We start from the raw sequence: 215,969 nt of genomic DNA, 5'->3' as shown, positions 1-215,969 counted from the left end.
CTAACCTGGGGCTCGGAAAGCTCAATGAGGTCTCGGTCCTCAACAGGATAGCGGACGACATGGGTATGGACACCATCAGCCTCGGCGGCTCAATAGCCCATGTAATGGAGGCCGTTGAGAAGGGCATCCTCAAGGACGGTCCGACCTTCGGCGACTTCAAGGGTGCCAAGCAGCTCGCCCTCGACATCGCTTACCGCAGGGGAGAGCTTGGAAACCTCGCGGCAGAGGGCGTTAAGGCCATGGCCGAGAAGCTCGGCACCCACGACTTCGCCATGCACGTGAAGGGCCTTGAGGTAAGCGGTTACAACTGCTTCATCTACCCGGCGATGGCACTCGCTTATGGAACCAGCTCAATAGGTGCCCACCACAAGGAGGCCTGGGTCATAGCCTGGGAGATCGGAACCGCTCCAATAGAGGGCGAGAAGGCCAAGAAGGTCGAGTATAAGATAACTTACACTCCGGAGAAGGCTGCTAAGGTGATAGAGCTCCAGCGCCTCAGGGGTGGCCTCTTTGAGATGCTCACCGCGTGCAGACTTCCGTGGGTCGAGGTCGGTCTCGACATCAACTATTATCCGAAGCTCCTCGAGGCCATCACCGGCGTCAAGTACACCTGGGACGATCTCTACGCCGCTGCCGACAGGCTCTACGCACTCATAAGGGCCTACTGGGTCAGGGAGTTCAACGGCAACTGGGACAGGAAGATGGACTACCCGCCGAGAAGATGGTTCATCGAGGGCCTCAAGAGCGGCCCGTACAAGGGCCAGCACCTCGACGAGAAGAAGTACGATGAACTTCTCAGCGAGTACTACAGGCTCAGGGGCTGGGACGAGCGCGGAATCCCGAAGAAGGAGACCCTCCAAAAGCTCGGCCTCGAAGAGGTCATTCCGGAGCTGGAGAAGGTTACCAAGCTCGAGTGATCTCCTTTTCTTTCCTTTACCTTCGACAAATTTTTATCGTTCTGGGCCTAACTCTTGGTGGTGATGGAAATGGTGCGTATAAAGCTGATGGGAGCCTTTGCTCACCTTGCCGGCGCGAGGGAGCTTGAGGTAAAGCTTGATGGAAAGAAAAAGGTGGATGAGCTTCTCAGGGAGCTTATTCCGAGGTACGACGAGTTCAAAGACAAAATCATAATGATAAACGGAAAGCCGGCGAGGGGGGACGCTGAGGTTGAAGATACCGACGAGGTAAAGCTCATGCCGGTTCTCAGCGGGGGATGAGAATGGAGCGCCTTGAGTACTCGGCACACCTGAAGTGGGACGGCAACGTCGGAAGTGAAGCGAAGGTGAGGGAGTTTACCTTTTACATAGACACGAACACGGACGGCTACAACAAAGGCCCTAACCCGACGGAGTACCTCTTAGCTGCGATCGGCGGCTGTTTAACCGTCAACTGGGGCAGGCTGATCAAGAAGATGCGCCTCGACGTGAAAGGCTTTGAGGTCGAGGTCAAGGGCTGGCGCGGACTTGACGAACCTCAGCTGAAGGAGATAACCTACAAGATCACAGTCTTCACTAACGAGGACGAGAAGAAGATCATGCGCGTGAAGGAACTGGCCGAGAAGTACGGGACGGTCTTCAACACCGTTGGGGCGGAGAAGATAAGGGGAGAGGTGGAGATAGTCAGGCTTGAGTGAAGTTGGTTAGAAGATTTGAGAATCCAGCAGAGGAAATAAGTAAGTTACATCACAACATTCTACACTTTTTGGTATCAGTTATTGCCGTCTAAGAGTTGTTAATTGGAAAAAGTTAATTATGAGCAGTGAATAATTAGTGTCAGTGACCAAAATGCTCAGGATGGGCTGCGGTAAAAAAGCGAGGGAGGAGGTCACCCCGGAAGTGCGGGAGAAAGTTAAAGAGCTTCTAAGCAGGGCAGAGCTCGTCGAGAGGGGAGGAAAAGTCGTTGTCTTCGTGGACGGAAAGAAGGTCGGAAAGCTCAAGTTCATGGCACCGGTTGATGAGCTTGAGGTCGAGAGCGTCTGGAGGGGCCCCTTTGGGACTAAAGTAGAGCTTAGCTGGAGGGGAAGGTTCGCCGGCAGTTTACTGCTGAGGGAAGGTCTATGAACGACGAGGCAAGGAAGCTCCTTAAGTTCGAGTTCCTCAGCCAGGGATCTCTCGGAGGTGCCGAAGGACTTGCCGAAGCCTTCTTCGAGGTGATAATCACAAGAATGGGTGCCTCTCCGTTCATGGTGGGCCTCCTCGGGAGCAGCGCCTACGTCTCGAATCTCTTCTCCCCCCTATGGGCCAGAGCCTCGCGAAAAACCGGTGCAAAAAGGCTCATAGTAACTTCCCTGCTCTTGGCTTCCATCTTCCTTCTGCTGTCCGCGTTCTCCCAGAGCGCTTTAACATTCTTTCTCTTTGTCTTCCAGTTCTCTACCCTCTAATAGTCGAGCGAGTCTATATGGACATCAGGGTTCTGGGTCACGCCGAGGCAACCTATACAATAGTCTATACCATAGCCGTTGGAGTCGCGGGCTACATAATGGACGTGGAGAGCCACAGGCTCGCCTTCATCTTAGCTGCAGGCCTGCTTCTTATTGCGGCACTCTCAAGGCTCCCCTTTCCGGACCTTAGGGGAGAGGTAGAGGAGGAGAGCGAGCTACCCTACAGGGATAAGCTGATTCTGGGCATGGTAGCGATGTTTATGATAGCAGGAACCGGAATGCTGATGATGATTCCTGCGATTCCAATCCTCGAGGTTAGAGTCCTTAACCTCTCCAACACTGTAATCGGAATCGCCATGGCGATAAACAGCCTTACGTACGTACTCTTCTCCGAGCTGTGGGGAAGGGTTATCACTCGGCCTTCCCACGTCATAAGGGTCTTTCAGCTTGGCTTCATTGCCATTGGTGCCATGGCAATGGTCTACTTCGCGAGCACTTCAGCCTGGTACGTTTACCTCGCGAGTGCCCTCTGTGCCATTGGAGGTTCAGCCATCTCAATAGGCTGGCAGGCCTTCTCGATGGGAATCCCTGACTACAGGACAGAGGATCTCTCGGCGCTCCACCTGACGACCTGCGGGATAAGAGGGCTCTATGCCCCCCTCCTTGGGAGCCTTTCCATAGAACTCGTTGGCGTTAGGAGGACTTTTATAATTGCCGCAGTTCTCGTTGTGAGCGCTCTCTTCATGGCTGAGGCGCTAATAAGGCCCCTCAGAGAGCGGTTCGAGTTTTAGACTTCCCACTTTTGTCCACAACCTCAGGTTTATGTTTGAAAAGTCTTTTATATGAAATTTTTTTAAAATAATATCGGTGATGAGAGTTGCCATACCTGATAGTTCATGAGGACAAGTGCATAGGGTGCCGCACCTGCGAGATGGTCTGTTCTCTCAGCCACGAGGGAGTTGTAAACCCCGATCTCTCGAGGATTCACGTGCTCGGCTACAAGGGAGAGAAGTTTCCGATAATGTGCCTCCAGTGCGAGGACGCTCCCTGCGAACTAGTCTGCCCGATGGAAGCAATCCACATGCAGGGGGGCATCAGGATAGTTGACGACGAGAAGTGCATCCGCTGCAAGATGTGCACCCTCGTATGTCCCATAGGAGGAGTTCTCTACGACTACATCAACCACCAGATGATACGCTGCGACCTCTGCGGCGGAGACCCCCAGTGCGTCAAATACTGTCCAATGAACGTCATAGAGCTCGTTCCGGACGACGCCGTCCCCGAGGCGAGGAAGAGGGGGGTTAGAATCCTCTACGGGGAGGCGGATTGAAATGTTCGGCTACGCTGGAAAAATCCTCTTTGTGGACTTGAGTACCCGCCTCATCAAGACGATCCCCACTGACAAGTATGCAGCTGACTTCTTGGGGGGCAGGGGGATAGCCACCAAGATTGCCTACGACCTAATTCCACCGGATGCAGACGCCCTTGACCCCGAGAACGTACTGGTGATGATGACCGGCCCGCTCACTGGTGTTGCCCCGTCAAGTTCTAGGATAGACATCGTATCGCTCTCGCCCGTGACTAACCTGCTCGGTGGGAGCAGTGCAGGAGGAGATTTCGGCGCGGCCCTCAAGTTTGCCGGCTACGATGGGATCGTTATAACCGGGAGGAGCAAGGAGCCAACGTGCATACGCATCATAGACGACGAAGTTACCTTCCACGATGCAGAGGCCTGCTGGGAGTACGACGTATACGATACCGTTGACTGCGTAAAGAAGCTCGGAAGGGAGGACGTCCAGGTCGCGTGCATCGGAAAGGCGGGCGCCAATCTCGTTAAAACAGCGGGGATAAGCTTCTCGAAGCGCAATTTAGCGGCTAGAGGCGGACTTGGGGCAGTAATGGGGAGCAAGAACCTCAAGGCGATAGCAGTCGCGGGGACGAAGGGGGTTAAAGTGAGGGACACGAAGAGGCTCATGGAAGTTAACTTCGAAATCCAGAAGAGGATAAGGGAGAGCCCGGCCTTCAAGAAGTACGAGAACTGGCACGCAAACATCGCGCTCTCCCTGCTGAAAGCGAGGAGGCCCTATTTCGGCGACTACGAGGAGGACTACTGGGAAGAAGCAGAAGAAGCCGTCAGGAACGCTAAGAGGTTCTTCGAAGAGATGGCCACGCTAAGGCCAAACAGCTGCTTCTCCTGCCCGCTGAGGTGCTGGGCCTGGGTCGAGTACAAGGACGAAGAGGCTCCAATGGTGGCCTGCCAGGGCACTTTTCCGGCTATACTCTTCATCCTCAAGATAAAGGATCCAGAACTCGCCTGGAAGGTCTACCTGAGGCTCCAGAGGGAAGGGATGGATATAATGGGTACAGCGGCTGTGATAGCCTACGCTTCCCGCCTTGGTCTCGTGAAGCTCGGAACTGAAGATATACTTTGGCTTATAGATGAGATAGTGAACCGCGAGGGTCCAGGGAACGTGCTCGCGGAAGGTGTGAAGAGGGCAAGCGAGCACTTTGGCGTTCCAGCCGTTTACGTCAAAGGTGGGATGGAGTCCTGGAGCAGCGACGTAAGGCCGTTCCGCGGAGTAGCCTTAGCTGGAGCGGTCTCGGAGAGCGGGAGTATAAGCAGGGCAATACACGGCTTCCCAGCTTCATCCTACTACACAAAACCCGAGAAGGCCAAGAAAGTGGCGAGGGAGATAGTTGGTGATGAAAGCGCCGCAGAGCCAACCAACTATAAGGGGAAGGCAAAACTGGTCGCCTACTTCGAGAACGAGCACATCATAGCTGACTCCCTCGGTGTCTGCGACACGCCGATGCTCTCAATCCCCCTTGAACTGTGGGCCGAAGCCTTCACAGCGGCAACGGGGATAGAAATGAGCCCCGAGAAGCTCCACTTCTACGCCGAGAAGATAAGGACTCTTGAGAGGATGTTCAACGTCAGGAGGGGCGTTAACAGGGAGGAGGACACCCTCTCACCCAGGCTCTTTGAGAGTGTAATCCGCTCTGGCCCATGGAAGGGGGTCAAACTCGACCGGGAGAAGTTCGAGAGGATGAAGGACGAATACTATAAGCTGAGGGGCTGGGACGAGAGAGGTATTCCAACTGAGGAGACACTGAGAAAGTATGAACTTGAGTGGTGATGGTTATGTTCGGATACACTGGAAAAATCCTCTTCGTTGATTTAGGCTCGAAGACTCTCAGAACGGAGCCGACCGAGAAGTACGCCAAGGACTTCCTCGGCGGCAGGGGGATTGCCACAAGGATACTTTACGAAAACCCCGATGCGCTGGTCTTCATGACCGGGCCGCTGACCTCGTTCGTGCCCTCGGGCTCAAGGATGGACGTGGTGGCAGTTTCTCCCGTAACGGGACTGATAGGGGGAAGCAGTACAGGTGGAGAGTTCCCCTCTGCCCTGAAGTTTGCGGGCTACGACGGAATCGTGATAACCGGAAAGAGCGAGAAGCCTGTTTACCTAAGGATAGAGAACGGGGAGGTCTCGATAGAGAGCGCCGAAGAGCTCTGGGGGCTCAACGTTTTTGACACGATAGAGGCCCTCACTCACGGCCACCCTGACCTTAGGGTTGCATGCATAGGCAGGGCCGGTGAAAACGGGGTGAAGTTCGCAGGGATTTCTTTCTCCCACAGGAACCTCGCCTCGAGGGGAGGTCTCGGCACCGTCATGGGTGCCAAAAAGCTCAAGGCCATCCTCGTCCACGGAACGGAGGGGACTAAACCCTACAACCCCGTTGAGCTGATGTCCGTCTTTGAGGAGATTCAGGAGAGCATAATAAGCAGTGGCGAGTTCCTCCGCTTCAAGGACTGGCACGTGAACTTCATCCCGACGATACTGAAGCTGAGGATGCCCTACTTCGGGGACTACGAGAGGGAATGGGAGAAGGCGGAAGAGGCCGCTATGAAGGCCAGGGAGTGGTTTGAGGAGCACACGGTTGGCAGGGCAAGTTGCTTCTCCTGCCCGCTACGGTGCTGGGGACTGGTGAAGTACGACGGGGAAACCCTGCCGATAAACCTCTGCCAGGGGACTTTTCCAGCGGCAACGTTCACGCTTAAAACGGAGGATCCTGAGCTCGCCTGGCGGATTTACAGGAAGTGCCAGAGCGAGGGGCTTGACATGATGAGCACCGTCGCGGTCGTTGCCTACGCCTCGCGCCTTGGTCTCGTGGAGCTAGGAACTGAGGAAGTCCTTGAGATGATAGAGAAAATAGTAACTAGACAGGGAGAGGGTGATATCTTAGCTGAAGGCATCAAGAGGGCCAGCGAGCACTTCGGCGTTCCTGCCGTTTACGTTAAAGGAGGAATGGAGTCCTGGAGCAGCGACGTAAGGCCCTTCGTTGGTTCCGCGCTCATCTCGGCTGTGGCCGATTCAGGAAGCGTCAACCGCGCTCTCTACGGCTTCCCAGAGTTCTACTATTATATAAAGAAGGAGCAGGCCGAGATGATGGCGACCAGGTTCGTTGGAGACGTTGAGGCAGCCTACCCATGGAGCTACTCGGAGAGCAAAGTCCGCTTTGCAGTCCTCTGGGAGAACCTCCACATCATAGCCGATTCTCTCGGCGTCTGCGTGATAGCGCTCCTCACCACACCGCTGAAGCTGTGGGCAAAGGCCTACGAGGCGGTAACCGGGGAGAAGATAACCGAGCAGGAGCTCATGACTGTGGCGGAGAGGACGAGAACCCTTGAAAGGCTCTTTACCCTCAAACACGGAGACAGAAAGGACGACCTCTCTCCAAGGCTCTTCAGGGACGAGCCGAAGCTGGACAGGGAGAAGCTGGAGGGGATGAAGCGGGTTTATTACTCCCTGAGGGGCTGGGACGAGAATGGCGTTCCCAAGCCTGAAACGATTGAAAAACTTGGATTGGGTGATCTGGTATGAGGCACGTCATTATAGGTGCCGGCGGTGCTGGAACCGCCGCGGCTGAGACGATAAGCGCTAACTCTGAGGATGAAGTGATAGTGATAAACCGCGAGAAGGTTCTCCCCTATTCGCCAGCGGCTTTGCCGTACTACATCGAGGGGACCGTGAATAGGAACGAGCTGTTTATCTGGAACTGGCACTTCATCCGCTCCAGCGGGATAGAGTACCTCATGGGGAGGGAGGTCGTGAAGGTTGACACAGAGAGGAAGAAGGTCGTCCTCGACAACGGTGAGGAGATAGAGTACGACAGGCTTTTGATCTCAACAGGAGCTGAGCCGAAAATAATCCCACAGTTTAGGAGGGGAAACGTTATCGGAGTGAGGAGCATAGAAGACGCAGACAGGCTGAGGAAGGTCAGGGGGAGGGTCATCATAATCGGGGCCGGCCCAGTAGCCGTTGAAACCGCAATAGCACTGAAGAGAATCGGGGCTGATCCGATAATCATCTGCCGCTCAAGGATTCTAAGGAGGCTCTTCGACGAGGACATCTCCGACATCATAAGGGACGTCATGATACTCAACGGAGTCAAGGTTCTCTTCGAGAAGAGCATAGAGCTCATAGGGGACCCCGCGGAGGGCATAAAGGCGCCATGTGGGGTTGTCTACGCCGACCTTATAGTTGCCGCCCTCGGCGTCAGGCCCAACATGAGCTTCCTCGACGGTAGGATCAAGCTCGGAGAGCACGGCGGGATTCTGACCAACGAGAGGATGGAGACCAACGTCAAAGATGTTTACGCCGCCGGGGACTGCGCGGAGACGAGGGATCTAATAACAGGGAACTACGGTATCTTCGCCATCTGGCCCCTCGCGAGGGAACAGGGCAGGGTTGCCGGCTACAACATGATGGGAATCGAGAAGCACTACCGTGGATCGATAAACATGAACGTCATAACGATCTTCGACAAGGTCTTCGCCTCAATTGGGACTTTCACCGGGGCGAGAAAGGAGATATGGCACGGCTCACACATAGCGAAGCTCTTCATAGAAAACGGCAGGCTTAACGGGGCACAGCTCGTCGGGAAGTACGCCCTCCAGTACGCTGGAGCCGTAGAGTACCTCGTCAGGAGCAGGAGGCCGGTTAAGATAGAGTCAATGAGTGACACGAAGTCCTTCATAAGGGAGGTGTGGGAAAAGGTGAAGGCAACAGCATAAAAAATGAAGCGCTTCACGTGAACCTCCTCTCAAGCACCCTGTTGTGCACCCACGAGCCGCTCAGGAAGAAGGCCACCGCAAAGATGGCCAGCATCATCAGATCAATCCAGACCGGAAGGTAGCCCTCACCGAGGGAGTGCTTCACAGCATCAACGTAGTAGGTGAGCGGTGACACCAAGGAGATTGCTCTTCCGTAGGCTGGCAGCTTATCTAGGGGGACGAAGATCCCGCTTATGAAGAGGAGCGAGAACTTGACGAGAGAGGAGAGCATCATGACATCCGCCGGAACATCCGTCGGCGGGTAAGAGGACATCAGGATGGCCATCGCGGAGAAACAGGCTAAAGCGAGGAGGGTGCTCCCAAGGAAGAGGGCAAACCCCGGGTGTATCCCGAGGTAGAGCATCGTCGGTACTGAGACGGCCAGAGAAACGCCGAGCCCGAAGTAGAACGAAGCCTGAAAGTCACCTAGGAGGACGGTGGTTAGAGAGACCGGGGCGGTTATTAGCCTCTCAAAGGTTCTCCCCCTGCACTCCCAGGGGACTATTGTTGGTCCGACTGCAGTTGAGGTGAAGAAGACGGTCATTCCGACCAGGCCAGCGAAGAGCGTCTCCCCGCCCAGGTTCCTTCCGATGAGAAATGCAAGGAACAGGAAGAACGGGAAGAGAAGCCCCATTATCACGACCGGCCCCTTGAGGTAGAATATGAGCATGTCCTTCTTTGCTATAGCGAAGGAGCGCCTGAACTGGTCAATCGCGTTCATCCTTACCACCTACCAGCTCCACGAAAACGTCCTCAAGGGAAGGGGTGAACGTTTTCAGGCTCACTATCCTCAGTCCCTTTTCCTCAGCGTAGCGGACGAGTTCCTTTATCGTCGCGTCCGGATCATCTGTATGTATTCTCAGCTTGTCGCCCTTTCTCTCGACCCTTGATGCACTGGAAACTGAGATCTCTTTGGGCATCGGGTCAAAGCTGATCTCGACTGAGACGTGCTTTTTGCTCAGGGTTTTGAGCCTCTCCGGCGTGTCTATCGCTATCAGCTTTCCCCTTCTTATTATCGCCACCCTATCACAGAGCTCGTTGACATCTGCCATGTTGTGGCTCGTGATGAAGACAGTCTTCCCGTTCTTCTTTTCCGCCCTAATTATCTCCTTTATCATCCTAGCACTGATAACGTCGAGCCCGCTCGTCGGCTCATCGAGGAAGTATAGTTCGGGATCGGCTATCATTGCCATTGCTAATATGAGCCGCTGTCTCATCCCCTTTGAAAAGCCCCGCACCTTGATGTTTCTTTTCTCGTAGAGGTCAAAGAGCTTAAGGAGTTTAACCGAGCGCTTCTCTATCTCTCTTTTGGACATCCCGTAGAGCTCGCCCATGAGCCTTAGGTTTTGCATGGCCGTCAAATCCACGTACGGGTTGGCAGTCTCGGGCACTATCCCTATTCTCTCCCTCGCCTTTATCTTCTCGCCCTCGTTCAGTATGTTGTAGTCGAGAACTCTAACGCTACCCCCGCTGGGCTTTAAAACCCCGTGAGCATCCTTATCGTTGTGGTTTTTCCCGCCCCGTTGGGCCCGAGGAAGCCGAAGATCTCGTTAGTCTTGACAGAAAAGCTAACACCGTCAACGGCGAGAAAGGAACCGTAGTATTTGGTGAGGCCAACAACCTCGATAGCATTTTCCATTTTTATCCATCCCCTGTCAAACATTTCACTGAGGGAGTAAAAAGATTTGGAAAGAAACTCATGGGACGGGCTCGGCTTCCTCATGAAGGACTTTGCAGTTCCAGAGGCTGGCTATCTTTCTCCACATCTTGACGTAGCCAACCAAGAAGGGTATCTGGACGATTGGAGTGACCGCTGGGGCTATTGCCATAAGCCCAGTGCCAGCGGCGAGTGCTATTGCCATTGCAGTCCCCTCGTTCTTTCCGACTGATGTGAAGGTTATCGCCATGTGGTCCCTGTAGGGTATCCCAGCGGCCCTGTCAACGAGAGTCATGAAGAGGAGCGCCGTGGTGTAGTAGATTACCAGAGGGATGAGGGCCAATCCAACTATGCTAGGTTTGCTGGCTATGAGCTTGGCCTTCTCCATGAAGATGAGGAAGACTATTGTGTACATGCCGAGAAGTGAGATCGCTGGAAAGGCAGGCTTTATCCTAAGGAAGCCCTCCGTTCCGAGCTTTTTGATGAGGTACCACCTCGTCAGGACGCCGAGTATCATAGGGGTTATGACGACTATTATGATTGTCTTGATTAGGAGCCAGACTGAGATGCTGACGTGGTAGCTTGAGGCGAATATCTTGAGCCATCCTGGGACAGTGACTATAGCCAGCGTGAAGCTGAGGGCGACGACGATCGTTGCGAGCTCTATGTTGCCCTTTGTGAAGCCGGTGTAGGCTATGCTCATCGAGGAGCAGGGGACTACCACAGCCAGGAGAAGACCGAGGGCCAGCTGGTGGTTAAGGGGGTGGAACAGCTCCGTGAGCCATATTGCACCATACATGATGAGCGGAGAGATAATGAGACCCATCGTGAGAGCTATGGTCAGTTGCTTTCCGAGCTTCGCGCTGTTCTTCAGTTCTCCAAGGCGCAGGTTTATCATCATCGGGTAGATCATGCTAATAACGACGAGCATGTTGAGCGTCTTGAGCGTGCTTTTGTACTTCTCAACGTCCGCGTGCGTTCCGACGTAAAAGCCCGCTATCATGGCAAGCGTAACGTAAACGGGGAGGTACTTGTCGAGGTGGTTCTTAAGTTTTAACCAGTTCATTCTTCCTCACCTCCTAATTTGCACTTTGGCTTTAGGAGCAGAACCGGTCTGAGGGTCTTTTTGACAACGCGCATTGCGGTGGAGCCGAGGAGCTCCTTTGAGAAGCCGAGCTTTCCATGGGTTGGAAGAAGTATGAGCGAGACGTCCTCCTCCTCGGCAACTCTAACTATCTCCTCCCACGGGATTCCGAACCTAACAACGGGCTTGACCTTCTCCGTCTTGAAGATCCTTTTAACGTCCTCCACCTTGGACTGGAGCCTTTCCATGGCCTTCATCTTCAGCTTCTCCTCGACCTCCTTCAGCTCAAGCTCCTCGTTCTCGTAGAGAAGGGAGTAGCCGTTCATTAGGTCTTCAATGGCTCCTTCGTCTATGACGTGGAGCAGGATGACTTCCCCTACTGGCATTTCATTAACCCTTTCGAACCTCTTGGCGGCTTCTTCTGCACCTTCACTGAAGTCCGTTGGGAACAACACCTTCCGGAACATGAGTATCACCTCATTTGGCAAGTTTTTCATTTTAATTCAATTTCATATTTTAGGGTGGCCTAATCATTTAAAAGCATTGCTGGACAGAATTGGGTAAAAGATGAGATTAGAGCTTCTCAAGAACCTCTTTAACCCTCTCTACCAGGTGGGCCGCGGCCAGCCCAACATCGTCCACGACTTCAATGGCAGGGTTTCTATAGCAGGGCATTTTAATGCCAAGCTCCTCTTCGAGGTTGAGGTGTTCATCATAGTGTATTCTGAGGGCTTCAGCACGTTTTTTGCCGCACTCATCCGAGCAGGAGTCCACCACCATCACGTACTTAGCCTTGGTAATGGCATCTTTGACGTTCTCAACTCCGGTGGCATCCATGCTCAGGGGACAGAGCGCAACATCATTACCAAGCTCCTTAAGGGCCTCCCTGACGACCAATTCCGAAAGGGAGTTGGCACAGACAATTATACACAATTTGGAAGTCCCCATCGTCATTCACCTGCAATGTTCTCATCTACTTTAACCTGTATATGTCTTTGCCTTTATCCAGGCGAAGAGCCTGACGAGGAGTATCATCAAAAGCCTGAGTGAATGCGTTAATGGAACGAACGAAATCTATCAAGCACTCTCGGAGAGGGGTTTGAACATGCCCCCTCTCAACGCTTTACTACCACCTTTCGGCCCTTGAGAACGCGGAAATGATCGAGATGGAACGTTATGGAGAAGAAGGTGGAAGAGCACCTGAGAAGCTCTGGAAGCTGAAAGTCAGGAGAATTGGGATAGACCTCGTAACAGGGGAGATATTCAAGGGAGTGACTGCGTGCATATGCACAAGATTTATATCTGAAGAAACTTTCATAAATATGGTGGTACCATGAGGATCGCACTTCCGGTTGATGAAGACCTTGGATTGGAAAGCCCGATGAGCGGACACTTTGGAAGGGCTAGGTACTTCGCATTTGTGGACGTGGAAGACAACGAGATAAAGGGCGTTGAGGTAGTTCCGGTTCCCTTCGAGGAGCACGGTCCCGGCGATTTACCAAACTTCATAAAGGGGCACGGTGCAGAAGTTGTCATTGTCTACGGAATGGGGAGAAAGGCGATGGAGTATTTCAACCAGTTTGGAATAACGGTAGTGACAGGCGCCTACGGAAAGGTCGGAGATGTGGTTAGGGCCTTCATCGAGCAGGTTCTCGAAGTTGATCCCTACTGGAAGGAGAAGATAAAGAGCGAAAAAGAGGAGAAAGGGCACTGCAAGCATTGACTTTTCCATCTTTAGGAACTCAAAGAACCTTGAAAATCATCTTCAGCGCTATCAGGTAGAGGATCACGCCGATTATTTTCTTCACTTGCTCCGAGCTCATCTTGAAGTGCATTAGGTGTGTTCCGAGCCAGCCGCCCGCTATCGCCGAGATGGAAACAACTCCGAGGAGCTTCCAGTCGAGAGCACCCATACCCCAGTACGTGAGGAAGCCGCTCAGCGATGAGAAAAAGACAACCAAAGCTGTTGTAGCTGCAACCTTCTTGGGCTCGTATCCTAGCATTATGAGGGTAGGGCTTATTATACCCCCACCGCCGACGCCGAGAAGTCCGCCAAGGAACCCCGCCAGACCTCCGATGAGCGAGCCCTCAACGATGTGGTTTCCACTCCCGTCCCTCGGTCTCGGTCTGAAGAAGATCATCATCGTGCCGGAGTACAGGAGGAATGCTATGAAGACCCAGAGAACGTACTCTTTGGGCATGAACTTCCCGGAGTAGGCTCCGAGTGGGGCAAAAACCGTTGCCATGACCAGTATAGGCAGGCCAAAGCGGTGGTCGAGCTTGCCGTGCTTGATGTTCTTAATCGTTGCCGAGAGCATCGAGAGGGTGTTTATGAAAAGGCCAGTGGGCTTCGCCACCATGAGCGATATTCCGAGCCACGTCATAGTCGGGACTATAGCTATCGCGCTTCCGACTCCGCCGATCGAGAACACAACGCTCAGGATGAACGCTATGATGCCGATTGTTATGTAGTCCATTAGGCCCACCTCATTTTTGTTGTCATGCCGAATGAACTGATGCTCATTTAAAAAGTTTTTGAAATATGAAATTGTCTTTGTGGGGTAACTTTTTTAAGCTCCCTAAAATCTGCTGGATGAAAGAAAAAACAAATGGAGGGAAGTTCATGGAAAAGCTGAGGGAATTCAACCCGGCAGCCTTTGCCAGCGTCATGGGGACAGGAGCAGTGGCCATAGCATCCTACCATTATGCCGGATACTTAAGCTGGTTGCGGGAAGTTGGAATTGGGCTGACTTACTTAAACTTCATCCTGTACTTCGTCCTGCTAATTCCTTGGCTTTTGAGGTGGGTGCTCTACCAGAAGGAAGCCCTGGAAGACCTCAGGCACCCTTCCAAGGGTCACTTTTACGGTACAAGCGGGGCTGCCACCATAGTTCTCTCCGCGCAGGCGTTGGCGATACTGAAAAACCAGACACTTGCATGGTATCTGTGGATCTGGGGGCTGGTTTTGACGTTCATATTCGCGTTCTGGATGTCCTACGAGGTGTTCATAGCTGGGGAAGTTGACCTCAGGCATCTCTCCCCCGCCTGGTACATACCGCCCGTCGCCCTGGTGATAATCCCCTTTGGAGCGGCTTTCATGAGAACGACGACGGGATACACTCAGGAATTAACCGTCATCGTTAACTACCTCGGCTGGGGAGCGGGCTTCTTCCTCTACCTGGTGCTCTACGCAGTTGTCACACTGCGCTTTATCAGGCACGAACTCATGCCTCCCCAGATGGCCCCCCTTATCTGGATGAACCTCGGCCCCATTGGGGCGAGCATAACAGCTCTCTTCGCTCTGATAGAGAACTCTACGATACCAATACCAAAAGAACCTTTCATGGCGTTCGCATTCTTCCTCTGGGGGCTCGGCTTCTGGTGGCTGGTAATGGCAACCGCCATGACCCTCCACTACATCAAGAACTTGAGCCTCCCATACAGCGGTGCGTGGTGGGCCTTTGTCTTTCCCCTGGGAGCCTTCGTGAACGCCACAAAAGACTTAGGAGACACGTTTGGACTGAAGCTCATGTCCCTCTTCGGCTTTCTCCTTCTCTGGTCACTTCTGGCAATCTGGCTGGCAACTATAATAAAAATGGCCGGTCCTAAGAAGAGCGGGAAGAGCTAATGCACTCACTCTCTTTCTCTTCCAGCTCTATTATCTTTTTGAGCATGCACTCGAGAACGTCGAGTTCCTTCTTGACGTCCTCAAGCTGGCGCTTCCGTCCTTCATCAGCTTCATCCATGAGCTTTTCCACAATGGACTTTAGCGGCTTTATTTCCCTCTCGAGCGTGTCCTTGGGTATCTTCAGGAACTTCTCAAGGAATATCGGCACTGCTGTAAAGTATTTTATCCTGCCCCTCCTCTTGCAGGTGACAAAATACTCCCTCGTAAGCTTGCTGAGGGCTATTGAGATTGAGGACCTGCTGAGTCCAGTCTCCTTTGCCAGTTCGGAAATCGTCATAGGCTCTCCGTGGAAGAGAAGAACAGCATAGACCCTGGCCTCTGTTGACCCATAGCCCCATCTGGTGAGCATCCTCTCAACTATTTCTATGAACTTTGTTTTATCCCTCGCATTCACTGGCATCTTCGTCCCCCCACAGATTAAAATTCTAGAACATCCCCTATAAAACCCTTACCAAAAAGAAAAATGAAAGGAGTTCGAAAATCGAAGAAATCACTCCTTGGCGGTGGCTATGATGGCACCGCCGATCAGAGCAATCCACGCGCCGATGGTCCAGAAGCCGCCATCGAATGGCATCGTAATAAGAGCTAGGATGACGATGCCCCAGCCGACTGCCGACTTATTCTTCTTGTAGTATGCTGCCAGACCCATAATGAGGAGGCTGAGAATTATCTCCACCCAGCCCACTGTCGTGTAGCTTCCGTAGTGCCAGCCGTAGAAGGTCTTGTTGGCCAGGACGACTATACCGTCTATTAGTATTAGTAAAGCACCCAGCAGGGCGGTCCAGAGGCCAGTTTTCGCGGATGCCATTTTGATCACCTCCGGGGGTTTTCATTGTGGGGTTCACCTTTCAATATTTAAATTTTTCGGTTATTTTTAACATATCAAAAATGTTAGAAAAAACTAACATTACGAAAAATTTATACGTGAATGTTATTGATTTTCTATTGGGTGGTGAAAATGAGGAAGGATGAAACCTCTCCAGAGAAAATGGTCGCCGATGTCATTAGAGAACCGTTTCCGAAGGCAATGAACGCCCCAGGGGTAGTGGAGGAGCCAGAAAAAAGCGAAGGAAACCAGCTGAGCACAGCGCTTACAGCGTTCAAATTGATACTCGGAAACCCACTCTCTAGGGCATTGCTGAGACCTATGCTCAAACGCTATGAAATAAACGGCAGGGAACTGCCTGCCCTCTACTGGGCACTAAGTGTCTACGCTGGTGAGAGCCTCAACGAGCCGATGATGATACGCTTCCAGGCTGATGTCCTCAAGGTTCTCCTCAAGCTGGGCATAAAGCTCGCGAGGGGCGACGAAGAGGCAGTAAAGGAGGCCCTTTTGAGGGACCCGCACATAAGGCGCGGCATCTGGGTCGTCCTCGAGGGCATAGCGAAGTACGGAGTAACGGTTCCTCAGAAGCTGGCAGGGCCCTTCCTCATAGTCTGGAACTTCACAAACATGTGCAACTTCCGCTGCAAGCACTGCTATCAGAGGGCCGACAGACCCCTTCCGAGCGAGCTCTCGCTGGAGGAGAAGCTGAACCTTGTCGACCAGCTAGACAAGGCAGGAGTAGCTGCAGTTGCCCTCAGCGGCGGAGAACCCACAATCCACCCTGACTTCTACCGCATCGTCAAGGAGCTGGCAGATAGAGGCATCCACACTTCAGTGGCTACGAATGGCTGGACTTTCGCGGACAAGGAGAAGCTCAAGAAAGCTATCGACCTCGGTCTGAAGTACGTTGAGGTGAGCGTTGATTCTGCAAAGCCGGAGAAGCACGACGAGTTCCGCGGGATTCCAGGGGCTTGGGAGCACGCGGTGAAGGCCCTTGAGAACGCTGTTGAGCTGGGGATCAGCCACGGAATGGCAGTGGTTATGGACAAGGAGACGTACCAGGAGATAGACGACATTCTTGACTTAGCTGAGAACATCGGCGTAAAGCGCGTCATATTCTTCAACCTTGTACCAACTGGAAGGGCCGAGGAAATGGTGAAGGTTGACCTGTCACCCGAAGAGCGCGAGGAGTTCATGAAGGAGGTCTACCACCAGATGAAGAAGAGAAAGCTGGAGATACTAACTACCGCGCCACAGTACGCAAGGGTTACGCTCCTCGAGAGCGGAGGAAAGAATGTCACCCCCGCCCACTTCTACATCGGCGAGAACAACGCCGTCAGAACCCTTGCGGAGTTCATCGGTGGTTGCGGCGCCGGCAGAATATACGCGGGAATAGAGCCCGACGGGACAGTAGTCCCATGCGTCTTCCTGCCACTGCCGGTTGGGAACGTAAGAACCAGGAGCTTCAAGGACATCTGGGAGAACAGCAGAATATTCAACCTGCTGAGGGATAGGGACAACTTCACGGGCCAGTGCAGGAATTGTCCGTACAGAAACATCTGCGGCGGTTGCCGTGCGAGGGCATACCACTACACCCTCGACCTTCTTGGCGATGACCCAGGATGCATTATCAACAAGCGCCTGTGGGAGCAACTTGTGAAAGAAGGAAAGCCCAAGGGTATCAGCGAGGTCAGCTGGGTAGATGAGAGCGTCGTCCTGAGGAGGCCTGCACTTTACATACCGAGCTACTACCGGGCCGTTGAGGTAACCGGGGAGAAGCTCCTCTCCTCCGTCTCAACAGGTCAGGGAGTTAAGGCCTACCGCCTCTGAATCTCTTTGTCTTTTCAGTTATCCTTCATCCACCTAGCAGTCCCTTTATTATCAGCTCCGCTGCTTCTTCCTCCGTTAATCCCTTCGCCATCAGTTGCATTAGTTGGGCCTCGTTTATCCTGCCTATCGAGGCCTCGTGGGTGAGCTCGGCCTTGTCGTTCTTCACCCTCAGAAGCGGGACGGTCTGAACATCGGCGTTCCCCTTGACTATCTCGTGGCACTCTATATGTCCCTTCGCGTAGTCCCCGAGGCCGTAGGCCTCGTTCACGACGTTCGCCCTCGCTTCATCGAAGGCTATAACAGTGCTCTTGAGGTTTGCCCTCGAATGTGCTCCCTCAAGGTAGGCGACCTCCTTTACTTCAACAGAGTCATCCTTGACAGCCTTGACCTTTGACTCAAGCTCAAGGACAGCCCTCTCGCCGAGCCTGGCCACCATCTCAAGCTTCAGCTCCCTTGCCCTGTGCTTCGTGAGGGAGAACTTTCCGGTGTAGCGGGCGTTCTTACCGAGCTCGACCTCGGTCTTGCTTATCATCCTCACGCCCTCTCCATGAATGTGTTCATCTTCATAAGAGACCTGGGAGTTCTCGTCTGCTTTTATGATCGTCAGTGCCTCGTGGGTGAAGTCCCTCGCATAGGGAAAGATGCAGTGCGAGGTGAACTTCACCTTCGAGTTCCTGCCAACCTTGATGTTGAAGATAACCCTCTGATAACCCTCGCTCCTCAGGTAGCCTGTGCAGAGGTGTATTGGAAACGGGAGTTCAACATTGTCTGATATCTCGACATCCGCTTTAACGCCGTTCTCTATCTCCTCTCCCTTTATCTGAACCCCAGGGACGTTGTTGAGACCGATGATCCTGTCTCCGCTTATGATTATCGCCGCTATCCTGTCACCGAAGAGAGATGTATCGAGGCCTTCCTTTTCATAAACCTCAAGTAGGGCCTCGTACTCCTTAACGCGGTCAACCTTTATCGCCATCCTCCATCATCCCCGTCAGAAAGCATCTTCCGCAGGTCTTTTTATAGTACTCAACAACCTCACGAGAGAACCCCTTCTTGAGGAGCCCGCCAGCGCAGACGAAGTACGCGAAGTCGGTCTTGGCGGCTATTTCCTCGTGGTGGGTGATGAGAATTACCGTAGTCCCCACCTTTCTGAAGTACTCCAGAACGTCCTCAATAAGTTCTCCTGCGGTTATGTCGAGTCCAGAGTCAGGCTCGTCGAGTATTGCATACCTCGGCTTTAGAAGGAGCAGGGATGCAAGTTCTATTCTCTTTCTCTCGCCGCCGCTCAGGCTCTTATCAACGAAGCGGTGAGCGTAAAGCTCGTACGGAAGTCCAACGAGGTCGAGAACTTCCCTGATCTCGTTTTTATCTGCTTTAATCTTCCCTCCGAGGGTAAGATATTCCTTAACGGTTATCCCGTCGTAGCGCGCCGGCTCCTGCCAGAGCAATGTGATCCCCAGCTTTGCCCTCTCAGTCACGCCCAGTTGGGTTATGTCCCTCTCATCGAGCAGGACTTTGCCCTCGGTGGGTTTGACTACTCCCATTAAGATGTGAGCGAGAGTGGACTTTCCTGCCCCGTTGGGACCGAGGATTGAATAGGTCATATCCTCCTTGAAGCGCATGTTAACTCGCTCTATTATCCTCCTGCCGTTCACTTCATAGGTTACATCCCTCAAACACAGCATAGGCATCAAGAGAATCTCATATGAAAGAAATTTAAAATTTTCTGGACAGTTCTGCCCAGAACTCTTGGTTGGAAACCAATACATATGAAAAAGATTTTAAATGAATATGATTTGCATAAATTGAGGTGATTGAAATGGCCGAGAACGTTGATATGGAGAAGCTCCCGAAGTTCCTTCCGAGCTGCCATAAGGAAGCGGAGAACCTGGACATCATATTCACCTGCTCAGGAGCGGCGAGCGTTGGAAAGATAGGCCACGAGGTTGGTGTTCTGCTGACCAAAGCGGGCCAAAACGCGAGGCTCTGCTGTACCACCGCGGTTGCTGCCGGCTCAGAGATGCACCTCGACATAGGAAAAAGGGCGAGGAGAGTGATCGTCATAGACGGATGCCCGATGAAGTGCGCCACCAAGGTTATGGAGAAGGCCGGAATAAAAGTGGACTACAGCTTCACCGTCACGGACTTCGGAATGGCAAAGCAGCCGACCCTCGACATAAGTGATGAAGATGTCCTTAAGGTCGCCCTCGCAATAGCCGAAAAGGTCGGAATGAAGCTTAACGTCAACAGCAAACCTTAAGTTTGAAGGCTCCCGAGGACTTCCTCTACTCTTTTTCCTGCCCCAACTTTGATTATCCTGACTCCACCAGCGTCGAGTATCGCCTTTCCCTTCGGGCAGTCCATAGGAGTCAGCAGTACGTTCACACCCAGGTTGACCAGAAACAGGGCCACCTTGGAACCAGCTCCGTAGGGCTCTTTTCGGTAAGGGTTCTCAACGATCTCCACGTTTTTTACTTCCCCGCTCTCCAAATCCACAAGCGTGAAAGTCTCCGCCCTCACGAGGCTCTCATGCACTTTGTCTTCAAGTCCACCCTCTGAAGTTGGGACTGCTACCCTAATCACTTTTCTCACCACAGATCGTGTTTTTATCTTCACACCGACCAGCTTCAAGCTGAACCGTTACGTGAGTTATTCCAAAGCGTTTAAGCTTTTCCTCAATCTCGTCTATGAACTTCTGCGCCTCGCTTATCGGCATGTCGTCAACCTCAACGTGGCATTCGAAGTGGATTTCCTTCTCCCCAATTCTCCAGACGTGGAAGTGGTGTGCGTTCCTGATGCCAGGAATACTCTCGATTTCACGCTTTATCTCCTCAAGATCCAAATCCGGCGCCGCTTCCATGAGCACCTCAATGCTCTCTTTCAGTATCGCGTAGCCCTCTTTGAAGATATACAGCGAGATTAGAACCGTGATGAGGGGATCTATCCAGAGGATGCTCCACCATATTATTGCAACGCCGCCGACCACGACTGCAACGGAAGAGAGCGTGTCGCTCAGGAGGTGGAGATAAGCGGAGCGGACGTTCATACTCTCGTGGGCGTGCTCGTGGAGGAGGAGAACGGAGACTAAGTTGGCAAGGAGGCCGATTAGGGCAACGCCGAGCATCAGAGGGCCGTCTATCGGCTCCGGGTTCTTAAAGCGCCTGTATGCTTCAACGAGAAGGAAGAGCGCAACACCAACCAGAACGGCGGAATTAACGAACGCTACCAGAATTTCAGCCCGCTTGTAGCCGAAGGTGTACTTCTCGTTCTTTTCCCGCTCGCCTATCTTTATGGCCAGATAGCTCGCTAGAATGCTCATCGAGTCGCTGAAGTTGTGGAGGGAGTCGCTGAGGAGGGCAAGGCTTCCGGAGAGGATACCGCCGATAACCTCGGCTAAGGTTATCACAATGTTGAGAGCGAAGGAAAACAACATCCTACCCTTCAGCTCCTCGTGGTAATGACGGTGGGCCATTTTTATCCCATTTTCAATTTCTAAATCTCAGTTCAAAAGCCTTTTGCGATTTAAACCCATAGTTCTCAACTAAATCCTTTTTAAGGTAGCACTCCGATATGAACTCGGTGATACCATGCACGAGTGGGCGCTTGCCGATGCGATAGTAAGGACAGTTCTCGATTATGCCCAGAAAGAAGGGGCGAGCAGAGTAAAGGCCGTCAGGGTCGTTCTCGGCGAACTGCAGGATGTGGATGCCGAAATCGTGAAGTTCGCGATGGAGCAGCTCTTCGCGGGAACGATCGCAGAAGGAACTGAAATAGAGTTCGTTGAGGAAGAGGCTGTCTTCAGGTGCAGGAACTGTGGCCACGAGTGGAAGCTCAAGGAGGTAAAGGACAAGTTCGACGAGAGGATCAAGGAGGACATACACTTCATTCCCGAGGTCGTTCACGCCTTCCTTGCCTGTCCGAAGTGCGGAAGCCACGACTTCGAGGTCGTTAAGGGAAGGGGAGTGTATGTAGCAGGCATAAAAATTGAGAAGGAGGGAGGAGCATGAACGCGATAGACCCGAGAGAGATAGCGATAAACGCAAGGCTTGAGAATGTTAAGCGCATCATCCCTGTTGTCAGCGGTAAGGGAGGCGTTGGAAAGTCACTTGTATCAACGACCCTTGCGCTTGTTCTGGCGGAAAGGGGTTACAAGGTCGGCCTCCTCGACCTCGACTTCCACGGGGCCAGCGACCACGTCATCCTCGGCTTTGAGCCGAAGGAGTTCCCGGAGGAGGACAAAGGTGTTGTCCCGCCGACTGTTCACGGGATAAAGTTCATGACGATAGCTTATTACACCGAAGACCGACCCACTCCCCTCCGCGGGAAAGAGATAAGCGACGCTCTCATCGAGCTCCTCACGATAACCCGCTGGGACGAGCTGGACTACCTCGTCATCGATATGCCACCTGGGCTCGGCGACCAGCTCTTGGATGTCCTCCGCTTCCTCAAGAGGGGCGAGTTCCTCGTCGTTGCAACACCATCAAAGCTTTCCCTGAACGTCGTGAGGAAGTTGATAGAACTCCTCAAAGAAGAAGGACACAAGGTCATCGGCGTCGTTGAGAACATGAAGCTCGACGAGGAGATGGACGTTGAAAGGCTTGCTGAAGAGTTCAAGGTTCCATACCTGGTCGGCATACCGTTCTATCCCAACCTCGACGCGAAGGTCGGAAACGTTGATGAGCTCCTGAAGACGGAGTTCGCGGAGAAGATACGGGAGCTGGCGGGGAAGCTTTGATTTTCCCTTTTATTTTGGTGATTAAAATGAACGCCCTTGAGGAAATCTTCTCCGGGAAAAAGAGAATAGTGATATGCGGTATCGGCAACGACATAAGGGGCGACGACGCCTTCGGCGTCCTCGTTGCTGAGAGGCTGAAGGGGCTGGTGAAAAACCAGGATGTTCTCATTATCAACTGCGGCGAAGTGCCCGAGAACTACACGAGCAAGATAGCGGGTTTTGAGCCGGATCTTGTCGTCTTCGTCGATGCCGTGGACTTCAAGGGAGAAGTAGGGGAGTTCATCATAGCCGATCCAGAGGGGACTCTCGGAGAGGCGGTCTCGACCCACGGTCTTCCGCTCAAGTTCGTGACCCAGTACATGAAGAATTTCATAAAAGCGGACTTCGCCCTTATCGGCTGTCAGCCCGGTTCGACGGGTCTTTTTGAGGAGCCAAGCGAGCTGATAAGGGAGCGGGCGGAGAGGTTGGCCCAGTTACTCGCTAAAATATTAGAGGGCTGAGCCTTCCTAAATCCTCTCTCGTGTTCACGTTGAAGAAGCTCTCCCTCCAGTTTTCTGGCAGTTTTTCAATCTCGATATAGCAGGCGTCGCTCTCTCTTATAGCCCGGTTTATCGCGTAGTTTCCGGATTTTATCCGCTCCTCCAAAAAACCCCTGAAAGAGCTTGAGTAAGCGGCGTGGAGTGGCTCTAAGTAGCCATTGCCCCACCTCGGCACGCAGGCTAGTTTTTTGGTCTCTTCAAAGCGCTCGACGATGAAGTCTATGAACTCCGGGACGAGGAGAGGCATGTCTCCAGCAACGACAAAGGCGTCGCCGAGGCTCAGAGCGGTGTAAATACCACCCATCGGCCCCACCATCAGCCCATCAATTAAAACCTCATACCCAAAACCCTCAAGCTTCTCCGCGTTTTCCTTCGAAGCCACTAAGACTATCTCATCTATTTTCTCTGCCCGCTCTAGTTTCTCAAGGGTGTAAAGAAGGAGGGGCTTTCCGTTGATCCTGAAGAGAAGTTTATCCCCGCCGAAGCGCCTGCCCCTTCCGCCGGCTAAGACGGCCCCTATCATTCCTTCTCCTCCCTGTCCACGGGAATATACTCGATCGTGCTGATGTACTTCACGTAGTCCATGGCCTTCTTCGGATCTAGCATCTCCTTCATAAGGTTCTGGAAGTAGTCCTCCCTGTCGTAGGCCACCTCGTAGTTGACGACAACGTCGAGGTAGCCGGAGTGGAAGTTTTCAGCTTCCTCTCTCGTGTATAGCTCGAAGGAGACGTGGTAGCCGTACTTCTCCTCTATTGGATCCCTGATGTTCTCGACGAAGTCAGCGATTCTGTTCAGTTTGACTGGGTCGTAGGGCCTGTCGATTATCACTACCACGTCTATCTCGGGAAAGTCCGGGTCTTTAAGGTGTCTCCCGTAGAAGATTATCGAGAGCAAGTTGTCCCCGTAAAAGTCCCTTATGAGCTTCACAAGCTCCTCTTTTGCCTCCTTTATTCCCACGATTCCACCCCCAAAAGAGATTTTGGAAGGTAGGGAAATATAAAGCTAATCGAAGCTCGGCTGGTAGCGGTACTCAACGTGGAGCTTGCTCTCCGAGTCGAGCTTGCTCGCCGCTTCGAGGAGGGTCTTCCTGTCCTTGTCTGGCAAATCCTCCACCGGAATCTTCATGATGTCCCTGACCTCGATGTCGAACTTCCTGGCGTTTTCGTTGATACCAAGAGCTTCTTTTATGAGTCTCACTGCCTCCTCGCTGAGTTCTCCCTCTTCCTCTATGATGAGCAGATCTCCTGCGTAGTGCCCTGTTATCCTGGCGGAGTACTCCGGGTAGTCCTCGTACTTGAAGCGGTAGAGCTTCCACGGCACTTTAGACACCCGCGGTTACCGAGTACTTCCTCTTCAGGCTCTCTCCCCACTCGCGGTACTCGTCAACCAAGCGCCAGAACTCGTTTTCAAGGAAGCGCATTGCCACGTTTACCCTTGAGTCCTTCTCCCTCAGGGCGTAGCCGGTTATGAGGTCGTGGAGCTTCTCCTTCGGGTTGTCTGGGGCTTCCTTGTATGCCCTGTCAACCAGCTTCATGAAGTCCTCGAGGACTGCGTCGCGGTCGTAGTAGCCGACGACCCTCCTGAGCTCTTCCCTCAGCGTCAGCCAGTAGCGGAGCGGTATCGGTCTCTCAGGTATTTTGAACTTTATCTCGTTCTCTTTTGATGGTTCTGCCTCAGGTGGTAGGGCTATCCAGTATTCGCCTTTCATCTTCTTCTCCTTGATACCGAGGAGCTGGGCTACCCCGTAGAGGATCTCCTCAGGTGAAGGCGGACAGCCTGGAATGTACATGTCTATCGGCACTATCATCTCAGGTCCGCCGCTCCTGAGCCTGTCGCGTCCCCTCTGTGGTGAAGTGTTGTAGAGAGCATAGCTGTTGTAGAAGATACCACCGCTTGAAGCACAGGTTCCGATGGCAACGACGATCCTCGGCTTGGGCGGCATCGCTTCGTAGGCCTTCTTGAGAGCTATCCTCGTCTGCCTTGTCAGCGGGCCAGTTATGAACAGAGCATCCGCGTGCCTTGGATTCGGAACAACCTTGACACCCAGCCTCTCAAGGTCGTAGTATGGGCTCAGGACATCGAGAACTTCAATATCACAGCCGTTACAGGAGCCGGCATCAACGTGATAGACCCAAACGGACTTGAGCTTCTGCTTCCCCATCACTCCTCACCCCCTTCCGACTTGGGGGTCTTTTCGGATGTTCTCTCCACGAGCATGAAAGCGGGATAGACGTTGCCCTCTGTTTCCCTGAGCTTGACGACTGTTCTCCTCATCTTCTCCTCCTGCGTCAGCTTTATCCTGTCCTCAAGGGCGTACATATCGAAGACGTCCTTCGGCAGGATGTTCCTGACGTACTCTATCTGCCTCTCGGTGAAGTCAAGGTATTCGCCGCACTCTTCGCAGTACGCTAACTTATGCTCAACCACCTCGACGAGGTCTTCCTTGTTGTCAGTCGCGACCTCAAACCGAGTCGTCGGCTCCATGGCACCCGTCGGACAGACCTCGATACAGCGGGCACAGCGGATACAGCGGGCGGCGTTGTAGGTGAGCCTCTTCACTCCATGCTCCTTGTCCCACTCCATTATGAGGGCATCGGGCGGACAGGCGTTAACGCAGGCTCCACAGCCAATGCACTTTTCGGGGTTGATGTGCGGAATTCCGCGGAATTCCGGCGGCTTCTCGATGTCAATAAAAGGATAGGGGGTGGTGACGGGGGCCTTCTTTTCGAACTTCTCGGCCTCGAAGCGGTCCCACTTCTTCAGTCTCTCGCTGTACGGGGCGCTCTCGGCCATCAGAACACCCCCTTGTACTTGATAGAGAGCTCGTTGAACTCGGCCTCGGTCAGAACCTTCACCCTACCTGTGTTGACGTCCACGAACTGGACCCTTTCCGTACAGGAATAGCACGGGTCAATGCTCGCTATGATGAGCGGTGCATCGGCAACATGGTAGCCTTTGAGCATCTCCGGAACTGCCGGCAGGTTGTTGTAAGTCGGTGCCCTGACCTTCCAGCGGTAGACCTTGTTCTTCTCGCCGGTCATGACGTAGTGGACGACCTCACCGCGGTGGGCCTCGGTGAATCCGAGGGCTTCCTCATACTCGGGCAGGCTTCCTATCGGTGTGAAGATATCTCCACCGGGCATCTGGTCGATGAGCTGTTCGACTATCCAGATGCTCTCGAAGAGCTCGTCCATCCTCACAAGAACTCTGGCGAGAACGTCGCCCTCCTTGTACACCGGAACCTTGAAGTCAACCTCGTTGTAGGCTGTGGCGGTCTTTACAGCCTGGTCCTTCCTAACGTCGATCTTCCTTCCGCTGGCCCTTGCAGTCGGTCCGAGGACGGAGTAGGCCTTGGCAACCTTGTAGGGCAGTATTCCGACGCCCTCTGCACGCTTGATGAAGGTGTTGGTGTTGAGTGCTACATCGAGGAACTTCTTGGTCTCCTCGCGTATCTGCTTCACAACCTTGAGGACTTCCTCTTTGCGGTAGTCGAGGAGATCCCTCCTGACGCCGCCGACGATGTTCATACCGTACTGCTTTCTGTTGCCCGTTAGTCTCTCCACCAGCCACATGACCGGCTCACGGATGCGCCAGGCGTGCATGAAGCCGGTGTCGAAACCAACGAGGTGCGCCGCTATACCTACCCAGAGAAGGTGGTTGTGAATCCTCTCCAGCTCGAGGAGCAGGGTTCTGATGTAGCGGGCCCTGTCCGGTATTTCAACGTCAGCAAGCCTCTCGACGGCCATAGCGTAGCTGACCGAGTGCTGGTAGCCACAGATACCGCAGATCCTCTCCGCCAGGAAGAGCACCTGGTTGTAGGTCAGCCTGCCCTCGCCGGTCTTCTCTATTCCCCTGTGGGAGTAGAATCCGCGGTAGTCAACGTCGACGATCTCCTCACCCTTGACGAAGAGCCTGAAGTGGGCCGGCTCTTCAATTCCGGCATGAACCGGACCCATCGGGACGAGGGTCGTTCCTTCAGGCTTCTCCTTGAACTCAACCTTTGGTTCGGTCATCGGGGAGTGCCTGTAGTCCATGTCCTTCCTGAGCGGGTAAACGCCTTCAGGCCAGTCCTCCGGAAGGATGAGCCTCCTCGGGTCGGGATGGCCGACTGGGTTGAATCCAAGGAGGTCTTTTACTTCCCTCTCTATCCACAGCGCGGCTGGGAGCTTGGCTGCGACGCTCGGGAAGCTCGGGTCGTCGGCGGGCATGTATGCCCTGAGGAAGACCCAGTAGTTCTTGTCCATGTTGAATGGCTCAACCTGGACGTTGAGGAAGGGCATGTAGACGAAGTGGCCGTTGAGCGGCCTCTCGTCGGTTCCAACGGCCGTTGAGAGGTGGGTCTCCTTGAACTTCGGGTGGTTGTGCCACCAGAGCACCGCTTCAGGCAGGACTTCGCGGTCGATTGTGAACATGTACTGGCCGTAGCTCATCCTCTTGCACTCTTTTATGTGGTCCTTGAAGGCCTCATAGAAGTCTTTGAGGCCCTCCCTCTCGGATAGTATCTTCTCAACGTCGGCCTTCGCGCAACGGCCGTTTTCACATGCCTTGCATTCGAATTCAAAGTTAGCTTCCAAATCCTTGGTCGTCACCATATTCACCACCCCATGAAAGCCATAGCAAGGATTATAATTCCGGCAAAGAACATCCTCGTGTTCATCTTAACTACGTGGTCTATCCTAAGCCTTGCGTTGGTGGCCTCTATCGCCGCTATTATCGGGTAGAACGACACCGTCAGCAGGAACTGGAGCGCGAGCACTTCTGCGGCCTTGACTGCTGTGTTTATCGGTCCAACCCATGGCATGACGAGGACGCTGACGAAGAACCACAGCAGGGCGAAGCGCTTGATGTGGATTGCGTAGTAGAACACTCCGAGGAGCCTGCCGCTGTATTCCCCAAGTGGTCCGCCGATGACTTCCTGCTCGGCCTCTGCCACGTCGAAGGGAACGAAGCCGCTCTCGACGTAGAGGGCGTAAGCGAGAAGGATGTAGGTCAGTATGAGCGACGGTGTGAGGTGAAGGTTCGCTATGATGTCAGCGATGTTGAGTGAGCCGGCGTTGTAGGCCATTACTCCGTAGAGGATGGCTATCAGCGGCTCAACTGTGAGGACTATCTTCATCTCCCTCGCCGAACCTATGTGGCTGAAGGCGTTCTGGACGGTGAGACCACCGAGGATGAGGAAGACGCTGACCATCAGTATCACATAAAAGAACACCACCAGGTTGAAGCCGAAGTCCACTGGGACGACGTTGCCGTAGGGCAGGAGCAGGGCGGCGGTTATCGCTGATGCGAGTGCCAGGTAGGGAGCCCATGTGAAGAGCTTACTGCTTGTTGGCTTGACCGATGGGAGGTTGAAGAGCTTCAGGAGGTCGTACCAGGTCTGGGCCAGCGGCGGTCCGCGCCTGTACTGGAGCCTTGCTTTGACCCTCCTCGCTATACCGTCGAGGTAAGGTGGCAGGATGAATATTATGAGGATTCCGATGGCGGCAAACACGAGTCTCGTTACGTCGAACTCCATTTTCATCACCTCACAGTGCGACAAGTATTCCTATTATCGCCCCTACGACTATCAGTGCTATGACGACGAAGGTTCCAAGCCTTATTCCCGGAACTACGTCCCTAGCTATCCTGAGGAACCTGACGAGAGGTCTAAATATTTCTTCATCAATGTACATTATCTCGCGCTCCCTGAGGTCGTCGAGGGTTTCGACCTTGGTGTACGGCGTGTCAACGATCTTGGTGAAGTAGCTCGCCATCCAGAGGTAGCCCCTGACGATGTAGTGGATCGCCTCCTCACCCACGCGGTAGAACCAGTCGCCGAAGCGGTAGAACGAGCCTATTTTCTCCTCGTACCAGAGATAGAGCCCTTCGGCGTTCACTCTGTACTCGTCTTCGTCTATCTGCGTTGAACCGCAGTCCCATGGCTTGGCCTCCTTGCCGTACTCGGGCTTGAACGTCAGGTAGAGTCCAAAGGCCAGAACACCGAGGACAATGACGAAGAGCACCGGGCTGAAGAGCACCGACTGGAAGCCGATCCTATAGAGGCCATCCTCTATGGGTGCTCCCATCGTGAAACCCGCTTTTATTCCCTCGTTGAGCATGTCCGAGACTGTACCTGGAACGATGCCTATTATCAGGGTCAGAGCCGCGAGTATCCACTGGCCGACGACCATTACCCCCGGAACTTCCCTAACGTTCTTGTAGCGCCCCATCTCGCCGCCGAACTGGGAGCCGTAGAACTTGACGAAAGAGGCGAGCGTTGCGGCACTTATGAAGGCCGCCAGGACAGCTCCAAGGGCGAGGATGTAGCTCTGGGAGTAGTAGCCCGCAACGTAGATGAGCCACTTGCTTATGAAACCGTTGAATGGTGGAACGCCGCTTATTGCCAGCGAGGCGAAGAGAGCAGCTAAAGCAGTCCACTTCATGTACTTTCCGAGGCCCCCGAGGACGTCGAGGTCAACCGTTCCGGTTCTATACTCAACCGCTCCAGCTGAGAGGAAGAGCGAGCTCTTGAATATGGCGTGGTTGAGGGCGTGGAATACGCCAGCGAAGGCTCCAAGCGCACCGACAGCTGCAAGTGCCCCTCCCTTCGGGATGAGGGCCATGCCGATGCCAACCCCAAGCCAGATGTAGCCCATCTGACCGATGCTGTGGTAGGCTAAAAGCCTCTTCGCGTTGGTCTCCCTGAGGGCGTAGAGAGTACCAACTGTGAGGGTTATAGCGCCTATTACAGCGACGAAGAGGCCCAGAGCGGTGTTGGCACCTATCATGCGCCAGACGAGGGCTATCAGGCCGTAGAGTGCAACCTTCTCCATTATGCCGGCCATAACTGCCGAGACGCTGCTCGGTGCCGCCCTGTAAGCCTCTGGAACCCAGAAGTGGAAGGGAACTATCCCGGCCTTCGTCATGAAGGCAATTGTGAGGAGAGCGTACATAACAATTCTGGTGTGCTCCGGGGCCGTTGCAAGGGCTTGTGAGATGGTCTCGAACGTCAGCTCTTCAAAGTTTCCAACAAGGGAGTAAGCAGTACCGAGGGCCAGGAAGAGCGGTATTGTGTCGAGGAAGTGCATGGTTATGTAGTACTTCACGCTCGCTATCGTGTCCCTCGCTTCCTCACTGAAGAATACCAGTATAAATGAGCTAATGGTCATGAGCTCCCAGCTCATGACAAAGTACTCCATGCTGTCAACTGTGACAACAAGGGCCATGCTCGCTAGGAGGGTGTTGTAGGCTATCGCATAGACCCATCCCTTGCCCTTGTTTTCAAAGACGTCCATGTAGCTTATGGCATAGAGCGAAGCCGCGGTTCCGACGATGCCGATTATGAGCAAAAAGACCGCAGACAGCGGGTCTATCTTTATGGATATTCTGAAGAGCTCTCCGGTGACCGTTCCGTTCTTGTAAACATCGTAGCTCTGCCAGAGCAGGACGAGTGAGCCGAGGAACGCCATGAAGCTCGACGCCTTTACGGAGGCTTTATAGTCGCGGATAAGCCCTATAAGGCCGCCGAGGATGAAAGCTCCGAGCGCGTATTCGAGCATCATCTCACATCACCCCATGAAGGCTATCTTCTGAACTATGTCAAGCGTAACCCACGGCGCCACGATGCCTATGAGTATCAGCACTATCATTACTGCGACCATGAGACCCGGTTCCTTCTCAGCTTCGTCGCTTGGTTCTCCGAAAAAGCTCTCCCTGAACCACAGCAGGACAACCACAAGGAATATCGCTGCATCGAAGAGAATGGTTGCCGGAAAGAGCCATGAAGCGATTCCCTTGGCGTGCCTGGTGCTCATGATCGTGAATGCCTTACTGAAGAAGAGGCCGAGAGGCATAACGCCAGCCAGCCCTAAGAATCCCGCAAACCAGGAGATGCTCGTCCAAGGAACGGCTTTTCTCATTCCCCTTATGAGTTTCATGTTAGTCGTACCGAGGGAGTAGGCGAGGCCGCCGACTGAGGCGAATGCGAGGGCCTTAACCACCGCGTGGTTGACCACCTGGTAGAGCGCTATCTGCAGTCCAACGGTGTGCCCGAGGAGTGCATAGGCGAGGGTTATGTACGAAACTCCGGTCTGGGCTATGGTCGAGTAGGCAACGAGCTTTTTGGCGTCGCGCTGGAGCGGGTAGTATATCATCATCAGGAATATCAGTGCAACGGTTAGCCCTCCAAGAACCCAGAAGGTCGAGTCGTCGGGCTTCATGTACTGTATGACCCTGAAGAGCATGAAGCTTCCGAGCGGGACTATCGAGGCGGAGTGAACGTAGGCACTTGCTGGAACTGGTGAGGCAGTTGAATCTGGAAGCCAGGAGTAGAAGAGCAGCTGCGAACTCATGGCAAAGGAGGCGAACATGACGAGAAGTAATGCCGTGTTGTTCGCGGTCATTTTATCGAGCTCCTGTCCGCCGCCGAGCACTGCAACGGCCCCGAGGATGAGGAGGACGCCAAGGTTCAGGACGAGGAAGGCCTTGAGGGCGTCCGTCTTGGCGTTTCCGTAGAAGTTCACTAGGTAAAGGATCGCTATCGCCATTATCTCGAGGGCAACTGCGAACTGGACGAGGTTCGTTGCGTAGATGAACACCATAGTTGCGCCGGTAAGAAGGCCGAGGAGCCCGTAGAACCTGCCCTTTCCTGAACCCATCGGGAAGGCCCTGTTTTTCTGGCTGAAGTACTGGGCCGAGTAAACCGCCAGAAGGAACGCTATTAGTATTGAGAAGAATCCCATGAGAACTGAAGCGACGTCGGCCGTTGCGCCAAAGACCTCGCCGAGGTTTCCGGCGGAGACGTAGGCGGCATGATAAACCTTGCTGGTATCACCAGCAAAGAACTCGTAAGTTCCAGCCGCGTTTATGAGGAATGAGAGTCCCAGGATAACTGAAGCAAAGGTGTCCGCTGATTTACCCTCCGTCTTCCAAGCCAGCACGAGGATGAAGGGCAGGAGCGCCGATGCCAGGAACAGTTCTATCACCTTCCATCACCCCTTGGTTTTCAACCTTTGGTTTTCCTGCAAAAAAATAATGGTCAGAGGAGGAGGGCCGGCTCACCCTCCCCCTTCTCGGCTGCGCTCTTGAGGTTGGCCACGACCTTTCCTTCCCTCTCCCAGAGTATCTCATCTATCTCGCCGTACTTAAGGGCCTCAGTTGGACAGGCTGACACACAAGCTGGAAGGAGGCCCTCCGCCCTCCTGTCGGCACAGAGGTCGCACTTGTCCATGATCTTGTTCTCCTCGTCGAGCTTTGGAACTCCAAACGGACAGGCAACGGCACACATGAGACAGCCGATACACTTGAGCGGGTCGAAGGCAACTGCACCGTCCTCGTCCCTGAAGAGGGCTCCGGTCGGACAGACGTTCAGACAGGGGGCCTTCTCACAGTGGCGGCAGTTGAAGGGAACTGTGAAGAGGTCAGGGAACTCGAAGACCTTTATCCTGGCCTCGCCGTGGGTCATTTCACAGGCAACTTCACAGGCCTTACAGCCAATGCAGCGCTTATAGTCGAGGAAAATCTTCTTGTGGGCCATTTCAACCACCTCACTCCTCCACCTTCTTCACCCTGGCCGCGACGGCCTTCAGCTCGGCCATCTTCGTCATCGGGTGTATCTCGTCCAGCGTGAGGAAGTTGGCCTGCCAGTGCCAGGGCATTGCTATCACGCCTTCCCTGACGTGCTCAGTAACCTCTGCTCTGACAAGAATGCTTCCGCGCCTGGTCTCGACCTTTACGAGGTCGCCTGTTTTGATTCCAAGCTCCCTGGCGTCCTTCGGGTGTATCATGACGTATTCCTCTGGCCAGCGCTTCTTGAGGCTCGGGCTCTCCTCGCTCATGGTGTTGGTGTGCCAGTGGCCAACGAGCCTGAAGTTGGTGAGCCAGAGCGGGTACTCCTCGTCCGGCATCTCGGGAGGCTCCATCCACTCTACCGGCTGGAGCTGGGCTTTTCCGTCTGGTGTCTTGAAGCCCTTCTTGAAGAGTATCTTAGTCCCCTCCCCTGGCTCACTGCACGGGAGGAAGCAACCCTCAGGGTGCTCGGCGAGGTACTCTGGAGTTGCGCCCTTGAAGAGCGGGATGACGCTGTTTATCTCCCTCAGTATCTCGTCCGGGTGGGAGTACTTGAAGTACTCGCCGAGGCCGAGTTCCTTGGCAAGCTCAACTATGATGAGCCAGTCGGGCTTGGCCTCTCCTGGGGCTTCGGCGGCCTTGTAAGTCCTCTGCACGCGCCTCTCGGCGCTGATAGCGGTTCCAGTCTTCTCGAACCAGGCCGCGGCCGGAAGGACTATATCGGCGTACTTAGCAGTCTCAGTTAGGAAGATGTCCTGAACAACAAGGAAGTCGAGCTTCTTCAGCTGCTCCCTGACCCAGCCGCTGTTGGGCATTGACTTGGCGATGTTTCCACCGATGATGTACATCATGCGTATCTTCTTCCCTATTTCGCGAACCATGTTGGTGAGGTCAAGACCGACCCAGTCGGGTATCTTGAAGCCCCAGAGCCTCTCGAGTTCGGCCCTTGCGGCCTCGTCGGTTACAAGACCTCCAGTTGGGAGCTTGTTGGGTGCAATACCGCTCATGGCGGCACAGAAGCCGCACTGGGCTCCCGGAAATACGCCGCTCCAGACGCCTTCCTTCCCGATGTTACCCGTTATCGCGATGAGGTCGGCTATCGCAAGGGCGAGATTGAATCCGTTAACGTGCTGGTTAACACCCTCGTTGACGAGGAAGGCAGTTCTTTTGTTAGCTATCATCCTGGCGGCCTTTCTTATGTCCTCAGCGGGGACGCCGCTTATCTTCTCGGCCCACTCCGGAGTGTAGTCCTTGACGCTCTCCTTAAGCTTCTCGAAGCCTGCGGTCCTCTCCTGGACGAACTCCTTGTCGTAGAGCTCCTCGGTTATGACAACGTTGAGCAGCGCCAGTGCAACCGCGAGATCAGTTCCAGGATAGGGCTTGAGATGGAGTGAGGCGTACTTGTGTCCCCTCGTTGAGCGCGGGTCAATGACTATCATTTCAGCACCGTTGTCAAGAATGGCCTTTTCAATGTACTGCCCAAAGAGAACTGGGGCTGTCTCGGCTGGGTTGTGACCCCAGATCACTATCAGCTCTGCCTTGGCTACGTCCTCGAACGGGTTTGTGGCAGCGGCGCTTCCAAAGACCTTCGTTCTTGCAGGGCTGTTCGAGTACTGGCAGTATCTTCCAGGGAAGTCGAGGTGGTTGGTTCCAATCGCTTTGGAGAGCTTGTGGACGAGGTAGTTCTCCTCGAGGGTTATCTTCTCGCTTCCAAGGAAGGCTATTGCCTCCGGTCCGTAGGTCTCCTTTATTTCCTTGATTTTCTCGGCTATTATCCTGTAGGCTTCTTCCCAGCTTATCTCCTCGAATTTGCCTTCGCCCTTCTCTCCAACGCGCTTGAGCGGTTTCTTGAGCCTCTTCGGGCTGTTAATGAACTGGTAGGAAGCAACTCCCTTTGGACAGAGCTTTCCTCTGTTTGCTATTGTTGGATGGTCGTAGTCGAACTCAATCCTCCTGATGTAGCCGTTCACGCTGACCGCGTAGAACCTGCACCCCACTGAACACCACGGGCACACAACAGGCACTAACTTCTCTGCCATAGGTATCACCACCGATATATGACTGACTAGTCATTTGCACTAATCGCCAAAACCTTAAATAGTTTTCTGAAATCGGCGAGAAATCTGGCAAACAAAAGGGTTAAATTATTCCTAAGTGTTAAAAAGCTAAATTAAACGCTGACAGAGAGTCTCAGGTGGTTGAGAACGGCCCCAACGACCTTCTTTAGGTAATGGCTTTCAGAAAACCCCAGGCAGTCCCTCGCGTGGAGATAGTGCATTAGGGAGCCGATAAACATCTGAAATGCTATTAAGGCATCTTCGTAACCAACTTTAGCGTAGGCAGTAACCCGCCTTGCCCCCTCCCTCAAAAGCTCGGAGCAGGACTGTTTGTAAATATCATTGATGGACTTATACCTTGCTCTTACAGAGAGCATATGGAAAAGGATCTCGGCCCGGTATTCTTTGGAATAAAAATCGAGGAACTCCTTTCCAAGCCGGAGAAGGTAATCCCCGAGCGTTGGATAGGAAACGGTTATATACGGGTCGTTAAGGGAAGGCATGGCCATTATGGGCATTACCTCAAAGGCAAGCTCCTTTATCAGGTCGTCCTTGCTCTTAAAGTAGAGATAGAACGTCCCCTTGGCAACGCCCGCTTTGGCCACTATCTCGTCTACAGTCGTCCTGTCGAAGCCCTTCTTCGCGAACAGCTCCATCGCCGCGGAGACTATCTTTTCTCTGGTCTTCCCCGGAGACTTGGTTGCCACCGCCCGCACCTCTGACTATCCAGTCATACTAACCATTTATGTGTAGTCTTAATAATTTAAACTTTTTCGCTGAAGGTTGAGAAAATGTCATAACGGAAGAAGGCATATAGAGAACACGGAGGATCATTACAGAACCGCTGACATTATTTCCTCGTCTATCTTGGCGACTTCTTTGAGAAGCTCCCCAAGCTCCCCAGAAACCATCTGGGAAAAGAGCCCCATGTTCATCCCGAAGACGTATATCCCGTCGGGCATCTCGATGACAGAGAACCTGCAGGGCATCATCGCAGAAATCCAGCGGTTTTCGGGTTTGCCCACTGCCTTCGCTGCGAAATCCTTATTGCATACCTCAAGAACAGCAAATCCTATTCCAAGTTTATCCTTGAAGTCGTATTCCCCAATTACTTTCCAGCCGAGCCCTTCAACTTTCTCCTTCATCTTTTTGATAGTTTCCTCAAAGGAGTACTTGCTCTTCACTCCCTTTACCATCTGCTTCATCATGTCCTCCATGGGAACCACCTGACTGACCAGTCAGGAAAAGGAATATAAATAATTTTCTTCAACCTTTGGTTGATAACCATGGCCCTGATGCTGGCGGGGAAAGTGGTTGAGGTAAGGGACGGAAAGGCCATAGTTGACGTTGAGGGCAAGCTGAAAGAGGCCAAGCTGGACTTCATCAGGGACGTGAAGCCAGGTGACTACGTGAAGATATACTACGGCATAGTCCTTGAGAAGACCAGTAGAGAAGAGGCCGAGGAGACGCTGGCGAGGTGCTCCTACCACCGCTCGTCCCGGCTTGAGCTCACCTTCACGGTTTCAAACCTGAGGTTTTAGAAAGGCTAAATAACCTTCTTTCAAAGTTGAGGACGGTGGGAAAGATGTGTCTCGCGACCATAGCAAAGGTAATTGAAGTTGACCCCTCAAAGGGAACCGCCTGGGTGGACTTCGGCGGTGTTAAGAGAGAGGCGAGGATAGACCTGATGCCGGACGTTAAGCCCGGTGAGTACGTGCTCATTCATACGGGCTTCATAATCGAGAGAGTTGACGAAGAAACCGCCAAAGAGATACTGAACGCCTGGGAAGAGGTCTTTAAGGTAGAGCCCGACGCTATGGGCGGCTACTACTATCCGGGTGATTGAATATGAGCGATGTTGAAAAGGTCGTTGCCCCTTACAGGGATAGGGCGATAGCCCAGAAGCTCGTCGAGAAGATAAAGGAGGAAGCAAAGACCCTCGACGGCGAAATCAGGATAATGCACGTCTGCGGAACCCACGAGGACACGATAACGAGGCACGGGATTAGATCGCTCCTCCCGGAGAACGTCAAAGTAGTCAGCGGGCCGGGCTGTCCAGTCTGCATAACGCCCGTTGAGGACATCGTGGCGATGCAGCTTATAATGAGGAAAGCCCGGGAAGAAGGCGAGGAGATAATCCTGACAACCTTCGGGGACATGTACAAGATTCCGACACCGATGGGAAGCTTCGCTGATTTAAAGAGCGAGGGCTTTGACGTCAGAATAGTCTATGGTATCTTTGACACCTACAGAATAGCAAAGGAGAACCCGGACAAGACGGTAGTCCACTTCTCACCGGGTTTTGAGACGACTACGGCCCCGGCGGCCGGGATGCTCAACGCCGTCGCTCAAGAGGGGCTTGAGAACTTCAAGATTTACTCGGTTCACAGGCTCACCCCACAGGGAATCGAAGTCCTGATAAAGCAGAAGAGCAGGATAGATGCCCTCATCGATGCCGGCCACGTCTCGACGATAATCGGCGTGAAGGGCTGGGAGTTTCTCAGTGAGAAGTACGGAATCCCGCAGGTCGTTGCTGGCTTCGAGCCGAACGACGTCCTCATGGCGATACTTCTCCTCATTAGGATGTACAAGGAAGGGGACGCGAGGGTCGTGAACGAGTACAAGAGGGCCGTCAAGTATGAGGGCAACGTCGTTGCCCAGCAGTTGATCAACAAGTACTTCAAGGTCGTCGATGCCAAGTGGCGCGCCCTCGGAGTATTTCCTGGAACAGGCCTCGAAGTTAGAGATGAGTGGAGGGAGTTCGAGATAAGGAACTTCTACAAGGTCGAGGTTCCTAAGAACCTGCCAGACCTAGAGAAGGGATGTCTCTGCGGTGCCGTGCTGAGGGGCCTGGCGATGCCAACGGACTGCCCGCACTTTGGAAAGACCTGCACACCGAGGCACCCAGTCGGACCGTGCATGGTGTCCTACGAGGGAACATGCCAGATATTCTATAAGTACGGCGTGCTTTTCTGACTTCTTTTATATAAACAAAGAAGAGACCAGAAAAGTCAGTGCATCTCGAAGCCTTCCAGGGTATTCTTTACCTCTTCCACACTTGCCTCGTCTTCGAGGGTTGAGAGGTCGCCGAGGCCCTTTCCGGTTGCAAGTGCCTTTAAAACCCTGCGCATTATCTTTCCGCTCCTCGTCTTTGGCAGTTTGTTGACGAAGAAGACCTCAGCTGGGGCCGCTATCGGGCCGAGCACCTCCCTGACGTAGTCTATGAGCTCCTTCTTCAGCCTGTCGGTTGGGGCGTAGCTTGCCTTCAGTATGACGAAGGCCACCGGAACCTCGCCCTTTATCTCGTCGGGCCTGCCTATCACAGCCGCCTCCGCAACCGCCGGGTGGAGGACTAGCGCGTGCTCGATCTCTGCCGTTCCAATCCTGTGGCCGGAGACGTTGAGGACCTCGTCGGCCCTGCCGAATATCCAGAAGTAGCCGTCCTCGTCTTTCATTGCGTAGTCGGCCGGGTAGTATATCCAGACTCCCTCTTCAGGCTTGCTGAAGCGCTTCCAGTAGGTTCTTATGTAGCGCTCATCGTTGCCCCAGATACCGAGGAGCATCCCTGGCCAGGGCTTCTTGATGACGAGGTAGCCCCTCTCTCCTGGCTTCGCTGGCTTGCCTTCCGATGTGAAAACATCCGCATCAACTCCAAGGCCAGGAAAGGCGGCTGAACCGGGCTTGAGCGGTGGGAGCTGTATTCCGGCGGAGGGGTAGATCATGTAGCCGCCGGTTTCGGTCTGCCACCAGGTGTCTATTATCGGGCAGCGCCTCCCACCGACGACCTCGTAGTACCACTTCCAGGCCCCAGGGTTGATCGGCTCGCCAACGGAACCGAGCAGGCGGAGGGATGATAGGTCGTGCTTCTTCACCCACTCGTCTCCGTAGCGCATGAGCATCCTTATCGCCGTTGGAGCCGTGTAGAATATCGTAACCCCGTGCTTCTCTATCAGCTCCCAGGGCTTGTCGGGCTTGGGGTAGTTCAAAGCTCCCTCGTACATCATAACGGTCAGGCCAAGAGTTAACGGGCCGTAGACGAGGTAGCTATGCCCGGTGATCCAGCCGACGTCGGCCGTGTTCCAGAAGAGGTCGCTCTCCGTTATTCCCCAAGCCCACTGCATCGTCTTGGCGACATAAACGAGGTATCCTCCCGTTGAGTGAATGATACCCTTCGGTTTTCCGGTCGTTCCGCTCGTGTAGAGGATAAAGAGCGGGTGGTTGCTCTCGACCGGGACTGGCTCAACGTACTCTCGGCACCTTCAAGGAGGTTCTGCCAGTAGTAGTCCCTCCCCTCGACCATGTTGACATCGTTCTCAGAGCGCTTAAGAACCACAACGCTCTCGACGCTCGGAGTTTCCAGTAAAGCCCTGTCGACTATCTCCTTGAGGTTCAGGGCCTTTCCACGCCTGTAGAGGTAGTCGGCGGTTATGACAACTTTCGCCTTGGCGTCGTTTATCCTCGTGGCTAATGCCTCAGCGGAGAATCCGGAGAATACAACGCTGTGGATTGCCCCGATCCTCGCACTCGCTAACATCGCTATTACAACCTCTGGGACGAGAGGCATGTAGATGACTACCCTGTCGCCCTTCCCAACGCCGAGGTTCTTGAGAACCGATGCGAAGCGGTTCACCTCGCGGTAGAGCTCGTAGTATGTGAGCGTCCTCGTTTCTCCCTTCTCGCTCTCCCAGATTATTGCCGCCCTGTTCCTCTTTCCGGCTTTGATGTGCCTGTCGAGGGCGTTGTAGCTGGCGTTGAGCTGGCCCCCGACGAACCAGCGGAAGAAGGGGGCGTTTGAGTCGTCTAGGACCCTATCCCATGTCTTGAACCAGTCAATTACCTTGGCCTGCTCCGCCCAGAACTCTTCAAGGTTCTCGATTGATTTCCGGTGTTCCTCTCTAAAAGACTGCAGTGGGATGTACTTTTCCTCAAGGAATCCCTCCCCGACCTGCACTGGTGTGTCACCTCTCCCGCTTGAGGGTTGTATTCCTTAAAGTTCTTTCGGCGTTCGTCAAAGTGATAATCGGCAAAAAACGAAAAAGAGTTAGGAGTGGCTAATTAGCCAAAAAGCGAAAGCTAAATAGCCACTTGTCGAAACAAGGAGTGGATGGAACCATTATTGCACCTGAAAGGCCAAAAATCCGAAGAAGTTTGCATCAAAATAGGCAACTACATGTAAAAATTTTGGAAGAAAATGTCAGAGCGTCAAGGCGAAAACAAATGAATTCGTCCGGCTATTGACTTCCAGAGTGTCTCAATCTGGTCTATAGGCTCAACCTCTTTACCGTTGAGGCTGTCAACGATGAAGCTCTGGTCGAAGGGTATGATGACGTCGGGCTTAACCGGCAGTTTTTCCTCGACTCCTGGAAGGGCCTTGTTGAGGACGAGGATGTGTTTAAGGCCGAGGCTCTCGCTTAGGCCGGCTATTTTCTTCGACAGTTCAATGGACTCAAGTGATGGCTCGGCCACATCAACGACGACATCAACGTGCTTGTCAACTCCCCTACCGAAGTGCTCTATTCCTGCCTCTGTATCAACAATAATTACCTCGTTCTCCTGTAGCTTTATCCCCTCGAGGAGCTTTCTAGCAAGAAAGCCGTATGGGCAGGCACAGCCCTCCTCGGCCTCCTCGATTTTACCGATGGTTAAAACTGCCAGGTTGCCCTTTTTGGCCAGGATTTCATCCGGGATATCATCGAGCGTCCAGTTGAACAGCTCCTCGTCGAGTTCTCCTTTACCTTCAGCCGCCATGAGTATCTTGGCCCGCTTCTTCCCACCGAGGTGTTCTGCTAAAGTCTTGACCTTTGGAAGGCCAAGCATTCTGTAGAGACCTGGGTTAGACTCGTCAGCGTCTATGATGAGGACGCGGTAGCCCTTCTCAGCGAGGTATTTACCGAGCATGGCGCTGATTGTGCTCTTCCCACAGCCACCTTTTCCGGACACAAGGATCTTCATGTGTATCACCAGTTTGAGGAACAGTAGCACGATTTATAAGTTCTTTGCTCTAATGATAGTACCAACTTGTTCTCAGATTTGCCCAGCAAAGGTTTTTAGGTTCGTTTCTATAACCCACATAGTTAAAACACAAAAGGGGGCATTGTGATGAAGATCTTCAAGGTTCCAAGAGAACCCGGGGCGGGGGGACTATAATCCTTTCAATGATAGGCGGGCTAATCCTCTCACACGCGGACTGGCGTGGCTGGATTATCGGGCTTGCCGTCGCACTGGTAACGTTCTTTACCTTTGATTTCGCCTTTGACTCCTACCGCGCCTGGAAAATGAGTGGAATTGCTCTGAGCCTCGGTCTAAACGTCTTGGCCTACATTCTTCCCGCGGTATACTGGTTCGGCACCGATGTTTTCAGGCCAGCCCTCGATAACCCTCTCATCACTCCCCTGACGGTAGTTATTGTTCTCTTCACCCTCCACCTCGCTTTCTCCCGAGCTAAAGGCTGGAAGCATCCGGTCACCTACGCCCTCGGGAACCTTCTGCCGGCGGTTCCAGCTCTTTTTGCCCCGGCCGTTTCGGGGAGACCCTTCACCGATAAGGTCTTCGTCTTCTGGCTGGTTCTGGCATATTACGAAGCTATTGGGGCCGCCTATGTCGAGACGAGGCTGGCCTTCAGGAAGTTCCCGAAGGAGTATCCCTTAATAGCCTGGCTACCAATTTTTGGTGTTCTTACATATAATCCTTAGTTTGATTATAGCCCTCATCGAGCCGACGGTCAGGCTGGTGAAGAACCTTAAGGAGAATAACTACGTTTCGAAAATAGAAGATATCAAAAGACTCGGCTGGAGCGTCTTCAGGAGCGTAATGCTTCTCTATGTTCTAACGTTGGCCGTTCTGTACTTCACCTGATGCTCTTTCCAGTTTTCAGTAGTTCAAGACCACTGATAAATCTGGAAAAGATGAGAGAAAAGCTTACGCATTTAGAAGAACAGTCTCCGCCAGCTTCCTCACGGCCTCGATGTAGCTCTTGTAATCCATCGCCTGAACCGCTGCCCCGTGGAAGTAGCTGTCTATCAACACAGGTGCGAGGATGCCGAAGAGCACCACAAGCAGGCCGAGTATGAGGTTTACAGAAGTAAGAGTCCAGACCTCGCCGCCTTCGATTCCCAAATTGTGTTTTTCTTCCTCATGCTCATTCTCTCCGTGATGACCGTGCCCCTCGACGGGCTTTCCACGCCACAGAGTTATGAAGAGCTTAAAGTAGGCCCAGGCCGCTATGGCGCTCGTGATAATGACTACTGAAGCAAGCCAGACACTCTTCTGCATCAGCGCGTCGAAGATCAGCATCTTGCTGAAGAAGACGTTCAGCGGAGGAACCCCAACGAGGCTGAGCGTGGCTATTCCGAAGAGAAAGGTCGTTACGGGCATCTTCTTCCCAACGCCGGATAGCTCGTCTATCTTCGTCTTTCCAGTCCTGTAAATGAAGGCCCCAACGGTAAAGAAGAGGAGCATCTTTGCTATGGCGTGGTTCACTATGTGGAAGTTTATGGCTAAAACAGCAAGCTCTGTCCCAACACCGAGCGTCATGAAAAGGTAGCCCATGTGGAGTATCGTCGAGTAGGCTATGACCCTCTTGACGTCCCTCTGAACCAGCATCATCAGCGAGCCGAGGAAGGCCGTCGCGGTTCCGAGCGTGAAGAAGACCAGCGAGAGCCAGCCCGAGAAGGAAACACCCTGGAAGACTGTGTAAAGGAACCTCATGAGGGCGTATATTCCAACGACCTCAACGAAGCCGCTGAGTACTGCACCTACGGGTATTGGTGCGCCCTGGTAGGCATCCGGAAGCCAGTAGTGGCCCGGAAAGATGGCGCTCTTTACGAGAACCATCGATATCGTCAGTGCAAAGAAAATTCCAAGGGCTAGAGTTGGGTCGCCGAAGACCTTCACCGTTATCGGAAAGTCTATCCCATGGAATTTGGCGCTCAGATCGGCCATGTTAACGGTTCCAAGGGATGCGTAGAGGAAGCCGAGAGCCAAGAAGTAGAGGCTCGTAGCCACGGCACCGCTTATCCCGTACTTGAAGGCTCCCTCGATGCTCTCGCTCCTGTTCCGGTAGAAGCCAACTATGGCGTAGGCGGAAGCGCCGAGGACCTCGAGCATGACGAAGAGGTTGAAGGCATCCCCCGTCATGAAGGCTCCCAGAGTTCCAGCCTCAAGGCCTAAAAGGAAGGTGTAGAAGAACTCTAAACCATGCTCCCTGATGAACCTGGCCGAGTATATTCCCGCCATCAAGAAGCCAAACGTAGCGGTCAGAACCAGCGTCGCAGAGAGCCTGTCAACCTCAAAAACTATGCCTATCGGTGCTATCCAGTTCCCGAAAGCGTAAACTAAGGGCTCATTCGATGAGTAGGCCATCTTGAAGAGCTTGATTCCAGCGAGGAAAGCCACAGTTTGGGCGGTTAGGGCGTAGGCTATCACGACTTTTCTGTTCTTTCCAGTTGCAAAGGCTATGAACGGGAGGAAGAATGCAAAGCCAAGCGGTATGACTGGGACTATCCCAACCTCCATGCTCTCACCTCAGTCGAATATTTTCTTCGCATAGTCCTCGAAGTAAGCAACTACGCTCTCCTTGATCTCCTTCTCATCGAGCGTGCTCACGTCGATCCAGTGGACGTAGAGCCACTTCCCGTCGTCGCTTATATCAACAACAACCGTCCCGGGAGTGTTGGTTATCGAGTTGGCCACGAGAACCTTCCCGTAGTCGTTTTCAACCTCAAGGGGGATTCTAACTATCCCGGGGTTGGCCTTGAGTGTGAAGACCCTCTTGGCAACGTCTATGTGTGTCTTTGTCTCCTCTATGAAAAAGTACCTTAGGGCGTAGATTACCGCATAAAACCACCTTCTTGGTGAGAAGAACTTGGCATCGTTCTCTATGAGCCAGTGGCCAACGGTGAGGGAGATTATGAGGGCGACGATGCTCCCTGTTATTAAATCGTACTCGCTGACCGAACCCGTGTAGAACAGATAAACTGCGATCGCTATCAGGAACGTCGCCGGGGAGAACCTTACCTTCATTCTCGCTCCCCCCTCATGATTTCGGCCATGTCACGGGCATCTATGGTTCCATGGAGGCGGTAGAACTGGATTGCATAGGTCGCCAGGAGTATGTTCATGGCCATTCCAATGACGACGGCAGTTAGCACCAACGCCTGCGGAACGGGATCAACCGCCCTGCTCAGGAACTCTTCAACCGTCAGGTGCTTCTCGTATATCGGCGGAAAGACTGGGTAGACGAGGCGATAGCCGATGAGGATAAAGAGCATGTTTATCGCATCGCCCATCACGTTGAGCATAATGATCTTCTTGATGAGGTTAGATCTGGTAGCAACGCCGTAGACCCCAAGGAGGGTCATTGCGAAGAGCGTTATCGTGATGTAGAAAATGAGGAAGCTCGCTATCACTGGACCTCCCTCCTGAGGACGTTCTTGAATATCCACTCAGAGACCCCAAGGACTAAGAACACCGTCAGGAACCCGAAGGTAACTGCCGTGTATTCTCCAACGTCGAGGTTGAAGAGGCCGATCTCTTCCGGAAGGAGATTTATTTCGAGAACCTTTCCGCCGTAGAGGAAAACCGGGACAATGACCGTCGTTAGAATGAGCGCCAGGCCAAGGGCGTAGGCTGAGACAGTATGCCTCAACGTTAAGCCCTTTCTCTCCAGCGTGAACTTGCTGAAGGCCGCGAAGAGGAGCAGTGAAGCAACCGCCATGGCCGAACCACCCTGGAAGCCACCTCCGGGAGTTAAGTGACCGTGAAGGGCTATTGAGGCCGAGATTGAGACTATCATTATAACGACGAGCTTCACCGTTGCCCTAACGATCAAGTCCATCTGCCTGTGGGGTTCCCTTGCCTCAAGCTCGCGAACCTCCTTCTCCTGCTCCTTGGTGAGCCTAAGGACGCTCAGGGCGCCCATAATGGCCAGGAAAAAGACGAAGGTCTCAAATAGCGTATCGAACCCACGGTAGTTCCAGACTATGGCAGTTACTACCTCAGGGCTGTGGCTTGTGGGCCCTTCATGGGCGAAGGCGTGGCTCAGGTAGAATTCCCCGAGAGGGCGGAGCGGGTTCTGGGCTATCCCGAGGACGTCCTTTACCGTTACCGCGTAGGAGATTACAAGGAACGCCAGCAGGAAGGAAACCGCAACGTAAACATCTCGCTTCATTCTCCCACCTCGTACCTCTCGGTCTTGCTTATCGCGAGGATGATGAGGGCAGTATAAGCTCCAACCGCTATAGCAAGGTAAGCAAGGACTATGTCCGGAGCGGCCAGGATGTAGAAGCCGAGGGCGAAGAACGTTGACTGGACGGAGCTGAGAGCGAGGGCCTTAAGCAGGTCGTGCTCCTTCATGGCCAGATAGCTGAACACGAAGCCGAATGAAACCACTATTGCCAGGATTACGAGGTGGAACTCCTGCATGTCAGACCCTCCTGAAGGTGAACTTCGGCTCTTCCTCCTCACCGGGGACTTCTTCGTGTTCCCTCACCAGCTCGGCAACGTCGCTCCTCTCCGGCAGGTCCTCCTCAAGGTGGTCCACCACGAGCTTCGGCTTCTTGCCTATCTTACCAAAATAGACCGCTGAGACGAGTGAGTGTGAACCAGTGGGGGCTATGATCAGGATAAGGATTCCGACGGTGAAGGCTATCCCTGCCATGAAGAATCTCTGCTCGCCGAGGGGATGGTAGACGAGGGCAACCAATCCCGCTCCAAAGACTGGCAGGGCGGCGCCGCCTATGGTGCCGACTGTCGCTGCGTGTGTTCTCATATAAAAGTCTCCAAAGCGGAGAAGTCCTATAGCCGCTATCAGGTCGTAGATAGCTCCAAGGAGTATCGCGATTGAGCCGATGATGAAGATGATCTGGTCTATCATACCTCCACCTCCCCGTAGAGGACGTACTTGGTATAGTAGATGTCCAGCATGAAAGCCCATAGTGCTAGAATTATCGCGCCGCTCGCGAGCATGATGGACTTGAAGTATATTCCCAATATCACCATGAACGCCGCCATGTCGAAGGAGAGACAGTCAACCGCGAGGATTATGTCGGCGGTGGTCGGCCCCTTTATCGCCCTTATTCCGTAGAGGACGAAGGCGAGGGTATAGATGACCGCTGAAAAGTACAGCACTTCTCGAAAAACGTCAACGATGTTCAAGATACCACCCCCAGAAGGATTATCAACAGGGCTAAAGCCACGGCAAACCCGCTTATAAGCGCGTTCATATCGGGGCTTCTTTCTTCACCCCACCGGGCGAGTTTCTCAAAGAGCCTTATCAAAGGCATGAACATTGCCTCATCGAGGTGTCTAACAGGATAGTCAAGCGCATCGTCGTAGTCCCTAATCAGCGGAAGTTCGTGCTTTGGAACGACCTTGATAACGGGAAGAACGTACCTCAGGTAAGCTTTCTTGCCCTCGCTCAGGAAGAAGTCGGCTGTGAAGCGGAGTATGTCCCCCATGTTATAGAATATCAGGAGAAGCTCGCTGACCCTGTCGGTGGGTATCTTGCCAACTCTCCAGCCGACATACGTTGAAAATATGAGCAGGCCAACTGCTATGGCCATACCCGGGCTTGCAAAGAATGTTTTTGACAGGCTTTCAATCTCAAAGCCGGTAAGCTCCCTGACCATATGCTGTATCCATGGAAATACTATGAGCGGGAACACCGCCACCAGAAAACCCAGCAGGGCAACGATACCAGTGACAGACCTTATATAAAGGGGTATCTCACCCCTCTCTACTTCCCTTTTGCAGAGAAGCCTGTTGATGCGTCTGACCTGGAGTATTGAGGCGAGAGGGAAGAGGCCAAGGAAAGATATTGTAAGGCCCATTGCCCAGAGATAGACGTTGGCAGTTCCAAAGGAGGCCTCGTAGATCAGCCACTTGCTCACGAATGCCGCCAGTGGCGGAACCCCAGCCATTGAAAAGGCAGAAAGCGAGATCAGGAGGGTTATGACGTGGCCCTTGAGGAGCTTCCTGAGGGAGCAGATGTTTGGCTCCTCTCCGTAGTGATCTATCGCACCAAGCCCGAAGAAGATGGCGCTCTTGTATAATGCCTGATAGAGGGTGTGCAGGATGGCACCGACTAATGCGATAGTTCCCAGCTCTCCACTCAGAACGAGGGCAGAACCGAGGGCAAAGTAAGAGACACCAACGTCCATCACACTGTGGTAGGCGAACTTTGTCTTCAGGCGGATCTCCTTGAAGGAGTAGAGGGTGGCAAATACTGAAACTGTTCCCAGAAAAGCTATAACATACCCAACCACCTGTGAGCGAGGAAGCGTCTCGAAAAATATCCTCAGCGAGAGGTAAACGCCGGTTCCTTCGAGTGCTATGAAGACCGGAACGAGAGGTGAGGGGAGCCTCTGATAAACTCTCGGAACCCATGTGTGGAATGGGAAGACGCCTGAACGAACGAGGGCAGGGAAGAGGTAGAGGACATAGAGCAACCAGACTCCGACGGGAAGCCCCCCAAGGTTCTTCCGAAGGGCTTCGAAGGTAAGCCCGTGGACGCTGCCAACAGCAGAATAGGCAAGGCTGGTCGCTATCAGGAGGGGAATTATGCCGAAGACCTGAGTCAGGACAATGTAGTTTCTCGCCGTTATTCTTCCTTTTTTAGGAACAGTGGATAGGAATAGTGCAAGGGTGAACACAGCTATAAGCTCGTAGGAGAGCGTGAGCTTTTCAAGGTTGTCTGCGGCGAGGAAGAGAAACGCGGAAGCCAGAGTGCCGTTGTAGGCTACGGCAAAGGTCAAATGCCTCGGCTTCATGTCGTAGTGAAGGAAGTAGAGGGACACGAAAAGGCCCACTAAACCCAGAAACGCCATGAAAAAGCCGTTCAGGGACTCTATTTTGACCTCAGTCTTAAGGAGACCAAACAGTATCTCCCCCTCAATCTCGCGGGAGATCCCGTAGGCACCGGCGAGAAGAGTCAAGAGAGAGCCAATCATGGCCGGGGGCAGGCTCACCCTGAAGTTTCGCTTAAATAAGGGTGCAACCGCACCGAGAGCGAAGAATGCCAGCGCCAGCGAGATTATTGAGGCATCGGTGAGCGCTATCATGCTCCCACCCCATAGAAGGTTATCTCCTCAACGAGCGGGTAGGCGAGTATCGCTGAAATCAGGGTCAGGATTATGAGTGCTATCAGAGAGGCGTTGATTATCCAGTGAGTTGGAGCCTTTTTCACGCTCGGCTTTCCGAAGACGTTCCTTCCTATCCACTTCATCCCGACCCAGAGAAATACCACCGAGTCTGTGAGGACCATGATTATGGGGAGCCAGGCCAGACCGGTAATTTTGAGCGCAACAAGATCTGTTAGAAGCTCGGCCTTGCTAAAGGCTATCCCCATTGGCGGAAGGCCGGCGAGGCCAAGGAGGGCGAGGGCCCAGGAAAAGCCGTTAACAGGAAGTATATCCTTAAGCCCGCTTATTCTCCTGAGGTCGAGAGTTCCGAGTGAGTATGTGAACGTTCCAGCGGTGAGGAAGGCGAGGCCCTTTATGAACGCGTGGGTTGTGAGCTGGAACATCGCCGCCTTTAATCCTACGTCAAGACCTAAAGCGGCGAAGGTCAGCCCAACGAACATTACGCCAGCTTCAGCCACTGTTGAATATGCCAAAAGCCTCTTTGCGTCCTTCTGTACGGGATAGTTGAGTATCGGGATGAGGAGGGTTAGGGAGACCATAATTGCCATGAAGTAGAAAATCCAGATTGGAAGATCGCCGATGAACTGGAGAACCCTAGCGACGAGGTAAACCCCCATCTCAACCATCGCCGCGCCGTGAAGAAAGGCCGAAGCAGGAGTTGGAGCCTCCATAGCGTCCGGGATCCACGAGTAGGTCGGGAACTGGGCGCTCTTTGTGTATCCCGCGAAGAGTAGAGCAATGAACAGCCAGGGCTTTATTGAGGGGGCAACGTGAGCAAGCGAGAACAGACTGAGGTCGTGAAGCTGGGTTATGCCTATTCCGATGGCCGTGTAGAACCCGATCATCGCCCCAACGTTTGGAATTATGAAGGCCTTGAAGCCAGCCCGCCTTGCCTCAGGAGTGTTGTAGTAGCTCACAACTCCCCAACAGGCGAGCCCCATAAGCTCGAAGAAAATGAGCAGGCCGAGGAAGGTGGAGGAGTAGATGAATCCAAGCGTTGCACCCTCGAAGAGCGTCATCCAGGCGTAGAAGAGACCCCTCCCCTTCCCACCGGGATGACCGACGTTTCTCTCGCTCATGTATTCAACGCCGTAGAACATGAATATGAATCCAGCTAAAGAAACCACTGTGCCGATTAAAACGCTCATGGGGTCTATTATTATGCCGTAGGCCTCGCCGAGCCTTTCTGTGGTGATGTAGGGGATGTGGATCACCTCATGATGCTCCGTCAGGAAGAGGTAGGCAACACCGAGCTGGGCAACTAAAGCCGAAATAAACGATGCGAGCATGACGGCATCTGCTTTCCTTTCATCTAACTTAAAAAGGATCAATCCACCAGTGAGCGGAATGAGGTAAGCCAGTGATGCCAGAAGACCTATCATTGCCTTCCCCCCGCGTGAGCCAAAAATCCATTAGGTTTGTCTAACGAACCTTTTTAAGCTTTTTCGTCTATATGCGGAACCATCTTGGGCGATTGTGCACAATGGGTGAAAGATGATAGGCTAAGACGAGGGGTTTTCAAACTTTAAGAAAACCTCATCGAAGTACTCCGAAACGAGCTCGACAACGGGTTTTGAGTCGAAGGGGAGGGATAAAATGGTCTTAATGGCCTTCTCGATGAAGCCCTTGGCGATAGTAACTGCTTCCCTGAAGACTCCCGCATTTTTCATTCTCCCAAACAGTTCGAGAAGGTTATCCTCAGTAGGATCTTTGAGAGTTTTTTCAACAAATGAAGAGCCGTACCTCTCCGTGTAAAGGATGAGCGGAAGTGTTGTTTTTCCATTCAGGAGGTCCTTGAAGCGGTCCTTTCCAGTTCCTGGGAAATAATCCAAAACATCATCAACTATCTGGAAGGCCCTTCCAACTAGCGTTCCGGCACTGTCAAGCTTCACCCAGAAGGGTTTTCCAAGGTAGTAAGCTGGAAGGGCAAAAGAAGCTCCAAAGAGCCTGCCAGTCTTTCCGTCGATGATCTTGTAGTAGGTCTCAATATCAAGGTGAACAGTCCCCCTGACCGCCCCCTGGAGTATCTCGGCCTCTACCCGAAGGAGGTGAGCGGTGGCAACAGGAGGAAGGTGGCAATCCTGGGGGCGATTCTAATGGATGCAGACGTTACTGTTCTTAACGAGCCTTTCACCGGTCTTGATTCTGACTCAATCGAAGCCCTTTTAGCACTCATCTCGGAGCTGAAGGATAAAGGAAAGGCATTCATGATAGTGTCTCATCAGCTCGATGAACTTTTCAGGATCGCCGACAGGGTTTATGTCCTATCAGGAAGGCCGGCCATTGTTAAGAAAGTCATCGGGAGGGAAGAGATTGGTAAGGGAGCTGTTTAACAGCATAGCAGAGCGCTATGACCTAGCCAACAGACTGATAAGTCTCAACCTCGACTGCTGCTGGAGGAGAAGAACCTGTGAGGAGGCCTTGGAAGCTCTTTCTCCCGCAGGGGGCAGAATCAGCGTTCTGGACGTCGCCTGCGGAACCGGGGACATGCTCCGCTGTCTCAAGAAGAAGCTCGATGAGAAAGGCATCTGTGCAGAGTTCTACGGTCTTGACTGCAGTGAGAACATGCTCGAAGTTGCAAAGAAAAAAGTCCCTTTCGCAAGGCTCGTTCCCGGCTTCGCAGAGGAGATGCCCTTCGATGATGAGAGCTTTGATTTTATCACAGTTGCCTTCGGCGTCAGGAACTTTTTCGATAGAAGGAAAGCAATAGGAGAGCTTTACAGGGTGCTAAAACCCGACGGGGTGCTGGCCGTTCTGGAGTTTTCGCGGAATCCCTCAATTCTCGGAAAGCTCGCGTGGTTCTACACAGAGAGGGTAGTCCCGTTAGTTGGGGGTTTGATAACGGGCAATAAAAAGGCCTACTCGTACCTCGCGGAGTCCATCGGGAAGTTCCCTTACCCGGAGGAGCTGGCGAAAGAATTCGAAAGCGCTGGGTTCTCAACGTTAAAGCTCCGCTGGTTATTCCCCAGGATAGCCTTTCTCCTCCTTCTCAGAAAGGGCCGTTAAAACTATTACAGCCCCGTTCACGAGCTTCCGCTCCTCAACGACCGAAAAGCTGTTCTCCTCTAACAGTCTACTAACGTTCGTCCGGAAGTCCGTTCCTGTCAATCTGCTCGTTATTGCGCTGAGACCTTTTAGGAACCCCCTGAAGAGAAGGTTATCCGGGGGTGAACACTCCATCACAAGGAAAAACCCCACTGGGTTTGAGAACCCTGTAAATTTCTTTGATAACCTTCTCCTTCTCAGGGACAACGCAGAGGAAGAACGTAGAAACTGCAGTATCGAAGGAGCCATCAGAAAAAGGCAACTCTCGCGCATCGGCCTTCCTCAGCGAAACCTTCGCCTTCGAGCTCTTCTTCCTGGCCTTCTCAAGCATTTTTTCGCTGATGTCAATTCCGACAATCTCAACGCCCTCTGGATAGAGCGGAAGGTTTAAGCCCGTCCCAACACCAAGCTCAATGACTTTTCCCCGAGCTTTTTTAATTATCTCTTTTCTTGCATCTCGTATTCCAGTAGGGACTTCAAGGAGCGTGTTTATCGGTTCGTAGATGTAGCTCGCTAGGTCGTACCTCACCGCAACCCCTCCGCCGTCCAGTGTATTGACTCCTCAAGCGGGATAGGCTTAAGGAAAGAAAGGGCGTCGTTACTCTCGCAGGTGTTCGGCTTAAGGCCCATCGAAACAGTAGGTCTGAACTTTCCGGCGAGGCGGAGAAGGCCCTCTGGAACCGGAACGAGGAGCACTCGCTTTCCAGCTGACGATAAGACCCTACCCACGAGTTCACCCAGCGCTATCACCTTTTCACCGCAGAGGTTCACTTCGAGGTTCTCATCTCCCTCAAGGATTTCCCGATGATCTTCGCTAGATCCCTCACGTCTATCGGCTGGACGGGGTTTTTAGATTTGGGAAGATCCTCCACTTAAGGGCATCGTGGAAGAGCCTCTGGTTCGGCCCAAGAACGAGGGAAGGTCTAGCTATCGCGTAGCTCTTAACCTTTCTCACTTCCTTCTCTCCGAGGGCTTTGGTTCGAAAATAGGGGATTTCTGAGTCCTCATCGGCACCGAGGGCGCTCATCTGGATTAACCTGCATGAGTTGCAAGCCCTGGCTATCTCCCTCGGGATGGCCACGTGAGCCTTATGGTAATCCCCTCTGAGGACGCCGATGAGGTTTGTCACTGCATCAGGATGGAGTTCTTCAACGAGCCTCCCGTATTCCTCGGGTTCTCCCCTGACTCGAACGGTTTTTACACCAGGGATGGCTATGTCCTTCCTTGTTGGGATCACTACCTCATGTCCCCTTTGGATGAGTTCAGCCCTCAGAAAGCCGCCGATGAAGCCAGTTCCGCCGGTTAGGATTACCCTCATGACGATCCCTTGAGGGATTTTTGAAAAAAGGAATTAAAAAAGCTCACGTGAGCCTCTCGAGGCCGTCCTTCCTCACGAGGTAGGTGTCCTCGTGCTTTATTGCTCCCTCCGGGATCATCAGCGGTGTGTGAATTATGCTGAGCACCATGTTCTCGGCAACCTTGGTTGCCCTCGTCGGAACCACTATTGTAGGCATCGGGAGTTCCTCGATGAGAAGGCCGACGCCGTGGGTGTAGCCGGCAAGGTAGGCGTCCCCAAAGCCGTTCTCCTTGAAAAAGTCCGAGAGTTTCTTTTCAACTGAATTTAACGTTGCCCCAACGCGGGTCTCCTCGAGGGCTATCTGAAGGGCCTTTTCCTTAACTTCTATTGCCCTCCTGACCCTCTCTCCGGGTTCTCCAACTACGAAGGTTCTCGCGGTGTTGGCGTAGTAGTGGTTCCAGTCGGTTCCGATGACCACCGTGACAACCCCGTTCTCCTTCACCTTTAAGTCCCTAAAAGGCTCGGCGTGCGCCCTAGGGGTTGTGGAAACGTAGACCTTGGGTTCTTCGCTCCCGTTGATCATCAGCTCGCGGTAAACCTCGGCGGCAATCTCTGTCTCGCTCACTCCCGGTCTTATGACCTCTTCGGCAACCTTCATGCCCTTCTGCGCTATCTTTCCCGCTTTCCTGATGTTCTCTATCTCCCAGGGGTCCTTTATCATCCTGAGGCTCATTGTGAGTTCGAGAATGTCAACCACCTCAACCATCGGGTTGAGCCTCTGGAAGAGCTTGAGAAAGAGAAGGTAAGCGTCCCTCTCGACGCTGAACTCGTGTCCAACCCTTGAAAAGCCGTTGCCGTTCACCCAAGTCACAACACCTGCCATTAAGTCTTCAACGCGCTGGAACTCGCGCACGTCCTCTATCCAGCTCCTCCTTCTGAACTCTTCAGCTTCCCCTTTGATGACGAACACAGTTGGCTCTCCTTCAGCGGGGATGAGAAGGCTCGGACGTAGCCACTTGGTTCCGGTGAAGTATATGAAGGTGGAGAGCGTCCTTATGACGGCCCCATCGATGTCGTTCTCCCTCATAAGTTCCTGAAAGCGCTCGACCCTTCTTCTGAAGATCTTCTCGTCGCCCCTCACTTTCAATCCCTCCAGTCAAGTAGGCGCTTTTCTCCTTTTATCTCTTTGTAAGGTGCTATGTCCATGGTCATCTCAAGCGTCCCTATGTATTCGCCCTTCTCGTTGAAGAGGGGAACGTACCTGATGTAAACGTATTTTGGCCCGAGCCTTATCCAGAAGGTTGCTTCCTTTTTCCTGCCCTCCTTGAAGGCCCTGAGGATTTTGTTGACGATGTGGACGCTCTTCGGCGGATGGCAGAGCTGAACCGGCCTTCCGAGGACGCTGAGAGAGCGGCCGAATATCCTCTCACCTGGGGAGAAGAAGCGAACGCGATCATCTTTATCTATGAAAGTAACGTCAACTGGTAGGGCCTCGAAGATGGCCCTAAGCTCTTCGATGTTGAGGTAGCCTGTCCCGAGGTCTATGTCCCCCTCCCTCTTAAGCTCGCTCTTGTCAAACTCAAGGGGCTGGCCTTTTAGGGCTTCCTGGACTTCCTTCGGCAAACCGAGAAGCTGCTCAACGCTCAGCTCGGGGTTTATCTCCCATGGATGGAGAGGCTTAACGTCCTCTCCAGGATCCCATTCAGGTGGGTTCACCTTGTAGTAGCCGTACTCATCTTCCTGCATTCTTATGGCTTTCCACTCGCCCTCGCTGAGGAGTGCCTTTAGAGTTGGGTAGTAGATGTTGTTCTCCCTGAAGACCATGTCGCTGAGGGCGAAGGCCGCTTCACCTGCCTTGTTCTTAAAGCGCTCAACGAACTCGTCCCAGGGCATTTCTTCCCTCTTTCTGAGAAGTTCAGCCAGATACTTGATCATGAACCTGATCTCGTCGTGCTTCGTCCAGAGGACGGTGGCTATCGCGGTTAAACCTCTCCGCTCGATGTAGGGGAAGGTCAGCATCTCCTCGCGGTTGTAGTGGGTGAATCCGACCTTCCGAAGGTTGCTCACTATCTCCTCAAGCACTCCCAGAATCTCTTTCCTCATGCGCTCGTCCTTCGTTGTGGCGAGCGTTCTCGCGTAGAGGTTGAGCATCTCGGCGTCCTTCATTATCTCCTTGTTCTCAAGGTAGAGGGTCTTGAGCGGGTGGCCGTCGGGTAAATCTCTCTCCTCAAGCTCGTCGGTTCCCTTAACCGCTTCCCTGAAGAGTTCAACGTGGAGGTCGCACATCTTGGCTATGTCCTTCGCAGATATTCCCTCCTTCACGAGTTCCTGCTCGATAAGGGGTATCTCAAGCGGGGATATGCCACTTAAAACCTGTCTGAACTCATCCTTAAGCTTCTCAACGCTCTCCCCCTCGTGTATCCTGAGGAGGAGCCTCTTGAGCTGTTCCTTCTTGTACTCGCGGTTGTTTAAAAGCTCAGTCATTCTCATCCCCCCTAACCTTTTTTATCAGCAGGTTCGTTAGCCTGAGGAGTTCGTTATAATCACCCCTCCTGGGCCTCGCGTGGACGTCAAGAGTGCCCAGAAGTTCGAGGTTCACTCCCCCCAGCACTTCTAGGAGAGCATCATTGCTCCTCCCGTGCCACCCGTGGGAGCCTATTAAAACGGCATACTCTGCCGGTGGTCTGAGGGCTTTTACGAGGTATGCAGCATAGACTGCCAGCGGATGGGCCCCTCCAAGTACGGTGGGCGCGGCGAGCACTATTGCTCTCGAATCCACAAGGTCTTTGGCTATCTCCCCTATGTCCAAGTTCACAAGGTTGTAAACAACGACCTCTATCCCCTCGGCGGTTAAGCGGGTCGCGAGTTCCTTAATCATTCCCTCGTTGGTGCCGTACATGCTCACGTATGCTATGAGCACTTTCTCCCGCGTTTTGCCGTTGCTCCACCCCTTATACGCCTCGATTATCCTTCTCGGGTTCCTGTATACGGGCCCGTGGCTCGGGGCGATCATCTCTATCTCAAGTTCCCCAATCTTCTGAAGTGCTTTTCTCGCCATGGCGGAGAAAGGCATCATTATCTCGCCGAAGTACCTCTGGGCATGCGTCAGGATGTCTGGCACACCATCGTCGTAGAAGCCCCTTGCGAGGTGGGTTCCGAAAAAGTCGCACGTGAACAGTATTCTATCCTCCACGAGGTAGGTGAACATGGTCTCCGGCCAGTGGAGCCAGGGAGCTTCTATGAACCTCAACGTCCTCCCGCCGAGGGAGACCTCATCACCGTCCTTCACAACCATGACCCTGTCTTCCGGCACATCATAATATGCTCTCGCTATGTCCGCGCCCTTCTTCGTCGCAACCAGAACGGCCTTTTCATTCCTCTCCAGCAGGTACGGAATCGCGCCCGAATGGTCGGGTTCGGCGTGGTTCATGACTATATAATCAATATCCGCCACGTCCATAATCTCGTTTATCTTGTCCTCAAGCTCACCCTCAAAACCAGGGTTCACCGTGTCTATGAGGGCAGTTTTCTCACTCCCCATGACCAGGTATGCGTTATAGGAAGTCCCATGGGGCAGGGGAATGAGGGCATCGAAAATTTTCCTGTCCCAATCTTTGACCCCCACCCAGTGGACACCACTTGTTATCTCAACGGTTTTCATAATATCACCTTCATGACGGGTGTCATATCAAATGTTTATAAGCATTGCTGGTCAAGTCTGCCCAGAAACGTTTATATGTCAAGTGTCATATCTGGAATTGGTGGTAAAGATGATGCTTGACGTTAGAGGATTGAAGGCGCCACAGCCGGCGGTTATGATCATGGAAGCCCTCGGAAAGCTCAAAACTGGGGAGACCTTGGAAGTGATAGGGGACAAGCCCTTCGTTGACCTGCTCCCAAAGCTCGAGGAAGCGGGCTATGAAATCGAGGTTAAAGAGGTTTCGGGCTTCTTCGTGCTTAAGGTGACCAAAACGGAAGACTCGAAGGAACTTAAGATGGAGGTCAAGGAAGAGTGCGACGACAAGCTCGTGGAGATAACGGAAGACACCAACGTTGCAAAGCTCCTGAAGGCCTATCCGGAATCGCTGAAGATACTCGTCAAGTACGGCTTCTCCCCCCTTGAGAACCCAGTTATGAGAAAGACCCTCGCGAGGACGATAACCCTGAAGGGGGCGAAGAGGCTCATCGGAATGAGCGACGAACGCTTTAGGATGATGATGGAGGAGCTTAAGGCCCTGGAGAAGAGCTGAAAACCTTAAATAATTCAGTCCCAGATGATCACCCATGAAGATAAGCCCTCTCGAAGTGGCCTCGCGCTACGTCTATCCCTCCCTGAGGAGAAGGCTCGTGGGGATACTCAGGGAGAAAGGCCTGAAGCAGACCGAAATAGCTAGCTTACTCCACATCACACAGTCGGCGGTTTCCCGCTACCTGAGGATGAACAGGGGAGCTCTAATTGATGTTTCATCTTTTCCGGACGTTGATTCTCTCATTAAGGGGACCGCCGATTGGATTCTTAATGAAAGGCCAAGCGAGTACGCCATCCAGAAAAGGCTGATGGAAATAGCTGTTTACATGCTAGGGAAGGGCTACGTATGTTCATTCCATTCAAAGATTGACCCCGAGCTCGATCCAAAAAGGTGCAGGGTGTGTCTTGAACTGTTCGGCTCGTCCGAGTAATGTCGGGATTTAGGAAAGCTCTTAAAGCCTATCGAGTACGGTGGAACATGAAAATCCAAGGGGAAATCGAAAGCCTAAGCGAAGATGGTCTGGGAGTTCTCAAATGGAAAGGGAAGCCTCTCTACGTCCCATTTGCATATCCTTACGATTTTGTAAAGGTCAGAGGAGTAAAACGCCGCTTTGGAAGGAATATTGTTACGGATTTTGAACTTCTCGATCCTTCCCCCCTCCGCCAGCGCCCGAGATGCAGACACTTCGGATTCTGCGGGGGATGCCCCTGGCAGGGATTGAAGTACAAAGAGCAGTTGCGGCTCAAAGCCGAGCTTTTTGAGAGAATCACCGGGATAAGCGCCGACATAAAGGGTTCTCCAAAAGTCTTGGGCTTCAGAAACGTTAGCAACTTCATCGTTTCAACTGCTGGCCTTGGGCTCAAAAAGTACGGGAGTCCCTTCGACGTGGAGGATCTCTTTGAGTGCCCTGTTTTCTCTGAAAAAACGCGAGATTATCTACATGCCCTGAAAAGCTTTCTTGCCGAGACCAAGTTGAAGCCCTGGGATTCAAAGAGAAAAACTGGAGACGTTCACTATCTCCAGGTGAGGGAAGGGAAGTTCAGTAGAGAAACAATGGTAAACCTGATATCCCACTCCCTCCCTTCCCCCGACACGACGGAGGCATTCCTGGGTTACTTCTCATTTGCAGATTCTTTATACTGGAGCGTTAAGACTGATAAGAGAGACGACCCAAGGGGGGAGCCTCAGCTAATCAGCGGATCGCCTTACATCCGCGAGAGAATTGGAGAAGCAACGTACCTTATTCACCCCAACAGCTTCTTCCAGACCAACAGCTACGCCCTTCCGCTCCTCCTTAAGGCAGTTGAGAATTTTATCTCTGGGGAGAGGATTTTAGACCTGTACGCTGGGGTTGGGACGTTTGGAGTGTGGCTGGCAAAGAGAGGATTCCGGGTTGAAGGTATTGAAATCAATCCGTTCGCCGTCGAAATGGCCAATAAGAACGTGGAGATTAACAAGGTTAATGCCAAGTTCAAAGTTGGAAGGGCAGAGGAGACCCCGATAGAGAAGTACGACACGGTAATAGTTGATCCTCCGAGAAAGGGACTAAAGGAGGTAGCGGAAACCCTAACGAAGAGTGAAGTAGAGAAAATCGTCTATGTCTCCTGCAGCCCAAAGGCCTTCAAGCTTGACTATGAGAACCACCTGAAGAAGGCATACACCATAGAGGACGCAGTACTGATAGACATGTTCCCCCACACACCGCACGTTGAAGCTGTGATAAGCCTAAAAAGAAAGCACTAATATTCCGCTCTAACCAGCTTTTTCTTAATATTTTGTGCTCGTCGTTGCCCAATGGAGTTATTTTCCAAGGGAAAGCTCCTTAGCGTTTACGACTATTGCAGTCTCGGGAAGCTCAACTTCGCCCCGGGTTATTATCAGCGTCCCATCGTAGGTCGTCATGGTCAGTTCGACCTTCCTGAAGCCGCCTGTCTCTCCAACTATTACAAGGGGCCTCTCCTTCAGTTCGAGGAACTTCCTGAAGGTCTCTGGCTCGACGAAGACCAGAACACCACCAGCTATGACGCGGTTTGCATCAACGGCCATCCCACAGCCCATAGGGCTCACCCAAAATGTTTTAGACGCCAGCACTAATTTGACTTTCGGTGGCTATAATGAAATCCCGCGTCGTCGAGCGCTTCAAGTTCGAGGCAGCTCATGCCGTCATTATTAATGGTCAGGCAGAGGAGATACACGGCCACACCTTCAGGCTCGAGGTTGTCGTGGAAGGTCCAATAAAGAGCGGCTACATCATGGACTTTCTGGAGCTCCGTGCGATTGTGGAGAGCATAATCAAGGAGCTCGACCACCGAAACCTCAACGTCCTCTTTGAAAACCCGACAACAGAAAACATAACCCTGTGGATAGCAGAGAAAGTCCAAAAGAAGTTACCCGAAGATGTGAAGCTCAAGCGCATAGTCCTCTGGGAGGGCGACGAGAACGGAGTCGAGTTTGAGTTCTAAATCTCTTTGGCTTTTGCTTCTTTAACACTTTCAACCATTGCTATGCTGTTTTTGGAGCCGTTTAAGTTTATTTTTCCGGGAATTAGCGATTTGACTGGAACTGCTTTCTCCCTTTCTTCGGTAGGCATCCAGTTTATTAGGTCCCCCTCTTCAACACTTAGGGCCTTTATCAATCCGACTGGGCCTTCGATTACATACTTAGCGGCTTTCTTTGGGGCGTAAATCCGCCATTTTCTTGCCGTTTTGAAGTCCACAATACGCCTTGATGAGTCAAGCCAGATGACATCGATATCGCTCATCATAAAGAACATGTGGATTGAGGCGTTTATCCTAGTTTCCGCTGGGAGGACGAAAACAAGGGCGTAGTTCACATTCCTAACCAGCATGAGCCCCCTAAACCGCCTGAAGAAGGTATCCGCAAGATACACACTGCCATGCCAGACTCTTCCCTTGGTCTCATTGATTATCATAAACTCTCCCCATGTTACAAAAGAGCACGAATAATAAAAGGGTTTGGGAGATCAAAGCTCCCCTCTCTTAGCCCTCTCCCCAAGTTCAAACCCTTTGTGAAGGGCTTTAAGGTTGATCTGCTCTGTTCCCTTTGGAACTGCATCGAGGACGGCCTTTTCTATCGCTCCCCTACCCACGATCTCCGTCCACGCCGTCAGGACGCCAAGGGTGAGGATGTTCATCGTCAGGCTTAGGCCGGTAGTCTCCTCAGCTATCTCGGTGAGCGGGAGCGCCAAAACATCGAGCGTTTTCTCGAACTCAAAGTCCCTATGCGGAACGAGGTCTTTCTCGACGATGATCTTTGCACCTTTTTTGACGGTGTGGAGGTACTTGGTGTAGGCTTCCTGGGAGAAGAAGACCGCGTAGTCCGGGCTGAGAGTTTTTGGGTAGTCTATCGGCTCGTCGCTGATAACAACCTCGGCCTTGCTCGCACCGCCCCTCGACTCCGGCCCGTAGGCCTGGGTCTGGACGGCGTAGAGACCCTCGTAGACGGCCGCGGCCCTTCCGAGGATGACGCTCGCGAGGATGACACCCTGACCGCCGAAACCGCTGAAGAGAACTTCCTTCCTCATTCTTCCCACCCCATCATCTTCTTGGCCCTCTTTATGTACTCGCGGTACTCCCTAACGAGGCCGGGCCTGTCCCTGTCGACGAACTCGCCTATGACTATCTTGCCCTCTAACTCCTCCGGGGACATCTTCTTCGCCTTCGCGAGGGGAACGGTTATCTTCTGGTACCAGCGGATGAGCTCTGGAGCGGTCTTCATACGGTTCCTCCTTCCGAAGCTTATCGGACAGGGCGAGAGGAACTCCACGAGCGTGAAGCCCTCCTTCTGGAGCGCCTTCTTTATGCTGTTTATGCCCTGGAGGTAGTTGAAGACAGTCCACCTGGCCACGTAGTTGGCCCCGGCGGACACCGCGAGCTGGGCTATGTCAAACGGGTTCTCGAACTGACCGTATGGAGCGGTCGTCCCCTTGAGGCCCTTGAGTGCTGTTGGAGCAACCTGGCCGCCGGTCATTCCATATGTAAAGTTGTTGATGAGGATAACGGTAACGTCGAGGTTCCTCCTTATGGCGTGAATGAGGTGGTTTCCTCCAATGGCTGCCGCATCTCCGTCTCCCATGAAGGCTATTATCTTTAGGTTCGGGTTTGTCAGTTTTATTCCCGTCGCGAACGCCAGAGCCCTTCCGTGTGTCGTGTGAAGGCCGTCGAAGTTAACAAACCCAGGTACACGGGATGAACAGCCGATACCGCTCACCCACACTATCTCGTCCTGGTTCAGGCCGAGGTCGTCTATTGCCCTGAGCGTGAACTGGAGGACTGAGCCTATACCACAGCCCGGACAGAATATCGTCGGGAGCATGTCCTTTCTCAGATATTTCTCGCGTATTTCGTAAGCGGATTTCAGGTACATCATCCCACCACCCTCTCGACTATCTCCATCGGAGTGTGAACCTCGCCGCCTATCTTGCTTATCAGCTCAACCTCGGCCTTTCCGTTAGTTCCTTCCTTGACGAGATGGTAGAGCTGTCCCATGTTCATCTCCGGGACGAAGATTTTCTTAACCTGCTCGGCCAGCTCCTCTATCATGTCGAAGTCGAAAGGCCATATCGTGTTGAGCTTGAGCAATCCGGCCTTAACGCCCTTCTCGCGGAGGAGTTTGACGGCTCTTATGGCGGAGCGGGAGACTATGCCGGTCGAGACTATCGCAACCTCCGCATCGTCGAGCTCAAACTTTTCATAACTGATTATGTCGTCCTTGTTGTCCAGTATCTTCTTGTAAATCCTGCCGATCAGCCTCTGCTGGACTTCAGGTTCAACCGTTCTCGGGCGGCCATGTTCGTCGTGGGTCAGGCCGGTCACGTACGTTCTATAGCCCTTTCCAAAGATTGGCATCGGTGGGACTCCATCGCCGTGAGGGTCTCCGAAGGGAAACTTGGCCTCCTCCTCGTTCTGCGGGAGTTTTCTGTTCACGATCTCTATCTCGTCCGGGTTCGGGATGTAGACGCGCTCTCTCATGTGGGCTAACTCAGCATCGCCGAGCAGAACCACGGGAGTCCTGTACTTTTCAGCTAAGTTGAAGGCCCTTATCGTGAAGTCGAAGGCCTCCTGAACGGTTGACGGGGAAAGCACGATGAGCATGTGGTCGCCGTGAGTTCCCCAGATGGCCTGCATTATGTCTCCCTGAGCAGGGAAAGTCGGCTGGCCGGTTGATGGGCCTCCGCGCATCATGTTGACGACTACAATGGGAGTTTCGGTCATCACAGCGTAGCCAAGGTTCTCCTGCATAAGGGAGAAGCCTGGACCGGAAGTAGCGGTCATGGCCTTCGCTCCTGCCCAGGAAGCTCCGATGATGGCCGCTATGCTCGCTATCTCGTCTTCCATCTGTATGCTCACGCCGTCAACGAGCGGCATGTAAAGAGCCATCGCCTCGAATATTTCGCTGGCTGGTGTTATCGGGTAGCCAGCGTAGAAGCGGCATCCAGCTAAGATAGCCGCCCTCGCTATGGCCTCATCACCCTGAATAAAATCCGCTTTTCCAACGGGAAACGGATACCTCATTTCAATCCCTCCTCATAGCCGGCCCTGAAGGCGCGAAGGTTTATCTCTTCAGTTCCCTTCGGGACGCGCCTCCTTATGGCCTCCTCAACGTTCTCCTTTTTCACAACGCCCGTCTTCGCCACGAGATAACCTAAGGCCACCATGTTGACGGTCAAAGCCAACCCGGTCGTTTCCTCCGCGAGCCTCGTGAAGGGAGCGCCCACGTGGTCCCTATCGGGCTTAACGAGGTCGGTGTCGATGATGAGAAGGCCGTTCTCCTTGAGGGAGTCCTTGACGGTGTCGTAGCCGAGCTGTGCCAGAGCAACAAGAACGTCTGCCTCGGTTACCATAACATCATAGATTGGCTCCCTTGAGATTATCACGTCCGCTATCGAGTGGCCTCCCCTGCTGGCCGAACTGTAGTCCTGGGTCTGGAGGACGTTCAGGCCCTCGATTGCGGCGGCCTCTCCGAGGATGACACCGGCCAGGACGACACCCTGACCGCCTATACCAGCGAGTCTAATCTGCATACCTCACTCCCCCTTAAGCCCAAAGTGCTCCTGGACTTCCTCTATCAGCTTGTTAATCTCGCTAACGAACTCCGGCCTCTCTCTGTTCACGAACTCCCCGATGACGAACTTGCCCTCAAGTTCTTCCGGCGACATCTTCTTCGCCTTGCTTATGGGAACTGAATTCTTGAGGAACCAGCGGAGCATCTCAGCGGGTTCCTTCATCCGGTTTCTCCTTCCAAACTGGACGGGACACTGGGAAACCACTTCCACGAGCGAGAATCCCCTGACCTGAAGAGCCTTCTTTATGCTCTCTATGAGCTGATAAACGTGAGCCGTTGTCCACCTCGCCACATAGGACGCTCCAGCTGCAGCAACCGTCTCTGAAATCTGAAGGGGGTGCTCTATGTTGCGGTAGGGGGTTGTGGTTGTCTTCGCACCGAAGGGCGTCGTCGGGGCAACCTGGCCGCCGGTCATTCCATATATCATATTGTTAACTAAGATAACCGTTATGTCGATGTTCCTCCTCGCGGCGTGGATAAGGTGGTTCCCTCCTATGCTGGCCAGGTCACCGTCTCCGCTTATTACGACGACCTTCTTGTCCGGAAGTCCAACCTTAACGCCGGTTGCGAAGGCTATTGCCCTACCGTGAGTCGTGTGAAGAGTATCAGCGAGGAAGTAAGGAGATGCTATCCATGCGGAACAGCCGATACCGCTGACAACGACAAGGTCTTTCGGGTCTATCCTGAGCTGGTCAATAGCATTTGCGAAGGCGTTGAGGACTGTTCCACCCCCACAGCCGGGGCAGAGAGCGGTGGGGAGGGCTTCCTTTCTAAGGTATTTGACCATCGGATAGCGTGAGTAGATTTCCTTTGCCATCAGGCAACACCCCTAATCTCGCGGAGAATTTCCTTAACTGTGAGCGGAACGCCGCCGATCTTGTTCACGCCCTTGAGGAGAACGTCGTCGTTCACAAAGCGCTGAACCTCCAGTATCATCTGGCCGAGGTTCATCTCCGGGACGAGTACGGCCCGGACTTTCTTTCCGAGAGCCCTCATCCGCTCCCCCGGGAACGGGTGGACTGTCTTAGGTACGAATAGCCCGGCTTTGATGCCCTCTTCCCTCGCCTTTAGAACTGCCCCAAGAGCTGGTCTTGCCGTTACACCCCAGCTGACTACGAGAATCTCAGCGTCGTCCGTGAAGTGTTCCTCGTACTTTTCATAGACGTGCCTGTTCTGCTCGATTTTCCTGTGAAGTCTTCTCACGAGCCTGTCGTGAACTTCAGGGGTGTATACATCGCGAAGGCCATTCTCCTTGTGCGTTGAACCCGTGACGTGGGTGAAGTAGCCGTGACCGAAGAGTGGCATGGGCGGAATACCGTCGCCGTGTGGGTCGCCGAAGGGGAGCTTAGCCTCCCCCTCGTTCTGCGGAAGCTTGCGGTAGGCTATCTCGACTTCTTCCACATCAGGTATCTTGACTAACTCCCTTGTGTGAGCGAGAACACCGTCGAAGAGCATGACAACCGGAGTCCTGAGCCTCTCGGCTATGTTGAACGCCCTGATTGTCTCCCAGAAAGCGTCCTGCCCGCTCGTTGGTGAAACCGCCACAATCGGGTGGTCGCCGTGGGTTCCCCAGCGGGCCTGGAAGAAGTCCCCCTGGGCACCTTTAGTGGCCTGTCCAGTACTCGGTCCGCTCCTCTGGACGTCAACAAGAACGAGTGGCGTCTCGGTCATAACCGCATAACCGAGGTTCTCCTGCATGAGCGAGAAGCCCGGGCCTGCGGTTGCCGTCATGACCTTGAGGCCGGTCCAGGAGGCGCCGACCATAGCCGCTATGCTCCCTATCTCGTCCTCCATCTGGAGGTAGTAGCCACCAAGCTTCGGGAGCTCCCTCGCCATCGTCTCGGCTATTTCGCTTGAGGGTGTTATCGGATAGCCGGCGTAGAAACGGCAGCCGGCGAAGATAGCTCCATAGGCAACGGCCTCGTTGCCCTGCATGAAGTAGTTGCCGGGTTTATAGAGCTTCTTGATGAGCCTGATCTGCTCAGGCTCGTCGCCGCGAATTATCATGCGTCACCACCTTACCGCTATGGCAAAGTCCGGGCAGAGGAGCTCACAGAGCTTGCACTTAACGCACTTCTCCGCGTGAACCGGGACGGGATAGTGGACGCCCTTTTCGCTCAACTCCTTACTCCACTCAAAGACCTTTCTCGGACACATTTCAACGCAGATTCCACATCCCTTGCACAGAAAAGTATCGATGTCGATCTCGACTATTCCCTCGGCCTTGCCTATAACAAGGTATCCTTCCTTCTCAACGGTTGTCTTGCTTTCGACGTCTGCCATAATCATCACCCGCGATTTGCTAAATCCGTTTACGTTTGTCAACATTTAAAGCTTTCGTGAGTGGACATTAGTGTCCACAAAAGAAGTGGCGGCTGGGTTTATACACCCACTAAAAAAGCGGGAAGAAAAGAACCTGAGAAGCGAAGATTCACCACGTGACCAGCTGCCAGTCAAGGAGGCCGTTCTCGACTATGTACTCCCACCTGTCCCGGCATTCATGCTTCAGGTTCTCTATATAGCTCAAATCCTGCGTCGCTGAAAACTTCTTTATGGCCTTGCCAATAACCCTGTCATAGTCGGTGAGGCAGTTGTGCGGGCCCCTCTTTGAGCCAGCACCAACGGGATCGCTCAGGATTCTCTTGTTGGGAAACTTCCTCTTCGCCCAGATGAGAACCTCGACCGCGCTCCAGAGCCAGGGCGGGCGGTATTCCTTCTTCTCCCAGAGCCTCTCGTAGAGCGTCCCCTTCTGGATGTCTGTTATGTTGATGGAGAAAGTGTCCGTGTAGGGTTCGGCCTTGATTATGCTCTCTTTGGCGTCTTCGATTCCGTCATGCTCGGAGAGGAAAATCGGCTTAAGGAGAAGGTATGTCTTGACCTTAGCACCGGCCTTGTGTGTTATCTCAGCCGCCTTCACAAAGTCGGCAAAGGTGTTCCCCTTGTTTATGGAGACATCAGCTACATCATCGTTGGCCGTCTCAAGACCGATGGCAACTTCAAAATGCTTGTCCGGGACTATCTCGGCAAGCTCTTTAACGGCTTCGTACCTGACAAGCTCGCTCCTGCTCTCGATGACGATCTCCTCGACGTTATCCATCTCCGCAAGAATTTCAAAGATTTTTTTCCTCGTTTCAGGCTTAAGCTCGCCATTGTCGAGGAATGAGCCCGAGGTGAACATTCTAACCGCGAACGGCCCCTTCTTTCCTTCTATCTTCTTGAGGGCCTCCTTCACGTAGTCTACTATCGCTTCCTGGCTCCACTTTACCTTAGGGGCCGACGCTGGATAAGAGCACATGTAGCACGCCTGACCTATGCGGTAGCGGTAGCACCCGATCGTAGGCAGAATTATGAAGAGTGCCGTTCCCGGCTTTCCGGCCACGTTGTCCTCGCTTGTCCAATAGGTCATTCTCTCACCTGAGGCGGGCTTGGAACTAGGGTTTTTAAATGTGAGGGCTAATAAATGTCCTTCTCGATGACCACGTATGCGCTCACAAACCTTGCGGGAGCTCCCGCGGCGCGGGCTTCAGACTCAGCGCCTTTTATGACCTCCTTAACGGCCTCAACTATCTGGACGTCCGAGAGTGACTTCGACGTTCTGTTGATTCCCACAGCAAGAATGTAGTCGCCACCACTGCCGGTTATCGTAACCTAGTTCAGGGTTATCCCCCTAATGCCGGAGAGCTTGGATACCAAGCTCCTTTCCAGGAGACCCGTTGATTCGCTCTTTTCTTCTTTCTTTGTCAGCTCTAAAAGCTCCTCTGAAATCCCTGCTTCCTGAAGGATCTTCTCTACTTCTCTCTGCAGTTTATCCATGTCAACCTTTACTGACCTTCCAGTGGCAGAGAGTGGAACTTCTAAGACCCTTCCACCCCTGAAGTTCACCCTCCTGCGCTGGAACCTTACGAGCGGAAGCTTCCCCACTCTCTGAATACTCAGCTCGGAGATTGAAACTGTAGTCTTGAATCCAAGTTCCTTCTCAATGTGCTCCTTGAGGGAGTCTGCAATTAGCTCAAGCTCGATTTCGCCGAGGGAGTACCCCTCAACTGCGACTCTAAGAACCAACAGGTTCGTCCCGGTAAAACCCTGCCTTACACGCCCCTTTCCATGAACACTGCTTGGGGCAACGGCTTTTTTCTGGAAAAGATGCTTAACTGCTTCTATTACACCATTCTCAATTGAGAGTGCAAACTCCGGAGGAACTTCAAGGTTGATATTTAACTGAATGATTCGGGACAGCTGGAGAACTGTTTCCAGGCTGTGCTTCGCTCTGATACCCGGCAGGCAATTTGAGGTCGCCGTGTAGAAAGTCAAGGGCCTCTAGTTTGTCCAGGGAGTATATTGGGACGTTTTTAATTATCTCTGGCAGCTGGGCATCGGCCGATACTGGATGTCCGTTTGAAAACAGCATGAGTTTTATGGCCTCAGAGACGACGAGAATGAAGCCACTTGTCCAATTTAAATAACTTAATAGGTTTTGATTTCAACAGCTCCACGTGTATCACCTTCAGTGTATATTACTGTGGAGAGAGCATAAAAGTGTTGCCGAGTTCATCCTCGACCTCTGGGCAAGACTAAAAAGGACAAGAGATAGACATTCAACCATGCGAATCCTTGTAACAAACGACGACGGAATTTATTCAAACGGCATTCGTGCGGCCGTAAAAGCACTCTCAAGTCTTGGGGAAGTCTACGTGGTCGCCCCCCTCTTCCAGAGGAGCGCCAGCGGCAGAGCGATGACCCTCCACAGACCTATAAGGGCAAGGCTCGTGGACGTTCCGGGGGCAAAGGTTGCCTACGGGATAGACGGCACTCCAACGGACAGTGTCATCTTCGCCCTGGCCAGGTTTGGGGACTTTGACCTGGCAGTCAGTGGGATAAACCTTGGCGAGAACCTCAGCACAGAAATAACGGTTTCTGGGACGGCCTCAGCTGCAATCGAAGCGGCAACCCATGAGATTCCAAGTATAGCCATAAGCCTTGAGGTGGAATGGGGCAAGACGCTTGGAGAAGGGGAGGGAATTGACTTCTCGGTTGCGTCTCATTTCCTTAAAAGAATAGCCACAAGCGTCCCTAAGAAGGGGCTCCCCTCAGGCGTTGATATGCTCAACGTCAACGTTCCAAGCGACGCAACTCCGGAGACAGGGATCACAATAACCCGCCTCGCGAGAAGAAGGTACTGTCCGACAGTGGAAGAGAGGGTAGACCCCCGGGGATACTCCTATTACTGGATAGTGGGAAGGAAAACCGAGACCTTTGAGCCCGGAACTGACGCCTATGCCCTTAAAATTGAACGGAAAGTCAGTGTTACGCCGATAAACATAGACATGACTGCCAGAGTTGATTTTGAGGAAGTTAGGAAAGCACTGTTAGACTAAGACTGATCAACCTTCTACAAACAAGCTTATGCTAATATTTGGGAATACATTGAGGTCACAATTTGTAGTTGTCGTAACTTCGGAATGGTGTCAACTTACGGAATGGCCCAATGAAGGCAATATGGAGCATAATCAGGGCAGCCAAAAAACTTAAAAACCCTCCCCAGCTCATATAAGCTGGGCATCAAATGCCGCGGTAGCCTAGCCTGGTAGGGCGCCGGCCTGCTAAGCCGGTGGGCGGTGCCCACCGGGGTTCAAATCCCCGCCGCGGCGCCAGCTTAATTTCTTCGGGCCAAATGCCGGGATAGCCTAGAGGCGAGGCGAGGGACTGCAGATCCCTTCCACCCGGGTTCAAATCCCGGTCCCGGCTCCAAACTTTTTTACCTGCACAGTTTTATACAAGGAAGTGAAAGAAAACGATTTAAGGGTGAACCACCAGATAATTAGGGTGGTCTAATGTCAATAATGCCGAAGCCCCAAAAAGAGCTCACACCCCTTGAAAGCACGGCGCTTAAATGGATGAACTTTGCCTTCGATCTAGTTGTAATACTCCTCGCTCTTCTGACGATGGTGTACGTCCTCTACACAATCTACGAACTCACTAATATCATGCTCCACGGCTTCGACGTTGAAGAGGCCCTGCACCAGTTCCTGCTCGTGATTATACTCCTCGAGCTGTTTGAACTCCTCACCCTGTACATTAAGGAGCACCATGTAAGTATGCGCCGCGTTGCCGAACTTGGCGTCGTCGCGATAGTGAGGAAACTTGTTATTACCGTAGATTATAAAACCCTGGGCTGGGACATACTGATTGGAATGGCCGCCCTCATCTTTGTCCTGGGCTGGATATACGTTCAGGAAAGACGCAGAATCTCTGAGGAGGAGAAGTTCATTGTTGAGCACGAGCTTGACCGATGATGATCCTTCCCCTCCCGGAGCGGTGACGAACAATCCGGTAGGCTGAGGGTTTGGCCGTTTGAGTTTCCACCCAAAAACCTTTTTTATAGGTAGGTCTTTCTCTGTTGAGGTGGAGAACATGCTTGACATAAAGCTCATCCGCGAAAACCCGGAGATAGTCAGAAAGGATTTGATAAAGCGCGGTGAAACCGAAAAGCTGAAGTGGATCGATGAAATCCTCGAACTCGACAAGAAGTGGCGCGAGAACCTGAAGAAGATCAACCAGCTGAGGAGGGAGCGCAATCAGCTGGCCGTTCAGATAGGTAAGAGGAAGAAGGCCGGGGAGCCGATAGAGGACCTTCTCGCTAGGAGCAACGAGATAGTCAAGCAGATAGAGGAGCTTGAGAGGGAGAACGAGGAGCTGAAGAAGAAGATAGACTACTACCTCTGGCGCTTACCAAACATCACCCACGAGAGCGTTCCCGTTGGTGAGAGCGACGAGGACAACGTCCCGATAAGGTTTTGGGGTAAGGCTAAGGTCTGGGAAGGCTTCTTCGAGAGCTTCAAGGAGCAGAGCCTCGGGAAGATGGATTACGAGCTCATCCGCTGGAGGCCGAGGCTCCACGTGGACATGCTCGAACTCTTGAGGGGAGCCGACCTCGAGAGGGCCGCGAAGGTTAGCGGTTCGAGGTTCTACTACCTCCTCAACGAGCTGGTCATCCTCGATCTGGCTCTGATACGCTTCGCCCTTGACAGGCTCATCGAGAAGGGCTTCACCCCAGTAATCCCGCCCTACATGGTTAGGCGTTTCGTTGAGGAAGGGGCAACAACCTTCGACGACTTCGAGGACGTTATCTACAAGGTCGAGGGTGAAGATCTCTACCTCATCCCGACGGCTGAACACCCGCTCGCAGGTATGCACGCCAACGAAATCCTCGACGGGAAAGATCTCCCTCTCCTCTACGTCGGCGTTTCCCCGTGCTTCAGGAAGGAGGCCGGAACAGCGGGCAAGGACACGAAGGGCATCTTCCGCGTCCACCAGTTCCACAAGGTGGAGCAGTTCGTCTATTCTCGCCCGGAGGAGAGCTGGGACTGGCATGAAAAGCTCATAGCAAACGCAGAGGAGCTCTTCCAGGCCCTTGAAATACCTTACCGCGTCGTGAACATCTGCACCGGCGATCTCGGCTATGTAGCAGCTAAGAAGTACGACATAGAGGCCTGGATGGCTGGCCAGGGCAAGTTCAGGGAGGTCGTCTCAGCCAGCAACTGTACCGACTGGCAGGCGAGAAGGCTTAACATCCGCTTCCGCGACAAGACCCACGAGAAGCCCAAGTTCGTCCACACGCTCAACTCGACTGCCATAGCAACCTCAAGGGCTATCGTTGCCATCCTCGAGAACCACCAGACGGAAGAAGGCGTTGTGAAGCTCCCGAAGGTCCTTTGGAAGTACACAGGCTTCAAGGAGATACTACCCGCCCATATGAAGGAGAAGTGCTGTGAGGACTGAGAACCATCATTTCCAATCTTTTTTTCCAATCTTTTTTCTGTGAAATTAAAAAGACACCAAAAAGAAAAAAACTCGGCATCATTTCCTGCTACGCTTTTTAACATTCCCCTTAATATCCCCGTCCGTTACAAGCCCCTTCGCGTAGGGACAGAGCTCCCTGAGAGGGCACTCATCACACTTCGGGTTTATCGGCCTGCAAATACTTCTCCCGTGGTCTACCATAGCGTGATTGACGTAAATCCACTTGTCCTTTGGGATTAAGACCGTCAAGTACTCTTCAACCTTTTCAGGGGTAACCCTCGGCGGGGCCAGGCCAAGGCGCTTACTTATTCTGTTCACGTGAGTATCCACTGGGATAGCCTGCCTTCCGAAGCCGTAGGCTAGAACGATGTTGGCGCACTTCCTCCCTATTCCAGGGAGCTTCATAAGTTCGTGGATATCATCTGGTACTTTTCCGCCGTACTTCTCAAGGATTATCCGAGAGGCCTTTACTATCCACTCACCCTTCGTCTTCCAGAGACCGACACCCTGCTTCCTCAGGAACTCCTGCATTTCTTCGATGGGAGTGTTTGCAATCGTCTCAATATCCTTGTACTTCCTAAAAAGCTCCTCCCACACGCGGTAAGTAACTTCATCTCTCATCCTCTGGGAGATAATGCAGTGAACAAGGGTTCTGTAAGGGTCACCGATTAGTAGCTTCTCCCTCGGGTGGGTCTTCATGAGAATTTCAACTATCCTCTCGGCCCGTTTTCTCTTCTCTTCCCAGCCCTCCTTGAATGTGAAGCCCTCAAGGCTCAATGATTGTGAGTTTGCTCCCATGGACTACCACCACCCTTCCTTCTGCCACCCTAACTTCTTTCAGTTCCTCAAACTTCCCGCTATAAAGTTTTTGCCCACTCCAGTTATAGATTCGAACTTCATTTTCGAGGACAACGACAGGGCCCTTTGAGAAAGGAAGTACTTCTTTGACTTTTTCATCGAATTCTAGGGTTATCTCCTTAACCTCGTTTCTCGTTATCTCTATTCTGGTGTTCTTCGAGACTTTCATCGGGCTCGGATCCGCGAGAATTACTTCAAAGCGCAGAGGCTTCCCGAGGAGGTCTATCTCGACAGTCTCACCCGTCGTTACTTCTTTACCCATTAATTTTGAACGAATAATTTCTTCAAAGCCAGCTGGGAGCTCAGCGTCAAAGGGGGGTCTTAGCATAATCCTCATGTGTATCACCCCCCTGAAGTAAGAACCTAAGGTAATAAGGGTTCCGAGAAAAGTCTTATAAGCCAACATATCAATCGATATATCGGTGGGGGAAATGGAGAAGCCGAAGTTCAGAGGACATCTCAAACTCCTCGTTCTAAAGCTCCTAGAGGAAGGCCCGATGCACGGCTATGGCATAATGGCAGAGCTTGAAAAGAGGTACGGCATACCCCATCCCAGCCCGGGCACGATTTACCCAATTCTCTCTTCCCTCAGGAGGACTGGTCTCATTGAGGTTGCCGGTGAAGGAAGGAGAGACAAGAAGCTTTACCGCATAACCGAGAAGGGAAAAGAATACCTAAGAGAGCATGAGTACGAAGTGAAAGAAGTCCTTGAACTCGCTGAGAAGTTTAGAGAGTTCGCGAGGCTCGGCGGCAGGGAGCTGGCGGAAGTTCTTAGGGAGGCATTCAACTCGATCAACAAGCTGAGTGAGGAGCAGAAAAAGGCCCTCGCTAGAGAGTTTGCTGAGTTCACCAAGAGGGTGAGACTGATTCTCCTCGGGGAGATGCCGGAGGGGAGAGAATGAGCCAGGCCCTTCACTGGACTGCCTACTACGAGAGGATGGAGAAAAACGCTCCACTGAAAATTTACTACCCCCTCTGCGGTGGAGGTGAGGAATGCATCTTCGTCTGTCCTTACTCGGATTCAATATGGGAAGTCGTCCCAATAAAGGTGGACCTTTTTGGCTTTAGAGAGAAAGTTCGCCTGAGGCCCTTCATAGCAAATCCCGAAGCGTGTAAGAAATGCTACCTCTGCGTCCAAGCGTGCCCAACGGGGGCGCTGAGGCCCGCTGAGGAAGAGATCAAACATCCGTCCTTTGTTCTGTTGTACAATGCCCTCAGGTTGCCCTTCAAGAAGAGGTACGGTACTAAGTTCGTCTTCAGAAAGGAGCATAGAGAGAAGTTCAAGCGAAACAACTGGCCCGAGAGATACGGAGTAATTTGAGGTTCAAATGTGGCAACGGTAGTGGAAAATCCTCTACGTATCTTTGAACTTTTCATAGCTTATCTTCAGCGCCTTCAGGACGGGAAGTTCCTCTCCGGCGAAGAAGCTCAGCATAGCACCGCCGCCCGTTGAGATGTGGCTTATTCCGGTGATGTTGTACTTGTAGATGCTGGCAATAGAGTGCCCACCACCGACAACGGAGAAGGCCGGGCTTTTTCCAATGGCCCTGAAAACTCCAATGGTGCCGACTGCGAACTCTTCCCTCTCAAAGACTCCCATCGGCCCGTTCGCGACTATTATTTTTGCATCCATTAATATCTCGCGGTACTTCTCCACAGTCCTCGAGCCTATGTCAAGGATAGGGTATTGGTCGAACAGCTTCTTGGCCCCACTCAGGAGGTCAACTTCAAGGCGTTCGCCTTTGTAGTCAATGGCAAAGTCCACAGGCGTTCTGACATAGGGATAAAACTCGTCGAGTATCTTCTCTGCCCAGTCCACAAGCTCAAGGAGACCTTTCCTGTGAAGGAACTCTATGTTGGCATCTCCGAGGTCAAAGCCCTTAGCGAGCGTGAATATCTGCCCGACAAGGCCGCCTGTGAGGATTAAGTCCGCCTTTTTCATCCTCAGAACGTTCTCGGCAACGCGGAGTGAATCATCGACCTTTGCACCGCCCAAGACATATACCCTCGGCCTCTCGTCGCTCTCGTAGGCTTTGCTCAGTGCCTCAACCTCAGTCTCCATCAGCTTCCCCATTATCATCGGCTTAAGGCGGGCAAAGCCGACAAGGGAAGGCTGGCTCCTGTGAGCGGCTGCAAAGGCATCGTTCACAACGTAGTCTATCAGCGGGGCAAGCTTCCTCACGAAGAACGTTCTCTCGCACTCCTCTAGTGGCTTGTAGAAAACTTCTTCGGCCGAGAAGCGGAGGTTTTCGAGAATTACTGCTTCTCCGGGCTTCAAGGAGCTTATCCTCTCTCTGGCGTATCTCCCAAAGATGTCCTCGACGTATTCAACTTCTTGGCCGAGAAGTCTGCTCAGGATTTGAGCGTGCTCCTCGGTGGTTATGTAGTCTCCTTTATATGGTCTGCTCTGGTGGGTCGCTATGACAAGCTTTGCACCGTCATCGAGGAGGTGTCGAATCGTCGGCAGAACCGCTCGGAAGCGGGCGTCGCTCGTTATCTTTCCGCTCTCAACGGGAGAGTTGAGATCAGCCCTCAGAAAAACGGTTTTTCCATCGTACGTAAAATCGGTGAGCCTGAACATCACATCACCGAGAAAGTGTTAAATAGAGGTTTTAATAAAAGTTTATTTGAACACTCAGAGTGGTTACAATCTCGATTACGTGAGACCAGGACGGTGAGAGAATGCCTTGGAACCAGGACATCGTGAGGATGCTGCCCCGCGAGGACATTATCGAGTATCTTACAGAAGTTCTGGACAAGATGGGGTTCCGGAACCATGAGAGGGTCGCAGACAGGGACAGGTGGGGCGTTGACATAGTAGCGGTAAGGGACGACCCGCTGGCGGGTACCGAAAAGCTCCTGATAAAGGTTCATACCGGGTCACTGGCATCTGCTAAAGAGGTTAGCGTTTTTGGTGACCTTATTGACAGGTATAAAGCCGACAGGGGAATTCTTATATCCCCTTTAGGCTTTACAAAGGACGCAAGAACAGTTGTGGCCAAGGAGTATAGGGCAAGGATTATACTCTGGGACGCTGAAAAGCTTGCAAAGACGTTTTCTAACTACGGTATCGAAGTACCCGAAATCAAACCTCAAAAACCCCAAGAAAAAGCGGAAGAAACCTCCCTCACAAAGTTTGAGCTGGATGCGCCACTCCTGTTTGAGTTTTCGCCAGAAAGGGTACTCAGAGCCATAGCCGGAGAAGCCAGCAGAAAATATCCCATAAAGCCCGAGGACATAAAGCTCTCCTTCCTCAAAGTATACCTCTCAACGGCGTATATAATCTCCTGGTCGGCAAGAAAGGGCGAGAGCGAAGAAAAGGGAAAAGCAGTAGTGTTCTCGGAAGAAAAGATAGTCCCCCACGCCAACTCAGACCCCAAACTGGCGACGCCCGTTAAAAAAGCCCTTCTAAACGACAGATCCGAGATAAACGCAACTGAAAGAGAAATTGAATCACCCCTGAGCCCCAGCGAGGCCGTTCTGTTGCTTAAGAACACCCTTTCGGGAAAGCTCGGCCTTCCAGAGAGCAACATAACGATCCACGAGAGGAAAAAGGTGTACATGCCCACGAAGGCGGAGGCCGAGCTGAAAGTGGGTGCCAACAGGGCGAGGGCTGTGGTTGATCTAAATATCAATGAAGTCTGGCTCGAAGTGTCCGAGCTGCCCGACGAGTACTTCCTGCGGACAGTGACAGAAATCCTCATGGAAAAAATCGGCGAGGAACCCCTAGAGTCAAAGATTGAAAGGAACAATGGAAAGGTGAAGGTTTTTGGTAAAACCAAGCGATTTAACTTCGAGTTCAAGTTCAACGGGTATACCGGTGCCGTGGTCTATGGAGAGTCCATTATCACCGATGAAGCCCTCAGAGAGTTTATAAGCAGTACGTACCCTGAGGGGACAATCCTAAATATCGAGAAGGGTAAGAAAGTTGCGATTGTTGAGGTCGGCCTCAAAGAGGGGATAGTAATCCTCGAAGTCAATCTTGAGAACGGAGAGTTTAAAGAGATTACCACGCTTCCTTCACCTGAGGAGGCCTTCAAAAAGGCAAAGCCGATAATAGAAAACAACTTCCCAGTGAATAACCTGAAGCTGGCCTCCAGCAGAGTCCTTGAACACAAGTTCCTCGAGATAACCATGGAAGGGGAGGGTGGAAAGGCGACCGCAAAAATAGACGGGGATACAAAGGACGTCCTTGACTACTTCGTCGAGATTACACCCCAGAAGGCAGAAGAGCTTGTACTCGCCAAGTACCCAGGCTACAGAACTCTCAGCGTATCAGAATCGGACGATGTTTACACGGTAGAAATAGAGAACGACCAGCATAAAGTTACTGTGAGAGTAACCAAGGACGGAAAGATCGTAGAAGAAGCCGATAGGGTTCTGAAAAAAGAGGTCGCTGGAAAAATAGCGGCTGAGAAAGCCAGGAGTATAGATGAAACCGCTGAAATAAAGGGGATAAGACTGGACGGAGATTGGATCGTTGAGTTCCAGGGGAGCAGCAAGGTCGGAAAGTTCGTACTCGACAGAAAAACAGGTGAGGTAAAGGGAGAAGACATCAGGTTTACGGAGCTGGCGCTTGAAGAGGCGTTCCACGAACACCTGAGGAAGCTCTACGGAGAGACCGGGTTGAAGACGGAGAGGCTCACGCACTACAAGGAGGAAGGGTACATCCACATAAAGGTCGCCGGGAAGAACGGCCTGTACTACGCGAGAATAGACACGAAAACCGGAAAAATACTGAGCGAGGATAGAGCGCCAATAAAGGGAATAACGGCAAAGTTGAAGCAGTTCCAGCTGGAGAGCAAGTACAAGTGACTAGGTCATCAGCATATTCTCTATCATCTTTATTGCCTCAACTATCTTCCTCTCAGGCTTCTCCTCGTTCTTTGGTATCTCCAGGTTTATGACGAGCCTCTCTTCCTTGCTGTCCTCGAAGTCGTAGATTTCAAGCTCCTCGACCTCAACGTCCTCGAAGATGCTCTCCAGTTCAGGGCTAAGTACCTTCTTGTCGTTGCCGTAAACCTCAACGCGGACTATATCGTCAGTCGTTGAGGCCACAACCACTATCTCGTAGGGGCCAACCTTCTTGGTGAAGCGAAAAGCGTTTCCGTAGCCCTCAACGTCCTCCTTAAACCCAAGCTGGAGCATCGTGCTCCGTATGGCTTCGGTCTTGCTCTTTATTCTGTTCAGAACCCTCTCGCGGAGCTTGTAGCTCTCCTCAAGGGCCTTCTTTATACCTTCACCAGCTTTCTCAACAGGGCCCTCCCATATCCCGATGATCTTGATACCCGAAGAAGTCGGCTTAAGCTCAATCTTGAGGGAATCAACGTCAAAGTCTCGCAGGTCGTCTATCTTAAGCTCGCCGAGGGTGAGTATATCAAACTCAATCCTCACGACGTTTCCAAAGGCTTTACCCTTGAACTTCACCCTCATCACCAAGAGCGGCTTGAAGCGTCGGTTTAAAAACCTTCTGTGTGATGAGAGTGAAAAATTTTCACAAATGTGGTGGCCCGTAAAAGTTGTATAAATGGGGAAAGAAAGACCTTCAGAATATCAGCGGCGCCCTGTACTCACCCCAGACCTCACGGAGAACGTCGGTGACCTCACCGAGCGTGGCAAGGTGCCTGTGGGCCTCGATGATGTAGGGCATGAGGTTCTCGTCTTCGGTTTCAGCTGCCTTCCTGAGCTTGTCGAGGGACTCCTCAACCTTCTTGCTGTCCCTCGTTGAGCGGAGCTTCTTGAGCCTCTCGATCTGCTTGTCCCTGATGCTCGGGTCGACCTTGAGTATCTCAACATCCAGTGGCTCGTCAACGACGAACTCGTTCACACCAACTATGATGCGCTTCTTCTCCTCGACCTCCTTCTGGTACTTGTAGGCCGAATCGGCTATCTCCTTCTGGATGTAGCCGCGCTCGATTGCCCTCATCATGCCGCCCATCTTCTGGATCTTCTCGATGTACTTGAGGGCCTCTTCGTAGATGTGGTCCGTGAGCCACTCGATGTAGTAGGCACCTCCGAGCGGGTCAACGGTGTCAACGACGCCGCTCTCGTAGGCTATGATCTGCTGTGTCCTCAGGGCTATCCTCACGCTCTTCTCGGTCGGGAGTGAGAGAGCCTCGTCGTATGAGTTCGTGTGAAGGCTCTGTGTTCCGCCGAGAACGGCCGCGAGGGCCTGAATCGCAACACGGACTATGTTGTTCTCGGGCTGCTGGGCCGTTAGGGTTGAGCCGGCCGTCTGGGTGTGGAAGCGGAGCATCATTGAGCGCGGGTTCTTCGCGTGGAACCACTCCTTCATGATGTAGGCCCAGAGCCTTCTGGCGGCTCTAAACTTTGCGATCTCCTCGAGGAAGTTGTTGTGGGCGTTGAAGAAGAAGCTCAGCCTTGGCGCGAACTTGTCAACGTCCATTCCCCTATCAATGACAGCCCTAACGTACTCGATACCGTCGGCGAGGGTAAAGGCGACCTCCTGGACGGCGTTTGCTCCAGCTTCCCTGATGTGGTAGCCGCTTATGCTTATCGAGTTCCACTTGGGGATGTTTTCGGCACAGTACATGATGATGTCGGTGGTAAGCCTCATGCTCGGCTGGGGCGGGAAGATGTAGGTGCCCCTCGCTATGTACTCCTTCAGGATGTCGTTCTGGACTGTTCCCCTGAGAACGTTCTGTGGAACGCCCTGCTTCTCAGCCACGAGGATGTACATAGCCAGAAGGTTGGCCGCGGTGGCGTTAATTGTCATGCTCGTTGAGACCTTGTCGAGCGGGATTCCATCGAAGAGTATCTCCATGTCCCAGAGGGAGTCTATGGCGACACCAACCTTTCCGACCTCTCCCTCAGCCATCGGGTGGTCGCTGTCGTAACCCATCTGGGTCGGCAGGTCAAAGGCAACGCTCAGACCGGTCTGTCCCTGGCTGAGGAGGTACTTGTAGCGCTTGTTGCTCTCCTCGGCCGTTCCAAAACCGGCGTACTGCCTCATCGTCCAGAAGCGGCCGCGGTACATGGTGGCGTAAACGCCGCGGGTGAATGGATACTCCCCAGGGAAGCCGAGCTTCTCAAGGTAGTCCCAGTCCTCGCCGAGGTCAGCGGGAGTGTAGAGGCGCTTTATCTCGAAGCCGTCGTCCGTCATGAACTTCTCCTTTCTCTCGGGCCTCTTCTCGATGAAGCTTTTAACGGTGGTCTCGTCCCAGCGCTTCTCCTCCTCGCGGATCTTCTTGAGCTTCTCCTTATCGAACGTCATTCCTAATCACCTGCCCTTAATTGGGCACTGGAGTATAAAAACCTTTTACATAGCTCAAGTTTCACCTTGCTATTGGATAAATTGTCCATCAGCCGAGGCGCCGTTCGAGAGCAATGACCACCACCAACAGGAGAGCCAGGAGAGCCACTGTTAGCTCGCCGGAGTACTTCCCAAGGCCGCTAACTGAAACGGGCACTTCCTTCGCTGTCATAGTTAGAGAAACGTTCCCGGTGCCGATTATTGATATGGCTATGAAATCCTCGTATGGCCTTAGAGGAACTTCTCCTGACACATGCTCCCCTTTACCTCTGAAAGCCCCCTTGAAACCAGCGGAGAGCGGGTCAAAGTCTTCCCTCTCCCTGTTGAGGGTGAAGTAATAGACCCTAACCTCAACCGGTCGATCAGCGGTAACGTCAAGGGCAAGCTTCTTCCCGCGGAGCGATGTAGCGTTTAGGATGAACGTCTTAATTCCCTCTCCAAACTGCTTTGGAAGGAGCTCAAAGCTGATGTTCTCGGGCTTCCTGAGGTAATCTGCAACCAGCAGGACGGCGTCGAACCTGTCGCCCTCGAGCATCAGCATAAAGTCGGACTCGTTGAACACCACAAAATCTGGCCTTCCCTTCTCCTGGCTTGACGAATGCAGGATTTCTCCACTCGGAGAGAGAATGTGAAGGGTGACGTCGAGCCCGGAGCGGATGTAATTGCCGTACGAGAAGGCTATCTTCTCTCCAGGATAATGTTCGAACTGGATCGGCGGAGTCAGAGACTTTGCGACGACCCGGTATGGAATTCCCACAAAGTGCGTCTCTGCAGTGAAGTTCATCTTCGCCAGCCAGTTTTTTCCGTAAACGGGCAGGAACGCCAGGCCGTAGGCCTCAAACTCCAGCGGAATTACGTGGGGGTTTCCCTTCTCGTCCCTGATTGTTACATTGAACCTGACCGGCTCACCAACGGAGAATCCCCTGGGCAGAGAGGGCACGTCAATAACCAGAACCACCTGGGCCGAGCCGTCCACGTTAAGCTCCTCGACCTCGCTCTCTCCGACGTAGAACTTCCAGCCAACCGACTCTGGAAGACCTTCAACGCTGAGCTTTACCCTGCCCGAACCGGAGAGGACGAGTGCATAGCTGCCCTTTCCACCGAGAGGGACTTTTATACTCGTTGAGAGCGCCTCGACCGAGATACCGGAAGCTCCAGCCTCGGCCGTGAAGGAGAAAGTTCCCGAGTCGGAGGAGGCGAGGATTGTTGGATACCTAACCTCTTCGGGAATCTTGAAGGTTAGTGATACGCTCTCCCCGGGTCCTATGGAGACCTCCGAATATGTTGGACTTCCCACCACAACGCCGTTTTGGGTTACGCTGACGAAACCCCTGAAAGGGGACTCCCCTGTGTTTTTGAGGATAACTCTGAGAAGTTCTCCATCCCTGGAGATGTTTTCGAGAACCAGGAGCGCCGGTCTAAAGTAAAAGGTCTGCTGGATTACTTTTCCGTAATCAACCACGACCGCTCCCTGGTTTATGAAGTTTGAGAACCCGACCCACTTGATTCCGTGCGGAAGCAGGACTTTCCTTGACTCCAAAATCAGGTTGCCGCCGTAGAGGAGGCTGAAGGTGGCGTTAACTGGCTCGCCTTTGTTAAGAACCTTCACCCGGACACCCTCACCGCTCGTAATGTCTTCTATTTCAACCTGCGGCTCTAAGGTTCCAAAGGAAACATCCTTTGAGATGCCCCTCTCATTTAGACTAAAGATCAGCGTCTGGCCCGGGTTTGGAACTTTGAAAACTATCTCTCCGCCAGGTTCAAGGTTCAGCTCCACTTCCTTAAGGATCGTGCTTGTGGGAATGGGAAAAGCGCCCTGCGAAGACGAAGAAACAGACAGAGTGTCGTTGAGTGGATAAAAGCCCGTGTTTTTAATCCTAACCTTGGCGTAGGTGTCGAAGGCTTCTATGACCTCAACGCTGAAGTCGTACTTCTTCATAACTCTCACGCTTGTATAGTTGCCGAGGAGGTGAACGGTAAGCCTCCGGTTCTGGCGGTCGTATGAACCGATGAAATAGGTAACGTTGCCCACTGTAATGTTCTCACCGAAGGCGAGAACGGAAGACGCTTCGTTTCCATGACTCGACACGCTCACGAGGAACTTGTCCCCGCTCTGGCTGGGGTCAAATGTAAAAACCTGACCGCCCACTATGAGCACTTCGTCAGTTCCCAGCTCAACGGAAAGAGCTGTAGCCTGCCCGGCCAGCAGGATGAGGAGGAAGACCGCGAAAGTGAGGGTTCTCAAGCGCGCCATCGTTCTCATCCCCTATATTCCCTTCTGTAAAGCCCGAGGATCGCGAGAATCAGGCTCAGGAGCATGACCGATGCGAAGAACACCAGCGTCGTTGACGGGTCGCCCTTGTAGACGTCAAGCCCCATGTGGAGCGTGAACCTGTCCCTCAAGAGAACTCCGAGCTGGTAGTTGAGCGTGAACCTCTCGGGGTCGTCGAAGAAAGGCAACTGCGGGAGGATGAACTGGGCGACGAATATCACTCCAAAGCTCGCCAGAGAGGCGTAGAGGGGCCTTGAAAGAACCACTGAGAGGGCCATTGCGAACGCTCCTAGAGAGCCGAGCAGGAGGAGGGTCACCTCAAGGGAGTAGAGCAGGTCACCGAACGTCGCCCTAAGGCCAGTGAAACCCTGCTTGTAGAGCAGAACCATATAAATCTGCATGACCAGGTAGGGCAGTCCGAAGACCACTAACATTCCCGTAAGCCCGCCGAGGAACTTTCCGATGACGAGTTCGCTCTTTCTAACGGGTTTCGTCAGGAGAACCCTTATCGTACCCTTGTCTATCTCGCTTCCAAGGAGTTCGCTCATCAGGATTATGACCACGAGCTGGCCTATGACACTCGCCCAGAAGTTGACGAGGTAAGTGGAGAAGTTAACCTGGAAGGATATCCTGAGCGCGCGCGTGCTGTACTCGGTGATCTCCTCGTGGGTGAAGAAGTAGACGATAACTGGGAGGAACATCAGGAGGGTCATAAGCTTGAGGCGGCGGGAGCGCAGTAACCTTTTCACTTCCATCCCGTATATTATCCCGAGCCGTGATTCAAAGGAAAAGCGGGAACTTCTCAAACTTCACACCTCCTCGCTTACTCCAAACTTCTCCATCAGGATTCTCTCAAGCGGGCTCGTGTGCGGCCTGAAGAGCTTCAGCCTGATGCCATTTTCCACGAGGTACTTCGGAAAGGCCAGGAAGAACTCGTCAAGAAAGCGCGAGTCAACTTTGACCCTGAGGATTCCCTCCTCTTCCCAGGCCTCACGGATGTAGGGCTTCTCCCGCAGAAACGCCATCGCCTTTCCATTGTCGCTGGTCAGGACATCATAGTCGTCCTCCTCAATGCCCGCAAGCTCCCTGATCCTGCCCTGGGCGAGCATCGTACCGCGGTTTATCAGCCCGACGTAGTTGCACATCTTCTCGACCTCGCTGACTATGTGGGAGCTTATGAAGATCGTCTTGCCGGCCTTGGCGAGCTGGATGACCTTCCCAATGAACTCCATTCTCCCGAGGGGGTCGAGGTTTGCTGTTGGTTCATCCAGTATGAGGAGCTCGGGGTTTCCCATCAGCGCCGCTGCGAAGCTCGCTCTCTGCTTCTGACCGGAGGAAAGCTCCCCAATCCTGTTCATGGCCAGCTTACCAATTCCAGCGTACTCCATAAGCTCCTTCGCCTGCTCCACGGCGTCTTCCTTCCTCATCCCGGTCAGGCGGCCCATGTAGACCAGAAACTCGAAAATCGTCATATCTTCATAAGCTATCGGCGCCTCGGGCATGTATCCGACCCGCTTCATAATTTCAACCCTGTCGTTGGGCATCCTCAGGCCAAAAATCCGTATCTCTCCGTAGGTGGGCCTCAGTGCCCCGGTCAACATCTTTATAGTGGTCGTTTTTCCCGCACCGTTTGGCCCGAGGAAGCCGTAAACGACCCCTTTAGGCACTTTGAGGTTGAGGTGGTACACTACGTTCCTCTTGCCGAAGAACTTGGTGAGCCTGTTGGTTTCTATGGCGTAAGTCCCCATCTCAACACCCAGAGAAGCGTCGAAACGAAATTAGTTAAAGGTTTCGCCATTACTTCCTAACTGATGATACTAAGAAACATCGGCCTGGACAGCTCGACACGGTTTGCCTTTCAGAGCCATGCCCACACGGATCACTTTGTCAGTGGTGAAGTTATCTTCGCAACAAAGGCGACCAAATATCTCAGTCACCTTAGGAAGGGTGGCTTCTATCGGGTAGTAAAGTTTGGAAAGACCTTCTACATCGGCGATTTCAAAGCGAAGCTCTATCCAGCCGGCCACATGCTGGGTTCGGCTGGGATAAAGCTCTGGCTCGAAAACGGGACGCTGTTCTACACTGGAGACACCAAGTGGTTCAAGCTGAGAACGGCAGAAAAAAGCCGCTTCCCAAGGGCGGACGTTCTCATAATCGAGGCCACCTTCGGCGTTCCGAGCTTCACGTTTCCCTCACCGAGAGAGGCCGAGAAAAAACTAGTCGCATTCGTAGAGGAAGCTCTTGACAGGGGAAAGCGGCCAACCCTCTATGTGAACCAGATGGGGAAGGCGCAGGAAGTTATGAAAATCCTGGACGTTCACGGGATCACGGTGAGGCCAAGCAGAGAGATGCTGAAGGTTGCAAGGGTTTATTCAAAATTTGGCGTCAAATTTGGGAACATCACTCATGAAGGGGACGTAGTTTTAAGGTCGCACCGCTCGCCCAAGGTCGAAAACTCCCCCTCCCTCTGGGAGCTTACCGTTTCCGGCTTTGGAGGGCTCAAGCTGAGCAACCACGCAGATTTCTGGGAGCTGATGAAAATCATAGAGAAGGTAAAGCCCGAAAGGGTCTTCACTGTATACGGCTTCTCCAGGGAATTCGCTAGGATTTTGACCGGGCTTGGATACGAAGCCCATCCAATTGACAAGGACTCCGACATAGATGGCCTACTTCTTTGAATAACCGCCAAATAAAATCCCGAAAACCTAATAAACTTCTAGAGTTATAGTCAAACTTTGAAAAAACTTCGCTGATACAACATGTGGTCAAGTCATCTTTGGGCAGGGGGTGATGGAATGCAGAGACTGAGGAAGAAACCCAAGTGGGTGACCGGACTCAGGCCAAAGATTGAAGAGCTATTTGGAGGGAGGACTCCAAGTGAGGGACTTCTAATAGGGTTTGCGACCATAAACGGGGACATGGTTAAAGTTACCCGGCTTAAGTTCTCCAGCGGGCGGGTTAAAAAGCCGATAGTTGAAGTCGAGGGCAACGAGCTGAGGTTCATATACCCGATCAAGAACGGGGAGAGCCTCGAGGGGGTGTACTACTCCCTAATGGGTTTTCTGAGCAGAGTTTGAGTTCCCAGAGTTCCTAAACTCCAAACTTTCCACTATTTTGATAACTTTCGGGGAGAAAAATTTTTAAAGGACTCTTCTTTAATAACAATTGGTGTGAAAAAGATAGGGAGGTGAGGGATATGGTCTGGAGGAGGGACCGCTACTGGGACCCGTTCGACATCATGAGGGAAATCCAGGAGGAGATTGACGCCATATTCCGCGACTTCATGCGCGGCCCGAGGCTCTGGAGCTACCGCGAGCCAGGTGAGAGATTCGAGGTCAGCGAGACCTGGAGGGAGCCCTTCGCAGACATCTTCGACAGGGGCGACAGGTTCGTGATCACCGTCGAGCTCCCAGGTGTTAGGAAGGAGGACATCAAGCTCAGGGTCACAGAGGACACCGTTTACATTGAGGCCCAGATGAGGCGCGAGAAGGAGCTTGAGAGAGAGGGCGCCATAAGGATCGAGCGCTACTACAGCGGCTACAGGAGGGTCATCAGGCTTCCAGAGGAGGTCATCCCGGAGAAGGCCAAGGCCCGCTACAACAACGGCGTCCTTGAGATCGAGATTCCAAAGAAGAACCCAATCAAGCCCGAGAAGGAGGGCTTTGAGGTTAAGATCGAGTGATTTCGAATTTTCTGTTGTCTTTTGAGTAATATCTCTAAGTGCTGTTCTATCCTCATCTTCTATGAAAATAACCACCCAAAGGACATATTTTGGTAACCTCACTTAAGAAAAATCGAAAAGTTTATAAAGGGTTCAATCTTTAGTAACTTATGGTAACCAAAAACTAAGAGGTGATGCTCATGAGTGAGAGGAGAGAAGTCAAGCTCAAGGTTGCCTCTGCCTACCAGAGGGACGTTGGCAGGGGAATCGTGAGAATTGATAGGAAAGCTATGCGTGAACTCGGCGTCCAGAGTGGAGACATAGTCGAGATCATCGGTACCAAGAACACGGCAGCGGTTGTCTGGCCGGCTTACCCAGAGGACGAGGGACTCGGCATCATAAGGATGGACGGTACCATCAGGAAGAACGCCGGCGTTGGTCTCGGCGACGAGGTCACCGTGAGAAAGGCCGACGTCAAGGAGGCGAAGAAAGTCATAGTCGCTCCGACCGAGCCGATACGCTTCGGTGCTGACTTCGTCGAGTGGCTCCACAGCAGGCTCGTCGGAAGGCCCGTGGTCAGGGGAGACTACATTAAGATTGGAATACTCGGCCAGGAGCTGACCTTCGTCGTCACCGCGACCACTCCAGCGGGGATCGTCCAGATAACCGAGTTCACCGACTTCCAGGTGAGCGAGAAGCCCGTTAAGGAGGTCAGCAAGGCAACCGCCCTCGGGGTGACCTACGAGGACATAGGTGGCCTCAAGGACGTCATCCAGAAGGTTAGGGAGATGATAGAGCTCCCGCTCAAGCACCCGGAGCTCTTCGAGAAGCTCGGCATTGAGCCGCCGAAGGGAGTGCTCCTCTACGGTCCGCCAGGAACGGGTAAGACTCTCCTGGCGAAGGCCGTCGCCAACGAGGCGAACGCCCACTTCATAGCCATCAACGGCCCGGAGATAATGAGCAAGTACTACGGTGAGAGCGAGGAGAGGCTTAGAGAGGTCTTCAAGGAAGCTGAAGAGAACGCACCGGCGATAATCTTCATCGACGAGATCGACAGCATCGCGCCGAAGAGGGAGGAGACCCACGGTGAGGTTGAGAAGCGCGTTGTCAGCCAGCTGCTCACCCTGATGGATGGTCTCAAGAGCCGTGGAAAGGTCATAGTCATCGGTGCCACTAACAGGCCAGACGCGATTGATCCGGCCCTGAGGAGGCCAGGAAGGTTTGACAGAGAGATTGAGGTCGGCGTCCCGGACAAGCAGGGCAGAAAGGAGATACTCCAGATCCACACCAGAGGAATGCCGATCGAGCCCGAGTTCAGGAGGGACAAGGTCATCGAGATACTCGAGGAGCTTGAGAAGAACGACACCTATCGCGAGGCCGCCGAGAGGGCGATCATGAAGGTCAAGAAGGCCAAGGACGAGGAGGAGATCAAGAAGGTTCTCATGGAGATTGATGAGAAGCTCTACGAGGAGGTCAGGGCAAAGCTCATCGATGCACTCCTAGACGAGCTGGCTGAAGTCACTCACGGCTTCGTAGGTGCCGATCTGGCAGCACTTGCCAGAGAGGCAGCTATGGCCGCTCTCAGGAGGCTCATCAACGAGGGCAAGATCGACTTCGAGGCAGAATACATACCGAAGGAAGTCCTCGACGAGCTGAAAGTTACAAGGAGGGACTTCTACGAGGCCCTCAAGATGGTCGAGCCGTCAGCTCTTAGAGAGGTGCTCCTAGAGGTTCCAAACGTCCGCTGGGACGACATCGGCGGCCTTGAAGATGTGAAGCAGGAGCTCAGAGAGGCGGTAGAATGGCCGCTCAAGTATCCGGAGGCCTTCATAGGTCTCGGCATAACTCCACCGAAGGGAATACTCCTCTACGGCCCGCCGGGAACAGGTAAGACGCTCCTGGCTAAGGCAGTAGCCAACGAGAGCGAGGCAAACTTCATAGCCATCAAGGGTCCAGAAGTGCTCAGCAAGTGGGTCGGCGAGAGCGAGAAGAACATCCGCGAGATCTTCAGAAAGGCTCGCCAGGCCGCCCCGACGGTGGTCTTCATCGACGAGATCGATGCCATCGCACCGAAGAGAGGAACCGACGTGAACAGGGTTACTGACAGGCTGATCAACCAGCTGCTCACCGAGATGGACGGAATCCAGGAGAACAGTGGTGTGGTTGTTATTGGTGCCACTAACAGGCCGGACATTATCGATCCAGCACTCCTCAGACCAGGAAGGTTCGACAGGCTGATACTCGTTCCAGCGCCGGACGAGAAGGCCAGGCTCGAGATATTCAAAGTCCACACGAGGAGAGTACCGCTTGCAGGTGACGTTAATCTCAGAGAGCTCGCCAAGAAGACCGAAGGCTACACCGGCGCAGACATAGCGGCAGTTGTCAGAGAGGCCGCAATGCTAGCCATGAGGCGGGCCCTGCAGGAGGGCATCATAAGACCCGGCATGAAGGCAGACGAGATAAGGCAGAAGGTCAAGGTCACCATGAAGGACTTCGAGGAGGCCCTCAAGAAGATCGGGCCCTCAGTGAGCAAGGAGACCATGGAGTACTACAGGAAGATCCAGGAGCAGTTCAAACAGGCCCGCGGCTGATTCCACTCTTTCTTTTCTTTCGGTGAAGCTCAACAGGAGGTGTAAAGAATGATCTACGGTGTTCTGCTGAGTATCCCGGAGAAATTCGTGAGCAAATATGAGGAAGAGGTCAGAAAAATCATCGGGCAAGGGATAGCGAGGGGCGACATAATAAGCTTCACGGAAGCCAGATACAAGGGCGATGTCGCCTTCGTTATGCTCGCCAGATCGAACAGGGCCGCGGAGAGGGTAGCAAACGAACTTAAGGAACTGCCTATAAACGTCAAAGTAATTGAGATAGAGGGTGAAAGCTGAACATCCTAACTTCTTAATCTCTTCTCGTCTTTGGATTTCGAATTCTTTGTTGCAATCCAAAAATATTTTTAATACTCCGGCCGTTTTTACCATCCGGTGGTATCATGCAGCCGGATGTTTTCCTCTACATCATCAGCTATGCGTTCCTCACGACCCTTGCAGTCCTCTGGTTTCTGGTGAGGGTTCACCCAAAGTTGCCTTCAGGGATTGCGACTGGCTTTGTCATCTTCCTCAGCGTCATACTGACTTTCGGAGTCCTGACGATACTGGAGTTCGCGATAGCGCCAATACGCAGTAGTTCCGAGCAGATCACGATAAGCATTACCTACGGTCTCAAGATATCACTCATAGAAGAAACCGTGAAGCTGACAGCGGTCGTGCTTGCACTCCTGATATCAAGGGAAGATGCCAGGTCGGTGAACTCAAAGCTTTCGCTGGCGTTCCTCTCGGGTTTCACCTTGGGGTGCTTGAGGCGCTTTTCTACCTTGCAAGGGAGAGCTACTCCCTGGTTAATGCACTCCTGCTCTTCCTTACCAGAATGCTCCACCCGGTTTTCACCATAACCCTGGTGGGCGGTCTCGTTCTGATTCAAAAGAAGAGACCAATTGAAGGTAGCCTGGCTGCGATCTATACTTACCTAAGTCATGCACTCCTCGATCATTACATATCTACACGCTCCTTCTATAAGTCCACTGCGGTTATACTGCTCGAACTGCTGGCTTTTATCGCTGTCTTATACCTCCTAATGCCGGACATCAAGGCCGAGAAAAAACAGCGTGAAGAGGCCATTAAAGAGGCTACCGTTGACCTCAACGAGCATTGGCTCAACAGGATAGAAAACAGGGAGAGCGAGTAGTTGCTCTCCGTTTATTTATTCTCTTCGTGATTTGAGCAATCGGAGGAGGGGAGGAGCGTCAGGCGACCCACTCGACCTCATACTCAACTGCCCTGAAGTCCCTCATTCTCTTTCTCGCTATTTCCTCTGCCTTCCCCGGGTCGTTGGTCACGACTATGACCTCCTCGGGAAGGGAATCGGGTCTGTAGTAAACGATCCTCGCGAGCATGGTATCACCCCCAGTTAATCACTCCGAGTGAAAAGCATCGGTTTCAATTTAAAAGCCTTACTGAACAATAAAAAACATTAATGAACGAAAATTTTGCCGATTTTAACGGATTGAATGTACACTAATGAAAGGACAACATAAAGTGTTCATTAAGGGGCTTAAATTATTCCGCAGCGGCCCGAATGACCTTAGTGTTTTTATTGTACACAGCCACAAGTATATTTTGAAGGTGATGGCAAACCATGAAGTTCGCGGGAATCAACCTCAACGAGCCAAGAATAATGGGCGTAATAAACGTCTCGCCGGAGAGCTTCTACAAGGGAAGCGTCAGGAACGATGAAGAAAAGCTGATAGAAACTACCCTGAGAATGGTAGAGGAAGGTGCAAGCTTCATAGACATAGGGGCGAAGTCCACGGCCCCCTACCTGGAAACTCAGATACCGCTTGAGGAAGAGATTAGACGGGCGGTCTGGGCAGTGAAAACGATCCGCGACCACGTTGATGTTCCTATAAGCATTGACACGACAAACGCGAAAGTCGCGGAAGAGGCCATAAAAGCTGGCGCTGACATAATCAATGACGTAACTGGCCTGAAAGGGGATCCTGAGATGCCCAAAGTCGCCGCTGACTACGGTACCCCCGTTGTCCTCTGCGCCCACGGCGAGGTAAGGAACTTCAGCGATCCGGTTCGCACCGTTATGGACTTTCTCCAGGAGAGCCTCGAGATAGCCGAAAAGCACGGGATTGAAGACGTTGCAGTTGATCCCGCCATCGGCTTTCTACGCCCCGAATGGCCGCCATGGTACGTCTGGGACTCAAACGTCATAGCCAACCTCAACCTTCTCAAGTCCCTTGGGAGACCAATCCTGGTAGGTGTCTCAAGGAAGTCATTCATCGGTGCAATAACCGGAAGGCAGAGCCCCTCAGAAAGGCTCGCAGGCAGCCTATCTGCAACGGCCATAGCGGTGCTGAAGGGGGCGGACATAGTACGTACCCATGATGTCAAGGAGACGCTAGACACCATTAAGGTCGCCAGCTTCATGGGGAAGTTCTCTCCTTGACCTCTTTCCACTCTTCTATGAGTGTCTTCAGAAGGCCGAGTGAGACGGGGCCGATTATTATTCCAACGAACCCAAAGGCTATGTATCCGCCGATGAAACCCAGGAGGCTTATGATGGCATTTACTCCCCATTTCAGACGGCTTATCTTATCCCTCAGCAGGATATCTGGAAGAGGTGAAACAAGGGAGAACCCAAGAACCGCCAGAAGGACACCTGAAAGGATGTGGCCCTGATTGATCAGATAAGCAACACCACCAACCCAAACGACCCAGCCGCCAACGACGGGGAGAAGCTCGATTATCACCGTTAGAATTCCCGCGGCTACCGCACCACCCACGTCAGAGATTCCGAAGACTCTGAAAAGTAGGGCCATTAATATACCCTTCCCAACACCGACGAGCAGCCAGCCCCTGAGAACTATGTGGAGCGTTTCTGCCCCACTGTCTATCAGTTTTCTGGCAAGGTCCCTGTTGGTAGGAGGGATTAAAGAGTAAACCTCCCGTTTTATGGTGTTGGCGTTCACAAGGATGCCGTAAAAGGAGAACACCATGACCACGACTTGCAACAACAGTGTAGGAAGGGAGTAAGTATACCCAAGGACGTAGCTGTTGAACCTCTGGGAAATACCGAGTGAAATTTTCTGGAGTATTTCGTAGGCAGATGTGAGAAGGTTTAAGCCGAGAAGCCAGTCCACAAAGGTGTCAACATAGTTTGCCAGGGAGTATTTGACATCGTTTATGAGGAGGGCAAAACCAAAGACAAACAGAAGGGAAATCACCGTCAAAATCCCCGTTAGGGTAAATGCCGACCATCGCCCCCCGATTTTTCCCTCAAGGCGCTCATGGACGGGGTAGAGGATATAGGCGGTAGTTGCAGCTATTATAATTGGTGAGAGAATTGGGCTGATAGTTTCCCACGTCAGATACAGAACCCCAAGGGAGACGGCAACCCACACTGCGGTTTCAACTTTCATCCAGCATCCCCATGTATTTCAGTATCAGTTCTCTGGCCGAGGGCTTGTTGAAGATGAACAGGTAGCCCCGCTCATCGAGTACGAAGTTCTTTCCAAGGGCAAGAAGACCCTTTCCGAGCTTTACCACCTCAGCCTTTTCAAAGTCTATGGACTCTTTAACTTCCTCGGGAGAATCTATTTCAGAGAGAGCTTTTTCGAGCCGGTTGACAATGCTCTGATTAAGGAACTTCACGGAAGCCAGTCTGGGTTCCTCACCGCGGATCTCTGAGGCATCCATATAGATCCCCCAGAACTCCTTGGCGCATTCAAAGGGGTAGACATAGTCCCCTCCATAGTCCTGGAGATAGAGCTCACGTATAACTGCGAGGAGAAGCCTCCTAGCGTCCTTTCCATAGTACTCTATCCTGATGTTGAACTTTCCGTCCTCAAAGCCGTTTTCAAACACTTCGAGCTTCTCCTCGCACAGCATTCAACCACCCCCAACTAGGGGAGTGAGATAGCGCGGGTCAAGGTATAGGGAGGTGCTTCCATAGACCCCAAACTCCTCAGGAGTCTCCAGATTTTTGTACACCACAACCTTTGCGCCGCTAACGTTCATTAACTTTTCGAGGACGTTTATGGCAGTGTCCATACCCCCAAGCTCATCAACCAGGGTCCCAGTAACGTTCTTGGCGAACCACGTTTCTCCAGTTGAGAAGTTTTTGACTTCATCAACGGTCATGTTGCGCCCCTCGCTTACAGCATTTAGAAACGCTTGGAAGTACGTGTTTATCATCTCCGCTATCTTCTTCCGCTCCTCGGGCGTCAAATCCCTCCACTCAGCCCCCATGTCCTTGTGCTCGCCGGTCTTGAAGACGTTCACCTTTATCCCGTTCATCTCGTAGTTCTTCTCTAGGTCGTAGTGGACGTAGATAACGCCGATGCTCCCAACCTCAGCAAGCGGACTGGCCACTATCTTCTGGGCACCGACGGCTATGTAATAGCCGCCAGAGGCCATGAGGCCTCCGGTATATGCAACAACGGGCTTGAGGAGGGCCAGCTTTTTAACCTCAGAGTAGATGCTCATAACGGGTCCGACTACACCACCGGGACTTTCAATCCAGAGAAGAACGCCCCCGATGGATTCGTTCATGGCCAGGTTCCTCAAAAGCGGGATGACCTGAAGGGCAGTGTACTCGTCTATGATTCCAAATATCGGAACCACGGCTATAGTTGAGCCACTCTGCTTTGGTGAAACAAGCCCCTGAAGGAATGCAATCTGATCTCTGAGTTCGGCAACTTCAGTTTCAGTGGCGTTGAAGCCACCACACACGAGCGTGAAGTTTGCTGGGGTTTCAACAACGGGTCCAGTTTGATTACCAGAAACTGCGGGCGGATTGACCTGATAGTATAGCACGGCGATGCTTACAACAGAAAGGGCCAGCAGGAGGATCAGAACTGCTGAGATGTATTTCCATATCCTGTCGTCCATTTTCTCACCCTCCAGTTGTGCGCGCGTGAACTTTTAAACCTGTCCCAGGACGGACAAACTTTTATATTCCTCAGGTGACTTCAAAGGTAGGTGATATCCGTGGAGATAGGAGTAACGATCTATCCACATTTCATCACAAAGGACAAGAGCCTCGCATCAATTCTAGCGGAAATCAAAATCAAGGACTACGACTTCGTTTCACTGTTCCCCCACACTCTGGGCCTGATAAAGAACGGTGTTGTGGTTGAGAAGAACCTCCGCAGCCTTGAAACCACTCTCAAGGGTGTGGGGATAAACTATATCCTCAGAATGCCGACCTCAATGAACCTGAGGGACCACGTCTACCACAGCAGGCACTTCAGGGTGGCGAGGGCCGTCGCCGACGTTGCCATAAAGCTCGGTGCAAAGGTCATAGTCATGCAGAGCGGAAAGACAGGAAGGCTGGACCTCGAAATAGAAGCCATCCAGAGCCTCGCCGACATGCTGAAGCCCTTCGACATCAAGATAGCCCTTGAGAACACCTTCAGCGTCAAGGACACGCTCTACGTCGTGGACAACGTGGACAGGGACAACGTCGGCTTCGCCCTTGATGTTGCCCACGCCTTCCTGAGCGCCCAGGGCAACGAGGAGAAGCTCCTCGACGACGTAAAGCTCGGAACGGACAAGACGGTAATCCTCATGGTGCACGACAACTTCGGAAAGCTCTTCCCGCAGGTCGAGCCAGAGGATGCCCTAGCATACGGAGTTGGCGACCTCCACCTCCTCCCGGGAGAGGGCAAGATACCCTTCGGAAAGGTTCTGAAGCTCTTCGGCGACGTGCCGATACTCCTCAAGGTCAAAGACCCCGAGAAGTTCCAGAAAATACCGACGAAGCAGGGCCTTATAGACCTGCTCCTCAGTCTTTGAGTCCAAGCCTCTTTCCTATCTCCTCGTACAGAACGGCAAAGGCCTTTCCTATTGTCTCCTTCTTTCTCGTGAAGTGTGTGACGTCATCATTGAGGTTCTGACTGAGTATCTCAACTGCCTCCTCGATTGTTATCTTCTTCTCCAGCCAGGCGTAGGCAAAGAGGGCCTCGGCTATGTCCCCCTTGCCGTGTTTGTCCGTTCTGGGGGGTATGATGTGCCTAAGCCCAGCCATCTCAAGTGCGATGGCGAGAGATGCGTTTGGAACCCTCTCCCCCGTGGGTCTGCCAAGGTACTCACTTAAGGCAAGAGAAAAGACGAGGTTGATGAGGGAGTCGCCGAGCTTGGCGAGCCCCTTATCGGTGAAGTCCCTCGTGTAGGAGATCAACTCCATCACTCTATGGCTGCTTTCCAGGCCTCAAGGACTTCTCTGGCCCTGTCGAATATCTTCTGCGCCGCCTCTTCGAGGGCCTTCTCGGGGGTTATTTTTCCGTCGGTAACGACCTTAAAGCGCGGCTTCCTGGCCATCGTTATCGGATGCTCGATGGCATATCCAGCAAACGTCACGTGCTCGTTCTCGTGGAGGGTTTCAGTGAGCAGGTTGGCAAAGGTGTGGTCCTCTCCCTCAAGATAGAACTCAAGGAGGTTCCCTTCACGCCTTATGATCTCAATCCTCATCCGCATCACCTTCAAGGGCTTTCAACAACTCTTCCAGCGCCTGCTCCTTGTTCTTCACGAGTTCGTATTTAAACTTATCTTCCTTCCACTCGGCCAGACCCAGCTCAACGAGCCTCTCAAGGACTTCCTCCGGGTCAAGGTCGTAGGCTATTGCAACGGGCAGGGCAACCTCCCTTATCTGCCTGGTCGTCTGAAGGGCTATTTCCGCCAAAGCCTCCCCGAGGCGGGAAGTTACTTCCACAGCTTCCTCCCAGGGCATTGATGTAACAATCTCGTCGTCTCTTAGCTCAACCTTCTCTCCCACGAGTTCAAGGGTTTTAACGATTATCGGAGTCGAAACGCTGGTTCCAGCTTCCCGGAGCAGGTCGTCCACCTTGTAGCGGTAGAGACCCCTTCTGTCGGGATAGAGCTTTGCCCTAACTCTCGTGTGGATTTCCCGTATCTTCTGAATGGCATCTCTAATCTCGTCCTTAGTGCCCTGGACGTTTATCTTGAGCGAGTCCAGCTTACCGTGAACGTAGATGAACGCTGGAAGACGGAGCCTCTGGAGCTCCCTCATGAACTCCTCCTTCTCCCTGTCGTCCCTAACGTGGATTGTTATAACTCTCTTGGCCCTCATAAAGACACCTTCAGCTTTCTATACAGTGATGACAGCTTTCTAGTCTCGACGTTCCCACAGCGCGGGCAGATAAGCTTATCACCGCGCCTTATCAGCGGCGTCCTGCAGCGGGAACAGAGGGCGTAGACGACACCGAGGTCGGATCCATTCGTGCTTAGCTGTATCGGACTCTTCTCGTTGGCTATTACCCTCGCTCTTATCACGTCCCCAATCTTGAATTCCTTTGTAATATCCTCAACGAAGCCTCCCTTCACCTCGGAGATGTGTATCCCGGCCAGCTTTGAAGTTGCTATCTCCCTGTCGTTCTCCCTGCCTTCAATGCCGATGATCTGAACTATTACGGCCTGAGGCTTCACCTCAACGACCCTACCTATAACCACGTCTCCAACCCTGGGAAGCGGCGGGACGTCGGTTACGGGTTCAACGCTTATCTCCATTTTTTCGGGGTCTATCCTTACTTTACCGGCTCTGGTAGCGTAAAGCTCACCGTTCTCCTCTCTGACACCCTCTCCCGGAAGGAACTCCTCTATGACACCAAGGTAATCCCCAGGCAGTACGAGGTCACCGTTCTTCACGGTCTTTTTCTCATCCATCCTCTCACCTCCGAAAAGTTTCCAGCGAGGATTTTTTAAGCCTTCCCTTTGGGAAAACTTTTAGTAATCTGCCGACGATGTCTTGGTGGTGGTTAAGAATGAGAATGCTTCTGATACACTCGGACTACCTCGAGTACGAGGTCAAAGACAAGGCCCTGAAGAACCCCGAACCTATAAGCGACGAGCAGAAGAAGGGAAGGCTCGACGAGGTTCTGGCGGTCTTTATCAGCGTTGAGAAGGTTGATGAGACAAACCCCGACGAAGTTGTCGAGAAGGCCGTTAAGGAGATAGAGGACGTCGCTTCCCAGGTTAAGGCTGAAAGGATATTCGTTTACCCCTTCGCCCACCTCAGCAGTGAGCTTGCCAAGCCCGACGTTGCCCTCGAAGTTCTCCGCAAGATTGAGGAGAAGCTGAAGGAGAGAGGCTTTGAGGTAAAGCGCGCCCCCTTCGGATACTACAAGGCCTTCAAGTTAAGCTGTAAGGGCCACCCGCTGGCTGAGCTCAGCAGGACGATAGTCCCGGAAGAAGCCGTCTCCAAGGAGGAGCGCAACATCGCCCTCGAAAAGGAGGAGAAAGAGCTCAAGAGCTACTGGTACATCCTCACGCCCGAAGGCGAGCTGATTGACGTTGACAAGTTCGATTTTACCAGTCACGAGAACCTGAAGAAGTTCGTGAACTACGAGATAGCCAAGAACAGGGTCGCGGATAGGGAGCCGCCCCACGTCAGGCTCATGCTTGAGCAGGAGCTCGTTGACTACGAGCCGGGAAGCGACGCCGGAAACCTCCGCTACTATCCAAAGGGCAGGCTCATCAAGTCTCTCCTGGAACAGTACGTCACCGAGAAGGTCATCGAGTATGGAGCTATGGAAGTCGAGACACCCATCATGTACGACTTCGAGCACCCAGCGCTTGAGAAGTACCTGAACCGCTTCCCTGCCAGGCAGTACGTAGTCAAGAGCGGCGATAAGAAGTTCTTCCTCAGGTTCGCGGCATGCTTCGGCCAGTTCCTCATAAAGAAGGACGCCACCATAAGCTACCGCAACCTCCCGCTGAGGATGTACGAGCTTACAAGGTACTCCTTCAGGCGCGAGAAGAGCGGTGAGCTTTCTGGCCTTAGAAGGCTCAGGGCTTTCACGATGCCGGATATGCACACGGTAGCGAGGGATCTCCAGCAGGCGATGGACGAGTTCAAGAAGCAGTACAAGCTCAGCATGGAAGTCCTCAAGGGAGTTGGACTTACTCCAGATGACTATGAGGTTGCCATAAGGTTCACGCGCGACTTCTGGGAGCAGAACAGGGACTTCATCGTCGAGCTGGCGAAGATCATCGGAAAGCCCGTCCTCATTGAGATGTGGGACCAGAGGTTCTTCTACTTCATCCTCAAGTTCGAGTTCAACTTCGTTGACAACCTCGACAAGGCGGCCGCTCTCAGCACAGTCCAGATCGACGTGGAAAATGCGGAGCGCTTTGGAATAACCTACTACGATGAGGAGGGCAAGGAGAGAACCCCGCTCATACTGCACTGCTCTCCGAGCGGTGCAATCGAGAGGGTCATGTATGCTATCCTCGAGAAGCAGGCCAAGCTCCAGGCGAAGGGAATAAAGCCGATGTACCCGCTCTGGCTCAGCCCGATACAGGTCAGGGTCATCCCTGTCAGCGACGAGGTAATGGATTATGCGCTCTACGTTGCTGGAAAGCTTGAGGGCGCTAAGATAAGGGTTGACGTTGATGACACAGGCGACAGGCTCAACAAGAAGATCAGGAAGGCGGAGAAGGAGTGGATTCCGTACATCGTCGTCGTTGGAAGGAACGAGAAGGAACAGAACACCGTTACCGTCCGGAGGAGAAGCGATGGAAAGCAGATTGAGATGCAGCTCGAAGACCTGATCAAGGAGATAAAGAGGCAGACAGAGGGATTCCCGTACAAGCCGAGGCCCCTACCGCTGCTCCTCAGCAGGAGGCCGAAGTTCAGGGGTTGAGAGCTTTTCGAGGTGTATCCTCTCTTCTCCTTTTCTGACCTCAAGGGAGTAAACTTTGGGCTCAAAGTCAACGGAAGTTGACTTCAGCGGGTATAGGAGCTCCTTCACGCCCTCCTCTGTAACCCTGGACCTGGCCAGAAGGGCGTAGTCGCTCAGGTTGACCGTCCACGCAACGGATCTCTTGCTGACGACGTCGGAGTTGAGGGCTATGAGGAGAACTGATTCAGGACATTTGACACTTTTCTCGGCTATCGTCTGGTTTAGGAGTTTTATTGTTTTCTCCTCCCCAAACATTATGGAGACCCCATCCAGGGTATATATCAGTCTAAAGAGTTTTGTGTCCTCTCCGAGCTCTTCCCGCAGTTGGGAGTAGATAATGTCTATCTTCGGGTTTATCGTCTCGGGCTCAACCTTATCCAAGTAGAAAACTCCAGGAATGTTAGCATGGACTGGCGAATACCTGGAACCAAAAACGTCAACAACCGCCATTCTTCCCTCATCCAGCTCGGTCTTCAAGTCTAGACCCACACTCCTCCCCCTGTGGATAAGGCTGTTGAAAGAGACGCTGTAGTTCGAGATTACGGGAAAGTACCCTTTCCCGAGGGAATCCCTCAAAAGAAGAAATGGAATCTGCCATGCCGAGGAATAGGTGTCGTATATCACTGCTATTACTGAACCCGACAGCGTTTTCGAATGGAAGAGATCAAGTATTGCCTCAACCATCATCACCCCTCCGGTGATTTTCCTGACAGGACTTCCTTTATGAACTCCCTAGCCTCGCTGCTGAACCTATCCAGCGGCACTTCCTCACCGAACTTGTCGAAGACCCTGCCCTCCCTGAAGTTCAGCTCGAAGACCTCGTAGTGTTCCTCGCTCTTCTCGTGGAGCTTGATGCCGTGTTCCCTGAGGTGGGCCTCAAGGTTCTCGATGTCAACGTACTTTCCGCACTCTTCGCACTTGTAGAACTGCCAGAAGATGTAGTCCTGACCGGCGAGGGCGTTGTTCTTTATGTGGTTCACAAGCGCGGCGCCCAAGTATTCATAAACGTCCTCCTGGACGAGCTTCCCGTTATCTTCAACGACCTTAAAGCCGCTCCAGACTATGTGGTCGTTTATATCAGCGAGAGTGGCCTTGAGGTAGCGGTATGTTAGGACAAAGCTGCCGTTCTTGATGTAGAAAACTCCGTTGTCTGGAATAGCCACGATGTGAATTCCATTGACGTCCTTTCCTGCGAGTGAGTCTGCCTCCTCCCTGTTCTTTGCGACATCTATGACTACTTTAACGTTGCTCTTCTTGTGAATTCCGGTTATCGTGCTCCCCTCTATCTCCCAGTGGTAGTCGTCGAGATAGCGAACCTGCGTGTACACCTTCTTGGTTCCTGGACTCAGCTCAGCGTACATTCTCTCACCACCGGAGAAGGTTTGCTTCGAAGTTAATAAGTTTTAGCAGAAAAATTTAAAAACTACCTTCCAAAGCGCCGCTGTCTCTTCTGGAACTCGCGGATTATCCTGAGGAAGTCTATCTTCCTGAACTCGGGGAAGTACACATCAACGAAGAAGAGCTCGCTGTAGGCAATCTGATAGAGGAGGAAGTTGCTTATTCTCACCTCTCCCCCAGTCCTGATGACGATGTCGGGGTCGGGCATGTTGGGATAGTAAAGGTAGCGTTTTATTGTCTCCTCATCGATGTCCTCCGGCTTAATCTTTCCCTCAAGGGCATCCTTAACTATATCCCTAACGGCATCCGTTATCTCGCTTCTGCCACCGTAGGCGAGGGCTATGTTTAGGGTGTAGTTCGAGTACTTTCTCGTTGCTTTCTCTGCCTCTTCGGCGGCCTTTCTCACGTTTTCGGGAAGCATGTCCTTCCTGCCGAGGACGTTCACCCTGATGCCGTAGCGGTGAACCCTCTCGTCCCGAACGAGCTCCTTAAACTTCTCCTCAAAGAGGTTCATGAGGGCATCCACTTCCGCCTTCGGGCGCTTGAAGTTCTCGGTTGAGAAGGCATAGACAGTGAGCGTCCTTATCCCAAGCTCCCTGCACCACTCGAGAATTTCCTCGAGCTTCTTTGAGCCAAACAGATGGCCGTACCAGGGGGGCTTTTCGAGTTTCCTGGCCCATCTCCTGTTGCCGTCCATTATTATGGCAACGTGCTTTGGGATATTCCCGGATTTAACCTTCTCTAGGAGGTAGCTTTCATAAACGTCATAGACTGGCTTAAAAATAATGTGAGGGATGTGGGAAACCATCCGGTAGAGCATTGTCCTCACTCTATCTTCTCCCTCTTGAGGTGCTTCTCAGCGAGCTCCATGTAGATTTCGGCGTTCTTCTTGGTCCACTCAATTTCCTCCTCGCTGAGCTGCCTGACGACCTTTCCAGGGACGCCGACGACGAGGCTGTAGTCGGGTATCTCCTTGCCCGGCGGGACGAGAGCGCCTGCACCGATTATGACGTGCTTTCCAATCTTCGCACCGTCGAGGATTATCGCGCCCATGCCAATTATCGTGTAGTCGTCAACGGTGGCACCGTGAACGACGGCGTTGTGGCCGATGGTAACGTACTTCCCTATCTTCGTCGGAAGGCCGTGAGAGGTGTGAATGCTGACGTTGTCCTGGACGTTGGAGCAGCAGCCGATGTAAATCTGCTCTATGTCACCGCGGAGAACTGCTGAGGGCCAGACACTCGTTTTCTCCTCAAGAACGACGTCCCCGATTATTGAGGCTGTTTCATCAATAAAAGCGGTCGGGTGTATCTTGGGCTTTTTACCCTCTATCTCGTAAACCGGCATGAGTATCACCGAGTTATCCTCCCGGGGAGAGCTTATAAATGTAACCAGAGAATATCTGTGAGGGTGCGCAATGAGGTACAGACGCGGCGCCAGTGCGGAGAGGGAGCTTGCAAAGCTTCTCGAGAGTAAGGGATTCGCAGTCCTCCGCTCAGCGGGGAGTCACAAAATAGACCTGGTGGCCGGAAATGGGAAGGAGTACCTCTGCATAGAGGTCAAGAGCACGAGAAGCAGAAAACTTTACCTTCCCATCGAGGACGTTGAAAAGCTTGTTGAGTTTGCGGGGCGTTTTGGCGGAAGGCCCGTACTCGCGGTCAAATTCGTGAACGTTGGATGGCGCTTTTATGACCCGGATAAATTGGAGCACGGGGAGAAGAGCTATAAAATCGACCTCGAAATACCCTTCATGACACTCGATGGGCTTTTGGGAAAACAGAGAACCCTTGAGGGGGTGCTGTAGTTGGAGAAAAAGCCTATTTTGGGGCTGTTAATCCTGCTGGTTATCCTGACGGGTGTTAAACCAGTCTCCTCTGAAGAAAATGAAGGGGGAATCTCCCTCTCGATAACCGTTCTTAACAATTACTTCACTGCCCTTCCAGGCGACACCCTTGTGATTCCATTTTCAATAAAGAACACGGGTAACACAACAATAACCAACATAACAGTCTACATAACGGGCCCCACAACAGGATTTCAATACAGCGGAAAGGTCATTCGGATGCCCCTTCTTCCAAACGACACCTACAACGACACCCTAATTCTGAAAGTTCTGAATCCAGAACCTGGACAGTACCTTCTCCGCGTTATAGCGCGGGTTGGAAACCAGTACTTTGAGGCCCCGGTTATAGTCACCGTCAAGGCGCTCATCGACTACGACCTGGCTATAACGGCCCAGGACAGATACATCTACGGTAGGCCAGTGGAAGTCTACCTTACCCTGACTTCAAAGTCAAACACGGTGATATCGGGGAGGGTAGGATACTACATAGTTGGGAACAGGACAATAATTAACCAGACCACAATAACTTATGTAAAGCCCGACTCCCCCTGGGAAAAGAAGCTGGAGTTCAAAATACTGCCGCTCGGAAACTACACTGTGGTGCTCTGGGCGAACATGAGCGGGGTCTACAAGGAAGTTTCAAAGAATTTTGAAGTCTATAGGAGGGCGCTGAACTACTCAATCCGCTTCGAGCACGGTGCAATCAGGGTTTTTGTCTACGACCGTTCCGGAAGGGGAGTTCCAGATATCACTGTCACTGTAAACGGAGTAGAACTAAAAACTGACCCCAACGGTGCAGTAACATACTCCGTGAGCACGCCTGGAGTATATCGGGTCACATTGAACCTTGATGGAAAAATCGTTTCAAAGGAGCTGGTCGTAAAGTCCCTCCACATAGGCAGCATCCAGGAAGGGGAGAAGCTGATAGTTCAGGTCACCGATGGGAAGAACCCGATTCCCAACGTCACTGTAACCGTGGAGGGTCCCAAAGGGAAGGATTTTGGAATAACGAACTCCACTGGCTTTGCACTCTTCAACCTTTCAAAGGTCGGCTATGGGACACTAATTGTGAAGGCTGAAAGCGCATCGTATCTCCCCGCCGAGACTATCATTACCACTGTCAGCCCGCCCACCCCTACAAAAACGTCCACTACGCCCAAAATATCAAACACGACGACAACTATTCCAACCACTACAACCACCCAATATCTCCCACCCAGTTCAGAACCCGCTAAAAAGTCTGGAATTAGTGCAGAAACGGCCTTAATCCTTGTAATATCTGGTATTCTGCTAGCTGCAACCTCTTACTATGCTCTTGCAATGCCCACAGTCCATGAGGAAACCCTTGACAGGTACTACTTCATAAAAGTCCGCGCACCGCGTCTCAGGCCCCTAAAGGACTACAAACTTGAGAGGCCGGTAAAGGCGGTGGAGGTTAGGACCACGAAGGGCAAAGCCACGCTGAATGAGGATGGCATAGTTTGGGAGCTCGACCTCGAACCAGGGGAGGAGGCCTATCTCCAGGCTATTTTGGGCTGAAGTTTCTCCCCATACATTTTTGGGCAGCAAAGCTTATTAAGAAATTCAAAAACATTTAGACGGACATCTAAAGGAGGCGGTTGAGATGGTCGACATAGAGCTGCTCAAGAAGATAGTTGAAGCCCCTGGCGTTTCTGGATTTGAGTTCCTCGGCATAAGGAACGTGGTAATAGAAGCTTTGAAGGACTACGTGGATGAGATAAAGGTTGACAAGCTCGGCAACGTCATAGCCCACAAGAAGGGGAACGGGCCAAAGGTCATGGTCGCAGCTCACATGGACAAGATAGGTCTCATGGTAAACCACATCGACAAGGAGGGCTACCTCCACGTCGTCCCGATAGGAGGAGTTGACCCGAGGACGCTCGTGGCCCAGAGGATAAGGTTCTTCACCGATATGGGCGAGCGCTACGGCGTCGTCGGCCACATCCCACCACACATCCAGAAGCCGGAGGACAGGAAGAAGGCCGCCGACTGGGACACCATAGTGGTCGATGTCGGTGCAGACAGCAAGGAAGAGGCGGAGGAAATGGGCTTCCGCGTTGGAACCGTCGGAGAGTTCGCACCAGCCTTCACCAAGCTCAGCGAGAACAGGATAGCTACTCCCTATCTCGACGACCGCGTCTGTCTCTACGCCATGATCGAAGCTGCCAGGGCACTTGAGAACCACGAGGCGGACATCTACTTCGTTGCCTCAGTCCAGGAGGAAGTCGGCCTGAGGGGGGCTCGCGTCGCTTCCTACACCATAGACCCGGAGATCGGCATAGCGATGGACGTTACCTTCGCCAAGCAGGTTGGCGACAAGGGTAAGATCGTTCCAAAGCTCGGCGGCGGACCAGTTATGGACGAGGTCGGCCCGAACATCCACCCCAAGGTCAGGCGCTTCGCCGATGAGGTCGCCAAGAAGTACGACATCCCGCTCCAGGTCGAAGCTTCTCCGAGGCCGACCGGAACCGATGCCAACATAATGCAGATCAACAGGGAGGGCGTGGCAACGGCAGTCCTCAGCATACCGATAAGGTACATGCACAGCCAGGTCGAGACGGCCGATCTAAGGGACATCGACCTCACGATCAAGTTCGCCAAGCACTTCCTTGAGGAGCTCAAGCCGATGGATCTTACCCCGTGAGCAAAAGGTTTATTTCAACCTTTTCTTAATCTCTTTTGGGTGTGCGCGTGATACTCATAGTCCCCATTGGCTACATCCCCGAATGGCTCATAAAGGATGTGGCTGAATTCGTTGATTCCTACTACTCACAGAGGGGAGTTCCCGTTAAAGCCGGCAGTCCTTTAAGCGAGAGCCTGTTTCTCTCCGCATATCACCCGTTCAGGCGTCAGTTTCTCGGTGGCGCGTTTCTCCCCATGCTTTCCGAGATTGGAAGGAGGGCAGGAGCGCTGGCCGCAGTTGGAATCACAAAAGTTGACCTCTACGAAAGGGGTATGAACTTCGTTTTTGGGGTGGCAAGCGAAAAGCTGAGGAGTGCCGTTGTCTCAATCCACCGGCTGAGGCCTGAGTTCTATGGAAAGCCAAGCAACGACGAGCTCCTCATAGAGAGGACGGTAAAGGAAGTCATGCACGAGCTCGGCCACGTTTTTGGGCTTTCTCACTGTCCAAACGTCCGCTGTGTTATGCACTTCTCAAACTCGGTCTATGATACGGATGTCAAACTACCCTATTACTGTCCAAACTGTGAGCAAAAGCTCTTGCAGAACCTGGAGGTGGTTTTGTGATAGAGGTAGAACTGAAGGGATATGCCAGTGATGAAATCTTCCAGAGGATACGTGAAGAGTTCGAGTTCATAAGAAAGGAGTACCACGAGGATACCTACTATCAGCATCCGTGCAGAGACTTTTCGGAGACCGACGAGGCACTCAGAATCAGAATAAGACGGTTTAACGGCCACTTTGAGGCTTTTATGACGTACAAGGGACCAAAAATTGACGAGCACTCAAAAACACGGAAGGAAATCGAAGTTCCGCTAAGCGATCCTGACAAACACGCCGAGATACTCGAAAGCCTTGGATTCGTGGAGGTTCTCACGGTTTCCAAGATTAGGGAGAAGTACTACGTCGAAAAGGGAATAATAATAGCCCTAGACGATGTTGAAGGACTTGGCAAGTTTATAGAGATAGAAGCGATGACGGAGAGGAATGAAGACGTTCCACAGCTTATAGACAAGTTGAGGGCTATACTAACAGAACTCGGCGTTGAGAGATTCGAACGCAGATCCTATCTGGAACTCCTGCTGGAGAAGGAGGGAGCAAATGGGGAAGCTTGATGAGCTCTTTGGTTCTTTCATGCGCGGGCGGCCCGATACGGAGGTGCTCACAGAGATAGAAGACAGGCTCCTAGTGGATGACATACCCGGTGCAATTGCCCTTCTTGAAGAGCTAAAGAAGGAGCAGAACCTGGTAATAGCAGTACGGCTGATTTTGAGAAAGATAACTCAAATGCTGGAGAAAGGAGATGGCCAATCCTTCAGGGCACTCCCCCTCCTAAAACAGCTTATCCCCCACATCAACGGGATAAAAAACGAGCGCTACCGCGCCCTCCTTCTAGGAGAGATTTCTATCGGGTTTTACCTCACTGGCTCGGAGCTTGAAGGAGATTTTACACTAAAGGCCGCAATAAACCTTGCCCTTCAATATCCTGACATACTGAGGGACATTCTCTTTTCCCTGATCAAGTCGGGCCTCCTAAAGAAAGCAGCCTATGCCATGAAATTTGTAAAAGACCCGGAAAAGCTCGATGTTGTCCTGTCATATCTGGCAGAGGTGTTCTACGAGAGGGGAGACATCGAAAAGGCACTTGCAATAATAAGCCACATAACGAGCAACTTCCACAGGGCGGTTGCGCTGATGCACCTGGCACAGTTCGAGGAAAGCCGTAATAGGGAGAGAGCGCTCCAGCTCATAGAGTCGGCGATAAAAATAGCAGAAAAAATAGAAGACCCAGAAGCCAGATTTGAGCTGATGCTGAAACTTTACGACCTTAAACACGAGATAATGGGGGAGCCGCTCAGCGTTGATGAGTTACTCTCGGCTGAAACTCCTCTGGAGAAAGAAGCGGCGGAAGGCCAAGACGGTGGGAGAGTATAAGGGAGTGTGGCAGTTTAACTCCAAGTCCCAAAAGTTCCTCGACCCTTCTGGCGACTTCCCTGGGCTTACCCTCCAAGAACACCCCCCCGTCCTTGAGCACAACTATTCTGTCGGCATTTCTGAAGAGGAAGCGGGAATCGTGTTCGACGATTATCACCGTTACTCCCTCTCTTCTCAGCCTAAGGATCACGTTTTCAACTTCTTTCTTGCCCCCCGGGTCGAGCTGAGACGTTGGCTCGTCCATAACGATTATCGGCGCCTTCATGGCCAGAACCGATGCTATAGCCAATCGCTGTTTCTCCCCACCGCTGAGGTTTGGTGGAAACTCTTCCCGTTTTCCTTCCAGACCAACTATCTCTAGCGCCCAGCTGACCCTCTCTTCTATCTCTTCCCTTAGAAGGCCCAAGTTTTCGAGGGCGAAGGCCACTTCATCCTCAACCGTCATGTTGAACAGCTGACTTTCGGGGTTCTGTAGCACAAGACCAACAATGGTGGAGAGTTTGGAAACCGGGGTCTCCAGAGTCCTCAATTCCTCCCCCGTTGAGGGATCTCTGACAAGCACTTCCCCCGAAAACTCGCCCCGAATGGAGTGAGGGATTATACCGTTGAACGTTAGAACAAGCGTCGATTTTCCGCTCCCGCTCGGCCCGATTATTCCGACCATCTCTCCCTTTCTAACTGACAGGTTTACTCCATTGAGGGCAGGCTCTTTCGAGCGCGGGTACTGGAAACGCAAGTTTCTAACTTCCAGAACTTTCACCTTCTCAGCCCCCCGGGGAGAAGGAAGAACACGCTTATTATGAACACGAGCGTTGAGAATATCTCAAGCCTGCCTATCCACATGAGGAGTATGTAGACGAACTTAAGGTCAGCCGGCATCGCTGGAGAGGTTATGCCCACGCTGAGGCCGACGTTACCCTGGGCAGAGGCCACTTCAAAGAGCGCATCCGCGAGGTTAGCATGGACCCTCAGCATTGTGTAGAGAACTCCCGCAAGCAAGAACGCGACGTACGTCATCGTAAAGCTCATTACCTCCTGTATGTCCTCCTCACTGAAGACATAGTTCCCGACCTTTCTCTTGATGACGGCGCCCTTCGGGAGTATGGCGCTTTCAATGGTCCACTTAAGGCTCTCGTACATCAGAGTTATCCTTATCAGCTTTATTCCACCCGCGGTGCTTCCGGCACCGCCGCCGATTACCATCAGCACAGCCAGGAGAAACTTCCCAACCTCCGGATACTTGGAGAGGTCGGATATCTGGAATCCGGTACAGCTTATAGCTGAGACCGCATGGAAAACCGCGCCCTGAAGCGCGTTGGCAAGGGAATCCCCAACCTGCACCAGACTGTAGGCGATGAGGGAAACCGCGGGGATGAGGAAGAAGAACATGTACCTGACCTGAATGTCCGCGAAGAACGGTTTAAGGGATCTGTTCTTGAAGACCCTGTAGTGAACGGTAAAATTAACGGCGCCCATTATCATGAGGAATATCGTCACGGCGTTTATAGCCGGACTGTGGAAGAATCCTATGCTCTCGTCGTGGGTGCTCATACCACCAGTCCCGAGGCCGGTCATGGAGTGAGTGAGTGCATCGAAGAGACCCATTCCGTTGATATAGTAGAGGTAAACACCCACAAGCGTCAGGACGAGGTATATTTCAAATATGACCTTGGCCGTGTTCACCAGGTTTGGAAGGATCCTCTCGCTCCTTGCCTCAGCCCTGTAGAGCCTGGCCGCGGCAACACCGGGACGAATGAGGACGGTGAGGGCCACCAACACTATGCCAATACCACCGAGCCACTGCATCCACGCCCTCCAGAACAAAAGCATCTTTGGGTAGCTCTGGAGGTTGCTCATCATCGTAAGACCCGTCCCGGTCCAAGCGCTCATGCACTCAAAATAGGAATCCAGCAGGGGCATGTGAGCGATCTTCATAAATGGGACAACGCTGACGAGTGAAGCGAGGAGCCAGGTAAATGCAGCAGCAACCATCGCCTGTCTGAGGTTTACATCCTCAATCTTGCTGGAGTGCCTGCTGAGCCAGGCCCCGAACAGGATTGAAGCCATTCCGGGCAGGGCAAAATAGGGCACGTATTTTATCTCATCGGGATAGGCCCACACCAGCAGTGCGGGAACAAGGTAAGCCACTCCCACACCCTCAAGTATTGAGCCAGTGAGGTTTCTAACGACGAAGAAGTCATCGGAGACGTTGATGTGCTTCCTGAAGTCCAGCATCCCCTCACCTTCCTGGACTATGGAGGGGGAAATAAAAGGTTTTTCGTAAGGTTTAAGGGCAGCCTAACACTAAGGAAGTTGGTGGTCAAAAGTGGACGAGAGAGAAGCACTCATAAAGGCAGGAGAGATCGCCAGACAGGTCAAAAAAGAGGTAATAGGCCTAATAAAACCCGGTGCAAAGCTCTACGACATAGCGGAGTTCGTGGAGAGAAAGATAGTTGAGCTGGGAGGCGAACCTGCCTTCCCGTGCAACCTCTCAATAAACGAGATTGCCGCACACTACACCCCATACAAAGGAGACGGGACTGTTCTCAAGGAAGGGGACTACCTGAAGCTCGACCTCGGCGTTCACGTTGATGGGTACATCGCGGACACCGCCGTTACCTTCCGCGTCGGTATGGAAGAGGACGAGCTTATGGAAGCGGCAAGGGAGGCGCTTGAAAACGCGATAGCAACGGTTAGGGCGGGAGTAATGATAAGGGACGTCGCCAGAGCCATTGAGGAGACCATCCGGGGGAAGGGCTTCAACCCGATAGTGAACCTGAGCGGCCACAAGATTGAGCGCTACAAGCTCCACGCCGGCGTCAGCGTGCCAAACGTTTACAGGGAAGCCGACACTTACGTCCTTCAGGAGGGAGACGTCTTCGCGATAGAGCCCTTTGCAACAACCGGAGCGGGGCAGGTCATCGAGGTTCCACCCGCGCTTATCTTCATGTACCTCCGCGACAGGCCCGTCAGGATGCTCCAGGCTAGGAGGCTTTTGATGCACATAAAGAAAAACTACAAAACTTTGCCCTTTGCCTACCGCTGGCTCCAGGACTTTTTACCCGAGGGACAACTTAAACTCGCCCTGGCCCAGCTTGAAAAGGTCGGCGCCATCTACGCCTATCCTATCCTCCGGGAAGTCCGGGGCGGGATGGTTGCCCAGTTCGAGCACACCATCATAGTAGAAAAGGACGGTGCTTACATAACCACATAATTCAACTTTTCTGTGTTCAGGTTTTGTTTTTCATGCAGGATTAAACAAACCAAACTGAGGAAAGCCCTGCCTTGTGAAAGTTTACCCGCAGAAGAATAATTGGTGAATTTAGGGATAGAGGAGGAAAGACCCGAAGGGCCAGGCCCTTGAATGGCGCCGGGGCAGGGATTTGAACCCTGGTGGGCAGACGCCCACGGGATCTCGAGTCCCGCGCCTTCCCAGGCTAGGCTACCCCGGCGCGAATGAAATTCGAATGAGAAGATTTATAAAGTTTTAGCCCTCCCCCAAGCGAAAGATTTATTAACTTAATGTTATTTAAATTCTCACGGGACCTAGCAAAGGTTTAAATCATATGCCACCCTAATAATAACTGAAAAGGAGGTGACAGCATGGTCGGAATCCAGGTGCAGGAGGTAATGACAGACAACTTCCAGAAGATCGACATCGATGCCCCGCTTTCTGAGGCCATTGGCATCTTCGAGAAGGAAGACCCCGACCTTATTCTCGTGTTCGATGGGAACCTGTACAAGGGTGTATTGACCCAGGACTTAATCATACGCTCCCACCTTAAGTGGGATCCAACCAAGGCCAAGGTTAGGGACGTTTACAAGCCCGCCCCCGTTATTAAACCCGATGAGGATCTGAGCAAGGCCGCCAAACTCATGATTGAGGTTGATCTCCGCTCGCTCCCGGTTGGGGAGAGCAAAGCCGAGATAATCGGCGTTGTAAACGATATGGCCGTCCTCGAGAGGGTTGCCCAAGAGAAGTTCGGCAAGGGCAAAGTGGAGGAGTACATGACCAAGGACGTCATAACACTCAAGCCGAGCGACACCGTCGCCAAGGCCCTGGCTGTAATGCGCGACCACGCGATTTCAAGGATACCCATAGTCAACGACGAGGGCAAGCTTGAGGGACTGGTTACCCTCCACGACCTCATAATCAGGTTCATCAAGCCACGCTTCAAGGCCCAGGCTGGGGAGGTTGCAGGCGAAAAGATACCACCCTTCAGCATGCCCCTCAGGGACGTCATGATAAGGGGAGTCATAACGATACTGCCCGACGCAACCGTAAGGGAAGCCGTCGCAACTATGAAGGACAGCGACATCGACGGTCTGGTCGTGGTCAACGAGGACAACAAGGTCGTCGGAATCCTCACAGTCAAAGACCTCCTTCTGCCGATATCCAAGATGACGGAGAAGGAGGCCAGGTTCTACCTCCAGCTCGGCGGTGACGCTTCGATACTCAGCGACTTCACAAGGGAGCGCATAATCCAGGATATAAGGCGCTTCGTTGATGGATACGAGGATCTCCTAGGCCAGGAGGGTATAATCTACCTCTACATCCGCCGCTTCCCGGAGAAGCTCAGGGGCGTGCACCTCTATCAGGCCAGGATGAGGGTTGTGACGGACAGGGGAACTTTCGTGGCCACAGGCGAGACATGGGGTGCCATCCAGGCAGTCCATGACGCCCTCAGGGCCATAGAGAGGCAGCTCCTCCAGAAGGCCGAGCTTGAGAAAGATTTAAGGTACGCGAAGCGCTTCATCGAGAAGCTCGGTCTCGCCTGAAGGGCTCAAACTCCCTTTCTATCATCCCTTTCTGTTTTTCATCGAGCGTTTCTTCGCTGATTACAAGTATTATGGAGCCGTTGGCATTTAGTGTTATATCCTTAACGTGAAGGAGGAACTTCATAGTCCGCTCAAAACCGTTCTCAATGATGAGATACTCAACCGAATCAATGTAAACTGTTCTGTATCCTTTCCGGAGGGCATTTGCCACAAGGTCAGTTAGTATGTCCATGTTAGTCGGGCTTACGGCATATATCTGTGGAGTTTCAGAGATAACGCCCTCTTTTGCTCTGGTCACCCAGAAAACTAGCGATTCAGGGTGAATCTTATTCATGGCCTCCATTATGTTTTCCCTGGTGATAATAACAGTACCGGGCTTGGACCACACATCCTCTAGGGCCTGAGCAACTTCTTGCTTGCTTCCAAACCTAAAGGCACCCTTTGTTGGTTCACTCACAGTGCAAACTGAAACTGCTCTTACAGGGTAGAATACGTACTTAACCGCACCGACCGCAGCCATAAACCTAAACAGCGCTCCCAGAAGGAAACCTATGGGTGCAAACCAGTCAACAAATCTTGCCACCGGATACGTGAGGTTGAGGGCACCTAGGAGGATTAGGCCGTATGGAAACAGCCTCTCGATGGACTTTGGCATTGTTGAATCTAGAAGAACGTATCCAAAGTACATAACTGAGAGTCCAAAAAGCAGAGCCGGGAGGGAATAAACAACTGTCGGATTGTTAAATATTCCAACGTCAGTTGCGACCAAGAAGACCCAGACATAGGAGACAATGGAAAACAACGCGGCATAAAGTGCATCTTTGAAGTCCGTCTTTCCGTACTTAACATGACGTGCTCCCCACATAAACAACATAGCCAATATAAAATACGAAACTACTGATGCAACGGAATAAGCTTCTTCATTGAACTTTATACCCAGGGGGTTCATAATATAGCTCTCCATGTCCAAAGCATCTATCAAAAATGCGGCCGACAGCAATACCCATCCTTTTTCCCTGGTCTTTTTGGCCTGGTAAACTGAGGCTACGAGAAGTGTCCACCGTGAGATGAAATTGATAAGAGGAATGATAAAATCATAAAGAGTGCTCATAACTCCCTCACCACTTTTTCCTGCTTTACTACCACTAGAGTTCTAGGAGGCACGTTTTTGTCAACTATCACCCCCGGCCCGATAAGAGAGCCGCTCCCTATTTTCCTGCCGGGGTAGATTGTAACGTTTATGCCCGTCTTGACGTTGTGGCCGATTATCGCGCCGAGCTTGTGCCTACCGCTGTCCTCGAGCTTTCCTTTTATTTCCACCCTGATGTTGGCCCTGTCGTGCCTCAGGTTGGCGGTTATGGTTCCTGCTCCAAGGTTGCAGTTCTCCCCGATGATCGAGTCCCCGACGTAGTTCAGGTGGGGCGCGTTGGAGTTGTCCATTATTATCGAGTTCTTTACCTCGACGGCATTGCCCACGTGGCAGTTGTCGCCGATGCTCGTGTAGGGCCTTATGAAGCAGTTAGGTCCGATGCGTGAGTTCTTCCCAATCTTCACAGGCCCAATTATGTAGGCACCGCTCCTTATGACTGTACCTTCACCCACCTCAACAGGCGGTATGAGAACGGCACCCTCCTCAACGGTGCCCCTAACCTCGTGCTTCAGGTTGGTCTTCAGAAGGTACTCGTTCAGCTCAAGGAGGTTCCAGGGCCTTCCAATGTCGTTCCAGTAGCCGGAATAAGCGGCGTAGGCAACCCTCTTTCCGGCGTCAATCATGAGGTTTATGGTATCCGTAATCTCGTACTCACCCCTTTCGCTCAGAGGAGTGCGCTCAATGAACTCAAAAACGTCCGGTTTGAAAATGTACACTCCGAGGTTCGCATAACCGGGGACTTTTCCGGGCTTTTCGGCAACCCGCTTAACCAAGCTCCCCTCGACCTCGATCTTCCCAAAGTGGCTCAGGTCTTCAAAATGCTTAACGAGAAGGGCTGCATCGGCCTTCTCTCTCCTGAAAACGGCTACGAGCTCCCTAACACCATCTTCCTCAAAGTAGATATCCCCGTTGGCCACTATGAACTCCTCATCCCCAATGTGTTCTCTCGCGCTCTCTATAGCCTTCGCAGTCCCATCGCCGGGAAGCTGTTCAACGTACGTTATAGGCTTGCCGTTGAACTCATCGCTGAGGACTTCGATCAGCTTTTCCTTCTGATACCTGACTATTATCACGAACTCGTCAACGAACGGGTCGAGGTTCTCAAGCACGTACTCTATTATCGGCCTGTTTGCCACTTTTAGAACGACCTTTGGCCTGTCATCAGTCAGCGGCCTCAGTCTTTCCCCTTTACCAGCGGCGAGTATCACACCCTTCATATCAGCACCCCCAGGTTCAGCAACATCCCGATTAAACCAAAGAGCGTTAAAAACTTCTTCGTTCCAAGATGTTGTGCTGTCCTTACCAAAACTTCCATAACCCCAAGGCTAACAAAAAACGCTGTAACAGCACTGATGAAACCCAAGAAAGTATCTCCCTCGTAGGCACCAAGGTAAAGCAGCCTTATTAGGTGGTAAGCAGGGGCAATCAAAAACCCCCATTCAAGCACATTCTCCGCTTCGTGTCCTGGAAGGATAAGGGCCAGTATCGCGAGTCCGGCCCTTGAAACCCCACCAGTTGAGGAGAAACTCTGAAACACTCCCGCGAGCACCGCGTCAAGAAAACTCGGCTTGGAGGGTATCTTGCTCTCTGCACCCTTCAAAATGGTAAGCCTGGGCCAGGTTAGGCCGAAGAAGGTTATGAGCACTGCCAAGATCAAATTGAAAACGTCAAGGACAGTATTGTGGGCCTCTAACAGCTTCGCCAAGGGGAGGCCGAGCATGAGGGTTAAGAGAACCCCGACCACAAAGTACTGGAGCTCCGATGTCTCGACGCCCCGAAGGACCATTAACGGCTCCTTGGATAGCCTTTCCTTATAGCGATAGAGCACGGAGAACATTATGCCAGCATAGGCAGGCACAAGAAAAGCAGTATAGCTAATCATGCCATCTATAAGGTGGCCAAAGCTTCCTTCAGGAGACAGGGGAAGCCACGACGTAAGTGCCACCAGTATTCCCGAAAGCAGTGCGTCTGCTATACCCTGGAACATAGACCATGCACCCGGAAGGACATTCAAGGATATTTAGACGCTCCATGCCTATGAACCTTACGGTTGAAGGGCTTTCCGATACGTTTTTATATTTCCGCACCGGATAGGTTTAGAGAAAGACCCGGATGGGGGTGGAATCCATGGGACTCGGTGCGATAGTTGATGCTCTTAACAGGTACGAAGGAATCTTTGAAAAGCTTGGCATACTGCTCGTCGTGGTGTTCATCCTAATGGTTGTGGCCGGAGTCACCAGCGGACTAACCGCAGGCAAGGTCATGACGGCCATACTGCTTTTCCTCGTGCTACTGATAACGTACTTTGCCTACGAGGTCAGCAAAGATTTGAGTGCGTGAGCCCTTTTCTCTTCTTCAGGCACCTTTTTAAACCCCGTCAAAAACTCTTCTCCCGCGAGAAATAAGTTTGAGGTGGGAGTATGAAGAACCCGTTTGAGAAGATGCCCACAGTCCTTACCGCTGATGAGCTCATCGACAAGGCCTTCAGAAGGGCCGAAAAGGCCGCTTCCGCATTCACCCCCCAGAGAGGAAAAGTTGCCAAAGCCCGGCAGAGGGAAGAGCTTAGGGTCAGGACGGTCTCCAACGTCGTGAGAGACAACCTCAGGAAGATACTCGACAGAACGCCGGGAGTATCAACCCTGCCGAAGTTCTACCAGGAGCTCGTAGATACCCTCGTCGACCGCGACCAGTTCCACCGCTCGCTGGCAAGGGTCAACTGGGCGATAAAGACGATAAGAACCCTCGAACAGAGATACGTGGAGAAGATACGCTACGAGAGGGATCCAATTGAGATAGCCAGGCTCAGGAGGCAGTTCTACGGCAGGGTCGCGGACATACTCAAAGACATCGGCGACGACCTTGAGTACCTCAACAGGGCAAGGGATGTTCTGAAGGATCTCCCAGTAGTTGACCTTGAGCTCCCGACGGTGGTTATAGCCGGCCATCCCAACGTCGGCAAGAGCACCCTTTTGAGGGCGCTGACAAATGCGAAGCCAGAAGTAGCGAGCTATCCGTTTACAACTAAGGGGATAAACGTCGGCCAGTTCGAGGAGCACTACCTCAAATACCAGGTGATAGACACGCCGGGACTACTTGACAGACCTCTAAGCGAAAGGAACGAGGTTGAAAAGCAGGCAATCCTCGCTTTGAAACATCTCGGAGACGTTATCGTCTACATCTTCGACCCGAGTGAGTACTGCGGCTTCCCGATAGAGGAGCAGATGCACCTGTTCGAGGAGATATACTCAGAGTTCGGTGAGTTCCCGTTCATCGTTGTTCTGAACAAGGCCGACATAGCTGACGAGGAGAGTATGAAAACGATCGAGGAGTTCGTTAAATCCAAGGGTCTCGAACCTCTCAGGATATCCGCCCTTACAGGGGAAGGGCTTGACAAGCTTAAGAAGAGGGTCATCGAGATAGTGAAGCCCAAGGCTGAAGAGCTCGCCAGAAAGATCATGGAAAAGGAGCTGAGAAAGTTCAGGGAGGAAGCGTTTTAGCCTCTTTTCACCCAGTTTCTTTAGTTCAATTCTTTTCATGAGAATAACGGGCACCAAAGAGGCCAATACTACAACAGATGCAAACAGAAAACACGAAAGCCTCAGAATACAGAGAGAGGGAAAAGAGTTCAGGCGTTCTCTTCCTTGATAAGGACGGCGTTAACGACTCCGTCCTGGCCCGGCCTGCTGGTGACGATTGCCTTTCCAATCTCCGTCTCGATTATCGCGCCCTTGGTGATGATGTTTCTCCTCGCGTACTGCCTGTTGGCCGGGTTCTCGACGACGTTGAGTATCTTGACCTTCTTGCCCTTTCCGCCCTCGAAGACATTTGCGTAGAGGGCCTCAACGAGGCGGACCTTCCTGTTGCCGCCGTAAGTCCTGATGATCTTCCTCTTCTCCCTGTCCTCGCCGACCTTGGTGTTGGCCGGCTCCCTTCCGAGCTCCCTCTTTCTCTTCTTCCTCGCGAGGATGATCCTACCACCTGAGGGTTTCTTGAGTGATCTTCCCTGCCAGATAGCCATTACACTCACCTCAATTAGCTTATGAACCCAACGCCACTTCGGGTAGTTCGTTTATAAGCTTTTCTGGGTCTTCAAAAGATTTTTAAGTCTTCCCCATTACTCCCATCGGTGGTGGTATGGGCGCATTTGAGGCATTCTCCAGAACGATCACTCTCATCACGCGCGCGAAGAAGCTCTACATCCTGGCCCTCCTTCTGGCCCTGCTATCTGCTCCATTTCAGGCCTCTCTGGCACCAGCAGACTTCAGCGTCCTCGAAAACCAGACATCTACCACCCAGGGAAACGTCATAATGGAGGAGCACGGACTTTCAGAGGAACAGGTCTCGGAGATAATGGGTTCAATGGAGAATCTTGGAAAGCTCTTCGTTATCCTTCTGCTCCTCGGCTCTCTGTTCCAGTACGGAATCGTTAAAGGCGCCCTTTTATATGAAGAAAGAAGCGAGATAAGTCTGAAAGGACTTATCGGAGAGAGTATACTGCACTTCCCCGGTGTACTCCTGATAAACCTCTTCTACGGGTTCATTGGACTGGTTTTCATTCTCGTTTCAATGATACCAATCGGAATTGGCCTCCTAACCCTCCCGGCTGGCGGTATTCTGGTGCTTATAGGAATAGGCCTCATCATACTCACCGCGGCAATGCTGACTACCATGTCGGTGCTCGCAGTTCCGCTGTACGCTGACAGAGAAGACCTCGGAGCCGCGTTTGAAGCCGTTGGAGCCGTCCTAAAAAACCTCCCCTCCAGCGTGGGCTTCGGATTTCTCCTTTGGATCGGCGTTTTGGTGATAGGTCTCATATCGGGTACGGTTTCCCTCGTATCACTGGCGTTCCCTGAGAATATTGCCGGTTATGTGTCAGCCTTTCTGGGTGCGCCCTTTGAGGCGGTTGTGTATGAGCTGTTGTGGATAGGCGGCGTCGAGTTCTACAGGGAGCTTAAGAGAAAAGAGGAGCTGAAAAAATTCGAAGAAGAAATGAAGGAACTCGGAATTGAGCTTTAGCTTCCGTACTTCTTTTTCTTTGCCGCTTCAACGAGGCCCCTGAAGACTGGAGCTGGTCTCATAGGCCTCGACTTGAACTCCGGGTGGAACTGCGTTGCTATGAAGTAGTCGTTGGTGGGAAGCTCGAGTATCTCCATCCTCCTCTCGTCGTCTCCCGCTATGCCGCTGAAGACAAGCCCAGCCTCCTCGAACTTCTCAACGTAGTCCGGATTGACCTCCCAGCGGTGGCGGTGCCTTTCGTAGACTATCTCCCTGCCGTAAAGCCTTCTCGCGAGGGTGTTCGGCTTGATGTGGACTGGATATGCCCCAAGCCTCATCGTGCCGCCAAGTCTGTCGAGATCCCTCTGCTCAGGCATCAGGTCGACAACCGGATAAGGCGTCTGTGGGTCTATCTCGGTGGAGTGAGCACCCTCAAGGCCGAGGACGTTGCGGGCGAACTCAACAACCGTGAGCTGGAAGCCGAAGCAGATGCCAAGGAACGGGATGTTATTTTCTCTCGCGTACCTTATCGCCATCATCTTGCCCTCTGTACCCCTCGCTCCGAAGCCGCCGGGCACGATTATCCCATCAACGCCCTCAAGGAGCTTAACTCCTCTCCTCTCAACCTCTTCAGCCTCAACCCACCTTATCTTTACCTTGACGTCGTTTGCCACGCTGGAGTGCTTTAACGCCTCCTTGATGCTCAGGTAGGAGTCAGCCAGCTTGACGTACTTGCCGACTATAGCTATCTCGACCGTGTCGGTTAGGGACTTGTACCTCTCCACCATCTCGCGCCAGGCTTCCAAGTCCGGCTCTCTCTCGGGGAGGCCGAGCCTCCGGGAGAGGTAAGCTGGCAGGCCCTCCTTTTCGAGCATCAGCGGAACTTCGTAGGTGTCCTCAACATCGTAGGCACTTACAACGGCCTCCTCGGGGACGTTGGTGAAGAGACTTATCTTCCTTCTCGCTGAATCTTCCAGCGGATCCTCAGAGCGGGCCACAATGGCGTCAGGCTGTATTCCGAGAGAGCGGAGCTCCTTGACGCTGTGCTGGGTTGGCTTGGTCTTCTGCTCGCCGACGACCCTCAGCCTGGGGACGTAGGTAACGTGAACGAAGGCGACGTTCTCCCTTCCTTCCTCTATCTGCATCTGTCTAGCTGCCTCAAGGAATGGCATGCTCTCGATGTCACCGACGGTTCCACCTATCTCCACCACAACAACGTCGTAGTCCCTCGCGATTCTCCTTATGCGCTCCTTGATCTCGTTGGTTATGTGCGGTATGACCTGAACGGTCGCTCCGAGGTATTCTCCTTTCCTCTCCTTCTCGATGACGGCCGAATAAACCTTACCGGTGGTTATGTTGTGGTCGAAGCTCAAACTGGTGTCTAAAAAGCGCTCGTAGTTGCCGAGGTCGAGGTCAACCTCCCCACCGTCGTCGAGGACGAAGACCTCACCGTGCTGGTAGGGGTTCATAGTCCCCGCGTCGTAGTTGAGGTAGGGGTCTATCTTGATGTTCGTCGTCCTGAAGCCGCGCGCCTTGAAGAGCATTCCGACAGAAGCGCTGGTGATGCCCTTTCCAAGACCGCTAACAACACCACCCGTGACAAATATGAACTTCGTCATGGCAAAACCTCCACCGGTTATGTCGGTGGTTGATTGGGGAGTGTTTAAAAGTTTTTGTTTGCAAGAGAGGAACACTACTGAAAAAGTACAAAAAGTCAACTACGATGTCAAGTGTCCTCCCCACTCAGTTCCTCTGCCTCAATCCCGTTTTCTCCGTCGTGGTCAAGCTCTCTTATTTCAAACACCTTCAGAGGAACCTTCTTTAGAGCCTTACCCACCACGGCCTTGGCAATCCTCTCGGCGTGCTCGATGCTCTGGGCGTTATAGACCTTGAGCGTCAGGTACATCCCGACAAGGCCGACGCTTCCTATGACGAAGGCACTCTCGAAGTGCGCCCCGCAGACGGGACACTGGGAGTAGCCTATCTCCACCCGCACAAAGTCGAGCTTCTCCTTGTTGAGGGCCTTGGTGACCTTGCTCACTGCGACGTTTATAGCGTCTTCGCTCGTCTCAACGTCCTTCACGATTATCGGTGCCTCAAGAACGACCACGTAGTCTCCCATTTCCATCACCCAAAGGCAAAAAGCCTGTCGTCTTCACCCTTAAACACTCCAAGCCTCACTCCAGCGTCAATAAACCCGTGGGCATAATTGAGAGCGGCGAAAGCGGTCACGTAGTCGCCCCTCTCGTAGTAGTACCTGGCGTCCTCAAAATAGCTCCTCGCCATGGTCAAAAAGTCGCGGGCGACGCTCATGAGAAGGCTCTTCTCGTGGACGGCTATTTCAAGCCTCTCAAGGGCCTCTTCGGTTATTTTGAAATACTTCTGAAGCTTCTCATCCGTTATCTCACGCCCCACCGGTCTCGCCTCGTCAGACCTTTTACAAGTCTCTTATAAACCTTACTTCAAAGGGGGGCAGTGGGGATGTCGCCCCCCTGGGGGTCCCGACGTCATCGCAACCCAATACTCGTCGGGCACTTGGGGTTATCGCGCGACCAAATAAAAGGCTTGCCCATTCCAAACCCTTATAACCCCTCCAGCCCTTCTCCCACCGGTGCGAGGCATGACCGGGACTGTGAGCAAGATAGTCCATTTTGAGGATGAAGAGAAGTTTATAGACGACATTGACTTTGCCCTTGAGCGCTTTTCGTATCTCGCGAGCAGATACGGCCACAATCCCATCAAAGGCGTCGTCCTGTGGGACTATATAGCTATAGAGGACAATGAAGACGTCAAGGTCTTCCGCGTCGGCGAGTTTCCATTCGTAGAAGGCATGCTTAAGCTCGACCTCGAAAAGATACGGACGCTTGAGGAATACTTTGACGAGATGGAGAGCAAGTGGGATGAGCTGACGGTTGAAGAGATAAACGCGTACGTCGAGCTGATGAACGAGGCATTGGGCGAGAGGAGGGTCTTTTACGATGCATACTCCCTCGGTCTCGACAGGAACACGGCGTACATAATCATAGACGTTCACGCGCTCCATTACCTTGCAGGAATCCTCGAGGGCGAGGAAAAGGAGCTTTTAGATGAGGCCGCTGAAGTCCTGCTCAGGTATATCTGATTGCCCAATTATGTGATTATGTAATTGCTGGATTAAACAACTAAAGCTTTGGTGGTTGCCATGCTGTTCAAGAAGAGGGGCGTCTTTACCGAGGAAGACGCCAAAAAAGTGATTGAGTGGATGGGTGCCCATCCCAAGGAGAAGGAGCTCATAGTGATGGCAGAGGTTGTTGAAAATGCCGCGAAGAGAAGGCTATGGGACTTCGCCAGGGCAGTGAAGCTCATGGCAGACATGACCGGCGAGGAGAGAGAAGTGAGGGTGGAGATACTTGAGGGGTTCATCAGCGAAAAGGTAAAGGGAATTGACGTTGAAGAGCTGTGAGGTGTCAGAATGAGGGTGATAATGGCGGAGGTCTTCAACAGCTGGCAGGGAGAAGGAGGGAGCGTCGAAGGTTCTGCCTTCGGAAGGAGGCAGATTTTCGTCCGCTTCGCCGGCTGCGATCTTCACTGCCTCTGGTGCGACTCAAAGGAATACATAGACGCCTCCCGGGTTTCCCGCTGGAGGTACGAGGTCGAGCCCTTCACAGGGAGATTTGAATACAGGCCTAACCCTGCGAGCGTTGAAGAGGTCGTTAATGCCGTTCTGAGGCTCGATACTGGAGACATACACTCCATAAGCTACACCGGTGGAGAGCCGACCCTTCAGGTGAAGGCCCTCAAGACCCTGATGGAGAGGATGAAAGAGCTCGGCTTCGATAACTTCCTAGAGACCCACGGCGGCCTTCCAGAGCTGATCAAAGAGGTAGCGCCGCTGACCGATTATGCGAGCGTGGACATAAAGGACGAGAGCGCGAGGGCGACTGAAGACTGGAACGGCCTCGTCCTCAGGGAGGTTGAGAGCATCAGAATCCTGAAGGAAGGTGGGGCGAAGACCTATGCAAAACTTGTCGTCACGAGCGAGACTAAGGTGGAGAACGTCCGATGGTACGCATCGCTCCTAAAGGACCTCGCTCCTCTCGTCATCCAGCCGAGGGAACCCATAGATATCCCCCAGGCGAAGCTCATGGAGCTCTACCGCGAGGCAGCAAGAATAATGGGCAGGAAGAACGTCGGCCTCAGCTTCCAGGTCCACAAGTACCTGAACGTGCTTTGATCGTGCTACCGGGTTTCCAAAAAACTATGATTGTTCTTTTTATCCATTATATATGGCAGGCTCTAGCCAAAATAAGCCATTAGACAAACATCAGACCATAGAAGACTCAAAAAAGAGCGCATTATCGCTTTTGGTTTCTGTTTATCACATAAGTGGTAATTTTCTGCAAAATGTAGTCATTCATAAGAAAAAAGCTAAAAACTTCTCAAAAGCCCGCTGAACGGTTATGTGGCGAGTTTGAATAGGTAAGCAGGGCCAAATCGCAAGGACTTTAAATTTTGCTATGATTTAGGGGTTTGATTCTTTGTATTAGGCCTTCGATTTTTTGAATTGGCGATAGAACTGAAGTTAATCTTATGAGGGACAGTAGAAAGCCCCGGGATGCTCCTTTATTTTTGTGTTAGATTTATAAAGGACGTGCAGTGCTACGGGTTCCCAAAGAAAGCCTTAAATAGGAGTTGGGGAATCACTTTGTTTGCCAATCAGAGAAAAGAAGTGAAGAGTTTCCGTAGAACGTAGTCGTGTGGAAAGTACGCTCTACGTTGGGGATAAAATAGACATCTCGGGAGGTTTCCGTAGAACGTAGTCGTGTGGAAAGCCGCGAGTACCTGAACCTGATCAGCCAGAAGCGCGGCGTTTCCGTAGAACGTAGTCGTGTGGAAAGTCATAAGAGGGAGGACGTAAACGAGGCCGTTGAGGAAACGAGTTTCCGTAGAACGTAGTCGTGTGGAAAGACAAACTTCTCAAGAGTGGCCGTTTTCGGACGGCGCTTCACAAGGTTTCCGTAGAACGTAGTCGTGTGGAAAGCGACCTTCTTCTTGAACTCAACGTCAATCACTCCGCTAGTTTCCGTAGAACGTAGTCGTGTGGAAAGATCTTCGAGAAACCGAGCTCGCGGGCCTTCTTTGCGACGTTTCCGTAGAACGTAGTCGTGTGGAAAGGGAAGGGCGGCAACGAGGCCATCATCACCCTGACACTCCCCGAGTTTCCGTAGAACGTAGTCGTGTGGAAAGTCGAAGAGTTCAACGAGCACTACGAATGCCAGCGGTACTGGTTTCCGTAGAACGTAGTCGTGTGGAAAGACCATTCACCAGAGACCCCACCCCCAAGTGAACCCTTCTACAAGTTTCCGTAGAACGTAGTCGTGTGGAAAGGTTGTTAGGGGCGTTGGTGTCGAGGGTTCTGCGAGCGTTTCCGTAGAACGTAGTCGTGTGGAAAGAGCAGGCTGTTGAGTTGCTGAGAACCTACGATCCGACGTTTCCGTAGAACGTAGTCGTGTGGAAAGTACCTTGGAACTCCAGTGGAACGGCCAGGTCGCGGTCTATGTTTCCGTAGAACGTAGTCGTGTGGAAAGTTCTCCAGGAGCACGGCACGCTGACGCCAGAGACCGGTTTCCGTAGAACGTAGTCGTGTGGAAAGCCAGCTCGCCATAGCCGACCTCGCCGCGACCGTTGACCAGCAGGTTTCCGTAGAACGTAGTCGTGTGGAAAGTGCTAATTGGGCTCCTGCTTGTGGTAATACCGCCTCGTTTCCGTAGAACGTAGTCGTGTGGAAAGCTACAGGGACGTCGCGGACTTCGTGATGGATGCAATACGTTTCCGTAGAACGTAGTCGTGTGGAAAGTTATGTGGGTTATACTGAGTGCCGCGATTTCTATTGAGGTTTCCGTAGAACGTAGTCGTGTGGAAAGTGCTTCTGCAGGCCTGACTGACAAACTCAAAAATGCAGTTTCCGTAGAACGTAGTCGTGTGGAAAGAGGGTCTGGAAATACTCTTCGCGGCGCTCGACGATGAGGGGTTTCCGTAGAACGTAGTCGTGTGGAAAGCTGCTGGTGTTGTGTTTGTCAAGTTGACTAGAGCCGGGTTTCCGTAGAACGTAGTCGTGTGGAAAGCTGGTGGCCTGCTTGAGACAGTCGACGCGAGCAGTAGCGTTTCCGTAGAACGTAGTCGTGTGGAAAGAAGCACTGGAGGGACGGCTATGAGGGGTTTCGTCCGCGCTGTTTCCGTAGAACGTAGTCGTGTGGAAAGCACTCGCTGATGATGCTCGGGCTTAGATCGTCGTGCCGTTTCCGTAGAACGTAGTCGTGTGGAAAGAGGCGATCGACAAGATCCTTGAGCTCTTGGTTTTCCTTGTTTCCGTAGAACGTAGTCGTGTGGAAAGTTGTCTCACCGCCAACCACTGAAATCACCCCTTGTAGTTCTGTTTCCGTAGAACGTAGTCGTGTGGAAAGCTTCCGTTATTCTCGCTATGCGGCAGTTCTACAACACGTTTCTGAAGAGCGCATCCATGCTGAAGAGAACAACGTCCGCAAAAACTTTAACACCAAGAGAAAACGCAATTTCGGCAATGATGAGATTGGCCTTTGGGGTGAAGGATGCCCGGGATCGACGGCCTGAGCCTCCGTCAAATTTTTAAGTCCCCTCTTTTAGTAACCTTTGGTATTCTAAAGGAACTGGGGGTGAGAAAATGCCAGTGATCGAGGAGGTAGCTACCAAGAGCTTCGAGAGGATTGGAATGCACTCCCACATAAGGGGCCTCGGCCTCGACGAGAACGGAAAGGCGAAGTTCATGGCCGACGGAATGGTCGGACAGATAAAGGCGAGGGAAGCAGCAGGAATAGCCGTTGAGCTCATAAAGCGCGGTAAGCTCGCGGGAAAGGGGATTCTCCTCGTAGGCCCAACTGGAAGTGGTAAAACGGCAATAGCCATGGGCATAGCGAGAGAACTCGGTGAAGACGTCCCCTTCGTCCAGATAGCGGGCAGTGAGATTTACTCCGCGGAAGTCAACAAGACAGAGTTCCTCAAGCAGGCCATGAGGAGGGCCATAGGCGTCAGGATAAGCGAGGAGAGGAAGGTCTATGAGGGTGAAGTGAAGTCCATCGAGGTCAGGAAGACGAGGCACCCCTTCAACCCGTACGTCGAGATTCCGGAGAGCGTCATCATAACCCTCCGCACGAAGGACGACGAGAAGACGATAAGGGCGGGAAGAGAGATAGCCTACCAGCTCATGGAGATGGGCGTCGAGGAGGGCGACGTTATCCAGATAGACGCTGAGACGGGTAGAATATCGAAAGTAGGAACCACGAAGGAGGAAGAGGGCCTCTTCTTCAAGAGGAAGGTCAGCCTCCCGAGCGGGCCAGTTCTGAAGATCAAGGAGTTCACCTACACGGTCACCCTGCACGACCTCGACGTTGCCAATGCCAGGGGCAACATCTTCGGCCTGCTCTTCAGTACCGGTGCGGAGATAAGCGACGAGGTTAGGCAGAGGGTTGACGAGACCGTGAAGAAGTGGATCGAGGAAGGCAGGGCAACCCTCGTTCCTGGTGTCCTCTTCATAGACGAGGTCCACATGCTCGACATCGAGGCGTTCTCTTTCCTCGCTAGGGCCATGGAGAGCGAGCTCGCGCCAATACTCATCCTGGCCACCAACAGGGGCAGAACGAAGATAAGGGGCACCGACATCGAGGCACCGCACGGAATTCCGATTGACATGCTGGACAGGCTCCTCATAATCAACACCGAGCCGTACAAGAGGGAGGAGATCAGGGAGATAGTCAAGATAAGGGCGAAGGAGGAGAAGATAGAGGTCAGCGAGGAGGCAATAGAGTACCTCGCGGAGCTCGGCGAGAAGACCAGCCTGCGCTACGCCGTCCAGCTCCTCGCCCCCGCGAGCGTCCTGGCTAGAGGCGGCAGGGTCGAGAAGGAGCACGTCGAGAGGGCCAAGGAGTACTTCGCCGACATAAAGAGGAGCATCCAGTTCGTTGAGAAGCTTGAGGGCATGCTGCAGTGAGCCTTTCCTTCTTTCTACCTCCTTCTCTGATGATTAAAGTCAGAAACCCATCACGGGCCAGAGGACGCCAAAAACTTTTTATGGTCTAACTATTACTTCAATGTATGGTGATAACAATGCGAACTAAAGATTGGAAGTCAACAAGCGAGACAATCCTCGTACTCATCGCGGTAGCTTTAGTGGTAATCTCGGCGGGATGTTCAAAAGGCCCGAACACTGCAAACACACCCACGAGCACGAGTGTTAAGAACACCAGCATGTCCTCTATCCAAGACCGCACACTCATGTTGAGACTCAACGGCACGTTCTCAGGCCAGCTCAGCGTTCCAGCATCACTAGCCGAGGACGTCAGGGAGTACTTTGAGAAGAGCAACACAACCCTATACTCCTTCGAGATTGAAGTTGTGAATGATAACGGCAAGCCCCAGGCGAGCATTACACTGTATCTCCTGAAAATCGTGCCGCCGTTTGGGCCGAAAGAGTTTGAAGTTCTCATCAACGGCAAACCCGTTTCCGGAGAGACCTACGTGCCTGTTTACCCGGATGTTTCGGTAGTCATTGAGTACTCTGGAAAACAGTACTCCGGGCAGTTGACTGCAAAAGTCAAAGAGAAATCCCTTGCAAGGTTCACAGCCAAAAAGTCCGAACTTGATAAACATCCCGGGGAGACCATTAAACTGGGAACAGTAGACGGGTTCACTCTGCTCGCTCACGTGAACGATGCTGGAAACTACACCTTCATAGTTAAGGGGAGAAACGGCGAAGAGCTTGCAACCGGCGGGCTTGTTGTTGGTTAACCTTTCATAATTTTCTCCAGCTTCCTGCACAGGTTCAGATGGAAGAGAAACTCTCTTTGAAGCTCCTCCTCTCTGAAGATAAGTTTGAGCTCGTTCAGCCTTTTCTTCCCTCCGAACTCGCCGTAAACCAGCGTCCCGTTAACCCCAACCAGCCCAAAAACCGCCGCGAGGTTGAAGATGAGCGTCCTGAGCTGGTAGGCGGAGACCTCATGGGTACCGAGCCTTGCAGTTGGATATTCAAAGTAGAAGTATTCGAGACCCTCTATTCTGGCGACGTCGGTTATGGCAAGGTCAGCCGTCAGAAAGACCACCATCACCGGGCTCATCTCGTCGTAGTGCTTGAGGGTCTTCACTATGCGCTCGTCGTTGTTGTGACCCTCTCCATAGCGCTCAACAACGATTATTCTGTCTCTAAGGGCCTCAAACTCCTTTAGGGCTATGTAAGCGGCTTTTCTGGCCTTCTTCGTCCTCCTGTTACTCAGCTCACGCAGGAGATGACCGTTTTTGACTGTGCTCATAATCTCGTGGAGGTAGTTTGAGCGGTACTTGTAGTTCATGGCACTCTCTATCTCGTTTTTGACGTCCTCGGCGACGACGATCTGGTAGCCATCGAGAGGCCGATAGCTGGATATAAAGCGGTGGTAGAAGATGTTGGTGTCGGGAGAAAACACAACTCCTTTTCTGAGGATGCGGTACAGCTCCAGCATTTCCTTAAAGTCTTCTATGTTGTCGTACGTGATCACCCCCGAGGAGATAAACGCCTCGTAGAAGTCGGAGTAAGAAGGAAGCTCTGGATGCCTGACGTGGAAGTCCCGCTTTTCGGCCTTGACTTCCAGCAGATAGCCCTTCTCCATGGGACTAGCTGTAAAGAGAAGCGTGCCATAGAGTGGAAACCCCACCCGGATTTTCTCCCGTTCCTGGAGGAGGTTGATGAGTATCTGAAGTTCAGGCTTTTCAATAACCACCTCACCCATCATTCCCGTCACCCAGGAAGTTCTTGAGAACCTGCATGTGTTTTGGGAGCATCATGTAAGGTCTGTTCGGAAACTGAACATCAAGGAGAGCCATGTAGAGTATCTCCCAGACGTTGGACTCCATACTGTGGATTATCGCGGCGGCAACCAGCGCCTTCCTCCCTGAGGTCATGTTGAGGACGATATCACTGCCCTTCTCCTTCAGCTCGAAGAAGAGGTTTTTCAGAACTCTATCTGCCTCCTTGAAGTCATCATCGGGTATGATAAGCGTCTTCACTTCGGGAGAAAATCCATAAGCTTCGGAGATTGTCTTTATTGCCTCGGTTATTTTCGGCAGGTTGTGGGAGTATCTTCTCTCGGTTACGATGTAAACCTCCTTCGGGCGCTCTCCCTTCATTACCGAGGCGTAATATGTGTTCACCAGCGCCCAGGGCGTCCTTCCAAGGAGTGCTATGTGAACGCTCATTCGACCATCACCATCCCGTAGAGGACGCTTTCCGAGAAGTCTATCTCAACCAGCGAGCTTATCTCAATCCCGATCGCGTCTATGCTCGGCCTCACCTTCTCAGGCATCCTGCAGGGCTCACCGCGCTCAAAGGGACAGTCGTCGCAGAGATTGCAGTTGCCCGGAAAAAGGGCCATCACGTAGAGCTTTCCCTGCTTAAAGAGCTCTGCCTCCTTCTTCAAAAGCCATAGGAGAACCTTCCTCTTCTCGTTTTCGAAGTCGTTCATGTCGATTTCAAACTTCACTAGAAGGGCCTTTTTGAAGGATCTGGCCCACTCTTTAGTTTCCTTCCAGTCGGGAGCGTATGGCGGACAGCCCGGTCTCTTTCCATACATCGGGCAGACCCTGCACTTCCAAACAGGCCTCGGCGAGACGGTTATCCTCCCCGCTGGAATTTCCTTCTCCCACACCACGCGCATCTTGCCCACAGAAGAGAGTATGAATAAGATGTTAAAATCGTTTATGCCCTTCTATGGGCTCTTGGATTAGGACTTGACCGTAAATGTCGCACCTTCAAGATTCCTGTTCATCGACTTAACGACGGACATCACGAATCCTTCATCCTCCTTTGAAACCCTAACCACGGTGGTCGCTATTTCCTCAACAAGGGGTAGGACAAAATGCTTATTGTCTTCTATTAAGTCCTTATTGAGGAAATACAATGCAATTCTGCGCTCATCCCCAGTGTAAGTTAGAATGGCATTGACTACGTTCACAACCTCCCTGAAATTGGACAGCAAAAACAGTTTTTCAAGCCCAAGAATGATATCAATGAGCCTCCCTCCCATTAGAACAGAGCTAAAAACTTCGTTGTATTCCCTAGACCAAATCACATAATCTTTGCTGAGCTTGATGTACTTGATTATCTTGCCGATATTTTGATGTCCTCCCTCTTTGATTACCGGTACGTCGTCCAGAATGGATACATCGAGCCCCGACAATTTTAGGTGAACCCTGTGCAGGTAAAGTGTGTCCAAAATATCTTCGATAACAATCCGGTACCCCTTGTTTTTTTGCCCACTTGAGAGCATAATAGAGGCCAAGCGCCGGAGATGTTAGAGAATCATGCTCTACGATCACAGTCTCCCCAAACCGTACGCTATTCCAAATTTTTTCAACACTGGGCATAGCTACCACCTCCGTTTCTGGTTAACAGAAAAATTTAAAATGAAAATTTAAATGTTTCGATAACACCTTTACACAAAAGTTGAAACAAAACGTAATCAACCAATACCTATCATATTCAGTAATGTACTAATCCATCAGCCTGCCACCGTTGACGTCTATAACCTCACCGGTTATGTGGTCGTTTTCGAGGAGGAAGATAACCGCGTGGGCAATCTCCTCGGGCTTCGCTATTTCACCCGTTAGGGAAAGCCTTCTGAGCTTCTCCTTTATCTCGGGGCTTATCAGTCCGGTATCCACCGGACCCGGTGCAACCGCGTTCACGAGTATGTTTGGAGCTAGATGCCTCGCGAGGTTAAAAGTCATCGCTATCAGCCCACCCTTCGAGGCCGCGTAGTGTGGCCCGACGGTTCCGCCGTCCTTTCCCGCTATCGAGGCTATGTTTACGATCTTGCCCTTCTTCATGTACCTAAGAACCTCCTGCGTGACAATGAAGGCTCCCTTGAGGTTGACTCCAAGAACGTTGTCCCAGTCCTCATCCGTTACCTCCATCGGTGTCAGTGCCTTTCCGAGTATTCCCGCGTTGTTGACGAGGATGTCTATCCCGCCGAAGCGCTCGACGATCTTCTCCACCATAGCTCTGACTTCTTCCCTGTTCCTGACGTCGGCCTTTACAATCATCGCCTCTGCCCCAGCCTCCCTGCAGAGTCTCTCGGTCTCTCTGGCCCCCTCTTCGTCGTGGGCGTAGTTTATTGCCACTTTCGCTCCCTTCCTCGCGAGGGCCACGGCTATGGCTCTCCCAATTCCGCGGGAAGCACCTGTGACGAGGGCAACATTTCCAGCCAGCTCCATAGTATCACCGTAGAAATTTCGGTATTCCACCCCAAAAACCTTTTTACCTTCAATACCCCAACCGAGATCATGAGGACGTTGCTCCCACTGCTCCTGGCCTTGCTGGTCGTCGCTTCCGGATGCCTCTCAGGAGGGGGCGAGAAAATGGAGAAAACCCTCGAGGTAGGCTCCGTCTTCCATGACGGAGAGTTCATACCGAAGGAATACACCTGTGAAGGTGACGATATAAACCCGCCGATTTACATCGCTAACATTCCGCCCGATACCAGAAGTTTGGCCATCATCGTTGATGATCCCGATGCACCCGCTGGAACCTTCACCCACTGGATAGCCTGGAACATTCCGCCCGTTGGGGAGATACCCTCCTGGATACCCAAAAAGACCGAGACTGACGAGCCGATACACATCATACAAGGGAAGAACGACTTCGGGAGGATAGGCTACAACGGTCCCTGTCCGCCGAGAGGTCACGGGGTCCACCACTACCACTTCAAGGTCTACGCCCTCGACACGGAACTCAAACTCGAACCCGGCTCATCAAGAAAAGAGTTAGAAAAAGCCATGGAAGGCCATGTAATAGCCTGGGGAGAGGTCGTTGGGCTCTACGAGAGGAAGTAAAGTTACTTTTCCATCAGCTTTACCGCGAGGTTTATGGCGCTCTGAAAAGCCGAGAGGAAGTTCAGCGTGAAGAATATCCAGTCGCCTATTATCCAGGAGTATATTGTCAGCAGGGTCGCTGCCGTAACGTAGATTACTATGAACTTCATGTTGAGAGGGCACTTCCTCGTTTTTACCGTTTCCCATGTCTGGGGAACCCACGCGCTCACCAGCAGGAGCATTCCAAGAAGTCCGATTACCTCTCCACCGTTCATTTTTCTCACCCAGCCCAGAAAAGGAAAGCCCTAAAAAAGCCTTATGGAGGGATTCTTGTAAAATTCACCCGGTTGAACGCTGATCTTTGAAAAAAGAAAGTTAAAGCTTGTTCGCAAGCCTTGAAGTCGCCCAGGTCTTAACGTCCTCATCGAGGATGTTCTCTATTATCTTCATGGCCCGTGCAATCTCACCTTTCTCGGCCAGCTTCAGGGCAACTTCTGCCTCGACCTTTGCCCTGTTTGATAGGTCGGAGATGTACTCGGCTATTTTCAGGGCGTCCTCAATCTTCTCCAGCTCAAGGAGGTCAAAAGCCAGCCCCATCAGCGTCTTGGTACTCTCATCCTGGCCAGTAACGTTCATGGCGGCCTCTACCGCTCTGGTGAGTGCCCCGGAATAATCCTCTCCAGCTTTGACGAGCTCAACCACGATCTGGTTCAGGGCCATTGACTTGACCTTGTTATCTGGAATCTTTTCAACGAGTTCAAGGGCCTCATCAAATCTGTGAGCCTTCACGAGCTTCATGACCCCATCGTAAAGCGCCCGTGAGCGGTACCATTCCTGCATGGGAGTCCCCCGCAATTATTAATGCCCAAAGTTTATAACATCTTTCCCGAGCTAATAATGGTGGTAAAGGTGAAAAAAACTGGAATACTGTTGATGCTCCTGGTCTTGGTGGGATTTGCTTCCGCCTGTCTGGGTTCGGATTCAAATACATCCAGCCAGACGTCCACGGAATCTCCAAAATACGTGGATGTAAATGGAACGAAGATATACCTTGATCAGATACACTTTTACATGTACGGAGCAAAGACCTGCCCCCACTGCAGGAATATGAAGACTCAAATTCCCAGCGTCTATGGGGAAGACGCCCTAACGTACTACGAGCTTATTGACAACGAAACCAACATGGAACTCTTCCGGCAGCTCAACCAGTTGACGGGAATAACCGGGGTTCCAGCAATAGCCATAGTCTACAACGACAGCCTTCAGGCAATTTTTGAAGGAGAGTTCAAGGTAAACGCCACCCCTGAGATAATAGCCACCGCAATGAAAGAAAACGGGGTGATAATGGTCGTCCAGGGCCAGATATACCTCCTCCCACGCAATGATCCGCGGTATTCTGCCCTCATCGATGCCCTCCGAACGATTTTCGTGGAACACAGAGGTGTTGATGTTCAGAGCGTTCTGGAGAAGCTGAAATCGAACTCAACAGGTTGAAACCTCTTGTTCTCAACTTTTTGTTTTAGAAACCAAGAAAAAGGACCGTTGCGAGCATATCATTATGAGGGGGGAAATCAAGCTGTTGTTAGTGATTCTGGGGCTGTCCTTTGGAATCAGCGCACTTGCGCTGTACCTGCTAGGGATTCCAGGGTTCATTCCCCAGTTCTACGCCCTCTCAATGAGCGACTCTATAAACCCCTGTACCTTTGTGATATACACGATGCTCTTGATAGCGCTGTCAGTTAGAAATGTTGAGAAGAAGCAGCTTTACATCGTTGGCTCCGCGTTCATCCTGGCTGTCTATATCTCATACTACCTTCTCGGAGTCGGCCTCCTGTACCTCGGGCAGTACATCCCTCTCTGGTTCGCAGGCTTCCTGGCAATAGCGTTTGGAGTCTACACCATTGTTACTGGTATCATGGAAAAGTCAAGGATAGCGGATAAGAAGGGCATTAGGAGGAAGATGTTTAGTACAGAGGCAACTTTTCTGAGCTCTTTCTTCCTCGGTGTCGTGGTCTCGACCACATTACTGCCATGCTCTGCGGGAAGTTATCTCGTCTACGCAACTATTATATCCCATGGCAGCAGGGCGCTTGCATTCCTGCTTCTAGCCCTCTACAACATCATCTTTGTCCTGCCACTCGTTCTGATACTGCTCACTATGGGAAGCATTTCGGAGAGCAAGCGCTTCTCCCAGGCCCTCGTCAGGCACAGCAGGGAGCTTTCAGTCGTCGCCGGAATACTGCTGATCGGAATTGGAGTGTGGGTTCTCATGGGAGGCTCGGTTTAATTAGAACACCCTCGCGTAGCCCCACTTCCTGACACTGGTTAGTATTGAGGTCTCCGTGCTCTTTATCCCATCTATGCTCCCTAGCTTCTCGATAAGGAAGTCCTCAAGCTCCTTCAAATCCCTGACAGTGACCTGCATCAGTATGTCGTGCGCTCCCGTGGCGATGCCAAGGACATCGACTTCAGGTAGTTTGCTGAGCTTCTCCGCGGCCTCCTTCACTTTGCCCGGCTCTGTGTCGACCGCGATGAAGGCCACTATGGAGTAGCCTGCCTTAAACGGATTTATTAGAGCCGCAAACTTTCGTATAATCCCTCTCTCCAGGAGCTTCTTGACCCTGAGCCTGACGGTGGATTCTGGAACTCCTATTCTCCGTGCGATCTCGGAGTAGCTCGCCCGACCGTCCTCCTGAAGGATCCGAAGTATAGACTTATCAAGTGAGTCGAGCTCTTCCGTGTTCATCATAATCATCTCCCCCTATTTACTAATTTCGTATCAATTTTATAAGTCTTTCCAATGAATTCGCAATTTTAAGGCGAAAATGCTATTAGTTTCAAACGCATATAATACTTAGGTGAGAACCTGCATGACTCCTGAAGAGGTCGTTGAGAGATATTCACGGGTCATTTCCAGGGCGTCCCACGTTACTTATGTACCCATTGTTCCATACCGGGCTGAAAACGCCCTCGTGTGGGACATTGAAGGGAGAAAGTACATAGACTTCCTCGCAGATGCCGCCGTCCAGAACGTTGGACACAACAACCCCCGGGTCGTTGAGGCGGTGAAGAAAACCGCAGACAGGCTACTCCACTTCACCTTCATTTATGGCTTCCCGGTCGAGCCTCTTCTTCTCGCCGAGAAGCTGAGGGAGATAGCACCGATTGATGAAGCAAAGGTTGCCCTTGGCCTGAGCGGGAGCGACGCAAACGACGGCGCGATAAAGTTCGCCAGGGCCTACACCGGCAGGCGTTCGATTATCGGTTACCTCAGGAGCTACTACGGTTCCACCTATGGTGCAATGAGCGTTACCGGTCTTGACTTTGAAGTCCGTGCGAAGGTCGGACAGCTCAGCGATGTCCACTTCATACCTTTTCCAAACTGCTACCGCTGTCCTTTTGGAAAAGAACCCGGAAAATGCAGGATGGAGTGCGTCTCCTTCATGAAGGAGAAATTTGAAGGAGAGGTACACGCCGAGGGAACTGCCGCGCTGATAGCAGAGGCAATACAGGGCGACGCGGGAATGGTGGTGCCACCTGAAAACTACTTCAAGAAAGTCAAAAGGATACTTGATGAGCACGGCATACTGCTCGTCGTTGATGAAGTCCAGAGCGGCCTAGGAAGGACTGGAAAATGGTTCGCCATAGAGCACTTCGGCGTCGAGCCCGACATCATAACCCTCGCAAAGCCCCTGGGCGGCGGACTGCCCATAAGCGCAATAGTTGGGAGGAAAGAGATCATGGACTCACTACCACCGCTGGGGCATGCGTTCACAATGTCGGGCAACCCGGTAGCTAGCGCCGCCGCCCTGGCGGTGATCGAAGAGATAGAAGAGAAAAATCTGCTCAAAAGGGCTGAGATACTTGGAGAGAGGGCAAAGAAAAAACTGAGAAGAATGAAAAAGAAGCACGAGCTGATAGGCGATGTCCGCGGACTGGGCCTCATGCTGGGCGTTGACCTCGTGAAGGATAGAGAAACAAAGGAAAGGGCATACGATGAGGCCAAAAAGGTTGTCTGGAGAGCCTACGAGCTGGGCCTTATAGTTGCCTTCCTCCAGGGCAACGTCCTGAGGATAGAGCCACCCTTGACCATCGAGGAAGAAGTGCTTGATGAGGGATTAGACAAGCTCGAGGAGGCAATAGAGGACGTTGAAGAAGGTCGCGTACCTGATGAAGTCATTGAGAAAGTGCAGGGATGGTAATTAACAATTTCTTGTTTATTCTTGCTACATCCGAAAACTTTTTAAACAAAAACCAACACAGCCTGAGCGGGCTTTAATGGAGAAAGTCGAAGTTGTAGAGAAGCCGGTTCTGAAAGTTGGAATAGAGGAAAAGGTCGAGCCTGCGAAGGCTTTCGTTTTTGGGCTTCAGCACGTCCTTGCAATGTTTGGAGCCACAGTTACAGTGCCGCTGGTCGTCGGCGGAGCAGTTGGGCTCAGCGGAGACCAGATAGCCATGATGATACAGGCGGTTCTCCTCGCTATGGGCATAGCGACGCTTCTCCAGACTATCATTGGAACCCGCTATCCGATAGTTCAGGGCTCGAGCTTCGCCTTCATTCCCGGGCTGATATCGATAGGCTCGACCATCGGCATGGCTGCCGTTCAAGGTGCACTGATAGTCGGCGGGCTGATAGAAGGGCTTGTGGGCTGGCTCGGCATCATCGGAAAGATCAGAAAACTCTTCACACCACTCGTCACGGGAGTAACAATAACCCTCATAGGCTTCAGCCTCGCCAACGTTGCGCTGATGAACTTCTTCAACGCGTACGCAGACCCAAACGGCACAAACGTCTGGAAAGCCGTGCTCGTAGCCACGGTTACGTTTCTCACGACGGTCTTCGTGGCACTCAAAGCAAAGGGAAGCTTGAAGGCCACGCCAGTGGTCGTGGGCGCGGCTGTAGGTTGCCTGATCAGCATTCCACTCGGGCTTACCAACTTCAGCCTCATCGAAAGCCTTCCTATTCTCAACGTCCCCAAGCCGTTTCCGTGGGGAGCGCCGGTCTTTGATACAGCAGCAATAGTCATACTGCTCTTCGCATTCATGGTCAGCATAATCGAGAGCGTCGGTGACTACCACGCCATAGCGACCGTAACGGGTGCGGAGATAACGGAGAAGCACATTGGAAGGGGCATAGGAGCGGAAGGACTGGCGTGCTCAATAGCTGGCTTCCTTGGCGCCTGCGGAACAACGAGCTATTCCGAAAACATCGGTGTAGTCGCTTTAACGAAAGTGGGCAGCAGGCACGTGGTTCAGGTTGGGGCCGTGATACTGATATTCCTCTCCCTGTTCCCGAAGTTCGCTGGATTACTAGCCTCCATGCCGGCCCCAGTGCTCGGCGGCCTGACCCTGGCACTCTACGGGATGATAAGCGTCACTGGCCTTAGGCTGATAAAGGAAAAGGTGGAGTTCACTGACAGGAACGTCCTCATTCTGGCAGCGGCGCTGATAGCGGGCCTTGGCGCACCTCAGCTCCCCGAGAGTCTGTTCCACGCTCTACCAAGAATAATCTCCAGTATACTCGAGTCAGGAATGGCAGTTGGAGCGATAACGGCGATAATCCTGGAGAGGATTCTCTAATCTCTCTTCCATATCTTTATCAATCTAAAAGCCGGAAAAGAAGGAAAGCTCAATAAACGACCACCCCGGTATCGTACTCTGGCTTCTGATCCTTTGGTTCTATCTCATCCGGAAGCCTTGAGAAGGCAATTATCTGGAATACTTCTGCTATCAAGAGCAGAAGGACGCCGACGAGGATTATCAGGGTTATCGCACCCCACTTGAGGAACGTGGCGACCTGGTTGAACTCCTCAACGCCGGTTATCTCGTAGGTCGCGCGCCAGGCCTGGATCTGATAGTACACTGAGAGAATAATTAGGCCTATTAATACAGCAAACCCCAGACCGATGCTCGCGAATCCTCCGATTATTCCTGCCTCATCTGTTGCAAACGCCGAAATGATTCCGGCGACAAGCAAAATAGCGAAAACTATCAGACCACCAATCACTACTATTACCGAGTACAGGTAGTACTTGAAAGGTCTCTCGTCGTTCAGCTTGGTGCTGATGCCGTGGAGTGCCATAAGCACAAAAATGAAACCGATAAGAGACACCAAGTTTGAGAACACAACGACCGAGCCGGTTCTTATTGCTCCATCACTCAGACCGCCCAGCAGGGTCAGGATTGAGCCGACAAGGCCGAGTGTCTTTTCGGTTCTCAAATCAACGGGCATGAGACCACCGGTGTTAATACGAGACGAAACTTAAAAATACTATCGCCAGAAGTTGTGAGAATTGAAGGTGGGGAGATAAAAAGAAACACCTCACTTCTTCTCTTCGGCCTTAGGTTCCTTCTTCTTCTCAGCGGGCTTTGTCTCATTCTTTTCCGCAGGTTTGGCCGCAGGCTTTGCAGGCGGCTTAGGTGGCCTGAGTCCGTAGCCGAGTATCTTGAACTGGATTGTCGAGCCGTCACGGAGATAGTAGGTGACCTCCCTCGTCTCCTTGTTGAACTGTATCCTCTCGACAGGGAAGCGGTAGTCGTTGAACTTCTCGTTCAGCTCCTTCATCTTCTTCGGGTCGATGGGGACCCAGTCGTAGAGCTCCAGATCCTCTTCAAGGCCGCCGGTGGTCAGGTAGTAGTTCTCGCTGAAGCCGAGCGCTCCAGTCGGACAGACGTCGACACAGAACTGGCAGAATGTACACCTGCCGTAGTCCACCTTCGGGTGCGGTCTCTTCTCTCCCTCGATCCAAGTCATCTCTATTGCCCTGGCCGGGCATATCTGGCCGCAGAAGTTACAGCCAACGCACTTCTTCCAGTCGAGAGTGTGGAAGCCCCTGTACTTTGGAGCGGGTTCGATCTTCTCATAGGGTATCTTTATCGTGACCGGCTTCTTGAATAGGTACTTGATGCCCATCCAGGGCTTGATGAAGGACTTCTTGATCTTGACCTTTTCCTCACCAACGACTCTCGCGGGCATTTCCATCACCTGTCTATATCCGGCGGGCAGTTGTCAAGGGTCTTCAATATGACCGGGACATCAGCGAGGCGCGCTCCCTTCAATAGTTCTTCAAGCACTGTTACACCGTGGCTCTGACTTGGGCCGCGAACGTGGACGCGGTAAGGCTTGTGGGTTCCGTCGCTGACCACAAAAGCCCCAAAGTCACCCTTAGTTGATTCAACGTGGGCGTAGGCTTCTCCCGCTGGAGGCTTGAACCTCGGGAGGGCCTTAAGGCGAGCATCCTGAACCATGTACGGCCCGCTCGGCGGCCCCATGTCGAGGAGCTGTTCGAGTATATAGAGGTCCTGCTCCATCTCGTACCTCCTGACGAGAACCCTCGCGAGGCTGTCTCCCTCCTTGAGTACCGGAACCTCAAAGTCAAGCTGATCGTAAAGGTAGTACGGGTCGTCCTTTCTGACGTCGTAGGGAACGCCGACTGCCCTGAGGTTCGGCCCGGTTACGGCGTGCTTGAGGGCGAACTTTTTATCCATGACACCTACTCCCTCAGTCCTCTCAAACATGATGTAGTTGTCGAAGAGTATCTCGTCGAAGTCCTTGAGCTTGCCCTTAAGGTACTCGACGGTGTCCCTGAGCTGACGGAGCCACCTGTCTCCTGGTATGTCCCTTCTCACGCCACCTGGCACGGTGTAGATGTGGTAGACCCTGCCCCCTGTAAGCTCCTCGAAGAGGCGCATGAACCTCTCACGGTAGGCAGCGGCCCACTGGCCGGCGGTATAGAGGCCTATCTCGTTTCCAAAGCCCATTATCCAGAACATCCACGCGGCCATCCTCGCCATCTCGAGGACGACGTTCCTTATCCAGATTGCTCTATCAGGGACTTCCCAGCCGACTATTTCATCAACGGCCATCGAGTAGATGTTCTCAGGAACGTCGCTCTCCGGAACACAGATACGGAGAAGCAGGGCAATGTTGGTGAAGTATGGCCTCTGCTCGGCGAGCTTCTCGAAACCCCTGTGGAGGAATCCGGGATTGACAATCGCTTTTTCGACCCTGTTGCCATCCATCTTGAGGATTATGCTGAAGTTCTCGGTTGCCATGTGCTGTGGACCGAAGAACAGCTCATAGGTGTCCTTGTCTATTGGGTGAAGGTACATGTCGTGGGCCTTCGCCTCTTCCCTCAACTCCTTTGGAACTTCAAGGTTAGCCATGATAATCACCTCATATCACGTAGTTGGTCTTGCTCTCATCATACCTGTCGAAGTCCTCACCGTAGATTGCCTTAACATAGGAGAGCATGTTAAAGTCCTTCCTGAGCGGGTGCTTCTCGTACTCCCTCGGCTCGAGGATGAAGGGACCAAGTCTCGGGTTACCCTCGAAGATTATTCCAAAGAACTCATGCGCTTCCCTCTCGTAGGTCTCCGCTACAGGCCAGATGTCCATGACCGTCGGGAGCTTTGCACCATCCCTCGGGATCCTCGTCTTCACGAAGGCGTGGACGCTCTCGCTCACGCTCCAGAGCTGATAGGTTACCTCAAACTGACCCTCTTTGAGCCAGTCAACGACGCTTATCTGCATGAGCATCTCAAAGGTTTCACTTGCGAGCTCAAGGAACTCGTGTATTCTATCAGCCGGAACGGTGAACTTAACGCGCCTCTCGCGGATCACCTCTCCCTGAGCGTATGGAGCTTTCTCAAGGAGCGCCTTTACGAGCTTTCCTTCCTTGGTGTTGGGCAGGGTTGGTTTTTCCTCCATGGTTGCCTCCTCCTGGACTTTCTCCTCAACTTTTGGCTTCTCGTTCATATCCATGCCAACCACCTCCTCGCGTCCTTCTCACGCCACCCTTCGCCGAACAGCTCATCCTGGTTCTTCCTGTACCATTCGTAGTTCTCCCTATAGCGCTTCCAGCCGTCTGCGGTTCCATCTTCTATCTTCTTCATGATAGTGGTTATTCCGTCCATGACCGCTTCCGGCCTTGGCATACAGCCGGCTATGGCGACGTCAACTGGTATGTACTTGTCGAGCTGTTTAACCACGTTGTAGGAGTCCCAGTAGACTCCGCCGTTTATTGGGCAGGAGCCGTGGGCGAGGACGTACTTCGGGTCGGGCATCATCTCGTATGTTATGATTATCCTCTTGAGGGTCTTTGGTGTGACGTAGCCCGTGATTAGGAATAGGTCTGCCATCCTTGGTGAGGGATTCGGCATTATTCCAAAGCGCTCAAAGTCGTACCTGGCAGTAGCTAACGGCGGCATCTCTATACCACCGCACCCGGTACAGAAGGCCACTATCCAGAGGCTCTTCTTTCTCGCCCACCTGAAGAGGGGCTCAAAGACCTGAAACTCCTTCAGTTCGTAGTGTATAACATCACCGTTCTGCATCTCACCCATTACCATCACCTCACATTGTCAGGAGGACTGCTATTATTCCAATTATAGTAGGCCACTTCCAGAAGAACTTGGCGGCTTGGTCAATTGTGAACCTCGGGTAGATGCTGGCCACGAAGATGGCTATGAAGAGCACCACTATCTGCTTTATGAGGAGCTCGAGGAGGTTGCTCGCCCCACCGAGGAAGAGCACGGCAAAGAATGCTGTCTCAGCAAAGAGCTGAACCGCGTGCTGGGTGAAGAGCAGGGCCGCATGCTTTCCTCCGTACTCGACCATCGGACCCATGGAGATTTCCGCTGGCGCCGTTATGATGTCAAAGGGCTCGAGACCGAGGAACGCCTGGAAGACTATGTCGAAGACTATCAGAGCAAGGAGCAGTGCTGGAACCGTTATACTCCACCCGTGAGCCTGTTGGAGGGCAACTATCTCGTTCAGCTTGAAAGTCCCCCAGTGCTGGATGAGGGCTATCAGGGCCAGACCGTAGGGAAGCTGCATGGCCACCATGGTGAGGAGCCCACGCTGGACACCGACCGCTGAATAGGGGTTACCTGAACTCATGGCACCGAGCATTATTCCGAGCATTGGAACCTCAAGGAGGTAGGCAACGACGATGAGGTCAGCGTTGGTGCTGAAGAGCTGGAAGTTCGCTATCGGTATGAAGAGGAGTGCCGCTATAGTTGCCCCAAGTGCAAACACAGGACCGAAGTCGTAGATGAAGCCGTGGCTGACGCTCTCCTTCTTGCCGAGCAGTTTGAGCGTATCTATGATCGGTTGCCAGAGGGGTGGACCTACCCTTCTCTGTATCCTCGCCATCGCCTTTCTCTCGATACCCATGAAGATGAAGCCCATGAAGGTCGCGTAGATGAGTATCCCAATCGTCTCGAGTATGAGTTTCCAGTTCACCTCAATCATTCACAGCACCCCCCAAAGTGCAAGGATTAGGAGTATTACTGCCAGGTACCAGGAGTAGGCCTGCACATTTCCGTTGTAGAAGCCCTCTCTAAGAGCATCGGCAAAGTCCTCGCTGAGCTGGGCAATCCTCTCGTAGAACCTGTCAAAGCTGTACCTGAGCCAGAACGCTAAGGCTTCTTTGAGCGGGAGGTAGAAGTTCCTCCTTATGCTGAGGTTGAACTCCTCCGTTACTGGGTTACCAGACTGGTAGGTGTTCGTAACAGGTATCTTTCTGGCCTTAGCCCCGTAGATGTAGATGAGGCCCGCTATGGCCAGGCCAACCACGAGCAGGAGAGCAACGGTCAGGGCGTTGTAGGTTCCTGTCTGAGTAACGAGCTTGTAGTAGTTGCCGCCCACAATCTGTCCTCCAAGGGCCTTGTTGAGGTAGTTCGTGACAAGTCCCGGAGCTATTCCGAAGACGATGTTCGGGATTGCCAGTATTGCCATCGCTATGAGGAGCGGTAGAGGGGCTTCCTTCACATCTTCAAGGTCGCTCGGCCTCTGGCCGAACCACACCGCGTAGAGGAACCTGACGACGTAGGCAAAAGCCAGCGCACTTCCGAGGAATATAGCTCCAGCCACGAGGGGCATGTGGGCGCTGATAGCGGCCTCGTATATCAGCCACTTGCTGGCGAAACCAGCCATAGGTGGTATTCCTGCGAGACTGAGGACTGCTATGAGCCCCATAGCGAAGGTAAAGGGCATCTTCTCAGCTAATCCGCCGAAGTCCTTGAACTCAGTCTTGCCGGTCTGGAGGATTATAGCGGCTGTGACGAGCCAGAAGAGGCCCTTGAAGACCGCGTGGCTGAGGACATGGAAGAGACCTCCAGCGAAGCCAAGGCCCGTGCCAAGTCCGAAGGCAAGGAGGATGTACCCGACCTGACCAACGGATGAGTATGCAAAGAGCTTCCTTATGTCCTCCTGAAGAACCGCGAGGAAGCTGGCGACGACGACCGTTATAGCTCCTATCCACGCTATTATGTACGCGAAGGTGAGGTGGCCATGGAAGGTTCCAAGGGCGTAGTAGAGCTTGGCACCCATCAGGATGTAGAGGAGCAGGAACCCATAGACTCCGGCCTTGCTGAGGGCACCGCTGAAGAAAGCTGTGTAGCTCTGGTCAGTCTCGCTGTACGCTCCTGGTGCCCAGACGTGGAGCGGCCAGGCACCGGCCTTAACGCCGAACGCGGTGAGGAACAGGACAAATATTAGAGCGGTCTCGCCCTTGCTGATTGAGCCGAGCATCGCGTCCATGTAGAGGGCCTGTCTTATCGAGTCAAAGTCGAGTGCCCCAGTCTTGGCGTAGATGAGCGCTATTGCCAGGAGCATAGCATAGGCTCCGATGACGCTCAGGACGAAATACTTGAGTGACTCGTGCCTGTTCCTCTTGAGCACCATCATGAAGCTGGCGAAGGTCATCAGCTCCCAGAGCAGGAAGAAGCTTATGAAGTCCCAGCTGAGGAAGACACCGAGGACGCCCGTGTAGCTTATGAGAGCGAAGAGCCAGTCGTAGCCGTTCTTGCTCGTTGAGACCATTCCGAATGCCATTGCCAGGCCGACTAGGGAGGCTATAACCGCGAAGTACCAGTTCAGCATGCCCATTTTGAATGTCAGGTTAAAGCCGCTTACTGTCAGCTTGTAGGTTAGTGGGTTGTTCGGGTTACTGACGATGGGTGAGTAGAGCTTGGCGAGGAGGGCGAGCGGAGTGGCCGCGCCGATGACTCCGATAAGCTCACGGGCTCCCTTCACGTTTATCAGCCAGGCAAGTACTCCAGCAAGGAGAGGAGTAAAGAGGATAATCGGTATCTCGTTCATGCTCCCACCCCCATGAGAGGAACGTTCTTGATGTAGTTGGCCACGTTGAAGACGTCCTGTCCCGCCTTCTGGACTATGGTCCAGATGTCGTTCGGGTAAACACCTATGGCTATTATCAGCGCTGCGAGGAAGAGTGCTATGACCCCAATGACAAAGTTCTCCCTGACCCTCTCGCCGCCTTCAACGAACCACATCGTATGGATCAACCTGAGGTAATAAACGGCCTCAACGACACTGGCGCCGAGGATGAGGGCAACGCTCCAAGAGTAGCCCGCCTCGACACCGGCAAGGAGTATCCTGACCTTGCTCCAGAAGATGTTGAAGAGCGGTATTCCGACTGCAGCCAAAGAGCCTATTGTGAGCGTCAGAGCGGTAAGTGGCATTCTCTTACCAAGTCCCCGGAAATTCTCGATGGCAGTCCCTCCGAGGGCAACTCCGACGTATCCGACTGTGAGGAAGAGAAGGGCCTTAACGATGGCGTGGTTGACCATGTGAAAGACTCCCGCGTCAACACCGGCCTGTGTGCCAAGGGCGAGGGCAAAGGCTATCATTCCCACCTGACTGATAGATGAGTAGGCTATCATCCTCTTGACGTCCTTCTGCCTCAGTGCCGAGAACTCGGCAACTACTACGGTCAAAGTGGCCATTATTATAACAAGCTTGAGGACACCGCTCCATCCGTTTGCGTTCTGGAGTATGTAGAGGAGCCTGGCTATTGCGTAGAGACCTGCCTTGACGACGAGGGCAGAGAACATGACGGTTATCGGGTGCGGTGCGGCCTGATAGGCATCCGGCGCCCAGGCGTTGAGCGGGAACAGTTCAGCCTCAACAGCCAAGCCGAAGATTATCAGCGCGAGGCCGACCTGGGCAACCGTTGGATCAATAGCTCCAGCGAGCTGGGCGAGGTGGGCCATGTTAAGCGTTCCGGTCGCTCCGTAGATGAGGGCAACGCCGATGAGGAAGAAGCTCGAACCTATTCCGCCGAGGACGATGTACTTCATTGATGCCTCGGCCGCCTCGCCGGTCTTGTTGTAGGCGGTGAGGGCGTAGGCGGTTATTGATGTTATCTCCATGAAGACGAAGAGATTGAAGATATCCCCGGTGACTATCATTCCGGTTGCACCGAGCATCAGCAGGAGGAAGAGCATTGCGTACTTGTCAACTGGCTCAACGGTGACGGCTTTGAAGCTGAAGAACGCCATGAAAAAGCTGATTACTGCTATTATAAGCACGAAGAGCGCCGCAAAATGGCCGATGTAGAGGTTGATGCCGACTGGCGGTTTCCAGCCGCCGGCCATAACGATTATCGGCTTTCCTGTGGAGTAGACTTCGTTTGCCACCCATCCGGCTATTGCAGTCTGGAGTGCAGTTATGAGCACTAGGTAGGCCATCACGACCTTTCTTCCAAGTCCCTTTATCAGCGGAACGAAGAAGGCGCTGATAAGCGGTAAAGCGATGAGGAGTGAAGCGTACTGCCCGTTCATCCTCTCAACCTCCTTATTTCCTCAACGTTAAGGGTTCCGTATTTCTCATAGATCAGGATGGCTGCGCTGAGGGCCATAGCCGTTGTAGCAACACCAATAACTATTGCAGTGAGGACGAGGGCCTGCGGGATTGGGTCAACAGCCTGGTTCCACTTCACGCCCTCGCTCAGGATGGGCGCGCTCTTTCCTGAAACATAGCCAATGCTTATCAGGAGAAGGTTGACGCCGGTCTCCATGATGCTCAGGCTGATGAGTATCTTCATGAGGTTCTTCTTGACCAGGACGCCGTAGAGGCCCACGAGAACCAGTGCTATCGCGCCGAAGTAGTAGACTGAGATCATTCTCTCACCTCCTCCTTAAGCATGTTGTCAACGATGCCGCTGAGCTCCGTTCCGACTTTGATGCCGATTATCGTGTAGATTACCGGTATGAAGCCGCCGCTGAAGAGCCGTCCGATGTTGTCACTGCCCCAGTGCCAGGTCTGCCATATCCAGTCAAAGAGGAAGTAGCCGCCGATTGCAAGGCCGATGAGGCCGACGAGGACGTAGCTCATTCCGGCGATGCCTTCGACTTTTTCAAAGGCTTTGTGGGGTATCTCGTAGATTGTGAACGCCATGTAGAGCAGCAGGAAAGCTGTAGCCATCGTCGCTCCGCCTGGGAAACCTCCACCCGGTGTGAGGTGTCCGTGAATGAAGATGTAGGCACCGAACATGACTATGAACGGGAAGAGAAGTTCCACGCCCGTTGTGAGGACTACTGAACCTTCAGTCCTAGCAGTCCTCCCCCTCTTCTTCCTCCAGAGGAGAGCTCCTACGCCCGTTGAGGCTATGAAGAGAACGGTTACCTCACCGAGGGTATCGAAACCACGGTAGTTGACGACTATTGCAGTTACCGCGTTTACAGCACCGGTCTGTTCTTTAACGTGCTGAAGGTAGTAGTGACCAACAAGCATCTTGTCCTCGCCGAAGGGAACTCCAGCAAGGCCCTGGGCCAGCCAGTAGCCTATTATCAGGATTGAGATTATCGCGAGCGACCTCTTCAGTATGCTCACCATCTCACCCACCACCCTGGCTTCTCCTCTTCCTCGGTCTCAAAGCGCTGGGTCCTCTTAACTGCGAAGATAACTATCGCACCGCTCAGTGCGGCACCTATGGCCGCTTCGGTCATTGCAACGTCCGGAGCCTGGAGCATGAAGAACAGAATTGACGCAAACAGGCTCACCGCGGCCATGCCAACTGCAGCAGCGAGCAGGTCTCTCCACTCCACTGCCAGTATCGCCGATATGACCATGAGGGCAACTACTATGTACTCGATACAGGCTACGCAGTTCATTCCTCACCACCCTCCTGTGGGGCTTCGGTTTCAACTTTTTCCTTGGCCTCTATGTGCTCGCGGTACTTGTCGACAACGCTTCCGTGCCAGAGGGGTATTCCACTCTTGTAGGCAGCCCTTATGAGGGCGTGTGCACTTATCGGGTTGGTCAGGAGAAGGAACACCGCGATAACTGTAGCCTTCACGAGCCACGCCCATGAGAGGCCGTTTCCAACGGCCCAGATGCCGACGCCTATTATGACGCCGAGGGACCCGAGCGTGGCGCTCTTCGTTGACGTCTGCATCCTGTTGTAAACATCCGGCATCCTGATGAGACCGAGCGTCGAGAGGAAGTAGAAGAACGTTCCTATGAGCACGAGAACTTCACCAAGGGCCGCGAGCGCGTTCATAGCCCTCCCTCCATGTAGCGTGCGAAGGCTATAACGCCGCCGAAGGCGAGCATGGCGTACACCAGGGCGACGTCAAGGAAGATGATGCGCTTGTAGTAGAGTGCAAAGAGCACCATCAGTCCCGTTGTTATCGTGGTCATTATGTCCACTGCCACCAGCCTGTCTGGAGTCGTTGGGCCGACCATGAAGCGGTACATGCTGAGCAGGGTTGCTATAGCTATGAGTGCCAGGTAAACACCTACCCCTATCATCCGAAGATCACCTTCAGGAATTTTTCAAAGGGTCTTGTGATGTTCTCGGAGGCCTTCTCAACGTGAACCTCCTCGCTTTCAGCATGGAGAACCTCGTCCGGAACCCATATCCAGTGGATGAAGTAGTCGTCTCCATCTACGTCGAGGGTTATCGTTCCAGGCGTGAGGGTTATCGAGTTTGCCAGGGAGAGCTTTCCTGGGTTTGTCTTGAGGATGGTCTTGCAGTGAACTATTCCCGGCCTTATCGGCCTCTTGGGGTGGAGAACCCTGTAGGCAACGTCGAGGTTGGCCATGATCATCGCCCAGAGGAAGTAGGGCGCGTAGGCTATCGCGTAGGCGACCCTCTTTGGGTGGAGGTTCGCCAGTCCCCTCGTGGTGAATATTGGGTAGGTCATCGCCGCCACTATTGCCGAGAGAACGAAGCCGAAGATCAGCTCCTGTTCGTCTAGACTTGCAGTTAGTGCCAGCCATATCAAAAACAGGATTATCAGGGTATAGAGGTACCTGCTAACTTTACTCGCTTCCTCCATTCATCAACCCTCCAGAGAGCCTCAGCAGTTCTGGACTGCTAACCGAGGGTTTCTAACGATACCTTATAAACGTTATCTGCAAAGAACAAAGGTTTAGAACTTTTGGTTAAAATGGGAGTATCTAATTTGTCCAGCAGTCCAAAAAAGCGGGCATCAAAGTTCCTTCTCGTTGAAAAGCTCCCAAAAATCTTCTAAAAATCTTAGAATGAGAATAGTAAAAGAAGCAGAAACTTCGACTAATAGATGGATATTCTCTTGACACCTTCGAGCTTGGAGAGCTCGTTGATTAAGTCCCCAGGTACGGGTCTCTCGGTGATTATCGTGAGAGTCGCCTCGGGGTAAAGTTCAGGGTCTTCGGCGACTACCTGTATGATGTTTATGTCGTGCTCCGCTATCTTCTGAGCTATCTTCGCGAGTATTCCTACTGCCCTGGGTTCGGGTTCTATCTCGATGACGCCATAACCGACGTGCCTGCCGACATACTTCATGTGAACTGTCGGCTCAAGGTTCGTGTATATGTCTCTCAGCTCCGGTATCTTGAGTATCATTCCAACCGTCTCTTTAACTACTCTCCTGTCAACATCGAGGGCCTTGGCTATCTTGGTATACGGGACTTCAATGTCCCCAGCTTTTATCTTCATGTCGTCAGAGACCCTGAGACCGTACTTCAGAAGGGTTTTTGCTATAAGTTTCCTCACAGGATATTCATCAAAGTAGTGTTCGATCCGTCCCCACATATCTAATCACCCACTTAAGTTCATCATTAGACTTTTTGCATCATTAATATTAAAATGTTTCCATGCCCGCATAATGACAATCCAAAGGGTTTAAAAATTTTGAGGATGGATAAAACCTCCATCGTCGGATTTTTAAAAGCTGGAAAGAAACCCACGGACATGATTGAAGTCTCACTGCCTCACGTGACCTTTGAAGATGTTGGCGAGAGCATAAGGCTGGTGTGGAGGGAGACACTTTACGCGGACTTTGACAAAAAAGAGCTCGTTAAGGTTATCAAGCGTAAGTATCGCATAACTCCCGAACTTGTTGTGAAAGAGGGGAGGCTTTTCATAGACACCGATTACCCCGGAATTGAGAAGTACATTGCGATCTACATCCAGAACAACCTCGGGGCGCTCCTCAGGAACAGGTACACGAAGAGGAAGGTTCTCTACATCCACGAGGGGCTCGATGTTCCTCTCCTCGGCTACAATGCATTCGGGCTTATTGATAGGGGGACTAACCTAATCCAAGTCAGGGGAGTGAGCGGCTGCAACCTAAGCTGCGTTTTCTGTTCCGTTGATGAGGGGCCGTATTCGAGGACGAGGAAGCTCGACTATGTCGTTGACATTGACTACCTTATGAAGTGGTTCGACGAAGTTGCTCGAATAAAAGGAAAAGGTCTCGAGGCCCACCTCGACGGTCAGGGTGAACCTCTCATCTATCCCTTCCGGGTAGAGCTCGTCCAGGCCCTCCGCGAGCATCCAAACGTTTCGGTAATCTCCATGCAGAGCAATGGAACACTCCTGAACGACAAGCTCGTTGAAGAGCTGGCAGAGGCGGGACTTGATAGGGTAAACCTCTCAATTCACTCCCTCGACCCTGACAAGGCAAAGATGCTTATGGGGATGAAAAGCTACGACCTCCAGCACGTCCTAGACATGACAGAGGCTCTTGTAAACGCTGGGATAGACGTTCTCATTGCGCCGGTCATAATTTTTGGTGTGAATGACGACGAGGCTGAAGACTTCATAGAGTTCGCCAAGAAGATCGGTGCCGGAAAGCGCTGGCCAGCGTTGGGTTTTCAGAACTACATTCCTTACAAGTTCGGCCGAAACCCTGTCATAGCCAGGGTCAAGCCCTTCAAAGAGTTCTACGCCTGGCTGAGGGAACTTGAAAAAAAGACTGGGATGAAACCTCTCGTCTTAAAGCCCGAGCACTTTGGAATGGAGAAAAGAGAGTTTATCCCACTCGCCTTCAGGCCTGGGGAGATCATTAAAGCTGAGGTGGTTCTTCCGGGCAGGATAGAGGGAGAGATGATAGCAAAAGCTAGAAACAGGCTCATCGAAGTCATTAATACTCGAGCGGAAGTCGGGGACAGGATAAGGGTTAGAATAGTGAGGACGAGGCACGGGATATACATCGGAACTCCAGTGTAGTTCAGGATATTCCAAAATTCCGAACAAAATTTGTAACATTGTGAACAATCCAAACTAACTGGACAAACGTTTGTAAAATTTTTAACAAAATACCTATCTAACAGGATAATCTTTAAATACAATGAAAGGTTTAATTACAATTAGGTGAGGGGAATGAAAAAGGCCATAATTTCGATAGTTATGTTAATTTTGCTCATAATGGTGTACACTAATGTAATGTCTGCACTTGGCTCTATCTCCAACGTGCTCAATGGAATCACCAACCCCCTCCAAGATCAGGACAAGCTCGTCAAGACTATCAATGGTGGGAGAAGCAACATATCCCAGCTGAACCCCGCTGGCAACCAGACCGACGTGGAGAATCTAGAGCGCACCCAACTTCTGGAATCTGGGGTGTACACTGTAGACCAGATAAATGAAACAGTCATTAAGGAAGTCCTAGACCCAACCGACTGGTACGTGGGAAACACCGCCCTCAGCTCCGACTACGCGTACAGCGTATACAACGACACGCTGAAAGTAGTCGAAAACTCGACCGAGACCTCAAAGTCAATAATAGAAAAGTTTCTTGGGATATTCAAAATCGGCACAGACAACAACGAAACTCAAAACGGACTGGGACAGCTACTGGAGGATGCCCTAGAAAAGGTTCAGAACATCACCAAATCAACCGAGAACTATCTCGACTCTATATTTGGAGATGACCAGTAAGCTTCTTTTTAACTCTTGCTAGTGATGGAAACACTTTTAAAATCTATGTTATAATTTTCCACAGGGCGATAAAATGGGACCAAGGATCTTTGCATACTTTTTACTCGGGGTTGCGTTCTTGTTTATTCTAATACTTGGCTCTGCCATTGCAAACGAGTCTTCAGTGCTTGCGGAGTACTCCGGGGGAACTTATCACGGCGGTGTCACACTAACTTCTGCATCCGGTAATGAGTGGAAAGAAGCACCTGAGAACCCCAAAGTTGTTTACATATCAGTACTGGCCCCAGAACCCTACGGGCAAGCTATTGAACGGTCAATAACAGAGGTTGCAAAGGTCCACAACTTAACCCCAATTGTGTTGGTGACATCATAAATTACGACCTTAAAGGGAGGGTTGTAATAGCATACTTCCCACTAGTTGGTGTGGACAACAGACTCCTTAAAAAGACTTACAGAGTCTCGGGCATCCTGTATTACTCCTATCCCGGCGATGCTAAGTCAGTGATTGAAGCTATAAACAAGGGAATACCTCTCTCCGAAGACGAAATAGACAAAGCTTCTGAAAATCTGATCCAGAGAAGCATCAGACGGTTGAACAGCCTAAAAATTATGGATCAGACAACAGCCGTTGCTTACTGGTGGAACCTAAAGGCAAGCGTTGGTATGCTCAAAAGTGATGACCCCTACGAGATGATAGCAGCGAGGTCGCCAACGAGTTCGACCAGTTCTTGAAAAGCGATGAAAATGAATAATCAGATAAAACGAGAGCTTTTAACCTTCAGCTCCCCCTTTTCATAGAGTTCAAGCAGTATTTTTGCAATCCTCTCTCCTGCTTTTCCATCTCCAAAGGGATTCGGTGCCTTCGCCATTTTCTCATAGAAGTCCCTGTCCTCAATCAGCTTTTGCAGGTAGTGAAGAACTCTCTCCCTTTCGAGGCCCACTAAGATATTGCCGCCTGCTTTGACCGTTTCCGGCCTTTCAGTATTGTAGCGGAGGGTCAGGCAGGGTACGTCGAGAATTATCGTTTCCTCCTGAACCCCTCCTGAGTCTGTCATTACGGCGAAGGCGTTCTTCTCCAGCCTCAGGAAGTCGAGGTAGCCGAGGGGTTTGGTGATTACAAGGTTCTCTATCGCAGTAACCCGTTCCCAGAGGCCAAACCTCTTGAGCCTGCCCTCTGTTCTCGGATGGATAGGGTAAACGGCCATCATTGGAAGACTTTCAAGGATTTCAACAAGCCTGGTAAGGTTCTCCCTGCTGTCGGTGTTCTCGGCGCGGTGGGCTGTTATGAGGATGTACTCTTTGGGCTTCATGCCGAGCCTTTCAAGGACGTCGCTCTTTTTCTCCGCCACCAGGGAGTTTTGAAGTACGGCGTCAACTATCGTGTTCCCAACGACGTAGACGTTTTCCGTTATGCCCTCCCGTTCGAGGTTTTTCCTGGCCTCATCAGTAGGCGGAAAAAGGACTTCGCTCGCATGGTCAGCGAGGATTCTGTTTATCTCCTCGGGCATCGTTCGATCAAAGCTCCTCAGCCCAGCCTCGACGTGGGCGACGGGTATCTTCAGCTTCACGCTCGCCAGAGCACCCGCAAGAACAGTGTTCGTGTCGCCCTGTACTAAAGTAACGTCGGGTCTCTCGTCCATCAGGACTTTCTCGATTTTAACCATGGCCTTCCCTGTCTGCTCTGCCTGCGTCCCAGAGCCAACTTCAAGGTGGTAATCTATAGGTGGAAGCTCAAGCTCCTCAAGAAAAATCCTGCTCATTTCGTAGTCGTAGTGCTGGCCGGTATGAATGAGGAGCGGCTTAATCCCCATTTCGAGGAAGGCCCTAACGACAGGGGCCAGCTTGATGATTTCGGGTCTGGTTCCAAACACGAGAGCTGGTTTCAATACTCACCCCTCCCTATGCCCTTAAAGAGGAAGCCTCTTGGGGGTCTATCTACGACATGCCTGCCGTCTATCAGAATCTTCGTCCGCATAAGCTTCCCGAGTTCCTCCCAGTCGAGGTTCTTAAAGGCCGTGTGGTCAGTGGCAATAACTGCAGCATCGGCACCGCTCAGAGCCTCCTCCAAGCTCTCAGCACTTCCACCAACAAACGGGTCGTAGCTTCTGACTTCCCCGACGTCGTCCTTTATAGCGTCTATGAAAGCTATGGCAGGGGAGTTTCTCGTGTCGTCGCTGTTTCCCTTGTAAGCCAGCCCAAGGACGGCAACCACTGCCTTTTCAGGTGGAATATTAAGCTGTTTAAACGCGGAGAACAGAAGGTCTTTCGTGAAGAGCGGCATTGAGTCGTTTATCTCCCTGGCAGTTCTTATAAGGCCAAAATCTTCCTTGGCCGGCCAGAGGAGGAGGTGTGGATCCTTCGGAAGGCAGTGCCCCCCCACACCGATTCCGGGAAGGTGAATGTTCACACGCGGGTGTGTGTTGGCTAGCTCTATTGCCTCAAAGACGTTTATCCCGTACTGGTGGGCGATGAAGGCGAACTCGTTCGCCAGAGCGATGTTCACATCGCGGAAGGTGTTCTCCATGAGCTTCACGACTTCGCTCACAGTGGAGCTGGTCTTGAAAGTCCGTCCCTTCACAAAGGAGCAGTAGAGCTTTTCAGCTATCTCCGCACTCTCTGGGGTTATCCCTCCGAAGATTCTGGAGTTGTAGACAAGCTCCTTGAATATTCTGCCCGGCATTACTCTCTCGGGCGCGTGCACCATGTAGAAATCCTCACCTGCCTTAAGGCCCGTTATCTCCTCGATGAGCTTCGCCATTTTGACCGTAGTCAGCGGAGGGACTGTGCTCTCTATCACGACAAGAGAGCCTTTTTTCATCCGCTCCGCGACGGTTCTAACGGCGCTTTCAAGGTAGCTCAGATCAGGGGTTTTGTCCTCCTTTAGGGGGGTCTGGACGCAGATTATGTAGGCGTCCTTGTCCCTTATTTCTTCAGGGTCGGAGGTTGCTCTCAGGTTGCCGCTTGAGACAGCCTTTTTTAGGAGTTCGTCTATATCGGGCTCTATTATGTGAGCCTTTCCGGAGTTTATGCTCCTAACAACGTCTTCCCTTATCTCATAACCAGTGACCTTAAACCCCGCATTTGCGAACATTATCGCGGTCGGCAGCCCAATGTATCCGAGCCCGATTACAGCTATTTCCTTCACCATCTACCACCTGGGGAAGCTATCTTGGACGGGATAAAAGCCTTTTCCAGCCAATGGTTGTGAAAATGTTTTAGGGTGTGAGAAGTTGGTTAGCTATCTATACTTCTCAAAAATCTGAGCTGATTTTGACTGTACTTGGGAAGAGACATTTAACGGCCTATTTCATCGAAAGAAATGGTTAGAAAGCTTTTCTAATTAAAAGCGAAGTTTGGGAACACATAAAAAAACGCCTTCAAAACGGTTTTTCGGAAACCCTTATAATGGACAAAGGCGTCCAGTTATTGGATGGTGATAGAATGAAGGTCTGGGTGGATATAACCAACGCACCTCACGCTCACTTTTTCAAGGGCCCGATACGGGAGCTTGAAAGGTCTGGTTACGAAGTTATAATCACCACGAGGGAGTTTGATGGCCTGACCGGAATTCTCGATATGCTTGGCTTTGACTACTATGTCGTCGGGAAGCACGGTGGGGCCACTCTTGAAGGAAAACTTCTGGCAAGCTCAGAGAGGGTTTACAAACTCAGCAAGCTCATAATAGAGGAAAAGCCCGACTTGGCGATTTACAAGCACTCCGCAGAAGCTCCAAGGGTTGCCTTTGGTCTTCAGATACCCAGCATAGGCTTCGTTGACAACGAGACCGCGGTTGGCCAGAACAAGCTCATAGCCCCGTTCACAAAACTGCTCCTGTACCCCAAGGCGATTGACGCCTACGACCTCATCAAGTGCGGTGCAGACCCGAACGGCATGAGACCCGTTAACGGGTTCTCCGAACTGGCCCACCTCTACGGCTTTAAGCCCGAGAGAAAAGTCCTGAAGGAGCTTGGGGTGAGGCGCAACGGGTACATTGTTATGCGTACTGAACCCATAAAGGCCAACTACTTCAACGGCGACATAAAGAGCATTCTTGAGGACATTATACCCCTTCTTCCAGACATCCCAATAGTTCTGTTCCCGAGAACTGAAGAGCAGAGAAAGCGCTTTGAGCGCTTTGGCAATGTCATAATGCCAGAAAAGCCCGTGGACAGCCTGAGCCTCCTCTACTACGCAAGACTGATGATTGGAGCAGGGGGAACAATGAACAGGGAGGCAATAGCACTTGGAACTCCAACGATCTCCACTTACCCCGGAAAACTGCTTGCCGTTACGCGGTGGCTCGTTGAGCTTGGGGTGAAATTTCATTCAACGGATCCCCTGGAAGTTGCCAGAATGGCGGAACGCATGATAGAAATGAACGGCAGTTACAGGAGCTACATCCGGAGCGTTGTCTCAGGGCTTGAGGACCCAATGGAAGTAATCCTGAAGGAGATAGAAACCTACGAAACCGAGGGAACCTTTCTCGTCTCACCCGAGGCTGGCAACGTTGGGGGTTATGTAAGCCTCGATAAACGCGGCGACTAAGAGCATTGCAAGGACCACCCCATACATCCTGAGGGCGAAGGATGCACCTTCCTTGAAGCCCCTACCTCTGTCCTTATCTTCTACGATTTTCTTATACCAGCATACTCCCGCTACCCCCGCCAGTATAAACGCGGGTATCTCAAATATCCCGTGAGGTGTCAGGCCGAGAACCAGAGTCCGCGGAGGCATACCGTTTTCCCACAGAACTCCAACAACAAGGCCCACAACAAAGCCGTTGGTCATCACGAGTATCGCAGGCCCAATCCCGAAAAAAAGACCGGAAATTAGTGTAAGAAGGGCAACCCATGAGTTGTGGACGAATATAGTAATGAAATTCTTGAACGGACTCTTGGAGAGACTACCCAACTGCTGGGCGATCGTTTTCATGTATTCTACAGCCTTCTCAGGCTGGAGCAATGAGTAAATTAAACCCATGGCTATGCCGACAAAGAACACCATCAGCAGGTAAAGAAAATATCTAGCGATTCTACCCACGTGATTCACCCTTCGAGGGCCTTTTTCAGTGCTATCTTGAAGTCCTCGACGTTTATGTAGGGCATCTCGACGTCGAGCCTCATGGCGAAGAACTCATCTATTATCCCTTCCAGCTCTTCAAGCTTGTGCCCTTCAAGCCTGCTTTCTAGTTCATGAATCGTCTCCTCCGGATGAATGAAGAAATCCCCTGTTATCCTGACGTTTTCGGCCTTTCCGTCCTTTTCGTCGAACTCTATCCTTATGAGGCCCTTCCTGGCCTTGTGCTCACCAACGTGGTGCTTCATTCTACCACCCCCAAGTAAGTTAGTGTAAAGAAGTTTTAAAATGTTGGTCATGCTTCTTTGAGCTCGACATTGCTCGCCCATTGGAGAAAGTCCTCAGCCTCGTCAGAGTATTCCAGGCGTATCCTGGCTGTTATAGAAACCGACAGGCTTCCAAAGGAGTGCTTTCCTCCCGATACTTCGAGAATGCCGTTGGGATACGCCACAAGAGCTACCACCAGTGTCTTTCCATGCCACACCCTACGTGTCCTTACGTATACTGGCAGTTCTTCTTTTATAGTGTTTTCACCTAACACTCCTGGGAGCTCTAGGGGGAACGAGAATCGCCACACAATGTCTTCTCCTGAGGTGTACTTTTCCAGAGGTTCCAGCCCCAGTTCCCCCGCCATAGAGAAAACTTCATCCTCAATGAGCCTATCGACTTCTTCTTCCACCTTCCCGCGGACCAGTGGGAGCACCGTTGATGGAACAGACGAAAGATCTACAACAGCCACGTATCCCACAACTCCCTCTTTCAGGGACACACCCACACCTGCCAGCCGCGAGAGGTTCTCGATGTCGCGAGCGAATCCGGTGTATGAGTACTCCGTTACGGTGTACCTCACCTTTATGGGGCCGTAGGATATGATATTCACCTGTGTCCCTTTGGGGCTCCATCTGTCGGGGGCCGCGAACGGCACAAGGGTTCGGGATTCATCCATTGTGGCCGCTGTTAGGATGGAAAACATGACCACCACCGCCAGGATTGCACCGATAATCTTCAGAGCCTTCATTTGACCACCCCCGCCACGCTCTCCGCGTCGGATACCAGGGAACCATCGTAGAGGTTCCAGCTAATCTCTACTTCAACTTCAACGAAATCGAGAGGGCGGAGTACAACCTTCCGATGGTAGTTCTCGGGAACGGCTGTTATAACGATGCCGTAGCCGTTGGTTGATTCGATAAGGTATTCACGTATCTCCACTTTCACGTTCCCCAGCTCAACGGTGCCGTACTGTGTTCTGAACGTTCCAACTGGGTACTCTGCGTACAGTTTTTTGACTATCATGCCGTTAATTTCCCGCCACTCCCCTTCTGAGACCACAGAGAGTCCCATCTCATCCAGCATCTTCGAGACTTGGGAATCAAGGGCGTTCTTTATTTCCTTCTCGATAACGGTTCCCAGAGCCCATCTGGCCGGTACGTCTGACGTGTCTATCCACCCAACTGCCATAGTGGTAAAACTTGGAATTGCTATGGACTCACTGATGTTGAGAAATTCAAAAAGTCCTTCCAGCTCTTCCGCCCTTTTGCTGTCATACGTGGGTTTCCTGAAGAGCATTATTTTGTAGGGGATCTTCACAAGGGAAAATCCGCTAATCGAAAGTTCATACGTTTCGGTGTATCCATCTGTTTTGACCCACCCCAGGGCCTCGGCCTTCTTGACCATATCCCCAAGCTTTCCAGTGGCCTCCACCTGTTCTCCGCTTCCCCCAATGCACCCTGCCGAGAACACTAGAAGGGCCGTTATGAGCAGGACGGCAACCCTTTTCATACCAAATCCCCCAGATAGAAAAAATCTTCAGGTTATTATCTTTTTTCCTTCTTCTCGCCGCCACACAAAACTTTATAGCCCGTATTCCAAATCACGACCCGGTGGTGAGGATGGTTTACAGGGAAGTCCAGGAAAGGGTAAGGCTCGCACTGCGTCAAGCTCTTGACGAAATGCTCAGCAAGGCTGGAAAGGAGTGGGACGGCGAGATAACCTTCGACGATACCCCAAGCATCGATCTCGGCGACTTTGGAACGGCAGTGGCATTTCAGCTGGCAAGGGTCTTCAGGAAGGCGCCGAAGCTAATAGCCGAGGAACTCATTGAGAGGGTGAAGGAAAAGCTTCCAGAAGGGGTCAGGGACGTCAAGGTCGTGAACGGCTACATAAACTTCCACCTCGACTACGAGTTCTTTGGAAAGGCCCTTGTGAGAGAGATACTTGAGAAAGGTGAGGAATACGGGGAGAGTGAACTCGGGAGTGGAAAGAAGGTCATAGTCGAGCACACCTCGGTGAACCCGACCAAGCCGCTCCACATGGGACACGCTAGGAACTCCGTCCTTGGGGACACAATGGCAAGGATAATGAGGAAGCTCGGCTACACCGTCGAGGTTCAGAACTACATAGACGACCTCGGTGTTCAGTTCGCCCAGGTTCTATGGGGCTACCTCAACCTGAAGGAGGAGTTCGAGAGGATTGAGACCGAGCTTCGCGAGAAGGGCCTGAAAGAGGACTTCATAGACCACGTCATGGGACTGCTCTACGTCGAGGTCAACAGGAAGCTTGAGGAGAACCCTGAAGTTGATAGGGAAGTCCGCGAGCTGATGAAGAAGCTCGAAGAGGGCGACAACGAGATAGCCGAGATTGGAAGGAAGCTCGCCGAGCGCGTTGTCAGAGCACAGATGCTAACCACCTACCGCATGGGCATAACCTACGACCTCCTCAGCTGGGAGAGCGACATAATGAAGAGCGGCATCTTCGGTGAGGCCTACGAGCTGATAGAAAAGAACGAGAACTTCTTCTGGGCAACGGAGGGCAAGTACAGGGGAGCTTTCGTGATGGACTTAAGGAAGCTCTTCCCGGACATGAAGAACCCGTTCCTCGTTCTGAAGAGGAGCGACGGAACGGCCACGTACACCGGCAAGGACATAGCCTACCACCTCTGGAAGTTCGGCAAGGTCAAAGCCGACATGCTCTACAAGCTCTGGGACAGGGTCGAGAACCATGAGACGTGGACAACAGCTCCGGATGGAGAAGAAATGCCCGGAAAGTTCGGAAGGGCTGATATAGTAATCAACGTCATCGGTGCCGAGCAGAAGCACCCGCAGATGGCGATAAAGTACGCGCTCCAGCTCCTTGGCTTTGAGGATGCGGCTGAAAACTTCCATCACCTTGCTTACGAGCATGTTGTGAGGCCCGAAGGTTCTTTCTCCGGAAGGAAGGGAACGTGGGTCGGCTTCACCGTTGACGAAGTCCTCAACGAGGCCGTCCAGAGGGCGAGGGAGCTTGTCGAGCAGAAGAACCCGAAGCTGAGCGATGAGGAGAAGGACGAGATAGCTGAGGCTGTTGGCGTGGGGGCAGTCCGCTACAACCTCGTCAAGTACAGCCCGGACAAGATAATCACCTTCCGCTGGGAGGACGTGCTCAACTTCGAGGGGGACAGCGCACCGTACCTCCAGTACGCCCACGCCCGCTGTGCATCAATACTTCGGAAGGCTGAAGAGAGCGGGGTGGAGACGGACTGGAAGGCCCTGCTTGAAAAGGCCGACTTCTCAGAGCTGACAAACAGGGAGAAGGAGCTGATAAAGTTCCTCGCCAAGTTCCCGAAGGTCTTGGAGAGTGCCGGCAGGGACGTTAAGCCGCACCTCGTTCCAGCGTACCTCAACGACCTCGCAAGTCTCTTCAACAGGTTCTATATGGATCACCCCGTACTCAAGGCCAAAGAGGGTATCAGGGAAGCGCGCCTACTCATAGTTTTGGCTGTAAAGCAGGTGCTCAGAAACGGGCTTGATGTCCTCGGCATTGAGGCTCCGGAGAGGATGTGATTTCCATTTTTGTCTTCTTTTGACTGTGTCCACTCAGAAGTCCGCTCAGTTTACCATCCTTAACCCCAACCCTAAAATACCCCCTTTGACGTAATCCCCCCGGTGATCCTATGCACGGTGTTATAGTCCCACTTGTTACTCCTTTCAACGAGGATTATTCAATAGACGTCTCAGCCCTTGAGGAGCACCTCGACTACCTCCAGAAGGTTGGAGTTCACGGGATATTCATAAACGCGACAACCGGAGAGTTCACAAGCCTCAGCAAGGAGGAAAGGAAGTTTTTGGCCGAGAAAGGCAGGGAACTCGTAACTTCGGCATTCTATCTCGTGGGGGCAACATCATCGAACATGTTTGAGGTAGTTGAACTTACAAAGCACGCCCAGGACATTGGCGCGGACTACGTCGTGATAGCTCCCCCGTATTACTGCCCCCTCAACGAGGAAGCCCTATTTAAGCACTACTCAACGGTCGCCGAGAAAACGGATATTCCCATTATACTCTACAACATCCCCGTCTGTGCGAACTCGCTGAGTGTTCCACTCGTCAAACGCCTCGCCCTTGAGTATCCAAGCATTGCCGGCATCAAGGCCACTATAGACAGCGTGAACTACATAAGGGACGTTATTCTTGATGTGAAGGAGGAAAGAAAAGACTTCGCGGTCTTCACCGGCCTCGACCAGCACCTCCTCAACACGCTGATCCTCGGCGGCGACGGTGGGGTGATGGCGTGTGCCAACTTCGCTCCGGAGCTTCACCTCCGCCTTTACAAGGCCTTCAACGAGAAGCGCTTTGAGGAGGCCTTCGAGTACTCAAGAAAGCTCGCAAAGATTTCAAAAGTCTACGACTTGGCTTCCTCGTTCGGCTCAGCCATAAAGCTCGCGATGAAAGCCAGGGGATTTTCGATAAAGCCCGTCCTCAGGCCGCCTTATGTGATGGACGGAAGGGAAGTCGAGGAAAAGATAAAAGCTCTGCTGGCAGAGGTGCTTGGAAGCCATCAGTGAATCTTGTACCTCAGGATCGCGCCAAGGCCGCCGAAGGCCTTGTAGAACTGCTGGCCTTCCTCAGTATCGAGGGAGATAATCTCCACGTCCGCTCCGCTTTCCTCTGCCATTTTTATTAGTTCTTCCGCCACGTCCCACTTCTCAAAGGTTATGTTCTGGCTTCCGCACTTGGGACAGTGGGTCAACTGCTTCTTGTAAACGTGGAACTCCTGCTCACTCATGGTCTTGAGCTCCTCCCAGCCGCAGTTGTTGCACTTCGCCCTGACGCGAACCTTGTCGTAGCCCTCGCTGATGAGGAGCTTGTCAACTGCCCCGAGCTCAAGAGCCATCCTAACCTCCTTCTCGCCGTAGGCTATCAGGCCTGTGTCCTTTACGAGGTGCCTGAAGAACTCCTGGATGAGCTGGCGCTCTTTAACTGCCTCGTGATCCTTGAGGATGTCGCTGGCCTTCTCAACAAGCTCCCTGAGGCCGTATTCGCCGTGATAGCTGATGTCCACAACACCGATTATCTTCTTTTTCAGCTCGTGGTGGAGGTAGTCCCCCTCAACGAACTCCTCCTTTGTCGGACCCGGGCCACCGATGATTATGCCCTTAAGCTCGCCCTTCTCAAGGAGGGGCAAGAAGGCCTTGTTGGCGTGCTCCCCAATCCTCTTCATAAACTCGTGGGTCTCCTGCTCGCGAATCCTCTCGTAACGTCTCGCGGACTGACCACCGGCGCGGGTCTTTCCGGGGACGTTGGAAGTAAGCTCGTCTATGACCTCGATCCTCTTCCCGCGGAGGAGACCAATTGTTGCCTCGTTCTTCTCGACGGTTATAAGGCCGTAGGCGTCCTTAACGCGGAGCATCTCCTCAAGGGGCTCGGTGACAAAGGTCTGGTCACATCGATAGAGCCTGACGTTGAGCGGCTCGGGTGGAACTATCGCCCAGAGCTTTATGTCGCTCACACCTTCCTGCTCGCTCACGTTTCCAACGAAAAGGGCCAGACCGTTCTCGGGAGTCTGCCTGTAGAGCTTGAGGTGCTGCATTGCCCTTTCGAGTGCGCCGAGGACGTTCTTTCGAGTTGACTTGCTCTTGATGTTCTGAGCGGTTCCATACTCCTCCCTAAGCTGCTGCATGACCTTGTTTATATCGTAGCCGGCAGGAATGTAGAGGCTTACGAGCTCGGTTGCACGACCTCGATAGCTCTTCAGTTCCTCAACCTTCTTCTTGAGTTCATACATCTCGGCAGACTTGTGAGACATGAGCATCACCCCTAACTTCTCTCGCTGAAATAGGCACGAAAAGGGTCTTTATAAAGGTTTGGAGCTACAGAAGGGAGAGCAGGATGACTATGAAAACCCCAGGGATTCCGCCGATTGCCACTATGAGAAGGTTCAGGAGGTTGAGCTGGACGTGAGTTATGCCAAGGAAGTTGAGGAGGCCGATTATCAGCAGACCTGCTATCGTGTTCAGAGCCAGCCACTTGATTATTGCCAGGGTCAGCTTGATGACAATCCATCCAACCGCCATGAAGAGGAAAAGAAGTATTAAAAGCTCCAGCATTTTTCCCACCTCAAAGCTTTTCAAGAGCTTCCTTCGCTATATCTCCGAGCTTGACCCACTTCTTGCCCTCAAAGGGCAGTATCACCTTGTCCTCGACGTCCACGAATTCCCTGACCTTGTCCGACAGCTCGCTCAGGCCAAGTTCACCTATGATCATGAGGGCGAATCCCTTCTGGTTTTTGTCTCCAGTTTCGAGCTGTTTACCGAGCTCATCAACTATCCAGGCCCGATATTTGTTGAGAAGGTCCAGGTATGTTTTAACGACAGCGTAAGCTAGCGTCATCGCGTTCTCCCTGACGTAGGGGTTTCTTGATTCTATAAGGCCCAGGATTTTTTTGAAGGTGTCCTCGTTGAAATGCCCCTTGACAACATCAGGGTTGCTCTCAACGAGGTTTGTTATCGTCAGGAGGGCATCTCCGACAATACCTGGATTGTTTGAAGAAAGCAGTTCGAAGAGGGCTTCTCTGATTTTTTTGTTCTTTACCGCATCCTCGAGCAGTAGGTCGAACTGACTCTCCTCCAACATCTTCTGGACTTTACCCTTTTTGGAGCCGAATGAGAGGAACGCCATTGTCACCACCTTACGGGAATTTGGGAGGAGAATTAATAAGGTTTTGCACGGATCAGCTTCCCAGTGCACATATTATGACCTTGCACGCCTCATCGTTGCCATCCATGCAGTCGTCATAAATCTGTCCCAGGTTCCTTCCGTTTGTGTCGTAGTTGATCACACCTGAGTAATCGCCGGAGTAAGAAGTACCCTGGACTGTGCAGGTGGTCTTGCCGTTCGAGGTCGAGATGGAAACGGCCTTGGATTTGATGTTTTCCCAAGTCCCGGTCGCATTGAACTGGACAATGATGTACTGGGCAGAGTTCTGGAGGGAAAGAGAACTGACTTGCTCGCCGGTTTGAATAGTATGAGGAAGGACACCCTGATTATAGGCGAAAAGCGTTCCAAGAACGAGCACAAACATCGCGACGAGCATGAAGAGGTATTCGAGAGAAGACTGTGCCTTCATTGTCAACCCCCCAACTTAAAAACAAGAAATTAAGAAAAACAAGAGGAACAAAGATCACTGGCTGTTCCACCAATCAATGATAATCTGGCATGACTGCTCACTAGTAAGAGCAGAGATGGTATTTGATTCTTTCATGCAATCCTTATAGAGGTTATCAAAGGTAGCTGTGGACCCACCATTTGGATCATATTTACCAGTAGTTGCATTGTAAGGTATGGTTATTGAAGTGAGATCCTTGTTCTGGGCCTGAAGTTGGGCTTTTATTGTCTCAACTTGGCTCTGGAGCTGCGCAAGGTTTCCCTGCTGGCTGGCCTGGCTTCCGCTCTGGCTGACGTACCTCACAGCTATCAGGATTATAACCAGGGCGGCCGCGATCATGAAGAGGTACTCGATGGCACCCTGGCCCTTCCTCCTCTTGAGTCTGAACATTTCACAACACCTCCGAAGAGTTACTTCATTCTATTTTTCAATTCAAAAACCCTTATATAGCTTTCTACCCAAATTTGAGGGTGAGGCCTTCAATATTGGGCAATCAGCAGGGGTGGTGGCATGAGGTTGCTTAATTTCCAACATGAATCAGCCAATGTTGAAGATTGTACAAGTACTGTGGTTGAACTATCAAATAAGGCCCTCAAATCAACCCATGGGTTCATATCATCCGCAAAGATTTCCCTGAGCTTTGGAGCTTTTATGAACCTCAGGGTTACGGTGCTCATAGATGATGAGAAAGACATGTTAAAGGGCATCATTGCAGAACATTCAACAGGTAAGAACAGGGCCGATGCCCTCAACAAAGCCCTAGAGCTTCTCAACTCGAAGCTGCCGAAGAACGCCGAGGTTGTGGACTTCGAGGTCGGCACGTACGTAACTCCCGTCACGAGGAGGGCCTACGGCGTCGCTGTTGCCGTTTACAACGTTCCCATTGGGAGGAAAAACTTCAGCGAATTCACCACTGGAGAGAGGAGGCATCTCCTTGAGCGTGTTCTGAGGGAGTTCAACTACAACCCGAAAGTGCTGAACATCTCGGAGCTAGCCAGAATGTTCGGAGTATCGAGGGACTCTATATACTACGACATCCAGCAGATACTAAAGGAAAAATAATTGAAAGGCTAAGCCGTCCAGAGCGGCCTTGGAGTTGCTGTAATCACGAATATTATCAGAGCAACCAGAGCCAGAACTATTCTGCCCTTTGAAACAGGACTAACTTCGTCGAGCGCCCCGGGGTTTCCAGCGGAGCCTATGAAGATTATGAGTATAGCCCATATCAGCCAACCACTCCAGAGATAGCTCATCCCAACGAGGAGCAGGGCCACGGCGTAGGTTATCATCTTGTGGGCCTTTTCGCTGATGAACGCCCTCAGGATGTGGCCGCCGTCGAGCTGGGCAACCGGGATTAAGTTGAGAAACGTCACCAGTATTCCAACCCAGCCTGCTATGGCCACGGGATGAAGGAAAATCACGTAGTCGCCCTGTACGTTAAGTACCAGCCTTTGGAGGGCCTCGAAGAGCAGGTTGGTTCCGAAGTAGATACCTCCCTCCGTTGATGGCACCAGGCTCGCAGGTACCAGTACGGAGAGCTTTAGGCCGAGCACCGTCACTGGCACGGCGACTACAAAGCCTGCTATCGGCCCGCTGACTCCGAGGTCTATGGCGGCGTTTCTGGTCGGCAGAGGGGACTTTACCCTGATTACCGCACCCAACGTCCCGAGGATGTTGGGAAATGGTATGAAGTAGGGCATCGTCGCCTTGACGCCGTGGTAGGTGGCCGCTATCTTGTGGCCGAGCTCGTGGGTGCCTATGATGGCCATCACGCTGACCGAGAAGGATAGCGCGATTATGTAGGGATTTCTAAGGCCCGGAAGGCCGTAGTGGTCAAGGGTGGCAATGTAGTTGAGCGCCAAGTAGTAGCCAGCGAAGAACGTCGAGAGTATTGTAAGCACGAGGAAGAGCCAAGGCAGCCAGGGGTTGTCGGGGGGTATCTTTCCCGCCGGAAAGACGAACAGCACGACTCTGCCGTCCCTTTTCTTAAGGGCTGCCCAGTAGCCGAGGTTCCCAAGCTCCCTGAGGACTTTCTCAAAGTTTTTTTCGTAGATGTCAAGAACCTCAAAGACTGCAACGTGTCCGTCAAAGCCGTGAAACCTGAGGGAATAGAACTCATTCAGCTTTGCCTCCACCTCTGGAGGGAGACCGTGGGGTAACTCTCTTAGGACTTCTGGACGGATTTCCTTCTCTTCTGGGCCAGGGGTGCCCAATTCTTCAGAACGGATGTCTGGGGCCTCTGTCCCCCCTACAGCATAGCCAACCAGTATCATGTCGCCGCCGCACTTGGGACAGGCCCCCTCAAGCACGGGTTCCGTGGAATCCAGAACCTCCCTGTGGCCGCAGTTTACACACTCGTATATTCCCCTCGGCATTTGACTTCCCGGAAGAAAATTGAGGGAAGAGTTAAAAACCTACTCCTTATCCTCAAGGATTTCGACCTCGCCGCTGTCGGCATCGACACGGACTTTCATCCCTGGCCTGAGCTTCGAGACGTCAACGTCGTCAACCATCGGTATGCCTGCAATTATTGCACCCGTTGCGACTATGGTCTCGGCTTCTTCGACGATTATCGCTCTCGGCGCTCTGTTGTTCTTCTTGAGGGCATAGATAACATAGGAGCCAACGGTGGAGCCCTTACCCCGAGGAAAGACGAGTATCTTACCTGCTATGCTCTGTCCTCTGATGTCACTCTCTGCGTCGGTGACAATGCCAGTTTCCGGATCAACGCCGCCGAGGAAGGAGAGGGGCTTCCTGGAGACTATTACCTCTCCCTCGGCTTTACCACCAACGATTCTCCTGCCCTTGAGCTTCATCGCAACCACCTCACGGGGCCTCCTTTATCAGGTTCTCGACGTCGTCAAGCCTCACGCTGAAGCCGAAGGAGCGGAAGTAGAAGGCTGACTTGCCGCTGTTTGTGGCTATTCCACTGTACCAGCCCTTTATCGGAGAGACGACGAAGCATGAATCAGGTATGATCTTCCCGTTGTAGCGTTCGATTGTTTCCGTGTAGCCAAGGGCATCCGCCAGAGCCTTCACTGCCCTGCTTGCTGTAATAAACAAGGGTATCTTTAGGGGCTTCCCCCGCATTCTCAGGAGTTCTGCTATTTCTTTGACCTCTGGTAGGGAAGCGTGGGGACAGCCTACAAGGATCATGCCTATTTCGCTCCAGTCGTCCTGGAAGGATTCTCTAACGGCTTTTAGATCAGAGTCCTCGACGGTTATCGTCTCCAGCTTGTCGGCTATAGCGTCCCTGTACTCTGGAGTCTCTCCCTCGACGTGGTAGAGTGCTATCGAGCCGGTAGCGGCCATCGCCGCTCCAAGCTCCTTGAGGAACTCGGTCTTCTCTGGCTTCAGGTTTTTGAAATAGGGGACATCGTTTCCGAGGGTTTTACCAAGGTGGTAACCGAGAGCTGAGTAGTCGGCAAAACTCTTCACCTTGGCCTGAACTTCCACCACCACAGTTGCTTTTCTGTTTTCATCAAGATGCAACCCGTAGTTTGGAGTTTTACCGACTATTGCCGCGGCAAGGCTTGAGGGACCGCCTTCTCGGTTAGTTCTTGCCCCCAGAATTGAGTTTGCAAAGCTGACGGCGGAGCTTTCGCTCCAGGCTACATGATCCCCGAACTTGGGGAGGTTTGCGCCGTAGTAGGGGGTGCAGGTGGATGTGACCTCGATGCCCATTTTTCTGTAAAGCTCAAGGACTTCCATCTGCTTTTCCATGAACTCGTCGTCGCCTATTCCTGCCGGGTTGAGAGTTGTGTAAACGCTGACCTTTGATCCGGCCTCTACAAAGTCCCTCAGGAACTCAATTCCAGCATCACCAATGTTTTTGTAAGAGACCCCTGCAACCTGGGCGCTCTTGATCGGTATGAGTCTGTCTGCACCGTAGATGTCTCCCAAAGCCACGAGTATCTCCATTGCCTTCTGCAGTGCATAGCCGTACTCTCCGGCCAGAATAAGCTCCTCCTCCTTCGTCAGGTACATTCTACCACCGATATAATTAGGCCTGAGAACGTTATAAAACCGCCTCCGCAAAATTTATAAACCCTCTCCGGTTCACTAACTAACGGGTCGAGCAGCGGGGTGGGGCAGCTAGGAGTGCCCGCCGGGCTCATAACCCGGAGGTCGGAGGTTCAAATCCTCCCCCCGCTACCAGGCCATTTTTGTATATTGATGTTTGTGTTTGTTCATTAAGTAGTCCCAACTCATAAAGGGCTTGTGCCAGCTTTTGTTGCCTTCTCTGGATTGTGAACCCTACCTGGAGGTAGTAGTTTAACACGCTTTTTCTCCGATAAACACGGATTTCATACAAATCTTGTTTGTATTCATACCATTTACCACGTATTTTGACAGGAGTTCCCTTTGGTGACCTAAGGTATATCTTGGAGTGAATGTCCAACTCATCCAGCAACTCCGAGCATAGTTCAAGAACATCCAAGTCGTAGTTTGCAGCGCTAACAAACAAGTTTGATTTAGCAGAATTAGAGCTATAGCCGACAGTTCCCTCGCTATCAAAGAATCCCCTCAAAAACTCCCTAGGATAAGCCCTCGCCACATCGAAAAGCCTCTCCTTTGGCCCCTTCAAGAAAGTGAAGAGGCCCTTTCCGTATGCTTCAACGTACCACCGGTTGCTCCTCGTTTTCTCTCGTTCAAAACCGACCGACGGGTTCAGGCCGATTTCTCCTAAAGCTTTGGCGAAGGCCTCTGCAAAATCCTTGTCGATAACCTTCAATCTAATCCCGTACCTGTGGTTGCTCTTCTGAAGCAGGGGCGCATCGCCAAAATAAACTCCAACGATATATGCGAGCGCAGGAGACGAATTGAGGTTTATCCTTTTCATTCTATTGAACGTGTTATGCGTCCCTTTGCACCAACGAAGGACGGTAGCTTTGGAAACCCTAACGTTGAGTTCTTTCGAAATTTCCTTTGTGATCTGCGAGTAGATCAATCCCCGTTCTCTGAGCTCCAAAACTCGTCGATGAACCTCCGTAAGCTCCTCCTGAGACAGCTCTCGCAGGGTTCGCATGATGACTATTTAAACTCGTTGTTTTTAAACTTTATCTAAAAGTAATAAGTTGAATTTGTGAACTAGCGGGGATAACTTTTTAAAGCTTGCTCCGATTTCCGAGCGAAGGGGCGGCTGGCGAGAGCTGGCCGTCACCGGGAGGTGTATGATATGGCGAGGATACACGCGAGAAAGAGGGGTAAGTCTGGTTCAAAGAGGCCACCGAGGACCGCTCCGCCGGCATGGGTTGAGTACACGGCGGAGGAGGTCGAGGCTCTGGTTGTCAAGCTCAGGAAGGAAGGATATAGCACGGCCATGATAGGTACGATTCTTCGCGACCAGTACGGCATCCCGAGCGTCAAGCTGATAACCGGCAAGAAGATAACCAAGATACTCGAAGAGAACGGTCTCGCGCCGGAGATCCCTGAGGACCTCATGTTCCTCATCAGGAGGGCCGTCAACCTCAGGAAGCACCTCGAGCAGCACCCGAAGGACAAGCACTCAAGGAGGGGCCTTCAGCTCATCGAGAGCAAGATCAGGAGGCTCGTCAAGTACTACAGGAGAACCGGAAAGCTGCCGGCAAAGTGGCGCTACGACCCAGAGCAGGCCAAACTCCTGGTCCGCTGATCCCTTTCCTTCTTCTTCCGGTGATGCCGCGTGGATAAGGAGGCTTTTTTGGAGCGCGTTAGGGAAGGGGCCGAGTTAATCAAAATGCACATTGAGTTAGGTCACACGATAAGACTCATCTCCCACAGGGATGCGGACGGCATCACGGCCGGTGCTATTCTCGCGAAGGCCGTTGCGAGGGAAGGAGGGACATTCCAGCTCAGCATAGTCAAGCAGGTGAGTGAGGAGCTTATAGACCAGCTTGCAAGGGAGAAGAGGGAAATCTACGTTTTCAGCGACCTCGGCAGCGGCTCAATTGAACTCATCGAAGAAAAGCTGAACTTTGCCACCGTCGTCGTTGCCGACCACCACCCACCAGAAAAGGACTCGTTCTCAACTGATTCCCACATCCTCATTAACCCGGTCCCGTTTGGGGCGAACAGCGTTAGGGACTTGAGCGGCTCTGGGGTGGCTTACTTCGTAGCAAGAGAGATGAACAGGAAAAACAGGGACATGGCTTACATAGCAATCGTCGGTGCCGTTGGGGACATGCAGGAGATAGACGGGACCTTCCACGGGCTCAACATTGAAATCATAGAAGATGGAAAGGAGCTGGGCATTCTTGAAGTCAGGAAAGAGCTCAGGCTCTTTGGAAGGGAGAGCAGGCCGCTCTACCAGATGCTCGCTTATGCTACCAATCCTGAGATTCCAGAGATAACGGGAGACGAAAGGAAGGCGATAGAATGGCTTAGGGCTAAGGGCTTTGACCCGGAGATGAAGTACTGGCAGCTGAGGGAGGAAGAGAAGAGAAAGCTCCACGAGGCTCTTCTTGTTCACATGATAAAGCACGGAGCACCGAAAGAAGCAATAGACAGACTCATTGGCGATGTTGTCATAAGTCCGCTCTACCCTGAGGGGGACGTGAGGCATGAGGCGAGGGAGTTCGCAACGCTTCTCAACGCCACGGGAAGGCTGAACGCTGGAACGCTGGGAGTTGCCATCTGCCTGGGCGACGAGGAAGCCTACAAAGTCGCCAGAAAGATGCTCGATGACTACAAGAAAGAGCAGATAGAGGCGAGGAAGTTCATAATCCAGAACTGGAACATGGCTGAAGAGGGGGAACACGCCTACGTCTTCTACGCTGGCAAGAACATACGGGACACTCTCGTTGGAATAGCGGCTAATATGGCAATCAACGCCGGCCTTGCTGACCCAGAGAAACCGGTTGTGGTTCTGGCTGACAGTGAAGAGGACGAGAACCTTGTAAAGGGCTCTGCAAGAACCACGGAGAAAGCCCTGAAGAAGGGCTACCACCTCGGGGAAGCGTTGAGAGAGGTTGCTGAGAGACTTGGGGGAGAAGGCGGCGGGCACGCCATAGCCGCCGGCATACGCTTCCCGAAGAGCAGGATAGATGAATTCATCAGGCTCTTCAATGAGGCGCTTGGAAGGCAGGTGAAAAAGGATGGAAGTGAAGGCGAGGGTTGAAATCGTCTGGCACTACGGCGATGAAGCCAAGGCGAGGGCAATAGCTGAAGCAATCCAGGTGGACAACGAGAGCATGCCGGAGGAACTAAAGAAAAGTTTAAATGTGCAAACCCGATGGGTTGATGGAGACGTCATAACAAAGGTTAAATACTCGGGTGAGATTGACACCCTCATCAAAGCGCTCGATGACATTGTGTTTTCGGTCAAAATCGCCGAAGATAGCGTAGAGGTGTGAACTGGAGGTGTTAAGATGGCAAGAGGTAACCCAAGGAAGAGGGCCGCTGCGGCTAAGGATAAGTGGAAGATGAAAGAGTGGTACATTGTTTACGCTCCCGAATTCTTCGGGAGCAAGGAGATAGGCCTCACTCCCGCTGACGACCCTGAGAAGGTTATAGGCAGGGTTATTGAAACAACTCTGAAGGACCTCACCGGCGACTTCACCAAGGGCCACGTCAAGCTCTACTTCCAGGTCTACGACGTTAAGGGCCAGAACGCTTACACCAAGTTTAAGGGCCACACCCTCGCGAGGAGCTACATAAGGAGCCTCGTCAGGAGGAGGACCACCAGGGTTGATGGAATATTCAACATCACCACCAAGGACGGCTACAAGCTCCGCGTTATGGGCATGGTCATCGCTTACAGGAGGATTCAGACCAGCCAGGAGAGGGCAATCAGGAAGATCATCCAGGACATCATCTACAAGAAGGCTGAGGAGCTCAACTTCGCTGACTTCGTTCTCCAGTCCGTCAACGGTCAGATAGCCAGCGAGATAGCCAAGGAAGCGAGGAAGATATACCCGATCAAGCGCGCCGAGGTCAGGAAGATAAAGGTTCTCGCCGAGCCTTCCGCCTGAAGGCTCTCTAATATCCTATTTTTAGCTACTTTTCTAGCCATACCTCGTCAAATTGCTACAAAAGGCAAAACGTTATATTAACCGCTTCCAAAATGGATCGGGCCTTAAGGTCATTAAGACTACACTCCACAACAGTCTGAGGAGGTGATACCTTGAAGTTTCTCGTCAAGACCCAGAAGGGCATGGAATCAGTTGCGGGGAATTACATCAGGGAAGCCCTCCCCAACGCTGAAGTCTGGGCTTCTCCCATGGGTTATTCGGGTCTTGTAATAGTTGAAACCAATGATGAGAACGCGGAGGAAAAAATCCTTGAGATACCTGAAGTGGAGCGTGTTATCCCCGTTCTCGTTGAGACGAATGCAGAGCTTGGAGAGATCGTGAAAGCCGCCAATGAGATAGCTAGTCTTATAAGCAAAGATGAAACCTTCGCCGTCAAGACCAAGAGGCGCGGAAAGCACGACTTTTCAAGCATTGACGTCAACCGCGTTCTCGGTGCGAAGATTAAGGAGCTCACCGATGCCGACGTAAACCTGAGCTGGCCAGACAAGGTCGTCCAGGTCGAGATAATAGGAGACAGGGCGTTCATCTCAGTCCTTCCTGGTGAGGAATACCGCAAGTACACCCCGGACAAGTTCGACGCCAGGAAGCTCCTTTCCAAGGTTACCCTTGTTCAAATGCCTTACTGGGGTGATTACAAGGCCTGCAGGAAGTTCGGTGAGAAGATCGGCAGGGCGGCCCAGGCCTTTGAGGTAAAAGAGCTGATCATAGCACCCAAGGAGAAGATGGACGCCTACGAGCTGATGGAGTTCCTCAGGGGCATCAAGACAGGCCAGGAGAGCAGGTACCAGATACAGAGGGAGGCCTATCCTTGGAAGGTCGAGAAGGTTCCTGTCTCGGTGTGGGATCTCTACCAGGTTGTTAGAGACAAGAGGAGGAACAAGAGGTTGCTCATAATCACCGACCCGAAGGGGCCGACTTTAGCAGAGGTCAAGGAAAAGCTGGCAAGGGACATGCACTACGCCAAGGAAGTTGTTATCTTCATAGGCTCACGGGAGGGCATACCAAGGGGCCTCTTCAGGTTTGCCGATTACGTCATTGACCTAGCCCCTTACATGACGTTTGCGACCGAGCACGGCATACCTGCGACGCTGGTCTCTCTCTGGGAGGTTTATGAGGAGTTCCTCAGGAAGAGTGAAGAAAAAGCCGAGGCCCCCTCCTGATCCTTTTCTTTAAATCGGCGTCAGACCCTAAGGTCGTCCTCACCGCTCGGGAATCCGCCGTAGTCATCATCCGCCGGAGTCTTATACCATCTCAAGAGCGTAGAACAGAGCGGCACCGATTAGACCGCCAAAAAGGCTTGCCAGAAAGTTGGTGGAGTTGTTATCTGTGATCCCCTTTTCTTCGAGGGTCGCTCCAATGAGGCTGTCGATGTTAACCCCTATGAACCCGCCGACTGTAACGGCGAGTATCATCTCCCAAGTGTGAGTGGTCAGTGGTAGGGCAAAGAGAGCTATTATCAAAGCCCCGATAAGGGCTATAATCTCACCCTGGAGAGAGACGGCACCATCCGTTCCAGGTGTGACGGGTTTCAAGTTGGTTATCAGCCTCGGTCTTCTTCCGAGAATCTTCCCTAGCTCACTCGCCAGAGTATCTCCGTTCACAGTGGCTATTGAGGCAAACGTTGCTGCCCAGAAAATGTCCTCCTTCACAGCCGTTTCTATCAGAAGGAATATCAGCACAGCCAACCCGTTCCCAAGAACGTTACCAAGGCCTCTTGTTCCGTTGTTTGGCTGTGCAAGGCCTTTTTTAACCTTTTCTTTGTATTTATATTTGGTAGCCAAAACTCCAAGGATAAGGAACACCAAAAGCGCCAGAAACGTCCATATTCCACCAAATACAAGGACGCCTAAGCCCAAGAAGCCCGCGGCTACCGAACCATTGGCATCCAAGGCCCGGGAGCGATATGCCAGGATTCCAAGGAGGAGCACTGTGATTATATCAGCAATGATGTTCAAAGTCATCACCGTCATCTTGGTAGTGCTCTGAAGAAGGTTTATTACTTTTTCCCTATTTGAAAATAGAAGAGGAACAGAGACTAGAGAGTCTCAAACTTGATTGTCTCAGTAATGAACGTGACATCCATGTGGTCTATCGCTGGCACCTTCTTGGAGATCTCAGAGATTATTCTTTCAAGCTCCCTCATGTCCTTCGGCCCAATTACGTGGATCACAAGGTTGTGCGAGCCGAGTGCACGCTGGATTACCTTGACGTGTTCATCCGTCTTGAGGGCCTCTATGGCCTCCCTGACATCCGCCCCCGGCTTCAGAGTAATGCCCAGAACAACGTGAATGTAGCCAAGGGCATCATAATCGGGTATCACTGTGTACTTCAAAATTACACCGCTCTGCTCAAGGCGGTTCATCCTGCGGGAAATCCTCTGCCTTGTTGTGCCAAGAAGCTCGGCAAGCTCCTTGTATGTGAGGCGGGCGTTCTTTGAGAGGAGCTTGAGGATGCGATGGTCAACGGGATTTATTTTATCCGCCATCACAGTCACCCCCTAACGTTTGTTTGAGTTGTTTACAAATGCATATAAAAATGTTTCGTTTTTGGATGTACTTCGACATAATCCAGTTATTAGGGTGCCACCAGAAATCTTGGTAAACTGGCTATTGGATATTCAAAAGTGTTACGGTTACGTGGTTTTACTACGCAGATACAAGAACAAAGATAAAACTATCAGCATCACAAATCTCTCTTTAAGTATTTAAGCACGGTATTGTTAAGGGCTTGGAAGGCGTCAATTCCATAGTAGTTGGCTATACAGAGAAGGGCGTAGAGAACGTCGCCGAGTTCCTCTTCAAGTTTTTCTTTTTTCTCACTCCCCTTAACGCCCTCGACCGCGAGCATGGCATCGGCGAGTTCACCGACTTCCTCCACTAGCGCCGCAAGCATCTGGAAAGGGGGCCAGTAGCCCCCCTGCTTCTGAATCAGTTCATCGACCCTCTTCTGAAGTTCATTCATCTCCAACGAGCACCCCCTCCACTTTCTTTAAGAGCTCTTCAATCCTCTCTGTGTTGGCCTTATAGAAGCGCATCCTGCCCTCCCTGCGCTCCTTCAAAAGGCCGAGCGTCTTTAGTGTACGTAGGTGATGGCTTATGAGGGTCTGATCCTCACCGAGGACTTCAGAGAGCAGGCACACACAGAGCCAGTGGTCGCGGGTGAGCTTCAGAATCTTGAGCCTTATCGGGTTGGACAGGGCCTTTAGGAACTCAATTAGTTCTTTATCAACTTCCGGTTCAAGCTCCGCTTCCATCTCGGGAAGTCCGCATTTCTCGTAGCACTTGAAGACGCTCTTTTTGGGCCTCTCAGGAAGTTTCTCCACTACGTCCCTTACCTTCATATTCCCCACCGAGGAAAATCCTACAGATCCCTAAATAAATCTTTTTCACATGAAATATTCAATCAATGATCTCAATAAAAACTTCTTCTCCAGAGGATGTGTAGGCCCTCACATCGTCCTCGGTGAAGGGCCAGGAGATTATCAGATGAACTCCCCCGAACTTTGAGAAGAACCTCAGGTCAGCCTCAGAGGGCCAGAAAGTCGGTGATGGATGGGAGTGAACAGTCCCCTTTATGCTCTCATCCAGCGGGAGCATCCAGTGGTCGAAAAAGACGGAATTTCTGCCTGAGTACTGGCGGGGAGCTATCAGAACTTCCTCGAAAATTCCGTTCTTCTCCCTCAAAAAGCCGGCAAACTCGTTTGGATAGGCACTCCGGGCTAACTGAAGAAGGTATTCCAGAAGCTCCCTCCGGATTTTTATCGTTTTCATGGGCGGCACCTCAAAATGGGAAGAAAGGTCAGCGAAGCGAAGAGTCATCACCGCTCAGGTGTCCTCGGCATCATCACGCCTTCTCAAGGTACTTTTCGAGGCTCTTGGACGGGACATCTAGAGGAAGCCCTATCTTCTCAAGAGCCACGCGGAGAGCGTAGACCCTAGCGTGCTCAAGGAACGGTTCATCGGCGTAGGCTGAAGGCTCGAACGCCTCGTAGGCCTCCACAACCTTCGGGATGTCGGACTTTTTAACCTTTTTGAACGCCGAGAACTCGCCTTCTATACCCTCAAGGTCTATGTGCGCATACGCGGGAAGCTTCAGAGTGACCGTCTCGTTGATGCTCGCCAGAAGTCTGGCAACGTCAAGTAGGGGCGTTTTCTCGTCTATGATGAGCCTCTTGACAACTATCCACTTTCCATGCTTGGCAGTGAAGTTCACGTGATCTTCCTCGTACGGAAACTCAACGTCAACCCCAGTAAGCTCACCTTCGGGGTAATTAACGGGGACTATTTCCTCTAGTGTTATCCTGACGAGGACAGCCTTTGCTGCATCTACGAGCAACTTCTTGAGCTTTTTGTCTCCTTCCTTGACCAGTGCACCCAGCTTCCTTGATGTTCCAGGAGATTTTAGAGCAACTATCGTGTCGCTGAGAGTGTCTTTTCTGACTTCTTCTGCCAGTCGTCTTATTCCCTCAAGGTCAATGTTCTCTGACATGTAATGAGGTATCCTAGTGTTAACGGAGTTCGCTATCCCTGCTAGGAAGTGGGCAACGGCCTCGTCCTCAAGCTCCGTGAGCTTCTTGGCAACCTGCCAGTCATTATGTTTTGCTGTGAATGCAACGTGCTCCTCTATCCTCATGTTCTCACCGAAGAGAGTTTGATATTTGGCTTTTAGCTTTTTTGTGGAGATACCGGTACCCTCAAAAAAGGTTATAAATTGGGTCAATCCACTCAACCCTAGAGCTGAGAGAGGGAAGAAAGATGGACGACGAGTCCACCAAGGAGAGACTGGTCCCCCGCGAGTACGGAGAAAGTCTCGATCTGGGGATTGATTTCAAGACTACGGAGGAAATTCCAGTACCTGAAAGGCTTATCGACCAGGTCATCGGTCAGGAACATGCCGTTGAAGTCATAAAAACTGCCGCCAACCAGAGGAGGCACGTCCTCCTTATAGGCGAGCCGGGAACGGGTAAGTCAATGCTCGGCCAGGCAATGGCGGAGCTCCTCCCAACGGAAAACCTGGAGGACATCCTGGTCTTTCCAAACCCCGAAGACGAGAACATGCCCAAGATAAAGACAGTTCCCGCCTGCCAAGGAAGGCGCATAGTGGAGAACTACCGCCGGAAAGCAAAAGATCAGGAGGGAATCAAGAACTACCTCCTCATGTTCGTCATATTCACGGTAATACTAGCAATCCTCATGGAGCCAACCGCAACCACTCTCCTCATGGGAATGTTCGTGGTGCTCCTCAGCATGATGGTGCTCTCCAACATGCGCTTCAGGAACACGGTTCTCGTGCCGAAGTTGCTCGTTGACAACTGCGGCAGGACGAAGGCCCCCTTCGTTGACGCCACTGGTGCACACGCAGGAGCACTGCTCGGCGACGTCAGGCACGACCCCTTCCAGAGCGGCGGCCTCGGAACGCCCGCCCATGAGCGCGTTGAGCCGGGCATGATACACCGCGCCCACAAGGGAGTCCTCTTCATAGACGAGATAGCCACCCTCTCCCTCAAGATGCAGCAGAGCCTACTCACGGCGATGCAGGAGAAGAAGTTCCCCATAACAGGTCAGAGCGAGATGTCAAGCGGTGCAATGGTGAGAACCGAACCGGTTCCGTGCGACTTCATTCTCGTCGCGGCCGGAAACTTAGACACCATAGACAAAATGCACCCTGCTCTGCGCTCCCGTATAAGGGGCTACGGTTACGAGGTCTACATGAGGACCACGATGCCCGACACCATCGAGAACAGGAAAAAGCTCGTCCAGTTCGTTGCCCAGGAAGTCAAGAGGGACGGCAAGATACCGCACTTCACTAAAGAGGCCGTTGAGGAGATAGTGAGAGAAGCTCAGAAGAGAGCCGGAAGAAAGGGCCACCTCACCCTCCGCCTCAGGGATCTCGGCGGTATCGTCAGGGCCGCCGGCGATATAGCCGTCAAGAAAGGCAAGAAGTACGTCGAGAAAGAGGATGTCCTTGAGGCAATGAGAATGGCCAAACCGCTGGAGAAACAGCTCGCCGACTGGTACATAGAGAACAAGAAGGAGTACCAGGTCATAAAGACCGAGGGCGGCGAGATAGGCAGAGTGAACGGCCTCGCCGTTATAGGCGAGCAGAGCGGTATAGTGCTCCCGATAGAGGCAGTTGTTGCCCCGGCTGCGAGCAAGGAAGAGGGCAAAATCATAGTCACCGGAAAGCTCGGTGAGATAGCAAAGGAAGCTGTCCAGAACGTCTCGGCAATAATCAAGCGCTACAAAGGGGAGGACATCAGCAGGTACGACATCCACGTCCAGTTCCTCCAGACTTATGAGGGCGTCGAAGGTGACTCGGCGAGCATAAGCGTTGCAACGGCCGTCATCTCGGCTCTTGAGAACATACCAATAAGGCAGGACGTCGCTATGACAGGCTCTCTCAGCGTCCGCGGAGAAGTGCTCCCAATAGGTGGGGCGACGCCAAAGATAGAGGCTGCGATAGAGGCGGGCATAAAGAAGGTCATAATACCCAAGGCCAACGAGAAGGACGTCTTCCTCAGCCCAGACAAGGCGGAGAAGATTGAAATCTACCCGGTCGAGACCATAGACCAGGTGCTGGAGATAGCACTCCAGGACGGGCCGGAGAAGGACGAGCTTCTCAGGAGAATAAGGGAGGCCCTGCCGCTTTATGGGTCTTCATGAATTCTTATTTTGTTTGCATCTAATTAATTGTGAGGTCATCTCCTTGTTCTCTCTTTGAACCTTAGGATAAAGAAGAGAACGACCATGAAAACCGTTACGGCCTCGCTGACCTCAAAGGGCAGAATACCAACGACTCCAAGGGTATAGAGAATGGTTAAAAGGATCACCAGAGCAAGAAGAATACGGTAAACCTGCTTCTTCTTCATCTCAGGCACCTTCCATTACTCCCTAGATAGAGTCTTTCCGAGTCTGAACAGATCAACCCTGGTTATGATGCCAACGATCTTCCCAGCCTTGTCTTGGACAAGAACGGCAGGGTGATCCTCAAGGAGGTACTTGACAACCTCAAGGTCTTCATCCTCATTGACGATTGGGAAAGGTTCTTCCATGACCTCCATAACCTTGTGCCCATAAATGTCGTCGTACTCAAGGCTCTGACGCACAAGCGTCCTCTCGGTGATTGAACCAACGACCTTGTTTCCGGAGATGACTGGAATCTGGGAGATGTTGTGTTCGCTCATAAGCCGGATGACCTTCTCCACGCTGTCGTAGGGCTTGACCGATATGACTGGAGATGACATGACATCCTTAGCCTTCGGCTGGGCCTTTTTGCACTCAAGGAGGGCTTGAAGAATCCGGTTGAGGGTTGAGAGCCTTGGATCAACCTTTCCGGCCTCGAGCTTGGCTATGTAGGCCTGAGTAACTCCAGCTTTTTTTGCAAGCTCCTCCTGTGTTATACCCAGCTCCTTTCGGATTTTCCTGATCTCCCGGGGGTCTATCGGCCGGGGTATGGTGACCATCAATAACCACCAGTTATTGGACGGTGGTGGGTATTATAAGGCTTTCTTGAGAAGTGCATCGAAGTGTGGGCCGGGTACAGAGGCCCGCGGTCACTGCTCCCGCGGGTGGATGCTCCCGGCCCTGTGGGCTCGGCGTGAGCACGCTCCGCTCACGGAACCCGATGCCTTGCGGAGGCGGTTGTACCGAGCCCTGCGAGGAGACTGACTGTCCCCTCGCTGTCGGCATGTTAAAGTATCCGGAGAAGTTTAAAAACATAGCTCAACCGGTGGAGATTAAGATAATACCCATAACTGCCAAGGCTAAGCCTTCGAAGATTCTCCTGTTAGGCTTCTCACCGAGGAGGAGAACAGCCAGAAGTGAGGATATAATCGGGTTTATTGCCGAAACGGGCGCCGCTATCGGGGAACCGACCTTTGAAACTGAGTACACAAATAGGTACTGACCGAGAATCAGTCCGAGCACAGCGGCACCGCTTATCGTTAGAAATTCACCCAGTGTAATGCTCCTAATCTCTCCATGGTACTTCGGAAGAAGGATGGTGATACCCATTGCTGCAAACATCATTCTAATACCGGCAAGTTGAAGTACCGGGACGTCAGAGCTCAAGTAGTCCAGTAGAGTTATTGCCACACTCCAAGATATTGGGGCCAATAGGGCATATACAAAACCGAGTCCATCAACCTGCTCCTCTTCCTCTGCTCTCCTGACTAGTATTATGGCCGTTACGACCAGCAGGGCCCCAATAACCACCTGAATACTGACTTTTCTGCTCAAAAGGAGGACAGCCCACAGTATTGTCCAGAGGGGGTACGTGGAGGTAATCGGTACTGTCCTTGACACTCCCATCCGTTTTAAGGCAGAGAAGTAGAAGTAATCCCCTATAACGAAACCAAACTGGGCAGAGATAAAAGCCACCAGAAGAAGCCTGGGAGAAAGTCCAAAGACTCCCATATTGTTTGTAACGAGGAAAATACCCAAGAAAGTCAGGGCTGCAACATAGAGCCGTAAAATATTCGCACTTATGGGGGACAGCCTTTTTAAACCTATTCTCACAAGGATAGTCGCTGACGCCCACGAAAACGCCGAAACCAGCGCCGCGAGGATTCCAATCATCAGGGAGTTCATGGTGCACACTTGAAGAGACACTTTAAAAAATTATTGGCTTAGCGTTTAGATGTCCATAGAAGAGATGCTTTTATTAGTCTCCCCATTTAAGAATACATTTGATAATGATGAACCAGGCAAAAACTGACTACCGGATGATGAGGATCTTGAGTGCTGAACAAAAAAGAATGGAATCAGCGGAGGATTATGTTGAGCTTCCGCAAGCGGATTGAGATGCTGTACTCACTGGACACCTCTTTGATAACCCTGTTTATGGTGTTGGCAACATCCTCCTTTATTTTTTCATCAGAGACTCCCGAGTACGCACCAAAGAGCCCACCAACTTCTTCCTTTGCGAAGCTGGCCTCTATATCAACATACACAGTGGAACCCTGAACCTCGTGGTTGAGCTTTAACCACTTAAAGGTAACACGGGGCACAAGTTTCAGCTCCGCATGAATTCTAGCCTTGAGAGCATCAATCGCCGGCTCAACCCTACTCTTAAGAAGGGTCTGTTCTGCTTCCTTCTTCTTTTCCTCAGTTAGGAACGCAAGCTCGTCTATTCCTGCCTCCTGAAGAAGCTTCTCTACCTCTTTCTCTAGGAGTTCTTTCTTTGCCAGGATTTCGGAGGCCTTTGCGGACGTTGGCTTCGCGGGGGGTTTAGAAGGAACAGCGCCCTTAGGGCGAATCACCTCAACCGTAACGGTGTGAATTGAAATGTAGCGTTCTATGGCTTTAGAGAGCTCCCTCGCATGACGGGCCAGCACGGTTCTAATAGCCCTCTCTGCGGTGTCCTTATCATATTCTCCCTTCACAACGATTGAGAGATTTATCTCGAACTCATTTCTCCCCTTTATATCAAAGTACGCGCGCTCCACTTCCATTCCTGCGCCTTCAATTTCCTGGATAACAGTTCTGGCAAAGTTGCTGAAATACGGCCACACGTCCTCAAGCACTGACAGCTGGATCTTCTTTGCCCTGTCAACGTAGTCGGTTTTCTTCTTTTCTTTTTCAATTATTTCCCTGGGTTTAGCCTCTTCACCATTGAGAATAACCCTTATGTCCTTGAGTATCGGCTTGTACTCCGAGACCCGAAGTATTATGGGGGCGTTCTTGCTTACTATATGAAAAATCCTCCTCTCCGAAATCTCTATATCCCTGCGGTTTTTGCTTTCCGAGCTCCCGTAGACGGTAACATTGAGGTATACGACGCCCTCACCCACAGTGCCGTCGAATTCAATCTTCCTTATTCTGATTCCACGGATTTTTTCAGAGTCCCTCTGTATAGCCTCAGCGTATTTCTTAAATGCTTCATCCGGGATTTCTCCACTCTCGAGCTTTATGGAAATCTCGGGCTCAGTCGTTGTTTCCACTTTCTGGGGCGCAAGCTCCGGGGGTTTTTCAGCTTTCGGAACAGTTAGTTCTCTTTCAGGAACGATCTTCTTTGGCGGTTGCGGCTTCTCAACGATCTCTGCTTTGGGTGTTCTACCGGCCCCCCCAAAGAGCTCACCGAGGGGCACTTTTGGTGTCTCTGAGTATGCCTCAAGGTTCTCAGCTATGGCAAGTTTTAGTTCTATTTCATCCAGAGAATAAACGTCAACTATCATTGGCTTGCCAAGGAGAGCTCTGAAGAGCTCGAGTGTTTTATCCCCGCCGTATTTTTCTTTGGTATCCACTACAATGCCTTCAGCCGCGAGAACCTTACTGCTATCGAGCAGGAGAGTTATGTAATACTTGTTCTCAGCATCCTTTGAGAAGATTTTAAGGAAGACTCCCCTTTCCCGGGCGAGGGCCTTTTGAATCAGATTGGCTAAATCTATTTTAGACATAACGACCGCGTTCTCCACCAAGGGAGTCTTTGTTGGAAGCTCCATCGGCACCACCATTAGCTATATATATCGCCTCATCAATAGAACCAAATGCCAAGTCCACTTCATAGTGTACTGTGGTAACTATTTAAACATTATTGTCCTACTAGGGTGATGCTGATGAGGATACTAATACTCGGTGGTGGCATCCTGGGACGCCTGATAGCGGAGGCACTCCGCGGTGAATTTGAGGTAACCATCATAGAGAAAGACGAGCTGAGAGCTCAAACCCTGAGTGAAGGCGGGTTAAATGTAGTCCAAGGTGATTTTTCATATACTGCCACACTCCTGAAAGCAGGCATCGACAGGGCAGACCTCTTAGTGATAACTACGATGGACCTCGGAACCATCAAAAAAACTGTTTATGTGGTAAGGAGCAACAACAAGGACATCCCGATAGTTACAGTCCTACCTGAGGGCACAACTCTTGAGAGCTTTAAAGAGGACCTAAAAGCCTCATTTGAGGCCGATTTAGCCATTGACTACGCAATAACACCAATGGATGCTCTTAGGGATGCCCTTCTGAGGGTCATTCACCGCATTGGTGAAAAGAAGAACCTGAACCTCCTCCTCAAAAAGTTAAGGGAGCTTAGAGAGTCCGCCGATACACTTGGAATAATAATGCACGACAATCCAGATCCGGATTCAATAGCAAGCGCCACAGCTCTGGCGGCTATTGCCCAGACGCTTGGATTTAAAACAAAGATTTTCCACGGTGGGGAGATAACCCACCACGAAAACAGAGCTTTCATAAACCTGCTTGGAATTGAACTCACCAAAGTTTCAAGGGGATCGTATGAAATAAAGAGGATGCCATTCCTTGCATTGGTGGACTGCCAGCCAAACGGCAATCTGACCATCCTCGAAGATGCCGACCTCGAGAAGATCAAGATAGTGATAGACCACCACCAGATCCTCCAGCACCTAAGTGAGCTACTGCCCGAAGACGCGTTCACAGATATCCGTCCAGAGGTAAACTCAGCTTCTGCTATCCTTGCGGAATATCTCAGGGGAATGAACTATCCTCTGACCCCGGCTCTGGCTACGGCACTGTTCTATGGAATATACGTGGACACCAAAAAGTTCTCCAAGCTCAGCCCGGTGGATCTGAAGGCAATTGAGTTCCTCGCAGGAAAGGTCGATTACGAAGTTCTCGACAAGATAGAGCACCCTGACATAAGCACCGAAACTGCCGAGATACTCGCAAGGGCAATACTGAATCGCAGGATGTACAAGAACGTCGTTATCAGCAACGTGGGCTTCATAAAGAACAGAGATGCCCTGGCAGAGGCGGCGGACTTCCTCCTTAGGCTGGAAGGAATAACAACCGTTCTGGTCTTTGGTATAGTAGAAGACTACATAGAGATGTCCGCCAGAACTCGCGACGTCCGCGTCAACATAGGGAAAGTCATGAAGGATGCATTCGGGGAAATCGGCAGTGGCGGCGGCCATGCCCGTGCAGGGGGTGCAAGAATCCCGCTCGGGCTCTTCAAGCTGGCCAAAGACAAGAACTCCCTCCTTAGGCTAGCGGAGGAGGCTATAACGGAAAAATTCCTTGAAGCACTGAACATAAAGGAAGGCTAAAGGAAAAGCGGACGATTCCCTGTTCTTTTTTAATTGCAAGAATTACTCCTCTTTTGCCCTTACGAGTATTATATCTCCAATTGCGGTAACGCGGTCGTAGGGGACACCAACCTTCTCACCGGGAAGCACTAGTGCCAGCACCCTGCCGCGGCCCTGATCTATCTCTATTAGAACCTCATCAACATAACCGACGTAGTTGCCTTTTGTGTTGTATATCTGCTTGCCGTATATTGCCGAGAGCCTCATCACCATTGCAATCACCAGGGCAGGTTAGCAATGGACGTATTTAAACGTTGTCTTTTGGAACGCCCCCAAATCGTTCGAACCCCCACCTCATCAGAGCACCAGACACCAAAAAAAGGGCTATACGTCCGCTACCCTTTATCACTGAAAAGAGGCCGCCCTCAGCTTCCTGGAATGGCTCAAATCCCCTAAACAAGAGAAGAGCAGCTGCAAATCCACCAACATAATTAGAAAAGCCCAAAATTGCATCACTTAAATCGGTGGGTTTTGTCACAAAGGCAACTACCAGGGCTAGAAACGCAAAAATGTAATCAAGGCTTTTCACTCCGCCCCCATATGCCCAAGAGAGTATGAGTACCGCAGTGAAAACCACCCCCATCAAGGAAGCCGCAGGGGCAACACTAAACTCAGTCCGCCCGAGATACAATCCGAGCGCAACACCCACAGCCGCACCCAGAAGTATGGAGTAGGACAAGTAATCCCTGCTTGGAGCATATCCAAAGAAAACAACCAAGAATCCCAAAAAGGCTCCCAGCCCAAAGTACGTCAGAACAGCGTTCAATTTGCCATTCATTGAATTACCTCCAGTCGTATCCTGTCCCCATCTTTAAGCTTCAACTTCTCCCTTAAATTTACCGGTGCAATTACCTCCGCTATCCTGGGTGGGTGTATCGTTCGAGAAGGAACGACTATGGCCCCTTCAATGTCCTCTATCCTAACGGGGTAGGCTTTAACATCACCAAAAGTTCTGCCATCTTTGACGAAGCCGGGAATTATTACTGGTCTAATATTACAGACCGCATCAAGCACGGTTTTGGGAAACAGAATTTTAACGTTCAGAGTGCCAGGATACGGCTTGAACCCAAGGTACTCCTCAATGAGAGGTTCGTACTGCTTTACATAATAAGCCCCCTCTCCCAGCCCGGATACAACTTCGCCCACTATCACGCCTTTTGAGAGTGCGTTTGATATTTTGTCGCAGATATCCTGAAGAAAATCGAGGCCTTTTGGGAGAATCTCAATATATGTTTTCTTTCCTTCTGTCTTTCTCTCTATCAGCCCATCATCCTCAAGTTCAGCAAGAAGACGGAGAACAGTCTGGGGGGATGTATTAAGGGCATCGGCAAGTTCCCTTATCGTAATTCGAACGGGCCGTCCTATCGCGTTTCTCTTAGATAACTCAATGAGCATCAATATTTTCTTCATTTTACTGCCACCTTTACAACCTCTGTTGTTACGTTTTAAAATGTTTCGCAATAACATTGTTTGGAAGTTAGATGTTATCCATAGGAGCGGTCTCTATGTCCAGTTACGCTCTCAGGCGAGAAAGGACACTGCAAGAGCCATGATAAGGAGACTTCCAGCCCTCACAATCTCGGCAACGGCGCCGATGCAGTCCCCATTAATGCCGCCAAAATTCTTTAGTGAGAGTCTTATTATGTAGGCCCCAAAGACAAGTCCCAAAACCCCACTCATGCTCAGTGGATCAGTGAGAAAAGCTAGAGAGGAGAGCAGGACATAGAGAAAAACTCCCAGAGCAAGCTGCATCCTATTTATTTTCTCCATGAAATACGCACCCAAACCATTCCCAAGGGGCTTTTTAGTTGCCAGAGCAAACAGCATTGCCGTTTTTGAGTTCAGCTCGGCTAGGAAGAGGGCGTAGAAAGGAAGGAACTGAAGGGAATAAACTTGAAGGAGAATAACCATCACTACCGCAAAGAGCCCGGCTATACCAGTGTTCACGTCCTTCATAACCTGAATTTTCTTCTCTCTGTCACCTTTTGCCATTATTCCATCGGCCCAGTCCGCTAAACCATCGAGGTGGAGCAAACCAATCATCCAGTAAAGGGCAAGAACCGCGAGTAAATTAGCGAGGGGAAGTTTAAGGTACAAGATGAGAATCGGAAGGGCTGAGCTGACCAGCGCCACAAGTGGAAAGGCCCACAGTTCGCTTCGGGCCTTTTCAAAATCCCCTTTGACGGGGATTCTTGTGAGGAATGGCAGGATGTTCCTCATGCAATCACCCGGTTTAATTATCCAAACCGTTTAAGGCTTAAAAACTTGCCTTAAGAACAACGTGTTGGGAAGCCTATTTATTATCCTCCGGTTCATTAACCACGTAATACCCATCGCGATACTTTAAAACCGGCACAAGCTTCTCTACGAGCTCAGGCTTCTTCAGTATGCTCTTTAACCGTTTCTCGTGGGCCTTGAATCCCCTCGATAGCCATGAAGGGTACACCTTCAAGCGCTCACCGCATAAAAGCCCTTTTTCCTCACATCTAACCCACAAATCCTCTGCTCGTGCCTTTCCTCTCTCGTGGGCTTCCAAGTAGAGATCCCAGAGAGTTGGCCTCCTTGTCCATTCAACTCCCAAAAATCCCATTCCACAGCAGTCAATGATTTTAGGCTCGTGAAGGTGGAACAGGCCTTCTTTACACGTTGCAAAGGTAAGTTTTCTTTTTCTTGCCTCTTTCGCAAAGATCTCCGCTTTTTCGAGTTTATATCTGAGGGAAACCTGAATCAATGGAGCTTCTTCGTTTGCCGTTCTCGGGAGATAAGACTCCCACTCCTCATCGTAGACATCGGTGAACTCCGAAAAGAGCCGCTTGTAGAGTCCAAAGGCCTCCCTTTCAATGCGCAGGAACTCGATTATAACCATCTTTGCGCCAGCACTTGAGATTTCGTCGAGAAACCCTTCCACGTTTCTATCGCTCAAGCCCGGGACGAGGGGCTGAATCCTCACCACAACTGGGATTCCGGCTTCGCTCGCTTTTTCCACGAACTTCAATCTGTCCTCTATTGGACTGGCAAAGGGTTCGAGAATTTTGACCTCTGGATAGTCTTTTTTGGCCAGTATGCTTACCTGGAGAACCAGAAGGCCCCTGGAAGCGAGGTCTTCAAGCACTTTGAAGTGCTTCTCAGAGGGATGAAGTTTGGTATTTACGATGACCGGCACGTTGAGTTTGTAGGCCAGCTTTAGGGCCCTAAGAGTTATCTTCGCAGGAGGCTGGAAGGGTTCACTCAGAGTTGAAAACCGGATGGGTGTCACCGAGATGCCGCTTTCAACGAGTCTTCCAAAGGATTTGACGAGTCTGAGCACATCAAAGATGGGCTTTGGCTTTCCGTGAGGCCCCCTGTACCATCTGGCATAGCAGTATGTACACCCAAGCGAACAGGTCGTAAAAACCTCTCCCCTGACTATGCTGTGGCACAGTCCGCTCACGTGACTGCTCGTGCCTATCATAAAGCGCCCAAGCTTCGTCATTATCAACAGGTACTCGTGGCAGGTTTTATAATTTTCACGTCACGAGGATTGTAGGTAAGACAAGAGCAGCAATAAAGTACGATAACCTAAGAACCTGTTTCAAAAACTTTTGTCATGCACCCAGCTATAAACCCGCCGATGGCATCATCAAGGAACGGCGGAAGTTCGGCCAGGATTCCAGGCTTCCTCGTATCGTAGTAGAAGAAGTTGAAGAGCGCCATCTTTCCACCGATGTACTCGGCGATGTTTATCCCGATGAGTTCATCCGCCACAAGGTTCACAGGGTCACCTTCAACTCTGAAACCCTCTTCGAGAAGCAGGGCGGCCATCAAAAGGGCCTGGACGTTGATATCGGTTAGGTAGCGGAGCATCAGCTCTCTGAGCTTTTCTCTGGCGGCTTCTTTTTCCTCCCCTATATAGAGCTCCATGGCTGTGTCGAGCATCCCTTCCAGGGTTACCCCTTTGGATTCGAGCTTTTTGAGGAGTTCTTGAGAATTCATTTTCTCACCAGCCTGAACTTCATCCACCAGTACCTCTCGCTCTCTTCAACGGACTTCACTTCGAGGCCAAACCTTTCTTCAAAGAAGGGAGCTTCCAAGACGACAGTGTGAAACTCACCGGCCTCCCCAACTGGGTCAACGTGAGGGTTGGCGCTGAGAAAATCTTCCAGATCATCAACCGAGCGGAAGATGTAGCCGAGCCATTCCCTTCCAAGCTTTTCTCTGTCCACGGCAATTATAGCCCACTCAAAGTCAGCCCCCAGCATCTCTTCGGCAAGCTCTCTCGTGTTCCTTCCCCAGAGGGGCTCTAGGCTTTTAACTCTAGCTTTCTCGGCAAGGAGCTTTACCCACCCCAGGTGGTCTTCGAGGTAAACATCACCCGCGATGAGATAGTCTACGCCGAGTGATCCTATGAACTCCGCCAGTGCATCGCTCCCCTCCTTCATGTCAAAGGTCAGCAACTCCTTCCCCACTGCATCCGCCAGCACTTTTAACGCCTCAAAGTTCTCCCAGTGGGGCGAGAGGCCTATGCTCGTTTTGAGAGTTAGGAGATACGGCACATCTATTCCTTCTCTCTCTGCAAGGTAGAGAGCGTAAAGTCCGTCTTTGCCGCCTGAAAAGAACGCGACTCCCCTACCCATCAAACCACCAAACATATAAACCCCATGGAGTTTTTATCCATTATGCTCCTAGAACTCAAAAGGCTCAGGAAGGTTGGAGAGGTTTATCTCAACCCAAGGAATCTGAAGACTGCTCCCCCGCTTATCCGGGACTGGAGGGACTTCCTATCGCTTGACGAGAAAACCTACGGAGTTTACGCAAGGACGATCTACAACCCCTCCGAGAGATTTCTTGTGATCGAGAAACAGGATATTAGCGTGGGAAAAGGGCTCATGGAACTCTACCAGGAACTTTTGGAAAACCCCACATATTTCTGCGGCGAAGAGAACTACCGCTATCAGCTCCAGGTTAGGGAGTTTAAAGGACTGCCCCTTGCCAACGGCTGGCCCGGTTCGGGAGTAGTGCTCGTGGGGGAAGCCCCCGGGAGAAGGGGTTGCGGAAAGACCGGGATATGCTTCTACCGGGACGCTTCAGGGATGCTCCTCAGGAAAGTTCTGTTCGCGCTTGGAGTGAACCCCGACTTCGTTTACATAACCAACGTCGTCAAGTGCAATCCGCCCGGGAACAGGCTGAGAGGTGTCCCAGAGGGCGCGCTGGAGTTTCTTGCTGAAGAGCTGGAGATTTTGAGACCAAAAGCCCTCTTTGCTGTTGGTAGAACTGCGGAGAGGGCCTTGGGTGAGCTCGGCTTTGATGCGGTTTACATCCGCCATCCTGCGTGGTACGTGAGGAGGGGCGTTAGGGAACCAAACGAGGAAATCCTCAAGGAATACCGCGTAATAACGGGGGCATTTGGGGAATGGGCACTTTAGTCCTTTTCCTGCTGGCCTTCACATGGGATTTGGCACTCGGAGAGCCTCCTGCGGTAGTTCACCCAGTAGTCTGGTTCGGAAAGATGGCCGGTTTTCTTGACTCCAGATATGAAAGGCGCTCTCCAGTCATTGATTTTACAGCCGGCCTAATCACAGCGCTAACGGTGATTTTCTTAGCTTTTCTGCTTTCAATACTGCCGTTTTACACGCATTTTCCTCTCAACTATCTTCTTGCTGTTTACCTCCTCAAGAGCTCTTTTGCCATAAGGAGCCTCCACGAGCATGTTTCGAGGACGGTAACTAACGATCTCGAGGAGAAGAGAAGGGCAGTCTCAATGATAGTGAGCAGGGACACCAAAATCCTTGACGAGGCCCATCTAAATTCCGCCGCGATAGAGAGCCTAGCGGAGAACCTGAACGATTCTGTCATTGCTCCACTCTTTTATTTTCTCCTCTTTGGACTCCCCGGGGCGGTTGTTTATCGCGCCGTGAACACTCTCGATGCGATGCTCGGCTATAGAAACGAGCGTTACGAGTTCTTTGGCAAGTTTTCGGCGAGGCTCGACGACGTTCTCAACTTCATTCCGGCCCGTCTAACGGTTCTCCTCTACCTTCCGCTGGGTAGAAAGAAAGTTTTGGAGTACTACAAGCTAGCAAGGTTCAAGATAAACTCCGACAAGCCTATAGCTGTGATGAGTGCGGTTCTTAGAGTCTGGCTCGAAAAGCCTGGTGTTTACAGCTTCCCAGGTGGAGAGCCAAAAAACGAGGACATAAAACAAGCTTTGAAAGTTTACTGGACCGTAGTTGCAGAATGGACGTTAATAATTACTATACTGCTGGGGTTGGGGGTGTGTCCATGCTTGAGCCCGTGAAGTTCTCGGCATATCACGGTGGAGCAAGGAGAAAGGAAGAAGGCCTGATAGACTTCTCGGCCTCCCTTAATCCCTACCCTCCGAAGTGGCTGAATGAGATGTTCGAGAGGGCCAAGGAGATAAGCGACCGCTATCCCTACTACGAAGAGCTTGAGGACGGCCTGTCAGAACTGGTAGGAGAGTCCGTTACCGTGACGGCCGGAATAACCGAGGCCCTTTACCTCCTAGGAATCCTCGCGCTGAGGAGAAGGAAGGTGATAATCCCAACTCACACCTACGGCGAGTACGAAAGGGTCGCCAGAATCTTCGGGGCAGATGTTATTAAGGGACCGAACGATCCAGAGGGACTCTCCCAGCTCGTTGAGGAAAGTTCCGTCGTCTTCTTCTGCAACCCCAACAACCCGGACGGGAGGTTCTACAGGGAAAAAGGGCTAAGACCCCTCCTGGACGCCATAGAGGACAAGAACGCCTTACTCGTCCTTGACGAGGCCTTCATTGACTTCGTTGAAAGGCCCGAAAGCCCGGAGGGGGAGAACATTGTGAAGCTAAGGACGTTCACCAAGAGCTACGGCCTGCCTGGGATAAGGATCGGCTATGTTCTGGGCTTTAGCGAAGCTTTCAGGAGCGTCAGGATGCCGTGGGCAATAGGCTCGACTGGAGTAGCATTCCTTGAGTTCTTGATGGATGACATGTTCCAACACCTGAGGAAGACAATGCCATTAATCTGGCGGGAAAAGAAACGGATCGAAAAAGCCCTTGGGGTCAAGAGCGATGCGAACTTCTTCATAAAACACGTGGAAAATGCCAAAAAGACTGTTGAGGAGCTGAAGAAGAGGGGAATACTCGTGAGGGACTGCACAAGCTTCGGCCTTCCAGAATACATTAGGTTCTCGGTCAGGAAGCCGGAGGAGAACGAGGTGCTAATTAGAGCATTCCAGGAGATTGAAAACAAAACACTTTAACGTCAGAACTACCATTCATATTTTGGTGGTCTATGTGCACGAGCTCTACACCATCCTCGCCGAGTACTACGACGCGATCTACCAGAGGAGGGTCGAGAGGGTTAAGGAGGAGATAGACTTCGTGGAGGAGATCTTTAGAGAGGACGCGGAGAGGGAAATTAAACGGGTTCTCGACCTCGCCTGTGGCACAGGCATTCCTACCCTTGAGCTGGCCCGGAGGGGCTACGAAGTCATTGGTCTTGACCTGCATGAAGAGATGCTGAGGGTTGCGAGGCGGAAGGCGGAGGCTCAAGGGCTGAACGTCAAGTTCATTCAGGGCAATGCCCTCGATATAAGCTTTGATGAGGAGTTCGACGCTGTTACGATGTTCTTCTCCTCAATCATGTATTTCGATGATTCTGCAATTCAGGAATTATTTAATTCTGTAAGGCAGGCGCTGAAGCCAGGAGGGATCTTCATAGCTGACTTCCCATGCTGGTTCTACGGCGGGAACGATGGCCCGATAGTGTGGGACGAAAGGAGAGGAGATGAAAGGCTCGTGATAACCGACTGGCGGGAGGTTGAGCCGGCATTTCAAAAGCTCCGCTTTAAGAGGCTCGTGCAAATAATCAGGCCGAACGGAGAGACAAAAGCGTTTTTCGTTGATGACGAACTCAATATCTACACGCCGAGAGAGATGAGACTTCTGGCAACGCGGCACTTCCATGAGGTCAAAATCTACGGGAACCTGAGGAGGAGCCTCGCCCCCAATGATAGGAGGTACTGGCTGGTGGCCGTGAAGTGACCCAAACTTTTTTAAACCTCCTGTCCATTTTCATACCCCGGTGGTGCCTATCGTCCACCGTAACACCGATTTCAACCCATGAATTTCAGGCATTCCACCCTTCTGGGTTAGTTCAGGTTCCGGCACCACCGCGGCTAAGGTTTTTAAAAGGCCCTTCTGAGGTTATCCCATCTTTAGAAAACCCAAAAGGTGATGCCCATGCTCCCCAAAAACTACGACCCCAACGAGATTGAGCCCAAGTGGCAGAAGTTCTGGCTCGATGAGAAGATATATAAGTACGAACTGGACGAAAAGAGGCCGAGCTACGCGATTGATACACCCCCACCGTTCACGAGCGGGACACTCCATCTCGGCCACGTTCTCAGCCACACCTGGATCGACATTATAGCTAGGTATAAGAGGATGACCGGCTACAACGTGCTCTTTCCCCAGGGATTCGACAACCACGGACTCCCGACCGAGCTGAAAGTCGAGAAGGAGTTCGGAATAAGCAAGGACCAGCCCGAGCTCTTCCTTAAGAAGTGCATCGAGTGGACCTGGCAGGCCATCGAAGCTATGAGGAACCAGTTCATAAGGATAGGCTATTCCGCCGACTGGGATCTCGAATATCACACTATGGACGACTGGTATAAGGCAGCTGTCCAGAAGTCCCTCATCGAGTTCTACAAGAAGGGGTTGCTCTACCAGGCGGAGCATCCGGTTTACTGGTGCCCGAGATGTAGGACGAGCTTAGCTAAGGCTGAAGTTGGCTACGTTGAAGAGGAGGGCTTCCTCTACTATATCAAGCTTCCACTGGCGGACGGCTCCGGCTACGTTCCAATAGCCACCACCAGACCTGAGCTCATGCCCGCTTGTGTTGCCGTCTTCGTTCACCCAGATGATGAACGCTACAAGGACGTTGTCGGCAAGAAGGTTAAGCTCCCGATATTCGAGAGGGAAGTTCCCGTTCTGGCCGACGAGGACGTTGACCCGAGCTTTGGAACGGGAGCGGTCTACAACTGTACCTACGGCGACGAGCAGGACGTAGTCTGGCAGAAGCGCTACAACCTTCCGGTTATCATTGCCATCAACGAGGACGGAACCATGAACGAGAACGCCGGGCCCTACGCCGGCCTCAAGACAGAGGAAGCCAGAAAGAAGATAGCCGAAGACCTTGAAAAGATGGGCCTCCTCTACAAGAAGGAGAAGATAAAGCACAGGGTTCTCCGCCACACCGAGAGGAGCTCCTGTATGGCCCCCATCGAGCTCCTGCCGAAGAAGCAGTGGTTCATCAAGGTTAAGGACTTCACGGATGAAATAGTTAAAGTTGCCGAGGGGATCAACTGGTATCCGAGCGACATGTTCCTCCGCCTGAAGGACTGGGCGGAGTCGATGGACTGGGACTGGGTCATCAGCAGGCAGAGAGTCTTTGGAACGCCGATACCCTTCTGGGTCTGCGATAACGGCGAGATAATCCTGCCGAACGAGGAAGACTTACCCGTTGATCCGCGCTTCGACAAGCCCCCGAGGAAGTGTTCCGACGGGAGCGAGCCAAAGCCAGTAACTGACGTCCTCGACTGCTGGGTCGATTCAAGTATAACTCCGCTCATAATCACGAAATGGCACGAGGCCATCAAGGGCGACGAAAAGGCCAAGAAGTGGTTCGAGCACAACTTCCCCACCGCTCTAAGGCCGCAGGGGACCGACATCATAAGAACGTGGGCATTCTACACAATATTCAGGACGTGGGTTCTTACCGGCCAGAAACCCTGGCACGACATCCTCATCAACGGTATGGTCGCTGGACCTGACGGAAGGAAGATGAGCAAGAGCTATGGTAACGTTGTTGCTCCGGACGAGGTCATTCCGAAGTACGGCGCCGATGCCCTCAGGCTCTGGACGGCTTTAGCGCCGCCAGGAGAGGACCATCCGTTCAAGTGGGAGACAGTCGACTACAACTACCGCTTCCTCCAGAAGGTCTGGAACATCTACCGCTTCGCCGAGAGGCACCTTGAGGGCTTTGATCCTTCAAACGCCCCGGAGGAGCTTGAGCCGCTCGACCGCTGGATACTCAGCAGACTTCACAGGCTCATCAAGTTCGCGACGGAGGAGATGGAGAAGTACCGCTTCAACCTGCTTACAAGAGAGCTGATAACCTTCGTCTGGCATGAAGTGGCCGATGACTACATCGAGATGATCAAGTACCGGCTCTACGGCGACGACGAGGAGAGCAAGCTGAAGGCCAAGGCGGCCCTCTACGAACTGCTTTACAACGTGATGCTTCTACTGGCTCCGTTCGTGCCTCACATTACCGAGGAGCTCTACCAGAACCTCTTCCGCGATAGGATTGGAGTGAAGAGCGTCCACCTTCTCGAGTGGCCGAAGTACGACGAGGCCAGGATAGATGAGGAGGCTGAAAAGCTCGGAGAGCTCGCTCGCGAGATAATAGGTGCCATGAGACGCTACAAGAACAGCCACGGCCTCTCGCTCAACGCCAAGCTCAAGCACGTCGCTATCTACGCCACCGATTCCTATGAGAAGCTCAAGACGATCGAGAAGGACATAGCTGGAACTATGAACATCGAGAAGCTTGAGATAATCAAGGGCGAGCCCGAGCTTGAAGAGAGGATCATCGAGATAAAGCCAAACTTCAAGAGCGTTGGGCCGAAGTATGGCAAGCTCGTGCCAAAGATCATCGCCTACCTCAAGGAGAACGCGGAGGAGGTGGCAAAGGCCCTCAAGGAGAGCGGAAAGGTCGAGTTCGGGGTCGACGGTCAGAAGGTCGAGCTGAGCAAGGACGATATCGTGCTCAGGAAGGCCGTCTTCAGCGAGGGAGAAGAGGTCGAGACGGCGGTCGTCGGGGACGCCGTCGTTCTGTTCTTCTGAGCTTGCCTTCTTTACATTTCCTGTTCTTTGGGTCAACTTTTTAAAGCCATTTTCAAAGAGGGTGGAAGGTGAGAGACTATGAAGAGACTACCCGGCAGCGTGAGAAGAGCTATTCGCGCGAGATACTACGACATAGAGCCGCGAGCGTGGATTGGAAAGAGAGGATTAGCCGAGAGTGTTATCGAAGAGATAAACACCCAGCTTGAGAAGGACGGAATCCTGAAGGTCGAGATAAGGAAGGGCGCGCTCATCTCAACCGGAATGGACAGAAAGGCCCTAGCAGAGAGGGTCGCGGAGCTCACCGACAGCGAGCTTATAGACATCAGGGGCAAAAGGTTTATATTGTTCAAACCGAGGGAAGGCTGGGAAAGGTATTTAAGGCGCCTTGAAAGAAAGGCGTCCGCCCAGAGGCGGGAGGAGAAACCCGTCCAGAAAGTCAGGCTCGATATCGCTAACTTCAGGAAGAAGTTTAAGAAGGGGAGGGATTGAAAGATGGCGACTGTCTATGACGTTCCCGGTGACCTGCTCGTCGAGAGGGTTGCCAAGGCTCTGAAGGAGGTTCCCGAGATAAAGCCACCAGAGTGGGCCCCGTTCGTCAAGACCGGGAGGCACAAGGAGAGGCTTCCCGAGCAGGAGGACTGGTGGTACTACCGCGTTGCCAGCGTCTTCAGGAAGGTCTACGTGGACGGACCCGTTGGAATAGAGAGGCTCAGAACCTGGTACGGCGGAAGGAAGAACCGCGGTCACGCTCCGGAACACTTCTACAAGGCCGGAGGAAGCATCATCAGGAAGGCCCTCCAGCAGCTTGAGGCCGCTGGGTTCGTCCAGAAGGTTCCGGGCGAGGGAAGGATCGTTACTCCAAAGGGCCAGAGCTTCCTCGACAAGATAGCCACCGAGCTCAAGAAGGAGCTTGAGGAGCAGATCCCCGAGCTCAAGAAGTACTGAGCTCTCTTCTCATATGTTTTTTGAGAGTCCAAATACTAAATTTGGATAGCTTCATGCCCCCCTAGTTCTCAACCTCCAGAGGAGTATGCCGACCAGAATCACGGCCACCACCGTGAGAACCGCTATTCTAGGGGCGTTCTCTCTCATTCCCGTGTTTAGATCTGAGCAAAGCGGGAGGCCGAGCACGCTAAGGGGTTCATAATACGGTGGGACGATGTAGGCATCTCTCCAGGTGATAAGGAGAAACGTGTTGTTACCTACGACAACGGCTTCGGTTTTATCCGCAAGGGCGTAGCTAATGGGTATCCTTCTGCTGTTGTTTATGATGAGTGCAGTATTATTCTCGTGATCAATTTGAAGGGTTCCAGTTTCGTTATTCAGGATGTATTCGCCATTCACGGGAATATATCTAGGGGGGATCAGGTTCTTTCCCAGATCCCTCTCATCCGTCGTGTTGAAGATTTTGAAGCCCTCATCGGTCAGCTCGTAGGCAGTGAAGCCCTCGGTAGTGGTCCCGTTCTGTCGTATCTCCCACAGGAAGGCAACAAGGGGATGATCATTCTTTCTGTAAACTTGAACCCAAACGGAGGAATGTTCGTTTTCATCTTCCTGGTAGTCCAGCCAGTAGTAGGTTTTCCTTGGAGTTTCGACGGTGTAGTTTCTCCAGGAGAGGGTTCCGTTTCCCAGGATGACGTAGGAACCTTTGTACTCAGCGATGGGGAGGCCATCTATATAGAGGGCTTCTCTGCACTTTCCACTAACCCTATACACAACTGGAAGGTTGTACAACCTAAACGAGACCACCCACTCGTTTTTCTCCCACGACCAGAAACCGTAGAGGGACTTCAGCGGTCTCGACGAGTACGCCAACTTTAGAACTTCCTTTGTGATATCTCTCTTCGTGCCGTTTGTGACCAGGAAATACCTAGTGAGAGTGTATTCTGGAAGGAAAGATGGCAGCTCGTACCTGATTCCATCCTCAACAGCAATATTGAAGGGCGCTTTAACTTCGGGAATGTGAAATCCCACTGGAGTCTCGTTTTTAAGCTCGAGGTCTCCGTTGTGGTAGAGGTAATAGACTGTAGTGTTCGGCAGGATCATATCAACGCGGGCCCACAGGCGGTTTTTATTGTCCAGTCCGAGGTAAACCCACGCGTAGGGGATGTTGCCAGCATTTTCAGGGGCGATTATATCTCTCGCGGCCCAGGCCAAATCCCACTCCCCGGTAACGTTAAGTGTTTTTGGATCGAGCCTGAAAACGCTGTCGCTGGCTGAGTGAGGGGAGGATCCAGTGCTGGCCACGAGGAATATGCTTCCGTCGTAGAACAGGAAATCGCGCGCGTAGTCCACGTACCAGGCAAGGACAGGTTTCAAAACTATGGGAGCGCTTCCGTTGTACACCCCCATGTAGAGCCCGTCGTAAGGATACGCATAGACGAGAGTCAAGTTTCCGGCGTTTGCAACTCTTAAGGTTCCTATAAAATCCAAAAGTTCTTCGCCCTTGAGGCCCTCCGCTTCAAGCTTCCATGTTAGATCCTGGAATTCGCTCCCATTGTACACAAAAAGCCCGTCGTTCTCAACGAGCAACTGGTGACAGCTTTCACACCAGGCTGTGCTGTAGGCACTCACGTAGGATGATGAGAGCACAATCAAAACAAATATGAGGGTAAGCAATTTTCCATAGTGATTCATTTTAATCACCATATCAAGAGTTCTATTACATTCCTAAGTTGTTATTTTCCCTTTAAGCTTTTCGTCCCAATACCTTTTTAACGGGACTTCCAATTTTAACCTGGAGGTGAGAGCATGGCGGAGGACATAGAGGAGATCAGGAAGCGCAAGCTCATGGAGCTCCAGAAGAAGTACCTTGAACAGCAGAAGGCCCAGGAAGAAGCCCTTAAGAGGGAGATGGAGCTGGAAGCCCAGCTTGAGGCTATTATGAGAAAAATCCTCACACCTGAAGCAAGAGAGAGGCTTGGACGGGTCAAACTCGTCAAACCGGAACTGGCGAGACAGGTTGAGCTGCTCTTAGTCCAGCTCTATCAGGCTGGGCAGATAAGGGAGAGGATAGACGACGCAAAGCTGAAGAGGATTCTGGCCGAGATAGACGCCAGAACGAGGAGAGACTTCAAGATCAAGTGGTAAAGGGATCGCATATGGAAGCTTCCATGATCATCAAAATCCTCGACGAAAAGGGAGAGGTGAGTCTGGACACCTGGAAGGTCGTCTCAATAAAGGAGAATGACGATGGGACTGCAGATATACTCTACAAGAACAAGCACGTCGGCAGTGATGGTGATCCTGTCTTCCTGTGGATTTACGCCAACGTAGTTGAGGAAGACGACGATGTTCGCGTTCTTGAGAGGATAACCTTCAAGAAGGAGGATATCCTCTGGTTGGTTAGGTACGTCTTTCCAAAGGTTAAGGTTATAAGGGGTTTGCCCAACAGCCCGCCGGTCGGGGGTGTTTGAGTGAGCGGGAAGAGAGTCTGTCCCGTGTGTGGCTCAACGGAGTTCATATATGACCCCAGCAGGGGTGAAATAGTCTGTAAGGTTTGCGGTTACGTCATCGAGGAGAACGTGGTCGATGAGGGCCCTGAGTGGAGGGCCTTTGATCCGGGCCAGAGAGAGAAGAGGGCGCGCGTCGGTGCTCCCGAGAGCATACTTCTCCACGACAAGGGACTTTCCACTGACATTGGAATAGACAGGTCGCTAACTGGCTTGATGCGCGAGAAGATGTACAGGCTGAGGAAGTGGCAGTCCCGCCTCAGGGTAAGCGATGCAGCAGAGAGAAATCTTGCCTTTGCCCTGAGCGAACTTGACAGGCTCGCGAGCAACCTCAGCCTTCCAAAGCACGTTGAGGAAGAGGCGGCGAGGCTCTACCGTGAGGCCGTTAGGAAGGGCCTCATTAGAGGCCGCTCAATAGAGGCCGTCATAGCCGCCTGTGTTTACGCCGCCTGCAGGCTTCTGAAAGTTCCAAGGACCCTTGATGAGATTGCCGATGTTTCCCGCGTTGACAAGAAAGAGATAGGAAGGAGCTTCCGCTTCATAGCGAGGCACCTCAACCTCACTCCAAAGAAACTCTTCGTCAAGCCTACGGATTACGTGAACAAGTTCGCTGATGAGCTCGGCCTCAGCGAAAAGGTCAGGAGACGGGCCATAGAGATCCTCGAAGAGGCCTATCAGAGGGGTCTCACGAGCGGGAAGAGTCCAGCTGGTCTGGTAGCGGCCGCGCTTTATATCGCGAGCCTGATCGAGGGCGAGAAGAGAACCCAAAGAGAGGTAGCGGAAGTTGCCAGAGTCACTGAGGTTACCGTGAGGAACAGGTATAAAGAGCTGGTGGAAAAGCTGAAGCTCAAGGTTCCAATAGCGTGATCAACGTCCAAACCAGCTCTCCAGGGTTCTCTGTTTTCCAGCTTTTACCGCTTTCTTGAGCCTTTCAAGGCCGTTTTTGACCCTCTCCTCACTGAAGTCGTGCTCATCGCAGAGGAACTTGAGGATGCCTTCCTCGTCTGGCTCGCGCCACTTAAGCTCGTAGTCGTCCGTAACGGGGGGATTTAAGAAGAACTCCTTTATGGCGTAGAGGTCAACGTCGCTCTCCTTCTGGTACTTCTTAAGGGGGTCTTTGGTTCTCTTAACGATCGTGAGGGCTTTCTTTGGACCTATGCCTTTGATTCCACCAGGGTTGTAGTCCGTTCCAACAAGGATTGCCAGCTCGATAAGCTTCTCCCTGTCTATGCCGAGTTCCTTGAGAACTTCCTCAAGGACAACCAGCTCCGGCTTGACCTCAACATAGACGTTCTTCCCGGGGAGCTTCCTCCTTCCGGTTATCGTGAGGTTTCTCACGAGCCTCGGCGCACCGAAGAGAAGGGAGTCATAGTCCTGGCTTGCTGAGGCATAGACAGCTTTCTTGGCGGCCATGTGAGCCGCTTGAGCCTCTCCCTCGCTCGGAGCTTGGACAACTGGAATGCCCATAAGCTCAAGGAGCTTTTTGGCGTCGTTTATCAGCTGCTCGTTCACCCTCGTGGCACGCATCGCATACTTCTTGGCCTCCTCAAGGTCACCTTTTTCAAGGGCTTCATACCACTTTTCCTCGGCTTCTTCTCTAGCCTCACGCCTCTTCTCAAGCTCCTTCTTCTTGAACTCCGGAGGTTCGCCATCGAAGACGTAGGCCGGCTTTATACCGGCTTCCATCAGGTTGATGGTTCTGTAGAAAAAGCCGCTGAGATGAGAAGTTATCCTCCCCTGTGAATCCATTAGTGGAGTCCCATCGCGCTGCCTTATCGTTGAGAGGAACTGGTACATGGCGTTGAAAGCGTCTATGGCAACCTTCTTGCCGTAGAGGTTTTCCAGCTCTATCTCCTTCCGCGGTATCAGCTCACCGATCTGGACTCCCATTCTCACCACCAGAGAGGATAGGAAAAAGGAGTATTTAGGCTTTGCCTCAGCCTGCCAGCTGTACACTACTTCAAAGTTTGAAGAGTCACCCAAACAGCGTGACTTCAACCTCTTCTCCAGCCTCAAGTATTTCAACTGTCTCCGGGACTTCTATGAAACCGTCAGCATCTACAAAGCTGGTCACTGCACCACTGCCCTTTAAAATGGGAACTGCCTTCTCTCCCTCGATCCTGACAGGAAGGAACTGCCTTCTACCTTTGACAGAGAAAACCTTGTGGGCGAGCCTCTTCTTGACCTTCCTGATCTCAGCTTCCCTCCCAATCAGCTTCCTCAGGAGCGGTGCCACAAGGAGCGTGAAGTTTGTCAGACAGCTCGTAGGGTAGCCCGGAAGTCCAAAGATTGGCTTGCCGTTTATCTCCCCGATTATCGTTGGCTTCCCAGGCTGTATTGCTATCCCATGGATGTAAACTCTGCCAAGCTCCTCAATTATTGAGCTCGTCAGGTCCCTTATTCCTCCACTAGCACCACCGCTGAGGAGGACGATATCACAGCACTCAAGTCCTTTGAGTATCAGGTTCTTCAGGCTATCTCGGTCGTCCCTCGCTATGCCGAGGAAGACTCCTTCCCCTCCGAGCTCCCTGACGGCGTCGGTTATAGCCCTTCCGTTGATGTCGTAAATTTTGCCCGGCCTGAGTTCTTCCCCAGGGAGGACTATCTCGTTCCCTGTGCTTATCACTGCCACCCTGGGCTTTCTAAACACTGGCACTTCAGAGAGACCCACAGCTGAAAGAAGGGCTGTCTCCTTGAAGCCCAGTCTCGTGCCCCTCTTCAAGAGGAGCTTGCCCTTCGGAATGTCAGTTCCAGCCTTCATCACCCCGAGGCCAGGATAAGCAGGCTTGTAGATGATGACAGTGTCCCCCTCCCTCTCAACGTCCTCGAACTGAATGACCGCATCGGCGCTCTCAGGGAGGGGTGCACCAGTGGAGATATAGACGGCCTCACCCTCCTTCGGCTGAACTGAGGGAGTATCTCCTGCGTTTATCTCGCCCACAATCTTCAGCTTCACTGGTTGGCTCTCGCTCGCCATAAACGTGTCTTGGGCCCGTACTGCGTAGCCGTCCACGGTGGCCCTGTCAAAGGGGGGAACGTCTATTGGGGATACAACATCCTCAGCGAGAACCCTGCCGAGTGCATCCCCAAGCGGAACCCTCTCAACCTTCGGTTCAAAGTTGAAGGACTCGATGACTTTTATCGCCTTTTCCAGCGGAACCACCTTAAGGAACGCCATTTCTACCACCGAAGTTAATGGTCCCATAGCCTATAAATCGATTGCGTAAACGGAATGGCTTAACAGAACCACTAAAAAACGACGGCATAACCGAAGAGGGGTGAGACGATGAGGGTATACCACCTATATTCCGGTGGCAAGGACTCCAGCTTGGCGGCGTGGATACTGACGAGAATAGGGTACGAGGTCAAGCTGGTTACGGTGACCTTCGGGATGCTCGATAACTGGAAGTACGCAGAGGAAACAGCCAGAAGGCTCGGTTTCAAGCATGAAATTCTCAAGCTCCCTCGGGAACTCCTTGAGAGGGCCGCCGAAATGGCAGTTGAAGACGGAAGACCTGGAAGGGCGATTCAGTTCATCCACGAAAAGGCTCTTGAGGCCCTGGCCTCGAAACCTGACGTTGAGAGGGTAAGCGACGGGACGAGAAGAGACGATAGAGTCCCATACCTTGACCTGTCAAAGGCGCGTTCACTTGAGGACAGGTTCGGGGTGGCATATATAAGGCCGCTCCTCGGTCTAGGCTACAGGACGATAAACGAGCTCGTTGGACGGCTCTTTGAGGTCGAGATAAGGGAGAGCGAGGAGCTTGAGAAGAGCGACTACGAAGTTGAGCTTAGGCACCTCTTGAGGGAGAGGGGAATCGACCCACTGTCAATATTTCCAAGAAAACATTACCAATCAAGGGTCCTTGGATGGAAGGAAGAAAAGGTCAAAGCTCGAGGCTGAGCCTTCTGACGACTGGGTCTTCGGCCTCCTCAGGCTTTATCTCCTCGATGCTCTCAATCCATATCTTTGTTCTCGGAACCCTGTGCTTGCTCCCGAGGTCAGAGTAAACGAGCTCCCTTACGTGCTCCTCCTTGAGGGCCCTGTACTCTTTGGTGAAGGGCTGCTTCTTTCCGAGCCTCTCAAAGGTACCCTTGACGCGGAAAACCTTGACCTCCATTTTTCACACCTCCTTCCTCCGCCACTACTCAGGCCATTTTTTAAGCTTTGCTTCAACCAAGGAAGCCGAGGGCTTCCTCGATCTTCACTATCTCAGGACCAGTCGTTAGGTGCCCGACAACGACACCATACGAGTTGGCCAGCATGCAAGAGCCAACGAATGGAACGCCCATGTTGGCTGTACCGACGTAGATATCAACGCCGAAGAGGTCGCTCAGCCACTCAAGCTCCTCGTCAGTTGCCTCGGGATGAACAAGCCCGCCCTTGTTCGTGACGACGCCAACGCTGCCGACCGAGTGGTAGCTGGCTATCATTCCCCTCTCGACCTCATCAACGCCCAGTATCTCGCCTATCGCGTTTGCCTCCTCCCTCGTGAACTCCTTGCTGACGAGGGCGGCCTTATCGTTGGTCAGGACAAGGTTGCCAAGGGCTGTGAGCCTGCTCTTAAAGGGGACAACGTCCATGTCAATACCGAACTCGTTGAGAGCAGTTTTGATTCTCTCAAGCTCAGCGTCCCAGATGTACCAAGGGACGATGATTGCGTTGGAGTTGCCGGCGGCGAATATTCCAACTATCCTCGACTTCATGATGCTGGTCTCGATGATTGGGACTTTGAGAACTTCTCTCAGGACTTCCAGCTTCTTCTCACCCAGTCCCTCTCTCAGGAGAAGAACCCTGTCAGTTGCGCGCCCGTAAACGCCGAGATATGGGGAGTTCTCAAAATCGAGTCTCTCTATGTGCATCTCGTCACCTCTAAAAAGTGGTTAAAATCAGGCGAGGGAGACCCTTGCTATCCTCTTCCCCTCGCTCTCCTCGACGACGACCTTGACGCGGAGCTTTCCTGGCGGCTTCTCAGCGCCGCGCTCCCAGATCTTCTCGTTGACGTCGGTGCCGATTATGACCTCGTCAGCCTTGGCGTGCCTGGCTATCCACTCGCGGACGAAGCGGGCAGCCCTGGGTGCCCTCTTCCAGCGGGGAACCCTCTTCTTGATCTTGTTTATCGGGACGACGAATATGACCTCTTCACCGGGCTTGATCGGCATTTACATCACCTCACTCCTTAAGCTTTGTCCTCCTCCAGTGTCTCCTCTTCGGGTGAGTGATAACTTTCCTGTTGGTCTTCACAATAACCCAAACAGGGACGCGTCTGTTCTGCTTTGCAGCCTTGGCGAGCCTGAGCTTCTTCGCAAACGGCTTGTTCCTGGCCATAGTTACACCCCCTCCTTTTGCCTGTTCATGCTTTGGAAATCCGTTTTTAAGCTTTTTTGTATTCATCACTCAGAAGTATCACTCCTCAGGCACAATGTGGTGCTCCCGACACCGGGCCTCGTAGCTTTCCCTTCCCCCAACAAGGATAACCGGCGAATTCTTTGGAGCGGGCTTCCCGTCTATCAATCTCTGGCTCCTCGTCGCGGGCTTTCCGCAGACCGTACAGACCGCCGTCAGATAGACGATGTTGTCCGCCCTCACGAGAAGTTCTTTGGTCACAGGGAACGGATCGCCCTTGAAGTCCAGGTTGAGGCCGCTGGCTATGACGTAAATTCCCTTGTCGGCGAGCTCGTTTAAGGCCTCCACAATTGACATCGGGAAGAACTGAACCTCATCTATTCCAATGACCTCGTAGCCTTCATTGAGCGTTATCTCCTTTATCCTCTCCACTCCTTCCTCGGTGGTCGGCACTACGAAGGCCTCGTACCTGAGCCCGTTGTGGGCAACGACTTCCCTTTCGGAATAACGGTTGTCTATGGCTGGTTTGAACAGCGCCGCCTTTCTCTTGGCGAAAATCTGCCTCTCGACCCTCTTGATGAGCTCTGTCGTCTTTCCGGCGAACATTGGGCCAGTTATGACCTCAAGAAAACCGCCCGGGTGCATCGGTTTCGCCGAGGAAAGTGAAAAGGAAGGGTTAAAATGGTTTGGGCTCAGACTTTCTTCACGATCAGCTTGACCCCATCAACCTTGACAACCTCTACGGTGTCCCCGACTTCAAGCCTATCATCACTGAGCGCTATCCAGTTGTCCCCCTCAAGCTCAACGAGGTAGTGATCCTCGGCTACCTTCAGGACTCTCCCCCGCTTTCCAACAGGGTCAAAAGTGTACTTCTTCTCCTTTGCCCCGATGTCAACTACATCTTTCCTGATGTACCTGCCGACGAGGATATAGGCGAGGACGCCGAAGATCAACGCAACGACAAAGCTTTCCGTGAAGTTCCAGCCGAAGCCTAAGAGAATTCCAAGAACAGCGAAGGTAACCCCTATAGGCGTTATGAAGGCCGTAACCATCATGTCGAGCAGGATTATTAGCAGTCCAAGGATGAGGAGAAAAATCGGGAGGGGATCCATGGCCCCTCACTCCATCATATCTTTGGGCTTTTCAAGCTCTTCGTTGTTCTCACCACTTCCCTGAAGCTCTTCCTTCTCGCTCTCGGGCGGCTTTGGAAGCGGCATGTCCTTGACCTTCTGAAGGATCCTCAGCAGGCCAATTAGGGCCTCTGTGTCGTATGGGACTATGAGGTTACCGTACTTGGCAAGGTCGGGAAGCTTCTCGATGTACTGGAGCGTGAGGTACTTCTCGTCCGCCATCCTGAGGGCCTCGAGAACCTTCCTGATTGCCTCGGCCTGACCCTCCGCTATGAGTATCTGTCTCTGCTTTTCACCTTCGGCCTTTAGAATGGCAGCCTGCTTCTGACCCTCGGCCTCCCTTATGGCGCTCTCCTTCTTACCTTCCGCCAGAAGGATCATGGCCCTCTTCTCCCTCTCCGCGGTCATCTGCTTAGCCATTGCCTCCTGGATGTCCTTCGGCGGGTCTATCCTCTGTATCTCGACGCGGGTTATCTTAACGCCCCAGCGGTCGGTTATCTTGTCGAGCTCTTCCCTGAGGCGGGCGTTGATTATGTCCCTTCCAGAGAGCGTCTCATCAAGCTCCATCTCACCGATTATGGCACGCAGGTTGGTCTGAGCGAGCTTGACGATGGCCATCAGGAAGTTGCTCACGTTGTAGACGGCCTTTACCGGGTCCATTATCTGGTAGTAGACGACGGCATCAACGGTTACGACGACGTTGTCCTTACAGATGACTTCCTGTGGGGGAACATCAATGACGTGCTCCCTCATGTCAACTTTCTTTACTCTCTCCATGAAGGGGATTATGAAGTGCACGCCAGGGTCGAGGATTCTGTTGAACTTTCCGAGCCTCTCCACTAGTCCTTTCTCATAGGGCCTGATTATCTTGACGCCCAGTAACAGCAGCAGCAGTAAAAACAGGCCCAGGACGAGTATTACAAAGGCAGCAAAGCCAGCCATTACCACTTCCTCCTAGAATTTTTCAAATCTCTTTTTGTTGAACTCCTTATAAGCCTTTCCCAGGTTTGTGAGGGTCTACTTTTTAAACCCTGGACGTATTTGTGAGCAGGTGAGAAAATGGGGAGACCCGTCTTCCTCGGAAAGGCTTACATAAACTGGTGCGAGAAGTGCAACGTCCCGCTCATTGGCGATTCCTGCGCTATCCACGGAAAGGAAGGAGTCTTCAGGCTAAACATCACTCCGCCGGGAGATCTGCGCTTCGCCTTTGAGAAAGACATTGAGTTCATCCGCTCAGTGTTCATGGAGCACTACGGCGTTGACATCGGCGAAATCCTTGAAGGGAAGATCGTCCTCCTCAACAAGCTTCCGAGCGAGGATGATGCCTATGAGATAATCCTCGACGGCTACGTTTTTGGTTATGTGAAGTTCGACCCGCTCGAGCTGAAGTGGCACGCGGGGCTGAAGGTAGAGGGAGCCATCGCCCTCTGGAAGCGCTTCGGAAAGAAGATGAAGAAGTGGGTAGTCGTTGATAAGGGAGCTGTAGAGCCTATAAAGAAGGGTGCGAACCTGATGGCTGTCGGTGTGGTCGAGGCTGATCCGAGCATAAGGGTTGGAGATGAGGTCGTACTCGTTACCGAAGATGGAGAAGTTTTTGCCACCGGAATAGCAAAAAAGGACTATGATGCTCTGATGAGAGGCGAGAGGGGAAGCGGCGTAAAGCCGAAGAGGCAGAAGACAATCAACTACCGCGAGGGCAAGAAGGCCACCATGGAGGATGTTCTGCGGGCGAACAGCATAGCGCTCGAAGAGAAGGTCGTAAAGAGCAGGGAGTTCATGAGGAGGGTTGCCAACAAATACTCCGATCTCCCAAAGGCAGTCGCGTTCTCGGGCGGAAAGGACAGTTTAGTGGTCCTTGGTCTGGCGCTGGAAGAGTTTGGGACCGACTTCACGGTCTTCTTCAACAACACGGGCATCGAGTTCCCTGAGACAGTTCAATACGTTGAAGAGCTGAGAAAGGAGCTTGAGCCTAAGGGGGTTAGCTTCATAGTGGCCGACGCCGGCGACGCCTTCTGGAGGGCTCTATACGTCTTCTCGCCGCCGGGGAGGGACTACCGCTGGTGCTGTAAAGTTACGAAGCTCGGACCGATCACGATGGCGATAAAAGAGAACTATCCAAAGGGCGTTCTCATGTTCGTTGGCCAGAGGAAGTACGAGAGCATAAAGCGCTTCAAACAGCCGCGCGTGTGGAGAAACGAGTGGGTGCCAAATGAGATTGGAGCCTCGCCGATCTTCCACTGGAGGGCCATAGAGGTCTGGCTCTACATATTCAGCAGGAAGCTGAAGTACAACCCGCTCTACGCCCGCGGTTTCGACAGAATAGGCTGCTTCCTCTGTCCGAGCGCTTCATTAGCTGAGTTCGAGAGGCTGAAGAGGGAGAAGCCCGAACTCTGGAAGAAGTGGAGAAACGCGCTGGAGTACTGGAGGAAGCGCTTTGACCTGCCAGAGGAGTGGGTGACCTACGGCTTCTGGCGCTGGAAGAGGCTCAGCAAGGGCGAGAAGTCAATAGCGCGGAAGCTGGGTGTTAATATTCCGGAGGAGCGCTCGTGGGAGCCTGTGAAAGTCCAGATTCAAGAGACCGACGATGGCTACGAGCTGACCTTCAACACCGTCCTCAACAAGAAGAGGCTCCTTGAGGTGACCCCAATCCTCGGGGAGGTAGAAGTTGAGGGCGACGTTATCAAGGCGGGGCAGGTTGAGTTCCTAACCGGAACGAGAAGGGCCAGAGCTCCGAATGAAGAAGAGGCCTGGAGCGCCTACTACCTCGTCAAGAGAGCCTACGAGTGCGTCGGCTGTGGCGTCTGCGTCGGTAAATGCCCAGAGAACGCGCTGAGCATAGACGAGAGGAGCAAGAAGATAATCGTTGACTGGGACGCGTGCGTCCACTGTCGCGAGTGCATGGACGTCTGCCCGCTGTTAAAGATCAAGAACCCCGAGGAGGGGAGCCAGCTTTAGGCAGGTTTATAAACCATTTCCCCTTCTTCCCTTCCGGTGAGAGAAATGGAAGAGCTGTTTGTATGTCCCGAATGCGGTAGCGAGAACGTTGAGGTTATCAAGGAGAGGGGGAGAGATCTTACCCTTCGCTGTAACGACTGCGGCAACGTCTGGCACGTTACTCTTCCGAAGTTCAGGAAGGTTCCACTCATCGTCAGCAAGCACGAGAGGAGCTTCAAGAGCGAGGCCGAGCTTCCAGAGGGAGAAGAAATAAAGGTCGGCGACATCGTAGAGACGGAGAACGATGAAGTCAGGATAACCGGGATAGAATTAGACGGGGATAAAAGAGTCAATAAGGCTAAGGTGGAAGAAATCAAGACCCTCTGGGGCGAGAGCTTAACTTACCCAAAGGTCATAAAGGTCTCCATCTATCTTCCAAAGGGCATCACCCAGGCCTTTAAGGTGAAGGTGCCGAGGAGCGAGGAGTTCGTTGTTGGAGAAGTCATCGAAGTTGGAGGCTACACTTTCAGGGTGGAGAAGATAAAGACCGAGAGGAAGATGCTCCACCACGGAAAGGCAAAAGCCGATGAGATTGTGGCCATAATGGGACACCAGATTCCAAAAGCGAGAGCCAGAAGAAGCCTCGAAATATATCGGGGCTATGATGAGGAGTCCTGAGCTGAGTGGATGATGAGCTTGGCCGCTCCTGAGCGCGGCATTTTGGGAATTTTTTTACCAAATCCTATCTTGCTCAAGATCTTCCCAGACGTTAACCAAAAGATTATAAACTTCACAAATAAACTCCCCAAGGGTGAGAAAAATGCCAAAGACTAAAATAAAGCAAGTTGACGATGCCCTTAACGGCGGCATAATGGAGAGCTCCGCCGTTGCCTTCGTTGGCTCACTCGAATACGACAACGTAATTCTCATGCATCAGGTCACTCTGAACGCTCTTAAAGACGGGAAGAAAGTGCTTCTCGTGACGTTCCGTCATGCTCCGAACACCCTGCTCAAAGAGACAGAACACAACGGGATCAACTATGCCCCTTTCATCGAGGACGGTTCTCTGGTAATCCTTGACGGGTACACCAACCTCTACGCTCCTGGCCAGAAGCAGGGAGAAAACATACTTTCTAACCCGCTTGACATAGGAATCACAACGGCCGTAATTAGGAACAGCCTCTCAAGAGGAGAATTCGACGTCCTTGTCATAGACGACTTAACAGCCCAGTACACCCTTCAGCCGAATCCGAAGGGTTACATAAAAACTCTAGTACGTTTAATGAACTCAGTGAAATCCCTCGGAGTAACTGCCATGGCCGCTCTCTGCGGGGATGTGTTCGAGAAAGTCGACCTGGCTGCTGCTTTAATACCCTTTGACTACGTCCTTGAGGTGTCCCGCGGAAAAATCATCATAACACGCTCCATCCAGCCGCTAAAGATAGCAAAGCCCGTTTTCCCATACGTAAGAACTTCGGAGGGAATAAAGCTCGTTCTTGAAGAATACACAACCGTAGAAGGCATTAAAAAGAGGCTTAGGGCAGAACCGGACGGGACTCTGTGGCTTGACTGGGAAAGAGTGGAGATAATCACCGAAGAAAGCGAAAGGGCCACGATAGAGACCGCCTACGAGTTCCTAGGGCCGGAAAAGGGCAAGGAGTTCCTGTACCTCTGGGGCAAGAAGCAGTTTATAGGAATCGGAAAAGACGCAAAAAGGCGTACCGACAACCTGAGGTCTGCACTCAAGGAGATAGCACTTCTCACTCGCTCCAGTGGGGGTGGTACAATCGAGATAATTGAGGTCAGAGAAGACCTCATAGTGATAACTGGTAAAAAGCTCTTTCCAGGAGGTAAGGGTTCACCCCTGCCCTATCACGTCCACTACGCAGGCTCAATAGCCCAGTTTCTGACGGAATTCACGGGGAAGAAGTGGGAGGGCAAAGAAACCAAGTGTGAGGCCATGGGTGCGGATCATTGTGAGTTCGTCTTCTGGCCCGCCGAATAGCGAAACCCTTTTAAGCGGTCAGCCAGACTCGGTGGTGCAAACCAGATGAACGATGAGGTTTCGGAGGGATGAGGATGGCGAAGCCGAGCTACGTGAAGTTTGAGGTTCCACAGGAGCTTGCTGAGAAGGCCCTTGAGGCCGTTGAGATTGCAAGGGACACCGGAAGGATAAGGAAAGGCACCAACGAGACCACCAAGGCCGTTGAGAGGGGCCAGGCCAAGCTCGTTGTCATAGCCGAGGACGTTGACCCTGAGGAGATCGTTGCCCACCTCCCGCCGCTCTGCGAGGAGAAGGAGATCCCGTACGTTTACGTCCCGAGCAAGAAGGAGCTTGGAGCGGCCGCTGGCCTTGAGGTCGCCGCTGCAAGCGTTGCCATCATTGAGCCGGGTAAGGCCCGCGAGCTCGTTGAGGACATCGCTATGAAGGTCAAGGAGCTCATGAAGTGAGCTCCTTTTCCTTCCTTAACATTCACGAAAGGTTTAAGGTCATCTCTGCGAGGGAGTTTTAGATTTAGGGGTGTGAGGTATGAGCGACGAAGGATACCCTGCTGAGGTTATTGAAATCGTCGGCAGGACCGGCGTCACCGGTGGCGTTACCCAGGTCAAGGTTAGAATCCTCGAAGGCCGCGACAAGGGTAGGGTCATAAGAAGGAACGTTAAGGGGCCGGTCCGCGTTGGTGACATAGTCATACTCAGAGAAACCGAGCGTGAGGCCAGAGAGATCAGGAGGAGGAGATGAAGATGGCCCGCTGGAACGTCTGCTCCTACTGCGGAAGGGAGTTCGAGCCGGGAACTGGCAAGATGTTCGTCAGGAACGACGGCAGAGTCCTGTTCTTCTGCTCAAGCAAGTGCGAGAAGTACTACTTCATGGGCAGGAACCCGAGGAAGCTCAAGTGGACGAAGGCCTTCCAGGAGGCCAGACTCCAGAGGGCCAAGAGGAAGTGATTTCCTTCTTTTCCTTCCCGTTTATGGTTTCATTGTACTGGTTCTTGAACTTCCAAAAAACCTATTAACCACCTAGCCAATTAACCCCGGTGTTGCCGATGGCAGACAAACAGATTGAAAGAACCCTCGTTATTCTGAAGCCCGACGCCGTTGTTAGGGGTCTTATAGGAGAAATCATTAGCCGTTTTGAGAAGCGCGGCCTCAAGATCGTTGGAATGAAGATGATATGGATTGACAGGGAGCTCGCCGAGAAGCACTACGCGGAACACAAGGGCAAGCCCTTCTTCGAGCCGCTCATCGACTACATAACAAAGGCTCCAAGTGTTGTTATGGTCGTTGAGGGAAGATACGCCATAAGCGTCGTCAGGAAAATGGCCGGGGCTACCGACCCGAAGGACGCCGAACCGGGGAGCATAAGAGGCGATTACGGCCTCGACGTTGGCGATGCAATCTACAACGTTATCCACGCCTCCGACAGTCCGGAGAGTGCGGAGAGGGAAATAAGTCTATATTTCAAACCGGAGGAGCTATTTGAGTACTGCAAGGCTGCCGACTGGTTCTATCACACCCACGCAAGGGCAAAGAAGGAATATCTGGACAGCATGGACTGCCTGGAGCGCTGATTTAGTCTATTACAATGTCGAGCTTCCCCTTCTTTTCCCTTATAAAGTCCGAATACTCCTTCAGAACCTCGCGACATTCCTCGGGAAGCCTTTTATTCGCCCCGCTAACTGCAACCTTTCCGAGGAGCATGGTGGTCATTAAGATGACGATACCGTAGACTGCTATTGCAAGGACTCCCCTCGGAACGATGAAGAGAAGCGTTGCCGGGAGGAATCCAACGATTAAAATCGCAAGCTTCATTGCTGAGCTTGGATTTGGGGCCTTCAAAATGCATTCTGCAAACTCCCTAGAGCGGGGAAATTCTTTGAGGACTGCGCCACCAATGAAGAGCATTCTACCATCCTTAAAGGCCATAATGCTCTTCTCATCGGTGTAAACCTCAACTCCTTCAAGGAAGCCTGCCCTCTCAACCTTAAGGAACTTTATAGAACTTCCTTTCCTAGGCCAAGTAAAGAGCGTGTAGGCAAGAATACCAGGAACTATCAAAGCAGGAAGCAGTGTAGATGAAAGCGTGACTGCCCCCGCAAATATTCCAAGAGCTAAGTACGAGACCTTGATGTACTCGTCAATGCTCAGGCTCTTCCTCGCCTTGAGATAGGAGTATGCGACTGCCACGAGAGATGAAAGAAAGACCTCCATCCCGGCCCATTGAAGCAGACTGAGACAAGTTCCAGCACAGATGTAGGTATTATCAGGCCAAGACTCCCTAAACGGAACTGAGAATGCATAGGTAAAGACTGGTATCCCAAAGAGAGCCGTGATGACCTCGCTACCCCTTCCCCTCAGTCTACCCACGATGAAAGCAAGAAGGATACCGAGTGAAGTTCCAACTGCAAACTCAATCATCTCACCACCGATCGGACTTACTACCAGGATTTTTAATCCTTCCTCCGGCTAACCTTTAAAAGCCCACGCCGGATTTTAGCTCAGGTGAGAAAAATGACGAAGAGAATTAGACAGCCAATTATCGCGGTTCTCGGCCACGTTGATCACGGTAAGACGACACTACTTGACCGCATCAGGCATACGAACGTGGCTGGAAAGGAAGCCGGCGGGATAACCCAGCACATAGGTGCGACCGAGGTTCCAATTGATGTTGTCAAACAGCTCGCCGGCCCGCTCATCAAGCTCTGGAAGGGCGAGATAAAGCTCCCTGGACTGCTCTTCATAGACACTCCCGGCCACGAGGCTTTCACAAGCCTGCGCGCGAGAGGTGGAAGCCTCGCCGATTTAGCAGTCCTCGTTGTGGACATAAACGAGGGCTTTCAGCCGCAGACGATAGAGAGCATCGAAATCCTGAGGAGGTATAGGACGCCCTTCATAGTTGCCGCCAACAAGATAGACAGAATAAAGGGCTGGGTAATCGAGGAGGACGAGCCATTCCTCATCAACATCAAGAAGCAGGATCAGAGGGCGATGCAGGAGCTGGAGACCAAGCTCTGGGAGCTGATAGGCAAGTTCTACGAAATGGGCTTCAACGCTAACCGCTTCGACCGCGTCCAGGACTTCACCAGGGAGCTTGCGATAGTTCCTATCTCCGCCAAGTACGGCATAGGCGTTCCGGAGCTCCTAGTACTAATAGCCGGCCTCTCCCAGAAGTACCTTGAGGAGAAGCTGAAGATAGAGGTTGAAGGCCCCGCACGCGGTACCATCCTTGAGATCAGGGAAGAGGTCGGCCTTGGAACAACTATTGACGTCATCATCTACGACGGAACTCTGAGAAAGGACGACACGATAGTCGTTGGTGGAAAGGACAGGGCGATAGTAACCAAGATACGCGCGCTCCTGAAGCCGAAGCCCCTCGACGAAATCAGGGACCCAAGGTTCCGCTTCGACCAAGTTGACGAAGTAACTGCCGCCGCGGGTGTCAAGATAGCCGCCCCCGGTTTAGAAGAGGCCCTAGCAGGTTCACCGGTCATAGCGGCACGCTCCGAGGAGGAGATTGAGAAGGCAAAGCAGGAGATACTCAGCCAGATTCAGAGCGTCGTCATAAACACTGGAAAGATCGGCGTCATAGTCAAAGCCGACACGCTTGGAAGCCTTGAGGCCCTCAGCAAGGAGCTCCAGGAGAAGGGAATCCCTATCAGGAAGGCAGACGTAGGCAACATCAGCAAGACCGACGTCATGGAGGCCCTGAGCGTTAGGGAAGAGGAGCCGAAGTACGGCGTCGTCCTCGGCTTCAACGTCAAGGTCAACGAAGATGCAGAAGAGGTTGCGAACGCAAAGGGCGTTCCTATCTTCGTCGGCAACATCATATACAAGCTCATAGAGGACTACGAGGCCTGGGTTAAGGAAGAGGAGGAGAAGAGGAAGCGCGAGCTTCTCAAGAACGTCACCTTCCCCGGCGTGATAAGGCTCTACCCGGACGAGCGCTACGTCTTCAGGAGGAGCAAGCCGGCCATAGTAGGCGTCGAAGTCCTCGAGGGCAGGATAAGGCCGGGTGTGACTCTGATCAAGGAGACCGGAGAGAGGGTAGGTGTTATCAAGTCGATAAAGAACAAGAACGACTTCGTCCAAGAGGCGAAGAAGGGCGATGCAGTGGCAATAGCAATCGAGGGCGCGATAGTCGGCAGGCACATACACCCTGGGGAGACCCTTTACGTCGACCTCAGCAAGAACGACGTCATAATTCTCGCCAAGCAGCTCAAGGACGAGCTTGAAGAGACCGACATAAAGGCCCTCAAGATGACGGCGAAAGTAAAGGCAAAAGAAGACCCGTTCTGGAAGGCGGTTTAACCACCTGATTCCCCGCCTTATTTTTATCCTGACAGAGCAGATACAGCAACATATCAGATTATCAGGGGCAAAAATACTGGAAGGCAAACTTTATCATTTCTATAAGCGAAACCTATTTACACTACTTGATAGTAGTAAAAATGGTGATTATCATGGAGAGGAGACAGCTTAAGTGTCCCCTCTGTGGAGGAACTGATTTCCAAGTCGAGGAGGGCAAACTCGACAGCAAGTGGGGCTTCACTGCCCACAAGGTCAAGATAGTTATCTGCAAGAACTGCGGCTACATCATGCTGTTCTATGAGGGAAGAACGATATGGGACTTCGACTGAAGAAAAAAGGGAAAAGGCTCAGAACTTTTCGAGGTAGATATCCACCCCGAGCGATACTTACTCACTTTTTTGAGTGAGCAGTGCCCTAAGCTTCGGCGCCCTGGCTCCAAGCTCCCTGTCGAGCATGAAGAGGCCCTGGGGGTGATCGCCGATTATCTTGAGCTTGTCGACTATAGCCTTAGTGCTGGCCTCCTCCTCGACCTGTTCCTCGACAAACCACTGAAGGAACTGATAGGTTGCGTGGTCCTTCTCCTCCTGGGCAAGCTCAACGAGCTTGAATATTGACTGGGTAACACCAACCTCGTGGAGGTAAACAGCTTCGAAGGCCTTCAGCGGGCTTTCAAAGGTCTGCTTGGGCTTCTCAATCTTATCAAGCTCGACTTTGCCACCTCTGTCGAAGATGTAATCGTATATCCTCAGGGCGTGACCGAGTTCCTCTTCTGCTTGAGCCTCCATCCATCTGGCAAAGCCGTCGAATCCCATGTCCTTAAAATACGCTGCAATTCCAAAGTAGAAGTAAGCCGAGAACAGTTCCTTGTTGAGCTGCTCATTAAGGGCCTTCAGCATTCTCTCGCTCAACATTACAATCACCTCAACCATTTATTGTTTTCGAACGTTATAAGTTTATCCACCGAACCATAGCAAGGCTTTGTTGAGGAGACAATATCACTGCCAGTGATTGACGGTATGTTAATTTCCCATTTTTTGTGGTGTATATTCGTCAATTTTAAGTTCGACTTTTCTGCCTGTCTTTGTCACTTGTACAAAAGGTATGTTAATTCGGCCAACAAAAGTTCATTAGGAGAACCAAAAAAGTTATATTCCCTAACTTCACTGGACAATAACGAGAACAAACGCACATAACTGGGTAAAGGGGTGGTGCGAATGGCGAAGACGACCTTCGAGGAGGAGATCTACCTCAGGGCCCTTACTGGGAGGGTTGTTGGAAAGGCCCTCGCCGACCTTGGACTCAACAAGGTTGCCGTCGTTGCCAGCAGGAACATAATCTGCTCCAGCATAGCCACAGCTACCGAGGCGACCTTCATAACCCTCAGCGGAGGAGTTACTTACCACTTCCTCGCCGAGGCAGGTAAAGAAGCTGAGGTCGCTAGGCGCGTCAAGGAGTTCGCTCCTCAGGTAACCGTCCTCCAGTTCGGCGGTGAGACCCCAATCGAGGAGACCAAAAGGATATTCGTCGAGACCCTCAGGCAGTTCGCCGAGCAGGATGTTCCTGGGGCATTCGTCATCCACGTCAGAATATTCGCGGCAGGAGGACTCGCCGAGGCCCTCAAGGACGAGAAGATCAGGGAGTACCTCGGCAAGAAGGACCTCTTCGTTTACACCGTCGGCTTCGATGAGGGCAAGGTCTACGTCAACAAGATACTCCTCGACGGCGAGGAGATCAAGCTCGAGAAGATAGCGGAGTACCAGGTCACACTCGAGCACGCCGACCTGCTCAACCGCTCCCTCAAGGACAGGGGCGTTACCTTCGCTTGATAGCACCATTTCTCTTTTCCTTTCTCCAGGATAATTTTTTCCGAATTTTGTTTCTCTTGGGGGTAACTCTCTTTTCACAGGTAATCCAGAAGAGAACAATGGGGCACCAAAGGTTTAAAACTCCAGTGTGGTTTTCAACTTTTGGTTTTGGAAAGGTATAAAGGCCCGGAATACCAAAAGAACACAGGTGAGAGCATGAAGGCTTATCACATTCACGTTCAGGGAATCGTTCAGGCGGTAGGGTTTCGGCCGTTTGTCTATCGGATAGCCCACGAGCACAACCTGAGGGGCTACGTCAAGAACCTCGGCGATGCGGGCGTTGAGATAGTCGTTGAGGGAAGGGAAGAGGACATCAAGGCCTTCATCGAGGATCTCTACAAAAAGAAGCCTCCCTTAGCAAGGATTGACCGGATAGAGAAGAATGAAATTCCGCCGCAGGGTTTTGACAGGTTCTACATCGAGAAAAGCTCCAAAGGAGGAAAGGGTGGAGACTCAATAATTCCGCCTGACATAGCCATCTGCGACGACTGTCTGAGAGAGCTTTTTGACCCCACCAACAAGCGCTATATGTATCCATTCATCGTCTGTACAAACTGCGGGCCAAGGTTCACGATAATAGAGGACCTTCCCTACGACCGCGAGAACACCACGATGAAGGAGTTCCCGATGTGTGACTTCTGCCGGAGTGAATACGAAGATCCTCTTAACAGGCGCTATCATGCAGAGCCAACGGCCTGTCCCGTCTGCGGGCCCTCATACAGGCTCTACACCAACGATGGGCAGGAGATATACGGGGACCCGCTGAGGAAGGCGGCCGAGCTTATAGATAAGGGGTATATCGTGGCAATCAAAGGGATAGGCGGAATACACCTGGCATGCGATGCCACAAGGGAGGATGTTGTTGCAGAGCTGAGAAAAAGGACTTTCCGACCACAGAAGCCCTTCGCAATAATGGCCAAAGACCTCGAAACCGTCAAGAGCTTCGCCTATGTGAGCCCAGAGGAAGAGGAGGAGCTGACCTCCTACAGGCGGCCAATACTAACGCTCCGCAAAAGGGAGCCCTTCCCGCTCCCCGAGAACCTTGCACCGGGACTTCACACCATTGGGGTCATGCTTCCCTATGCTGGGACGCACTATATTCTCTTCCACTGGAGCAAGACCCCCGTCTACGTTATGACCTCGGCCAACTACCCAGGAATGCCGATGGTCAAGGACAACGATAGGGCCTTCCAGGAGCTTAAGGATATGGCGGACTACCTCCTCCTCCACAACAGGAGGATACTGAACCGCGCGGATGACAGTGTGATAAGGTTCGTCGATGGAAAGAGAGCCGTGATAAGGCGCTCCCGCGGTTTCGTGCCCCTCCCGATAGGGATACCCTTTGAGTACAATGGCTTAGCTGTTGGAGCAGAACTCATGAACGCCTTTGGCGTCGCCAAGAACGGAAAGGTTTACCCGAGCCAGTACATTGGCAACACAGGAAAGGTCGAAGTCCTTGAGTTCATGAGGGAAGCAATAGCCCACTTCCGGAAGATTCTAAGGGTCAAGAACCTCGACCTCATCATAGCCGACCTCCACCCGAGCTACAACACGACGAAGCTAGCGATGGAGATGGCGAACGAGTTTGAAGTTGAGCTTCTCCAAGTTCAGCACCACTACGCCCATATAGCGAGCGTCATGGCCGAGAAAAACCTCGATTCAGTGATCGGGGTAGCTCTCGACGGCGTTGGCTACGGAACGGACGGAAACACTTGGGGCGGCGAAGTCCTGTATCTCAGCTACGAGGACGTTGAACGGCTTGCTCACATAGATTACTACCCACTCCCTGGCGGAGATTTGGCGAGTTATTACCCATTGAGGGCGCTGATGGGGATACTGAGCAAGGTCTATTCGATTGAGGAGCTTGAAGGAGTTATAACGCGCTGCTGCCCGAAGGCCATCGAGAGCCTCAAGTACGGAAAGGTCGAGTTCAACGTTGTTCTAAACCAGCTCGCCAAGGGGATAAACACGGCCTACGCCTCCTCAACGGGGAGGGTTCTCGACGCCATAGCTGTCCTTCTCAACGTCGCTTACAGGAGGCACTACGAGGGAGAGCCAGCCATGAAGCTTGAGAGCTTCGCCTTCAAAGGCAAGAACGACCTGAAGTTCGAGATTCCGGTTGAAGGAGAGCTGATAAATGTCGAGAGTCTGTTCGAGGAGATTCTTGAGAACGTTGATAGTGCCTCTCCGGCGGACATAGCCTACTCTGCCCACCTCGCCCTCGCGAGAGCCTTTGCCCACACTGCGGTCGAAAGGGCCAGGGAATTCGGCGTGAAGAACGTTGCCCTGAGCGGCGGAGTTGCGTACAACGAGCTCATAACTAAGACGATACGGAAGGTTGTGGAAGCAAATGGGCTGGATTTCTACGTGACGACAGAGGTGCCGAGGGGGGACAACGGCATAAACGTTGGTCAGGCATTCCTTGGAGGCCTCTATCTGGAGGGTTACCTGACGAAGGAGGATTTGATGCTCTAACCTTTTAAGCAGGGACTGTAGATACATGATTAGGTGGTTGAAATGGGAGAAAAGATAAAGCTCGAACACGGAGCAGGCGGGGAAATAATGGAAGAGCTTTTGAGGGATGTTGTTCTCAAGACCCTGACGCTTAAGTCGGCTGGAGGAATAGGGTTAGATGCTCTCGACGACGGTGCAACCATACCCTTTGGGGACAAACACATCGTCTTCACGATAGACGGGCACACGGTAAGGCCCCTCTTCTTCCCAGGAGGAGACATAGGGCGCCTAGCTGTCAGCGGGACGGTGAACGATCTGGCCGTTATGGGCGCTGAGCCAGTAGCTTTGGCAAACTCGATGATAATCGGCGAGGGACTTGACATGGAAGTCCTGAAGAGGGTTCTCAAGTCCATGGACGAGACGGCAAAGGAAGTCCCGGTCCCGATAGTCACGGGTGACACCAAGGTCGTTGAAGACAAAATAGAGATGTTCGTGATAACAGCTGGAATAGGAATAGCGGAGCACCCGGTAAGCGACGCCGGGGCAAAGGTCGGCGACGTTGTATTGGTCAGCGGGACAATAGGAGACCACGGCATAGCTCTAATGAGCCACAGAGAAGGTATAGCTTTCGAAACCGAGCTAAAGAGCGATGTCGCACCGATATGGAACGTTGTCAAGGCTGTCGCTGAAGCAATCGGCTGGGAGAACATCCATGCGATGAAAGACCCAACGAGAGCTGGCTTGAGTAATGCACTCAACGAGATCGCTCGGAAGAGCAACGTTGGAATCCTCGTGAGGGAAGCGGACATCCCGATAAGGCCCGAGGTGAGGGCCGCGAGTGAGATGCTGGGGATAAGCCCATACGACGTCGCCAATGAGGGTAAGGTAGTTATGGTCGTCGCGAGAGAGTACGCGGAAGAGGCCCTTGAAGCAATGAGGAGAACGGAGAAGGGCAGGGATGCGGCGATAATCGGTGAAGTGATAGAGGAGTACCGCGGCAAGGTTCTCCTGGAGACTGGAATAGGCGGAAAGAGGTTTATGGAACCTCCCGAAGGCGACCCCGTTCCGAGAATATGCTGATTTTTATTCTTCTTCCTTTGAGAACATGGCCCAGAAGGCCACCATTGAAGCTCCGTACAGGAGGCCCGTTATTAGGAATGGTACTGTGAGTGAGCGATCAAATATCAGCCCCCCAAGGTACTGGCCTGCTCCAAAGGTCGCGGTCCACGCGAGATTCCTAAGGGCTAAAGCCGTCGAGCGCTCCTCTGTGGAGAAGAATCGCATCATAAACGCGTCCCATATTGGGTTCACTATGTTCATCAGGATTGTCCTGATGATGTAAACGACCGCCGCCAGCGGAAAACTCGGAAGGAACGGCATTCCAGCAATGAGGAGCGTGGCACTGCCGTTGAAGGTAACTATCGTCCTGACGCTCCCTGCCTTGTCAGCTATGGTGGGCAGGAGAAAAGTGCCGAGGCCCATTACAAACTGCTGGACTGCAAAGAGGCCTCCTATGCTCTCCAAACTGGTGCCAAACTTCCTGTTGAACCACAGGCCCATGTAGGGGATTGTCACTCCAGCACCGAGACCGATGAGGGCACTGGGAAGCGAGAACTTGAGGATTTTGATCACAGTTTCTCGCTCAAATTTTATCTCCCGTCCTTTTCTGTCCAGTATTGGATGTACAAGAGATATAACAGCAAGTTGAAGGAAGATAAAGCTGACTGAGACCATCAGCGTATCTCTGTACGGGTTCTCCCCGTCCAGGACTCCTGGGAGAAAACCTCCAAGGAGAGTTCCGAAGGCCGCTCCAAACGTACCCATCGCTGAATTCAGGGAAAATAGGTAGTGCCTGTTCTCATCGCTCGCCTCCTCGCTGAGGAGAGACATTAGAGCCGGCCCCTCTAGTGCCATGCCAACCCCAAGGAGCACGGAAGCTACGACCAAGAAGTGGAACTCCGGCAGAAAGACCTGTATCACCCTTCCAGACGTGAAAAATGTAAGTGCGAGG

Annotated in this window: 258 protein-coding genes, 4 tRNA genes, 1 pseudogene and 1 CRISPR repeat array (2 of these 264 only partly in view); of the genes and pseudogenes, 107 read left to right on the top strand and 156 right to left on the bottom strand. The window is 52.2% G+C overall.

Features of this window, described 5'->3' with window-relative positions:
* The 10 genes from for to A0127_RS09620 all read left to right on the top strand — a co-directional run.
* Positions 1–917, top strand: partial view of a tungsten-containing formaldehyde ferredoxin oxidoreductase gene (gene for / locus A0127_RS09665; protein WP_062390685.1) — the final stretch only. The gene continues 943 nt to the left of window position 1, outside the view; only the last 917 of its 1,860 coding nucleotides appear in the window; the start codon falls outside the window, past its left edge; it ends in the stop codon at positions 915–917.
* Between the two features lie 69 nt (positions 918–986).
* Positions 987–1,217: a MoaD/ThiS family protein gene (locus tag A0127_RS09660; RefSeq protein WP_062390683.1), complete on the top strand. Its 231-nt coding sequence runs from the start codon at positions 987–989 to the stop codon at positions 1,215–1,217.
* A 2-nt stretch (positions 1,218–1,219) separates the two neighbouring features.
* Entirely contained in the window at positions 1,220–1,633 is a 414-nt protein-coding gene (locus tag A0127_RS09655) for an OsmC family protein (RefSeq protein WP_062390681.1), read from the top strand.
* A gap of 142 nt (positions 1,634–1,775) precedes the next feature.
* Positions 1,776–2,060 carry a hypothetical protein gene (locus A0127_RS09650; protein ID WP_156471202.1) on the top strand — a complete coding sequence of 95 codons (285 nt, stop codon included), beginning with the start codon at positions 1,776–1,778 and terminating at the stop codon, positions 2,058–2,060.
* The gene (locus A0127_RS10635; RefSeq protein ID WP_054841461.1) at positions 2,057–2,380 is read left to right on the top strand and encodes a hypothetical protein; all 324 of its coding nucleotides are present in this window, start codon (positions 2,057–2,059) and stop codon (positions 2,378–2,380) included. The genes A0127_RS09650 and A0127_RS10635 overlap by 4 nt, the downstream gene beginning before the upstream one ends.
* A gap of 17 nt (positions 2,381–2,397) precedes the next feature.
* Positions 2,398–3,171, top strand: a complete 774-nt coding sequence (locus A0127_RS09640; protein ID WP_062390678.1) for an MFS transporter — start codon at positions 2,398–2,400, stop codon at positions 3,169–3,171.
* Positions 3,172–3,257: 86 nt separating this feature from the next.
* Positions 3,258–3,710 (top strand): 4Fe-4S dicluster domain-containing protein, encoded by a 453-nt coding sequence (locus tag A0127_RS09635; RefSeq protein ID WP_156471200.1) that lies wholly within the window; start codon positions 3,258–3,260, stop codon positions 3,708–3,710.
* Position 3,711: 1 nt separating this feature from the next.
* Complete coding sequence (locus A0127_RS09630; protein ID WP_062390676.1) at positions 3,712–5,517, top strand: aldehyde ferredoxin oxidoreductase family protein; 1,806 nt, start codon at positions 3,712–3,714, stop codon at positions 5,515–5,517.
* Complete coding sequence (locus tag A0127_RS09625) at positions 5,517–7,268, top strand: aldehyde ferredoxin oxidoreductase family protein (RefSeq protein WP_231855763.1); 1,752 nt, start codon at positions 5,517–5,519, stop codon at positions 7,266–7,268. The genes A0127_RS09630 and A0127_RS09625 overlap by 1 nt, the downstream gene beginning before the upstream one ends.
* Positions 7,265–8,461, top strand: a complete 1,197-nt coding sequence (locus A0127_RS09620; protein WP_062390673.1) for an NAD(P)/FAD-dependent oxidoreductase — start codon at positions 7,265–7,267, stop codon at positions 8,459–8,461. Before A0127_RS09625 ends, A0127_RS09620 begins: the two co-directional genes overlap by 4 nt.
* Positions 8,462–8,474: 13 nt before the next feature.
* On the opposite strand, the gene A0127_RS09615 is transcribed toward A0127_RS09620, so the two are convergent.
* The 6 genes and pseudogenes from A0127_RS09615 to A0127_RS09595 form a co-directional block, all read right to left on the bottom strand.
* Positions 8,475–9,221 carry an ABC transporter permease gene (locus A0127_RS09615; RefSeq protein ID WP_062390671.1) on the bottom strand — a complete coding sequence of 249 codons (747 nt, stop codon included), beginning with the start codon at positions 9,219–9,221 and terminating at the stop codon, positions 8,475–8,477.
* Positions 9,208–9,420, bottom strand: coding sequence for an ATP-binding protein DrrA1-3 family domain-containing protein (locus A0127_RS10780; protein ID WP_231855829.1), 213 nt, complete (start codon positions 9,418–9,420; stop codon positions 9,208–9,210). The genes A0127_RS09615 and A0127_RS10780 overlap by 14 nt, the downstream gene beginning before the upstream one ends.
* A gap of 189 nt (positions 9,421–9,609) precedes the next feature.
* Positions 9,610–10,139: pseudogene (locus A0127_RS10775) on the bottom strand (ABC transporter ATP-binding protein); the annotation flags it as partial.
* Between the two features lie 58 nt (positions 10,140–10,197).
* Positions 10,198–11,223 (bottom strand): arsenic resistance protein, encoded by a 1,026-nt coding sequence (locus tag A0127_RS09605; RefSeq protein WP_062390670.1) that lies wholly within the window; start codon positions 11,221–11,223, stop codon positions 10,198–10,200.
* Entirely contained in the window at positions 11,220–11,708 is a 489-nt protein-coding gene (locus A0127_RS09600; protein ID WP_062390668.1) for a universal stress protein, read from the bottom strand. The genes A0127_RS09605 and A0127_RS09600 overlap by 4 nt, the downstream gene beginning before the upstream one ends.
* Positions 11,709–11,814: 106 nt before the next feature.
* Positions 11,815–12,195, bottom strand: a complete 381-nt coding sequence (locus tag A0127_RS09595; RefSeq protein WP_082781422.1) for a putative zinc-binding protein — start codon at positions 12,193–12,195, stop codon at positions 11,815–11,817.
* A 203-nt stretch (positions 12,196–12,398) separates the two neighbouring features.
* On the opposite strand from A0127_RS09595, the gene A0127_RS10770 reads away from it, so the two are divergent.
* Together A0127_RS10770 and A0127_RS09585 are read left to right on the top strand one after the other, a co-directional pair.
* Positions 12,399–12,578 (top strand): hypothetical protein, encoded by a 180-nt coding sequence (locus A0127_RS10770; protein ID WP_231855762.1) that lies wholly within the window; start codon positions 12,399–12,401, stop codon positions 12,576–12,578.
* Complete coding sequence (locus tag A0127_RS09585; protein ID WP_054841302.1) at positions 12,575–12,964, top strand: NifB/NifX family molybdenum-iron cluster-binding protein; 390 nt, start codon at positions 12,575–12,577, stop codon at positions 12,962–12,964. Before A0127_RS10770 ends, A0127_RS09585 begins: the two co-directional genes overlap by 4 nt.
* A 19-nt stretch (positions 12,965–12,983) precedes the next feature.
* Here the strand turns inward: A0127_RS09585 and A0127_RS09580 are convergent, their stop codons facing one another.
* A complete protein-coding gene (locus tag A0127_RS09580) occupies positions 12,984–13,718 on the bottom strand; it encodes a sulfite exporter TauE/SafE family protein (RefSeq protein ID WP_062390666.1) in 735 nt (244 codons plus the stop codon).
* 116 nt (positions 13,719–13,834) lie between these two features.
* Here A0127_RS09580 and tdt point away from each other — a divergent pair, with 116 nt between their 5' ends.
* Entirely contained in the window at positions 13,835–14,869 is a 1,035-nt protein-coding gene (gene tdt / locus A0127_RS09575; protein WP_231855761.1) for a TDT family transporter, read from the top strand.
* Here tdt and A0127_RS09570 read toward each other — a convergent pair.
* Both A0127_RS09570 and A0127_RS09565 read right to left on the bottom strand, forming a co-directional pair.
* Complete coding sequence (locus A0127_RS09570) at positions 14,847–15,329, bottom strand: GbsR/MarR family transcriptional regulator (protein ID WP_062390663.1); 483 nt, start codon at positions 15,327–15,329, stop codon at positions 14,847–14,849. The two genes, tdt and A0127_RS09570, sit on opposite strands and share 23 nt — an antisense overlap.
* Positions 15,330–15,419: 90 nt before the next feature.
* The gene (locus A0127_RS09565) at positions 15,420–15,737 is read right to left on the bottom strand and encodes a hypothetical protein (protein WP_062390661.1); all 318 of its coding nucleotides are present in this window, start codon (positions 15,735–15,737) and stop codon (positions 15,420–15,422) included.
* Between the two features lie 150 nt (positions 15,738–15,887).
* On the opposite strand from A0127_RS09565, the gene A0127_RS09560 reads away from it, so the two are divergent.
* Positions 15,888–17,585, top strand: coding sequence for a radical SAM/SPASM domain-containing protein (locus A0127_RS09560; protein ID WP_231855760.1), 1,698 nt, complete (start codon positions 15,888–15,890; stop codon positions 17,583–17,585).
* Between the two features lie 25 nt (positions 17,586–17,610).
* Here A0127_RS09560 and A0127_RS09555 read toward each other — a convergent pair whose 3' ends face one another.
* Entirely contained in the window at positions 17,611–18,561 is a 951-nt protein-coding gene (locus A0127_RS09555; protein WP_062390659.1) for a SufB/SufD family protein, read from the bottom strand.
* Positions 18,545–19,270: an ATP-binding cassette domain-containing protein gene (locus A0127_RS09550; protein WP_062390926.1), complete on the bottom strand. Its 726-nt coding sequence runs from the start codon at positions 19,268–19,270 to the stop codon at positions 18,545–18,547. Before A0127_RS09550 ends, A0127_RS09555 begins: the two co-directional genes overlap by 17 nt.
* A gap of 134 nt (positions 19,271–19,404) precedes the next feature.
* On the opposite strand from A0127_RS09550, the gene A0127_RS09545 reads away from it, so the two are divergent.
* Positions 19,405–19,845 (top strand): putative zinc-binding protein, encoded by a 441-nt coding sequence (locus tag A0127_RS09545; protein ID WP_054841299.1) that lies wholly within the window; start codon positions 19,405–19,407, stop codon positions 19,843–19,845.
* On the opposite strand, the gene A0127_RS09540 is transcribed toward A0127_RS09545, so the two are convergent.
* Both A0127_RS09540 and A0127_RS09535 read right to left on the bottom strand, forming a co-directional pair.
* A complete protein-coding gene (locus A0127_RS09540; RefSeq protein ID WP_054841298.1) occupies positions 19,842–20,168 on the bottom strand; it encodes a NifB/NifX family molybdenum-iron cluster-binding protein in 327 nt (108 codons plus the stop codon). The genes A0127_RS09545 and A0127_RS09540 overlap by 4 nt on opposite strands.
* Positions 20,161–21,057 carry a cation diffusion facilitator family transporter gene (locus A0127_RS09535; protein ID WP_062390657.1) on the bottom strand — a complete coding sequence of 299 codons (897 nt, stop codon included), beginning with the start codon at positions 21,055–21,057 and terminating at the stop codon, positions 20,161–20,163. The genes A0127_RS09540 and A0127_RS09535 overlap by 8 nt, the downstream gene beginning before the upstream one ends.
* 115 nt (positions 21,058–21,172) lie before the next feature.
* Between A0127_RS09535 and hypA the strand changes: the two genes are divergently transcribed.
* The 3 genes from hypA to A0127_RS09520 are packed head-to-tail and all read left to right on the top strand — an operon-like array spanning position 21,173 to position 22,820.
* Complete coding sequence (gene hypA / locus A0127_RS09530) at positions 21,173–21,592, top strand: hydrogenase nickel incorporation protein HypA (protein WP_062390655.1); 420 nt, start codon at positions 21,173–21,175, stop codon at positions 21,590–21,592.
* Entirely contained in the window at positions 21,589–22,320 is a 732-nt protein-coding gene (locus A0127_RS09525; protein ID WP_062390654.1) for an Mrp/NBP35 family ATP-binding protein, read from the top strand. The genes hypA and A0127_RS09525 overlap by 4 nt, the downstream gene beginning before the upstream one ends.
* Before the next feature lie 26 nt (positions 22,321–22,346).
* Positions 22,347–22,820, top strand: a complete 474-nt coding sequence (locus A0127_RS09520) for a hydrogenase 3 maturation endopeptidase HyCI (protein ID WP_062390652.1) — start codon at positions 22,347–22,349, stop codon at positions 22,818–22,820.
* On the opposite strand, the gene mobA is transcribed toward A0127_RS09520, so the two are convergent.
* The 13 genes from mobA to A0127_RS09455 all read right to left on the bottom strand — a co-directional run bounded on the left by mobA (position 22,801) and on the right by A0127_RS09455 (position 35,679).
* A complete protein-coding gene (gene mobA, locus A0127_RS09515) occupies positions 22,801–23,382 on the bottom strand; it encodes a molybdenum cofactor guanylyltransferase MobA (RefSeq protein ID WP_062390650.1) in 582 nt (193 codons plus the stop codon). The two genes, A0127_RS09520 and mobA, sit on opposite strands and share 20 nt — an antisense overlap.
* Positions 23,379–23,816 carry a nucleotidyltransferase gene (locus tag A0127_RS09510; protein WP_156471199.1) on the bottom strand — a complete coding sequence of 146 codons (438 nt, stop codon included), beginning with the start codon at positions 23,814–23,816 and terminating at the stop codon, positions 23,379–23,381. The genes mobA and A0127_RS09510 overlap by 4 nt, the downstream gene beginning before the upstream one ends.
* 45 nt (positions 23,817–23,861) lie before the next feature.
* The gene (locus A0127_RS09505; RefSeq protein WP_082781421.1) at positions 23,862–24,179 is read right to left on the bottom strand and encodes a hypothetical protein; all 318 of its coding nucleotides are present in this window, start codon (positions 24,177–24,179) and stop codon (positions 23,862–23,864) included.
* A gap of 1 nt (position 24,180) precedes the next feature.
* Complete coding sequence (locus tag A0127_RS09500) at positions 24,181–25,020, bottom strand: NADH-quinone oxidoreductase subunit B family protein (RefSeq protein WP_062390646.1); 840 nt, start codon at positions 25,018–25,020, stop codon at positions 24,181–24,183.
* Entirely contained in the window at positions 25,020–25,652 is a 633-nt protein-coding gene (locus tag A0127_RS09495; RefSeq protein ID WP_062390644.1) for a 4Fe-4S dicluster domain-containing protein, read from the bottom strand. Before A0127_RS09495 ends, A0127_RS09500 begins: the two co-directional genes overlap by 1 nt.
* Positions 25,652–27,451 carry a hydrogenase large subunit gene (locus A0127_RS09490; protein WP_062390640.1) on the bottom strand — a complete coding sequence of 600 codons (1,800 nt, stop codon included), beginning with the start codon at positions 27,449–27,451 and terminating at the stop codon, positions 25,652–25,654. Before A0127_RS09490 ends, A0127_RS09495 begins: the two co-directional genes overlap by 1 nt.
* Positions 27,452–27,453: 2 nt before the next feature.
* Positions 27,454–28,380 (bottom strand): respiratory chain complex I subunit 1 family protein, encoded by a 927-nt coding sequence (locus tag A0127_RS09485; RefSeq protein ID WP_231855759.1) that lies wholly within the window; start codon positions 28,378–28,380, stop codon positions 27,454–27,456.
* Positions 28,381–28,384: 4 nt separating this feature from the next.
* The gene (locus A0127_RS09480) at positions 28,385–30,400 is read right to left on the bottom strand and encodes a proton-conducting transporter transmembrane domain-containing protein (protein ID WP_062390636.1); all 2,016 of its coding nucleotides are present in this window, start codon (positions 30,398–30,400) and stop codon (positions 28,385–28,387) included.
* A 6-nt stretch (positions 30,401–30,406) separates the two neighbouring features.
* On the bottom strand, positions 30,407–31,822 hold the full coding sequence (locus A0127_RS09475; protein ID WP_062390634.1) for a proton-conducting transporter transmembrane domain-containing protein: 1,416 nt from the start codon (positions 31,820–31,822) through the stop codon (positions 30,407–30,409).
* 53 nt (positions 31,823–31,875) lie between these two features.
* The gene (locus A0127_RS09470; protein ID WP_062390633.1) at positions 31,876–32,373 is read right to left on the bottom strand and encodes a 4Fe-4S dicluster domain-containing protein; all 498 of its coding nucleotides are present in this window, start codon (positions 32,371–32,373) and stop codon (positions 31,876–31,878) included.
* A gap of 10 nt (positions 32,374–32,383) precedes the next feature.
* Positions 32,384–34,444, bottom strand: a complete 2,061-nt coding sequence (gene fdhF, locus A0127_RS09465) for a formate dehydrogenase subunit alpha (RefSeq protein WP_062390631.1) — start codon at positions 34,442–34,444, stop codon at positions 32,384–32,386.
* Positions 34,445–34,575: 131 nt separating this feature from the next.
* Complete coding sequence (locus tag A0127_RS09460) at positions 34,576–35,169, bottom strand: TetR/AcrR family transcriptional regulator (protein WP_062390630.1); 594 nt, start codon at positions 35,167–35,169, stop codon at positions 34,576–34,578.
* A gap of 126 nt (positions 35,170–35,295) precedes the next feature.
* Positions 35,296–35,679 carry a DUF302 domain-containing protein gene (locus A0127_RS09455; RefSeq protein WP_062390628.1) on the bottom strand — a complete coding sequence of 128 codons (384 nt, stop codon included), beginning with the start codon at positions 35,677–35,679 and terminating at the stop codon, positions 35,296–35,298.
* Positions 35,680–35,748: 69 nt separating this feature from the next.
* Between A0127_RS09455 and A0127_RS09450 the strand changes: the two genes are divergently transcribed.
* Genes A0127_RS09450 through hypD form a run of 3 tightly spaced genes read left to right on the top strand, consistent with a single transcriptional unit; the run spans position 35,749 to position 37,438 of the window.
* The gene (locus A0127_RS09450) at positions 35,749–36,003 is read left to right on the top strand and encodes a HypC/HybG/HupF family hydrogenase formation chaperone (RefSeq protein WP_054841292.1); all 255 of its coding nucleotides are present in this window, start codon (positions 35,749–35,751) and stop codon (positions 36,001–36,003) included.
* Between the two features lie 44 nt (positions 36,004–36,047).
* The gene (locus tag A0127_RS09445) at positions 36,048–36,308 is read left to right on the top strand and encodes a HypC/HybG/HupF family hydrogenase formation chaperone (protein ID WP_062390626.1); all 261 of its coding nucleotides are present in this window, start codon (positions 36,048–36,050) and stop codon (positions 36,306–36,308) included.
* 2 nt (positions 36,309–36,310) lie between these two features.
* Positions 36,311–37,438, top strand: coding sequence for a hydrogenase formation protein HypD (gene hypD / locus A0127_RS09440; protein ID WP_062390624.1), 1,128 nt, complete (start codon positions 36,311–36,313; stop codon positions 37,436–37,438).
* A 35-nt stretch (positions 37,439–37,473) separates the two neighbouring features.
* Here hypD and A0127_RS10825 read toward each other — a convergent pair whose 3' ends face one another.
* The 3 genes from A0127_RS10825 to A0127_RS09430 all read right to left on the bottom strand — a co-directional run bounded on the left by A0127_RS10825 (position 37,474) and on the right by A0127_RS09430 (position 40,414).
* Positions 37,474–38,667 carry an AMP-binding protein gene (locus A0127_RS10825; RefSeq protein ID WP_269451029.1) on the bottom strand — a complete coding sequence of 398 codons (1,194 nt, stop codon included), beginning with the start codon at positions 38,665–38,667 and terminating at the stop codon, positions 37,474–37,476.
* Positions 38,562–39,413 carry an AMP-binding protein gene (locus A0127_RS10820; RefSeq protein WP_269451010.1) on the bottom strand — a complete coding sequence of 284 codons (852 nt, stop codon included), beginning with the start codon at positions 39,411–39,413 and terminating at the stop codon, positions 38,562–38,564. The genes A0127_RS10825 and A0127_RS10820 overlap by 106 nt, the downstream gene beginning before the upstream one ends.
* A 251-nt stretch (positions 39,414–39,664) precedes the next feature.
* On the bottom strand, positions 39,665–40,414 hold the full coding sequence (locus A0127_RS09430; protein WP_062390622.1) for an ATP-binding protein: 750 nt from the start codon (positions 40,412–40,414) through the stop codon (positions 39,665–39,667).
* A 203-nt stretch (positions 40,415–40,617) separates the two neighbouring features.
* On the opposite strand from A0127_RS09430, the gene A0127_RS09425 reads away from it, so the two are divergent.
* Positions 40,618–41,154: a hypothetical protein gene (locus A0127_RS09425; protein WP_231855758.1), complete on the top strand. Its 537-nt coding sequence runs from the start codon at positions 40,618–40,620 to the stop codon at positions 41,152–41,154.
* A 1-nt stretch (position 41,155) separates the two neighbouring features.
* Complete coding sequence (locus A0127_RS10760) at positions 41,156–41,317, top strand: hypothetical protein (protein ID WP_231855757.1); 162 nt, start codon at positions 41,156–41,158, stop codon at positions 41,315–41,317.
* A gap of 63 nt (positions 41,318–41,380) precedes the next feature.
* Here A0127_RS10760 and A0127_RS09420 read toward each other — a convergent pair whose 3' ends face one another.
* The 10 genes from A0127_RS09420 to A0127_RS09375 all read right to left on the bottom strand — a co-directional run bounded on the left by A0127_RS09420 (position 41,381) and on the right by A0127_RS09375 (position 49,589).
* On the bottom strand, positions 41,381–42,976 hold the full coding sequence (locus A0127_RS09420; RefSeq protein ID WP_062390621.1) for a proton-conducting transporter transmembrane domain-containing protein: 1,596 nt from the start codon (positions 42,974–42,976) through the stop codon (positions 41,381–41,383).
* Positions 42,977–42,985: 9 nt separating this feature from the next.
* Positions 42,986–43,483 (bottom strand): Na+/H+ antiporter subunit E, encoded by a 498-nt coding sequence (locus A0127_RS09415; RefSeq protein WP_062390619.1) that lies wholly within the window; start codon positions 43,481–43,483, stop codon positions 42,986–42,988.
* Positions 43,480–43,869 carry a sodium:proton antiporter gene (locus A0127_RS09410; protein ID WP_331710444.1) on the bottom strand — a complete coding sequence of 130 codons (390 nt, stop codon included), beginning with the start codon at positions 43,867–43,869 and terminating at the stop codon, positions 43,480–43,482. Before A0127_RS09410 ends, A0127_RS09415 begins: the two co-directional genes overlap by 4 nt.
* Positions 43,866–44,630 (bottom strand): Na(+)/H(+) antiporter subunit B, encoded by a 765-nt coding sequence (locus tag A0127_RS09405; protein WP_062390617.1) that lies wholly within the window; start codon positions 44,628–44,630, stop codon positions 43,866–43,868. The genes A0127_RS09410 and A0127_RS09405 overlap by 4 nt, the downstream gene beginning before the upstream one ends.
* A complete protein-coding gene (locus tag A0127_RS09400) occupies positions 44,627–44,884 on the bottom strand; it encodes a hydrogenase subunit MbhD domain-containing protein (protein WP_062390615.1) in 258 nt (85 codons plus the stop codon). The genes A0127_RS09405 and A0127_RS09400 overlap by 4 nt, the downstream gene beginning before the upstream one ends.
* 1 nt (position 44,885) lies before the next feature.
* Positions 44,886–45,335: a monovalent cation/H(+) antiporter subunit G gene (gene mnhG, locus A0127_RS09395; RefSeq protein WP_062390613.1), complete on the bottom strand. Its 450-nt coding sequence runs from the start codon at positions 45,333–45,335 to the stop codon at positions 44,886–44,888.
* A complete protein-coding gene (locus A0127_RS09390; RefSeq protein WP_062390612.1) occupies positions 45,332–45,616 on the bottom strand; it encodes a monovalent cation/H+ antiporter complex subunit F in 285 nt (94 codons plus the stop codon). The genes mnhG (A0127_RS09395) and A0127_RS09390 overlap by 4 nt, the downstream gene beginning before the upstream one ends.
* Complete coding sequence (locus A0127_RS09385) at positions 45,613–47,520, bottom strand: complex I subunit 5 family protein (protein WP_062390610.1); 1,908 nt, start codon at positions 47,518–47,520, stop codon at positions 45,613–45,615. The genes A0127_RS09390 and A0127_RS09385 overlap by 4 nt, the downstream gene beginning before the upstream one ends.
* Positions 47,517–48,983 carry a hydrogenase 4 subunit D gene (locus A0127_RS09380; RefSeq protein ID WP_062390608.1) on the bottom strand — a complete coding sequence of 489 codons (1,467 nt, stop codon included), beginning with the start codon at positions 48,981–48,983 and terminating at the stop codon, positions 47,517–47,519. Before A0127_RS09380 ends, A0127_RS09385 begins: the two co-directional genes overlap by 4 nt.
* Positions 48,984–49,103: 120 nt before the next feature.
* Positions 49,104–49,589 carry a polyprenyl synthetase family protein gene (locus A0127_RS09375; RefSeq protein WP_231855827.1) on the bottom strand — a complete coding sequence of 162 codons (486 nt, stop codon included), beginning with the start codon at positions 49,587–49,589 and terminating at the stop codon, positions 49,104–49,106.
* 6 nt (positions 49,590–49,595) lie between these two features.
* Between A0127_RS09375 and A0127_RS09370 the strand changes: the two genes are divergently transcribed.
* Both A0127_RS09370 and ubiE read left to right on the top strand, forming a co-directional pair.
* Positions 49,596–49,934: a P-loop NTPase family protein gene (locus A0127_RS09370; protein ID WP_062390605.1), complete on the top strand. Its 339-nt coding sequence runs from the start codon at positions 49,596–49,598 to the stop codon at positions 49,932–49,934.
* Positions 49,915–50,607 carry a bifunctional demethylmenaquinone methyltransferase/2-methoxy-6-polyprenyl-1,4-benzoquinol methylase UbiE gene (gene ubiE, locus A0127_RS09365; RefSeq protein ID WP_062390603.1) on the top strand — a complete coding sequence of 231 codons (693 nt, stop codon included), beginning with the start codon at positions 49,915–49,917 and terminating at the stop codon, positions 50,605–50,607. Before A0127_RS09370 ends, ubiE begins: the two co-directional genes overlap by 20 nt.
* Here the strand turns inward: ubiE and A0127_RS10550 are convergent.
* The 7 genes from A0127_RS10550 to A0127_RS09335 form a co-directional block, all read right to left on the bottom strand.
* Positions 50,560–50,781: a hypothetical protein gene (locus A0127_RS10550; RefSeq protein ID WP_156471198.1), complete on the bottom strand. Its 222-nt coding sequence runs from the start codon at positions 50,779–50,781 to the stop codon at positions 50,560–50,562. The two genes, ubiE and A0127_RS10550, sit on opposite strands and share 48 nt — an antisense overlap.
* The gene (locus A0127_RS09360) at positions 50,759–51,175 is read right to left on the bottom strand and encodes a class I SAM-dependent methyltransferase (protein WP_062390601.1); all 417 of its coding nucleotides are present in this window, start codon (positions 51,173–51,175) and stop codon (positions 50,759–50,761) included. Before A0127_RS09360 ends, A0127_RS10550 begins: the two co-directional genes overlap by 23 nt.
* Positions 51,172–51,396 carry a hypothetical protein gene (locus tag A0127_RS09355; RefSeq protein WP_156471197.1) on the bottom strand — a complete coding sequence of 75 codons (225 nt, stop codon included), beginning with the start codon at positions 51,394–51,396 and terminating at the stop codon, positions 51,172–51,174. Before A0127_RS09355 ends, A0127_RS09360 begins: the two co-directional genes overlap by 4 nt.
* Positions 51,397–51,475: 79 nt before the next feature.
* Positions 51,476–51,964 carry an NAD-dependent epimerase/dehydratase family protein gene (locus A0127_RS09350; RefSeq protein WP_062390597.1) on the bottom strand — a complete coding sequence of 163 codons (489 nt, stop codon included), beginning with the start codon at positions 51,962–51,964 and terminating at the stop codon, positions 51,476–51,478.
* A gap of 43 nt (positions 51,965–52,007) precedes the next feature.
* Positions 52,008–53,084: a M24 family metallopeptidase gene (locus A0127_RS09345; RefSeq protein WP_062390594.1), complete on the bottom strand. Its 1,077-nt coding sequence runs from the start codon at positions 53,082–53,084 to the stop codon at positions 52,008–52,010.
* 2 nt (positions 53,085–53,086) lie between these two features.
* Positions 53,087–54,427: a DUF438 domain-containing protein gene (locus tag A0127_RS09340; RefSeq protein ID WP_062390592.1), complete on the bottom strand. Its 1,341-nt coding sequence runs from the start codon at positions 54,425–54,427 to the stop codon at positions 53,087–53,089.
* Positions 54,420–55,604: an FprA family A-type flavoprotein gene (locus A0127_RS09335; RefSeq protein ID WP_062390590.1), complete on the bottom strand. Its 1,185-nt coding sequence runs from the start codon at positions 55,602–55,604 to the stop codon at positions 54,420–54,422. The genes A0127_RS09340 and A0127_RS09335 overlap by 8 nt, the downstream gene beginning before the upstream one ends.
* A gap of 109 nt (positions 55,605–55,713) precedes the next feature.
* On the opposite strand from A0127_RS09335, the gene A0127_RS09330 reads away from it, so the two are divergent.
* Genes A0127_RS09330 through rlmD form a run of 3 tightly spaced genes read left to right on the top strand, consistent with a single transcriptional unit; the run spans position 55,714 to position 57,936 of the window.
* A complete protein-coding gene (locus tag A0127_RS09330; RefSeq protein WP_062390588.1) occupies positions 55,714–56,193 on the top strand; it encodes a DUF1858 domain-containing protein in 480 nt (159 codons plus the stop codon).
* A gap of 34 nt (positions 56,194–56,227) precedes the next feature.
* Positions 56,228–56,623: a transcriptional regulator gene (locus tag A0127_RS09325; protein ID WP_062390587.1), complete on the top strand. Its 396-nt coding sequence runs from the start codon at positions 56,228–56,230 to the stop codon at positions 56,621–56,623.
* 47 nt (positions 56,624–56,670) lie between these two features.
* Positions 56,671–57,936: a 23S rRNA (uracil(1939)-C(5))-methyltransferase RlmD gene (rlmD, locus tag A0127_RS09320; RefSeq protein WP_062390585.1), complete on the top strand. Its 1,266-nt coding sequence runs from the start codon at positions 56,671–56,673 to the stop codon at positions 57,934–57,936.
* Positions 57,937–57,993: 57 nt separating this feature from the next.
* Here rlmD and A0127_RS09315 read toward each other — a convergent pair whose 3' ends face one another.
* Entirely contained in the window at positions 57,994–58,251 is a 258-nt protein-coding gene (locus A0127_RS09315; RefSeq protein ID WP_062390583.1) for a hypothetical protein, read from the bottom strand.
* Positions 58,252–58,307: 56 nt separating this feature from the next.
* Between A0127_RS09315 and A0127_RS09310 the strand changes: the two genes are divergently transcribed.
* Entirely contained in the window at positions 58,308–58,655 is a 348-nt protein-coding gene (locus A0127_RS09310; RefSeq protein ID WP_054841281.1) for a 6-pyruvoyl trahydropterin synthase family protein, read from the top strand.
* Here the strand turns inward: A0127_RS09310 and A0127_RS09305 are convergent.
* The 11 genes from A0127_RS09305 to A0127_RS10540 form a co-directional block, all read right to left on the bottom strand.
* The gene (locus tag A0127_RS09305) at positions 58,652–59,125 is read right to left on the bottom strand and encodes a DUF192 domain-containing protein (protein ID WP_062390581.1); all 474 of its coding nucleotides are present in this window, start codon (positions 59,123–59,125) and stop codon (positions 58,652–58,654) included. The two genes, A0127_RS09310 and A0127_RS09305, sit on opposite strands and share 4 nt — an antisense overlap.
* Positions 59,126–59,176: 51 nt before the next feature.
* On the bottom strand, positions 59,177–59,737 hold the full coding sequence (locus A0127_RS09300; RefSeq protein ID WP_062390579.1) for a 2-oxoacid:ferredoxin oxidoreductase subunit gamma: 561 nt from the start codon (positions 59,735–59,737) through the stop codon (positions 59,177–59,179).
* Positions 59,734–60,579 (bottom strand): 2-oxoacid:ferredoxin oxidoreductase subunit beta, encoded by an 846-nt coding sequence (locus A0127_RS09295; protein ID WP_062390923.1) that lies wholly within the window; start codon positions 60,577–60,579, stop codon positions 59,734–59,736. The genes A0127_RS09300 and A0127_RS09295 overlap by 4 nt, the downstream gene beginning before the upstream one ends.
* Positions 60,579–61,727 carry a 2-oxoacid:acceptor oxidoreductase subunit alpha gene (locus tag A0127_RS09290; RefSeq protein WP_062390577.1) on the bottom strand — a complete coding sequence of 383 codons (1,149 nt, stop codon included), beginning with the start codon at positions 61,725–61,727 and terminating at the stop codon, positions 60,579–60,581. The genes A0127_RS09295 and A0127_RS09290 overlap by 1 nt, the downstream gene beginning before the upstream one ends.
* Positions 61,724–62,236 carry a 2-oxoacid:ferredoxin oxidoreductase subunit gamma gene (locus A0127_RS09285; RefSeq protein ID WP_062390575.1) on the bottom strand — a complete coding sequence of 171 codons (513 nt, stop codon included), beginning with the start codon at positions 62,234–62,236 and terminating at the stop codon, positions 61,724–61,726. The genes A0127_RS09290 and A0127_RS09285 overlap by 4 nt, the downstream gene beginning before the upstream one ends.
* Positions 62,237–62,239: 3 nt before the next feature.
* Positions 62,240–63,094, bottom strand: a complete 855-nt coding sequence (locus A0127_RS09280) for a 2-oxoacid:ferredoxin oxidoreductase subunit beta (RefSeq protein WP_062390573.1) — start codon at positions 63,092–63,094, stop codon at positions 62,240–62,242.
* Positions 63,094–64,284, bottom strand: a complete 1,191-nt coding sequence (locus A0127_RS09275) for a 2-oxoacid:acceptor oxidoreductase subunit alpha (RefSeq protein WP_062390571.1) — start codon at positions 64,282–64,284, stop codon at positions 63,094–63,096. The genes A0127_RS09280 and A0127_RS09275 overlap by 1 nt, the downstream gene beginning before the upstream one ends.
* A 3-nt stretch (positions 64,285–64,287) precedes the next feature.
* Entirely contained in the window at positions 64,288–64,560 is a 273-nt protein-coding gene (locus A0127_RS09270; protein ID WP_062390569.1) for a 2-oxoglutarate ferredoxin oxidoreductase subunit delta, read from the bottom strand.
* Positions 64,561–64,708: 148 nt separating this feature from the next.
* Positions 64,709–65,683, bottom strand: a complete 975-nt coding sequence (locus tag A0127_RS09265) for an archaeosine biosynthesis radical SAM protein RaSEA (protein ID WP_062390566.1) — start codon at positions 65,681–65,683, stop codon at positions 64,709–64,711.
* A gap of 47 nt (positions 65,684–65,730) precedes the next feature.
* On the bottom strand, positions 65,731–65,886 hold the full coding sequence (locus A0127_RS10545; protein ID WP_156471196.1) for a hypothetical protein: 156 nt from the start codon (positions 65,884–65,886) through the stop codon (positions 65,731–65,733).
* 39 nt (positions 65,887–65,925) lie between these two features.
* Complete coding sequence (locus tag A0127_RS10540; RefSeq protein ID WP_156471195.1) at positions 65,926–66,339, bottom strand: hypothetical protein; 414 nt, start codon at positions 66,337–66,339, stop codon at positions 65,926–65,928.
* 539 nt (positions 66,340–66,878) lie between these two features.
* On the opposite strand from A0127_RS10540, the gene surE reads away from it, so the two are divergent.
* The 5 genes from surE to serS all read left to right on the top strand — a co-directional run bounded on the left by surE (position 66,879) and on the right by serS (position 70,056).
* Entirely contained in the window at positions 66,879–67,652 is a 774-nt protein-coding gene (surE, locus tag A0127_RS09255) for a 5'/3'-nucleotidase SurE (RefSeq protein ID WP_062390562.1), read from the top strand.
* 190 nt (positions 67,653–67,842) lie between these two features.
* Positions 67,843–67,928 (top strand) — tRNA-Ser (locus A0127_RS09250).
* A 22-nt stretch (positions 67,929–67,950) separates the two neighbouring features.
* A tRNA-Cys gene (locus tag A0127_RS09245) sits at positions 67,951–68,025 on the top strand.
* An 83-nt stretch (positions 68,026–68,108) separates the two neighbouring features.
* On the top strand, positions 68,109–68,570 hold the full coding sequence (locus A0127_RS09240; protein WP_054841274.1) for a phosphate-starvation-inducible PsiE family protein: 462 nt from the start codon (positions 68,109–68,111) through the stop codon (positions 68,568–68,570).
* Positions 68,571–68,688: 118 nt separating this feature from the next.
* Entirely contained in the window at positions 68,689–70,056 is a 1,368-nt protein-coding gene (gene serS / locus A0127_RS09235) for a serine--tRNA ligase (RefSeq protein WP_062390560.1), read from the top strand.
* A gap of 78 nt (positions 70,057–70,134) precedes the next feature.
* Here serS and A0127_RS09230 read toward each other — a convergent pair whose 3' ends face one another.
* Positions 70,135–70,875, bottom strand: coding sequence for an endonuclease III domain-containing protein (locus A0127_RS09230; protein ID WP_062390558.1), 741 nt, complete (start codon positions 70,873–70,875; stop codon positions 70,135–70,137).
* On the bottom strand, positions 70,844–71,272 hold the full coding sequence (locus A0127_RS09225; RefSeq protein WP_062390556.1) for a DUF6849 domain-containing protein: 429 nt from the start codon (positions 71,270–71,272) through the stop codon (positions 70,844–70,846). The genes A0127_RS09230 and A0127_RS09225 overlap by 32 nt, the downstream gene beginning before the upstream one ends.
* A gap of 94 nt (positions 71,273–71,366) precedes the next feature.
* On the opposite strand from A0127_RS09225, the gene A0127_RS09220 reads away from it, so the two are divergent.
* Together A0127_RS09220 and A0127_RS09215 are read left to right on the top strand one after the other, a co-directional pair.
* Positions 71,367–71,837 carry a PadR family transcriptional regulator gene (locus A0127_RS09220; protein ID WP_062390554.1) on the top strand — a complete coding sequence of 157 codons (471 nt, stop codon included), beginning with the start codon at positions 71,367–71,369 and terminating at the stop codon, positions 71,835–71,837.
* On the top strand, positions 71,834–72,256 hold the full coding sequence (locus A0127_RS09215) for a 4Fe-4S dicluster domain-containing protein (protein WP_062390552.1): 423 nt from the start codon (positions 71,834–71,836) through the stop codon (positions 72,254–72,256). Before A0127_RS09220 ends, A0127_RS09215 begins: the two co-directional genes overlap by 4 nt.
* Before the next feature lie 33 nt (positions 72,257–72,289).
* Here the strand turns inward: A0127_RS09215 and A0127_RS09210 are convergent, their stop codons facing one another.
* On the bottom strand, positions 72,290–73,516 hold the full coding sequence (locus A0127_RS09210) for a phosphoglycerate kinase (RefSeq protein WP_062390551.1): 1,227 nt from the start codon (positions 73,514–73,516) through the stop codon (positions 72,290–72,292).
* Between the two features lie 101 nt (positions 73,517–73,617).
* Between A0127_RS09210 and A0127_RS09205 the strand changes: the two genes are divergently transcribed.
* A complete protein-coding gene (locus A0127_RS09205; RefSeq protein ID WP_062390549.1) occupies positions 73,618–75,750 on the top strand; it encodes a restriction endonuclease in 2,133 nt (710 codons plus the stop codon).
* Here A0127_RS09205 and A0127_RS09200 read toward each other — a convergent pair whose 3' ends face one another.
* The 5 genes from A0127_RS09200 to A0127_RS09180 all read right to left on the bottom strand — a co-directional run bounded on the left by A0127_RS09200 (position 75,751) and on the right by A0127_RS09180 (position 82,228).
* Complete coding sequence (locus A0127_RS09200; RefSeq protein ID WP_054841272.1) at positions 75,751–76,362, bottom strand: hypothetical protein; 612 nt, start codon at positions 76,360–76,362, stop codon at positions 75,751–75,753.
* Between the two features lie 118 nt (positions 76,363–76,480).
* A complete protein-coding gene (locus tag A0127_RS09195) occupies positions 76,481–78,169 on the bottom strand; it encodes an acyl-CoA mutase large subunit family protein (RefSeq protein WP_062390547.1) in 1,689 nt (562 codons plus the stop codon).
* 88 nt (positions 78,170–78,257) lie between these two features.
* Positions 78,258–80,471 (bottom strand): COG1470 family protein, encoded by a 2,214-nt coding sequence (locus tag A0127_RS09190; protein ID WP_156471194.1) that lies wholly within the window; start codon positions 80,469–80,471, stop codon positions 78,258–78,260.
* A complete protein-coding gene (locus A0127_RS09185; RefSeq protein ID WP_231855756.1) occupies positions 80,468–81,286 on the bottom strand; it encodes an ABC transporter permease in 819 nt (272 codons plus the stop codon). Before A0127_RS09185 ends, A0127_RS09190 begins: the two co-directional genes overlap by 4 nt.
* 3 nt (positions 81,287–81,289) lie before the next feature.
* A complete protein-coding gene (locus A0127_RS09180; protein WP_062390544.1) occupies positions 81,290–82,228 on the bottom strand; it encodes an ABC transporter ATP-binding protein in 939 nt (312 codons plus the stop codon).
* A gap of 63 nt (positions 82,229–82,291) precedes the next feature.
* Between A0127_RS09180 and A0127_RS09175 the strand changes: the two genes are divergently transcribed.
* The 7 genes from A0127_RS09175 to A0127_RS09145 all read left to right on the top strand — a co-directional run bounded on the left by A0127_RS09175 (position 82,292) and on the right by A0127_RS09145 (position 87,882).
* Entirely contained in the window at positions 82,292–83,158 is an 867-nt protein-coding gene (locus A0127_RS09175; RefSeq protein WP_062390542.1) for an mRNA 3'-end processing factor, read from the top strand.
* A gap of 117 nt (positions 83,159–83,275) precedes the next feature.
* Positions 83,276–83,557, top strand: a complete 282-nt coding sequence (locus A0127_RS09170) for a hypothetical protein (RefSeq protein WP_062390540.1) — start codon at positions 83,276–83,278, stop codon at positions 83,555–83,557.
* Positions 83,558–83,676: 119 nt separating this feature from the next.
* Entirely contained in the window at positions 83,677–84,162 is a 486-nt protein-coding gene (locus A0127_RS09165; RefSeq protein WP_062390539.1) for an Hsp20/alpha crystallin family protein, read from the top strand.
* Positions 84,163–84,341: 179 nt separating this feature from the next.
* Entirely contained in the window at positions 84,342–86,732 is a 2,391-nt protein-coding gene (locus A0127_RS09160; RefSeq protein ID WP_062390537.1) for a CDC48 family AAA ATPase, read from the top strand.
* Positions 86,733–86,780: 48 nt separating this feature from the next.
* A complete protein-coding gene (locus A0127_RS09155) occupies positions 86,781–87,026 on the top strand; it encodes a hypothetical protein (RefSeq protein WP_054841535.1) in 246 nt (81 codons plus the stop codon).
* Positions 87,027–87,130: 104 nt separating this feature from the next.
* A complete protein-coding gene (locus tag A0127_RS09150; protein WP_054841536.1) occupies positions 87,131–87,589 on the top strand; it encodes a hypothetical protein in 459 nt (152 codons plus the stop codon).
* Positions 87,565–87,882 carry a hypothetical protein gene (locus tag A0127_RS09145; protein ID WP_054841537.1) on the top strand — a complete coding sequence of 106 codons (318 nt, stop codon included), beginning with the start codon at positions 87,565–87,567 and terminating at the stop codon, positions 87,880–87,882. The genes A0127_RS09150 and A0127_RS09145 overlap by 25 nt, the downstream gene beginning before the upstream one ends.
* A 58-nt stretch (positions 87,883–87,940) precedes the next feature.
* Here A0127_RS09145 and A0127_RS10630 read toward each other — a convergent pair whose 3' ends face one another.
* Complete coding sequence (locus A0127_RS10630; RefSeq protein ID WP_197463582.1) at positions 87,941–88,090, bottom strand: hypothetical protein; 150 nt, start codon at positions 88,088–88,090, stop codon at positions 87,941–87,943.
* A gap of 242 nt (positions 88,091–88,332) precedes the next feature.
* Between A0127_RS10630 and folP the strand changes: the two genes are divergently transcribed.
* Positions 88,333–89,151 (top strand): dihydropteroate synthase, encoded by an 819-nt coding sequence (gene folP / locus A0127_RS09140; RefSeq protein WP_062390535.1) that lies wholly within the window; start codon positions 88,333–88,335, stop codon positions 89,149–89,151.
* Here the strand turns inward: folP and A0127_RS09135 are convergent.
* The 3 genes from A0127_RS09135 to sppA are packed head-to-tail and all read right to left on the bottom strand — an operon-like array spanning position 89,129 to position 91,595.
* Positions 89,129–90,124: an AI-2E family transporter gene (locus tag A0127_RS09135; protein WP_062390533.1), complete on the bottom strand. Its 996-nt coding sequence runs from the start codon at positions 90,122–90,124 to the stop codon at positions 89,129–89,131. The genes folP and A0127_RS09135 overlap by 23 nt on opposite strands.
* Positions 90,114–90,593, bottom strand: coding sequence for a PH1570 family protein (locus A0127_RS09130; protein WP_062390532.1), 480 nt, complete (start codon positions 90,591–90,593; stop codon positions 90,114–90,116). Before A0127_RS09130 ends, A0127_RS09135 begins: the two co-directional genes overlap by 11 nt.
* The gene (gene sppA, locus A0127_RS09125) at positions 90,594–91,595 is read right to left on the bottom strand and encodes a signal peptide peptidase SppA (RefSeq protein ID WP_062390530.1); all 1,002 of its coding nucleotides are present in this window, start codon (positions 91,593–91,595) and stop codon (positions 90,594–90,596) included. It lies immediately after the preceding gene.
* A gap of 99 nt (positions 91,596–91,694) precedes the next feature.
* Here sppA and A0127_RS09120 point away from each other — a divergent pair, with 99 nt between their 5' ends.
* Positions 91,695–92,501 (top strand): sugar phosphate isomerase/epimerase family protein, encoded by an 807-nt coding sequence (locus A0127_RS09120; RefSeq protein ID WP_062390528.1) that lies wholly within the window; start codon positions 91,695–91,697, stop codon positions 92,499–92,501.
* On the opposite strand, the gene A0127_RS09115 is transcribed toward A0127_RS09120, so the two are convergent.
* The 4 genes from A0127_RS09115 to A0127_RS09100 are packed head-to-tail and all read right to left on the bottom strand — an operon-like array spanning position 92,491 to position 94,388.
* Positions 92,491–92,892: a ribonuclease III family protein gene (locus A0127_RS09115; RefSeq protein ID WP_197463581.1), complete on the bottom strand. Its 402-nt coding sequence runs from the start codon at positions 92,890–92,892 to the stop codon at positions 92,491–92,493. The two genes, A0127_RS09120 and A0127_RS09115, sit on opposite strands and share 11 nt — an antisense overlap.
* Positions 92,892–93,176 carry a DNA-directed RNA polymerase subunit L gene (locus tag A0127_RS09110; protein WP_054841538.1) on the bottom strand — a complete coding sequence of 95 codons (285 nt, stop codon included), beginning with the start codon at positions 93,174–93,176 and terminating at the stop codon, positions 92,892–92,894. Before A0127_RS09110 ends, A0127_RS09115 begins: the two co-directional genes overlap by 1 nt.
* The gene (locus A0127_RS09105; protein ID WP_062390527.1) at positions 93,166–93,795 is read right to left on the bottom strand and encodes a DUF2067 family protein; all 630 of its coding nucleotides are present in this window, start codon (positions 93,793–93,795) and stop codon (positions 93,166–93,168) included. The genes A0127_RS09110 and A0127_RS09105 overlap by 11 nt, the downstream gene beginning before the upstream one ends.
* Positions 93,792–94,388 (bottom strand): exosome complex RNA-binding protein Csl4, encoded by a 597-nt coding sequence (locus tag A0127_RS09100; protein ID WP_062390525.1) that lies wholly within the window; start codon positions 94,386–94,388, stop codon positions 93,792–93,794. The genes A0127_RS09105 and A0127_RS09100 overlap by 4 nt, the downstream gene beginning before the upstream one ends.
* Before the next feature lie 98 nt (positions 94,389–94,486).
* On the opposite strand from A0127_RS09100, the gene A0127_RS09095 reads away from it, so the two are divergent.
* Positions 94,487–96,367: a threonine--tRNA ligase gene (locus tag A0127_RS09095; protein WP_062390524.1), complete on the top strand. Its 1,881-nt coding sequence runs from the start codon at positions 94,487–94,489 to the stop codon at positions 96,365–96,367.
* Here A0127_RS09095 and A0127_RS09090 read toward each other — a convergent pair.
* The 4 genes from A0127_RS09090 to A0127_RS09075 form a co-directional block, all read right to left on the bottom strand.
* On the bottom strand, positions 96,326–97,093 hold the full coding sequence (locus A0127_RS09090; RefSeq protein WP_231855755.1) for a hypothetical protein: 768 nt from the start codon (positions 97,091–97,093) through the stop codon (positions 96,326–96,328). The genes A0127_RS09095 and A0127_RS09090 overlap by 42 nt on opposite strands.
* Positions 97,093–97,767, bottom strand: coding sequence for a TBP-interacting protein (locus A0127_RS09085; protein WP_062390522.1), 675 nt, complete (start codon positions 97,765–97,767; stop codon positions 97,093–97,095). Before A0127_RS09085 ends, A0127_RS09090 begins: the two co-directional genes overlap by 1 nt.
* Before the next feature lie 62 nt (positions 97,768–97,829).
* Complete coding sequence (gene uppS, locus A0127_RS09080; protein WP_062390916.1) at positions 97,830–98,624, bottom strand: polyprenyl diphosphate synthase; 795 nt, start codon at positions 98,622–98,624, stop codon at positions 97,830–97,832.
* Between the two features lie 5 nt (positions 98,625–98,629).
* Positions 98,630–99,151 (bottom strand): gamma carbonic anhydrase family protein, encoded by a 522-nt coding sequence (locus A0127_RS09075; RefSeq protein ID WP_062390520.1) that lies wholly within the window; start codon positions 99,149–99,151, stop codon positions 98,630–98,632.
* A 70-nt stretch (positions 99,152–99,221) separates the two neighbouring features.
* Between A0127_RS09075 and hjc the strand changes: the two genes are divergently transcribed.
* The 6 genes from hjc to A0127_RS09045 all read left to right on the top strand — a co-directional run bounded on the left by hjc (position 99,222) and on the right by A0127_RS09045 (position 104,282).
* Entirely contained in the window at positions 99,222–99,608 is a 387-nt protein-coding gene (gene hjc, locus A0127_RS09070; RefSeq protein WP_062390518.1) for a Holliday junction resolvase Hjc, read from the top strand.
* Entirely contained in the window at positions 99,609–101,186 is a 1,578-nt protein-coding gene (locus A0127_RS09065; protein WP_062390516.1) for a hypothetical protein, read from the top strand.
* A gap of 85 nt (positions 101,187–101,271) precedes the next feature.
* Positions 101,272–102,312 carry a lysyl aminopeptidase gene (locus A0127_RS09060; RefSeq protein ID WP_062390514.1) on the top strand — a complete coding sequence of 347 codons (1,041 nt, stop codon included), beginning with the start codon at positions 101,272–101,274 and terminating at the stop codon, positions 102,310–102,312.
* A 41-nt stretch (positions 102,313–102,353) separates the two neighbouring features.
* Complete coding sequence (locus A0127_RS09055; protein ID WP_082781434.1) at positions 102,354–102,914, top strand: archaemetzincin family Zn-dependent metalloprotease; 561 nt, start codon at positions 102,354–102,356, stop codon at positions 102,912–102,914.
* A complete protein-coding gene (gene cyaB / locus A0127_RS09050; RefSeq protein WP_054841544.1) occupies positions 102,911–103,462 on the top strand; it encodes a class IV adenylate cyclase in 552 nt (183 codons plus the stop codon). Before A0127_RS09055 ends, cyaB begins: the two co-directional genes overlap by 4 nt.
* Positions 103,449–104,282 (top strand): hypothetical protein, encoded by an 834-nt coding sequence (locus A0127_RS09045; RefSeq protein ID WP_062390511.1) that lies wholly within the window; start codon positions 103,449–103,451, stop codon positions 104,280–104,282. The genes cyaB and A0127_RS09045 overlap by 14 nt, the downstream gene beginning before the upstream one ends.
* Here A0127_RS09045 and A0127_RS09040 read toward each other — a convergent pair.
* Positions 104,203–105,042 (bottom strand): energy-coupling factor ABC transporter ATP-binding protein, encoded by an 840-nt coding sequence (locus A0127_RS09040; protein WP_062390509.1) that lies wholly within the window; start codon positions 105,040–105,042, stop codon positions 104,203–104,205. The two genes, A0127_RS09045 and A0127_RS09040, sit on opposite strands and share 80 nt — an antisense overlap.
* The gene (locus A0127_RS09035) at positions 105,039–106,517 is read right to left on the bottom strand and encodes a TrkH family potassium uptake protein (protein WP_062390507.1); all 1,479 of its coding nucleotides are present in this window, start codon (positions 106,515–106,517) and stop codon (positions 105,039–105,041) included. Before A0127_RS09035 ends, A0127_RS09040 begins: the two co-directional genes overlap by 4 nt.
* Before the next feature lie 91 nt (positions 106,518–106,608).
* Between A0127_RS09035 and map the strand changes: the two genes are divergently transcribed.
* Positions 106,609–107,496 carry a type II methionyl aminopeptidase gene (gene map, locus A0127_RS09030; protein ID WP_062390505.1) on the top strand — a complete coding sequence of 296 codons (888 nt, stop codon included), beginning with the start codon at positions 106,609–106,611 and terminating at the stop codon, positions 107,494–107,496.
* A 151-nt stretch (positions 107,497–107,647) separates the two neighbouring features.
* On the opposite strand, the gene A0127_RS09025 is transcribed toward map, so the two are convergent.
* Positions 107,648–107,734 (bottom strand) — tRNA-Ser (locus A0127_RS09025).
* A 151-nt stretch (positions 107,735–107,885) separates the two neighbouring features.
* Between A0127_RS09025 and A0127_RS09020 the strand changes: the two genes are divergently transcribed.
* Positions 107,886–109,061: a CBS domain-containing protein gene (locus A0127_RS09020; protein WP_062390503.1), complete on the top strand. Its 1,176-nt coding sequence runs from the start codon at positions 107,886–107,888 to the stop codon at positions 109,059–109,061.
* Here A0127_RS09020 and A0127_RS09015 read toward each other — a convergent pair.
* The 3 genes from A0127_RS09015 to A0127_RS09005 are packed head-to-tail and all read right to left on the bottom strand — an operon-like array spanning position 109,036 to position 112,198.
* Positions 109,036–110,172, bottom strand: a complete 1,137-nt coding sequence (locus tag A0127_RS09015; protein ID WP_062390501.1) for a DUF835 domain-containing protein — start codon at positions 110,170–110,172, stop codon at positions 109,036–109,038. The two genes, A0127_RS09020 and A0127_RS09015, sit on opposite strands and share 26 nt — an antisense overlap.
* Positions 110,169–111,428 (bottom strand): bifunctional sugar-1-phosphate nucleotidylyltransferase/acetyltransferase, encoded by a 1,260-nt coding sequence (glmU, locus tag A0127_RS09010; protein ID WP_062390499.1) that lies wholly within the window; start codon positions 111,426–111,428, stop codon positions 110,169–110,171. Before glmU ends, A0127_RS09015 begins: the two co-directional genes overlap by 4 nt.
* On the bottom strand, positions 111,425–112,198 hold the full coding sequence (locus A0127_RS09005; RefSeq protein ID WP_062390497.1) for an undecaprenyl-diphosphate phosphatase: 774 nt from the start codon (positions 112,196–112,198) through the stop codon (positions 111,425–111,427). The genes glmU and A0127_RS09005 overlap by 4 nt, the downstream gene beginning before the upstream one ends.
* 140 nt (positions 112,199–112,338) lie before the next feature.
* Between A0127_RS09005 and A0127_RS09000 the strand changes: the two genes are divergently transcribed.
* Together A0127_RS09000 and A0127_RS08995 are read left to right on the top strand one after the other, a co-directional pair.
* The gene (locus A0127_RS09000) at positions 112,339–112,551 is read left to right on the top strand and encodes a hypothetical protein (RefSeq protein ID WP_054841549.1); all 213 of its coding nucleotides are present in this window, start codon (positions 112,339–112,341) and stop codon (positions 112,549–112,551) included.
* Between the two features lie 80 nt (positions 112,552–112,631).
* Positions 112,632–113,708 (top strand): NOG1 family protein, encoded by a 1,077-nt coding sequence (locus tag A0127_RS08995; RefSeq protein WP_062390494.1) that lies wholly within the window; start codon positions 112,632–112,634, stop codon positions 113,706–113,708.
* 128 nt (positions 113,709–113,836) lie between these two features.
* Here the strand turns inward: A0127_RS08995 and A0127_RS08990 are convergent, their stop codons facing one another.
* On the bottom strand, positions 113,837–114,229 hold the full coding sequence (locus A0127_RS08990) for a 30S ribosomal protein S8e (protein WP_011250142.1): 393 nt from the start codon (positions 114,227–114,229) through the stop codon (positions 113,837–113,839).
* 116 nt (positions 114,230–114,345) lie between these two features.
* On the opposite strand from A0127_RS08990, the gene A0127_RS08985 reads away from it, so the two are divergent.
* Complete coding sequence (locus tag A0127_RS08985) at positions 114,346–115,227, top strand: hypothetical protein (RefSeq protein ID WP_062390492.1); 882 nt, start codon at positions 114,346–114,348, stop codon at positions 115,225–115,227.
* Here A0127_RS08985 and pyrG read toward each other — a convergent pair.
* From pyrG to A0127_RS08970, 3 genes are all read right to left on the bottom strand, one after another.
* A complete protein-coding gene (gene pyrG / locus A0127_RS08980; RefSeq protein WP_062390489.1) occupies positions 115,224–116,825 on the bottom strand; it encodes a glutamine hydrolyzing CTP synthase in 1,602 nt (533 codons plus the stop codon). The genes A0127_RS08985 and pyrG overlap by 4 nt on opposite strands.
* Before the next feature lie 107 nt (positions 116,826–116,932).
* On the bottom strand, positions 116,933–117,328 hold the full coding sequence (locus A0127_RS08975) for a DUF555 domain-containing protein (RefSeq protein ID WP_054841552.1): 396 nt from the start codon (positions 117,326–117,328) through the stop codon (positions 116,933–116,935).
* A gap of 5 nt (positions 117,329–117,333) precedes the next feature.
* A complete protein-coding gene (locus A0127_RS08970; protein WP_062390487.1) occupies positions 117,334–117,621 on the bottom strand; it encodes a DUF357 domain-containing protein in 288 nt (95 codons plus the stop codon).
* Between the two features lie 205 nt (positions 117,622–117,826).
* Here A0127_RS08970 and A0127_RS08965 point away from each other — a divergent pair, with 205 nt between their 5' ends.
* The 5 genes from A0127_RS08965 to A0127_RS08945 all read left to right on the top strand — a co-directional run bounded on the left by A0127_RS08965 (position 117,827) and on the right by A0127_RS08945 (position 124,005).
* Entirely contained in the window at positions 117,827–118,327 is a 501-nt protein-coding gene (locus A0127_RS08965; protein WP_054841553.1) for a hypothetical protein, read from the top strand.
* A gap of 60 nt (positions 118,328–118,387) precedes the next feature.
* Positions 118,388–118,648, top strand: a complete 261-nt coding sequence (locus A0127_RS08960; protein WP_062390485.1) for a hypothetical protein — start codon at positions 118,388–118,390, stop codon at positions 118,646–118,648.
* A 9-nt stretch (positions 118,649–118,657) separates the two neighbouring features.
* Positions 118,658–119,419: a 7-carboxy-7-deazaguanine synthase QueE gene (locus A0127_RS08955; protein WP_062390483.1), complete on the top strand. Its 762-nt coding sequence runs from the start codon at positions 118,658–118,660 to the stop codon at positions 119,417–119,419.
* A 502-nt stretch (positions 119,420–119,921) separates the two neighbouring features.
* A CRISPR array of direct repeats spans positions 119,922–121,649; the repeat unit is 29 nt; unit sequence GTTTCCGTAGAACGTAGTCGTGTGGAAAG.
* A 236-nt stretch (positions 121,650–121,885) separates the two neighbouring features.
* On the top strand, positions 121,886–123,208 hold the full coding sequence (locus A0127_RS08950) for a RuvB-like helicase (protein WP_062390481.1): 1,323 nt from the start codon (positions 121,886–121,888) through the stop codon (positions 123,206–123,208).
* 107 nt (positions 123,209–123,315) lie between these two features.
* The gene (locus tag A0127_RS08945; RefSeq protein ID WP_156471192.1) at positions 123,316–124,005 is read left to right on the top strand and encodes a hypothetical protein; all 690 of its coding nucleotides are present in this window, start codon (positions 123,316–123,318) and stop codon (positions 124,003–124,005) included.
* Here A0127_RS08945 and A0127_RS08940 read toward each other — a convergent pair.
* The 5 genes from A0127_RS08940 to A0127_RS08920 all read right to left on the bottom strand — a co-directional run bounded on the left by A0127_RS08940 (position 124,002) and on the right by A0127_RS08920 (position 127,461).
* On the bottom strand, positions 124,002–124,982 hold the full coding sequence (locus A0127_RS08940) for a PIN domain-containing protein (RefSeq protein WP_082781418.1): 981 nt from the start codon (positions 124,980–124,982) through the stop codon (positions 124,002–124,004). The genes A0127_RS08945 and A0127_RS08940 overlap by 4 nt on opposite strands.
* Positions 124,972–125,445: a PDDEXK family nuclease gene (locus tag A0127_RS08935; protein WP_054841556.1), complete on the bottom strand. Its 474-nt coding sequence runs from the start codon at positions 125,443–125,445 to the stop codon at positions 124,972–124,974. The genes A0127_RS08940 and A0127_RS08935 overlap by 11 nt, the downstream gene beginning before the upstream one ends.
* Positions 125,442–125,903 (bottom strand): DUF2284 domain-containing protein, encoded by a 462-nt coding sequence (locus A0127_RS08930; RefSeq protein WP_062390476.1) that lies wholly within the window; start codon positions 125,901–125,903, stop codon positions 125,442–125,444. Before A0127_RS08930 ends, A0127_RS08935 begins: the two co-directional genes overlap by 4 nt.
* A 66-nt stretch (positions 125,904–125,969) precedes the next feature.
* The gene (locus A0127_RS10625) at positions 125,970–126,515 is read right to left on the bottom strand and encodes a DUF257 family protein (protein ID WP_197463580.1); all 546 of its coding nucleotides are present in this window, start codon (positions 126,513–126,515) and stop codon (positions 125,970–125,972) included.
* 223 nt (positions 126,516–126,738) lie between these two features.
* Positions 126,739–127,461, bottom strand: coding sequence for an SDR family NAD(P)-dependent oxidoreductase (locus tag A0127_RS08920; RefSeq protein WP_062390472.1), 723 nt, complete (start codon positions 127,459–127,461; stop codon positions 126,739–126,741).
* Positions 127,462–127,530: 69 nt separating this feature from the next.
* Here A0127_RS08920 and A0127_RS08915 point away from each other — a divergent pair, with 69 nt between their 5' ends.
* Positions 127,531–128,079, top strand: a complete 549-nt coding sequence (locus tag A0127_RS08915; protein ID WP_062390470.1) for a YbhB/YbcL family Raf kinase inhibitor-like protein — start codon at positions 127,531–127,533, stop codon at positions 128,077–128,079.
* A gap of 2 nt (positions 128,080–128,081) precedes the next feature.
* Here the strand turns inward: A0127_RS08915 and A0127_RS08910 are convergent, their stop codons facing one another.
* Together A0127_RS08910 and A0127_RS08905 are read right to left on the bottom strand one after the other, a co-directional pair.
* The gene (locus A0127_RS08910) at positions 128,082–128,333 is read right to left on the bottom strand and encodes a hypothetical protein (protein ID WP_062390467.1); all 252 of its coding nucleotides are present in this window, start codon (positions 128,331–128,333) and stop codon (positions 128,082–128,084) included.
* Between the two features lie 100 nt (positions 128,334–128,433).
* Positions 128,434–128,898, bottom strand: a complete 465-nt coding sequence (locus A0127_RS08905) for a hypothetical protein (protein WP_062390465.1) — start codon at positions 128,896–128,898, stop codon at positions 128,434–128,436.
* 60 nt (positions 128,899–128,958) lie between these two features.
* Here A0127_RS08905 and A0127_RS08900 point away from each other — a divergent pair, with 60 nt between their 5' ends.
* Together A0127_RS08900 and A0127_RS08895 are read left to right on the top strand one after the other, a co-directional pair.
* A complete protein-coding gene (locus A0127_RS08900) occupies positions 128,959–129,552 on the top strand; it encodes a glutaredoxin family protein (RefSeq protein ID WP_231855754.1) in 594 nt (197 codons plus the stop codon).
* Positions 129,553–129,616: 64 nt separating this feature from the next.
* The gene (locus A0127_RS08895; RefSeq protein WP_062390461.1) at positions 129,617–130,345 is read left to right on the top strand and encodes an electron transporter; all 729 of its coding nucleotides are present in this window, start codon (positions 129,617–129,619) and stop codon (positions 130,343–130,345) included.
* Here the strand turns inward: A0127_RS08895 and A0127_RS08890 are convergent, their stop codons facing one another.
* Positions 130,346–130,807: an Lrp/AsnC family transcriptional regulator gene (locus A0127_RS08890; protein ID WP_062390459.1), complete on the bottom strand. Its 462-nt coding sequence runs from the start codon at positions 130,805–130,807 to the stop codon at positions 130,346–130,348.
* Positions 130,808–130,928: 121 nt separating this feature from the next.
* On the opposite strand from A0127_RS08890, the gene A0127_RS08885 reads away from it, so the two are divergent.
* Entirely contained in the window at positions 130,929–132,260 is a 1,332-nt protein-coding gene (locus tag A0127_RS08885) for a leucine/methionine racemase (RefSeq protein ID WP_062390458.1), read from the top strand.
* A 76-nt stretch (positions 132,261–132,336) separates the two neighbouring features.
* Positions 132,337–133,638 (top strand): uracil-xanthine permease family protein, encoded by a 1,302-nt coding sequence (locus A0127_RS08880; protein ID WP_062390456.1) that lies wholly within the window; start codon positions 132,337–132,339, stop codon positions 133,636–133,638.
* A 49-nt stretch (positions 133,639–133,687) separates the two neighbouring features.
* Here A0127_RS08880 and A0127_RS08875 read toward each other — a convergent pair whose 3' ends face one another.
* The 15 genes from A0127_RS08875 to A0127_RS08805 form a co-directional block, all read right to left on the bottom strand.
* Positions 133,688–134,290 (bottom strand): DUF996 domain-containing protein, encoded by a 603-nt coding sequence (locus A0127_RS08875; protein WP_062390454.1) that lies wholly within the window; start codon positions 134,288–134,290, stop codon positions 133,688–133,690.
* Positions 134,291–134,380: 90 nt separating this feature from the next.
* Complete coding sequence (gene nuoI, locus A0127_RS08870; protein ID WP_197463579.1) at positions 134,381–135,040, bottom strand: NADH-quinone oxidoreductase subunit NuoI; 660 nt, start codon at positions 135,038–135,040, stop codon at positions 134,381–134,383.
* The gene (locus A0127_RS08865; RefSeq protein WP_062390450.1) at positions 135,040–136,224 is read right to left on the bottom strand and encodes an NADH-quinone oxidoreductase subunit D; all 1,185 of its coding nucleotides are present in this window, start codon (positions 136,222–136,224) and stop codon (positions 135,040–135,042) included. The genes nuoI and A0127_RS08865 overlap by 1 nt, the downstream gene beginning before the upstream one ends.
* A gap of 10 nt (positions 136,225–136,234) precedes the next feature.
* A complete protein-coding gene (locus tag A0127_RS08860; RefSeq protein WP_082781417.1) occupies positions 136,235–136,822 on the bottom strand; it encodes an NADH-quinone oxidoreductase subunit C in 588 nt (195 codons plus the stop codon).
* Positions 136,813–137,403, bottom strand: coding sequence for a NuoB/complex I 20 kDa subunit family protein (locus A0127_RS08855; RefSeq protein WP_197463608.1), 591 nt, complete (start codon positions 137,401–137,403; stop codon positions 136,813–136,815). Before A0127_RS08855 ends, A0127_RS08860 begins: the two co-directional genes overlap by 10 nt.
* A gap of 10 nt (positions 137,404–137,413) precedes the next feature.
* Positions 137,414–138,313, bottom strand: a complete 900-nt coding sequence (locus A0127_RS08850) for a respiratory chain complex I subunit 1 family protein (RefSeq protein WP_062390448.1) — start codon at positions 138,311–138,313, stop codon at positions 137,414–137,416.
* A complete protein-coding gene (locus A0127_RS08845) occupies positions 138,314–140,164 on the bottom strand; it encodes a proton-conducting transporter transmembrane domain-containing protein (RefSeq protein ID WP_062390446.1) in 1,851 nt (616 codons plus the stop codon). It abuts the gene before it with no gap.
* Entirely contained in the window at positions 140,161–141,648 is a 1,488-nt protein-coding gene (locus tag A0127_RS08840) for a proton-conducting transporter transmembrane domain-containing protein (RefSeq protein WP_062390444.1), read from the bottom strand. The genes A0127_RS08845 and A0127_RS08840 overlap by 4 nt, the downstream gene beginning before the upstream one ends.
* Positions 141,645–141,989, bottom strand: a complete 345-nt coding sequence (locus A0127_RS08835; protein ID WP_054841563.1) for an NADH-quinone oxidoreductase subunit K — start codon at positions 141,987–141,989, stop codon at positions 141,645–141,647. Before A0127_RS08835 ends, A0127_RS08840 begins: the two co-directional genes overlap by 4 nt.
* The gene (locus tag A0127_RS08830) at positions 141,986–142,693 is read right to left on the bottom strand and encodes a Na(+)/H(+) antiporter subunit B (protein WP_062390911.1); all 708 of its coding nucleotides are present in this window, start codon (positions 142,691–142,693) and stop codon (positions 141,986–141,988) included. The genes A0127_RS08835 and A0127_RS08830 overlap by 4 nt, the downstream gene beginning before the upstream one ends.
* 2 nt (positions 142,694–142,695) lie before the next feature.
* The gene (locus tag A0127_RS08825; RefSeq protein ID WP_054841564.1) at positions 142,696–142,980 is read right to left on the bottom strand and encodes a DUF4040 domain-containing protein; all 285 of its coding nucleotides are present in this window, start codon (positions 142,978–142,980) and stop codon (positions 142,696–142,698) included.
* Positions 142,977–143,369 (bottom strand): monovalent cation/H(+) antiporter subunit G, encoded by a 393-nt coding sequence (mnhG, locus tag A0127_RS08820; RefSeq protein ID WP_062390442.1) that lies wholly within the window; start codon positions 143,367–143,369, stop codon positions 142,977–142,979. Before mnhG (A0127_RS08820) ends, A0127_RS08825 begins: the two co-directional genes overlap by 4 nt.
* Positions 143,366–143,620, bottom strand: a complete 255-nt coding sequence (locus tag A0127_RS08815) for a monovalent cation/H+ antiporter complex subunit F (RefSeq protein ID WP_062390440.1) — start codon at positions 143,618–143,620, stop codon at positions 143,366–143,368. Before A0127_RS08815 ends, mnhG (A0127_RS08820) begins: the two co-directional genes overlap by 4 nt.
* Entirely contained in the window at positions 143,617–144,150 is a 534-nt protein-coding gene (locus tag A0127_RS08810) for a Na+/H+ antiporter subunit E (RefSeq protein ID WP_062390438.1), read from the bottom strand. The genes A0127_RS08815 and A0127_RS08810 overlap by 4 nt, the downstream gene beginning before the upstream one ends.
* Positions 144,151–144,386: 236 nt before the next feature.
* Positions 144,387–144,887 (bottom strand): ACT domain-containing protein, encoded by a 501-nt coding sequence (locus A0127_RS08805; protein WP_062390436.1) that lies wholly within the window; start codon positions 144,885–144,887, stop codon positions 144,387–144,389.
* 159 nt (positions 144,888–145,046) lie between these two features.
* Between A0127_RS08805 and A0127_RS08800 the strand changes: the two genes are divergently transcribed.
* The 4 genes from A0127_RS08800 (at position 145,047) to A0127_RS08785 (ending at position 147,749) form a co-directional block, all read left to right on the top strand.
* The gene (locus A0127_RS08800) at positions 145,047–146,306 is read left to right on the top strand and encodes a radical SAM protein (protein WP_062390909.1); all 1,260 of its coding nucleotides are present in this window, start codon (positions 145,047–145,049) and stop codon (positions 146,304–146,306) included.
* A gap of 144 nt (positions 146,307–146,450) precedes the next feature.
* Complete coding sequence (locus A0127_RS08795; protein WP_156471189.1) at positions 146,451–147,017, top strand: hypothetical protein; 567 nt, start codon at positions 146,451–146,453, stop codon at positions 147,015–147,017.
* 73 nt (positions 147,018–147,090) lie between these two features.
* Complete coding sequence (locus A0127_RS08790; RefSeq protein WP_062390432.1) at positions 147,091–147,390, top strand: hypothetical protein; 300 nt, start codon at positions 147,091–147,093, stop codon at positions 147,388–147,390.
* Between the two features lie 50 nt (positions 147,391–147,440).
* Entirely contained in the window at positions 147,441–147,749 is a 309-nt protein-coding gene (locus tag A0127_RS08785) for a hypothetical protein (protein ID WP_054841568.1), read from the top strand.
* Between the two features lie 20 nt (positions 147,750–147,769).
* On the opposite strand, the gene wecB is transcribed toward A0127_RS08785, so the two are convergent.
* Both wecB and A0127_RS08775 read right to left on the bottom strand, forming a co-directional pair.
* On the bottom strand, positions 147,770–148,903 hold the full coding sequence (gene wecB, locus A0127_RS08780; protein WP_062390431.1) for a non-hydrolyzing UDP-N-acetylglucosamine 2-epimerase: 1,134 nt from the start codon (positions 148,901–148,903) through the stop codon (positions 147,770–147,772).
* Positions 148,900–150,165 carry a UDP-N-acetyl-D-mannosamine dehydrogenase gene (locus A0127_RS08775; protein ID WP_062390429.1) on the bottom strand — a complete coding sequence of 422 codons (1,266 nt, stop codon included), beginning with the start codon at positions 150,163–150,165 and terminating at the stop codon, positions 148,900–148,902. The genes wecB and A0127_RS08775 overlap by 4 nt, the downstream gene beginning before the upstream one ends.
* A 293-nt stretch (positions 150,166–150,458) precedes the next feature.
* Here A0127_RS08775 and A0127_RS08770 point away from each other — a divergent pair, with 293 nt between their 5' ends.
* Entirely contained in the window at positions 150,459–151,562 is a 1,104-nt protein-coding gene (locus tag A0127_RS08770) for a DUF354 domain-containing protein (RefSeq protein ID WP_062390427.1), read from the top strand.
* Here A0127_RS08770 and A0127_RS08765 read toward each other — a convergent pair.
* Genes A0127_RS08765 through A0127_RS08750 form a run of 4 tightly spaced genes read right to left on the bottom strand, consistent with a single transcriptional unit; the run spans position 151,506 to position 153,872 of the window.
* Entirely contained in the window at positions 151,506–152,057 is a 552-nt protein-coding gene (locus A0127_RS08765) for a stage II sporulation protein M (RefSeq protein WP_062390425.1), read from the bottom strand. The two genes, A0127_RS08770 and A0127_RS08765, sit on opposite strands and share 57 nt — an antisense overlap.
* 5 nt (positions 152,058–152,062) lie before the next feature.
* Positions 152,063–152,341 (bottom strand): lipoate protein ligase C-terminal domain-containing protein, encoded by a 279-nt coding sequence (locus tag A0127_RS08760; protein ID WP_054841570.1) that lies wholly within the window; start codon positions 152,339–152,341, stop codon positions 152,063–152,065.
* A 47-nt stretch (positions 152,342–152,388) separates the two neighbouring features.
* On the bottom strand, positions 152,389–153,111 hold the full coding sequence (locus tag A0127_RS08755) for a hypothetical protein (protein ID WP_062390423.1): 723 nt from the start codon (positions 153,109–153,111) through the stop codon (positions 152,389–152,391).
* Positions 153,108–153,872 carry a hypothetical protein gene (locus A0127_RS08750; RefSeq protein WP_062390421.1) on the bottom strand — a complete coding sequence of 255 codons (765 nt, stop codon included), beginning with the start codon at positions 153,870–153,872 and terminating at the stop codon, positions 153,108–153,110. Before A0127_RS08750 ends, A0127_RS08755 begins: the two co-directional genes overlap by 4 nt.
* 110 nt (positions 153,873–153,982) lie before the next feature.
* Between A0127_RS08750 and A0127_RS08745 the strand changes: the two genes are divergently transcribed.
* Both A0127_RS08745 and A0127_RS08740 read left to right on the top strand, forming a co-directional pair.
* Positions 153,983–155,911 carry an arginine--tRNA ligase gene (locus A0127_RS08745; RefSeq protein WP_062390419.1) on the top strand — a complete coding sequence of 643 codons (1,929 nt, stop codon included), beginning with the start codon at positions 153,983–153,985 and terminating at the stop codon, positions 155,909–155,911.
* Positions 155,912–156,021: 110 nt separating this feature from the next.
* Positions 156,022–156,912 carry a dihydrodipicolinate synthase family protein gene (locus tag A0127_RS08740; RefSeq protein ID WP_062390417.1) on the top strand — a complete coding sequence of 297 codons (891 nt, stop codon included), beginning with the start codon at positions 156,022–156,024 and terminating at the stop codon, positions 156,910–156,912.
* On the opposite strand, the gene prf1 is transcribed toward A0127_RS08740, so the two are convergent.
* The 5 genes from prf1 to A0127_RS10880 all read right to left on the bottom strand — a co-directional run bounded on the left by prf1 (position 156,906) and on the right by A0127_RS10880 (position 159,902).
* Positions 156,906–158,153 (bottom strand): peptide chain release factor aRF-1, encoded by a 1,248-nt coding sequence (gene prf1, locus A0127_RS08735; RefSeq protein WP_062390415.1) that lies wholly within the window; start codon positions 158,151–158,153, stop codon positions 156,906–156,908. The two genes, A0127_RS08740 and prf1, sit on opposite strands and share 7 nt — an antisense overlap.
* Before the next feature lie 64 nt (positions 158,154–158,217).
* Positions 158,218–158,454, bottom strand: a complete 237-nt coding sequence (locus tag A0127_RS08730; RefSeq protein WP_062390413.1) for a pro-sigmaK processing inhibitor BofA family protein — start codon at positions 158,452–158,454, stop codon at positions 158,218–158,220.
* Positions 158,455–158,464: 10 nt separating this feature from the next.
* Complete coding sequence (locus A0127_RS08725; protein WP_062390411.1) at positions 158,465–159,025, bottom strand: hypothetical protein; 561 nt, start codon at positions 159,023–159,025, stop codon at positions 158,465–158,467.
* A 52-nt stretch (positions 159,026–159,077) separates the two neighbouring features.
* Positions 159,078–159,479 carry a hypothetical protein gene (locus A0127_RS08720; RefSeq protein WP_156471188.1) on the bottom strand — a complete coding sequence of 134 codons (402 nt, stop codon included), beginning with the start codon at positions 159,477–159,479 and terminating at the stop codon, positions 159,078–159,080.
* A gap of 48 nt (positions 159,480–159,527) precedes the next feature.
* Positions 159,528–159,902 carry a class III signal peptide-containing protein gene (locus A0127_RS10880; protein WP_082781416.1) on the bottom strand — a complete coding sequence of 125 codons (375 nt, stop codon included), beginning with the start codon at positions 159,900–159,902 and terminating at the stop codon, positions 159,528–159,530.
* 261 nt (positions 159,903–160,163) lie between these two features.
* Here A0127_RS10880 and A0127_RS08710 point away from each other — a divergent pair, with 261 nt between their 5' ends.
* A complete protein-coding gene (locus A0127_RS08710; RefSeq protein ID WP_231855753.1) occupies positions 160,164–160,574 on the top strand; it encodes a hypothetical protein in 411 nt (136 codons plus the stop codon).
* 8 nt (positions 160,575–160,582) lie between these two features.
* Here the strand turns inward: A0127_RS08710 and A0127_RS08705 are convergent, their stop codons facing one another.
* The 3 genes from A0127_RS08705 to A0127_RS08695 are packed head-to-tail and all read right to left on the bottom strand — an operon-like array spanning position 160,583 to position 163,499.
* Positions 160,583–161,887: a site-2 protease family protein gene (locus tag A0127_RS08705; RefSeq protein ID WP_062390406.1), complete on the bottom strand. Its 1,305-nt coding sequence runs from the start codon at positions 161,885–161,887 to the stop codon at positions 160,583–160,585.
* Positions 161,888–161,926: 39 nt separating this feature from the next.
* The gene (locus A0127_RS08700) at positions 161,927–162,328 is read right to left on the bottom strand and encodes a DUF126 domain-containing protein (RefSeq protein ID WP_062390404.1); all 402 of its coding nucleotides are present in this window, start codon (positions 162,326–162,328) and stop codon (positions 161,927–161,929) included.
* 10 nt (positions 162,329–162,338) lie between these two features.
* A complete protein-coding gene (locus A0127_RS08695; protein ID WP_062390401.1) occupies positions 162,339–163,499 on the bottom strand; it encodes an aconitase X catalytic domain-containing protein in 1,161 nt (386 codons plus the stop codon).
* Between the two features lie 93 nt (positions 163,500–163,592).
* Between A0127_RS08695 and A0127_RS08690 the strand changes: the two genes are divergently transcribed.
* A tRNA-Met gene (locus A0127_RS08690) sits at positions 163,593–163,670 on the top strand.
* Here the strand turns inward: A0127_RS08690 and A0127_RS08685 are convergent.
* The gene (locus A0127_RS08685; protein ID WP_231855826.1) at positions 163,627–164,355 is read right to left on the bottom strand and encodes an LAGLIDADG family homing endonuclease; all 729 of its coding nucleotides are present in this window, start codon (positions 164,353–164,355) and stop codon (positions 163,627–163,629) included. The two genes, A0127_RS08690 and A0127_RS08685, sit on opposite strands and share 44 nt — an antisense overlap.
* Before the next feature lie 336 nt (positions 164,356–164,691).
* Here A0127_RS08685 and A0127_RS08680 point away from each other — a divergent pair, with 336 nt between their 5' ends.
* The 5 genes from A0127_RS08680 to A0127_RS08660 all read left to right on the top strand — a co-directional run bounded on the left by A0127_RS08680 (position 164,692) and on the right by A0127_RS08660 (position 168,684).
* Complete coding sequence (locus A0127_RS08680; protein ID WP_011250202.1) at positions 164,692–165,147, top strand: 30S ribosomal protein S15; 456 nt, start codon at positions 164,692–164,694, stop codon at positions 165,145–165,147.
* Positions 165,148–165,177: 30 nt separating this feature from the next.
* The gene (locus tag A0127_RS08675) at positions 165,178–166,611 is read left to right on the top strand and encodes a single-stranded-DNA-specific exonuclease RecJ (RefSeq protein ID WP_062390399.1); all 1,434 of its coding nucleotides are present in this window, start codon (positions 165,178–165,180) and stop codon (positions 166,609–166,611) included.
* A complete protein-coding gene (locus tag A0127_RS08670) occupies positions 166,589–166,846 on the top strand; it encodes a KEOPS complex subunit Pcc1 (RefSeq protein ID WP_062390397.1) in 258 nt (85 codons plus the stop codon). The genes A0127_RS08675 and A0127_RS08670 overlap by 23 nt, the downstream gene beginning before the upstream one ends.
* A 15-nt stretch (positions 166,847–166,861) precedes the next feature.
* Positions 166,862–167,464, top strand: coding sequence for a 30S ribosomal protein S3ae (locus A0127_RS08665; protein ID WP_062390395.1), 603 nt, complete (start codon positions 166,862–166,864; stop codon positions 167,462–167,464).
* Between the two features lie 152 nt (positions 167,465–167,616).
* On the top strand, positions 167,617–168,684 hold the full coding sequence (locus A0127_RS08660) for an SPOUT family RNA methylase (RefSeq protein ID WP_062390393.1): 1,068 nt from the start codon (positions 167,617–167,619) through the stop codon (positions 168,682–168,684).
* A gap of 81 nt (positions 168,685–168,765) precedes the next feature.
* Here the strand turns inward: A0127_RS08660 and A0127_RS08655 are convergent, their stop codons facing one another.
* From A0127_RS08655 to A0127_RS08630, 6 genes are all read right to left on the bottom strand, one after another.
* Entirely contained in the window at positions 168,766–169,485 is a 720-nt protein-coding gene (locus tag A0127_RS08655) for a DUF92 domain-containing protein (RefSeq protein WP_062390391.1), read from the bottom strand.
* A gap of 74 nt (positions 169,486–169,559) precedes the next feature.
* Positions 169,560–170,009, bottom strand: a complete 450-nt coding sequence (locus A0127_RS08650) for an Lrp/AsnC family transcriptional regulator (RefSeq protein WP_062390389.1) — start codon at positions 170,007–170,009, stop codon at positions 169,560–169,562.
* Between the two features lie 197 nt (positions 170,010–170,206).
* Entirely contained in the window at positions 170,207–170,485 is a 279-nt protein-coding gene (locus tag A0127_RS08645; protein ID WP_062390907.1) for a MazG nucleotide pyrophosphohydrolase domain-containing protein, read from the bottom strand.
* Positions 170,478–170,864, bottom strand: a complete 387-nt coding sequence (locus tag A0127_RS08640; RefSeq protein ID WP_062390387.1) for an ArsR/SmtB family transcription factor — start codon at positions 170,862–170,864, stop codon at positions 170,478–170,480. The genes A0127_RS08645 and A0127_RS08640 overlap by 8 nt, the downstream gene beginning before the upstream one ends.
* 58 nt (positions 170,865–170,922) lie before the next feature.
* Complete coding sequence (locus tag A0127_RS08635) at positions 170,923–171,294, bottom strand: Mov34/MPN/PAD-1 family protein (protein WP_062390385.1); 372 nt, start codon at positions 171,292–171,294, stop codon at positions 170,923–170,925.
* A gap of 73 nt (positions 171,295–171,367) precedes the next feature.
* Complete coding sequence (locus A0127_RS08630) at positions 171,368–172,156, bottom strand: DUF2666 domain-containing protein (protein ID WP_062390384.1); 789 nt, start codon at positions 172,154–172,156, stop codon at positions 171,368–171,370.
* A gap of 122 nt (positions 172,157–172,278) precedes the next feature.
* Here A0127_RS08630 and lonB point away from each other — a divergent pair, with 122 nt between their 5' ends.
* On the top strand, positions 172,279–174,186 hold the full coding sequence (gene lonB, locus A0127_RS08625) for an ATP-dependent protease LonB (RefSeq protein ID WP_062390382.1): 1,908 nt from the start codon (positions 172,279–172,281) through the stop codon (positions 174,184–174,186).
* A 35-nt stretch (positions 174,187–174,221) separates the two neighbouring features.
* Here lonB and A0127_RS10435 read toward each other — a convergent pair whose 3' ends face one another.
* The 4 genes from A0127_RS10435 to A0127_RS08610 form a co-directional block, all read right to left on the bottom strand.
* Positions 174,222–174,392 carry a hypothetical protein gene (locus A0127_RS10435; protein ID WP_197463578.1) on the bottom strand — a complete coding sequence of 57 codons (171 nt, stop codon included), beginning with the start codon at positions 174,390–174,392 and terminating at the stop codon, positions 174,222–174,224.
* A 15-nt stretch (positions 174,393–174,407) separates the two neighbouring features.
* A complete protein-coding gene (locus A0127_RS08620; protein ID WP_062390380.1) occupies positions 174,408–174,986 on the bottom strand; it encodes a CBS domain-containing protein in 579 nt (192 codons plus the stop codon).
* Between the two features lie 259 nt (positions 174,987–175,245).
* Positions 175,246–176,112 carry a DMT family transporter gene (locus A0127_RS08615; protein WP_062390377.1) on the bottom strand — a complete coding sequence of 289 codons (867 nt, stop codon included), beginning with the start codon at positions 176,110–176,112 and terminating at the stop codon, positions 175,246–175,248.
* Positions 176,113–176,285: 173 nt separating this feature from the next.
* Positions 176,286–177,965: a hypothetical protein gene (locus A0127_RS08610; RefSeq protein WP_062390375.1), complete on the bottom strand. Its 1,680-nt coding sequence runs from the start codon at positions 177,963–177,965 to the stop codon at positions 176,286–176,288.
* Between the two features lie 114 nt (positions 177,966–178,079).
* Here A0127_RS08610 and A0127_RS08605 point away from each other — a divergent pair, with 114 nt between their 5' ends.
* Positions 178,080–179,543 (top strand): DHH family phosphoesterase, encoded by a 1,464-nt coding sequence (locus A0127_RS08605; RefSeq protein ID WP_062390372.1) that lies wholly within the window; start codon positions 178,080–178,082, stop codon positions 179,541–179,543.
* Positions 179,544–179,585: 42 nt separating this feature from the next.
* Here the strand turns inward: A0127_RS08605 and A0127_RS08600 are convergent, their stop codons facing one another.
* From A0127_RS08600 to A0127_RS08570, 7 genes are all read right to left on the bottom strand, one after another.
* Entirely contained in the window at positions 179,586–179,795 is a 210-nt protein-coding gene (locus A0127_RS08600) for a PRC-barrel domain-containing protein (protein ID WP_054841391.1), read from the bottom strand.
* A gap of 34 nt (positions 179,796–179,829) precedes the next feature.
* Positions 179,830–180,360, bottom strand: coding sequence for a hypothetical protein (locus A0127_RS08595; RefSeq protein ID WP_062390370.1), 531 nt, complete (start codon positions 180,358–180,360; stop codon positions 179,830–179,832).
* Entirely contained in the window at positions 180,357–180,992 is a 636-nt protein-coding gene (locus A0127_RS08590) for a DUF120 domain-containing protein (RefSeq protein ID WP_062390368.1), read from the bottom strand. Before A0127_RS08590 ends, A0127_RS08595 begins: the two co-directional genes overlap by 4 nt.
* A 111-nt stretch (positions 180,993–181,103) precedes the next feature.
* Positions 181,104–181,802: an adenosylcobinamide-GDP ribazoletransferase gene (gene cobS, locus A0127_RS08585; RefSeq protein ID WP_062390366.1), complete on the bottom strand. Its 699-nt coding sequence runs from the start codon at positions 181,800–181,802 to the stop codon at positions 181,104–181,106.
* Positions 181,803–181,875: 73 nt separating this feature from the next.
* Positions 181,876–183,054 carry a radical SAM protein gene (locus A0127_RS08580; protein ID WP_062390364.1) on the bottom strand — a complete coding sequence of 393 codons (1,179 nt, stop codon included), beginning with the start codon at positions 183,052–183,054 and terminating at the stop codon, positions 181,876–181,878.
* Positions 183,055–183,140: 86 nt separating this feature from the next.
* Entirely contained in the window at positions 183,141–183,554 is a 414-nt protein-coding gene (gene cobZ, locus A0127_RS08575; RefSeq protein WP_062390358.1) for an alpha-ribazole phosphatase CobZ, read from the bottom strand.
* On the bottom strand, positions 183,551–184,195 hold the full coding sequence (locus A0127_RS08570) for a PAB0415 family putative ATP pyrophosphatase (protein WP_062390357.1): 645 nt from the start codon (positions 184,193–184,195) through the stop codon (positions 183,551–183,553). Before A0127_RS08570 ends, cobZ begins: the two co-directional genes overlap by 4 nt.
* Positions 184,196–184,237: 42 nt before the next feature.
* Here A0127_RS08570 and A0127_RS08565 point away from each other — a divergent pair, with 42 nt between their 5' ends.
* The 7 genes from A0127_RS08565 (at position 184,238) to A0127_RS08535 (ending at position 191,412) form a co-directional block, all read left to right on the top strand.
* The gene (locus tag A0127_RS08565) at positions 184,238–184,984 is read left to right on the top strand and encodes a uracil-DNA glycosylase family protein (RefSeq protein ID WP_062390355.1); all 747 of its coding nucleotides are present in this window, start codon (positions 184,238–184,240) and stop codon (positions 184,982–184,984) included.
* A complete protein-coding gene (gene cbiB, locus A0127_RS08560) occupies positions 184,972–185,856 on the top strand; it encodes an adenosylcobinamide-phosphate synthase CbiB (protein ID WP_062390353.1) in 885 nt (294 codons plus the stop codon). Before A0127_RS08565 ends, cbiB begins: the two co-directional genes overlap by 13 nt.
* Positions 185,841–186,818, top strand: coding sequence for an aminotransferase class I/II-fold pyridoxal phosphate-dependent enzyme (locus A0127_RS08555; RefSeq protein ID WP_062390351.1), 978 nt, complete (start codon positions 185,841–185,843; stop codon positions 186,816–186,818). The genes cbiB and A0127_RS08555 overlap by 16 nt, the downstream gene beginning before the upstream one ends.
* 34 nt (positions 186,819–186,852) lie before the next feature.
* On the top strand, positions 186,853–187,602 hold the full coding sequence (locus A0127_RS08550) for a class I SAM-dependent methyltransferase (protein ID WP_062390349.1): 750 nt from the start codon (positions 186,853–186,855) through the stop codon (positions 187,600–187,602).
* A gap of 198 nt (positions 187,603–187,800) precedes the next feature.
* A complete protein-coding gene (locus A0127_RS08545; protein WP_062390347.1) occupies positions 187,801–190,467 on the top strand; it encodes a valine--tRNA ligase in 2,667 nt (888 codons plus the stop codon).
* A 78-nt stretch (positions 190,468–190,545) separates the two neighbouring features.
* Positions 190,546–190,956 (top strand): YhbY family RNA-binding protein, encoded by a 411-nt coding sequence (locus A0127_RS08540; RefSeq protein WP_062390346.1) that lies wholly within the window; start codon positions 190,546–190,548, stop codon positions 190,954–190,956.
* A 3-nt stretch (positions 190,957–190,959) separates the two neighbouring features.
* Entirely contained in the window at positions 190,960–191,412 is a 453-nt protein-coding gene (locus A0127_RS08535) for a 30S ribosomal protein S19e (protein WP_062390344.1), read from the top strand.
* Positions 191,413–191,463: 51 nt separating this feature from the next.
* On the opposite strand, the gene A0127_RS08530 is transcribed toward A0127_RS08535, so the two are convergent.
* Positions 191,464–193,104, bottom strand: coding sequence for a hypothetical protein (locus tag A0127_RS08530; RefSeq protein ID WP_062390342.1), 1,641 nt, complete (start codon positions 193,102–193,104; stop codon positions 191,464–191,466).
* Positions 193,105–193,218: 114 nt separating this feature from the next.
* On the opposite strand from A0127_RS08530, the gene A0127_RS08525 reads away from it, so the two are divergent.
* Genes A0127_RS08525 through A0127_RS08515 form a run of 3 tightly spaced genes read left to right on the top strand, consistent with a single transcriptional unit; the run spans position 193,219 to position 194,786 of the window.
* On the top strand, positions 193,219–193,557 hold the full coding sequence (locus A0127_RS08525; protein WP_011250229.1) for a DNA-binding protein: 339 nt from the start codon (positions 193,219–193,221) through the stop codon (positions 193,555–193,557).
* 11 nt (positions 193,558–193,568) lie between these two features.
* Entirely contained in the window at positions 193,569–193,883 is a 315-nt protein-coding gene (locus tag A0127_RS08520; RefSeq protein WP_062390339.1) for a hypothetical protein, read from the top strand.
* The gene (locus A0127_RS08515; RefSeq protein ID WP_062390337.1) at positions 193,884–194,786 is read left to right on the top strand and encodes a transcription initiation factor IIB; all 903 of its coding nucleotides are present in this window, start codon (positions 193,884–193,886) and stop codon (positions 194,784–194,786) included.
* Here the strand turns inward: A0127_RS08515 and fen are convergent, their stop codons facing one another.
* Positions 194,787–195,809 (bottom strand): flap endonuclease-1, encoded by a 1,023-nt coding sequence (gene fen / locus A0127_RS08510; RefSeq protein ID WP_062390335.1) that lies wholly within the window; start codon positions 195,807–195,809, stop codon positions 194,787–194,789.
* A gap of 85 nt (positions 195,810–195,894) precedes the next feature.
* Positions 195,895–197,097 carry a molybdenum cofactor synthesis domain-containing protein gene (locus A0127_RS08505; protein ID WP_062390333.1) on the bottom strand — a complete coding sequence of 401 codons (1,203 nt, stop codon included), beginning with the start codon at positions 197,095–197,097 and terminating at the stop codon, positions 195,895–195,897.
* Between the two features lie 108 nt (positions 197,098–197,205).
* Here A0127_RS08505 and A0127_RS08500 point away from each other — a divergent pair, with 108 nt between their 5' ends.
* Positions 197,206–197,823: a DUF7411 family protein gene (locus tag A0127_RS08500; protein WP_062390331.1), complete on the top strand. Its 618-nt coding sequence runs from the start codon at positions 197,206–197,208 to the stop codon at positions 197,821–197,823.
* On the opposite strand, the gene rpl18a is transcribed toward A0127_RS08500, so the two are convergent.
* The 7 genes from rpl18a to A0127_RS08465 all read right to left on the bottom strand — a co-directional run bounded on the left by rpl18a (position 197,807) and on the right by A0127_RS08465 (position 201,338).
* Positions 197,807–198,040, bottom strand: a complete 234-nt coding sequence (gene rpl18a, locus A0127_RS08495; protein WP_054841405.1) for a 50S ribosomal protein L18Ae — start codon at positions 198,038–198,040, stop codon at positions 197,807–197,809. The two genes, A0127_RS08500 and rpl18a, sit on opposite strands and share 17 nt — an antisense overlap.
* A gap of 52 nt (positions 198,041–198,092) precedes the next feature.
* Positions 198,093–198,782: a translation initiation factor IF-6 gene (locus A0127_RS08490; protein WP_062390329.1), complete on the bottom strand. Its 690-nt coding sequence runs from the start codon at positions 198,780–198,782 to the stop codon at positions 198,093–198,095.
* Between the two features lie 27 nt (positions 198,783–198,809).
* A complete protein-coding gene (locus A0127_RS08485; RefSeq protein ID WP_011250271.1) occupies positions 198,810–199,082 on the bottom strand; it encodes a 50S ribosomal protein L31e in 273 nt (90 codons plus the stop codon).
* Positions 199,083–199,092: 10 nt separating this feature from the next.
* Positions 199,093–199,248, bottom strand: a complete 156-nt coding sequence (locus A0127_RS08480) for a 50S ribosomal protein L39e (RefSeq protein ID WP_011250270.1) — start codon at positions 199,246–199,248, stop codon at positions 199,093–199,095.
* Positions 199,249–199,326: 78 nt separating this feature from the next.
* Positions 199,327–199,911, bottom strand: a complete 585-nt coding sequence (locus A0127_RS08475) for a thymidine kinase (RefSeq protein ID WP_054841406.1) — start codon at positions 199,909–199,911, stop codon at positions 199,327–199,329.
* 47 nt (positions 199,912–199,958) lie between these two features.
* Positions 199,959–200,378: an NfeD family protein gene (locus A0127_RS08470; RefSeq protein WP_062390327.1), complete on the bottom strand. Its 420-nt coding sequence runs from the start codon at positions 200,376–200,378 to the stop codon at positions 199,959–199,961.
* Between the two features lie 6 nt (positions 200,379–200,384).
* Positions 200,385–201,338, bottom strand: a complete 954-nt coding sequence (locus A0127_RS08465; protein ID WP_062390324.1) for an SPFH domain-containing protein — start codon at positions 201,336–201,338, stop codon at positions 200,385–200,387.
* A 117-nt stretch (positions 201,339–201,455) separates the two neighbouring features.
* Here A0127_RS08465 and A0127_RS08460 point away from each other — a divergent pair, with 117 nt between their 5' ends.
* From A0127_RS08460 to ndk, 7 genes are all read left to right on the top strand, one after another.
* Positions 201,456–203,351, top strand: a complete 1,896-nt coding sequence (locus A0127_RS08460; protein ID WP_062390321.1) for a phosphoadenosine phosphosulfate reductase domain-containing protein — start codon at positions 201,456–201,458, stop codon at positions 203,349–203,351.
* 45 nt (positions 203,352–203,396) lie between these two features.
* Positions 203,397–204,008, top strand: coding sequence for an HVO_0476 family zinc finger protein (locus A0127_RS08455; protein ID WP_062390318.1), 612 nt, complete (start codon positions 203,397–203,399; stop codon positions 204,006–204,008).
* Positions 204,009–204,150: 142 nt separating this feature from the next.
* Positions 204,151–205,335: a V4R domain-containing protein gene (locus A0127_RS08450; RefSeq protein ID WP_062390315.1), complete on the top strand. Its 1,185-nt coding sequence runs from the start codon at positions 204,151–204,153 to the stop codon at positions 205,333–205,335.
* Positions 205,336–205,409: 74 nt separating this feature from the next.
* Positions 205,410–205,781: a 50S ribosomal protein L7Ae gene (rpl7ae, locus tag A0127_RS08445; protein ID WP_062390906.1), complete on the top strand. Its 372-nt coding sequence runs from the start codon at positions 205,410–205,412 to the stop codon at positions 205,779–205,781.
* Positions 205,782–205,860: 79 nt separating this feature from the next.
* Positions 205,861–206,073 (top strand): 30S ribosomal protein S28e, encoded by a 213-nt coding sequence (locus A0127_RS08440; RefSeq protein ID WP_011250261.1) that lies wholly within the window; start codon positions 205,861–205,863, stop codon positions 206,071–206,073.
* Positions 206,074–206,075: 2 nt separating this feature from the next.
* On the top strand, positions 206,076–206,279 hold the full coding sequence (locus tag A0127_RS08435) for a 50S ribosomal protein L24e (RefSeq protein WP_011250260.1): 204 nt from the start codon (positions 206,076–206,078) through the stop codon (positions 206,277–206,279).
* Between the two features lie 98 nt (positions 206,280–206,377).
* Complete coding sequence (ndk, locus tag A0127_RS08430; RefSeq protein WP_062390313.1) at positions 206,378–206,902, top strand: nucleoside-diphosphate kinase; 525 nt, start codon at positions 206,378–206,380, stop codon at positions 206,900–206,902.
* 1 nt (position 206,903) lies between these two features.
* Here ndk and A0127_RS08425 read toward each other — a convergent pair whose 3' ends face one another.
* A complete protein-coding gene (locus A0127_RS08425) occupies positions 206,904–207,749 on the bottom strand; it encodes a hypothetical protein (protein WP_062390311.1) in 846 nt (281 codons plus the stop codon).
* 84 nt (positions 207,750–207,833) lie between these two features.
* On the opposite strand from A0127_RS08425, the gene infB reads away from it, so the two are divergent.
* Complete coding sequence (gene infB, locus A0127_RS08420) at positions 207,834–209,639, top strand: translation initiation factor IF-2 (protein ID WP_231855751.1); 1,806 nt, start codon at positions 207,834–207,836, stop codon at positions 209,637–209,639.
* A gap of 152 nt (positions 209,640–209,791) precedes the next feature.
* The gene (locus A0127_RS10520) at positions 209,792–209,968 is read left to right on the top strand and encodes a zinc ribbon domain-containing protein (protein ID WP_231855825.1); all 177 of its coding nucleotides are present in this window, start codon (positions 209,792–209,794) and stop codon (positions 209,966–209,968) included.
* A 57-nt stretch (positions 209,969–210,025) separates the two neighbouring features.
* On the opposite strand, the gene A0127_RS08415 is transcribed toward A0127_RS10520, so the two are convergent.
* A complete protein-coding gene (locus A0127_RS08415) occupies positions 210,026–210,550 on the bottom strand; it encodes a ferritin (RefSeq protein WP_062390307.1) in 525 nt (174 codons plus the stop codon).
* Between the two features lie 303 nt (positions 210,551–210,853).
* Here A0127_RS08415 and A0127_RS08410 point away from each other — a divergent pair, with 303 nt between their 5' ends.
* From A0127_RS08410 to hypE, 3 genes are all read left to right on the top strand, one after another.
* Complete coding sequence (locus A0127_RS08410; RefSeq protein ID WP_062390305.1) at positions 210,854–211,465, top strand: hypothetical protein; 612 nt, start codon at positions 210,854–210,856, stop codon at positions 211,463–211,465.
* Between the two features lie 195 nt (positions 211,466–211,660).
* Positions 211,661–213,979, top strand: coding sequence for a carbamoyltransferase HypF (gene hypF / locus A0127_RS08405; protein WP_062390302.1), 2,319 nt, complete (start codon positions 211,661–211,663; stop codon positions 213,977–213,979).
* Positions 213,980–214,021: 42 nt separating this feature from the next.
* A complete protein-coding gene (gene hypE / locus A0127_RS08400; protein ID WP_062390300.1) occupies positions 214,022–215,038 on the top strand; it encodes a hydrogenase expression/formation protein HypE in 1,017 nt (338 codons plus the stop codon).
* A gap of 3 nt (positions 215,039–215,041) precedes the next feature.
* Here the strand turns inward: hypE and A0127_RS08395 are convergent, their stop codons facing one another.
* Positions 215,042–215,969: the 3' portion of an MFS transporter gene (locus A0127_RS08395; protein ID WP_062390298.1), read on the bottom strand. Its footprint extends 233 nt past the window's final position; only the last 928 of its 1,161 coding nucleotides appear in the window; its start codon lies beyond the right edge, outside the window; its stop codon occupies positions 215,042–215,044.

This window comes from Thermococcus peptonophilus, from assembly GCF_001592435.1.
Classification (GTDB): Archaea; Methanobacteriota_B; Thermococci; order Thermococcales; family Thermococcaceae; genus Thermococcus; species Thermococcus peptonophilus.
The sequence above is the reverse complement of the archived record's forward strand: the minus strand, read 5'-3'. Positions and strand labels throughout refer to the sequence as shown.

Excerpts from the sequence above, each read along its gene's own strand:
- A0127_RS09100 (WP_062390525.1), bottom strand. The coding sequence starts at position 94,388 with ATGGATGAGAAAAAGACCGTGAAGAACGGTGACCTCGTACTGCCTGGG.
- A0127_RS09060 (WP_062390514.1), top strand. The coding sequence starts at position 101,272 with ATGGTCGACATAGAGCTGCTCAAGAAGATAGTTGAAGCCCCTGGCGTT.
- A0127_RS08885 (WP_062390458.1), top strand. The coding sequence starts at position 130,929 with ATGACTCCTGAAGAGGTCGTTGAGAGATATTCACGGGTCATTTCCAGG.
- A0127_RS08460 (WP_062390321.1), top strand. The coding sequence starts at position 201,456 with ATGGGGAGACCCGTCTTCCTCGGAAAGGCTTACATAAACTGGTGCGAG.
- A0127_RS08410 (WP_062390305.1), top strand. The coding sequence starts at position 210,854 with ATGGCGAAGACGACCTTCGAGGAGGAGATCTACCTCAGGGCCCTTACT.
- rpl7ae (WP_062390906.1), top strand. The coding sequence starts at position 205,410 with ATGGCGAAGCCGAGCTACGTGAAGTTTGAGGTTCCACAGGAGCTTGCT.
- A0127_RS08590 (WP_062390368.1), bottom strand. The coding sequence starts at position 180,992 with ATGAAGAAAATATTGATGCTCATTGAGTTATCTAAGAGAAACGCGATA.
- A0127_RS08985 (WP_062390492.1), top strand. The coding sequence starts at position 114,346 with ATGGGCGCATTTGAGGCATTCTCCAGAACGATCACTCTCATCACGCGC.
- A0127_RS09045 (WP_062390511.1), top strand. The coding sequence starts at position 103,449 with ATGGGGAAGCTTGATGAGCTCTTTGGTTCTTTCATGCGCGGGCGGCCC.
- A0127_RS09215 (WP_062390552.1), top strand. The coding sequence starts at position 71,834 with ATGAGCCAGGCCCTTCACTGGACTGCCTACTACGAGAGGATGGAGAAA.
- A0127_RS09470 (WP_062390633.1), bottom strand. The coding sequence starts at position 32,373 with ATGGCCCACAAGAAGATTTTCCTCGACTATAAGCGCTGCATTGGCTGT.
- A0127_RS09165 (WP_062390539.1), top strand. The coding sequence starts at position 83,677 with ATGGTCTGGAGGAGGGACCGCTACTGGGACCCGTTCGACATCATGAGG.
- A0127_RS08540 (WP_062390346.1), top strand. The coding sequence starts at position 190,546 with ATGAAGAGACTACCCGGCAGCGTGAGAAGAGCTATTCGCGCGAGATAC.
- hypA (WP_062390655.1), top strand. The coding sequence starts at position 21,173 with ATGCACGAGTGGGCGCTTGCCGATGCGATAGTAAGGACAGTTCTCGAT.
- A0127_RS09150 (WP_054841536.1), top strand. The coding sequence starts at position 87,131 with ATGCAGCCGGATGTTTTCCTCTACATCATCAGCTATGCGTTCCTCACG.
- A0127_RS09330 (WP_062390588.1), top strand. The coding sequence starts at position 55,714 with ATGATGCTTGACGTTAGAGGATTGAAGGCGCCACAGCCGGCGGTTATG.
- A0127_RS09615 (WP_062390671.1), bottom strand. The coding sequence starts at position 9,221 with ATGAACGCGATTGACCAGTTCAGGCGCTCCTTCGCTATAGCAAAGAAG.
- A0127_RS09500 (WP_062390646.1), bottom strand. The coding sequence starts at position 25,020 with ATGGGGAAGCAGAAGCTCAAGTCCGTTTGGGTCTATCACGTTGATGCC.
- A0127_RS09210 (WP_062390551.1), bottom strand. The coding sequence starts at position 73,516 with ATGTTCAGGCTCACCGATTTTACGTACGATGGAAAAACCGTTTTTCTG.
- mnhG (WP_062390442.1), bottom strand. The coding sequence starts at position 143,369 with ATGAACGCGCTCGCGGCCCTTGGTGAAGTTCTCGTGCTCATAGGAACG.
- glmU (WP_062390499.1), bottom strand. The coding sequence starts at position 111,428 with ATGAAGGGTGTGATACTCGCCGCTGGTAAAGGGGAAAGACTGAGGCCG.
- A0127_RS09240 (WP_054841274.1), top strand. The coding sequence starts at position 68,109 with ATGTCAATAATGCCGAAGCCCCAAAAAGAGCTCACACCCCTTGAAAGC.
- hypE (WP_062390300.1), top strand. The coding sequence starts at position 214,022 with ATGGGAGAAAAGATAAAGCTCGAACACGGAGCAGGCGGGGAAATAATG.
- A0127_RS08450 (WP_062390315.1), top strand. The coding sequence starts at position 204,151 with ATGCCAAAGACTAAAATAAAGCAAGTTGACGATGCCCTTAACGGCGGC.
- A0127_RS09020 (WP_062390503.1), top strand. The coding sequence starts at position 107,886 with ATGGTCGGAATCCAGGTGCAGGAGGTAATGACAGACAACTTCCAGAAG.
- A0127_RS08670 (WP_062390397.1), top strand. The coding sequence starts at position 166,589 with ATGGAAGTGAAGGCGAGGGTTGAAATCGTCTGGCACTACGGCGATGAA.
- A0127_RS09090 (WP_231855755.1), bottom strand. The coding sequence starts at position 97,093 with ATGATGGTTGAGGCAATACTTGATCTCTTCCATTCGAAAACGCTGTCG.
- A0127_RS08950 (WP_062390481.1), top strand. The coding sequence starts at position 121,886 with ATGCCAGTGATCGAGGAGGTAGCTACCAAGAGCTTCGAGAGGATTGGA.
- A0127_RS08960 (WP_062390485.1), top strand. The coding sequence starts at position 118,388 with ATGCTGTTCAAGAAGAGGGGCGTCTTTACCGAGGAAGACGCCAAAAAA.
- A0127_RS09350 (WP_062390597.1), bottom strand. The coding sequence starts at position 51,964 with ATGAGGGTAATCCTAACCGGCGGAACTGGCTTCATCGGCGGCTTTCTG.
- A0127_RS09380 (WP_062390608.1), bottom strand. The coding sequence starts at position 48,983 with ATGATAGGTCTTCTGGCATCACTGGCTTACCTCATTCCGCTCACTGGT.
- A0127_RS09085 (WP_062390522.1), bottom strand. The coding sequence starts at position 97,767 with ATGTACGCTGAGCTGAGTCCAGGAACCAAGAAGGTGTACACGCAGGTT.
- A0127_RS09270 (WP_062390569.1), bottom strand. The coding sequence starts at position 64,560 with ATGGCAGACGTCGAAAGCAAGACAACCGTTGAGAAGGAAGGATACCTT.
- cobZ (WP_062390358.1), bottom strand. The coding sequence starts at position 183,554 with ATGAATTCTCAAGAACTCCTCAAAAAGCTCGAATCCAAAGGGGTAACC.
- A0127_RS08835 (WP_054841563.1), bottom strand. The coding sequence starts at position 141,989 with ATGATCTCAGTCTACTACTTCGGCGCGATAGCACTGGTTCTCGTGGGC.
- A0127_RS10880 (WP_082781416.1), bottom strand. The coding sequence starts at position 159,902 with ATGTTCAGACTCAAGAGGAGGAAGGGCCAGGGTGCCATCGAGTACCTC.
- hypD (WP_062390624.1), top strand. The coding sequence starts at position 36,311 with ATGAGCGATGTTGAAAAGGTCGTTGCCCCTTACAGGGATAGGGCGATA.
- A0127_RS09220 (WP_062390554.1), top strand. The coding sequence starts at position 71,367 with ATGGAGAAGCCGAAGTTCAGAGGACATCTCAAACTCCTCGTTCTAAAG.
- uppS (WP_062390916.1), bottom strand. The coding sequence starts at position 98,624 with ATGCTCTACCGGATGGTTTCCCACATCCCTCACATTATTTTTAAGCCA.
- A0127_RS08500 (WP_062390331.1), top strand. The coding sequence starts at position 197,206 with ATGAGGGTATACCACCTATATTCCGGTGGCAAGGACTCCAGCTTGGCG.
- A0127_RS08655 (WP_062390391.1), bottom strand. The coding sequence starts at position 169,485 with ATGACTTTGAACATCATTGCTGATATAATCACAGTGCTCCTCCTTGGA.
- A0127_RS08840 (WP_062390444.1), bottom strand. The coding sequence starts at position 141,648 with ATGAACGGGCAGTACGCTTCACTCCTCATCGCTTTACCGCTTATCAGC.
- A0127_RS08680 (WP_011250202.1), top strand. The coding sequence starts at position 164,692 with ATGGCGAGGATACACGCGAGAAAGAGGGGTAAGTCTGGTTCAAAGAGG.
- A0127_RS08425 (WP_062390311.1), bottom strand. The coding sequence starts at position 207,749 with ATGATTGAGTTTGCAGTTGGAACTTCACTCGGTATCCTTCTTGCTTTC.
- A0127_RS09490 (WP_062390640.1), bottom strand. The coding sequence starts at position 27,451 with ATGGTGACGACCAAGGATTTGGAAGCTAACTTTGAATTCGAATGCAAG.
- A0127_RS09640 (WP_062390678.1), top strand. The coding sequence starts at position 2,398 with ATGGACATCAGGGTTCTGGGTCACGCCGAGGCAACCTATACAATAGTC.
- A0127_RS08570 (WP_062390357.1), bottom strand. The coding sequence starts at position 184,195 with ATGGGTAGGGGAGTCGCGTTCTTTTCAGGCGGCAAAGACGGACTTTAC.
- A0127_RS09600 (WP_062390668.1), bottom strand. The coding sequence starts at position 11,708 with ATGTTCCGGAAGGTGTTGTTCCCAACGGACTTCAGTGAAGGTGCAGAA.
- A0127_RS08610 (WP_062390375.1), bottom strand. The coding sequence starts at position 177,965 with ATGGAGCTTCCAACAAAGACTCCCTTGGTGGAGAACGCGGTCGTTATG.
- A0127_RS09170 (WP_062390540.1), top strand. The coding sequence starts at position 83,276 with ATGCAGAGACTGAGGAAGAAACCCAAGTGGGTGACCGGACTCAGGCCA.
- A0127_RS08740 (WP_062390417.1), top strand. The coding sequence starts at position 156,022 with ATGCACGGTGTTATAGTCCCACTTGTTACTCCTTTCAACGAGGATTAT.
- serS (WP_062390560.1), top strand. The coding sequence starts at position 68,689 with ATGCTTGACATAAAGCTCATCCGCGAAAACCCGGAGATAGTCAGAAAG.
- A0127_RS08730 (WP_062390413.1), bottom strand. The coding sequence starts at position 158,454 with ATGCTGGAGCTTTTAATACTTCTTTTCCTCTTCATGGCGGTTGGATGG.
- A0127_RS09180 (WP_062390544.1), bottom strand. The coding sequence starts at position 82,228 with ATGGGGACTTACGCCATAGAAACCAACAGGCTCACCAAGTTCTTCGGC.
- A0127_RS08565 (WP_062390355.1), top strand. The coding sequence starts at position 184,238 with ATGCTCCTAGAACTCAAAAGGCTCAGGAAGGTTGGAGAGGTTTATCTC.
- A0127_RS09450 (WP_054841292.1), top strand. The coding sequence starts at position 35,749 with ATGGCCCTGATGCTGGCGGGGAAAGTGGTTGAGGTAAGGGACGGAAAG.
- A0127_RS08615 (WP_062390377.1), bottom strand. The coding sequence starts at position 176,112 with ATGAACTCCCTGATGATTGGAATCCTCGCGGCGCTGGTTTCGGCGTTT.
- A0127_RS08955 (WP_062390483.1), top strand. The coding sequence starts at position 118,658 with ATGAGGGTGATAATGGCGGAGGTCTTCAACAGCTGGCAGGGAGAAGGA.
- A0127_RS08975 (WP_054841552.1), bottom strand. The coding sequence starts at position 117,328 with ATGGGAGACTACGTGGTCGTTCTTGAGGCACCGATAATCGTGAAGGAC.
- A0127_RS08470 (WP_062390327.1), bottom strand. The coding sequence starts at position 200,378 with ATGGATCCCCTCCCGATTTTTCTCCTCATCCTTGGACTGCTAATAATC.
- rlmD (WP_062390585.1), top strand. The coding sequence starts at position 56,671 with ATGAAAATCCAAGGGGAAATCGAAAGCCTAAGCGAAGATGGTCTGGGA.
- rpl18a (WP_054841405.1), bottom strand. The coding sequence starts at position 198,040 with ATGGAGGTCAAGGTTTTCCGCGTCAAGGGTACCTTTGAGAGGCTCGGA.
- A0127_RS08895 (WP_062390461.1), top strand. The coding sequence starts at position 129,617 with ATGAGGGGGGAAATCAAGCTGTTGTTAGTGATTCTGGGGCTGTCCTTT.
- A0127_RS08930 (WP_062390476.1), bottom strand. The coding sequence starts at position 125,903 with ATGCGCGTGGTGTGGGAGAAGGAAATTCCAGCGGGGAGGATAACCGTC.
- lonB (WP_062390382.1), top strand. The coding sequence starts at position 172,279 with ATGGACGACGAGTCCACCAAGGAGAGACTGGTCCCCCGCGAGTACGGA.
- A0127_RS09385 (WP_062390610.1), bottom strand. The coding sequence starts at position 47,520 with ATGATAGCGCTCACCGATGCCTCAATAATCTCGCTGGCGCTGGCATTC.
- A0127_RS09145 (WP_054841537.1), top strand. The coding sequence starts at position 87,565 with ATGCTCCACCCGGTTTTCACCATAACCCTGGTGGGCGGTCTCGTTCTG.
- A0127_RS08525 (WP_011250229.1), top strand. The coding sequence starts at position 193,219 with ATGGCGGAGGACATAGAGGAGATCAGGAAGCGCAAGCTCATGGAGCTC.
- A0127_RS10435 (WP_197463578.1), bottom strand. The coding sequence starts at position 174,392 with ATGAAGAAGAAGCAGGTTTACCGTATTCTTCTTGCTCTGGTGATCCTT.
- A0127_RS09525 (WP_062390654.1), top strand. The coding sequence starts at position 21,589 with ATGAACGCGATAGACCCGAGAGAGATAGCGATAAACGCAAGGCTTGAG.
- A0127_RS09570 (WP_062390663.1), bottom strand. The coding sequence starts at position 15,329 with ATGCCAGTGAATGCGAGGGATAAAACAAAGTTCATAGAAATAGTTGAG.
- A0127_RS09520 (WP_062390652.1), top strand. The coding sequence starts at position 22,347 with ATGAACGCCCTTGAGGAAATCTTCTCCGGGAAAAAGAGAATAGTGATA.
- A0127_RS09620 (WP_062390673.1), top strand. The coding sequence starts at position 7,265 with ATGAGGCACGTCATTATAGGTGCCGGCGGTGCTGGAACCGCCGCGGCT.
- A0127_RS09295 (WP_062390923.1), bottom strand. The coding sequence starts at position 60,579 with ATGTACCTGAAATCCGCTTACGAAATACGCGAGAAATATCTGAGAAAG.
- A0127_RS09340 (WP_062390592.1), bottom strand. The coding sequence starts at position 54,427 with ATGACTGAGCTTTTAAACAACCGCGAGTACAAGAAGGAACAGCTCAAG.
- A0127_RS08905 (WP_062390465.1), bottom strand. The coding sequence starts at position 128,898 with ATGCAGGAATGGTACCGCTCACGGGCGCTTTACGATGGGGTCATGAAG.
- A0127_RS08535 (WP_062390344.1), top strand. The coding sequence starts at position 190,960 with ATGGCGACTGTCTATGACGTTCCCGGTGACCTGCTCGTCGAGAGGGTT.
- hjc (WP_062390518.1), top strand. The coding sequence starts at position 99,222 with ATGAGGTACAGACGCGGCGCCAGTGCGGAGAGGGAGCTTGCAAAGCTT.
- A0127_RS08940 (WP_082781418.1), bottom strand. The coding sequence starts at position 124,982 with ATGATGGGTGAGGTGGTTATTGAAAAGCCTGAACTTCAGATACTCATC.
- A0127_RS08710 (WP_231855753.1), top strand. The coding sequence starts at position 160,164 with ATGAACCTCAGGGTTACGGTGCTCATAGATGATGAGAAAGACATGTTA.
- A0127_RS08875 (WP_062390454.1), bottom strand. The coding sequence starts at position 134,290 with ATGCCCGTTGATTTGAGAACCGAAAAGACACTCGGCCTTGTCGGCTCA.
- fen (WP_062390335.1), bottom strand. The coding sequence starts at position 195,809 with ATGGGAGTCCAGATCGGTGAGCTGATACCGCGGAAGGAGATAGAGCTG.
- cbiB (WP_062390353.1), top strand. The coding sequence starts at position 184,972 with ATGGGCACTTTAGTCCTTTTCCTGCTGGCCTTCACATGGGATTTGGCA.
- A0127_RS08630 (WP_062390384.1), bottom strand. The coding sequence starts at position 172,156 with ATGAGGATAGAGGAGCACGTTGCATTCACAGCAAAACATAATGACTGG.
- A0127_RS08640 (WP_062390387.1), bottom strand. The coding sequence starts at position 170,864 with ATGAAGGTAAGGGACGTAGTGGAGAAACTTCCTGAGAGGCCCAAAAAG.
- A0127_RS08760 (WP_054841570.1), bottom strand. The coding sequence starts at position 152,341 with ATGAAGCACCACGTTGGTGAGCACAAGGCCAGGAAGGGCCTCATAAGG.
- A0127_RS08620 (WP_062390380.1), bottom strand. The coding sequence starts at position 174,986 with ATGGTCACCATACCCCGGCCGATAGACCCCCGGGAGATCAGGAAAATC.
- A0127_RS08855 (WP_197463608.1), bottom strand. The coding sequence starts at position 137,403 with ATGGGTGAGATGCAGAACGGTGATGTTATACACTACGAACTGAAGGAG.
- A0127_RS09160 (WP_062390537.1), top strand. The coding sequence starts at position 84,342 with ATGAGTGAGAGGAGAGAAGTCAAGCTCAAGGTTGCCTCTGCCTACCAG.
- A0127_RS09585 (WP_054841302.1), top strand. The coding sequence starts at position 12,575 with ATGAGGATCGCACTTCCGGTTGATGAAGACCTTGGATTGGAAAGCCCG.
- A0127_RS08845 (WP_062390446.1), bottom strand. The coding sequence starts at position 140,164 with ATGAACGAGATACCGATTATCCTCTTTACTCCTCTCCTTGCTGGAGTA.
- A0127_RS09325 (WP_062390587.1), top strand. The coding sequence starts at position 56,228 with ATGAAGATAAGCCCTCTCGAAGTGGCCTCGCGCTACGTCTATCCCTCC.
- A0127_RS08505 (WP_062390333.1), bottom strand. The coding sequence starts at position 197,097 with ATGGCGTTCCTTAAGGTGGTTCCGCTGGAAAAGGCGATAAAAGTCATC.
- A0127_RS08440 (WP_011250261.1), top strand. The coding sequence starts at position 205,861 with ATGAGCGACGAAGGATACCCTGCTGAGGTTATTGAAATCGTCGGCAGG.
- A0127_RS09155 (WP_054841535.1), top strand. The coding sequence starts at position 86,781 with ATGATCTACGGTGTTCTGCTGAGTATCCCGGAGAAATTCGTGAGCAAA.
- A0127_RS09405 (WP_062390617.1), bottom strand. The coding sequence starts at position 44,630 with ATGAAGCGAGATGTTTACGTTGCGGTTTCCTTCCTGCTGGCGTTCCTT.
- hypF (WP_062390302.1), top strand. The coding sequence starts at position 211,661 with ATGAAGGCTTATCACATTCACGTTCAGGGAATCGTTCAGGCGGTAGGG.
- pyrG (WP_062390489.1), bottom strand. The coding sequence starts at position 116,825 with ATGACGAAGTTCATATTTGTCACGGGTGGTGTTGTTAGCGGTCTTGGA.
- A0127_RS10635 (WP_054841461.1), top strand. The coding sequence starts at position 2,057 with ATGAACGACGAGGCAAGGAAGCTCCTTAAGTTCGAGTTCCTCAGCCAG.
- A0127_RS10780 (WP_231855829.1), bottom strand. The coding sequence starts at position 9,420 with ATGCCCAAAGAGATCTCAGTTTCCAGTGCATCAAGGGTCGAGAGAAAG.
- A0127_RS08810 (WP_062390438.1), bottom strand. The coding sequence starts at position 144,150 with ATGGAGGAAGCGAGTAAAGTTAGCAGGTACCTCTATACCCTGATAATC.
- A0127_RS08595 (WP_062390370.1), bottom strand. The coding sequence starts at position 180,360 with ATGAATGGCAAATTGAACGCTGTTCTGACGTACTTTGGGCTGGGAGCC.
- A0127_RS08890 (WP_062390459.1), bottom strand. The coding sequence starts at position 130,807 with ATGATGAACACGGAAGAGCTCGACTCACTTGATAAGTCTATACTTCGG.
- A0127_RS09300 (WP_062390579.1), bottom strand. The coding sequence starts at position 59,737 with ATGAGGAAGGAAGTTCTCTTCAGCGGTTTCGGCGGTCAGGGTGTCATC.
- A0127_RS08745 (WP_062390419.1), top strand. The coding sequence starts at position 153,983 with ATGGTTTACAGGGAAGTCCAGGAAAGGGTAAGGCTCGCACTGCGTCAA.
- A0127_RS10630 (WP_197463582.1), bottom strand. The coding sequence starts at position 88,090 with ATGCTCGCGAGGATCGTTTACTACAGACCCGATTCCCTTCCCGAGGAG.
- A0127_RS09455 (WP_062390628.1), bottom strand. The coding sequence starts at position 35,679 with ATGGAGGACATGATGAAGCAGATGGTAAAGGGAGTGAAGAGCAAGTAC.
- A0127_RS09310 (WP_054841281.1), top strand. The coding sequence starts at position 58,308 with ATGAAATCCCGCGTCGTCGAGCGCTTCAAGTTCGAGGCAGCTCATGCC.
- A0127_RS08825 (WP_054841564.1), bottom strand. The coding sequence starts at position 142,980 with ATGAACTGCGTAGCCTGTATCGAGTACATAGTAGTTGCCCTCATGGTC.
- A0127_RS09095 (WP_062390524.1), top strand. The coding sequence starts at position 94,487 with ATGAGAATGCTTCTGATACACTCGGACTACCTCGAGTACGAGGTCAAA.
- A0127_RS08415 (WP_062390307.1), bottom strand. The coding sequence starts at position 210,550 with ATGTTGAGCGAGAGAATGCTGAAGGCCCTTAATGAGCAGCTCAACAAG.
- A0127_RS08920 (WP_062390472.1), bottom strand. The coding sequence starts at position 127,461 with ATGGAGCTGGCTGGAAATGTTGCCCTCGTCACAGGTGCTTCCCGCGGA.
- A0127_RS09315 (WP_062390583.1), bottom strand. The coding sequence starts at position 58,251 with ATGGGCTGTGGGATGGCCGTTGATGCAAACCGCGTCATAGCTGGTGGT.
- A0127_RS08455 (WP_062390318.1), top strand. The coding sequence starts at position 203,397 with ATGGAAGAGCTGTTTGTATGTCCCGAATGCGGTAGCGAGAACGTTGAG.
- A0127_RS08545 (WP_062390347.1), top strand. The coding sequence starts at position 187,801 with ATGCTCCCCAAAAACTACGACCCCAACGAGATTGAGCCCAAGTGGCAG.
- cobS (WP_062390366.1), bottom strand. The coding sequence starts at position 181,802 with ATGAGGAACATCCTGCCATTCCTCACAAGAATCCCCGTCAAAGGGGAT.
- A0127_RS08800 (WP_062390909.1), top strand. The coding sequence starts at position 145,047 with ATGATTGAAGTCTCACTGCCTCACGTGACCTTTGAAGATGTTGGCGAG.
- A0127_RS09400 (WP_062390615.1), bottom strand. The coding sequence starts at position 44,884 with ATGCAGGAGTTCCACCTCGTAATCCTGGCAATAGTGGTTTCATTCGGC.
- fdhF (WP_062390631.1), bottom strand. The coding sequence starts at position 34,444 with ATGGCAGAGAAGTTAGTGCCTGTTGTGTGCCCGTGGTGTTCAGTGGGG.
- A0127_RS08695 (WP_062390401.1), bottom strand. The coding sequence starts at position 163,499 with ATGTACCTGACGAAGGAGGAGGAGCTTATTCTGGCCGGAGAGTACGGC.
- A0127_RS09205 (WP_062390549.1), top strand. The coding sequence starts at position 73,618 with ATGCCTTGGAACCAGGACATCGTGAGGATGCTGCCCCGCGAGGACATT.
- folP (WP_062390535.1), top strand. The coding sequence starts at position 88,333 with ATGAAGTTCGCGGGAATCAACCTCAACGAGCCAAGAATAATGGGCGTA.
- mnhG (WP_062390613.1), bottom strand. The coding sequence starts at position 45,335 with ATGATAGACCAGATCATCTTCATCATCGGCTCAATCGCGATACTCCTT.
- A0127_RS09305 (WP_062390581.1), bottom strand. The coding sequence starts at position 59,125 with ATGATAATCAATGAGACCAAGGGAAGAGTCTGGCATGGCAGTGTGTAT.
- A0127_RS10550 (WP_156471198.1), bottom strand. The coding sequence starts at position 50,781 with ATGGAGTGTTCACCCCCGGATAACCTTCTCTTCAGGGGGTTCCTAAAA.
- A0127_RS08435 (WP_011250260.1), top strand. The coding sequence starts at position 206,076 with ATGGCCCGCTGGAACGTCTGCTCCTACTGCGGAAGGGAGTTCGAGCCG.
- A0127_RS09605 (WP_062390670.1), bottom strand. The coding sequence starts at position 11,223 with ATGAACTGGTTAAAACTTAAGAACCACCTCGACAAGTACCTCCCCGTT.
- A0127_RS08465 (WP_062390324.1), bottom strand. The coding sequence starts at position 201,338 with ATGGCTGGCTTTGCTGCCTTTGTAATACTCGTCCTGGGCCTGTTTTTA.
- A0127_RS09425 (WP_231855758.1), top strand. The coding sequence starts at position 40,618 with ATGATAGGCGGGCTAATCCTCTCACACGCGGACTGGCGTGGCTGGATT.
- A0127_RS08790 (WP_062390432.1), top strand. The coding sequence starts at position 147,091 with ATGGGACCAAGGATCTTTGCATACTTTTTACTCGGGGTTGCGTTCTTG.
- A0127_RS09480 (WP_062390636.1), bottom strand. The coding sequence starts at position 30,400 with ATGATGCTCGAATACGCGCTCGGAGCTTTCATCCTCGGCGGCCTTATA.
- A0127_RS09565 (WP_062390661.1), bottom strand. The coding sequence starts at position 15,737 with ATGGCATCCGCGAAAACTGGCCTCTGGACCGCCCTGCTGGGTGCTTTA.
- A0127_RS09230 (WP_062390558.1), bottom strand. The coding sequence starts at position 70,875 with ATGGGAGCAAACTCACAATCATTGAGCCTTGAGGGCTTCACATTCAAG.
- A0127_RS08805 (WP_062390436.1), bottom strand. The coding sequence starts at position 144,887 with ATGTGGGGACGGATCGAACACTACTTTGATGAATATCCTGTGAGGAAA.
- A0127_RS09175 (WP_062390542.1), top strand. The coding sequence starts at position 82,292 with ATGATACTAAGAAACATCGGCCTGGACAGCTCGACACGGTTTGCCTTT.
- A0127_RS09195 (WP_062390547.1), bottom strand. The coding sequence starts at position 78,169 with ATGACGTTCGATAAGGAGAAGCTCAAGAAGATCCGCGAGGAGGAGAAG.
- A0127_RS08725 (WP_062390411.1), bottom strand. The coding sequence starts at position 159,025 with ATGGCGTTCCTCTCATTCGGCTCCAAAAAGGGTAAAGTCCAGAAGATG.
- prf1 (WP_062390415.1), bottom strand. The coding sequence starts at position 158,153 with ATGTCTCACAAGTCTGCCGAGATGTATGAACTCAAGAAGAAGGTTGAG.
- sppA (WP_062390530.1), bottom strand. The coding sequence starts at position 91,595 with ATGGACGACAGGATATGGAAATACATCTCAGCAGTTCTGATCCTCCTG.
- A0127_RS09485 (WP_231855759.1), bottom strand. The coding sequence starts at position 28,380 with ATGAAAATGGAGTTCGACGTAACGAGACTCGTGTTTGCCGCCATCGGA.
- A0127_RS09550 (WP_062390926.1), bottom strand. The coding sequence starts at position 19,270 with ATGCTGTGTTTGAGGGATGTAACCTATGAAGTGAACGGCAGGAGGATA.
- A0127_RS08685 (WP_231855826.1), bottom strand. The coding sequence starts at position 164,355 with ATGAAAAGGATAAACCTCAATTCGTCTCCTGCGCTCGCATATATCGTT.
- A0127_RS08915 (WP_062390470.1), top strand. The coding sequence starts at position 127,531 with ATGAGGACGTTGCTCCCACTGCTCCTGGCCTTGCTGGTCGTCGCTTCC.
- A0127_RS09535 (WP_062390657.1), bottom strand. The coding sequence starts at position 21,057 with ATGGCCCACCGTCATTACCACGAGGAGCTGAAGGGTAGGATGTTGTTT.
- ndk (WP_062390313.1), top strand. The coding sequence starts at position 206,378 with ATGGCAGACAAACAGATTGAAAGAACCCTCGTTATTCTGAAGCCCGAC.
- A0127_RS09225 (WP_062390556.1), bottom strand. The coding sequence starts at position 71,272 with ATGAGGATTATGCTAAGACCCCCCTTTGACGCTGAGCTCCCAGCTGGC.
- A0127_RS09290 (WP_062390577.1), bottom strand. The coding sequence starts at position 61,727 with ATGAGGTATCCGTTTCCCGTTGGAAAAGCGGATTTTATTCAGGGTGAT.
- A0127_RS09430 (WP_062390622.1), bottom strand. The coding sequence starts at position 40,414 with ATGAAGATCCTTGTGTCCGGAAAAGGTGGCTGTGGGAAGAGCACAATC.
- A0127_RS09280 (WP_062390573.1), bottom strand. The coding sequence starts at position 63,094 with ATGGCAAAGGAAATCTACTCACGCTATCCGATGGTCAAATACCTTAGA.
- A0127_RS08665 (WP_062390395.1), top strand. The coding sequence starts at position 166,862 with ATGGCAAGAGGTAACCCAAGGAAGAGGGCCGCTGCGGCTAAGGATAAG.
- A0127_RS08705 (WP_062390406.1), bottom strand. The coding sequence starts at position 161,887 with ATGCCGAGGGGAATATACGAGTGTGTAAACTGCGGCCACAGGGAGGTT.
- A0127_RS08965 (WP_054841553.1), top strand. The coding sequence starts at position 117,827 with ATGACCGGGACTGTGAGCAAGATAGTCCATTTTGAGGATGAAGAGAAG.
- A0127_RS09560 (WP_231855760.1), top strand. The coding sequence starts at position 15,888 with ATGAGGAAGGATGAAACCTCTCCAGAGAAAATGGTCGCCGATGTCATT.
- A0127_RS08650 (WP_062390389.1), bottom strand. The coding sequence starts at position 170,009 with ATGGCGGATAAAATAAATCCCGTTGACCATCGCATCCTCAAGCTCCTC.
- A0127_RS09115 (WP_197463581.1), bottom strand. The coding sequence starts at position 92,892 with ATGGAGTTGATCTCCTACACGAGGGACTTCACCGATAAGGGGCTCGCC.
- A0127_RS09545 (WP_054841299.1), top strand. The coding sequence starts at position 19,405 with ATGGCCGAGAACGTTGATATGGAGAAGCTCCCGAAGTTCCTTCCGAGC.
- A0127_RS09495 (WP_062390644.1), bottom strand. The coding sequence starts at position 25,652 with ATGGCCGAGAGCGCCCCGTACAGCGAGAGACTGAAGAAGTGGGACCGC.
- A0127_RS09075 (WP_062390520.1), bottom strand. The coding sequence starts at position 99,151 with ATGCCGGTTTACGAGATAGAGGGTAAAAAGCCCAAGATACACCCGACC.
- A0127_RS08645 (WP_062390907.1), bottom strand. The coding sequence starts at position 170,485 with ATGAATGAACTTCAGAAGAGGGTCGATGAACTGATTCAGAAGCAGGGG.
- A0127_RS09000 (WP_054841549.1), top strand. The coding sequence starts at position 112,339 with ATGGGACTCGGTGCGATAGTTGATGCTCTTAACAGGTACGAAGGAATC.
- A0127_RS10520 (WP_231855825.1), top strand. The coding sequence starts at position 209,792 with ATGGAGAGGAGACAGCTTAAGTGTCCCCTCTGTGGAGGAACTGATTTC.
- A0127_RS08700 (WP_062390404.1), bottom strand. The coding sequence starts at position 162,328 with ATGAAGCTCAAGGGCAGGAGAATCGTTGGTGGTAAAGCCGAGGGAGAG.
- A0127_RS09445 (WP_062390626.1), top strand. The coding sequence starts at position 36,048 with ATGTGTCTCGCGACCATAGCAAAGGTAATTGAAGTTGACCCCTCAAAG.
- A0127_RS08490 (WP_062390329.1), bottom strand. The coding sequence starts at position 198,782 with ATGCACATAGAGAGACTCGATTTTGAGAACTCCCCATATCTCGGCGTT.
- A0127_RS09130 (WP_062390532.1), bottom strand. The coding sequence starts at position 90,593 with ATGCTGTGCGAGGAGAAGCTCGAAGTGTTTGAAAACGGCTTTGAGGAC.
- A0127_RS09110 (WP_054841538.1), bottom strand. The coding sequence starts at position 93,176 with ATGAGGATTGAGATCATAAGGCGTGAAGGGAACCTCCTTGAGTTCTAT.
- A0127_RS08850 (WP_062390448.1), bottom strand. The coding sequence starts at position 138,313 with ATGATTGAGGTGAACTGGAAACTCATACTCGAGACGATTGGGATACTC.
- mobA (WP_062390650.1), bottom strand. The coding sequence starts at position 23,382 with ATGATAGGGGCCGTCTTAGCCGGCGGAAGGGGCAGGCGCTTCGGCGGG.
- A0127_RS09580 (WP_062390666.1), bottom strand. The coding sequence starts at position 13,718 with ATGGACTACATAACAATCGGCATCATAGCGTTCATCCTGAGCGTTGTG.
- A0127_RS09035 (WP_062390507.1), bottom strand. The coding sequence starts at position 106,517 with ATGCTGGACTTCAGGAAGCACATCAACGTCTCCGATGACTTCTTCGTC.
- A0127_RS08530 (WP_062390342.1), bottom strand. The coding sequence starts at position 193,104 with ATGAATCACTATGGAAAATTGCTTACCCTCATATTTGTTTTGATTGTG.
- A0127_RS09625 (WP_231855763.1), top strand. The coding sequence starts at position 5,517 with ATGGTTATGTTCGGATACACTGGAAAAATCCTCTTCGTTGATTTAGGC.
- A0127_RS08635 (WP_062390385.1), bottom strand. The coding sequence starts at position 171,294 with ATGAAAACGATAAAAATCCGGAGGGAGCTTCTGGAATACCTTCTTCAG.
- A0127_RS08520 (WP_062390339.1), top strand. The coding sequence starts at position 193,569 with ATGGAAGCTTCCATGATCATCAAAATCCTCGACGAAAAGGGAGAGGTG.
- surE (WP_062390562.1), top strand. The coding sequence starts at position 66,879 with ATGCGAATCCTTGTAACAAACGACGACGGAATTTATTCAAACGGCATT.
- A0127_RS08600 (WP_054841391.1), bottom strand. The coding sequence starts at position 179,795 with ATGGTGATGAGGCTCTCGGCAATATACGGCAAGCAGATATACAACACA.
- A0127_RS09420 (WP_062390621.1), bottom strand. The coding sequence starts at position 42,976 with ATGGAGGTTGGGATAGTCCCAGTCATACCGCTTGGCTTTGCATTCTTC.
- nuoI (WP_197463579.1), bottom strand. The coding sequence starts at position 135,040 with ATGGAAATGCCCGCGAGAGTCGTTGGTGAGGAAAAGGTCAAGATCAAG.
- A0127_RS08935 (WP_054841556.1), bottom strand. The coding sequence starts at position 125,445 with ATGAGCGTTCACATAGCACTCCTTGGAAGGACGCCCTGGGCGCTGGTG.
- A0127_RS08475 (WP_054841406.1), bottom strand. The coding sequence starts at position 199,911 with ATGCACCCGGGCGGTTTTCTTGAGGTCATAACTGGCCCAATGTTCGCC.
- A0127_RS09275 (WP_062390571.1), bottom strand. The coding sequence starts at position 64,284 with ATGATAATTCGCGGCGACGAGCCTGAGCAGATCAGGCTCATCAAGAAG.
- A0127_RS09335 (WP_062390590.1), bottom strand. The coding sequence starts at position 55,604 with ATGAAAACCGTTGAGATAACAAGTGGTGTCCACTGGGTGGGGGTCAAA.
- A0127_RS08555 (WP_062390351.1), top strand. The coding sequence starts at position 185,841 with ATGCTTGAGCCCGTGAAGTTCTCGGCATATCACGGTGGAGCAAGGAGA.
- A0127_RS09190 (WP_156471194.1), bottom strand. The coding sequence starts at position 80,471 with ATGAGAACGATGGCGCGCTTGAGAACCCTCACTTTCGCGGTCTTCCTC.
- A0127_RS09105 (WP_062390527.1), bottom strand. The coding sequence starts at position 93,795 with ATGAGGGCCAAGAGAGTTATAACAATCCACGTTAGGGACGACAGGGAG.
- A0127_RS09660 (WP_062390683.1), top strand. The coding sequence starts at position 987 with ATGGTGCGTATAAAGCTGATGGGAGCCTTTGCTCACCTTGCCGGCGCG.
- A0127_RS08815 (WP_062390440.1), bottom strand. The coding sequence starts at position 143,620 with ATGATAGGGGTAGGTGTTTACCTGGCACTCATAGCTATAGCAACCCTG.
- A0127_RS08605 (WP_062390372.1), top strand. The coding sequence starts at position 178,080 with ATGAGGATACTAATACTCGGTGGTGGCATCCTGGGACGCCTGATAGCG.
- A0127_RS09135 (WP_062390533.1), bottom strand. The coding sequence starts at position 90,124 with ATGAAAGTTGAAACCGCAGTGTGGGTTGCCGTCTCCCTTGGGGTTCTG.
- A0127_RS09415 (WP_062390619.1), bottom strand. The coding sequence starts at position 43,483 with ATGAAGGTAAGGTTCTCCCCGGCGACGTTCCTGATAGCGATCGCAGTT.
- A0127_RS08910 (WP_062390467.1), bottom strand. The coding sequence starts at position 128,333 with ATGAACGGTGGAGAGGTAATCGGACTTCTTGGAATGCTCCTGCTGGTG.
- A0127_RS09265 (WP_062390566.1), bottom strand. The coding sequence starts at position 65,683 with ATGACCTATTGGACAAGCGAGGACAACGTGGCCGGAAAGCCGGGAACG.
- A0127_RS08580 (WP_062390364.1), bottom strand. The coding sequence starts at position 183,054 with ATGACGAAGCTTGGGCGCTTTATGATAGGCACGAGCAGTCACGTGAGC.
- A0127_RS09630 (WP_062390676.1), top strand. The coding sequence starts at position 3,712 with ATGTTCGGCTACGCTGGAAAAATCCTCTTTGTGGACTTGAGTACCCGC.
- A0127_RS09015 (WP_062390501.1), bottom strand. The coding sequence starts at position 110,172 with ATGAGCACTCTTTATGATTTTATCATTCCTCTTATCAATTTCATCTCA.
- A0127_RS08755 (WP_062390423.1), bottom strand. The coding sequence starts at position 153,111 with ATGAAGGCTCTGAAGATTATCGGTGCAATCCTGGCGGTGGTGGTCATG.
- A0127_RS09595 (WP_082781422.1), bottom strand. The coding sequence starts at position 12,195 with ATGACGATGGGGACTTCCAAATTGTGTATAATTGTCTGTGCCAACTCC.
- A0127_RS09005 (WP_062390497.1), bottom strand. The coding sequence starts at position 112,198 with ATGTTCCAGGGTATAGCAGACGCACTGCTTTCGGGAATACTGGTGGCA.
- A0127_RS08860 (WP_082781417.1), bottom strand. The coding sequence starts at position 136,822 with ATGGATATGAACGAGAAGCCAAAAGTTGAGGAGAAAGTCCAGGAGGAG.
- A0127_RS10625 (WP_197463580.1), bottom strand. The coding sequence starts at position 126,515 with ATGCTCTCAAGTGGGCAAAAAAACAAGGGGTACCGGATTGTTATCGAA.
- A0127_RS08485 (WP_011250271.1), bottom strand. The coding sequence starts at position 199,082 with ATGCCGATCAAGCCCGGTGAAGAGGTCATATTCGTCGTCCCGATAAAC.
- A0127_RS09285 (WP_062390575.1), bottom strand. The coding sequence starts at position 62,236 with ATGCAGATTAGACTCGCTGGTATAGGCGGTCAGGGTGTCGTCCTGGCC.
- A0127_RS08480 (WP_011250270.1), bottom strand. The coding sequence starts at position 199,248 with ATGGCCAGGAACAAGCCGTTTGCGAAGAAGCTCAGGCTCGCCAAGGCT.
- A0127_RS09655 (WP_062390681.1), top strand. The coding sequence starts at position 1,220 with ATGGAGCGCCTTGAGTACTCGGCACACCTGAAGTGGGACGGCAACGTC.
- A0127_RS08995 (WP_062390494.1), top strand. The coding sequence starts at position 112,632 with ATGAAGAACCCGTTTGAGAAGATGCCCACAGTCCTTACCGCTGATGAG.
- A0127_RS08990 (WP_011250142.1), bottom strand. The coding sequence starts at position 114,229 with ATGGCTATCTGGCAGGGAAGATCACTCAAGAAACCCTCAGGTGGTAGG.
- A0127_RS09555 (WP_062390659.1), bottom strand. The coding sequence starts at position 18,561 with ATGGCGATAAAGGTTGACCGCGTTAAGGAGTACGAGGCCCTACTTGAG.
- A0127_RS08880 (WP_062390456.1), top strand. The coding sequence starts at position 132,337 with ATGGAGAAAGTCGAAGTTGTAGAGAAGCCGGTTCTGAAAGTTGGAATA.
- A0127_RS08770 (WP_062390427.1), top strand. The coding sequence starts at position 150,459 with ATGAAGGTCTGGGTGGATATAACCAACGCACCTCACGCTCACTTTTTC.
- A0127_RS08865 (WP_062390450.1), bottom strand. The coding sequence starts at position 136,224 with ATGGCTAACCTTGAAGTTCCAAAGGAGTTGAGGGAAGAGGCGAAGGCC.
- A0127_RS08775 (WP_062390429.1), bottom strand. The coding sequence starts at position 150,165 with ATGGTGAAGGAAATAGCTGTAATCGGGCTCGGATACATTGGGCTGCCG.
- A0127_RS08750 (WP_062390421.1), bottom strand. The coding sequence starts at position 153,872 with ATGAAAAGGGTTGCCGTCCTGCTCATAACGGCCCTTCTAGTGTTCTCG.
- tdt (WP_231855761.1), top strand. The coding sequence starts at position 13,835 with ATGAAAGAAAAAACAAATGGAGGGAAGTTCATGGAAAAGCTGAGGGAA.
- A0127_RS10770 (WP_231855762.1), top strand. The coding sequence starts at position 12,399 with ATGATCGAGATGGAACGTTATGGAGAAGAAGGTGGAAGAGCACCTGAG.